This is a genomic window from Paenarthrobacter sp. YJN-5, from assembly GCF_015040095.1.
Taxonomy (GTDB): Bacteria; Actinomycetota; Actinomycetes; order Actinomycetales; family Micrococcaceae; genus Arthrobacter; species Arthrobacter ureafaciens.
In genome coordinates this window covers 1,077,802-1,307,861 of sequence record NZ_CP053544.1, presented here as the reverse complement: position 1 = coordinate 1,307,861, position 230,060 = coordinate 1,077,802, and the positions used below count along the sequence as shown (strand labels likewise).

211 protein-coding genes, 4 tRNA genes and 1 pseudogene (2 of these 216 only partly in view) are annotated in these 230,060 nt (G+C 63.3%); 75 read left to right on the top strand and 141 right to left on the bottom strand.

Going from position 1 to position 230,060, the window contains the following annotated elements; all coding sequences use genetic code 11:
- From secY to rpsJ, 21 genes are all read right to left on the bottom strand, one after another.
- On the bottom strand, positions 1-578 hold the 5' portion of the coding sequence (gene secY / locus HMI59_RS06205; protein ID WP_031216558.1) for a preprotein translocase subunit SecY. 733 nt of this gene lie to the left of the window's left edge; 578 of the gene's 1,311 nt are visible here — the first part of the coding sequence; the start codon lies at positions 576-578; its stop codon lies beyond the left edge, outside the window.
- 188 nt (positions 579-766) lie between these two features.
- Complete coding sequence (gene rplO / locus HMI59_RS06200) at positions 767-1,237, bottom strand: 50S ribosomal protein L15 (RefSeq protein ID WP_021472421.1); 471 nt, start codon at positions 1,235-1,237, stop codon at positions 767-769.
- On the bottom strand, positions 1,237-1,443 hold the full coding sequence (rpmD, locus tag HMI59_RS06195; RefSeq protein ID WP_003803757.1) for a 50S ribosomal protein L30: 207 nt from the start codon (positions 1,441-1,443) through the stop codon (positions 1,237-1,239). Before rpmD ends, rplO begins: the two co-directional genes overlap by 1 nt.
- A 2-nt stretch (positions 1,444-1,445) precedes the next feature.
- Entirely contained in the window at positions 1,446-2,117 is a 672-nt protein-coding gene (gene rpsE, locus HMI59_RS06190) for a 30S ribosomal protein S5 (RefSeq protein ID WP_170828566.1), read from the bottom strand.
- 29 nt (positions 2,118-2,146) lie between these two features.
- On the bottom strand, positions 2,147-2,530 hold the full coding sequence (rplR, locus tag HMI59_RS06185; RefSeq protein ID WP_021472419.1) for a 50S ribosomal protein L18: 384 nt from the start codon (positions 2,528-2,530) through the stop codon (positions 2,147-2,149).
- Positions 2,531-2,533: 3 nt separating this feature from the next.
- Positions 2,534-3,070 (bottom strand): 50S ribosomal protein L6, encoded by a 537-nt coding sequence (rplF, locus tag HMI59_RS06180; RefSeq protein WP_021472418.1) that lies wholly within the window; start codon positions 3,068-3,070, stop codon positions 2,534-2,536.
- Positions 3,071-3,088: 18 nt separating this feature from the next.
- Positions 3,089-3,487: a 30S ribosomal protein S8 gene (gene rpsH / locus HMI59_RS06175; RefSeq protein ID WP_062097496.1), complete on the bottom strand. Its 399-nt coding sequence runs from the start codon at positions 3,485-3,487 to the stop codon at positions 3,089-3,091.
- 78 nt (positions 3,488-3,565) lie between these two features.
- Entirely contained in the window at positions 3,566-4,141 is a 576-nt protein-coding gene (gene rplE / locus HMI59_RS06170; RefSeq protein WP_021472416.1) for a 50S ribosomal protein L5, read from the bottom strand.
- The gene (rplX, locus tag HMI59_RS06165) at positions 4,141-4,500 is read right to left on the bottom strand and encodes a 50S ribosomal protein L24 (RefSeq protein ID WP_021472415.1); all 360 of its coding nucleotides are present in this window, start codon (positions 4,498-4,500) and stop codon (positions 4,141-4,143) included. The genes rplE and rplX overlap by 1 nt, the downstream gene beginning before the upstream one ends.
- A 3-nt stretch (positions 4,501-4,503) precedes the next feature.
- A complete protein-coding gene (gene rplN, locus HMI59_RS06160; protein ID WP_003803789.1) occupies positions 4,504-4,872 on the bottom strand; it encodes a 50S ribosomal protein L14 in 369 nt (122 codons plus the stop codon).
- A 353-nt stretch (positions 4,873-5,225) separates the two neighbouring features.
- Positions 5,226-5,525 carry a 30S ribosomal protein S17 gene (rpsQ, locus tag HMI59_RS06155; RefSeq protein ID WP_021472414.1) on the bottom strand — a complete coding sequence of 100 codons (300 nt, stop codon included), beginning with the start codon at positions 5,523-5,525 and terminating at the stop codon, positions 5,226-5,228.
- Entirely contained in the window at positions 5,522-5,842 is a 321-nt protein-coding gene (gene rpmC, locus HMI59_RS06150; RefSeq protein ID WP_021472413.1) for a 50S ribosomal protein L29, read from the bottom strand. The genes rpsQ and rpmC overlap by 4 nt, the downstream gene beginning before the upstream one ends.
- A 2-nt stretch (positions 5,843-5,844) precedes the next feature.
- On the bottom strand, positions 5,845-6,261 hold the full coding sequence (rplP, locus tag HMI59_RS06145; protein WP_021472412.1) for a 50S ribosomal protein L16: 417 nt from the start codon (positions 6,259-6,261) through the stop codon (positions 5,845-5,847).
- Positions 6,262-7,083 carry a 30S ribosomal protein S3 gene (rpsC, locus tag HMI59_RS06140; RefSeq protein ID WP_021472411.1) on the bottom strand — a complete coding sequence of 274 codons (822 nt, stop codon included), beginning with the start codon at positions 7,081-7,083 and terminating at the stop codon, positions 6,262-6,264.
- Complete coding sequence (gene rplV, locus HMI59_RS06135) at positions 7,084-7,449, bottom strand: 50S ribosomal protein L22 (protein ID WP_021472410.1); 366 nt, start codon at positions 7,447-7,449, stop codon at positions 7,084-7,086.
- 38 nt (positions 7,450-7,487) lie between these two features.
- Positions 7,488-7,769, bottom strand: a complete 282-nt coding sequence (rpsS, locus tag HMI59_RS06130; RefSeq protein WP_003803803.1) for a 30S ribosomal protein S19 — start codon at positions 7,767-7,769, stop codon at positions 7,488-7,490.
- A gap of 12 nt (positions 7,770-7,781) precedes the next feature.
- The gene (rplB, locus tag HMI59_RS06125; RefSeq protein ID WP_021472409.1) at positions 7,782-8,621 is read right to left on the bottom strand and encodes a 50S ribosomal protein L2; all 840 of its coding nucleotides are present in this window, start codon (positions 8,619-8,621) and stop codon (positions 7,782-7,784) included.
- Between the two features lie 29 nt (positions 8,622-8,650).
- Positions 8,651-8,956, bottom strand: a complete 306-nt coding sequence (rplW, locus tag HMI59_RS06120; RefSeq protein WP_021472408.1) for a 50S ribosomal protein L23 — start codon at positions 8,954-8,956, stop codon at positions 8,651-8,653.
- Positions 8,953-9,570, bottom strand: a complete 618-nt coding sequence (gene rplD, locus HMI59_RS06115; RefSeq protein WP_021472407.1) for a 50S ribosomal protein L4 — start codon at positions 9,568-9,570, stop codon at positions 8,953-8,955. The genes rplW and rplD overlap by 4 nt, the downstream gene beginning before the upstream one ends.
- A gap of 4 nt (positions 9,571-9,574) precedes the next feature.
- Positions 9,575-10,225, bottom strand: coding sequence for a 50S ribosomal protein L3 (rplC, locus tag HMI59_RS06110; RefSeq protein ID WP_021472406.1), 651 nt, complete (start codon positions 10,223-10,225; stop codon positions 9,575-9,577).
- A gap of 17 nt (positions 10,226-10,242) precedes the next feature.
- On the bottom strand, positions 10,243-10,551 hold the full coding sequence (rpsJ, locus tag HMI59_RS06105) for a 30S ribosomal protein S10 (RefSeq protein ID WP_003803825.1): 309 nt from the start codon (positions 10,549-10,551) through the stop codon (positions 10,243-10,245).
- A gap of 384 nt (positions 10,552-10,935) precedes the next feature.
- Between rpsJ and HMI59_RS06100 the strand changes: the two genes are divergently transcribed.
- Positions 10,936-12,375 carry a GH1 family beta-glucosidase gene (locus HMI59_RS06100; protein ID WP_193593137.1) on the top strand — a complete coding sequence of 480 codons (1,440 nt, stop codon included), beginning with the start codon at positions 10,936-10,938 and terminating at the stop codon, positions 12,373-12,375.
- 55 nt (positions 12,376-12,430) lie between these two features.
- On the opposite strand, the gene HMI59_RS25950 is transcribed toward HMI59_RS06100, so the two are convergent.
- From HMI59_RS25950 to rpoB, 8 genes are all read right to left on the bottom strand, one after another.
- Positions 12,431-12,556: a hypothetical protein gene (locus tag HMI59_RS25950; protein WP_255527653.1), complete on the bottom strand. Its 126-nt coding sequence runs from the start codon at positions 12,554-12,556 to the stop codon at positions 12,431-12,433.
- 25 nt (positions 12,557-12,581) lie between these two features.
- Entirely contained in the window at positions 12,582-16,904 is a 4,323-nt protein-coding gene (locus HMI59_RS06095) for a hypothetical protein (protein ID WP_193593136.1), read from the bottom strand.
- 105 nt (positions 16,905-17,009) lie between these two features.
- The gene (gene tuf / locus HMI59_RS06090) at positions 17,010-18,200 is read right to left on the bottom strand and encodes an elongation factor Tu (RefSeq protein WP_021472401.1); all 1,191 of its coding nucleotides are present in this window, start codon (positions 18,198-18,200) and stop codon (positions 17,010-17,012) included.
- Between the two features lie 233 nt (positions 18,201-18,433).
- The gene (fusA, locus tag HMI59_RS06085) at positions 18,434-20,548 is read right to left on the bottom strand and encodes an elongation factor G (protein ID WP_021472400.1); all 2,115 of its coding nucleotides are present in this window, start codon (positions 20,546-20,548) and stop codon (positions 18,434-18,436) included.
- Between the two features lie 69 nt (positions 20,549-20,617).
- On the bottom strand, positions 20,618-21,088 hold the full coding sequence (gene rpsG / locus HMI59_RS06080) for a 30S ribosomal protein S7 (RefSeq protein WP_021472399.1): 471 nt from the start codon (positions 21,086-21,088) through the stop codon (positions 20,618-20,620).
- A 1-nt stretch (position 21,089) separates the two neighbouring features.
- Positions 21,090-21,464: a 30S ribosomal protein S12 gene (rpsL, locus tag HMI59_RS06075; protein ID WP_009358312.1), complete on the bottom strand. Its 375-nt coding sequence runs from the start codon at positions 21,462-21,464 to the stop codon at positions 21,090-21,092.
- A 417-nt stretch (positions 21,465-21,881) separates the two neighbouring features.
- Complete coding sequence (locus tag HMI59_RS06070) at positions 21,882-25,781, bottom strand: DNA-directed RNA polymerase subunit beta' (RefSeq protein WP_166183606.1); 3,900 nt, start codon at positions 25,779-25,781, stop codon at positions 21,882-21,884.
- Positions 25,782-25,882: 101 nt separating this feature from the next.
- Positions 25,883-29,389, bottom strand: a complete 3,507-nt coding sequence (rpoB, locus tag HMI59_RS06065) for a DNA-directed RNA polymerase subunit beta (protein WP_031216553.1) — start codon at positions 29,387-29,389, stop codon at positions 25,883-25,885.
- A gap of 414 nt (positions 29,390-29,803) precedes the next feature.
- On the opposite strand from rpoB, the gene HMI59_RS06060 reads away from it, so the two are divergent.
- Both HMI59_RS06060 and HMI59_RS06055 read left to right on the top strand, forming a co-directional pair.
- A complete protein-coding gene (locus HMI59_RS06060) occupies positions 29,804-31,000 on the top strand; it encodes an acetyl-CoA C-acetyltransferase (protein ID WP_193593135.1) in 1,197 nt (398 codons plus the stop codon).
- Between the two features lie 14 nt (positions 31,001-31,014).
- Positions 31,015-31,491: an aminoacyl-tRNA deacylase gene (locus HMI59_RS06055; RefSeq protein ID WP_193593134.1), complete on the top strand. Its 477-nt coding sequence runs from the start codon at positions 31,015-31,017 to the stop codon at positions 31,489-31,491.
- A 118-nt stretch (positions 31,492-31,609) separates the two neighbouring features.
- On the opposite strand, the gene rplL is transcribed toward HMI59_RS06055, so the two are convergent.
- From rplL to HMI59_RS06010, 9 genes are all read right to left on the bottom strand, one after another.
- On the bottom strand, positions 31,610-31,990 hold the full coding sequence (gene rplL / locus HMI59_RS06050; RefSeq protein ID WP_021472394.1) for a 50S ribosomal protein L7/L12: 381 nt from the start codon (positions 31,988-31,990) through the stop codon (positions 31,610-31,612).
- A 76-nt stretch (positions 31,991-32,066) separates the two neighbouring features.
- Positions 32,067-32,666 carry a 50S ribosomal protein L10 gene (gene rplJ / locus HMI59_RS06045; RefSeq protein WP_021472393.1) on the bottom strand — a complete coding sequence of 200 codons (600 nt, stop codon included), beginning with the start codon at positions 32,664-32,666 and terminating at the stop codon, positions 32,067-32,069.
- 297 nt (positions 32,667-32,963) lie between these two features.
- Entirely contained in the window at positions 32,964-34,133 is a 1,170-nt protein-coding gene (locus HMI59_RS06040) for a GNAT family N-acetyltransferase (protein ID WP_179013460.1), read from the bottom strand.
- A complete protein-coding gene (locus HMI59_RS06035; protein WP_227471546.1) occupies positions 34,112-35,236 on the bottom strand; it encodes a GNAT family N-acetyltransferase in 1,125 nt (374 codons plus the stop codon). Before HMI59_RS06035 ends, HMI59_RS06040 begins: the two co-directional genes overlap by 22 nt.
- Before the next feature lie 147 nt (positions 35,237-35,383).
- On the bottom strand, positions 35,384-36,091 hold the full coding sequence (rplA, locus tag HMI59_RS06030; RefSeq protein ID WP_021474783.1) for a 50S ribosomal protein L1: 708 nt from the start codon (positions 36,089-36,091) through the stop codon (positions 35,384-35,386).
- Between the two features lie 131 nt (positions 36,092-36,222).
- Positions 36,223-36,654, bottom strand: a complete 432-nt coding sequence (gene rplK, locus HMI59_RS06025) for a 50S ribosomal protein L11 (protein WP_166183617.1) — start codon at positions 36,652-36,654, stop codon at positions 36,223-36,225.
- A gap of 130 nt (positions 36,655-36,784) precedes the next feature.
- The gene (gene nusG, locus HMI59_RS06020; RefSeq protein WP_166183619.1) at positions 36,785-37,612 is read right to left on the bottom strand and encodes a transcription termination/antitermination protein NusG; all 828 of its coding nucleotides are present in this window, start codon (positions 37,610-37,612) and stop codon (positions 36,785-36,787) included.
- Positions 37,613-37,720: 108 nt separating this feature from the next.
- Entirely contained in the window at positions 37,721-38,002 is a 282-nt protein-coding gene (secE, locus tag HMI59_RS06015) for a preprotein translocase subunit SecE (protein ID WP_031217390.1), read from the bottom strand.
- Between the two features lie 81 nt (positions 38,003-38,083).
- A tRNA-Trp gene (locus HMI59_RS06010) sits at positions 38,084-38,156 on the bottom strand.
- Between the two features lie 252 nt (positions 38,157-38,408).
- On the opposite strand from HMI59_RS06010, the gene HMI59_RS06005 reads away from it, so the two are divergent.
- Positions 38,409-39,638, top strand: coding sequence for a pyridoxal phosphate-dependent aminotransferase (locus HMI59_RS06005; RefSeq protein WP_193593133.1), 1,230 nt, complete (start codon positions 38,409-38,411; stop codon positions 39,636-39,638).
- A gap of 128 nt (positions 39,639-39,766) precedes the next feature.
- Here the strand turns inward: HMI59_RS06005 and HMI59_RS06000 are convergent, their stop codons facing one another.
- Positions 39,767-40,438 carry a response regulator transcription factor gene (locus HMI59_RS06000; protein WP_193593132.1) on the bottom strand — a complete coding sequence of 224 codons (672 nt, stop codon included), beginning with the start codon at positions 40,436-40,438 and terminating at the stop codon, positions 39,767-39,769.
- The gene (locus HMI59_RS05995) at positions 40,435-41,868 is read right to left on the bottom strand and encodes an ATP-binding protein (protein WP_193593131.1); all 1,434 of its coding nucleotides are present in this window, start codon (positions 41,866-41,868) and stop codon (positions 40,435-40,437) included. The genes HMI59_RS06000 and HMI59_RS05995 overlap by 4 nt, the downstream gene beginning before the upstream one ends.
- Before the next feature lie 125 nt (positions 41,869-41,993).
- Between HMI59_RS05995 and HMI59_RS05990 the strand changes: the two genes are divergently transcribed.
- From HMI59_RS05990 to HMI59_RS05970, 5 genes are all read left to right on the top strand, one after another.
- Positions 41,994-43,511 (top strand): PspC domain-containing protein, encoded by a 1,518-nt coding sequence (locus tag HMI59_RS05990; protein WP_193593130.1) that lies wholly within the window; start codon positions 41,994-41,996, stop codon positions 43,509-43,511.
- A 1-nt stretch (position 43,512) separates the two neighbouring features.
- Positions 43,513-43,902, top strand: coding sequence for a hypothetical protein (locus HMI59_RS05985; RefSeq protein WP_193593129.1), 390 nt, complete (start codon positions 43,513-43,515; stop codon positions 43,900-43,902).
- Between the two features lie 2 nt (positions 43,903-43,904).
- Positions 43,905-44,153 (top strand): PspC domain-containing protein, encoded by a 249-nt coding sequence (locus HMI59_RS05980; RefSeq protein WP_021472388.1) that lies wholly within the window; start codon positions 43,905-43,907, stop codon positions 44,151-44,153.
- 250 nt (positions 44,154-44,403) lie between these two features.
- The gene (locus tag HMI59_RS05975) at positions 44,404-45,429 is read left to right on the top strand and encodes a 6-phosphofructokinase (RefSeq protein ID WP_021472387.1); all 1,026 of its coding nucleotides are present in this window, start codon (positions 44,404-44,406) and stop codon (positions 45,427-45,429) included.
- Positions 45,430-45,446: 17 nt separating this feature from the next.
- On the top strand, positions 45,447-46,196 hold the full coding sequence (locus HMI59_RS05970) for a GNAT family N-acetyltransferase (protein WP_193593128.1): 750 nt from the start codon (positions 45,447-45,449) through the stop codon (positions 46,194-46,196).
- A gap of 12 nt (positions 46,197-46,208) precedes the next feature.
- On the opposite strand, the gene HMI59_RS05965 is transcribed toward HMI59_RS05970, so the two are convergent.
- The 7 genes from HMI59_RS05965 to HMI59_RS05935 all read right to left on the bottom strand — a co-directional run bounded on the left by HMI59_RS05965 (position 46,209) and on the right by HMI59_RS05935 (position 52,336).
- On the bottom strand, positions 46,209-47,729 hold the full coding sequence (locus tag HMI59_RS05965) for a DHA2 family efflux MFS transporter permease subunit (RefSeq protein WP_193593127.1): 1,521 nt from the start codon (positions 47,727-47,729) through the stop codon (positions 46,209-46,211).
- Entirely contained in the window at positions 47,713-48,342 is a 630-nt protein-coding gene (locus HMI59_RS05960; protein ID WP_193593126.1) for a PadR family transcriptional regulator, read from the bottom strand. The genes HMI59_RS05965 and HMI59_RS05960 overlap by 17 nt, the downstream gene beginning before the upstream one ends.
- A gap of 147 nt (positions 48,343-48,489) precedes the next feature.
- Positions 48,490-48,912, bottom strand: coding sequence for an ankyrin repeat domain-containing protein (locus HMI59_RS05955; RefSeq protein WP_193593125.1), 423 nt, complete (start codon positions 48,910-48,912; stop codon positions 48,490-48,492).
- On the bottom strand, positions 48,909-49,994 hold the full coding sequence (locus HMI59_RS05950) for a folate-binding protein YgfZ (protein ID WP_193593124.1): 1,086 nt from the start codon (positions 49,992-49,994) through the stop codon (positions 48,909-48,911). Before HMI59_RS05950 ends, HMI59_RS05955 begins: the two co-directional genes overlap by 4 nt.
- A 63-nt stretch (positions 49,995-50,057) precedes the next feature.
- Positions 50,058-50,780 (bottom strand): flavodoxin family protein, encoded by a 723-nt coding sequence (locus HMI59_RS05945; protein ID WP_193593123.1) that lies wholly within the window; start codon positions 50,778-50,780, stop codon positions 50,058-50,060.
- 55 nt (positions 50,781-50,835) lie between these two features.
- Positions 50,836-51,435: an FABP family protein gene (locus HMI59_RS05940; RefSeq protein WP_021472380.1), complete on the bottom strand. Its 600-nt coding sequence runs from the start codon at positions 51,433-51,435 to the stop codon at positions 50,836-50,838.
- A 166-nt stretch (positions 51,436-51,601) separates the two neighbouring features.
- Positions 51,602-52,336, bottom strand: a complete 735-nt coding sequence (locus tag HMI59_RS05935) for a permease (protein WP_193593122.1) — start codon at positions 52,334-52,336, stop codon at positions 51,602-51,604.
- A 261-nt stretch (positions 52,337-52,597) separates the two neighbouring features.
- Between HMI59_RS05935 and HMI59_RS05930 the strand changes: the two genes are divergently transcribed.
- The 10 genes from HMI59_RS05930 (at position 52,598) to asd (ending at position 62,832) form a co-directional block, all read left to right on the top strand.
- A complete protein-coding gene (locus HMI59_RS05930; RefSeq protein WP_021472377.1) occupies positions 52,598-53,296 on the top strand; it encodes a response regulator transcription factor in 699 nt (232 codons plus the stop codon).
- A 227-nt stretch (positions 53,297-53,523) separates the two neighbouring features.
- A complete protein-coding gene (gene mshD / locus HMI59_RS05925; RefSeq protein WP_193593121.1) occupies positions 53,524-54,495 on the top strand; it encodes a mycothiol synthase in 972 nt (323 codons plus the stop codon).
- A 104-nt stretch (positions 54,496-54,599) separates the two neighbouring features.
- Positions 54,600-56,849, top strand: coding sequence for an RNA degradosome polyphosphate kinase (locus tag HMI59_RS05920; RefSeq protein WP_021472375.1), 2,250 nt, complete (start codon positions 54,600-54,602; stop codon positions 56,847-56,849).
- Positions 56,850-56,857: 8 nt separating this feature from the next.
- Positions 56,858-57,826 carry an NUDIX hydrolase gene (locus tag HMI59_RS05915; RefSeq protein WP_166183643.1) on the top strand — a complete coding sequence of 323 codons (969 nt, stop codon included), beginning with the start codon at positions 56,858-56,860 and terminating at the stop codon, positions 57,824-57,826.
- A gap of 71 nt (positions 57,827-57,897) precedes the next feature.
- Complete coding sequence (locus HMI59_RS05910) at positions 57,898-59,544, top strand: hypothetical protein (protein ID WP_193593120.1); 1,647 nt, start codon at positions 57,898-57,900, stop codon at positions 59,542-59,544.
- Entirely contained in the window at positions 59,541-59,933 is a 393-nt protein-coding gene (locus tag HMI59_RS05905; protein WP_193593119.1) for a GntR family transcriptional regulator, read from the top strand. Before HMI59_RS05910 ends, HMI59_RS05905 begins: the two co-directional genes overlap by 4 nt.
- The gene (locus HMI59_RS05900) at positions 59,930-60,733 is read left to right on the top strand and encodes a thymidylate synthase (RefSeq protein WP_193593118.1); all 804 of its coding nucleotides are present in this window, start codon (positions 59,930-59,932) and stop codon (positions 60,731-60,733) included. Before HMI59_RS05905 ends, HMI59_RS05900 begins: the two co-directional genes overlap by 4 nt.
- Positions 60,730-61,329, top strand: a complete 600-nt coding sequence (locus tag HMI59_RS05895; RefSeq protein WP_193593117.1) for a dihydrofolate reductase — start codon at positions 60,730-60,732, stop codon at positions 61,327-61,329. The genes HMI59_RS05900 and HMI59_RS05895 overlap by 4 nt, the downstream gene beginning before the upstream one ends.
- A 19-nt stretch (positions 61,330-61,348) precedes the next feature.
- On the top strand, positions 61,349-61,585 hold the full coding sequence (locus tag HMI59_RS05890; protein ID WP_031216541.1) for an NF038396 family protein: 237 nt from the start codon (positions 61,349-61,351) through the stop codon (positions 61,583-61,585).
- Between the two features lie 104 nt (positions 61,586-61,689).
- Positions 61,690-62,832: an aspartate-semialdehyde dehydrogenase gene (gene asd / locus HMI59_RS05885; protein WP_193593116.1), complete on the top strand. Its 1,143-nt coding sequence runs from the start codon at positions 61,690-61,692 to the stop codon at positions 62,830-62,832.
- Positions 62,833-62,922: 90 nt separating this feature from the next.
- Here the strand turns inward: asd and HMI59_RS05880 are convergent, their stop codons facing one another.
- Entirely contained in the window at positions 62,923-64,056 is a 1,134-nt protein-coding gene (locus HMI59_RS05880) for a winged helix DNA-binding domain-containing protein (RefSeq protein WP_193593115.1), read from the bottom strand.
- 82 nt (positions 64,057-64,138) lie between these two features.
- Between HMI59_RS05880 and HMI59_RS05875 the strand changes: the two genes are divergently transcribed.
- Positions 64,139-64,618: a hypothetical protein gene (locus HMI59_RS05875; protein ID WP_166183655.1), complete on the top strand. Its 480-nt coding sequence runs from the start codon at positions 64,139-64,141 to the stop codon at positions 64,616-64,618.
- A 21-nt stretch (positions 64,619-64,639) separates the two neighbouring features.
- On the opposite strand, the gene HMI59_RS05870 is transcribed toward HMI59_RS05875, so the two are convergent.
- The 5 genes from HMI59_RS05870 to HMI59_RS05850 form a co-directional block, all read right to left on the bottom strand.
- On the bottom strand, positions 64,640-65,707 hold the full coding sequence (locus HMI59_RS05870) for a UDP-N-acetylmuramate dehydrogenase (protein ID WP_193593114.1): 1,068 nt from the start codon (positions 65,705-65,707) through the stop codon (positions 64,640-64,642).
- A gap of 72 nt (positions 65,708-65,779) precedes the next feature.
- Positions 65,780-66,217: a MaoC family dehydratase gene (locus HMI59_RS05865; protein WP_166183659.1), complete on the bottom strand. Its 438-nt coding sequence runs from the start codon at positions 66,215-66,217 to the stop codon at positions 65,780-65,782.
- Between the two features lie 2 nt (positions 66,218-66,219).
- Entirely contained in the window at positions 66,220-66,681 is a 462-nt protein-coding gene (locus tag HMI59_RS05860) for a MaoC family dehydratase N-terminal domain-containing protein (protein ID WP_193593113.1), read from the bottom strand.
- Between the two features lie 60 nt (positions 66,682-66,741).
- Positions 66,742-66,966 (bottom strand): DUF3188 domain-containing protein, encoded by a 225-nt coding sequence (locus HMI59_RS05855; protein WP_193593684.1) that lies wholly within the window; start codon positions 66,964-66,966, stop codon positions 66,742-66,744.
- A gap of 106 nt (positions 66,967-67,072) precedes the next feature.
- Positions 67,073-67,936, bottom strand: a complete 864-nt coding sequence (locus HMI59_RS05850; protein WP_021472361.1) for a CoA ester lyase — start codon at positions 67,934-67,936, stop codon at positions 67,073-67,075.
- Positions 67,937-68,327: 391 nt separating this feature from the next.
- Between HMI59_RS05850 and HMI59_RS05845 the strand changes: the two genes are divergently transcribed.
- The 4 genes from HMI59_RS05845 to HMI59_RS05830 are packed head-to-tail and all read left to right on the top strand — an operon-like array spanning position 68,328 to position 72,177.
- Positions 68,328-69,398 carry an ABC transporter substrate-binding protein gene (locus HMI59_RS05845; protein ID WP_021472360.1) on the top strand — a complete coding sequence of 357 codons (1,071 nt, stop codon included), beginning with the start codon at positions 68,328-68,330 and terminating at the stop codon, positions 69,396-69,398.
- 2 nt (positions 69,399-69,400) lie between these two features.
- Positions 69,401-70,288: an ABC transporter ATP-binding protein gene (locus HMI59_RS05840; protein WP_193593112.1), complete on the top strand. Its 888-nt coding sequence runs from the start codon at positions 69,401-69,403 to the stop codon at positions 70,286-70,288.
- Positions 70,288-71,202: an ABC transporter permease gene (locus tag HMI59_RS05835; RefSeq protein ID WP_021472358.1), complete on the top strand. Its 915-nt coding sequence runs from the start codon at positions 70,288-70,290 to the stop codon at positions 71,200-71,202. The genes HMI59_RS05840 and HMI59_RS05835 overlap by 1 nt, the downstream gene beginning before the upstream one ends.
- A 51-nt stretch (positions 71,203-71,253) precedes the next feature.
- Positions 71,254-72,177: a TauD/TfdA family dioxygenase gene (locus HMI59_RS05830; RefSeq protein ID WP_193593111.1), complete on the top strand. Its 924-nt coding sequence runs from the start codon at positions 71,254-71,256 to the stop codon at positions 72,175-72,177.
- A gap of 42 nt (positions 72,178-72,219) precedes the next feature.
- On the opposite strand, the pseudogene HMI59_RS05825 reads toward HMI59_RS05830, so the two are convergent.
- The 8 genes and pseudogenes from HMI59_RS05825 to HMI59_RS05795 form a co-directional block, all read right to left on the bottom strand.
- Positions 72,220-73,362, bottom strand: a pseudogene (locus HMI59_RS05825) (IS110 family transposase); the annotation flags it as partial.
- A gap of 39 nt (positions 73,363-73,401) precedes the next feature.
- Positions 73,402-74,706, bottom strand: coding sequence for an IS256 family transposase (locus HMI59_RS05820; protein WP_166186724.1), 1,305 nt, complete (start codon positions 74,704-74,706; stop codon positions 73,402-73,404).
- Positions 74,707-74,807: 101 nt separating this feature from the next.
- A complete protein-coding gene (locus HMI59_RS25945) occupies positions 74,808-74,933 on the bottom strand; it encodes a hypothetical protein (RefSeq protein ID WP_255527652.1) in 126 nt (41 codons plus the stop codon).
- 345 nt (positions 74,934-75,278) lie between these two features.
- A complete protein-coding gene (locus HMI59_RS05815; protein ID WP_227471545.1) occupies positions 75,279-76,232 on the bottom strand; it encodes an aldo/keto reductase family oxidoreductase in 954 nt (317 codons plus the stop codon).
- A 22-nt stretch (positions 76,233-76,254) separates the two neighbouring features.
- Complete coding sequence (locus HMI59_RS05810; RefSeq protein ID WP_193593109.1) at positions 76,255-78,009, bottom strand: glycoside hydrolase family 13 protein; 1,755 nt, start codon at positions 78,007-78,009, stop codon at positions 76,255-76,257.
- Between the two features lie 82 nt (positions 78,010-78,091).
- Positions 78,092-78,934, bottom strand: coding sequence for a carbohydrate ABC transporter permease (locus HMI59_RS05805; RefSeq protein WP_021472354.1), 843 nt, complete (start codon positions 78,932-78,934; stop codon positions 78,092-78,094).
- On the bottom strand, positions 78,934-79,887 hold the full coding sequence (locus HMI59_RS05800; protein WP_193593108.1) for a carbohydrate ABC transporter permease: 954 nt from the start codon (positions 79,885-79,887) through the stop codon (positions 78,934-78,936). Before HMI59_RS05800 ends, HMI59_RS05805 begins: the two co-directional genes overlap by 1 nt.
- Positions 79,888-79,909: 22 nt before the next feature.
- The gene (locus HMI59_RS05795) at positions 79,910-81,181 is read right to left on the bottom strand and encodes an ABC transporter substrate-binding protein (RefSeq protein WP_193593107.1); all 1,272 of its coding nucleotides are present in this window, start codon (positions 81,179-81,181) and stop codon (positions 79,910-79,912) included.
- 232 nt (positions 81,182-81,413) lie between these two features.
- Between HMI59_RS05795 and HMI59_RS05790 the strand changes: the two genes are divergently transcribed.
- On the top strand, positions 81,414-82,631 hold the full coding sequence (locus tag HMI59_RS05790) for an ROK family protein (protein ID WP_193593106.1): 1,218 nt from the start codon (positions 81,414-81,416) through the stop codon (positions 82,629-82,631).
- Between the two features lie 19 nt (positions 82,632-82,650).
- On the opposite strand, the gene HMI59_RS05785 is transcribed toward HMI59_RS05790, so the two are convergent.
- The 7 genes from HMI59_RS05785 to HMI59_RS05755 form a co-directional block, all read right to left on the bottom strand.
- Positions 82,651-84,222, bottom strand: a complete 1,572-nt coding sequence (locus tag HMI59_RS05785; RefSeq protein WP_062097546.1) for a Na+/H+ antiporter — start codon at positions 84,220-84,222, stop codon at positions 82,651-82,653.
- Between the two features lie 99 nt (positions 84,223-84,321).
- Positions 84,322-84,978, bottom strand: coding sequence for an NAD(P)-binding oxidoreductase (locus tag HMI59_RS05780; RefSeq protein WP_193593105.1), 657 nt, complete (start codon positions 84,976-84,978; stop codon positions 84,322-84,324).
- An 84-nt stretch (positions 84,979-85,062) separates the two neighbouring features.
- Positions 85,063-85,139: transfer RNA gene (locus tag HMI59_RS05775), tRNA-Met, on the bottom strand.
- A gap of 60 nt (positions 85,140-85,199) precedes the next feature.
- A tRNA-Thr gene (locus tag HMI59_RS05770) sits at positions 85,200-85,271 on the bottom strand.
- Positions 85,272-85,388: 117 nt separating this feature from the next.
- Positions 85,389-85,862 carry a LysM peptidoglycan-binding domain-containing protein gene (locus HMI59_RS26030; protein ID WP_193593104.1) on the bottom strand — a complete coding sequence of 158 codons (474 nt, stop codon included), beginning with the start codon at positions 85,860-85,862 and terminating at the stop codon, positions 85,389-85,391.
- A gap of 116 nt (positions 85,863-85,978) precedes the next feature.
- Positions 85,979-88,063 carry a DEAD/DEAH box helicase gene (locus HMI59_RS05760; protein WP_193593103.1) on the bottom strand — a complete coding sequence of 695 codons (2,085 nt, stop codon included), beginning with the start codon at positions 88,061-88,063 and terminating at the stop codon, positions 85,979-85,981.
- Positions 88,064-88,469: 406 nt separating this feature from the next.
- A complete protein-coding gene (locus tag HMI59_RS05755) occupies positions 88,470-89,126 on the bottom strand; it encodes an MOSC domain-containing protein (protein ID WP_021472346.1) in 657 nt (218 codons plus the stop codon).
- Between the two features lie 640 nt (positions 89,127-89,766).
- Between HMI59_RS05755 and HMI59_RS05750 the strand changes: the two genes are divergently transcribed.
- From HMI59_RS05750 to HMI59_RS05740, 3 genes are read left to right on the top strand one after another with little or no spacing between them, the layout of a single operon-like run.
- Complete coding sequence (locus HMI59_RS05750; RefSeq protein WP_193593102.1) at positions 89,767-90,450, top strand: Tat pathway signal protein; 684 nt, start codon at positions 89,767-89,769, stop codon at positions 90,448-90,450.
- Positions 90,451-90,452: 2 nt separating this feature from the next.
- On the top strand, positions 90,453-91,661 hold the full coding sequence (locus HMI59_RS05745) for a glutathionylspermidine synthase family protein (RefSeq protein WP_193593101.1): 1,209 nt from the start codon (positions 90,453-90,455) through the stop codon (positions 91,659-91,661).
- Positions 91,658-93,181, top strand: coding sequence for an APC family permease (locus HMI59_RS05740; RefSeq protein ID WP_021472343.1), 1,524 nt, complete (start codon positions 91,658-91,660; stop codon positions 93,179-93,181). Before HMI59_RS05745 ends, HMI59_RS05740 begins: the two co-directional genes overlap by 4 nt.
- A 49-nt stretch (positions 93,182-93,230) precedes the next feature.
- Here the strand turns inward: HMI59_RS05740 and HMI59_RS05735 are convergent, their stop codons facing one another.
- Positions 93,231-93,836 carry a TetR/AcrR family transcriptional regulator gene (locus tag HMI59_RS05735; protein ID WP_193593100.1) on the bottom strand — a complete coding sequence of 202 codons (606 nt, stop codon included), beginning with the start codon at positions 93,834-93,836 and terminating at the stop codon, positions 93,231-93,233.
- A 148-nt stretch (positions 93,837-93,984) separates the two neighbouring features.
- On the opposite strand from HMI59_RS05735, the gene HMI59_RS05730 reads away from it, so the two are divergent.
- The 4 genes from HMI59_RS05730 to HMI59_RS05715 are packed head-to-tail and all read left to right on the top strand — an operon-like array spanning position 93,985 to position 100,278.
- On the top strand, positions 93,985-95,319 hold the full coding sequence (locus HMI59_RS05730; protein WP_166183689.1) for an extracellular solute-binding protein: 1,335 nt from the start codon (positions 93,985-93,987) through the stop codon (positions 95,317-95,319).
- The gene (locus HMI59_RS05725) at positions 95,316-96,263 is read left to right on the top strand and encodes a carbohydrate ABC transporter permease (RefSeq protein WP_193593099.1); all 948 of its coding nucleotides are present in this window, start codon (positions 95,316-95,318) and stop codon (positions 96,261-96,263) included. The genes HMI59_RS05730 and HMI59_RS05725 overlap by 4 nt, the downstream gene beginning before the upstream one ends.
- Entirely contained in the window at positions 96,260-97,186 is a 927-nt protein-coding gene (locus HMI59_RS05720) for a carbohydrate ABC transporter permease (protein ID WP_227471544.1), read from the top strand. Before HMI59_RS05725 ends, HMI59_RS05720 begins: the two co-directional genes overlap by 4 nt.
- Positions 97,186-100,278, top strand: a complete 3,093-nt coding sequence (locus tag HMI59_RS05715) for a glycoside hydrolase family 2 TIM barrel-domain containing protein (RefSeq protein WP_193593098.1) — start codon at positions 97,186-97,188, stop codon at positions 100,276-100,278. Before HMI59_RS05720 ends, HMI59_RS05715 begins: the two co-directional genes overlap by 1 nt.
- Before the next feature lie 57 nt (positions 100,279-100,335).
- Here the strand turns inward: HMI59_RS05715 and HMI59_RS05710 are convergent, their stop codons facing one another.
- The 6 genes from HMI59_RS05710 to HMI59_RS05685 all read right to left on the bottom strand — a co-directional run bounded on the left by HMI59_RS05710 (position 100,336) and on the right by HMI59_RS05685 (position 106,602).
- Entirely contained in the window at positions 100,336-101,673 is a 1,338-nt protein-coding gene (locus tag HMI59_RS05710) for an MFS transporter (RefSeq protein WP_193593097.1), read from the bottom strand.
- Positions 101,670-102,203, bottom strand: a complete 534-nt coding sequence (locus HMI59_RS05705; protein ID WP_193593096.1) for a helix-turn-helix domain-containing protein — start codon at positions 102,201-102,203, stop codon at positions 101,670-101,672. Before HMI59_RS05705 ends, HMI59_RS05710 begins: the two co-directional genes overlap by 4 nt.
- Before the next feature lie 38 nt (positions 102,204-102,241).
- A complete protein-coding gene (locus HMI59_RS05700; RefSeq protein ID WP_166183699.1) occupies positions 102,242-103,531 on the bottom strand; it encodes a glycosyltransferase 87 family protein in 1,290 nt (429 codons plus the stop codon).
- Between the two features lie 4 nt (positions 103,532-103,535).
- The gene (locus HMI59_RS05695; protein WP_021472334.1) at positions 103,536-104,705 is read right to left on the bottom strand and encodes a cystathionine gamma-synthase; all 1,170 of its coding nucleotides are present in this window, start codon (positions 104,703-104,705) and stop codon (positions 103,536-103,538) included.
- Positions 104,706-104,756: 51 nt separating this feature from the next.
- Positions 104,757-106,142, bottom strand: coding sequence for a cystathionine beta-synthase (locus HMI59_RS05690; RefSeq protein WP_021472333.1), 1,386 nt, complete (start codon positions 106,140-106,142; stop codon positions 104,757-104,759).
- Between the two features lie 67 nt (positions 106,143-106,209).
- Positions 106,210-106,602 carry a VOC family protein gene (locus HMI59_RS05685; RefSeq protein WP_021472332.1) on the bottom strand — a complete coding sequence of 131 codons (393 nt, stop codon included), beginning with the start codon at positions 106,600-106,602 and terminating at the stop codon, positions 106,210-106,212.
- 133 nt (positions 106,603-106,735) lie between these two features.
- Between HMI59_RS05685 and HMI59_RS05680 the strand changes: the two genes are divergently transcribed.
- Both HMI59_RS05680 and HMI59_RS05675 read left to right on the top strand, forming a co-directional pair.
- Positions 106,736-107,710 (top strand): DNA-3-methyladenine glycosylase, encoded by a 975-nt coding sequence (locus tag HMI59_RS05680; protein WP_021472331.1) that lies wholly within the window; start codon positions 106,736-106,738, stop codon positions 107,708-107,710.
- Between the two features lie 99 nt (positions 107,711-107,809).
- Positions 107,810-108,088, top strand: coding sequence for a putative quinol monooxygenase (locus tag HMI59_RS05675; protein WP_021472330.1), 279 nt, complete (start codon positions 107,810-107,812; stop codon positions 108,086-108,088).
- A gap of 83 nt (positions 108,089-108,171) precedes the next feature.
- Here the strand turns inward: HMI59_RS05675 and HMI59_RS05670 are convergent, their stop codons facing one another.
- Together HMI59_RS05670 and HMI59_RS05665 are read right to left on the bottom strand one after the other, a co-directional pair.
- Positions 108,172-108,552, bottom strand: coding sequence for a co-chaperone YbbN (locus HMI59_RS05670; protein WP_021472329.1), 381 nt, complete (start codon positions 108,550-108,552; stop codon positions 108,172-108,174).
- Between the two features lie 83 nt (positions 108,553-108,635).
- Positions 108,636-110,396, bottom strand: coding sequence for a GDSL-type esterase/lipase family protein (locus HMI59_RS05665; RefSeq protein ID WP_193593095.1), 1,761 nt, complete (start codon positions 110,394-110,396; stop codon positions 108,636-108,638).
- 245 nt (positions 110,397-110,641) lie between these two features.
- On the opposite strand from HMI59_RS05665, the gene HMI59_RS05660 reads away from it, so the two are divergent.
- From HMI59_RS05660 to HMI59_RS05650, 3 genes are read left to right on the top strand one after another with little or no spacing between them, the layout of a single operon-like run.
- A complete protein-coding gene (locus HMI59_RS05660; RefSeq protein WP_021472327.1) occupies positions 110,642-111,343 on the top strand; it encodes a TetR family transcriptional regulator in 702 nt (233 codons plus the stop codon).
- Positions 111,309-112,265: an ABC transporter ATP-binding protein gene (locus HMI59_RS05655; RefSeq protein ID WP_166183710.1), complete on the top strand. Its 957-nt coding sequence runs from the start codon at positions 111,309-111,311 to the stop codon at positions 112,263-112,265. The genes HMI59_RS05660 and HMI59_RS05655 overlap by 35 nt, the downstream gene beginning before the upstream one ends.
- On the top strand, positions 112,258-113,058 hold the full coding sequence (locus HMI59_RS05650) for an ABC transporter permease subunit (protein ID WP_193593094.1): 801 nt from the start codon (positions 112,258-112,260) through the stop codon (positions 113,056-113,058). The genes HMI59_RS05655 and HMI59_RS05650 overlap by 8 nt, the downstream gene beginning before the upstream one ends.
- A 38-nt stretch (positions 113,059-113,096) precedes the next feature.
- Here HMI59_RS05650 and HMI59_RS05645 read toward each other — a convergent pair whose 3' ends face one another.
- Positions 113,097-113,642, bottom strand: coding sequence for a thioesterase family protein (locus HMI59_RS05645; RefSeq protein WP_193593093.1), 546 nt, complete (start codon positions 113,640-113,642; stop codon positions 113,097-113,099).
- Positions 113,643-113,814: 172 nt separating this feature from the next.
- Here HMI59_RS05645 and HMI59_RS05640 point away from each other — a divergent pair, with 172 nt between their 5' ends.
- Positions 113,815-114,030, top strand: a complete 216-nt coding sequence (locus HMI59_RS05640; RefSeq protein WP_021472323.1) for a hypothetical protein — start codon at positions 113,815-113,817, stop codon at positions 114,028-114,030.
- Between the two features lie 47 nt (positions 114,031-114,077).
- Complete coding sequence (locus HMI59_RS05635) at positions 114,078-114,836, top strand: potassium channel family protein (protein WP_021472322.1); 759 nt, start codon at positions 114,078-114,080, stop codon at positions 114,834-114,836.
- A 117-nt stretch (positions 114,837-114,953) separates the two neighbouring features.
- On the opposite strand, the gene HMI59_RS05630 is transcribed toward HMI59_RS05635, so the two are convergent.
- Both HMI59_RS05630 and HMI59_RS05625 read right to left on the bottom strand, forming a co-directional pair.
- Positions 114,954-115,035 (bottom strand) — tRNA-Tyr (locus HMI59_RS05630).
- Positions 115,036-115,165: 130 nt separating this feature from the next.
- Positions 115,166-115,432, bottom strand: a complete 267-nt coding sequence (locus tag HMI59_RS05625) for a hypothetical protein (RefSeq protein ID WP_166183714.1) — start codon at positions 115,430-115,432, stop codon at positions 115,166-115,168.
- Positions 115,433-115,609: 177 nt separating this feature from the next.
- Between HMI59_RS05625 and HMI59_RS05620 the strand changes: the two genes are divergently transcribed.
- On the top strand, positions 115,610-116,101 hold the full coding sequence (locus HMI59_RS05620) for a YajQ family cyclic di-GMP-binding protein (RefSeq protein ID WP_021472320.1): 492 nt from the start codon (positions 115,610-115,612) through the stop codon (positions 116,099-116,101).
- A gap of 121 nt (positions 116,102-116,222) precedes the next feature.
- Here HMI59_RS05620 and htpX read toward each other — a convergent pair whose 3' ends face one another.
- Positions 116,223-117,092 carry a zinc metalloprotease HtpX gene (gene htpX / locus HMI59_RS05615; RefSeq protein WP_166183716.1) on the bottom strand — a complete coding sequence of 290 codons (870 nt, stop codon included), beginning with the start codon at positions 117,090-117,092 and terminating at the stop codon, positions 116,223-116,225.
- Positions 117,093-117,200: 108 nt separating this feature from the next.
- On the bottom strand, positions 117,201-118,472 hold the full coding sequence (locus tag HMI59_RS05610) for an MFS transporter (protein ID WP_193593092.1): 1,272 nt from the start codon (positions 118,470-118,472) through the stop codon (positions 117,201-117,203).
- A 109-nt stretch (positions 118,473-118,581) separates the two neighbouring features.
- On the opposite strand from HMI59_RS05610, the gene HMI59_RS05605 reads away from it, so the two are divergent.
- From HMI59_RS05605 to HMI59_RS05590, 4 genes are all read left to right on the top strand, one after another.
- The gene (locus HMI59_RS05605) at positions 118,582-119,406 is read left to right on the top strand and encodes a hypothetical protein (RefSeq protein ID WP_193593091.1); all 825 of its coding nucleotides are present in this window, start codon (positions 118,582-118,584) and stop codon (positions 119,404-119,406) included.
- A gap of 30 nt (positions 119,407-119,436) precedes the next feature.
- Positions 119,437-119,913: a Fur family transcriptional regulator gene (locus HMI59_RS05600; RefSeq protein WP_021472316.1), complete on the top strand. Its 477-nt coding sequence runs from the start codon at positions 119,437-119,439 to the stop codon at positions 119,911-119,913.
- A 7-nt stretch (positions 119,914-119,920) separates the two neighbouring features.
- Complete coding sequence (locus HMI59_RS05595) at positions 119,921-121,402, top strand: catalase (protein WP_021472315.1); 1,482 nt, start codon at positions 119,921-119,923, stop codon at positions 121,400-121,402.
- 120 nt (positions 121,403-121,522) lie between these two features.
- A complete protein-coding gene (locus HMI59_RS05590; RefSeq protein ID WP_193593090.1) occupies positions 121,523-122,158 on the top strand; it encodes a DUF2461 domain-containing protein in 636 nt (211 codons plus the stop codon).
- A gap of 131 nt (positions 122,159-122,289) precedes the next feature.
- Here HMI59_RS05590 and HMI59_RS05585 read toward each other — a convergent pair whose 3' ends face one another.
- The 5 genes from HMI59_RS05585 to HMI59_RS05565 form a co-directional block, all read right to left on the bottom strand.
- Positions 122,290-123,822, bottom strand: a complete 1,533-nt coding sequence (locus HMI59_RS05585; protein WP_021472313.1) for an APC family permease — start codon at positions 123,820-123,822, stop codon at positions 122,290-122,292.
- A gap of 162 nt (positions 123,823-123,984) precedes the next feature.
- Positions 123,985-124,401, bottom strand: coding sequence for a DUF779 domain-containing protein (locus HMI59_RS05580; protein WP_166183725.1), 417 nt, complete (start codon positions 124,399-124,401; stop codon positions 123,985-123,987).
- Between the two features lie 81 nt (positions 124,402-124,482).
- On the bottom strand, positions 124,483-126,006 hold the full coding sequence (locus HMI59_RS05575; RefSeq protein WP_021472311.1) for an aldehyde dehydrogenase family protein: 1,524 nt from the start codon (positions 126,004-126,006) through the stop codon (positions 124,483-124,485).
- A 96-nt stretch (positions 126,007-126,102) separates the two neighbouring features.
- The gene (locus HMI59_RS05570) at positions 126,103-127,470 is read right to left on the bottom strand and encodes a GAF domain-containing protein (protein ID WP_193593089.1); all 1,368 of its coding nucleotides are present in this window, start codon (positions 127,468-127,470) and stop codon (positions 126,103-126,105) included.
- A 208-nt stretch (positions 127,471-127,678) separates the two neighbouring features.
- Positions 127,679-129,166, bottom strand: coding sequence for an FAD-dependent oxidoreductase (locus HMI59_RS05565; RefSeq protein WP_370583572.1), 1,488 nt, complete (start codon positions 129,164-129,166; stop codon positions 127,679-127,681).
- A gap of 94 nt (positions 129,167-129,260) precedes the next feature.
- Between HMI59_RS05565 and rarD the strand changes: the two genes are divergently transcribed.
- The gene (rarD, locus tag HMI59_RS05560) at positions 129,261-130,352 is read left to right on the top strand and encodes an EamA family transporter RarD (protein WP_193593087.1); all 1,092 of its coding nucleotides are present in this window, start codon (positions 129,261-129,263) and stop codon (positions 130,350-130,352) included.
- A 265-nt stretch (positions 130,353-130,617) separates the two neighbouring features.
- Here rarD and gabT read toward each other — a convergent pair whose 3' ends face one another.
- Together gabT and HMI59_RS05550 are read right to left on the bottom strand one after the other, a co-directional pair.
- Positions 130,618-131,973, bottom strand: coding sequence for a 4-aminobutyrate--2-oxoglutarate transaminase (gene gabT / locus HMI59_RS05555; RefSeq protein ID WP_193593086.1), 1,356 nt, complete (start codon positions 131,971-131,973; stop codon positions 130,618-130,620).
- Between the two features lie 92 nt (positions 131,974-132,065).
- Positions 132,066-133,496 (bottom strand): gamma-aminobutyraldehyde dehydrogenase, encoded by a 1,431-nt coding sequence (locus tag HMI59_RS05550; RefSeq protein WP_193593085.1) that lies wholly within the window; start codon positions 133,494-133,496, stop codon positions 132,066-132,068.
- A 145-nt stretch (positions 133,497-133,641) separates the two neighbouring features.
- Here HMI59_RS05550 and HMI59_RS05545 point away from each other — a divergent pair, with 145 nt between their 5' ends.
- The 3 genes from HMI59_RS05545 to HMI59_RS05535 all read left to right on the top strand — a co-directional run bounded on the left by HMI59_RS05545 (position 133,642) and on the right by HMI59_RS05535 (position 137,132).
- Positions 133,642-135,084, top strand: coding sequence for a PucR family transcriptional regulator (locus tag HMI59_RS05545; RefSeq protein ID WP_193593084.1), 1,443 nt, complete (start codon positions 133,642-133,644; stop codon positions 135,082-135,084).
- 96 nt (positions 135,085-135,180) lie between these two features.
- The gene (locus tag HMI59_RS05540) at positions 135,181-136,452 is read left to right on the top strand and encodes an MFS transporter (RefSeq protein WP_021472304.1); all 1,272 of its coding nucleotides are present in this window, start codon (positions 135,181-135,183) and stop codon (positions 136,450-136,452) included.
- Positions 136,449-137,132 carry a FadR/GntR family transcriptional regulator gene (locus HMI59_RS05535; protein ID WP_193593083.1) on the top strand — a complete coding sequence of 228 codons (684 nt, stop codon included), beginning with the start codon at positions 136,449-136,451 and terminating at the stop codon, positions 137,130-137,132. The genes HMI59_RS05540 and HMI59_RS05535 overlap by 4 nt, the downstream gene beginning before the upstream one ends.
- Here the strand turns inward: HMI59_RS05535 and HMI59_RS05530 are convergent.
- The 8 genes from HMI59_RS05530 to HMI59_RS05495 form a co-directional block, all read right to left on the bottom strand.
- Complete coding sequence (locus HMI59_RS05530) at positions 137,124-138,518, bottom strand: rhodanese-like domain-containing protein (RefSeq protein WP_193593082.1); 1,395 nt, start codon at positions 138,516-138,518, stop codon at positions 137,124-137,126. The two genes, HMI59_RS05535 and HMI59_RS05530, sit on opposite strands and share 9 nt — an antisense overlap.
- A 125-nt stretch (positions 138,519-138,643) precedes the next feature.
- A complete protein-coding gene (locus HMI59_RS05525) occupies positions 138,644-140,110 on the bottom strand; it encodes an FAD-dependent oxidoreductase (protein WP_166183740.1) in 1,467 nt (488 codons plus the stop codon).
- 98 nt (positions 140,111-140,208) lie between these two features.
- A complete protein-coding gene (gene cobA, locus HMI59_RS05520) occupies positions 140,209-141,471 on the bottom strand; it encodes a uroporphyrinogen-III C-methyltransferase (protein WP_021472300.1) in 1,263 nt (420 codons plus the stop codon).
- Positions 141,472-141,559: 88 nt separating this feature from the next.
- Positions 141,560-142,471, bottom strand: a complete 912-nt coding sequence (locus HMI59_RS05515; RefSeq protein ID WP_193593081.1) for a glutaminase — start codon at positions 142,469-142,471, stop codon at positions 141,560-141,562.
- A gap of 109 nt (positions 142,472-142,580) precedes the next feature.
- Positions 142,581-143,627, bottom strand: coding sequence for an LLM class flavin-dependent oxidoreductase (locus tag HMI59_RS05510; RefSeq protein ID WP_193593080.1), 1,047 nt, complete (start codon positions 143,625-143,627; stop codon positions 142,581-142,583).
- A gap of 243 nt (positions 143,628-143,870) precedes the next feature.
- Entirely contained in the window at positions 143,871-144,107 is a 237-nt protein-coding gene (locus HMI59_RS05505; protein WP_166183744.1) for a hypothetical protein, read from the bottom strand.
- A gap of 52 nt (positions 144,108-144,159) precedes the next feature.
- Positions 144,160-144,447 carry a helix-turn-helix domain-containing protein gene (locus HMI59_RS05500; protein ID WP_166183745.1) on the bottom strand — a complete coding sequence of 96 codons (288 nt, stop codon included), beginning with the start codon at positions 144,445-144,447 and terminating at the stop codon, positions 144,160-144,162.
- Positions 144,444-144,848, bottom strand: a complete 405-nt coding sequence (locus HMI59_RS05495) for a VOC family protein (protein WP_166183747.1) — start codon at positions 144,846-144,848, stop codon at positions 144,444-144,446. Before HMI59_RS05495 ends, HMI59_RS05500 begins: the two co-directional genes overlap by 4 nt.
- 82 nt (positions 144,849-144,930) lie before the next feature.
- On the opposite strand from HMI59_RS05495, the gene HMI59_RS05490 reads away from it, so the two are divergent.
- Positions 144,931-145,488: a dihydrofolate reductase family protein gene (locus HMI59_RS05490; protein ID WP_166183749.1), complete on the top strand. Its 558-nt coding sequence runs from the start codon at positions 144,931-144,933 to the stop codon at positions 145,486-145,488.
- A gap of 299 nt (positions 145,489-145,787) precedes the next feature.
- Here the strand turns inward: HMI59_RS05490 and HMI59_RS05485 are convergent, their stop codons facing one another.
- From HMI59_RS05485 to HMI59_RS05445, 9 genes are all read right to left on the bottom strand, one after another.
- Entirely contained in the window at positions 145,788-146,726 is a 939-nt protein-coding gene (locus HMI59_RS05485; protein ID WP_021472293.1) for an ABC transporter permease subunit, read from the bottom strand.
- Positions 146,716-147,447 (bottom strand): ABC transporter ATP-binding protein, encoded by a 732-nt coding sequence (locus HMI59_RS05480; RefSeq protein ID WP_021472292.1) that lies wholly within the window; start codon positions 147,445-147,447, stop codon positions 146,716-146,718. Before HMI59_RS05480 ends, HMI59_RS05485 begins: the two co-directional genes overlap by 11 nt.
- Positions 147,448-147,532: 85 nt before the next feature.
- Positions 147,533-148,684, bottom strand: coding sequence for an ABC transporter substrate-binding protein (locus HMI59_RS05475; RefSeq protein WP_021472291.1), 1,152 nt, complete (start codon positions 148,682-148,684; stop codon positions 147,533-147,535).
- Positions 148,685-148,841: 157 nt separating this feature from the next.
- Complete coding sequence (gene mmuM, locus HMI59_RS05470) at positions 148,842-149,795, bottom strand: homocysteine S-methyltransferase (RefSeq protein ID WP_193593079.1); 954 nt, start codon at positions 149,793-149,795, stop codon at positions 148,842-148,844.
- A gap of 99 nt (positions 149,796-149,894) precedes the next feature.
- A complete protein-coding gene (locus HMI59_RS05465) occupies positions 149,895-151,316 on the bottom strand; it encodes a sulfate adenylyltransferase subunit 1 (protein WP_193593078.1) in 1,422 nt (473 codons plus the stop codon).
- The gene (gene cysD, locus HMI59_RS05460) at positions 151,317-152,270 is read right to left on the bottom strand and encodes a sulfate adenylyltransferase subunit CysD (protein ID WP_021472288.1); all 954 of its coding nucleotides are present in this window, start codon (positions 152,268-152,270) and stop codon (positions 151,317-151,319) included. It lies immediately after the preceding gene.
- Positions 152,267-152,980: a phosphoadenylyl-sulfate reductase gene (locus tag HMI59_RS05455; protein WP_062097634.1), complete on the bottom strand. Its 714-nt coding sequence runs from the start codon at positions 152,978-152,980 to the stop codon at positions 152,267-152,269. The genes cysD and HMI59_RS05455 overlap by 4 nt, the downstream gene beginning before the upstream one ends.
- The gene (locus HMI59_RS05450; protein WP_069695829.1) at positions 152,977-154,713 is read right to left on the bottom strand and encodes a nitrite/sulfite reductase; all 1,737 of its coding nucleotides are present in this window, start codon (positions 154,711-154,713) and stop codon (positions 152,977-152,979) included. Before HMI59_RS05450 ends, HMI59_RS05455 begins: the two co-directional genes overlap by 4 nt.
- A 146-nt stretch (positions 154,714-154,859) precedes the next feature.
- Positions 154,860-155,555 (bottom strand): sirohydrochlorin chelatase, encoded by a 696-nt coding sequence (locus HMI59_RS05445; RefSeq protein ID WP_193593077.1) that lies wholly within the window; start codon positions 155,553-155,555, stop codon positions 154,860-154,862.
- Positions 155,556-155,619: 64 nt separating this feature from the next.
- Here HMI59_RS05445 and HMI59_RS05440 point away from each other — a divergent pair, with 64 nt between their 5' ends.
- Together HMI59_RS05440 and HMI59_RS05435 are read left to right on the top strand one after the other, a co-directional pair.
- Positions 155,620-156,291, top strand: a complete 672-nt coding sequence (locus HMI59_RS05440) for a trimeric intracellular cation channel family protein (protein ID WP_166183854.1) — start codon at positions 155,620-155,622, stop codon at positions 156,289-156,291.
- Between the two features lie 13 nt (positions 156,292-156,304).
- Positions 156,305-156,727 carry a hypothetical protein gene (locus HMI59_RS05435; RefSeq protein WP_193593076.1) on the top strand — a complete coding sequence of 141 codons (423 nt, stop codon included), beginning with the start codon at positions 156,305-156,307 and terminating at the stop codon, positions 156,725-156,727.
- 253 nt (positions 156,728-156,980) lie between these two features.
- On the opposite strand, the gene HMI59_RS05430 is transcribed toward HMI59_RS05435, so the two are convergent.
- The 4 genes from HMI59_RS05430 to HMI59_RS05415 all read right to left on the bottom strand — a co-directional run bounded on the left by HMI59_RS05430 (position 156,981) and on the right by HMI59_RS05415 (position 161,768).
- Positions 156,981-157,847, bottom strand: coding sequence for a type IV toxin-antitoxin system AbiEi family antitoxin domain-containing protein (locus tag HMI59_RS05430; RefSeq protein ID WP_193593075.1), 867 nt, complete (start codon positions 157,845-157,847; stop codon positions 156,981-156,983).
- A gap of 674 nt (positions 157,848-158,521) precedes the next feature.
- The gene (locus tag HMI59_RS05425; RefSeq protein ID WP_021472281.1) at positions 158,522-159,625 is read right to left on the bottom strand and encodes a polyprenyl synthetase family protein; all 1,104 of its coding nucleotides are present in this window, start codon (positions 159,623-159,625) and stop codon (positions 158,522-158,524) included.
- A 9-nt stretch (positions 159,626-159,634) separates the two neighbouring features.
- Positions 159,635-160,978: a geranylgeranyl reductase family protein gene (locus HMI59_RS05420; RefSeq protein ID WP_193593074.1), complete on the bottom strand. Its 1,344-nt coding sequence runs from the start codon at positions 160,976-160,978 to the stop codon at positions 159,635-159,637.
- 19 nt (positions 160,979-160,997) lie between these two features.
- Positions 160,998-161,768, bottom strand: a complete 771-nt coding sequence (locus HMI59_RS05415) for a demethylmenaquinone methyltransferase (RefSeq protein ID WP_031216520.1) — start codon at positions 161,766-161,768, stop codon at positions 160,998-161,000.
- A gap of 91 nt (positions 161,769-161,859) precedes the next feature.
- Here HMI59_RS05415 and HMI59_RS05410 point away from each other — a divergent pair, with 91 nt between their 5' ends.
- From HMI59_RS05410 to HMI59_RS05395, 4 genes are all read left to right on the top strand, one after another.
- Positions 161,860-163,209, top strand: a complete 1,350-nt coding sequence (locus HMI59_RS05410) for an isochorismate synthase MenF (protein WP_193593073.1) — start codon at positions 161,860-161,862, stop codon at positions 163,207-163,209.
- Positions 163,210-163,368: 159 nt separating this feature from the next.
- On the top strand, positions 163,369-164,166 hold the full coding sequence (locus tag HMI59_RS05405) for an ABC transporter substrate-binding protein (RefSeq protein ID WP_021472277.1): 798 nt from the start codon (positions 163,369-163,371) through the stop codon (positions 164,164-164,166).
- Between the two features lie 112 nt (positions 164,167-164,278).
- The gene (locus tag HMI59_RS05400) at positions 164,279-165,070 is read left to right on the top strand and encodes an amino acid ABC transporter permease (protein WP_021472276.1); all 792 of its coding nucleotides are present in this window, start codon (positions 164,279-164,281) and stop codon (positions 165,068-165,070) included.
- 11 nt (positions 165,071-165,081) lie between these two features.
- The gene (locus HMI59_RS05395) at positions 165,082-165,864 is read left to right on the top strand and encodes an amino acid ABC transporter ATP-binding protein (RefSeq protein ID WP_021472275.1); all 783 of its coding nucleotides are present in this window, start codon (positions 165,082-165,084) and stop codon (positions 165,862-165,864) included.
- A gap of 76 nt (positions 165,865-165,940) precedes the next feature.
- On the opposite strand, the gene menD is transcribed toward HMI59_RS05395, so the two are convergent.
- Positions 165,941-167,647, bottom strand: coding sequence for a 2-succinyl-5-enolpyruvyl-6-hydroxy-3-cyclohexene-1-carboxylic-acid synthase (menD, locus tag HMI59_RS05390; RefSeq protein WP_193593072.1), 1,707 nt, complete (start codon positions 167,645-167,647; stop codon positions 165,941-165,943).
- Between the two features lie 212 nt (positions 167,648-167,859).
- Here menD and HMI59_RS05385 point away from each other — a divergent pair, with 212 nt between their 5' ends.
- The 6 genes from HMI59_RS05385 to HMI59_RS05360 all read left to right on the top strand — a co-directional run bounded on the left by HMI59_RS05385 (position 167,860) and on the right by HMI59_RS05360 (position 175,814).
- On the top strand, positions 167,860-168,927 hold the full coding sequence (locus HMI59_RS05385; RefSeq protein ID WP_193593071.1) for a LacI family DNA-binding transcriptional regulator: 1,068 nt from the start codon (positions 167,860-167,862) through the stop codon (positions 168,925-168,927).
- Between the two features lie 198 nt (positions 168,928-169,125).
- Positions 169,126-170,397, top strand: coding sequence for a sugar ABC transporter substrate-binding protein (locus HMI59_RS05380; protein WP_193593070.1), 1,272 nt, complete (start codon positions 169,126-169,128; stop codon positions 170,395-170,397).
- Between the two features lie 3 nt (positions 170,398-170,400).
- Positions 170,401-171,348, top strand: coding sequence for a carbohydrate ABC transporter permease (locus HMI59_RS05375; RefSeq protein WP_193593069.1), 948 nt, complete (start codon positions 170,401-170,403; stop codon positions 171,346-171,348).
- Between the two features lie 6 nt (positions 171,349-171,354).
- Complete coding sequence (locus HMI59_RS05370) at positions 171,355-172,209, top strand: carbohydrate ABC transporter permease (protein WP_193593068.1); 855 nt, start codon at positions 171,355-171,357, stop codon at positions 172,207-172,209.
- A 44-nt stretch (positions 172,210-172,253) separates the two neighbouring features.
- Positions 172,254-174,155: a glycoside hydrolase family 3 protein gene (locus HMI59_RS05365; protein ID WP_193593067.1), complete on the top strand. Its 1,902-nt coding sequence runs from the start codon at positions 172,254-172,256 to the stop codon at positions 174,153-174,155.
- A gap of 27 nt (positions 174,156-174,182) precedes the next feature.
- The gene (locus HMI59_RS05360; RefSeq protein WP_193593066.1) at positions 174,183-175,814 is read left to right on the top strand and encodes a glucoamylase family protein; all 1,632 of its coding nucleotides are present in this window, start codon (positions 174,183-174,185) and stop codon (positions 175,812-175,814) included.
- A 278-nt stretch (positions 175,815-176,092) separates the two neighbouring features.
- Here HMI59_RS05360 and HMI59_RS05355 read toward each other — a convergent pair whose 3' ends face one another.
- The 3 genes from HMI59_RS05355 to HMI59_RS05345 all read right to left on the bottom strand — a co-directional run bounded on the left by HMI59_RS05355 (position 176,093) and on the right by HMI59_RS05345 (position 179,927).
- Positions 176,093-178,177: a PhoX family phosphatase gene (locus tag HMI59_RS05355; protein WP_193593065.1), complete on the bottom strand. Its 2,085-nt coding sequence runs from the start codon at positions 178,175-178,177 to the stop codon at positions 176,093-176,095.
- Positions 178,178-178,250: 73 nt separating this feature from the next.
- A complete protein-coding gene (locus HMI59_RS05350; RefSeq protein ID WP_071416202.1) occupies positions 178,251-179,261 on the bottom strand; it encodes an o-succinylbenzoate synthase in 1,011 nt (336 codons plus the stop codon).
- A gap of 60 nt (positions 179,262-179,321) precedes the next feature.
- Complete coding sequence (locus HMI59_RS05345) at positions 179,322-179,927, bottom strand: hypothetical protein (protein WP_156783972.1); 606 nt, start codon at positions 179,925-179,927, stop codon at positions 179,322-179,324.
- A gap of 102 nt (positions 179,928-180,029) precedes the next feature.
- Between HMI59_RS05345 and HMI59_RS05340 the strand changes: the two genes are divergently transcribed.
- The gene (locus HMI59_RS05340; RefSeq protein ID WP_193593064.1) at positions 180,030-180,647 is read left to right on the top strand and encodes a DUF2510 domain-containing protein; all 618 of its coding nucleotides are present in this window, start codon (positions 180,030-180,032) and stop codon (positions 180,645-180,647) included.
- Between the two features lie 76 nt (positions 180,648-180,723).
- The gene (locus HMI59_RS05335; protein ID WP_193593063.1) at positions 180,724-181,773 is read left to right on the top strand and encodes a LacI family DNA-binding transcriptional regulator; all 1,050 of its coding nucleotides are present in this window, start codon (positions 180,724-180,726) and stop codon (positions 181,771-181,773) included.
- An 82-nt stretch (positions 181,774-181,855) separates the two neighbouring features.
- Here the strand turns inward: HMI59_RS05335 and HMI59_RS05330 are convergent, their stop codons facing one another.
- Genes HMI59_RS05330 through HMI59_RS05315 form a run of 4 tightly spaced genes read right to left on the bottom strand, consistent with a single transcriptional unit; the run spans position 181,856 to position 186,525 of the window.
- Entirely contained in the window at positions 181,856-183,253 is a 1,398-nt protein-coding gene (locus HMI59_RS05330; protein WP_193593062.1) for a glycoside hydrolase family 32 protein, read from the bottom strand.
- A 25-nt stretch (positions 183,254-183,278) separates the two neighbouring features.
- A complete protein-coding gene (locus tag HMI59_RS05325) occupies positions 183,279-184,151 on the bottom strand; it encodes a carbohydrate ABC transporter permease (protein ID WP_062097669.1) in 873 nt (290 codons plus the stop codon).
- 8 nt (positions 184,152-184,159) lie between these two features.
- Complete coding sequence (locus tag HMI59_RS05320; protein ID WP_193593061.1) at positions 184,160-185,110, bottom strand: carbohydrate ABC transporter permease; 951 nt, start codon at positions 185,108-185,110, stop codon at positions 184,160-184,162.
- On the bottom strand, positions 185,107-186,525 hold the full coding sequence (locus tag HMI59_RS05315) for a sugar ABC transporter substrate-binding protein (RefSeq protein WP_062097673.1): 1,419 nt from the start codon (positions 186,523-186,525) through the stop codon (positions 185,107-185,109). Before HMI59_RS05315 ends, HMI59_RS05320 begins: the two co-directional genes overlap by 4 nt.
- Positions 186,526-186,681: 156 nt before the next feature.
- Between HMI59_RS05315 and HMI59_RS05310 the strand changes: the two genes are divergently transcribed.
- Entirely contained in the window at positions 186,682-187,593 is a 912-nt protein-coding gene (locus tag HMI59_RS05310) for a phosphatase PAP2 family protein (protein ID WP_193593060.1), read from the top strand.
- 154 nt (positions 187,594-187,747) lie between these two features.
- Positions 187,748-189,292, top strand: coding sequence for a M28 family peptidase (locus HMI59_RS05305; RefSeq protein ID WP_193593059.1), 1,545 nt, complete (start codon positions 187,748-187,750; stop codon positions 189,290-189,292).
- A gap of 60 nt (positions 189,293-189,352) precedes the next feature.
- Here HMI59_RS05305 and HMI59_RS05300 read toward each other — a convergent pair whose 3' ends face one another.
- From HMI59_RS05300 to HMI59_RS05280, 5 genes are all read right to left on the bottom strand, one after another.
- A complete protein-coding gene (locus HMI59_RS05300) occupies positions 189,353-190,570 on the bottom strand; it encodes an MFS transporter (RefSeq protein ID WP_193593058.1) in 1,218 nt (405 codons plus the stop codon).
- Between the two features lie 398 nt (positions 190,571-190,968).
- The gene (locus tag HMI59_RS05295; RefSeq protein WP_193593057.1) at positions 190,969-192,573 is read right to left on the bottom strand and encodes a cell wall anchor protein; all 1,605 of its coding nucleotides are present in this window, start codon (positions 192,571-192,573) and stop codon (positions 190,969-190,971) included.
- A gap of 101 nt (positions 192,574-192,674) precedes the next feature.
- Entirely contained in the window at positions 192,675-193,883 is a 1,209-nt protein-coding gene (locus HMI59_RS05290) for a hypothetical protein (protein ID WP_193593056.1), read from the bottom strand.
- Between the two features lie 116 nt (positions 193,884-193,999).
- Positions 194,000-194,899: an MBL fold metallo-hydrolase gene (locus HMI59_RS05285; RefSeq protein WP_193593055.1), complete on the bottom strand. Its 900-nt coding sequence runs from the start codon at positions 194,897-194,899 to the stop codon at positions 194,000-194,002.
- A gap of 82 nt (positions 194,900-194,981) precedes the next feature.
- Positions 194,982-196,478, bottom strand: a complete 1,497-nt coding sequence (locus HMI59_RS05280) for a S8 family serine peptidase (RefSeq protein WP_370583569.1) — start codon at positions 196,476-196,478, stop codon at positions 194,982-194,984.
- Between the two features lie 150 nt (positions 196,479-196,628).
- Here HMI59_RS05280 and HMI59_RS05275 point away from each other — a divergent pair, with 150 nt between their 5' ends.
- Positions 196,629-197,879 (top strand): IS256 family transposase, encoded by a 1,251-nt coding sequence (locus HMI59_RS05275; protein ID WP_193591830.1) that lies wholly within the window; start codon positions 196,629-196,631, stop codon positions 197,877-197,879.
- A 73-nt stretch (positions 197,880-197,952) separates the two neighbouring features.
- On the opposite strand, the gene HMI59_RS05270 is transcribed toward HMI59_RS05275, so the two are convergent.
- Positions 197,953-198,702: a hypothetical protein gene (locus HMI59_RS05270; RefSeq protein ID WP_193593054.1), complete on the bottom strand. Its 750-nt coding sequence runs from the start codon at positions 198,700-198,702 to the stop codon at positions 197,953-197,955.
- A gap of 145 nt (positions 198,703-198,847) precedes the next feature.
- Complete coding sequence (locus tag HMI59_RS05265) at positions 198,848-199,828, bottom strand: hypothetical protein (protein WP_193593053.1); 981 nt, start codon at positions 199,826-199,828, stop codon at positions 198,848-198,850.
- 132 nt (positions 199,829-199,960) lie between these two features.
- Between HMI59_RS05265 and HMI59_RS05260 the strand changes: the two genes are divergently transcribed.
- On the top strand, positions 199,961-200,677 hold the full coding sequence (locus HMI59_RS05260; RefSeq protein WP_193593052.1) for a DUF6270 domain-containing protein: 717 nt from the start codon (positions 199,961-199,963) through the stop codon (positions 200,675-200,677).
- A gap of 54 nt (positions 200,678-200,731) precedes the next feature.
- Here HMI59_RS05260 and HMI59_RS05255 read toward each other — a convergent pair whose 3' ends face one another.
- The 3 genes from HMI59_RS05255 to pdhA are packed head-to-tail and all read right to left on the bottom strand — an operon-like array spanning position 200,732 to position 204,485.
- On the bottom strand, positions 200,732-202,204 hold the full coding sequence (locus HMI59_RS05255) for a dihydrolipoamide acetyltransferase family protein (protein ID WP_193593051.1): 1,473 nt from the start codon (positions 202,202-202,204) through the stop codon (positions 200,732-200,734).
- A gap of 2 nt (positions 202,205-202,206) precedes the next feature.
- Positions 202,207-203,295 (bottom strand): alpha-ketoacid dehydrogenase subunit beta, encoded by a 1,089-nt coding sequence (locus HMI59_RS05250; protein ID WP_193593050.1) that lies wholly within the window; start codon positions 203,293-203,295, stop codon positions 202,207-202,209.
- Positions 203,292-204,485, bottom strand: coding sequence for a pyruvate dehydrogenase (acetyl-transferring) E1 component subunit alpha (gene pdhA, locus HMI59_RS05245; protein WP_193593049.1), 1,194 nt, complete (start codon positions 204,483-204,485; stop codon positions 203,292-203,294). The genes HMI59_RS05250 and pdhA overlap by 4 nt, the downstream gene beginning before the upstream one ends.
- 170 nt (positions 204,486-204,655) lie before the next feature.
- On the opposite strand from pdhA, the gene HMI59_RS05240 reads away from it, so the two are divergent.
- The 5 genes from HMI59_RS05240 to HMI59_RS05220 all read left to right on the top strand — a co-directional run bounded on the left by HMI59_RS05240 (position 204,656) and on the right by HMI59_RS05220 (position 209,171).
- Positions 204,656-205,120 carry an Lrp/AsnC family transcriptional regulator gene (locus HMI59_RS05240; protein ID WP_021472251.1) on the top strand — a complete coding sequence of 155 codons (465 nt, stop codon included), beginning with the start codon at positions 204,656-204,658 and terminating at the stop codon, positions 205,118-205,120.
- 48 nt (positions 205,121-205,168) lie between these two features.
- Entirely contained in the window at positions 205,169-205,741 is a 573-nt protein-coding gene (locus tag HMI59_RS05235; protein ID WP_227471543.1) for a YdcF family protein, read from the top strand.
- 62 nt (positions 205,742-205,803) lie between these two features.
- Entirely contained in the window at positions 205,804-206,076 is a 273-nt protein-coding gene (locus HMI59_RS05230; protein ID WP_193593048.1) for a hypothetical protein, read from the top strand.
- A 117-nt stretch (positions 206,077-206,193) separates the two neighbouring features.
- The gene (wecB, locus tag HMI59_RS05225) at positions 206,194-207,336 is read left to right on the top strand and encodes a non-hydrolyzing UDP-N-acetylglucosamine 2-epimerase (RefSeq protein WP_370583568.1); all 1,143 of its coding nucleotides are present in this window, start codon (positions 206,194-206,196) and stop codon (positions 207,334-207,336) included.
- 182 nt (positions 207,337-207,518) lie between these two features.
- A complete protein-coding gene (locus HMI59_RS05220) occupies positions 207,519-209,171 on the top strand; it encodes a hypothetical protein (protein WP_193593046.1) in 1,653 nt (550 codons plus the stop codon).
- 48 nt (positions 209,172-209,219) lie between these two features.
- Here the strand turns inward: HMI59_RS05220 and HMI59_RS05215 are convergent, their stop codons facing one another.
- The 11 genes from HMI59_RS05215 to HMI59_RS05165 form a co-directional block, all read right to left on the bottom strand.
- On the bottom strand, positions 209,220-211,751 hold the full coding sequence (locus HMI59_RS05215) for a glycosyltransferase (protein WP_193593045.1): 2,532 nt from the start codon (positions 211,749-211,751) through the stop codon (positions 209,220-209,222).
- A 9-nt stretch (positions 211,752-211,760) separates the two neighbouring features.
- Positions 211,761-213,413 (bottom strand): glycosyltransferase, encoded by a 1,653-nt coding sequence (locus tag HMI59_RS05210; RefSeq protein WP_193593044.1) that lies wholly within the window; start codon positions 213,411-213,413, stop codon positions 211,761-211,763.
- A gap of 5 nt (positions 213,414-213,418) precedes the next feature.
- Positions 213,419-214,369, bottom strand: a complete 951-nt coding sequence (locus HMI59_RS05205) for a hypothetical protein (protein ID WP_193593043.1) — start codon at positions 214,367-214,369, stop codon at positions 213,419-213,421.
- Positions 214,370-214,481: 112 nt separating this feature from the next.
- Positions 214,482-215,240, bottom strand: coding sequence for a hypothetical protein (locus HMI59_RS05200; protein ID WP_193593042.1), 759 nt, complete (start codon positions 215,238-215,240; stop codon positions 214,482-214,484).
- A gap of 104 nt (positions 215,241-215,344) precedes the next feature.
- Positions 215,345-216,625 carry a UDP-N-acetyl-D-mannosamine dehydrogenase gene (wecC, locus tag HMI59_RS05195; protein ID WP_193593041.1) on the bottom strand — a complete coding sequence of 427 codons (1,281 nt, stop codon included), beginning with the start codon at positions 216,623-216,625 and terminating at the stop codon, positions 215,345-215,347.
- Positions 216,626-216,663: 38 nt separating this feature from the next.
- Positions 216,664-218,547: a glycosyltransferase gene (locus tag HMI59_RS05190; protein ID WP_193593040.1), complete on the bottom strand. Its 1,884-nt coding sequence runs from the start codon at positions 218,545-218,547 to the stop codon at positions 216,664-216,666.
- Complete coding sequence (locus tag HMI59_RS05185) at positions 218,544-219,434, bottom strand: ABC transporter ATP-binding protein (RefSeq protein WP_071416174.1); 891 nt, start codon at positions 219,432-219,434, stop codon at positions 218,544-218,546. The genes HMI59_RS05190 and HMI59_RS05185 overlap by 4 nt, the downstream gene beginning before the upstream one ends.
- Entirely contained in the window at positions 219,421-220,311 is an 891-nt protein-coding gene (locus HMI59_RS05180; RefSeq protein ID WP_071416173.1) for an ABC transporter permease, read from the bottom strand. Before HMI59_RS05180 ends, HMI59_RS05185 begins: the two co-directional genes overlap by 14 nt.
- Before the next feature lie 22 nt (positions 220,312-220,333).
- Complete coding sequence (locus HMI59_RS05175) at positions 220,334-221,767, bottom strand: glycosyltransferase family 4 protein (protein ID WP_227471542.1); 1,434 nt, start codon at positions 221,765-221,767, stop codon at positions 220,334-220,336.
- A gap of 293 nt (positions 221,768-222,060) precedes the next feature.
- Positions 222,061-223,323, bottom strand: coding sequence for a glycosyltransferase family 4 protein (locus HMI59_RS05170; RefSeq protein ID WP_193593038.1), 1,263 nt, complete (start codon positions 223,321-223,323; stop codon positions 222,061-222,063).
- A gap of 2 nt (positions 223,324-223,325) precedes the next feature.
- Complete coding sequence (locus HMI59_RS05165) at positions 223,326-223,802, bottom strand: hypothetical protein (RefSeq protein ID WP_193593037.1); 477 nt, start codon at positions 223,800-223,802, stop codon at positions 223,326-223,328.
- 347 nt (positions 223,803-224,149) lie between these two features.
- Between HMI59_RS05165 and HMI59_RS05160 the strand changes: the two genes are divergently transcribed.
- The 3 genes from HMI59_RS05160 (at position 224,150) to HMI59_RS05150 (ending at position 228,761) form a co-directional block, all read left to right on the top strand.
- Positions 224,150-225,886: a hypothetical protein gene (locus HMI59_RS05160; RefSeq protein WP_193593036.1), complete on the top strand. Its 1,737-nt coding sequence runs from the start codon at positions 224,150-224,152 to the stop codon at positions 225,884-225,886.
- An 82-nt stretch (positions 225,887-225,968) separates the two neighbouring features.
- Positions 225,969-227,024: an LCP family protein gene (locus HMI59_RS05155; protein ID WP_193593035.1), complete on the top strand. Its 1,056-nt coding sequence runs from the start codon at positions 225,969-225,971 to the stop codon at positions 227,022-227,024.
- A 1,194-nt stretch (positions 227,025-228,218) separates the two neighbouring features.
- The gene (locus HMI59_RS05150; protein WP_193593034.1) at positions 228,219-228,761 is read left to right on the top strand and encodes a DapH/DapD/GlmU-related protein; all 543 of its coding nucleotides are present in this window, start codon (positions 228,219-228,221) and stop codon (positions 228,759-228,761) included.
- Here the strand turns inward: HMI59_RS05150 and HMI59_RS05145 are convergent.
- Together HMI59_RS05145 and HMI59_RS05140 are read right to left on the bottom strand one after the other, a co-directional pair.
- Positions 228,744-229,544 carry a polysaccharide deacetylase family protein gene (locus HMI59_RS05145; protein ID WP_193593033.1) on the bottom strand — a complete coding sequence of 267 codons (801 nt, stop codon included), beginning with the start codon at positions 229,542-229,544 and terminating at the stop codon, positions 228,744-228,746. The two genes, HMI59_RS05150 and HMI59_RS05145, sit on opposite strands and share 18 nt — an antisense overlap.
- A gap of 484 nt (positions 229,545-230,028) precedes the next feature.
- A protein-coding gene (locus tag HMI59_RS05140; protein WP_193593032.1) for a hypothetical protein crosses the window boundary here: on the bottom strand, positions 230,029-230,060 show its 3' end. 1,855 nt of this gene lie beyond the right edge of the window; 32 of the gene's 1,887 nt are visible here — the last part of the coding sequence; its start codon lies beyond the right edge, outside the window — the gene reads right to left on this strand; it ends in the stop codon at positions 230,029-230,031.

Below are 230,060 nucleotides of genomic sequence, written 5' to 3'. Positions count from 1 at the left end.
AAGATGAGCAGCGACATGCCGTTGCCCACGCCCTTCTCCGTCACGAGCTCGCCCATCCACATGATGAGTCCGGTGCCTGCGGTCAACGTGATGATGATGAGGATCGTGGTGATGATGCTCTCATCAGGAATGATCGGCAGGTTGCAGCCGGGCAGCAACTGGCCGGAACGGGCCAGGGATACCAGGGTGGTGGCATTGAGCAGACCCAGCGCGATGGTGAGGTACCGGGTGTACTGCGTCAGTTTCGATTGGCCGGAGGAACCTTCCTCGTACAACTGCTGGAACCGGGGAATGACCACCCGAAGCAGCTGAACGATGATGCTCGCCGTAATGTACGGCATGATACCGAGCGCAAAGATGGAAACCTGCAGCAAGGCACCGCCGCTGAACAGGTTCACCAGCTGGTAGATGCCCTGCGAGGTGTCACCGGTGTCTAAGCATTGCTGGACATTCTGGTAGTTCACACCAGGCGAGGGGATGAAAGCTCCCAAGCGGAAGATTGTGATGATTCCCAGCGTGAACAACAACTTGCGTCGCAAATCGGGCGTCCGAAACGCCCGGCCGAATGCGCTTAGCAAGCGTCCTCCTGAGGTAAAGGTACAAGGATGTAGATGGGGTTAAGGAAACCCAACAATCGAGTCTAGCTGCTACGGACGCCGTCAGAATAATCGAGAGTCCACAACCAACAAAAAAATCCCGGTACACAGGGCCTCAGGCCCCGCGTACCGGGATTCTTTCTTACTGCGGGCAAGAGCCCCACGGGGTCTTAGAGAACCGTGGTGCTTCCGCCTGCTGCAGCGATCTTGTCAGCAGCGCTGGAAGAGAAAGCGTGGGCGGTGACGTCAACCTTGACGGTGATGTCGCCGGTGCCCAGCACCTTCACGGGCTGGTTCTTACGAACGGCACCCTTCTCAACCAGGGACTCAACGGTGACAGCGCCACCTTCCGGGAACAGCTCGTTGAGCTTCTCCAGGTTGACAACCTGGAACTCAACCCGGAACGGGTTCTTGAAGCCGCGCAGCTTCGGCAGGCGCATGTGCAGCGGCAGCTGGCCGCCGGCAAAGCCAGCCTTTACCTGGTAGCGGGCCTTCGTACCCTTGGTACCGCGACCGGCGGTCTTACCCTTGGAGCCTTCACCACGACCAACACGGGTCTTGGAAGTCTTGGCACCGGGGGCAGGACGCAGGTGGTGGACCTTCAGAGCGTTCTGCTTTTCAGCGGTCTCGTTCTCGGCCATTACTTCGCCTCCTCTACATTCACGAGGTGCGGAACCGTGTTGAGCATGCCAACGGTCACGGCGTCAGCGGTACGGACAACGGTGTGTCCGATGCGCTTGAGGCCGAGGGACCGAAGTGTGTCGCGCTGGTTCTGCTTGGCGCCAATGACGCCCTTGATCTGGGTGATTTCCAACTTGGCGTCGGAAGGAGTCAGGTTCTTAGCCATGACTAGACACCTGCCTTCTGGTTCTGGAGCGCACGCACCAGGGCAACCGGAGCAACCTCGTCCAGCGGCAGGCCACGGCGGGCAGCCACGGAAGCGGGCTCTTCGAGCTGCTTCAGGGCGTCAACGGTCGCGTGAACGATGTTGATCGCGTTGGAGGAACCGAGCGACTTGGAGAGGATGTCGTGGATACCCACGCACTCCAGTACCGCACGGACCGGACCACCGGCGATAACACCGGTACCGGCGGAAGCCGGACGCAGCAGGACAACGCCTGCAGCAGCCTCACCCTGCACGCGGTGCGGGATGGTGTTGCCAACGCGGGGAACGCGGAAGAAGGACTTCTTGGCCTCTTCAACGCCCTTGGCGATAGCAGCGGGAACTTCCTTGGCCTTGCCGTAGCCGACGCCAACCATGCCGTTACCGTCACCGACGACGACGAGAGCGGTGAAGCTGAAGCGACGACCACCCTTGACGACCTTGGCAACGCGGTTGATGGTTACAACGCGCTCTACGAACTGGCTCTTCTCAGCGTCGCGACCGCCGTCGCGGCCACCACGGCCACCACGGTCGCCGCGGCCCTGGCCACGCTCGCCGCGCTCACCACGACGTCCGCCGCGGCGGTCATCGGTAGCGGGTGCGGTCTCAGTTGCTTCAGCAGCTACAGCTTCAGTCACCTGAATGTCCTTTTCGTTGTTTTCAGCGGTCACAGTGCCAGCCCACCTTCGCGAGCACCGTCAGCGACGGCGGCGATGCGGCCGTGGTACTTGTTACCGCCACGGTCGAAGACAACAGCTTCGATGCCTGCAGCCTTTGCGCGCTCTGCAACGAGCTCGCCAACGCGCTTGGCCTTGGCAGTCTTGTCGCCTTCGAGTGCACGCAGGTCAGCTTCCAGGGTGGAAGCCGAAGCCACGGTTACGCCCTTGCTGTCATCGACAACCTGAACGAATACGTGACGTGCCGAACGGTTGACGACCAGACGAGGACGTACGGCCGTACCGGCGATGCGCTTGCGGATACGAAGCTGGCGACGGCTGCGTGCAGCAGACTTGCTCTTGTTCGAACGCTTCTTGTTAATTGCGATGGCCATGGTTTACTTACCAGCCTTTCCGACCTTGCGGCGGATGACTTCGCCGGCGTAACGGACACCCTTGCCCTTGTAGGGGTCAGGCTTGCGCAGCTTGCGAATGTTGGCAGCAACCTCGCCCACCTGCTGCTTGTTGATACCCGAAACAGAGAGCTTGGTGGGGCCCTCCACAGCGAAGGTGATGCCCTCAGGTGCCGAGACGTTTACAGGGTGGCTGTAGCCCAGAGCGAACTCCAGGTCAGAACCCTTGGCCTGAACGCGGTAACCGGTACCAACGATTTCAAGCTTCTTCTCGTAGCCCTCGGTAACGCCCTGGATCATGTTGGCGATCAGGGTGCGGGTCAGGCCGTGCAGCGAACGCGAGTTGCGCTCGTCGTTCGGGCGGGTGACCGTGAGAGTGTTCTCTTCGAGGGAAACCTCGATCGGGCTGGCAACAGTGTGGCTCAGCTCGCCCTTGGCACCCTTGACGCTGATGACGGAGCCATCGAGCTTGACCTCAACGCCGGCAGGAACGGTGATGGGGAGACGTCCAATACGTGACATTATTCTCTTCCTTTCCCGTTACCAGACGTACGCGAGGACTTCGCCGCCCACGCCCTTCTTGCCGGCCTGCTTGTCAGTCAGGAGGCCGGAAGAGGTGGACAGGATTGCGATACCCAGGCCACCCAGCACGTGAGGCAGGTTGGTGGACTTCGCGTAAACGCGGAGACCCGGCTTGGAGATGCGGCGGACACCGGCGATCGAACGCTCGCGGTTCGGTCCGAACTTCAGGCTGATGGTCAGCTTCTTGCCAACCTCTGCGTCCTCTTCCTTCCAGTCAGCGATGAAGCCTTCTGCCTTCAGGATGTCGGCAACGCGTGCCTTCAGCTTGCTGTACGGCATGGACACGGTGTCGTGGTATGCCGAGTTTGCATTGCGCAGACGCGTAAGCATGTCTGCGACAGGATCTGTCATAGTCATTGTGGGCTATAGCCCTTCCTCGTAACGGTTTCCGCTGCGCTGCCCTTGCGGGTCGGCGCGGCCGGACCTGATACGTAGTTAGTTTTCAGTCTTGAACGGGAAACCAAGCGCCTTGAGCAGCGCGCGGCCTTCGTCGTCGGTCTTGGCGGTGGTGACGACCGTGATGTCCATACCGCGAACGCGGTCAATGGAGTCCTGGTCGATTTCGTGGAACATAACCTGCTCGGTCAGACCGAAGGTGTAGTTGCCGTTGCCATCGAACTGCTTGCCGTTGAGGCCGCGGAAGTCACGGATACGCGGCAGGGCCAGCGATACCAGACGGTCCACGAATTCCCACATGCGGTCGCCACGCAGGGTTGCGTGTGCACCGATCGGCATGCCTTCGCGCAGCTTGAACTGTGCGATCGACTTGCGGGCCTTGGTTACCTGCGGCTTCTGGCCGGTGATGAGGGTGAGGTCGCGGACAGCGCCGTCGATCAGCTTGGAGTCCTTGGCGGCATCTCCAACACCCATGTTCACAACGACCTTCACCAGACGGGGAACCTGGTTGACGTTCGCGTAGTTGAACTCGTCCTGCAGGGACTTCTTGATGGTCTCTGCGTACTTCGTCTTCAGACGAGGAACGATCTTGGTTGCGACAGTGGTCTCGCTCATTAGATGTCCTTCCCGGTGGCCTTGGACACGCGGATACGAACGGTCTTGGTACGGCCGTCCTTCTCAACGGTGTCGAGACGGAAACCAACGCGGGTCGGCTTCTTGGTGGTCGGGTCTACCAGAGCGACGTTTGAAATGTGGATCGGGGCTTCAACTACCTCGATGCCACCGGTCTTGGTGCCGCGCTGCGACTGTCCGACCTTGGTGTGCTTGGTGACGCGGTTGATTCCTTCTACCAGCACGCGGTTGGTGTCAGGGAATACGCGCAGGACCTTGCCCTGCTTGCCGCGGTCGCCGCCGCGTTCCTGCTTGGCGCCGGTGATGACCTGAACGAGGTCACCCTTCTTGATCTTAGCCATGGACTAGAGCACCTCCGGGGCCAGCGAAACGATCTTCATGAACTTCTTGTCGCGAAGTTCACGACCAACCGGGCCGAAGATACGGGTGCCGCGGGGGTCACCGTCGTTCTTCAGGATCACAGCTGCGTTCTCATCAAACTTGATGTAGGAACCATCCGCACGGCGGCGTTCCTTCTTGGTACGAACGATGACAGCCTTGACGACGTCACCCTTCTTTACGTTGCCGCCAGGGATAGCGTCCTTGACGGTTGCGACGATGACGTCGCCGATGCCTGCGTAGCGACGGCCGGATCCACCGAGAACGCGAATGGTAAGGATTTCCTTAGCACCCGTGTTGTCGGCGACCTTCAGTCGCGACTCCTGCTGAATCAATTTTTACTCCTTGCGTCGCGCCGGTTCTCAGACCGAAAACATGCATACGGAATGAGCCTTGCGGAACGGTTGATCGGGGTGTCTCTGGACCTGCCTGGATTTTGCCAGAACAGGCCTAAACGCCCGTGCCACGAGCATCAGCTTCCCTTGCAGAAAACTCTGCGCGGGGCAGTATGCAGCGGCACGATTGTTTACGAGGTGGTTGATGACACGCAAATGGCGCCATACAAACTCAAAATCTTAGCACGTTCAGCGGCCATACCATAACTGGCCGGAACAGCGGAAGGGCCCGCGCTCCAAACGGAACGCGGGCCCTTCCAGTAAGCCCAACCGGACGTTGTCCGGCGTCGGATTTACTTGGCCTTCTCGAGGATCTCCACCAGGCGGAACCGCTTGGTAGCGGACAACGGGCGGGTCTCGGCGATCAGAACGAGGTCGCCGATGCCGGCGGTGTTCTGCTCGTCGTGAGCCTTGATCTTCGAGGTGCGGCGAATAACCTTGCCGTAAAGAGCGTGCTTCACGCGGTCTTCAACCTCAACAACGATGGTCTTTTCCATCTTGTCGGAGACTACGTAGCCGCGACGCGTCTTACGGTAACCGCGCTGCTGCTCAGCGCTGGCTGCTGCTTCCGTCACGTTTTCCTTCTCGCTCACTTGGCATCCTCTCCAGCTTCAACCTCGGCCGTTTCAGCCTTGGCAGCCTTCTTGGACTTCTTTTCTTCCTTGGCTTCCACAACCGGTGCGGCAACCTCGGCACGAATGCCCAGCTCGCGCTCACGGAGAACGGTGTAGATGCGTGCGATGTCCTTCTTTACCGCGCGCAGACGACCGTGGTTCTCCAGCTGGCCGGTGGCGGACTGGAAACGCAGGTTGAACAGCTCTTCCTTGGACTTGCGGAGTTCTTCAACGAGACGCTCGTTGTCGAAACCGTCCAGCTGTGCGGGTGCGAGATCCTTCGACCCTACTGCCATTTCTATTCACCACCTTCGCGACGCACAATGCGTGCCTTCAACGGCAGCTTGTGGATTGCCAGGCGCAGGGCCTCGCGAGCTACCTCTTCATTGACACCGGAGAGTTCGAACAGAACCCGGCCCGGCTTGACGTTTGCGACCCACCATTCCGGAGAACCCTTACCGGAACCCATACGGGTTTCAGCAGGCTTCTTCGTCAGCGGACGGTCCGGGTAGATGTTGATCCAGACCTTGCCGCCACGCTTGATGTGGCGGGTCATCGCGATACGAGCGGACTCGATCTGACGGTTGGTGACGTATGCCGGGCTCAGGGCCTGGATGCCGTACTCACCGAAAGTGACCTTGGTGCCGCCCGTAGCAGCGCCGGAACGACCCGGGTGGTGCTGCTTACGGTGCTTGACTCGACGTGGGATAAGCATTTAAGCCTGTCCTCCTTCTGCTGCAGGAGCAGCAGCTTCAGCGGCCGGTGCTTCAACGGCAGCAGGTGCTGCCTCGGCTGCCGGACGGTCGTTACGACGACGGCGGTCGCCACCCGGGCGGCCCGGACGGTCTCCTCCACGGCCGCGGGACGGAGCAGCAGCTGCCTGCTGAGCCAGTTCCTTGGCGGTGACGTCACCCTTGTAGATCCAAACCTTCACGCCAATGCGGCCGAAGGTGGTCTTGGCTTCGTAGAAGCCGTAGTCGATGTTCGCGCGGAGGGTGTGCAGGGGCACACGGCCTTCGCGGTAGAACTCCGAGCGGGACATTTCTGCGCCGCCCAGACGGCCCGAGCAAGCAACACGGATGCCCTTGGCACCTGCGCGCTGTGCGGACTGCATGGCCTTCTTCATTGCACGGCGGAATGCCACGCGGGAAGTCAACTGCTCAGCGATGCCCTGGGCAACAAGCTGTGCTTCGATCTCGGGGTTCTTGACCTCGAGGATGTTCAGCTGGACCTGCTTGCCGGTGAGCTTCTCGAGCTCGCCGCGGATGCGGTCTGCTTCAGCGCCGCGGCGGCCGATGACGATGCCCGGACGTGCCGTGTGGATGTCCACGCGGACGCGGTCACGGGTGCGCTCGATCTCGACCTTGGCGATGCCGGCGCGCTCCATGCCGGTGGACATGAGCTGACGGATCTTGATGTCCTCGCGGACGAAGTCCTTGTAGCGCTGTCCCGGCTTGTTGCTGTCAGCAAACCAGTGCGAAACGTGGTCGGTGGTGATGCCGAGTCGGAACCCGTGCGGGTTTACTTTCTGTCCCACTTAGCGAGCCTCCTCTTTCTCCGGGGTTGCGACGACCACGGTGATGTGGCTGGTCCGCTTCTTGATGCGGTAGGCGCGGCCCTGGGCACGCGGCTGGAACCGCTTCATGGTCGGGCCCTCATCAACGAATGCTTCGCTGATGAAGAGGTCGCTGTCGTCGAATGCAACGCCATCGCGATCCGCGAGAACGCGGGCGTTGGCCATTGCCGACTGAAGTACCTTGAATACCGGCTCCGAAGCTGCCTGGGGGGCAAACTTCAGAATTGCCAGAGCCTCATTCGCTTGCTTGCCACGAACAAGGTTGACGACGCGCCGGGCCTTCATAGGCGTTACGCGGATGTGACGCGCAATTGCCTTGGCTTCCATTGCTTTCCTTCTCTCGTCTAAGACGTAAGGTCAGGCGCCTAGCGGCGCTTGCCCTTACGGTCGTCCTTAACATGGCCGCGGAAAGTCCGCGTAGGAGCGAATTCGCCGAGCTTGTGCCCGACCATCGACTCAGTGACAAACACCGGGATGTGCTTGCGGCCGTCGTGTACGGCGATCGTGTGCCCGAGCATGTCGGGGATGATCATCGAACGACGGGACCAGGTCTTGATGACGTTCTTGGTGCCCTTTTCGTTTTCCCGTGCGACCTTCACAAAGAGGTGCTGGTCAACGAAAGGACCTTTTTTCAGGCTGCGTGGCATGTGTCCAGGCTCCTATCGCTTGTTCTTGCCAGTACGGCGGCGACGAACAATAAGCTTGTCGCTCTCTTTGTTCGGGCGGCGGGTACGGCCCTCGGGCTTGCCGTTCGGGTTGACCGGGTGGCGACCACCGGAAGTCTTACCTTCACCACCACCGTGCGGGTGGTCAACCGGGTTCATGGCTACACCACGGACGGTCGGGCGAACGCCCTTCCAGCGCATACGGCCGGCCTTGCCCCAGTTGATGTTCGACTGCTCGGCGTTGCCGACCTCGCCGACGGTTGCGCGGCAGCGCACGTCAACGTTGCGGATTTCACCGGAGGGCAGACGCAGCTGGGCGAAACGGCCTTCCTTGGCGACGAGCTGGACCGAAGCACCTGCGGAGCGGGCCATCTTGGCGCCGCCACCCGGACGCAGTTCAACTGCGTGGATCACGGTACCGACGGGGATGTTGCGCAGCGGCAGGTTGTTGCCCGGCTTGATGTCAGCGTCGGGGCCAGCCTCGACGAAGTCACCCTGGGACAGCTTGTTCGGAGCGATGATGTAACGCTTGGTGCCATCAACGTAGTGCAGGAGGGCGATGCGAGCCGTGCGGTTCGGATCGTACTCGATTTCGGCAACGCGGGCGTTGATGCCGTCCTTGTCGTGACGACGGAAGTCGATCAGACGGTACTGGCGCTTGTGTCCGCCACCCTTGTGACGGGTGGTGATCTTACCGGTGTTGTTACGGCCGCCGGTCTTGTGCAGCGGACGCAGCAACGACTTTTCCGGAGTCGACCGCGTGATTTCAGCAAAGTCGGCTACGCTCGAGCCACGACGGCCCGGGGTAGTCGGCTTGTATTTACGGATTCCCATAATTTAATTCCTCGTTAAAGTGGTCTCCGCTACGCGAGCGGACCGCCGAAGATGTCGATTGTGCCTTCTTTGAGGGTGACAATGGCACGCTTGGTGCTCTTGCGCTGTCCCCAGCCGAATTTGGTGCGCTTGCGCTTACCGGCACGGTTGATGGTGTTGATCGATTCGACCTTGACGGAAAAGATCTTCTCCACGGCCAGCTTGATCTCGGTCTTGTTCGAGCGGGGGTCCACCAGGAAGGTGTACTTGCCTTCGTCGATCAGACCGTAGCTCTTTTCCGAAACGACGGGTGCAAGCACGACGTCGCGCGGGTCCTTGATGGTGGTTACGCTCACTTGGAGGCCTCCTCGTTCTTTGCCTTGTCAGCGACGAACGCGTCGAAAGCAGCCTTGGTGAAGACCACGTCGTCGGAGATGAGCACGTCGTAGGTGTTCAGCTGGTCTGCGTACAGAACGTGAACATCTGCGAGGTTGCGCACGGACAATGCAGCAACGTCTTCGGCGCGCTCGATTACGACGAGCAGGTTCTTGCGCTCGGAGACTGCACGCAGCGACGCCAGTGCTTCCTTGGCAGACGGCTTGGTGCCGGCAACCAGGGCTTCAATAACGTGGATGCGGCCGTTGCGGGCGCGGTCAGAGAGGGCGCCACGGAGAGCAGCAGCCTTCATCTTCTTGGGGGTCCGCTGGCTGTAGTCGCGCGGGGTCGGACCGTGGACGATGCCACCGCCGGTCATGTGGGGAGCACGGATGGAACCCTGACGGGCGCGGCCGGTGCCCTTCTGCTTGAACGGCTTGCGACCTGCACCGGAAACCTCGGCGCGGGTCTTGGTCTTGTGGGTACCCTGGCGCGCAGCAGCGAGCTGTGCGACGACGACCTGGTGCAGCAGGGGCACGTTGGTCTGGACATCGAAGATCTCTGCAGGCAGGTCTACCTTGACAGTGCTAGTCATTTAACTAGGCTCCCTTCACGGCGGAACGTACGAGTACGACCTGGCCGCGGGCACCGGGGACGGCACCCTTGATAAGGAGCAGCGACTTCTCGACGTCAACAGCGTGAACGGTGAGGTTCAGGGTGGTGTGACGTACGGCGCCCATGCGGCCGGCCATTTTCAGACCCTTGAAGACGCGGCTCGGGGTGGATGCGCCACCGATGGAGCCAGGCTTACGGTGGTTCTTGTGGGCACCGTGGGAAGCGCCGACACCGGAGAAGCCGTGACGCTTCATAACACCGGCAAAGCCCTTACCCTTGGAGGTGCCGACGACGTCGATCTTCTGGCCGGCTTCGAAGATCTCAACAGAGAGCTCCTGGCCCAGCTCGTAGGATGCGGCGTCTGCGGTACGCAGTTCGACGACGTGGCGGCGAGGAGTTACGCCGGCCTTCTCAAAGTGACCAGCCAGCGGCTTGGTGACCTTGCGGGGGTCGATCTGGCCGTAGCCGATCTGTACGGCGACGTAGCCATCGGCCTCTGCGTTGCGCAGCTGGGTGATGACGTTGGAGTCAGCCTGGACAACAGTTACCGGGATGAGCTTGTTGTTCTCGTCCCAGACCTGGGTCATGCCGAGCTTCGTGCCCAGCAGGCCCTTCACGTTACGGGTTGCGGTCATAGTCTCTCAGCACCTCCCTAGAGCTTGATTTCGATGTTCACGTCTGCAGGCAGGTCGAGACGCATAAGCGAGTCAACGGCCTTCGGCGTGGGGTCGATGATGTCGATCAGACGCTTGTGAGTACGCATTTCGAAGTGCTCACGGCTGTCCTTGTACTTGTGCGGAGAGCGAATAACGCAGTAAACGTTCTTCTCCGTCGGCAGCGGCACCGGGCCGACTACCGTTGCGCCTGCGCGCGTGACCGTCTCAACGATCTTCCGCGCTGAAACATCAATGACCTCGTGGTCATATGACTTCAGCCGGATGCGGATTTTTTGTCCCGCCATGTCGCCTGACTCTCTTTCAGCTAGTGCTGCTCTAGTTAGGGCTGCTCTGTTTACTTACCTGTTGATGTGGCCGCCGAAGCGTTTGAGGTTGTACCACCACACGCCGCACAAGCTGAATCCGGAAACTCCGGGTTCCTCAACCTGCCGGCGCACCGACCCCCGCGGTCGGGCGTGTCGCGATTTTCACGCAAACTCGACCGCATTCCATGGGGTTCAGGGTTATGTTTGGGCTTCAGCTTGGACCCTGACATCCGGCATTATCCGAATCGGGACACGAAGAAGCGCTTGAACAACTCATCCAGTATGCCGGAAATATGGACCAAAGGCTAATCGAGGGCTCGCGGCCCATTGCCAGTGGCCGCAGCAGCTATGGATGATAAATGCATGACTGTCCAGGATACGGGTTCCGTAGAGGATTTGGCGGCACGCCTCCGCCCTGGTTTCACCTTGGGCGTCGCCACCGCAGCCTTCCAGATCGAAGGCAGCTTGACTGCGGATGGCCGGGGCCCTGCAGGATGGGACGCCTTCGCGGAGAAACCGGGAACAATCGTCGACGGCGGCTCTCCCGCGATCGCTTGCGACCATTACAACCGTGCGGACGAAGACATCGCCCTGATGCAGGAGCTCGGCGTCGATTCCTACCGGTTCTCCTTGTCGTGGCCGCGGATCCAGCCGGAGGGGAAGGGCGCCGTCAATCCCCGCGGCCTTGAGTTCTACGACCGGCTGATCGACAAGCTACTGGCCGCCGGGATCTCTCCCATGGTGACCGTGTACCACTGGGACACGCCGCTTCCCTTGGAACATGCCGGCGGCTGGCTGAACCGTGAGACCGCCCATCGCTTGGCCGAGTACAGCGCGATCGTTGCCGAGCGGTACGGCGACCGGGTGGATTCTTGGGTAACCGTGAATGAGCCTGTCTCAGTCACCTTGCAGGGCTATGCACTGGGCGCCCACTCCCCCGGCAACCAGCTTCTGTTCGATTGCCTCCCTGCAGCCCATCACCAGTTGCTCGGCCACGGGCTCGCGGTTCAGGCACTGCGGGCTGCCGGCGTTTCCGGCCAGATCGGCATTTCCAACATGCATTCGCCCGTTCGGCCGGCCAGCAACAAGCTTTCCGACCGGCTCATGTCCGATGCCCTCGACATGATCCTGAACCGCATCTATGCCGACGCCATCCTCTTGGGCGAATACCCGAAGCCGCCGCTGGCCCTTTCACCATTGTTCCGTTCCTTGGGCCCGGTGCAGGATGACGACTTGAAGATCATTAGCCAGCCGTTGGACTTCTACGGCCTCAACTACTACTACCCGCTCAAGGTTGCGTCCGGCTCCGGTCCTGCCGAGATCCCGACCGGAGCTGCACAAGAGATGGTGAACGTGCCGTTCCATCTTGCGGTATACGACGAATATGAGACCACCGGATTCGGATGGCCCGAGGCGCCGGATCAGTTGACCACCCTTTTGCAGGAAATGCAGCAGAGGTACGGGGAGGCACTTCCACCCGTTTACATCACGGAAGGCGGTGCAAGCTTCCCCGAGCCCGACCACGTGACCAGCCCGCTCCAGGACACCAACAGGATTACGTACCTGGCAGAGCATCTGGGCCACGCGCTAACGGCAACCGGCCCGGGCGGGGACGCGGAGGGAATCGACCTCCGCGGCTACTACGTGTGGACGTTGATGGACAACTTTGAGTGGGCCGCGGGTTATTCGCAGCGTTTCGGCTTGGTTCACGTGGACTTCGAGACTTTGGAACGAACGCCCAAAGAGTCGTTCTACTGGCTGCGGTCCTTGGAACGGGCGCGCCGCCGCGAACAACAGCTGTAGTCCAAGCGGGTTAAAACCCCTGCCCCCGAGCGTAAAACGCTTTGCCCCCGGAGGGCTATTTGTTCTTGTTGGCCCGGCTGATCCGCTTCGCCCGGTCTATTTCGTGCCGGAAGTACTTCCGGCCCCACACAACAGAGCCGGCGATGGCTGCGATAACGACCAGAAAAATCAGGAATTCCATGGTGATCCTCTCTTTGGGAGCAACACTATCCGACTCGGTCGTGCGTGTGCTCCCCGCCCTTCGGGCCAACCACGCCCGGCTCTTGGGGCCGACGGTTCAGACGCCAGACAGCCAGGACGATCAGCCCAATGGCAACAAGTGCCAGCATCGCAAAGGCATACGAACGCAGGGCCCACATCACGCTCGCTGCCACGCCCACGGCACCCCAGCCGACGAATAGCCGCTCGGACAGCAACAGCCCGGCCCCGAGGAGGACCGCGTGCGCCGCCAGAACGTAGATCTGTTGCGACGGTGTCCCAGCAAAGATGGTTGCCAAAGAACTGAGGGACAGGACACCGGAAGCCATCCCCAACCTCAACCGCCCGGCCGCGCGCTGCTTCTGGTTGTAGCGCAGGCCTGCCAAAACTGCGCCGGCCACAACGAACCACTGGGCAGCCCAGAACCAATCCGGCCTGGTGCTGTCCACAAAGATCACCGCCCGCTGGAAGGCTACAACAACCACCACGGTTCCCACCTCGGCGGCCAGATGCTTCCCTACGGGAATTTCCACCACCAGGAGGACAGCGGCTGCCGCCGTCAGGAATGCACCAGTGAAGGCGGTTTCGTCATGCACCAGCCCAAGGATGGCCGTGGCCAGAAGCCCTGCACCGGTTGTCGCTGAGAGCGAGTAGCGCCTCCACGGCTCGGCCGTGATGGCCGGCCCGCCCAGCAGCCGCCATACGTAGAGGATCAAGCCCGTCCCAACTCCCCCGACGAGCCAGGGCATGAGGTCAGGCCACGCGCCGGTAAATGCCGTAGTAGCCCCGGATTCGTTCAGCCACCCCTCGACGCCCGTTAGCGCCCCCACCAGTGTTGTGGACGCGGCCGCGGCGTAGAAGCGGGGACGATCCTCCAGATGCGAACCTGCATAGAAGACGAGGGCCACGGTCAGGACGGCCAGACCCGTAAGGATGCGGCTGGCATCGACCGAGAAAATGCCGGCCACCGATGCGAAGAACAACGCGCTGGCGAACCAGAACCACTTCAGCTGCGGGCGGGCGGGGCTTGTGCTCACGCGGCCGAGGAAGACCCTTAGCCCAGTGAGGCCAGCAGCCAGGCCCAAGAGTATGGCCGGCACGTGGAGTTCACTGAGGACGGCCTGGTGCAGCCAAGTACCCGTGGGAAAGGTCAATGCGGGACCGGCGCCTACAACCACCCCGGCCACGGCCACCACTCCGGCGTACAACGCCGCTGCATGGCGCTGGTCCCGCCACACGAGTGCTGCTGCAACGATGGCCAGGGTCAGTTCGCTCAGAACCACCCAGCGTCCACCGCCGTCGAAATCCCGGGCCCAAAGGTACCAGCACGGAAGCAGCAGCTGGACAACGAGCCCTGCCCACAAGGCTTCCTTCAGCAACGGCGAGCCGTCGAAACGCCGCCGGACGATGGGATGCAGTGCGATTTGGATAAAGACGAGACCGGCCAGTGCCACTGAAGCAGCTGCTGCGGATTCGGTGGCGTCAGCGACCACAATCGCGGCAAAGGCCGTGAACAGCACGCGGCCTGCCAGGAGATAGGCTCCGCGCAATCGTGCTTCGCGCGTCAGCCCAACCATGAAGCCTGCGTAGGCGGTAAAGAGCCCCAGCAGGACTTCAACATCGCGGACGTTGTGCCCGCGAACAACCAAAAGGTGCATGGCGGCAGGAGCCAACAGCCATGCCAAACGGTGCTTGCGCAGCATGACGGCGGCGACGAGAGCCCCCGCTGCGGTGATGATGGCTGCGGCTCCGGGCTGCCACCCGTCGTGCGGTGCAGAATGCAGCAACACGGGGAACCTCAGGGCGGCGGTGGCGATCGACATCAAGGCCAACAGCACGCCCGCATCAACCATCAGCAGGCTCAAGGACATCGCCTTGCGGCCTACCGCCAATACCGCCACCAATTGCGCGCCGAGCACCCAGACGATGACTGTTGCGGGCGTTGCCTCCTCACCGCCCACGGAAAGTGCGTAGCCCGCACTGGAGAGATCCACGTAGGCCGAAGCAGCCAGCACTGTGGCGGTTGCCCGCGCGAGCCACCAGTAGCACTGGCGATGCATGGATGCGGGAAGGCGCAATGCAGTGACAACGAAGTACATCGCAAGGGCCAGCAGCGCAAAGTTCCCGAGACCCCGGGAAACCACCGCAGCACCGACTACCGCGGAGACCATGCCAGCGGCAGGTGCCAGGAACTCCATCCCGTTCGGGCGCCATGGCTCCGACGCCCCGCTGCCCGCCCAGCTCGCCCTGCCCGCCGGAGATAGAGGGGGAAACGCGAGCATGCCGGCCACAAGACCGCCCGCCAGGACCGCGAACACTCCTGCCGCCACGACCGGATGACCGGGCGCTTTGTCCAGGACGGTAAGGACCACCAGGGCGGTGATGCCCACACCGCCAAACGCCAAGGCGCTGATTTGCGGGGCCAGTAGACCAACCCCCCAGCGCTCGAACGCAGCGCCAAGTACTTGCTGGGCCGCGCACACCACAACCAATGCAAGAGTTGTTAGGGCGGCAGCGTCCGGACGTTCCGGGTAAAGCGCGGTGATGAGGAAGGGAACTGCGAGGCTAAGGGCAATCCGCCCGGAAAGCACAAGCGTCTTGCGGTACACACCCCGGGCTCGCAGCGCCAGGCCTAACCAAAACAGGCCCGAGGAAGCGAACATCGCGAAGAGTGGCCACGCGCCCAGCATGGGGGCCAGGGCCGAGGCGGCGGCAACGACGGCTGCCGGGGCAAAAGCCACTCCCCCGCGTAGCTTCCACCCCAGGGGCATTGAGGTTGCCAAGACGACGTAGAAGGCCGTGTACGCGGGTAGTTCCGAGGTACTGAACGCGAGCACGATCGCGAGGACAAGGGCCACCACGAGCTGCAGGCCCAGGCATGAGACAGCGTCCGTCCACCACGTCTTGGGAGATATCCGCTGCCCGCCGAAAGCCAGAATGAGAGCCTGAATCCCGAGGCATAGGACCGCTGCCAGCAAAGCCTGGCTGACCTCTCCCGTGACATCCCACACCACGGCGATGATGGCGAGGGAGAACGCTGCCCTGGCGGCGTAGAAGTACAACGTTCGGAACTTCAGGTCAGAAACCCACAGCATGACAGCGAAATAGGCGCCGCACATCGCCATCACAAGGGAGTACTCCCCCTTGGCCATGAGGTTGGGAGTCAACGTGGCGGCTACACCCACCGCAGGAACCACAAACGGATGCAGCGCCATCAGTGGACGTATGTAGAGCGGCGGAATCCACCGCGGGCGCAAGATGGCTGCCAGGGTCAACAAAACGGCGACGCCAATCAGGGCCGTGAAGTACCACACGAGGGCCCCACCCAGCACCGAAACACCTGACCACGCCGTGGAAACCACAAAGCTGAGCGAGAGGGCTGCCAGGACCTTGTTATCCAAGCGGATCGCCGCATAGACGTAGGCAATCGTGCCGAGGACAGACGTCACCAGCCACGCGAGGGGCCCGTTGTGCAAAGCGAAGCTGTACATGGCCAGGCCGGTAACAGGGACCAGTGCCAAGCCTGTTCCGGTGAAGGCCATTGCCGCGGGGCGGAGACGCGGAACGCGTGGGTGAAGCACCAGTCCTGCGGCATAGAAGAGCACCGTGATAAGCCAAATGGCAACAAAACGAAGGGACTCAGGCAGGCTCGTACCCACAAAAAGTGCCCCGGCCGCCACCAAGAGGAGGCTCGCCACATAGAGGGTGATGTTGATGTTTTGCCGGTCGCGCTTCTCTGTGCGCTGAGCAGCCTCTTGGGGAGTCTCACCCTGCCAAGACGGCGCGGCTTGCGGTGGCGGCTGCATCTGCCCGGAACCTCCGGGAGCTTTGGGTATGGGGGCTGGGAGCACTACGCGTTGCGGCAAGGCACCCTGGGGCGGAGCGAACCCTGCAGCCGGACGCCGCGGCTCGTAGAGCGAGTAACCCTGCACCGGGGATCCGTGAACCGGGCGCGGTGCCGCAGGACGCTCAGGGGCAGGACGCACGGGGGCCGGACGCACAGGTGCAGCTTGCGTCACCACCGATGGCGCAGCAGTCGTTGCCGGCTGGACAGTCTGCGGGAGGGCCGGCTCGCCCTGCTTCGTATGCGAAGTCTTGGCTACGGCGTCTTGCCACCCAGCCAGATGCCCCGCGAGGTATGCCGCACGGTAAGCATCGACGTCGTCCTTCACCCCGCTGCTCCGTGAGCCTGCAACACGGCGGCCCCGGGCCACACCGAGGGCGTAGGCCCCGGCGCTAAGGCCGGCAAGGAACAGCAAGACGACGACGGTCAGGAACCCCAGCACGGCAACTCCAAAGGTGAGTCCGGGCAGACCACCCGGTTTATCCATTCGATAGAGAAATCATAACAAAGAAGAACCCCACCGCCGAAGCGATGGGGTTCTTCTGTGGGTAACCTCCGTCAGCCGGAGACTCGCCCGATCAACAAGCAGAAACTACTTGATGATCTTGGTAACACGTCCCGAACCAACGGTGCGGCCGCCTTCACGGATAGCGAAGCCGAGGCCCTCTTCCATAGCGATCGGCTGGATGAGCTCAACGGTCATCTCAGTGTTGTCGCCGGGCATAACCATTTCCGTGCCCTCAGGCAGGGTGATAACGCCGGTAACGTCCGTCGTACGGAAGTAGAACTGCGGGCGGTAGTTCGAGTAGAACGGGTTGTGACGTCCGCCTTCGTCCTTGGAAAGGATGTAGACGTTTGCCTCGAAGTCGGTGTGCGGGGTGATGGAACCCGGCTTGACGACAACCTGGCCACGCTCGACATCGTCGCGCTTGAGGCCACGGAGCAGCAGGCCACAGTTCTCGCCGGCCCATGCTTCGTCGAGCTGCTTGTGGAACATCTCGATACCGGTAACCGTGGTCTTCTGGATCGGGCGGATGCCAACGATCTCGACCTCGGAGTTGATGGCGAGGGTGCCACGCTCGGCGCGGCCCGTAACAACGGTGCCACGGCCGGTGATGGTGAAGACGTCCTCGATCGGCATCAGGAACGGCTTGTCGCGGTCACGTACGGGGTCCGGAACGGACTCGTCGACAGCTGCCATCAGGTCCTGGACGGACTTGACCCAAACCGGGTCGCCTTCCAGAGCCTTCAGACCGGAAACGCGAACGACAGGAGCGTCGTCACCGTCGAAGCCCTGCGAGCTCAGGAGCTCACGAACTTCCATTTCAACGAGGTCGAGGAGTTCCTCGTCCTCGACCATGTCGGACTTGTTCAGTGCGACCAGCAGGTAGGGAACACCAACCTGGCGGGCGAGCAGAACGTGCTCACGGGTCTGAGCCATCGGACCATCGGTTGCAGCAACCACGAGGATTGCGCCGTCCATCTGGGCAGCACCGGTGATCATGTTCTTGATGTAGTCAGCGTGACCCGGGGCGTCAACGTGTGCGTAGTGACGCTTCTCGGTCTGGTACTCCACGTGGGAGATGTTGATGGTAATACCGCGCTGGCGCTCTTCCGGAGCAGAGTCGATGGACGCGAAGTCGCGCTGCTCGTTGAGATCCGGGTACTGGTCGTACAGCACCTTGGAAATGGCGGCAGTCAGCGTCGTCTTACCGTGGTCAACGTGACCAATGGTGCCGATGTTGACGTGCGGCTTAGTCCGCTCGAACTTTGCCTTTGCCACAGGTTCCTCCTAGAACGATTTCAAGTGACGTGCTCCTCGGCCGCGCTTTTCGCGGCAGAAACTCTAGCAAGTCTACTTGGGGGCTTGGTTTTGGTGAAATTTCAGATTCAGGAACCAATACTAGTTCCTGGAGTCTGTTCGCGCAGGGGGCCGGGCCACGACCTTCGCCGTGGCCCCGCCACTCGCGCTGAGATGCCTTCCCGGGTACCGGAATTGCATCCGCTACCGGGTGATTACTCGCCGCGGGTCTTCTGGATGATCTCGTCGGCTACTGCCTTCGGGACCTCCGCGTAGCTGTCGAACGTCATCGAGTACACAGCACGGCCCTGGGTCTTGGACCGCAGGTCGCCGATGTAGCCGAACATTTCGGACAGCGGAACGTTCGCACGAACAACCTTCACGCCTGCAGCATCTTCCATGGACTGGATCATGCCACGGCGGGAGTTGAGGTCGCCGATCACGTCACCCATGTATTCCTCAGGGGTACGGACCTCGACGGCCATCAGGGGTTCGAGCAAGACAGGGTTGGCCTTGCGGGCACCCTCCTTGAACACCTGGGAGCCGGCGATCTTGAACGCCATTTCAGAGGAGTCGACATCGTGGTAAGCACCGTCGAGCAGGATCGCCTTGACGCCCACCATCGGGTAGCCGGCCAGGATACCGAACTGCATGGCGTCCTGGATACCAGCGTCAACGGAGGGGATGTATTCACGCGGAATACGGCCACCGGTGACCTTGTTTTCGAACTCGTAGAAGGTGCCGTCCGTGGTTTCCAGGGGCTCGAAGGAGACCTGGACCTTTGCGAACTGACCCGAACCACCAGTCTGCTTCTTGTGGGTGAAGTCAACCTTCTCCACAGCGCGCTTGATGGTTTCGCGGTAAGCAACCTGCGGCTTGCCGACGTTGGCCTCAACCTTGAATTCGCGGCGCATACGGTCAACGAGGATGTCGAGGTGGAGTTCACCCATACCCGCGATAACAGTCTGGCCGGTTTCTTCGTTGAGGGAGACCTGGAAGGTCGGGTCCTCAGCGGAGAGCTTCTGGATAGCCGTGGAGAGCTTCTCCTGGTCACCCTTGGTGTTCGGCTCGATCGCAACAGAGATCACGGGCTCCGGGAAGCTCATGGACTCGAGGACGATCTGGTTTGCGGGATCGCAGAGGGTGTCACCGGTGGTGGTGTCCTTCAGGCCGATCGCAGCGTAGATGTGGCCGGCGGTAGCGCCCTCAACAGGCATTTCCTTGTTGGCGTGCATCTGGAAGAGCTTGCCGATACGTTCCTTCTTGCCCTTGGTGGAGTTGACCACCTGCGCACCGGAATCAACGTGACCGGAGTACACGCGGATGAAGGTGAGCTGGCCGAAGAACGGGTGGGCAGCAATCTTGAACGCAAGAGCGGAGAACGGCTCGTCAGCGGAAGGCTTACGGGTCAGTTCCTTCTCTTCGTCGCGGGGATCGTGACCGATCATCGCAGGAACGTCGAGCGGGTTCGGCAGGAAGTCCACGACGGCGTCGAGCATCGGCTGGACACCGCGGTTCTTGAAGGCAGAACCACAGAAGACCGGGTAGAGCTCGGAGTTGATGGTCATCTTGCGGATGCCGGCCTTGAGCTCTTCGAGGGTGAGTTCTTCACCTTCGAGGTACTTCTCCATGAGTTCCTCGGAAGCCTCGGCAACAGTCTCAACGAGCTGTGCGCGGTATTCCTCGGCCTTTTCCTTGAGGTCCGCAGGAATTTCCTGGACCTCGTAGGAAGCACCCATGGTCACGTCGCCCTTGGCGTCGCCCGGCCAAACCAGTGCGCGCATTTCAAGGAGGTCGACGACGCCAACGAAGTCGTTCTCGGAGCCGATCGGCAGCTGCATGACCAGCGGCTTGGCACCGAGGCGGGAGATGATGGTGTCTACGGTGAAGTAGAAGTCAGCGCCCAGCTTGTCCATCTTGTTGACGAAGCAGATACGCGGAACGTTGTACTTGTCAGCCTGGCGCCAAACAGTCTCGGACTGCGGCTCCACGCCTTCCTTGCCGTCGAACACTGCAACTGCACCGTCGAGGACGCGCAGGGAGCGCTCAACCTCAACCGTGAAGTCCACGTGGCCCGGGGTGTCGATGATGTTGATCTGGTTCTTGTTCCAGAAACAGGTCACGGCCGCGGACGTGATGGTGATGCCGCGTTCCTTTTCCTGTTCCATCCAGTCGGTCGTCGAAGCGCCGTCGTGCGTTTCGCCGATCTTGTGGTTCACACCCGTGTAGAACAGGATGCGCTCGGTAGTGGTGGTCTTGCCGGCATCGATGTGGGCCATGATGCCGATATTGCGGACCTTGTTAAGGTCGGTAAGCACGTCCTGTGCCACGGGGTCTCCCTTTCGGATGGACTGCACGTCCGCCGCCGGCTCGGTGGAGCCGGCGGCGTCCGGGAAGTTTTACCAGCGGTAGTGTGCGAAGGCCTTGTTGGACTCGGCCATCTTGTGGGTGTCTTCGCGACGCTTGACAGCGGCACCGAGACCGTTCGAGGCATCCAGGATTTCGTTCTGGAGGCGCTCGGTCATCGTCTTTTCGCGGCGGGCCTTGGAGTAGCCCACGAGCCAACGCAGTGCGAGGGCGGTGGAGCGACCCGGCTTGACCTCAACCGGAACCTGGTAGGTGGCGCCACCAACACGGCGGGAACGCACTTCCAGGGAAGGCTTGACGTTGTCCATGGCCTTCTTCAGGGCTGCGACGGGGTCGCCGCCCGTCTTGGCGCGGGCACCTTCGAGTGCACCGTAAACGATGCGCTCTGCGGTGGACTTCTTGCCGTCAATCAGGACCTTGTTGATCAGCTGGGTGACCAACGGGGAGCCGTAGACGGGATCTGAAACGAGCGGCCGCTTCGGGGCCGGACCCTTGCGAGGCATATTACTTCTTCTCCATCTTTGCGCCGTAGCGGCTGCGGGCCTGCTTGCGGTTCTTGACACCCTGGGTGTCGAGGGCTCCGCGGACGATCTTGTAGCGGACACCCGGGAGGTCCTTCACACGACCACCACGGACGAGCACGATGGAGTGCTCCTGCAGGTTGTGGCCAACGCCGGGGATGTAGGCGGTAACTTCCACGCCACCGTTGAGGCGCACACGTGCGACCTTACGAAGGGCCGAGTTCGGCTTCTTCGGAGTGGTGGTGTAGACGCGGGTGCAAACACCGCGGCGCATCGGGCTGCCCTTCAGCGCGGGAGCCTTGGTCTTGGAGACCTTCGGCGTGCGGCCCTTGCGGACCAGCTGGTTAATCGTAGGCACTTTCGTGTTCTCCGTTGTTTGATCTCTGCCCCCACGCACAGGCGCCAGCCGGTGCACATGTGGGAACTTTGGCGTTGCTCATGCGGCCGGCCGGAACTTCCGGTAGGCGTGCAAAAGTGCGGCATTCGTTGCGCAAGTTGCCCGCAACCCGGAAACAGACTCCACACCCAACACCATGAGAACAAAACCAAAATGATGCTGCGGCGGCCTTCATCCACTGCCACACAGAACAATTACATAAAGTCTAGCACGGCTTGATCTCATGCCTTAATCGGGTGTATGGAGGGCGACGGCGGAAGCCGGGTGCCGCCGTCGCCCTCCACTCCCCCGGGTTGCGGCGGAGTGGCCGTTAACGCGCCGAACCCCGCACTCCGAAGAATGCGGGGCCCGGCGTTCAGTCAATGACTAACGCTGCAATCAGCGGAAGTCGTTGCCGAGGTCGTAGTCATCCAGCGGGATGGCGTGGAACTCGGGGGCACCGTCCCCACCCAGGGCGTCATAGGAGAAGTCGGTGAAAGCGCTGGGGCCCGTGAACAGGCTTGCCTTTGCTTCTTCCGTCGGCTCCACAGTGACCTGCGTGTAGCGCGGCAGACCCGTACCAGCCGGGATGAGCTTACCGATGATGACGTTTTCCTTGAGGCCGAGCAGCGGATCGCTCTTGCCTTCCATGGCCGCCTGCGTCAGGACGCGGGTGGTCTCCTGGAAGGAAGCCGCGGACAGCCAGGACTCGGTGGCCAAGGAAGCCTTGGTGATACCCATGAGTTCCGGACGGCCGGAAGCCGGTGCCTTGCCCTCGGATACGACGCGGCGGTTCTCTTCCTCGAAGCGCGTGCGCTCTGCCAGTTCACCCGGCAGGAGGTCGGAGTCGCCGGACTCGATGACCGTAACGCGGCGCAGCATCTGGCGGACGATAACCTCGACGTGCTTGTCGTGGATACCAATACCCTGGCTGCGGTACACGCCCTGCACTTCGTCCACAAGGAACTTCTGTGCTGCACGCGGACCCATGATGCGCAGAACCTGCTTCGGGTCCACCGGACCGTTGATCAGCTTCTGGCCGACGCTCACGTGGTCGCCGTCTTCGATGAGGAGGCGGGACCGGCGCAGTACCGGGTAGGCGATTTCTTCGGAACCGTCGTCCGGAGTGATCACCAGGCGCATCTGGCGCTCGGACTCTTCGATGGTGATGCGGCCGGCTGCTTCCGCAATCGGTGCCACACCCTTCGGAGTACGGGCTTCGAACAGTTCCTGGATACGGGGCAGACCCTGGGTGATGTCGTCGCCACCACCTGCGGACACAGCACCACCGGTGTGGAACGTACGCATGGTCAGCTGGGTACCGGGCTCACCGATCGACTGTGCGGCGATGATGCCGACGGCCTCTCCGATGTCCACGGTCTTGCCGGTTGCCAGCGAACGGCCGTAGCACAGGGCACAAGTGCCGACCTTGGACTCACAGGTGAGAACGGAACGGACCTTGACTTCGGTGATGCCGGCTGCAAGCAGCTGGCCGATCACGACGTCGCCGCAGTCGGTGCCGGCCGGTGCCAGGACGTTGCCCTGGGCATCGACGACGTCGACAGCCAGCGTACGTGCGTAGGCGCTGTTCTCGACGTTCTCGTCCAGGACCAACTCGCCGTTGGAGTCCGGAACTGCGATCGGCGTGACCAGGCCGCGCTCGGTACCACAGTCCTCTTCGCGGACGATGACGTCCTGCGAGACGTCCACGAGACGACGGGTCAGGTAACCCGAGTTGGCGGTACGGAGAGCGGTATCGGCCAGACCCTTACGGGCACCGTGCGTGGCGATGAAGTATTCCAGCACCGACAGGCCCTCACGGTAGGAGGACTTGATCGGACGCGGGATGATTTCACCCTTCGGGTTGGCCACAAGACCACGGATACCCGCGATCTGGCGGACCTGCATCCAGTTACCACGTGCACCGGAGGACACCATGCGGTTGATGGTGTTCATCGGGGACAGGCTGTCACGCATCGCCTGGGCGATCTCGTTGGTTGCCTTGTTCCAGATCTCGATCAGTTCCTGGCGACGCTCGTCGTCGTCGATCAGGCCCTTGTCGTACTGGCCCTGGATCTTGGCAGCCATGTTCTCGTAACCGGCAAGGATGCCCGGCTTGGTGTCCGGAACCTCGATGTCGGAGATGGCCACGGTGACGCCCGAGCGGGTAGCCCAGTAGAAGCCGGCGTCCTTCAGGTTGTCCAGCGTTGCCGCAGTGACAACCTTCGGGTAGCGCTCTGCGAGGTCGTTGACGATCCGGGACAGTTCGCCCTTGTCCGCAACAGCCTCAACCCAGGGGTAGTCCTCAGGCAGGGTCTGGTTGAAGATGACCTGGCCGAGGGAGGTTTCAACGAGAGCCGGCTGACCGGGCTCCCAACCTTCCGGAGCTTCCCAACCTGCGTAGGGAACGAAGTTCTCCAGACGGATCTTCACCTGGGAGTTCAGGTGCAGCTCGCGGGCATCGTAGGCCATGATGGCTTCCGACACCGAGGAGAACACGCGGCCCTCGCCGGCGGAGCCGACGCGCTTGGTGGTCAGGTGGTACAGGCCGATGATCATATCCTGCGAAGGCAGGGTGACCGGGCGGCCATCGGACGGCTTCAGGATGTTGTTCGAGGACAGCATCAGGATGCGGGCTTCGGCCTGGGCTTCCGGGCTCAGCGGCAGGTGGACTGCCATCTGGTCGCCGTCGAAGTCAGCGTTGAAGGCGCCACAAACCAGCGGGTGAAGCTGGATTGCCTTACCTTCAACAAGCTGCGGTTCGAAGGCCTGGATACCAAGGCGGTGCAGGGTAGGTGCACGGTTGAGCAGCACCGGGTGTTCGGTGATGATCTCTTCCAGCACGTCCCAGACCTGCGGACGGTAACGCTCGACCATGCGCTTTGCCGACTTGATGTTCTGTGCGTGGTTAAGGTCAACCAGGCGCTTCATCACGAACGGCTTGAAGAGCTCCAGGGCCATCTGCTTCGGCAGGCCGCACTGGTGCAGCTTCAGCTGCGGGCCGACGACGATGACCGAACGGCCGGAGTAGTCAACACGCTTACCGAGCAAGTTCTGGCGGAAACGGCCCTGCTTGCCCTTGAGCATGTCGCTCAGGGACTTCAGCGGACGGTTGCCCGGGCCAGTGACAGGACGGCCACGACGGCCGTTGTCGAAGAGGCTGTCAACGGCTTCCTGAAGCATGCGCTTCTCGTTGTTGACGATGATCTCCGGAGCACCGAGGTCAAGCAGGCGCTTGAGGCGGTTGTTGCGGTTGATCACACGGCGGTAGAGGTCGTTGAGGTCGGAGGTCGCGAAGCGGCCACCGTCCAGCTGGACCATCGGGCGCAGTTCCGGCGGGATCACCGGGACGGCGTCGAGAACCATGCCAAGCGGGCTGTTGTTCGTGGTGAGGAACGCGTTGACAACCTTGAGGCGCTTCAGGGCGCGGGTCTTGCGCTGGCCCTTGCCGTTCTGGATGACATCGCGCAAGGACTCAGCCTCAGCCTGCATGTCGAAGGTCTCAAGACGCTTCTTGATGGCTTCGGCACCCATGGAGCCCTCGAAGTACATGCCGTAACGGTCACGCAGTTCGCGGTACAGGCCCTCGTCACCTTCGAGGTCGGCGACCTTGAGGTTCTTGAAGCGGTCCCAGACCTGTTCAAGGCGCTCGATGTCGGCGTCGGCGCGCTTGCGGACGTTCGCCATCTGGCGGTCCGCGGAGTCGCGGGCCTTCTTCTTGTCCGCACCCTTGGCACCCTCGCCCTCAAGACGGGCAAGCTCGTCTTCAAGGTCGCGGGCGATCTGGGCGATGTCGCTGTCGCGGTTGTCGATCAGCTGCTTCTTCTCGAGGTCGTGCTCGACCTGGAGATTCGGCAGTTCAGCGTGGCGGTTTTCCTCGTCAACGCTGGTGATCATGTAGGCAGCGAAGTAGATGACCTTCTCGAGGTCCTTCGGAGCCAGGTCCAGAAGGTAGCCAAGGCGCGACGGAACGCCCTTGAAGTACCAGATGTGGGTAACGGGAGCGGCGAGCTCAATGTGGCCCATGCGCTCACGGCGCACCTTGGCGCGGGTGACTTCAACACCACAACGCTCACAGATGATGCCCTTGAAGCGGACGCGCTTGTACTTGCCGCAGTAGCATTCCCAGTCACGGGAAGGTCCGAAGATCTTCTCGCAGAAAAGACCGTCCTTCTCAGGCTTGAGAGTGCGGTAGTTGATGGTTTCCGGCTTCTTGACCTCACCGTAAGACCAGCCACGGATGTCTTCCGCGGTGGCGAGGCCGATCTGCATGAGGCCGAAGGAGGATTCGCTGGACATATGGTCCCTGTTCTCTCTTGTTCTCTAAATTCTGAAGTCTTGGTTACGGAAAGAGGGAGCTGCCCGGCGGGCGGTGCTGGCACCACCCGCCGGAGCGGCTGCTAGACCTCTTCTACGGAACTGGGCTCTGCGCGAGACAGATCGATGCCCAGTTCTTCCGCAGCCGTGAAGACTGCGTCATCAGAGTCACGCATTTCGATCGTGGTTCCGTCGGTGGAAAGAACTTCCACGTTCAGGCACAACGACTGCATTTCCTTGATCAAGACCTTGAAGGACTCAGGAACGCCAGGCTCGGGGATGTTCTCGCCCTTGACGATGGCTTCGTAGACCTTCACGCGGCCGTGGATGTCATCCGACTTGATCGTGAGGAGTTCCTGAAGGGTGTAAGCGGCGCCGTAAGCTTCGAGCGCCCACACTTCCATTTCACCGAAGCGCTGGCCACCGAACTGTGCCTTACCACCCAGCGGCTGCTGCGTGATCATGGAGTACGGGCCGGTGGAACGCGCGTGGATCTTGTCGTCCACCAGGTGGTGGAGCTTCAGGATGTACATGTAACCGACGGAGATCGGGTCCGGGAACGGCTCGCCGGAGCGGCCGTCGAACAGACGGGTCTTGCCGGAGGAGTCGATCAGGCGGTCGCCGTCACGGGTCACGTTGGTGGAGTCAAGCAGGCCCGTGATTTCCTCTTCGCGGGCGCCGTCGAACACCGGGGTGGCAACGGTGGTCTGGCCGGTTTCACGAGGCAGGTTCGGGAGGTTCTTGACCCACTCCGGCTCGCCTTCGATCTTCCAACCGGTCTTGGCAACCCAACCGAGGTGGGTTTCCAGGACCTGGCCGACGTTCATACGACCCGGAACACCAAGCGGGTTCAGGACGATGTCCACCGGGGTACCGTCTGCAAGGAAGGGCATGTCCTCGACCGGGAGGATCTTGGAGATAACACCCTTGTTGCCGTGGCGGCCGGCGAGCTTGTCGCCGTCGGTGATCTTACGCTTGGCTGCAACGTAGACGCGGACCAGCTGGTTCACGCCCGGGGGCAGTTCGTCGTCGTTGTCGCGGTCGAAGACGCGCACGCCGATGACCGTACCGGACTCGCCGTGGGGCACCTTCAGCGAGGTGTCGCGGACTTCGCGGGACTTCTCACCGAAGATCGCGCGGAGGAGGCGCTCTTCCGGAGTCAGTTCGGTTTCACCCTTAGGGGTGACCTTTCCGACCAGGATGTCCCCTGCTTCAACCTCGGCACCGATGTGGATGATGCCGCGCTCGTCCAGGCCCGCCAGGACTTCCTCGGACACGTTGGGGATGTCACGGGTGATTTCCTCGGCACCAAGCTTGGTGTCGCGGGCATCGATCTCGTGCTCCTCGATGTGGATGGAGGACAGAACGTCTTCAGCGACGATGCGCTGGGACAGGATGATGGCGTCCTCGAAGTTGTGGCCTTCCCATGACATGAATGCCACGAGCAGGTTCTTGCCGAGGGCAAGTTCACCCTGGTCCGTTGCCGGGCCGTCGGCGATGATGCCGCCAACTTCCAGGCGCTGGCCTTCGTTGACCAGGACGCGGTGGTTGTAGCAGTTGCCCTGGTTGGAGCGGGCGAACTTGTTGATGCGGTAGTTGGTTTCCGTACCGTCGTCATTGAGCATGACAACCAGCTCGGCGGAAACTTCGGTGACCACACCGGCCTTCTTGGCGATGACAACGTCTCCGGCGTCAACAGCTGCGGCGCGCTCCATGCCGGTGCCCACGAACGGAGCCTCGGAACGGACCAGCGGCACAGCCTGGCGCTGCATGTTGGCACCCATGAGTGCGCGGTTGGCGTCGTCGTGCTCGAGGAACGGGATCAGGGCCGTTGCCACGGACACCATCTGGCGCGGGGAAACGTCCATGTACTGGACATCCTCGGCCGGAACCAGCACGGGCTCGCCTCCACCACCACGGGCACGGACAAGAACGGTCTCTTCTGAGAAGCGCTTGTCGGCATCCAGCGGAGCGTTGGCCTGTGCGATCAGGACCTCGGCCTCGTCATCTGCGGTGAGGTATTCGACGTCGTCGGACACAACACCGTTGGTGACCTTGCGGTACGGGGTTTCGATGAAGCCGAACGGGTTGATGCGGCCGTAGGAAGCCAACGAACCGATCAGGCCGATGTTCGGGCCTTCAGGAGTTTCGATGGGGCACATACGTCCGTAGTGGGACGGGTGAACGTCACGGACTTCCATGCCTGCGCGGTCACGGGACAGACCACCCGGGCCAAGGGCCGACAGGCGGCGCTTGTGGGTCAAACCCGACAGCGGGTTGTTCTGGTCCATGAACTGCGACAGCTGGGAGGTTCCGAAGAACTCCTTGATGGCTGCAACAACCGGGCGGATGTTGATCAGGGTCTGCGGCGTGATGGCTTCGACATCCTGCGTGGTCATGCGTTCGCGGACGACGCGCTCCATGCGGGACAGGCCGGTGCGGACCTGGTTTTCGATCAGTTCGCCAACGGCGCGGATGCGGCGGTTGCCGAAGTGGTCGATGTCGTCGATCTCGACGCGGAGCTCGTGGTCTTCGCCGTCGCGCTTGCCCATGATGGTCTTCTCGCCGGCGTGCAGCGCAACGAGGAACTTGATCATGGCGACGATGTCTTCAACGTGCAGGACCGAAGCTTCCTTGTCACCAAGGGAGCGGTCGATGCCCAGCTTGCGGTTGATCTTGTAACGGCCAACCTTGGCCAGATCGTAGCGCTTGGGGTTGAAGTACAGGTTGTCCAGCAGGGACTGGGCAGCTTCGACTGTGGGCGGCTCGCCCGGACGCAGCTTGCGGTAGATGTCCAGCAGGGCGTCTTCGCGGGTCTCGGTGGCGTCCTTCTCCAGCGTTGCACGCATGGAGTCGTACTGGCCGAACTCTTCGAGGATCTGGCCTTCGGTCCAGCCAAGGGCCTTCAGCAGGACGGTAACGGACTGCTTGCGCTTACGGTCGAGGCGAACACCGACCTGGTCGCGCTTGTCGATTTCGAGCTCGAACCAAGCACCACGGGACGGGATGATCTTCGCGGTGAAGATGTCCTTGTCACTGGTCTTGTCTGCAGCGCGCTCGAAGTAGGCGCCGGGCGAACGGACCAACTGGGAAACAACAACACGCTCGGTGCCGTTGACGACGAACGTTCCCTTTTCGGTCATGAGCGGGAAGTCGCCCATGAACACGGTCTGCTGCTTGATTTCGCCCGTGTTGTTGTTCATGAACTCGGCCTTGACGTACAAGGGAGCCGAGTAGGTGGCGTCACGGTCTTTGCATTCGGCCATGGTGTACTTCGGATCAGCGAACTCCGGCTCGGAGAAGCTCAGGGACATGGTGCCCTGGAAGTCCTCGATCGGGGAGATCTCTTCGAAGATGTCGGCAAGTCCAGAGGTGGTGGCGACGCTGAGATCGCCCTCCTCGACAGCCTTCGCTACCCGCGCCTGCCAGCGTTCGTTTCCGACCAGCCAGTCAAAGCTGTCTGTCTGCAGGGCGAGAAGATTCGGAACATCCAGCGGTTCGTGAATCTTTGCGAATGAGAGGCGGCGGGTGGCACCATCGGTGCTTGCCGTGTTAGCGGTTTCGTTATTAGAGGTGCTCGAGGCGACCAAGAGGGATCCTTCCACAGACCTTCAGGCGTTTTCAGATCTCCCCCGTTTGCATCCCGCGGAGTTCTCCGCGGCATACTTAATCCGGTTCCGCTATATGACCCGGACCCAGCCCCGCAAAAGGTAGATGCACGCCTTGGACGGCATGCCGATTGACGCAGCTGAGATGTAAAGCCCACCGCTATATGAAGGCTGAAGGTTAACAGGGAAGACGCAAATATCTACGATACGGCAAAGTAGCCTTTCTGTCTACCCCAGATCGTCCGGGATTGCAAGCACCGTTGCTGCAGGCACCAAAGCGAAGGCGCTCCACGGCCCCGGGCAGGTCTTCCGGAAGAGTGCCTTTCCAAGCCGGGTTCCGGAGCGCCCGCCGCGCGATAGCCTAGGACGTAATACAACCGGACCGGAAGAGAGACCATGACAAACTCCGACGACAATGACGTTGTCATCCTTGCAGGTTCCCGGACCCCGCAGGGCCGCCTCAACGGGCAGCTGGCGGGCTTCACCGCCGTCGAGCTTGGTGCCCATGCGATCACCGGCGCCCTGGCGGCGAGCGGTGTCAAGGCCGAGCAGGTGGACGCCGTCATCATGGGACAGGTATTGCAGGCAGGCGCCGGCCAGAACCCCGCCAGGCAGAGCGCCATAGCCGCAGGCGTTGGCTGGAATATCCCGGCCGTGACCATCAACAAGGTCTGCCTGTCCGGGCTCACGGCGGTCATCGACGCTGCCCGGATGATCCGCGCCGGAGATGCCACGGTAGTTGTGGCCGGCGGACAGGAGTCCATGACGCGTGCTCCGCACCTCCTCCCCGGTTCACGCCAGGGATGGACCTACGGAGCAGTCCAGGCCTTGGACGTCGCCGCGCACGACGGCCTGACAGATGCTTTCGACGGGCAGTCGATGGGACTCTCCACGGAATCGAAGAACGTAACGCTCGGCATTGACCGGCGTGCCCAGGACGAGGTGGCCGCGGCTTCCCACCAACGCGCCGCCGCCGCAGCGGAGGCGGGAATCTTCGACGTCGAAATTGCGCCACTCAGCGTCAAGCAGCGCAAGGGAGATCCCGTGGTGCTGACCTCGGATGAGGGGATCCGGCCCAACACCACGCTGGAAACGCTCGCCCCGCTCAAGGCCGCCTTCGCGACGGACGGAACCATTACTGCCGGCAACTCCTCTCCCCTGTCCGACGGCGCCTCCGCGCTGGTGTTGACCAGTCGCCGCTTCGCCAAGGACAACGGCCTCGAATACCTTGCCGTCGTGGGCAAGCCGGGGCAGGTGGCCGGACCGGACAATTCCCTGCACTCGCAGCCTTCCAACGCCATTGCACAGGCTTTGAAGAAGGCCGGCTGGGTTGCCGAAGACCTGGATTTCATAGAGATCAATGAGGCCTTCGGGTCCGTTGCCGTCCAGTCCCTCAAGGACCTCCAATACCCCTTGGAAAAGTGCAACATCCACGGTGGAGCGATTGCCCTGGGCCACCCGATCGGCGCCTCCGGAGCCCGTCTGGCCCTGCACGCAGCGCATGAGCTCCGACGGAGGGGAACGGGCAAGGCCGCCGTATCGTTGTGCGGCGGCGGAGGCCAAGGCGAAGCCCTCCTCCTGTACCGCGACTAAGGGAGGTCCGGACCATGGCCCACGCCAACGGCGCCCAACGGTTCCTGGATGATGCCGCCGCCCGCGGACTGGACGTGGACGTCGTCGAACGTCCGGCAGCCCGCAGCCTGGAAGAAGCGGCGAGCATCCTCGGAATCAATCCCGCTGACATCGTGAAGTCCCTCGTGGTCAAGCACAGGGACGGCACGTTCCTTTTCGCGCTCATTCCCGGCGACCGGCAGATCTCGTGGCCGAAGCTGCGTGCTCTGGTGGGGGTCAACAAGCTCTCACTGCCGGCAGCGGACGTTGCGCTGGAAGCCACCGGCTACGAACGCGGGACCATCACTCCCCTGGGCAGCACGAACGCCTGGCCTGTCTATGCTGACGCCTCGATCGCGGGCCGCCGGATCTCGATGGGGGCCGGTGCGCACGGGCGCAGCGCCTTCGTGGATGCCGACGCGCTGACGGCGGCGCTGAACGCCGTCGTGGCAGACATCAGCGAACCCAACTAAGTCGCATTTGTGCGCGTTCTGAGCCCTCAAAACGCGCACTAATGCGACCTGGTTGGGTGCTTTAACAGCAGGAAGCCCCGCCCGGCGAACCGGACGGGGCTTCCCAAAGCAGAACGAGTTACTTGAGGGTAACCGTTGCGCCAGCTTCTTCGAGCTGAGCCTTTGCCTTCTCTGCGGCTTCCTTGGTGGCGCCTTCGAGAACAGCCTTCGGTGCACCGTCAACCAGGTCCTTGGCTTCCTTGAGGCCGAGGGAGGTGATGGCGCGAACTTCCTTGATCACTGCGATCTTCTTGTCGCCGGCTGCTTCGAGGATGACGTCGAATTCGGTCTTCTCTTCAGCAGCTTCAGCACCGGCGCCGCCGCCGGCGGGGCCTGCAACTGCAACAGCAGCAGCAGTAACTTCGAAGGTCTCTTCGAAGAGCTTGACGAACTCGGAGAGCTCGATGATGGTCAGTTCCTTGAAAGCTTCAATGAGCTCTTCGTTGCTGAGCTTCGCCATGGTGGCGTCCTTCCATTAGGTGGTGCTGGTCCGGACCTTGCCGTTCCGTGCACCGGAGTTTGATTGGGGGGAGAACTTAGTTCTCTTCGGTTGCAGCTTCGGCAGCAGCCGGTGCTTCTTCAGCAGCCGGAGCTTCTTCGGTTGCAGCCTCTTCAGCCGGTGCTTCTTCAGCGGCCGGTGCAGGAGCGCCGCCCTCTTCTTCAAGCTTGAGGCGCAGGGCATCGATGATGCGTGCAGCAGCGGATGCAGGAGCCTTGAGGACACCGGCAACACGTGCAAGCTGGAACTCGCGGGACTCGAGGGCAGCCAGTGCGGCGACACCCTCAGCGTCCAGTGCCTTGCCTTCGAACAGGCCGGTCTTGATGACCAGCTGCTTGTTGGCCTTGGCAAAGTCCGTCAGGCTCTTTGCAGCAGCAACGGCGTCGCCCTTGATGAAGGCGATCGCAGTGGGGCCGGCGAGCTGGCCGTCGAATGCATCGACACCAGCTTCCTTGGCTGCAATGGCGCTCAGGGTGTTCTTGACGACCGAGAACTTGGTGTCCTGGCCGAGAGCAACACGGAGTTCCTTGAGCTGCGCAACAGAGAGCCCACGGTATTCGGTCAGGACAGCCGCAGTCGATTCCTTGAAATCGTTGGTGATCTCTGCAACTGCGGAGACCTTGCTAGGCGTTGTCATAACCCTCCTTCCGGGGAATAAAGCCGGTCTTCCGGGTCCCCGCTCACGAGAGCTAAAACTAAAAAACGCCCCGCGCAGATGCACGGGGCTTGGCTCAACACAGCTTTACTGTGGAGACTCAACTCGTTCACCTGCGTTGGCCGCCCTATGTCAGGGTCCTTCGTCAAGAAATTCACCTTGTTCTCACGGGCGTAGCTACAGAGCTGAGCTTTGCTCGAAAGGGTGGATTCCCATCAACCGACGGTCTTTGGTAATTCAAGGTTACGGGAGACGGCATGCGAACTCCAAATCGGCCCCCTAGTCCGATGTGGTCGCCCCGGCCGAGCGGCGCGGCAGTTCCTTTTGCCACAGTCCGGTGACTCCCGCCGTCGTGAATCCCAACTGCTTGTTGACCGTCAGGAGGTAGCGGTTCTCCGGCGCGTTCCACGTGTAGATCACCCTGGCGTCCGGGAACTGCTCACTCAGGCGTTCCATGTTGGCCACCTTGATCAGGAGCCCCAGCTTGTTCCCCCGGTGCTCCTGCAGGACCAAGGTGTCATCCTGGAAGACGACGTCCTGGCGGTGCGCCAGAACGCTGATGGTGGTCAGGCCTACCAGCTTCCCGGTAGCAACATGCTCGACGGCGGTAACAACCGTCCGCCTTCCCTGCGCCATGGCTGCGTCTTCCGTTTCCCGCAATACCGCAGCGTCGAAGACCATGCCGGTGTCCGCCCCGGCCGGCTCGTCGTCCTCGTCCTCGCCGTGGACCACTTCGCCGGCAGCGTTCTCCAGCTCCGCCACGCCCTCGAGCAACCGCTCAGGGCAGCGGTCAGTCCAGTGGTGCAACGCGTAGCGGCCGGCGTTGGCTTCCTCGGCTTCGGCCTGGAGATCCGCCACCAGCTTGGAATCCAGCGGAAGGACACATGAGCTGAACTGCTCGATGTGCTGCAGCGTATAGCCCGCCCGCTGTGCGAAGTCCACCTCACGGCTGCTGACAGGAACGAAGCCAGGCCCGGTGCCGGGAATGAGCTGGTCTTCCGGAATCTCGGTCAGGGACGTTGCCGGGTGGTTGGTGTCCACCAAAACCATGGTGCGGCCCTCTGCCCGGGCGAGCTGTTCGGCGGCTTCAAGGAGGTGGCGGCCCACGCCCCTGCGCTGGTATTCGGGCAGGACATCCAAGGTGAATTCGGCCAGGTCGATGTTGTCAGCCAACGGCAAGGCGATGTCTATGGTTCCTACGATTTTGCCATCCACTTTGGCGACCAGGATGATCTGGCGTTCGTAGGGATCGGAGAACTCCAGCATTTTCTCCAGCGGCGTGTAGGCGAGGTCGTCACTCCCCCAGGTCTGCATCCGCACCCGCCGGGCAACCTCGACCGCGTCGAGGAAGTCCTTGGCGTCCGGGCTGTCCAGGTTGTCGGGAACCCATGCCTGCTCAACCTCGACGGTCTTCGCCTCTTCTAAAGTCATACCAACCGTTTCTGCCATTCGCCTTCAAAACCGGAAGGTTTGAATCCCAAGGCGATATTAATGGCCAGCATATGCTGGTTTTCACTGGCATTCCATGTCATGACGGACGTACCTGCAGGCCAGGCCAGCACTGCTTTGCGCAGGTTGGCAACTTTCACCAGCATTCCCAAACGGTGTCCCCGATGGGCCGGGTCCACCAGGGTGTCCTCCTGGAAAATCACCGCCGGCATGGCCTCCCGATGAACCAACGCGGTATAGGCAGCCAGTTCCCCTGAGTCGTTGTGCCGGGCCACGGAAACCAATGCGTCCAAACCGCCCATACGCCAGGTAGCTTCTTCCTGCCGCACCCTTGCCGCATCCCATGCTTCGCCTTCCCACCCCAGACCGGCGATGGGAACTTCCGTGCTCATAAGGCTCTTGAGCCGCGCATAGGCTTCAACAAACTCAGCCGGGCAACGATCCGACCACGTGATGACACTGTAAGCCGTGGAACGGGACCGGGCGTCCGCTTCCAGGGCGTCGATGTGCGTCCCGTCAAAGGGCAGCGCCAGGCTGCTGTTGGTCTCCACCTGTTCCAGCGAGTAGCCGCAGTGAACGGCGAAGCGGGTTGAGGCACTGTCCCGGGGCACACCGCCGCTGCCCGATGCGGCTTCCAATAGAGGCACTCCCGCCAGCACGGGCGCGATTGGCTCACCGCAGTAACCGTCGAAGGAGCTCCGGCCACGGTCTTTGGCCACGCCCTCCAATACCCCCAGGATCACCGACCCGAAACCGCGGCGACAAAAAGGTGCGTCCACCAGGACGTGTACGCCCGCCGTCGTCGTATTTTCGCTCAAGGGAAGCGTCAACGTGCCGCAGCCGACAATCCGCTCCTCGAGACGTGCCACGTAGACGTGACGTTCTTCGTATTCGTTTCCCCGCCAGAAGGCTATGTCCTCCTCAAGGGTGGCGGCCCGGTCCGCAGTGCCCCACAGGGCCAGTTCGTGGCGTACGCCAAGTTCATGGAAGGCCCTGAAGTCCGGAGTGATGCGCGCCCCGGGACCGTCCGGGGCGTTGATCCGCTCCACGGTTGGTCCCGCGTTGCTTAATTCGCCGCTGTTCATAAGGTTCGACGACGTCACGCCCCACAGCCTAGGGCCCGCGGTCAGGCGGAACAAGACCCCGCCCGGGACGCCGAAGTCGGGCCCTCCGTTGCACCGGGCAGGAATGCGGAAAGGACCGCCCGGCAATGCCGGACGGTCCTTTCAGAGCCGATGCTCGTCGAATGCTTACGCCTCGATGAGAACCTTGGTGACGTTCGGGTCAACGGAGATACCCGGGCCGAACGTGGTGGCAACGGTGGCCTTCTGGATGTAGCGGCCCTTGGAAGCGGACGGCTTCAGGCGAAGAACCTCTTCCAGTGCGGCTGCGTAGTTCTCGGCCAGCTTGGTGGCGTCGAAGGAAACCTTGCCGATGATGAAGTGCAGGTTCGAGTGCTTGTCGACGCGGAAGTCGATCTTGCCACCCTTGATGTCGTTGACAGCCTTGGTGACATCCGGGGTAACCGTGCCGGTCTTCGGGTTCGGCATGAGGTTACGCGGGCCGAGGACCTTACCGAGACGGCCAACCTTGCCCATGAGGTCAGGGGTGGCAACGGCTGCGTCGAAGTCGGTCCAGCCGCCGGCGATCTTTTCGATCAGGTCATCGGAGCCAACGAAGTCGGCGCCGGCTGCGATTGCTGCCTCAGCCTTGTCACCGGTTGCGAAAACCAGGACACGGGCGGTCTTGCCGGTGCCGTGGGGGAGGTTGACCGTGCCGCGGACCATCTGGTCAGCCTTGCGGGGGTCAACGCCGAGGCGGAAAGCAACCTCAACCGTTGCGTCGAACTTCGACGGGTTGGTTTCCTTTGCCAGGGTGATTGCCTCGAACGGGGCGTAGGCCTTGCCTGCCTCGATCTTGGCTACGGCTGCCTCATATGCTTTGCTGCGCTTTGCCATGCTGCTTGTTTCTCCTTGTGCAGTTGTGGTCTTCGGACCGCGCTGGGCCCTGCCACAGTCGTGGATCCGGCAAAGGATCCTGCGACATTTCTATGTTCGGTTGCCGGTTTCCCGGCGGGTGAAGGCTGTAATTAGCCCTCGACGGTGATGCCCATGGAGCGGGCAGTGCCGGCGATGATCTTGGCAGCAGCCGCGATGTCGTTGGCGTTGAGGTCTTCCATCTTGGTGGAAGCAATTTCCTCGACCTGTGCCTGGGTCAGCTTGGCAACCTTGACGGTGTGCGGGGTAGCCGAACCCTTGGCGACGCCTGCAGCCTTCTTGATGAGCTCTGCAGCCGGCGGGGTCTTGGTGATGAAGGTGAAGGAGCGGTCCTCGTAGACCGTGATTTCCACCGGAATGACGTTTCCGCGCTGGGATTCCGTAGCAGCGTTGTACGCCTTGCAGAATTCCATGATGTTGACACCGTGCTGGCCAAGCGCAGGACCGATCGGCGGAGCCGGGTTAGCGGCACCTGCCTGGATCTGCAGCTTGATGAGGCCGGTGACCTTCTTCTTGGGAGCCAATGTAGGGTCCTTCTCTCAATAGCTTCCTGGGGCACAGGAGCGCGTCCCAGGTTGGTGGCCGCCATGGCAAGGCGACCGGCCGCTACCCAAGCCGCTAAGCAGGCGGCCGGGAGCGAAATCTGTGTATCAGCTAGATCTTGGTGACCTGGTTGAATGCGAGCGTAACCGGGGTTTCGCGCTCGAAGATGGAGACCAGCACCACGAGGGTCTGGGATTCGGGCTTGATCTCGGAGATCGTTGCCGGAAGGGTTTCGAACGGGCCCTCCTTGACGATGACGGACTCGCCGACCTCGAAGTCCACAGCCACCGGAGCCTGCTGCTGCTTGTTGACCGGCTTGCCCTTCTCAGCCTGTTCTTCTTCGAAGACCGGGGCGAGCATGGAGAAGACCTCGTCAAGGCGGAGCGGAACCGGGTTGTGGGCGTTGCCCACAAAGCCCGTGACACCGGGGGTGTGGCGGACGGCGCCCCAGGAAGCGTCGGTCAGGTCCATGCGGACCAGCACGTATCCGGGAATGCGTACGCGGTTGATGACCTTGCGCTGCGCGTTCTTGATCTCGACGACTTCTTCCATCGGAACCTGGATCTCGAAGATGTAATCTTCCATGTCCAGGGTCTGGATGCGGGTCTCGAGGTTGGCCTTCACGCGGTTCTCGTAGCCTGCGTAGGAGTGGATGACGTACCAGTCACCTTCCTGGCGGCGCAGCTTGGCCTTGAATTCCTCGGCCGGATCAGCCGGGGCGGCGGCAGCGGCAGATTCCAAGGAGACGCCCTCTTCCGAACCGTCTTCTTCGTCTACCTCGGAAGTGGACTCGTCGTCCACGTCAGCGTCTTCGGATTCGTCGACGTCGGCAGTTTCGGGCGCAGCGGAATCAACCTCGGACTCGTCTGCGGTTACGGCCGCATTCTCTGCGGTCCCGTCCAGCTCAGTCTCGTTTACCTCGAGCTCCTGCTCAGACACTTGGTCTCCTGCTTCCTCATTGCCTAACATGCCTATTTAAATGGCTCAATTCCGCAAACCCCGCAAAATCCCTGAAACCAGGGTTTACGCAGTTTGCGGACAGATCGCTTAGCGGTCCGTGGCGCCTGATCCTCCGAAGACCCAGCTGACTCCGGTACCAAAAGCAAGGTCCAGGAGGGTCACGATGAGCATCATGATGGCGACGAACACCAGCACCACGAGCGTGTAGTTGATCAGTTCTTTGCGGGTTGGAGCAACGACCTTCTTCAGCTCGCCGATAACCTGGCGGACGAAGAGTGCAATTCGGGCAAAAAAGCCGGAATCGGCTTTCTTGGCGGGGCGGCCCTTTGAGCTGCTTGCAGCTGTTTCGGTCACCTGATCCTCACTCACCTTGCAAAGTCGTTAGACCCGGCCCTGATCAGAGCCATGGTTGCTGCGCGTGCTCCGGCGTTTCCGCCGGAACAGCCTGCGCAGGGCAGACAGGACTCGAACCTGCAACCTGCGGTTTTGGAGACCGCTGCGCTACCAATTGCGCCACTACCCTATGGATTGAATCCATGTTTCAGGCCGCACTTCAGCCTGTAGTGCTTTTCAACACCGGTGAACCAGTCTACGCAAGAAATCCGCGATAGTCGAACCGGCTCGATTCGGGGCTCCAAGGCCGTCCGGGCTTGTGACCAGCAACATCAGTCACAAACTCCAGCAGTCCCCCGGGAGCTCCGCAGAACAGCATAAGGTAGTTTACGTCGAATCCCATCATCCAGCCCACGTGCTGCCTGCGAAGAATGGTACTTAGATGTCTGCCGGAACACCTGCCGCCCGCATTTCACAACGAATCTCCGCCATTGCCGAGTCCGCCACCCTTGCCGTTGATGCCAAGGCCAAGGCGTTGAAGGCCGCGGGCCGCCCCGTCATCGGTTTCGGAGCCGGAGAACCCGATTTTCCCACCCCGGACTACATCGTGAAGGCCGCCATTGAAGCTGCCGGCCAGCCGAAGTACCACCGGTACTCCCCCGCTTCCGGACTGCCCGAGCTCAAGAAAGCCATCGCGGACAAGACGCTGCGCGATTCCGGCTACAAAGTCGACCCGTCCCAGGTCCTGGTGACCAACGGCGGCAAGCAGGCTGTCTACAACACGTTTGCCACGCTGGTTGATCCGGGCGACGAGGTCATCATCCCCTCCCCGTTCTGGACCACCTACCCGGAGGCCATCAGGCTCGCCGGCGGCGTCCCGGTAGAGGTCTTCGCAGGGCCGGAGCAGGGCTACTTGGTGACCATTGAGCAGCTTGAGGCCGCCGTCACGGACAAGACCAAGATCCTCCTGTTCGTCTCCCCCTCCAACCCCACGGGCGCCGTCTACAGCCCGGAGCAGGTAGCAGAGATCGGCAAGTGGGCCGCATCCAAGGGCCTCTGGGTTGTCACGGACGAGATCTACGAACACCTCACCTACGACGGCGTGGAATTCACCTCCATCGCCACTGCGGCTCCTGAACTGGGCGACCGCGTGGTCATTCTGAACGGTGTTGCCAAGACCTACGCCATGACCGGTTGGCGCGTGGGCTGGATGATCGGCCCCGCCGACGTCATCAAGGCCGCCACCAACCTGCAGTCCCACGCCACGTCCAACGTCAGCAACATCATGCAGGTGGCCGCAGCCGCGGCACTTACCGGCCCGTTGACCGCCGTCGACGAGATGAAGGTTGCCTTCGACCGCCGCCGCAAGGCGATTGTGGCCGGCCTGAACGCGATTGAGGGCGTTGAATGCCCGACGCCGACCGGCGCGTTCTACGTCTACGCAGACGTCCGCGGGCTGCTGGGTAAGGAATTCGACACGGCCAACGACCCCGTGCGTCCCTCGACGTCCGCGGAACTGGCCGCGCTGATCCTCGACGAGGTTGAGGTCGCAGTGGTTCCCGGTGAGGCCTTCGGCCCCTCGGGTTACGTCCGGTTGTCCTACGCGCTCGGTGACGACGACCTCGCCGAAGGCGTCCGCCGGCTCCAGGAGTTCCTCGGCAAGGCCAAGTAACCCTACCTACCCCTGAACTGAAACGCTCTTCCACCACTGATGGTGGAAGAGCGTTTCAGTTTAAGGCGTGGGATGTGGGAGAGGGTTGGGGAAACACGGGTGGGATGTGAGAGAGCGTCCGGGAGGGGTTAGAGGAGGCGGCGTTCGGCAGCCCACTTGGTGAGCTCGTGGCGGTTTGACAGCTGGAGCTTGCGGAGGACTGCGGAGACGTGGGTTTCCACCGTCTTGATGGAGATGAAGAGCTCCTTGGCCACCTCTTTATAGCTGTATCCCCGGGCGATGAGCCGCATGACTTCGAGCTCGCGGGCGGAGAGCTTGTCCAGTTCGTCGTCGGCAATGTCGGCCGGCGCAGTTCCAAAGGCATCAAGGACAAACCCGGCCAGCCGCGGCGAGAAGACGGCGTCGCCATCGGCAACCCTGATGACGGCGTCGGAGATCTCGGCGCCGGAGATGGTTTTGGTAACGTACCCGCGGGCGCCCGCGCGGATCACGGCCACCACGTCCTCGGCGGCGTCGGAAACGCTCAGGGCCAGGAAGCTCGTCGTGTTGAGGAGCGCAGCCGAACCCGCAATGACCTCCCTGCCTCCGCCGCCCAAGCCCCCTGGCAGGTGGACGTCCAGCAGCACCACTTCGGGGCGGGTTTCGGCAATCACGGCGATGGCTTGTTCAACCGTGCCGGCCTCCCCCACAACGTCCATGCGCTCGTCCAGGTCAGCTTTGAGACCTGAGCGGAAAATGGTGTGGTCGTCCACGATCACCACGCGCACGCTCCGCGCGCCGGACTGGGCAGGGCTGTTCATTGCCGGACTTCTCCGTTCCTTGGTTCGTTGTTCTCCGCCTCCATGGCGGGCAGCGCCAACCGGACTTCCGTTCCGTTGCCGCTGCTGATGATGGCCGCTGTGCCGCCGTGCCTCTTCATGCGCCCGATGATGGACTCCTTGACGCCCATGCGGTCCTCGGGCACGGCGTCGGGATCGAATCCCGGCCCCCGGTCCTTAATGAAGACCTCGGTGTTTCCGGCAGTGCATTCAAGGTAGACAGACACTGTGCTTCCGCCGTGGCGGGACGCGTTCAACATGGCCTCACGGGCAGCTTGGACCAGTGCCTCGTGCCGCTCGGTCATCTCCGTATCGCCTACGGTCACCACTTCCACGGGATTGCCCAGAGCGTCTTCCACCTCCGCCGCAACGGCCTTGACCCGCTCTGCGAGCAGCCCGGCTTCCTTGGTGGAATCGCTGAACAGCCAACTACGCAGTTCACGTTCCTGTGCCCGGGCCAACCGGACAACGTCCTGCTCCGAACCCGCCCGGCGCTGGATGAGCGCCAAGGTTTGCAGGACGGAATCGTGGAGGTGCGCGGCGATTTCGGCACGTTCGGTTTCGCGGACACGCCCGGCGCGTTCGGCTTCGAGGTCCTTCCAGAACTTCAAACCCCACGGCAGCAGGACCAACACGACTCCCCCAAGGACCGCCACGGAGGCAAGCAGGGCCAGCCACGTCTGCTCCCACGACCCCGAGCCGGACACCATCACCAGGACCCCTGCCACCACCAGCGCAAGCCCCGCCGCGAGGCGAACCCATCCGCCTGCCTGATCGGCTTTCGTCTTGTCCACCAGTCCGGCCCGGCGGGTCTCATCCAGCTGCATCCACGCGATGGAAGCACCGCCGAGGATTGCTGCGGCCGGGATCAGGGTTCCCAGCGGCACGTCCACGCCCAGTTGTTGGGCAATCAGGATGGCGGCCACCAGCAGCAGCCCGACTCCAAGAAGGATTTCCTTGCCGTACTGGATCTTCCGGAACGTGAACCACGGCGCCACGGGACTTGCACCGACGCTTCCCCACTCCCCGGACGGCGGAGTTGCTCGATCGGCACCGGAGGGGGCATCACCGGAAATTCCGGCTGCGCTGCCGGGGGTGCCTGTCCCGCGCCCGGTGAGGGTCCCGGCGTCGTAATTTTTTGCGGGGCCGGCGGGCGGACGGCTCACCGCGGGAGCGATGGGCGACGCCGGCCGCTTGGCGTTGCGCCGGGCGTTCTCATCCGCCGTGGGAACCATGATCCACAGCCACGCATAGAAGGCCATGCCCGCACCGCCGGCGAAGCTGGCGAGGACCATGGCCAGCCGGACATACTTCACCGGCCAGCCCAAGTGTCCGGCGAGTCCGCTGCAGACTCCCGCGATCATGCGGTCGCTGCTGCGGACCAGCGCGGGGCGTTCCAAAGCGGTATCCATGTATCAATCCAAACACGGATCGGGGCTCCCAGGGCCCGTAACGGCGGCGCTTCGGGGGTCCCTCAGGGATCATTCAGGGTATCCCCCAATAGAGGACGTAACGGGCCAGGCGGCAGGATCGAAGTATGAACGCGAACAGCATGAATCCCGAGGATTCCGGAACCCCTGCCGATGCCGGGCGTCCGGGCAACAACGCCCCCGGCGGTGCCGCCGGATCCGGCCCGGCCGAGGAGCCTTCCGCACGCCCGTACCCCACGGGCAACGCCGGTCCCGGCAGCTGGACTTCCCAGCAGAACTTCTATGACTGGATCCGCAACCAAGGCATCCGCCGCGGCCCGGACCGCTGGATCGGCGGCGTCGCAAGCGGAGTGGCGCACCGGTTCGGCATCGATCCCTTGATTGTCCGGGGCATCTTCATTGTCCTGGCGCTCTTCGCCGGAGTGGGCGTCCTGCTCTACGGCCTTGCGTGGGCGCTGCTGCCGGAACCTGACGGCCGTATCCACGTGCAGGAAGCGGCTGCCGGCCGATGGTCCGGCGGCATGACCGGCGCACTGGCAACCTCGATCATCGGCCTGCCGAGCCTGGGACGCGGCTTTTGGGGCTGGGGTTGGGACGGACTTCCGGGTCTTTTCTGGACGCTGTTCTGGGTGGGCGGCATCGCGTACCTCATCTACTACCTGGTCCAGCGCAACAACAGCCAGAAAGGCGAATCTCCCATGAACCGGCAAAACTTCGGCGCACCCGCGGCCCCGGCGACCGGCACCGCAACCCCGGCGTCGACGGGTGGACCCGCAGGCAGCACCTACGGTGCTACTTCTTCCCAGGCGCCCGCCGGAGCCAACACGGGTGTACCGGTGTACGGACCGGGCAGCTCATCGACGCCGGTGGGCCCCTACAGCCCGTCGGGCCCCCGTCCTCCCCGCGGCTCCGGCCCCTACGGGCAGCCACCCTATGGTCAGCCGCCCTATGGCTCCGGGCCGGTACAGCCGCCCAAGCCCCCTCGGCAGAAGGCCAAGGGACCAGGTGCCGCAATCGTGGCAGTCAGTGCCGGAACGGCCCTCCTGGCCGGCGGAACCTTGAAGGCCCTGGACGTCGCCAACGTCATCAACCTGGGTAACGCAGCAGACTCCGTGGTGTGGGCCGTGGGTGCGGCCATCCTCGGCCTGGGCATTCTGGTGGCCGGCTTGCGCGGACGAACTTCAGGTTTTCTGGGATTCCTGGCCGTCGTGGCCTTGGTGGTCGGCGGTATTTTCAACGTCATCCCGCGCAATGGAGACCGCATTGGCTTCCAAGAGGTCAATTGGGCTCCGGTCAGCATTGAGCAGGCCCGGCAGGGGCTGAACATCACTGCCGCGAACGGCACCGTGGACCTGAGCGACATGAACCTGACGCCGCCGCTCACCACGGAAGTCACTGTCCCGGTGGATGCAACCGCCAGCAACATCACCGTCATCATTCCGGACAACGTTCCGGTGGAAGTCCGGGCGGATATGACGTTCGGGAACCTCAACGAGCGCGGCGCCGACCGCGGCGGGCGGTTCGAGGACGACCGCTCGACGTACAACACGGACAAACCCGGAGCGAACCTCGTGGTGGAGATCGATGGCACGTTCAGCAACGTGACCATCAAGGAAGGAAACTGACATGAGCACCAACCAACCAGGTGACGCCCGCCCCGCCGGGCCGCTCCCCGAAGAGGCTCTCCCCCGGGAAACACGTCCCACCGAGCCGATCGCGCGGCCCCGGTTGGAGGAGATTCCGCTGACGCCGCATTTGGAGCCCACCTACCGGATCGAACAGAACGACGACGAACCCAAGCAGGCGCGCATCGGCACCGTCGTGTGGGGGTTGATTGTGATCGCCCTGGCCGCCCTGCTCCTGGTTTCCACCATGGGCTGGATCATCCTGGACGGAACCTACGTGCTGATCGGCCTCATGATCGGGGCCGGCGCCGCGCTGGTAGTCGGCGGCCTCGTGGCTGCCGGACGGGGGTCGAAGCAAGTGACAAAGCAGCACCAACAAGGAAGGCTGTAACCATGGACAAGTTCTTCAGCATCGTCAGGGGCTTCGGCCTGAAGCGCGGCCCGCAGCGTTGGTTGGCCGGCGTCTGTGGAGGCATCGCAGCGAAGCTCAATGTGGACGTAGCGTACGTCCGGGTGGGATTCCTGTTGTTCTGCCTCTTGCCCGGACCGGCCATCATTTTCTACATCCTCGCGTGGCTGATCCTTCCGGACCAACAGAACCGGATCGCGCTGGAATCCTTCATCAGCCAGCGTTCCCGGTAGCGCCCCGATCGAGTCAGACCCGTGGACCGGATGGCCAACGACCGTGACACGTGCCGCCCTGGTCCGTCAAATACCAAGAATCGTCCCGCTGATGGCGGGGCGATTCTTCGTATTTTCGAGGATGTTTCCAATACCGCACGCCGCCTCTGGAATGTAACCGTTTGTGTCCCACCCCACATCCACGACTACAATCGTGGGGAGCTCAGCGTGGCGCTCGGCAAGTATTCCTCCAAGCCATGAGTGAGCAAACATGAAAATTGGCATTCTTACCAGCGGCGGCGACTGCCCCGGCCTCAACGCAGTAATCCGTGGAGCGGTCCTCAAAGGCATCGCGATCCACGGCCAGGAGTTCGTGGGCTTCCGGGACGGCTGGCGTGGCGTGGTGGAAGGTGACGTCATTGACATCCCCCGCACCATGGTCCGCGGTATCGCCAAGCAGGGCGGCACCATCCTGGGCACTTCCCGCACCAACCCCTTCGAGAACGGCGGCGGTCCGGAGGTCATCAAGGCCCACATGGAACGGCTGGGCATCGATGCCATCATCGCGATCGGCGGCGAGGGCACCCTGGCAGCAGCCAAACGCCTCACTGACGCCGGTTTGAAGATCGTCGGCGTCCCGAAGACCGTGGATAACGATCTCGACGCGACGGACTACACCTTTGGTTTCGACACTGCCGTGGAAATCGCCACGGAGGCGATCGACCGCCTGCGCACCACGGGTGAATCCCACCACCGCTGCATGATTGCGGAAGTGATGGGCCGCCACGTTGGCTGGATTGCCCTCCACTCCGGCATGGCGTCCGGCGCCCACGCCATCCTTATCCCCGAACAGAAGGTGAGCATCGAACAGATCGCCGAGTGGGTCCAACTGGCCCATGACCGCGGTCGCGCACCTTTGGTGGTGGTGGCGGAAGGGTTCGTGCCCGATCACATGGAATCCCCGCACTCCGAACGCGGCCTGGATACCTTTGGCCGTCCCCGGCTGGGAGGCATCGCGGACCAGCTTGCACCCGAGCTCGAGGCGCGCACGGGCATCGAGACCCGTGCGACCATCCTCGGCCACATCCAGCGCGGCGGCGTTCCCACCGCTTATGACCGCGTCCTCGCCACCCGCCTGGGCATGGCAGCGATCGACTCCGTGGTGGACGGCCGCTGGGGAACCATGGTTGCGCTCAAAGGCACGGACATCTCCCATGTTGGTTTTGAGGAAGCCCTCGGCAAGCTCAAGACCGTGCCGCAGCACCGCTACGACGAAGCGTCAGTGTTGTTTGGTTAGTCGGCTAGGCTGAACCCATGACCCTTGAGCCCACGTCCGCTGCCATTATCCAGCTGGCGTGGGCTCGCCATTTGGGGCTTGGTGACCACTCCTTTGCGGACGCCTCAGCCCGCGTCGCAGCAGCCGCCGCGGATCCAGGCGATCCCGCGTACAGGATTTCCAAGGCGGACGAATCGGCACGATCCGTGGTCTTCCTGCGCTTGTTCGGCGTATCGGCCCTGGTAGGGCCGCAATGGGCGCTCGACGCGGCGGCGGATATTCCCGACGTCGACCTCGCCCAGCACGTCACCCTGCTGACCCTGACGCGGTCCCACGGAGGACACGGCTTGGGTTCCTCCGCCCTCTTTTTTGCCGACGACCTTCCCCTGAAACAACCGGGCGAGGACGTGACGGTTTCCCGCGGCAATCCGGAAGCGATCGGACTGGAACAGCTGTGTCCTCCCGATGACGTCAACGAGGTAGGGCTCCAGACCTTGGAACACCGGTTCACCATCATGCACCCGGATGCGGAAAGCCCGGTGCCTTTGGCGTGCGGAGCCTATTCCGAATGGGAAGGGCTTCTTGCCAATATGGGCGTTCTGGTTGCCCCTGAATGGCGGCGCCGGGGCCTCGGTACGCTTGCTGCCTCGATTGCCGCGCACGAGGCCCTCGCCGCGGGCCTGACGCTCCAGTGGAAGGCGGATGTCAGCAACAGCGGCGCGCTTGCCATGGCGCGCAGCATCGGCTTTACCACCGGCGGGCTCCACGCGGGCGTCCTCCTCGCGTAGGGCTCTGCCCGTTTACTTGCTGGACTGCTCCGCAGCCTGCCCCTCAGGGACCGGTGCTCCCCCGCCCCAGCCGTCCACTGATTTCGGCTTTGCATAGAAGGCAGCCAACACTGCTCCCACCAGGACGGCGATTGCCGGCAACAGCGTCGACTGGCTCATCGCCGTCGAGAATCCTGCATGCAGGGACTCCGGAAGTGCCCCGGACATGGATGCCTCATTGACCGGGGCCCCCGCCCCGCTGGACGGCAGCTCGGCAGCAAGGCGCGCCTGGATCAGCGCCGCGACGGCGGCCGACCCCAGGACCGCACCGATCTGGCGGGTGGTATTGAAGACGCCGGAACCCGCTCCCGCCTGGCGCGGCGGAAGGTTACGGGTGGTGGCATTGGAGATTGGCCCCCACATGAAGGCGTTCGCTACACCCTGCAAGGCGCTTGGAAGCAGGAAGACCCAGATCGGAGTGTCCGGTGTCAGCAAGGCAGCAGTCCAGAAAAGTGCGGCGGACAGGCAGACCAAGCCGAACACGGCGAACCAGCGGGGATTGGCACGGTCGATCAGCTTTCCCACGAACGGCGCGAGCCCACCCGAAATGACAGCCATCGGGATCATCAGGAGGGCCGACTGCGTTGGCGTCAGCCCACGGACCACCTGGTAGTAGAAGATGGTGGGCAGGGGAAACGCGGTAACCGTGAAGCCGACGGCCATGATGGTGCTGTTTCCAAGGGAGAAGTTCCGGTCGCGGAACAGGCCCAGGGGCAGCAACGGTTCACCGCCGCGACGTTCAAGTATTTGTTGCCAGACGACGAACAGCGCCAGCACCACCACACCGGCAATGATCAGGCCCCAGACACTGACGACGCCGTTTATGGTGCCCCAATCGTAGGTTTGGCCTTCCTGGATGCCAAAGACGAGCAGGAACATGCCTGCCGCGGACAACACCACGCCCGGGATATCGAACTTGTGGCTGTGGGTGGTCAGCGTCGGGACGAAGCGGGTGACAAGGATGAAGGCAACGACGCCGATGGGCACGTTGACAAAGAAGATCCACTCCCAGCCGAGGCCGTCCACCAGGACGCCGCCGAGGATCGGTCCCACCAACACGGCCATGCCCGCGGTGGCTCCCCACAGTCCCATGGCCGCGCCGCGGCGGTCAGGCGGGAAGATCCGGGTGATGACGGCCATGGTCTGCGGCGTCATCATGGCAGCGCCCAGTCCTTGGACGGCGCGGGCCGCGATGAGCATGCCGATGTCCTGCGAAAATCCGCACCACAGCGATGCCAGGGTGAAGACAACCAGGCCTATCAGGTACAGGTTCTTTGGACCGAAGCGGTCACCCATCCTGCCGGTAATCAGCAACGGCACTGCATACGCCAGGAGGTAGGCGCTGGTTACCCAGATGACCGCATTGATGTCAGTATTGAGGCCCTCCATGATCCGGGGGTTGGCGACCGACACGATGGTGGTGTCGATCAGGATCATGAAGAACCCCACCACGAGTGACCACAGGGCCGGCCACGGCTTAGCTACGTTTTCCAAGGGATTCCTTTGGCTTGTTGGAAAGTTCGGACGGGGTTGCTTGGGGGTCGTCCCAAGGCAGTTCACCACTACGCAACTCCCGTAGGAGCCCGTGGATCCACGAGATCTCCGTTCGAAGCATTTGTTGTTGATACATGACATCGATCCAGTACTTGCGATCGAGGCCTTTGGCTGTGACAACCCGCTCAGCATGCAGGAGGAAATCCAGGTCGGCCTGGAGCGCGTCTACCCGCTGGCCAAGAAGTTCGATGACGGCCTCGGCGGGGAGGTGGTGCGCCTCGGCAATGGCGTGCGGAAAGACCGGGTATTCGTTCACGGGTTTTGCCAGCATCTCCCGTAGGCGCACGTCGAGCGCCTCGTGCCCGGCCGTCGAGATCCTGTAGGTAGTCCGCTCAGGGCGGTTCCCCTCGCGGTCCGTCCCGACGGCCTCCACCAAACCGGACTCTTCCAAGCGCCGGACAGCGTGATACAGGGTGCCGGGGCGCACCTTCACCAGCCGGTCCTCATGGCGGGCCATCAGCACCTGGTACATCTCATAGGGGTGCATGGGCCCCTCGGCGAGCAACGCCAGGGACGCGACGCCCAGCGCTGTCAGTTTCCCGGGCTGGACCATCGTGACGCCCTCCTTTGAATACTCCAGTGCAAATATGCCTGTGCCAATACTCCTGGCTAATACTCCAGGGCAATTATTCCACGTGGAGTATTACGCTGCCAAAAAACCCTGTTGCTTCGGGCAACAGGGTTATCGGTCGGTCAGGTCCTAGCCCAGAAGCTCCAGAATCTCCGTCCGGGCAAACATCTTGGCCGCGTCCCGGGCACTCGGTGTTCCGGAGTCCGGGTCCGCTCCAGCGTCAAGGAGGGCCCGGGCAACGCCGGTATAGCCCTTGAAGACAGCTCCGGCGAGCGGGGTCTGGCCACGGTCGTTGGCCGAGTTGACGTCTGCGCCGTGGTGCACCAGGAGTTGAACCGTTTCCTCGTGCCCGTGATACGCCGCAAGCATCAGCAAGGAGTCTCCGGCGGCGTTAGTCAGGGTTGCAGGAGCACCGGCGTCGAGATAGCCGCGCAGCAACGCGGAATTTCCTTCCCGGGCTGCGTCAAAAAGCGTGTGTGCCAGTGCCACTGCTTCATCGTCGGCTTCGCTGGAGGGCTGGGCTGCGGCGTCGTGGCCGGTGGGCTGGGTCATCTGTGGGGTCCCTTCAGGAATCCGGTCTGGCGCCCGACTACCTGTCCGGCGTCGGGGGCGACGATCACTTCCTGGGCCGCGACGTACGGCTCTTCGCCATCCATCACCGTCAACGGTTCGCTTGCCGAAACCGAGCGCTTGATCACTGCCAGCGCTACGGGGCCCATTTCTAAGTGCTGCGCCACCGATGTCAGCGTACCCACCTTGCGGTCACCGGCAAATACAACACTGCCCACGGCAGGAAGGGTGTGCTGCGAACCGTCCAACTGCAGGAAGACGAGGCGCCGCGGCGGGTGGCCAAGGTTGTGGACCCGCGCAATGGTTTCCTGGCCCTTGTAGCAGCCCTTGTTCAAGTGGACCGAAGTACGGATCAGGTCCAGTTCGTGGGGAATCGTCTTGTCATCCGTCTCCGCCCCGAGGCGTGGACGCCACGCCGCGATGCGCAGCGCATTTGCAGCCATGGCACCGGCCAAAGGCAGGCCCTCCACGGCGTACTCGAGTTCGGCGGCCGGGACAAGATATTCGAACCACGGACGTTCCAGGCCGGGATGCGACTCCTCCGGGACCAGGCTGTACGAGTAGCCGCCCGGGCCCACGTGCGGCCAGGGGTCCTCCCATACCAACCGCCCGGACAGCCGCTCCACCGGCTTGGTGGAGCCGATCACCGCCCACTGCTCCGAAACATCGGCGATTTCCACCCGAAGCATGAACTTCATCTTGTTCAGCCACTCCGCCAACGGGGCGGCCTCGGCCGTTTCGACGATCAGCCAGGTGGTGCCGCCGTCGTCGATAACCCGCGCATCGAATTCGATGCGTCCTTGGACGCTCAGCAGGAGGAGTTCACTGGCAACCTGCGGCTGCAAATTGGTCACGTGTTGCGAAGACAGGGTGTTGAGCCAGCTCAGCCGGTCGGGTCCGGTCACGGTCACCACACCGCGGTGGGAAAGATCGACGACGGCGGTACCGTTTGCCAGGGCGCGCTGCTCGCGCAACGGCTCGCCATAATGGGCCGCGACGCCGGCATCCAGTCCGGTATCCTCGACGGCTCCAGGGCGCGACAGCAGAGGGCTCTTGTATGTCATATGAAGTAGAAGTCCTTCAGGTTCGGGGGTATTCCCCACGGACGTTGGCACAGGGCATGCCGGTCATCGATATTCGGGGTTCTCAAAGTCGAAGCGGGTTCCGGCCTTCCACTCTTCCGGAAGATTGCCATAGGCAGGAATACCTCCGGCGTCCCTCAACAGTTTGGCCATGTGGAGCAGGTTCCACGTCATGAAGGTGGTGTTCCTGTTGGTGAAATCACTCTCCGGCCCGCCGGACCCTTCATCCAGATAGCTGGGCCCCGGCCCCACCGGTCCGATCCAGCCCGCGTCAGCTTGCGGCGGGATGGTGAAGCCGATGTGTTGGAGGCTGTACAGGATGTTCATGGAGCAATGCTTGATGCCGTCCTCGTTGCCGGTAATGAGGCAGCCGCCCACCTTGGGGTAGAACGCCCACTGTCCCTTGCCGTTGAGCTGGCCCGAGTGTGCGTAGAGCCGCTCGATCAGCTTCTTGGTCTGGGATGAGTTGTCGCCAAGCCAGATGGGGCCCGCCACCACGACGATATCTGCCCCGGCGACCGCCGGATAGATCTCCGGCCATTCGTCGCGCTGCCAACCGTGTTCGCGCATGTCCGGGTAGACACCGCTGGCGATGTCGTGGTCCACGGTGCGGATGAGCTGCGTGGCAACGCCCTGCTTCTCCATGATGTCCCGGCTGATCCGGATCAGGCCGTCGGTATTGCTGACCTGCGGTGAGGGCTTCAAGGTTCCGTTGAAGAACACGGCTTTGAGGCCCTCATAGCCACCGGGCTTGAGGCTGCTGTTCACTAACTGCTCCTTTTGCTTGTGCTGATGGAACGTTCAGTGAAGGCTCGCGCCGGGGTCAGGACACCTTATGGAGGAATGCCGAGGCGTGGGCTTCAAGGGCTTTTCCGTTGGCAGCTACATCCCAGCGCCAGAGGAGGTTGCCGTCAACGAGGCCGAAGATGCGGGTTGCCGCCGTGTATTCCTTGGAGTGGCCGCCGCGCATCACCATGTCGGTGGTGAGCTGGATCTGCGGCCCTTTGATTTGGCCGTAGTACAACTCGGTAATTCCACCGGGGTGCGAAATGGAGACGGCGAGATCGAACCCGCCGTCCTTGTTGCGGCGTTCTTCAACATCGTCAGCGGTCTTGAGCACGGGCACGATGTCCGCGGGAATCAGCCCGGGACCGCCGTCGCCCTCCTGGAGCTTGCGTTCCAGAGCCCAGAAGCCGGTCTCCACGGTCAGCGGGCGCAACTTTGCGCCGGCGTCATCGCTGATCCAGCTCTCAGCCCGGTACTGCAGGTAGGGCAGCCCGTTGTGGGTGAAGGATACGTGCTGGACGAAATGCTCCGAGTCCTCATCCCCGGTGCCAAGGCGGCCGCGTCCTTCCCACTCGCCAATGAGCCAGGAAAGGGGGACAAGTTCAGGGGTCAGGTCGGTCGGGATCTCAATAGGCACAACGACTACCTCAGTTGGACTGCAGGGAGGGACAGGCTACTTCTGGCCCTTGAAAAGACGGTAAACGACGAAACCAGCGAACCAGGCCATGGCGATGCTGGCAATGCCGAGGAGGACAAGGAAGAAGATTTCAAATGCGAGAACAGACATGATGCCATCCTAACCGTTAGTAGATGAGTAGTTTGTCTATGAAGTACGCCAGGGTTCCGATCGCCCACACGGGCGCAACGCCCATGCCCAGCGCCGCCGGCAGAGTCAGGCGTCCGCGCCGCAACGTGACCATTCGCCGGAAGCAGACCAGCACCGAGCCCGTCGCCACGCCCACCAAAGCAGCAGGAAGAACCGCGATATCCGAGAAAACCAGGCCGGCCAGGGGCGCCATGAGTCCGGCCATGACGACGCCCAGGGGTGCGACGATGCGGTCCGGCCACCTGATGATCCCCACCAACAACGCCACGGCGGCGGAGAGCCCGGCCACGAGGACCATTTCCTTGACGCCGTTGAACCTTGCTCCGGCGATCCACCCCGCACCAAGGCAGTTGAGCAACACACCCGCGCTGCAGCCCAGGGTGGACTCAAGGCGTTGGGCCTGCCCTGTCCCCCTGACGAGCTGGATGATGAAAACCGCCATGACGCCCAAGGCGATGAAAGCCGGTGTGCCGTCAAGGAAACCCGGGGCGGGAAGGTAGGCCGCGGTGACGGCCGAGCCTGCACCGGCCAGGCCGATGACCGCCGCCAGCGTTTTCTTGGCGGGCACGGCCAGGAAATGCGGCCAGCCGAACCCCACAACGGCCGACGCGGCGACGCCGACGCCCACCATGGCTTCCCGGGATACGAAGGTGCTGGCCACGATGGCTGCGAGCGCCACGAGTCCGAATACCCCGATGCTCCAAGACTTCACTGTGTGCCCGACCTCAATTCGATGCGTCTTACGACCTCTCGACAATCCTGCCTTATGGCGGCCCTATATGTCGTAATTCCCGCTTCCGGCCGTCACGAATCCCTGACTGGAAAGGCGCCGGTGGGTATACTCAGACTTCAACGGCGCACTGATTTGCCCTGACCCCGTTACAACGGCCAGGGGCGGTCTTGCCGCCGTGACCGGCCGGTGAAACTCCGGTTTCGACGCCCGATGATGCGCGCACAGCCCATTGGAGGAACTATGTCGCACATCCTGCTCCTGACGAACAGCACCGGATCTTCGGTGGACATCCTGCCTGCCTTGGAGTTGCTGAACCACCGCGTGCACATCCTCCCGGCAGAACCTACAGCCTTGTTGGAGACGGACCCCACGGACATCGTGTTCCTCGACGCCCGCAAGGACCTTGTGGGCGCACGTTCCCTGACCCAGTTGCTGAAGGCAACCGGACTGAGCGCTCCCCTGATGCTGATCCTCACGGAGGGCGGCATGGCTGCCGTGTCCTCGGCATGGTCGGTGGATGACATCGTCCTGGATTCTGCCGGCCCGGCCGAGGTGGAGGCCCGTATCCGCTTGGCCATGGCGCGCGCTGTACCGGGCGAAGAGGAAACCCAAACGGAGATCCGCGCAGCCGGCGTCGTCATTGATGAAGCGAGTTACACGGCCCGCGTAGGCGGCCAGCCACTGAACCTGACCTTCAAGGAATTCGAACTCCTCAAGTACCTGGCGCAGCACCCGGGACGCGTTTTTACCCGCCAGCAGCTGCTGACCGAGGTCTGGGGTTACGACTACTACGGCGGAACGCGGACCGTGGACGTCCACATCCGTCGTCTCCGGGCGAAATTGGGAGTGGACCACGAGAACCTCATCAGCACGGTCCGCAACGTGGGCTACCGGTTGACCCTGGTGCGGCTTCCGGATGACGAGCTGTCGGAAGCGTAGGGCTCCAAGGAAACATAAATGCATAGCAAAGAGGGCCGGGAATCAACTGATTCCCGGCCCTCTCTGTGTGCTGTTGTGGAGGACATACGGGTCGAACGTATCGAAGCCACCCCACTGGTGGATCCCCCTCGTATCCGGCTTTCAAAGCCGAACGAGTTACCTAAGCTACCCCCGATTGGCGGACACTTCAAATCGCACGGTCCCGCCTTGGCGTATAGCCTTGCATCATGAGTCACGCTCACCCTGAGAACTGGCCTGTACTGTTCGTTGACGGCGCTTTGGATGCCGAGCTGTTCAAGGATTTCAGCACCTTGGGTGCTGCTGCTGCCGAGTCGGATGGAAATCCGCCGCTCTCCGAACAGACGCTGGTGACACTGCGCGGCTCCGACGGCGGTGAACACCGGGTGCTGTCCCTGGCGCTCTACGCCCCCGACGAGGACTCGGACCCTGCCACCGCCGAAGACCTGGCCGGGATCGCCGTCGTCATTGAATCGCAGGACGGTACCGGAGTGCTGGAACTGGCCGTCCACCCTAGTTACCGCAACCGCGGCGTCGCGGGACGGCTCTTGGCTGCCCTGCAGGAGAAGCGTGGATTCGACGGGCTGACGGCATGGTCCCATGGCAACCATGAGGCCGCTGCCGAACTTGCCTCCCGGTTTGGCTACGGTCCCGTCCGCGAACTGCGGAAGATGCGCTTGATGTCATCTTCGTCTTCGCTGCCCGACGCCGCCCTGCCGCCCGGCGTCACGCTGCGCGCCTTTGTGCCGGGCCAGGACGAGCAAGCCTGGCTGGCCGCCAACCGGGCCGCCTTCGCCCACCACCCGGAGCAGGGCTCCATGACCCTGGCCGACCTGAAGGCCAGGGAGGAAGAGACCTGGTTCGATCCCGAAGGCTTCCTCCTGGCGGTCGACGCCGACGGCACGTTGCTGGGTTACCACTGGACCAAGGTGCACCCGAAGCAGGGTCCCCATCCGGCCATCGGCGAAGTGTACGTGGTGGGGGTGACGCCGGACGCGCAGGGTTCGGGCTTGGGCAAGGCCCTCACCGTAGCCGGCATCCGGCACCTGCAGGAGAAGGGCCTCCACGCTGTCATGCTGTACGTCGACGCTGACAATGAGGCCGCTGTGGCCCTCTACCGGAAACTTGGCTTCGTCCGGTGGGACACCGACGTCATGTACGGGCCTTTGCCCGGTAATTAGCCTGTGCGGTCCGGACACGGGACCGGGCATGGACATCTTGGATTCGGGTCGCCCAATTGCTTGTAATGTGGGAGGAAACCCAGTCCTGAGCTTAGGAGAAACCCATGCAGCCGGACCCCGTCGGTACCGCCGGACCTACCTCCAAGGGCGCAACGCTGCCCGCGCGCTTCGGCTCATCCGAGGTGCCCGCGTCCCGGGCCACGCAGGACCGGATAGACATCCCCGAGTTTGCGCCCAACCTGGAACCGGAGGGCGATATTTCGCCGGACCGTTTCCTGGACCGCGAGCTCAGCTGGCTGGCCTTCAACTCCCGCGTTCTGGAGTTGGCGGAGGATCCCGATCTCTACCTCCTGGAGCGCGTCAACTTCCTCTCCATTTTTGCTTCCAACCTTGACGAGTTCTTCATGGTCCGGGTGGCCGGCCTCAAGCGCCGCATTGCCACCGGCCTGGCCGTCCCTTCCCCTGCCGGGTTGAGCCCGATTGAGGTACTGGAACAGATCGGCGAGGAAGCCCACAAACTGCAGGAACGGCATGCCCGGGTATTTGCCGAGCAGATCCGTCCGGCTTTGGCCTTCGAGCACATCCACGTCATGCACTGGAACGAACTCGACGAGGAGGCGCGCCACCGCCTCAGCGCCCTGTTCCAGGAGAAGGTCTTCCCCATCCTCACGCCGCTCGCAGTGGACCCCGCGCACCCGTTCCCCTACATCTCCGGCCTGTCCCTGAACCTGGCGGTGATCGTCAGCAACCCGATCAGCGACAAAGAGCTGTTCGCCCGCGTGAAGGTTCCGGACCAGCTGCCGCGGCTGATCTCGGTGGATGGTCCCCGCGCCGGTGCCATTCCGGGCAGGGTGGCCCGGTTCATCGCCCTCGAAGAACTGATCGCCGTCCACCTGGACACGCTCTTCCCGGGTATGGAAGTTTTGGAGCACCACACCTTCCGCGTCACCCGCAACGAGGACGTCGAGGTGGAAGAGGACGACGCCGAGAACCTCCTGCAGGCGTTGGAGAAGGAACTCCTGCGCCGTCGGTTCGGTCCGCCCGTCCGGTTGGAAGTCACCACCGATATCAACCCGAACGTCAGGGCCTTGCTGGTCCGCGAGCTTGGCGTGGACGAGTCCGAGGTCTACTCGGTACCCGCTCCGCTGGACCTTCGCGGGCTTTCCGTCATCGCTGGCATTGACCGCCCGGATCTGCACTACCCCAAGCACGTGCCGCACACCTCGCGGTACCTCAACGAATCGGAGACGTCCAAGGCGGCCAACGTCTTTGCTGCCATGAGGCGGCGGGACATCCTGCTCCACCACCCGTACGACTCCTTCTCCACCTCGGTCCAGGCCTTCCTCGAGCAAGCCGCCGCGGACCCGAAGGTCCAGGCAATCAAGCAGACGCTGTACCGCACCTCCGGCGATTCCCCGATCGTGGATGCCTTGATCGACGCCGCCGAAGCGGGCAAGCAGGTCCTGGCCCTGGTGGAGATCAAGGCCCGCTTCGACGAACAGGCCAACATCTCCTGGGCCCGCAAGCTGGAGCAGGCCGGCGTCCACGTGGTGTACGGCATCGTGGGCCTGAAGACCCACTGCAAGCTGTCACTGGTGGTGCGGCAGGAAGTGGACGGCCTCCGCAGGTACTGCCACATCGGTACCGGCAACTACCATCCCAGGACGGCGCGCTACTACGAGGACCTCGGCCTGCTGACCTCAAACGAACAAGTGGGCGAGGACCTCTCCAAGCTGTTCAACCAGCTCTCCGGATACGCCCCCAAGTCCACGTTCAAGCGGCTGCTCGTTGCGCCGCGCTCGGTGCGTTCAGGACTGATTGACCGGATCGAAACAGAAATCCGCAATGCGCGCAACGGTGTGGCCGCACGTGTCCAGATCAAGGTCAACTCGATGGTGGACGAAGCCATCATCGATGCCCTGTACCGCGCATCCCAGGCCGGAGTGAAGGTGGACGTCGTGGTGCGCGGCATCTGCTCCCTGCGGCCGGGTGTGCCTGGCCTCAGCGAAAACATCACGGTGCGCTCCATCCTGGGACGGTTCCTTGAGCACTCCCGGGTGTTCGCCTTCGCCAACGGTGGAGAACCCGTGGTGTACATCGGCTCTGCCGACATGATGCACCGCAACCTGGACCGCCGGGTTGAAGCACTGGTCCAGTTGGCCAGCCGGGAGGACGTGAACACGGTCCTTGACCTGATGCGCCGCTACATGGACGACTCCACCGCAAGCTGGCACTTGGACAATGAAGGTCATTGGACCCGGCATCACCTTGATGAGAAGGGCGAGCCCCTCCTGGATATGCAGTCCTGGCTCTTGGCCTCCCGCTCCCGCCAGCGGGCAGCAGCACGGCGGTAAGGAACAACTTGAACAGCGACACACCTGTGGCCGACCAGACCGACCACCCGGGGGAACCCGTGGCCGTCGTCGCGGCTGGCGCCATCCCGTGGCGCATCAAGAAAGGCGCCTTGGAGGTGCTGCTCATCCACCGGCCGCGGTACGACGATTGGTCTTGGCCCAAGGGCAAGATCGACGACGGCGAGACGGTTCCCGAGTGCGCGGTCCGGGAGGTCCGGGAAGAGATCGGGCTCGAGGCAACGCTTGGAATCCCCTTGCCGCCCATTCATTACCACGTCAACGCTGGCCTCAAAGTGGTGCACTACTGGGCCATGCGGGTCAACGGTGAGCAGCTCCGGCCCGACGGCAAAGAGGTGGACAGCGTCATGTGGTGCGCGCCGGACAGGGCCGCCAAATACCTGAGCAACCCCTCGGACGTGGCGCCCTTGGAGTATCTGGAGAAGGCCCATACCAGGGGCGAACTGGACACATGGCCGTTGGTCCTGATCCGGCATGCCAAAGCCAAACCGAGGTCTTCCTGGACCAAGGCCGAAGGCGACCGCCCCTTGGCAGCCACCGGCAAACGGCAAGCAGTGGCTGTGCAACGGCTCCTGCAGGGGTGGAAACCGCAGCGCGTCGTGACCAGCCCATGGGTGCGATGCGTGGCAACGATTGCCCCGTATGCCAAAGCGAGCAAAGCCAAGGTGAAGCTCGTGGAGGCGCTGACGGAGCACAACCACGAACGCTCGCCCAAGAAGACGGCTGCCGCCGTGGAGGCCCTGTTCGACAAGCAAGTGCCCGTGGCCCTGTGCACGCACCGTCCCGCCTTGCCGACCGTACTCAAGCAATTGGGCCGGCACATGGGCGATGATCTGCGCAGCAGGCTCCCCGGCGCGGACCCGTACCTCTCGCCCGGGGAGGTCATCGTCTGCCATGTGGCCCGTGGCAGCGAGCGCAAGGTGGTCTCCGTGGAGCAATTCAAGCCGTTCGACGACTAGGCCGGGTTGACCCCACCAACTTTGTATCAAATACTTGACACAAAGTTAGAAGACTTTGGGGGGTCTCATCTGTGTTGTCCTTTAATCTGCCGCCGCTGGTCTTGCTGGGCCCGTTGATAGGTGCGGTCCTCGTATACCTCTTTCTCCGTGTTCAGGTGTGGTCCGCACCTGAAGCGAAGTCCGTGGAGTCGCACGGCCTCTGGGTGGGCATTATCGGCTGGATGGCCAGCTCGTTGCAGGCCGCCATGAACACGGGGATACTCAAGGCAAACCCGTCCGTACCGGGCGCGCCGGTTACGCCTGAGCAGATCTTCCCCGCACTCGCGTGGCCGGTGGTTGCCGCCCTGGCCGTGCACGCGCTCGGTCAGTGGAGCTACCCCGCGCCCAAGGCACCACGTAGGTACGCCGAACTTCGGGTCCGCAGGATCCGTGACCTCCTTCCCCGCAGGCTGGCGCTGTGGACGGCAGTAATTTTTGGCTACGCCGCTGTGGCCATTGCCTGGATCGCCACGCTGCCCGCATACAACCCCGCGCTTCCCACTCCGGCTCCCCCGCAAGGCCCGGAGCACAACGGCTATGCGGGGCAGGGCCAGGATGGCAGGATCCCGGGATGGGAGCTCTCCGCGTGGCTGGGTGGCTCCTTGCTGGTTCTGGCGATCGGCACCTGGCTGTGCCTGATGCTGATCGCGCATCGACGCCAGCTGGAAACCCTCGACACCAACGACAACCGGGTTCTCCGGTCCATTGCCGCGAACAGGCTGCTCCGCACCGTGGCTACTATTGCTGCCGGACTTGCCGCCATAGCCGGGAACTTTGCGTCCCTCCCCCAACCCGGCACCACGTGGCAGTCGTCGTGGTTCAACCTGCTGGGTCTCGCCAACGTCATTGTTCTCCTGGTCATGTGGTGGTGGAAGGTCCCCGTCCTCTCCTCGCTACAAGCGGATCGAAAGACCACCAGTGCAGCCTCGCTCCGCTCCGACCCGGGAACACCCGGCGCAGCCCGGATCAGCGTTTCCCTGGGACCCGTGGTGGGAATTGCCGGTATCTTGCCGCTGATAAGCATGGTCATCTGGGCCGGTTATATTCCGGCAACGGGCGGACGGCCGCTGATCTTGCCGGTTCTCGTGGCCGTCATGGCTACCTCTGTGTTGCTGGTCATCATCGGCGGTGAACTCCTGACCGCCCGAAACTATGGCAACTCGCAAGCGCCCGGGAATTGGCCGCAACGGGTTCTTTCCCGCGGCTTGCTCGCCTTCGCAGTGGCGGCCGCAGCCCTATGGACTGTCGCCGTCATCCTGACAGGCATCGGGCAGGCTTTGGTGAACGGTGCAGCGACGTGGCCCCTGGATCTATTGATCACGGTTGGGGTCAGCGCAGTGGGCGCAGCTGCCATCCTCACCGCCCGGTTTCGCCGCGGAATCGCCGGGGACGTCTCCAGGGACGGGTTGGACTCCGCGCTGCGGGCCATCGCGATGTACCGCATCATCCGCACACTGGCGGCCTACTTCCTTGCGGAAGCCGGAGCTGTGCTACTGACCAACCCGGAAGCATGGGGCACCCTGATTCCCTGGTCCGACAACATCGCCCCCGGCCCCAGTATGTTGATCGGCGCACTCCTGGCTGCCACTGCCGTGGTTACCGCGGTTACGCCCGTCCGGAGCCTGTTGGGCAGGATCCCCAGGAACAACGACGACAAACAAAGCCAGCCCACGCTGTGACGGCCGCCATCAGGCTGGACTTGGACGATCCGGTCCCTCCCTATGAACAGATCCGCAGGCAACTCGGCTCCTTGATAACCGTCGGAGCCCTTGAACCCGGCAGCCGGCTGCCAACAGTCCGCAGCCTGGCCGCGGACCTCGGTATCGCCGTCGGAACGGTCGCGCGCGCCTACAAGGAACTGGAGCAATCCGGCCTGATTGAATCACGACGGCGGAACGGAACCATCGTCGTCGGACCCCCTCGGGCCACGCCCGGCCAGCCGGGTGGAGAACCGGCGGTGATGGCCGCCGTCGACGGCTTGATCCACGTGGGCAGGGAGGCTGGCGTGAGCGATTCAACGCTCGTCGACCTGCTGCGGGGACGGCTTGCCAGTAAGCTTGATCCGTGAGCATTCCCACCCCTTATGAAGACCTTCTGCGCGATGTCATGGCCAATGGCACGCACAAATCGGACCGCACCGGGACGGGGACGCGGAGCGTGTTCGGCCGCCAGTTGCGCTTCGACCTGGCCACGAGCTTCCCGCTGATCACCACCAAGAGGGTGCACTTCAAATCCGTGGCAGTGGAGCTCCTGTGGTTCCTGCGCGGAGACTCCAACGTGAAGTGGATGCAGGACCAGGGGGTCACCATCTGGGATGAGTGGGCAGACGCCGACGGTGAGCTCGGACCGGTGTACGGCGTCCAGTGGCGCAGTTGGCCTACACCCGACGGCGGGCACATTGACCAGATTTCCGAGGTCATGAAGAGCCTGCAAAGCAACCCGGATTCCCGCAGGCACATCGTGTCGGCGTGGAACGTTTCCGAGCTCAAGGACATGGCCCTGCCTCCGTGCCATGCGTTCTTCCAGTTCTACGTTGCTGACGGCAAGTTGTCCTGCCAGCTGTACCAGCGTTCGGCGGACACCTTCCTGGGAGTGCCCTTCAACATTGCTTCGTACGCGCTGCTCACCCGAATGGTGGCCCAACAGCTAGATCTTGAACCCGGCGAGTTCATCTGGACCGGCGGCGACGTCCACGTTTATGACAACCACGTGGACCAGGTGGCCGAGCAGCTCAGCCGGGAGCCGTACGACTACCCGCAGCTGAAGATCCTGCGCAAGCCCGACTCCATCTTCGACTACACCCTTGAGGACTTCGAGGTTGTCGACTACCGCCACCACCCCACTATCAAGGCACCGATCGCCGTATGAGCACTCCCTCCGAAGAGACCAACGCGCAACTTCCCGGCCTCATTTTCACCCGGGAAACTGCAGCTTCCATGACCGGCATCGGCATGATCTGGGCACAGACCAAAGCGGGTGTCATCGGCAAGGACGGCAGTATGCCGTGGCACTTGCCCGAGGACCTCAAGCACTTCAGCCAACTGACAACGGGGCACCCCGTGATCATGGGCCGGAAGACCTGGGAATCCTTCCCGGACAAGTACCGGCCTCTGCCCGGGCGCACCAACATCGTGGTGACCCGCAACCAGGAGTGGGCCTCGACGCCCGGGGCGGAGGGCGCCGTCGTGGTTTCCTCCCTGGACGCAGCCCTGCTTGAGTCCCAGTTTGCGCCGGGCGGCCAGAAGGTCTGGATCATCGGCGGCGGGGAAATTTTCGATCAATCGATGGGCATCGCCAACCTTGCGGTCATCACCATCATTGACGCCGAATTCGAAGGCGACACCTTCGCCCCCGAACTTGGCGAGGACTGGACGTTCGACTCCGTGGCCCCTCACGAGGATTGGTACACGGCGAAAAACGGCACCAAATACCGGTTCACGTCGTGGCGCCGGACCGAAAGCTAGGAACCGGATCATGCAGGCAATACTCAAGAAACCTGAAACACTTTTTGTCCTGGGGTACATGCTGTTGCCGCTCCTTGCGCTGCTGTCAGCGATCGTTGGGCTGACCATGATCCTGGGCGGCAACAAGATCGCCGGAATCATCGTCCTGGTGGTGGTGACCCAGGTCTTCGCCTTCGGTGCGTTCTTCGCCCTTCGCGCACGGAAAGCTGCCCTCGCGGAGGGTAACGGCCTGCAGGATTACGACGCCGGACGCTAGTACCGCCGCCGGCCCGCCCGGCCCGTCCCTGGGTCCGCCGTCGTACGTTGTGCGGGTGACGTAACCAACAGCGTCAGGCGGCGTCGAAAGTTTAGACTGGTTCAATGACTACAGCAGCTAATCCGTCCGTAGGACTGGTCGGTTGGCGTGGCATGGTCGGCTCCGTCCTGATGCACCGCATGCAGGAAGAGAACGACTTCGCCAACATCAACCCGGTATTTTTCTCCACCTCGAACGCAGGAGGTGCCGCCCCGTCGTTCGCCGATGGGGCCGGCAAGCTCGAGGATGCGTTCGATATTGAGACGCTTGCCAAGCTGCCGATTATTGTCACCGCGCAGGGTGGCGACTACACCAAGCAGGTCCACGGCGAACTCCGCAGCCGTGGCTGGGACGGTCTCTGGATCGACGCCGCCTCCACCCTCCGCATGAACGACGATTCGATCATCGTGCTGGATCCGATCAACCGCGACGTCATCGATGCCGGGCTCTCCGGCGGCGTGAAGGACTTCATCGGCGGCAACTGCACGGTTTCCTGCATGCTGATGGGCCTCGGCGGGCTGTTCAAGAACAACCTCGTGGAGTGGGGTACGTCCATGACGTACCAGGCCGCTTCCGGTGGCGGCGCCCGCCACATGCGCGAGCTCCTGAACCAGTTCGGCACGCTCAACAACGAGGTCAGCAGCGAACTCGAGGACCCCGCCTCCGCCATCCTTGAGATCGACCGCAAGGTCCTGGCTACCCAGCGCACCGGCGTTGACGCCACCCAGTTCGGTGTCCCGCTGGCCGGTTCCCTGATTCCGTGGATCGATGCCGACCTCGGCAACGGCCAGTCCAAGGAAGAATGGAAGGCCGGCGTTGAGACCAACAAGATCCTCGGTACCGGCAAGGGCACCGCAGGCAAGGAGCACATCGCCATGGACGGGCTGTGTGTCCGCATTGGTGCGATGCGTTCGCACTCGCAGGCCCTGACCCTCAAGCTCCGCGAGGACCTGTCTGTCACGGAGATCGAGAACCTCCTGGCCAAGGACAACGAGTGGGCCAAGGTTGTGCCCAACACCAAGGAAGCCTCCATGGCCGAGCTGACCCCCGTGGCAGCGTCCGGCACGCTGGACATCCCGGTTGGCCGTATCCGCAAGCTCGAAATGGGCCCGGAATACATCAGCGCCTTCACCGTGGGCGACCAGCTCCTGTGGGGTGCGGCCGAGCCACTGCGCCGCATGCTGAACATTGTGACGGGCAAGCTCTAGGCTTTCCCGTTCCGGAACCCGTTTTTCCCCTGCTTCACGGCGAGGGAAGGGCGGGTTTTCCGTTTAAAGGGAACCGGTGCTTTCCCGGTGTCATCTCTCCATGAACTTCAGGTAGGCACAGGCCTGCGCCAGGAAGGACCGTGCCGCAGACGGTCCAAGTGTTCCCGTGAAGGGCTCCGGCACCACTCCGGCTGACTTCCCTGTTCCCGTCCTGGCCCACGTCCCCACCACGCCACCCCCGGCAACGATGATCCGTTTGAAGACCCCGTTCTTGCCCGGCACTACAAGTTCGGCATACTCAGGAGCGAGCACCAGGATCCGGTCCTGGTAACCGAGCAGGAATTCGTCAAACCCGGGGAGAGCCAGCACCGAGCGGGCGCCGGGAACGCCGTCGTCGAGCATTGCAGCCGTCTCCGCCGACATCCAGTAGCTTGTATCCCCGAACGGCAGCTCCACCAACTGATCCTGGACGGCGCTCAGCGCCGCCCGGGCCTCACTGAGCGGCACCTGGGTCCACCACGCGAAGTCGCGGACAGTGGCCGGGCCATGGCTGTGGATGTAGCGGAGGAACCATTCGGCGATGCCGGGCTCGCGATCCACGGCACGTGAGTCCCTGATCCACTGATCGAAAGGGACAAACAACTGCTGCACCCCCGCATTGCCTTTGCTTCCGGCCATAGGCCCTTGGACCAAGGACGCCTCCTGGCACAAGCAAGCTATGAGGTGGATGCCCCGTTGGGCTTTGGTGACCTGGCCCGCTTCCTCGAACGCCGCGAATAGCTGCTCCCGGCTGGCGCCCACTGCCTCCGTGTCCCGCGACAGGGTGGCAATGGTCTCCAAAGCCACGTCGCGGGCATGACTGATGTCATCCGGTGTGATGTTCAGTTCACGGTGCCTGGTCCGCAGTGACTGCATGATCCTCCGGCTGGTGATTCCCAGCATCCACCTCAGGTCCTCCGGCGCCACCAAATGCAACGTACCGCGCATCGGCCAGGACCGGACCACGGTCCCGGCGTCCAGCGCCGCCCGGACCTCGGAGGCTCCCGATCCCGCCACCCTCTGGCCAACCGCCCACAGCGCATGACCCAGGTCCTGGGCCTGCATGGCAGTCATCCACCGGACGGCTTCGGGAACGGAAGCATGCTTCCCGCCCAACAGACCTTGGCTGGCGAGCCGCAGACGGCCGATCACGGCAGGTGTGGGGCTCCGCTTCCCGATAGGCATGCTCCATCCTAAAGCCGCCGACCACAGCGAACATTGCCCTGCCTCCCAGCCGCCTTCCAGACGCGTTGCCTAGGATTGCTGCATGCTCTTTGGTGATCTGGCTCCGCTGGTGCGGCCGCTCAGCCGCCGGTTGGCTGCCGCCGGCTGGTGCTGCAGCGGCGTCGGTTTGGTGGCCGGGCTGATCGTTGCCGTAGGCACGGGAGTAAGGCTTTCACCCTCAATGCAAAGCATCCAGCTCGCCGGAATCGTGGCAACAGCCCTGGCCGCGCTGCTGCTCGGCGTCGCAGCCCTCATCCAGCCCGTCTCACCGCGGGACGGCGACGCGCCCGAGCCGTGGTTCTATCCGGCCGCAGCGGCACAGGTGCGCAGTTTCCTGCTGGGATCCATAGTGATGATGCTCGGATTGGTGGGCTTTGCCACCGCGGGCCTTTTCCTGCCCAGCGGACCGTCGCCGCAGAGCATCGCGTTCAGCCAGATCTTCCTGCTGGGTTCTGTCAGCTGCGGGCTCACGTTCCTGCTGCTGAACAAAGTGCTGCCCATCGCGGAGCGCCGGACGCGCTGACGCGCTGACCAGGGCCGGAACCTACAGCGAAACGCCGATCAGCAGCGGTTCGGGATGCAGTTCGATCCCAAAGCGATCCACGACGCCGGAGCGCACCTCGCGCGCAATGGCCGCCATGTCCGCGGCCGAGGCGGAGCCACGGTTGGTGATGGCCAAGGTGTGCTTGGTGGACAGCGATGCCCTGCCCCCGGAAACGCTGGACTCCTCCAGCCCGTAGCCCTTGCCGAATCCTGCGTGGTCAATCAACCAGGCGGCGGACAGTTTCACCAATCCGTCGGATCCTGCCGGATACCTGGGGGCGTCCGCAGGCAACGCCTCGGCCTGTTCCATGGACACGATCGGATTAGTGAAGAACGAACCCGTTGAGTAGGTATCGCGATCGTCGGCGTCCAGCACCATGCCCTTGGACGCACGCAGTCTGAGCACCTCCCGCCGGACGTCGTTGGAGTACGCCCGTTTGCCCACCTCGACCCCGAGCACACGGGCAAGTTCGGCGTAGCGGATGGGGGCGCTCATCCTGCCCAGCGGCAGTTGGAATTCAACCGTGAGGACCACGAACCGCGGCGAACCCTCCACAGTGGTCTGCTTCAGGATGGAGTCACGGTAGCCGAACGTGAGCTCGGAATTGGTGAACGTGCGGACTGCATTCTGTTCCCGGTCCCAGGTCCGTACGGCAGCGATGGTCTGCGAAACATCAGCACCGTAGGCTCCTACGTTTTGGACCGGGGTGGCTCCCGTTGCGCCTGGAATCCCGGAGAGCGCTTCCAAGCCGGACCAGGCGTGCTTCACGGCGTGTTCAACCAAGGCATCCCAGTTGTGTCCTGCCTGGACCACCACGGAGACTCCCCCGCAGCTGTCCTCGGCGTTGACTGTGAAGCCCTCGGAAGAGATTTTGAGGACTGTACCGGGGTAGCCGTCGTCGGAGATCAATAGATTGGATCCGCCGCCGATGATGAGGAGCTTCTCCCCCGCGGCGTCAGCCGAGCGGACGGCGTCGATGATTTCCGCCTCGGTACGTGCCTCCACAAAGGTGCCGGCGGGGCCGCCCACGGCAGCTGTGGTCAATTCGGAAAGCAGCGTCTGGGTCACCCATCAAGCCTATCGGGGTTTGGGCCGGGGCTCCGCCGCAAGCACGCGGCAGAGACCCCGTCCCTGCAACACCTAGGAGAGCTTGACCACTGCCTGCGACTTCATGAGGACCTTCTGGCCGGCGGCCACCACGGTGAGGTCAATGCGGGCGGTACCCGCCTCGGCGTCGAGCGCACCCACCACGCCGGTCACCTCGATGACGGCTCCGGGCTCATCCGTTCCCGTGGTGTCGGTCACCAGCACCGGCTTGGTGAAGCGGGTCTGGTAGTCAACGACGGCGGCCGGATCGCCTGCCCAGTCGCTGACCAACTGTACCGCTGCACCCATGGTGAACATGCCGTGGGCGATGACGCCGGGAAGTTCCACTGACGTGGCGAATGCCTCGTTCCAATGGATGGGGTTGAAGTCTCCGGAAGCACCTGCGTATTTGACCAGGTCCTGGCGGGTGACTTCGATGGTGCGGTTGCCAATTTCCTGGCCGACTGCCAGGTCTGCGAAAACGGGGCTCATGGTTACTGTCCCTCTCCCCGGACCAGGATGGACGAGGTGGTGGTTGCGACCTTTTCACGGTTGTCACCGTCGGCCAGGGCAAAGATTTCCGAACGCGTGGTGATCATGGCGCCGCCTCCCATGGCCCGAACGCCGTCGACGTGCAGCTCGGCCACCAGGCGGTCGCCGGCAACGATGGGGCGGTGGTGGGTGAAGCGCTGGTCTGCGTGGACAACACGGGAGAAGTCGATCCCGGCTTCGGGATCCTCGACAAGCTGCGCGTCGGCACGCTGGGCGACGATGATGGCGAAAGTGGGAGGCGCTACGAGGTCGCGATGGCCCAGGGCCCGCGCCGTTTCGACGTCGTAGTGAGCCTGGTTGGTGGCCTTCACGGCCTTGGCGAACTCACGGATTTTTTCACGGCCGACGTCGTAAACCTCTGCGGCAGGGTAACTGCGGCCCTGCAGGTCCGGATTGATACTCATGGTCCAACCCTATCGGGCGGGCGCGCGGAGACGGGTGTGGGCACCACCCTGTGGACGATGCTATTTCTTGTAGCTCTTGCGGATCTGCTGGCCGCGGATCACGAGTCCCGTGACGTGGAGGATCAGTCCCAGGCCGATGACGGCCAGGGATGCCATGGCAAGTCCCTGGTTGCCCGAGGTATTTCCGGCGATGGACAGGATGACACCTGCCGCGATGAGTCCCATGGCGCTGAAAACCAGCACTTTGTACCCGGTGGAGGCGTTGGCCCAGAATTCGTTCAGCACCATCCAAGTCTACCGGGCGCGTTGCAGGGCTTCGCCGAGGGGTTGGTTCTCACGAGGAAAGCTCGCCGTTAGTGCCGGGATCCAACCCCTCGGCGGAGAAATACGCCTAGAGGGAGGGCTGGACCCCGAAAGCGACAGCGAGCTTCATGATCTTTTCGGCACGGCCCAGGCGCGGAAGGTCGGAGCCGTCGCGGATGACACGGCCGTTTGCCTCAAAGTCGTTCATGAAGTCCGTGGCCCATGCGACGTCCGACGGCGTGGGGCTGATGACCTCGTTGATGACCGTGGTCTGGTCGATGGCCAGGCAGAGCTTGCCGGTCATGCCCATGGTGACCGTGATGCCGGTTTGCTCGCGCAGGATGGGGTGGTTGGTGCCCACAGTGGGACCGTCGATGGGACCCGGAAGATTGCCGACGCGGCTGGCCACCACGAGCTTGGCCCTCGGGTAGGCCATGGCTTCCGGGGTTGCTGCCATGCCGGTATCGCGGCGGAAGTCACCGGAGCCGAAAGCCAGGCGGAAAGCACCCTGCGCGCGGGCGATGTGGTTGGCTTCCTCGATGCCGAGGGCGGACTCAACCAGCGGAATGACCGGGGTCTTGCCGTCCATCCGGTGGAAAGACTCGGTCACCTGGTCGGCGGATTCCGTCTTGGCCAGCATGACACCGAGCAAGCCAGGGGTGCCGCGCAGCCCGGCGAGGTCATCGGCCCAGAAAGGGCTGGTGGCGTCATTGATGCGGACCCATGCCTGACCGCCGGCGGTCAACCAGTTGACGACGTTCTCGCGGGCGGTGTCCTTCTGCGAGGGGTCAACGGCATCCTCAATGTCGAGGATGATGGCATCTGCCCGTGAGCCTGCGGATTCGTCGAAAAGTTCCGTCTTCATGGCATTCACGAGGAGCCAGGAACGGGCGATATCGGCAGGGATGTTACGGGTGGGCCGAACTGATTCGGCGGCGATGCTAGAGGTCATGTATCTACCGTATCCGTCCTGCGGCCCGGGCGACGAAGAAATCACTCCGCTTGTGAGGATCAATACGAACTAAACCCGTTATGACTGTGGGGTCCCACAGTATGGGGGTTCGACGGCGGTCCGCGCCAGTCTCGCCCGGCCCGCCGGTAGTTCTTTGTCACCGGACGGAACACTCCCGTCAAAGGGATCAACACAGCGAAGTATGTGTCCATTCGTTGCCACCCAAGGCCCGGTATTTCGCCTCGTTGCCCGCTGTTTCCCCGGGTTTACCGGGGTTACCGCCGCACTTTCCAGCCACCACTTCCATGGGCTTACATCGTTCCCAAGCCGGTGAAGCTTCCGGTTTTCCCGGCACCAAAGAACACCAAAACAACCCTGGAAAGTAGCCCCCATGAAACTGCAACTGCCCCTGCTGAGCGTCGCGGCCGCCGTCGTACTAGCCTTGACCGTCTCCGGCTGCGGCGGTTCAGCCGAAGCCGGCCCGGCCGACCCGTCCGCCCAAGTCAAGGAACTCCGCTACCAAGGCTCGGCGAACAACGTGACCTTCCCGGAACTGGCAGCGGACTTGGGCTACCTGGGTGACATCAAGCTCAACTGGGTGGGCAACACCACCAGTGGTCCGCAGGACATCCAGTCCGCCGCCACCAACCAGACGGACTTCGGCGGCGCGTTCTCCGGCGCGGTGGTCAAACTCATCGAAGCGGGCTCCCCCGTCAAGGCCGTCACCAACTACTACGGCTCCGACCAGAAAACCTTCAGCGGGTACTACGTCAAAGCCGACAGCGACATCAAGGGTCCCAAGGACCTGATCGGGAAGAAGGTGGCCGTCAATACCCTCGGAGCCCACCACGAGGCCGTGATCAATACCTGGCTGACGAAGAACGGACTCAGCCAGGACGAGATCAAGCAGGTCCAACTGGTGCCTTTGGCCCCGAATGACACGGAGGAAGCGATCCGCCGCGGGCAGGTGGACGTTGGAACCCTCGGCGGCGTCCTGCAGGACCGAGCCGTCGAAGCAGGCGGCCTCCGCTCCCTGTTCAGCGATGTGGAACTGTTCGGCACGTTCGCCGGCGGCCAGATCGTCTTCCGCACCGACTTCATCCAGAAGAATCCGGACACCACACGCACCTTCACCACAGGAGTTGCCAAGGCCATCAAATGGGCAGCTGAAACGCCACGTGAGGAGGTCATAGCCCGGTTCGCCAAGATCATCGAGGGCCGGGGCCGCAACGAGAGTACGGCCAACCTGAAGTTCTGGAAGAGCCCCGGTGTTCCCGACGCCGGCGTGATCACGGATTCGGACTTCACCAGGTGGGAAGCCTGGCTGAATTCTTCGGGAATCGTGAAGGGTGATCTCACGCCGTCCAAGTACTACACCAACGACTACAACGGGCTCGCCGGCGGTTCCGCGGACACTGCGACTACAGGCACTTCCAATTCAAGCCCTGCGAAGAAGGGATAGCCATGACAGCCAAAATCAGCTTGCGCAACGTCAGCAAGGAATTCACCGTCAGGGCAAGCAAGGGTGGCCCGGCCACACGGCTCACGGCCATCGACTCGCTCAACCTCGACGTCCGCGACGGCGAGTTCCTCACGTTGGTGGGACCCAGCGGTTCGGGCAAGACCACTTTGCTGGACCTGCTTGCGGGCCTCTCCACCCCGACCTCCGGCGAGGTCCTGGTGGACGGCCAACCCGTGACGGGACCCGGCAAGGACCGCGCAGTGGTGTTCCAGCAATACGCCCTCTTTCCATGGCGGACAGCATCGGCGAACGTTTCCATCGGATTGGAAGGCCCCGGGCCGAACGGCAGGAAGCTGAACCGGCGCGAACGGGCGGCCAAGGCCAAGGAATACCTGGCCCTGGTGGGCTTGGCCGGCTTCGAAGACCGTTTTCCGCACGAGCTCTCCGGCGGGATGAAGCAACGCGTGGCGATCGCGCGGAGCCTTGCCTACGAACCGGACGTGCTGCTGATGGACGAACCGTTCGCCGCGTTGGACGCCCAGACCCGTGAACAGCTGCAGGACGAACTCCTGCGGATCTGGAAGGCAACAGGCAAGACCATCGTGTTCATTACCCATGGAATCGACGAGGCCGTGTACCTGGGCCAACGCGTCGCCGTGCTTAGTGCCCGTCCGGGACGGCTGAAGGAAATCGTGGAGATCACTATCCCGGACCGCGACGGGGACCAGGACATCAGGTCCAACCCTGCGTTCGTTGAGCACCGGCACCAGGTCTGGACACTGCTCCATGACGAGGTCCGGCGAGCGCAGGACGCCGGACACCGCAAGATCCTGCCCGACGGCAGCGCACCGGACGAACCCGCCACTGCTACTGAAAGGAGTGCGGCCTGATGACCACCACCCTCACTCAAGAACAACAAACGGCAACGTCCGCACCCGGGCCGGCTGCCGCCGTCGGGCCTTCCGCTGCGGCCCATCCTGCAGCAGCCCGTACGACGCCGGAACCATCGGCCGGGCGGCGTCTCGCCAACGCTGCCGGTTCGGTCGTGTGGAAGTCCACCGCCGTCCTTGCCTTCCTGGCGCTCTGGGAGCTGGGCCCGACGTACCTGGCCAGCCCGTCCACCAAGGTCTTCCTTCCCCCGCTGCACGAGGTCCTGGCTGCCTGGGCCAGGTTGTTCGAGGCCGGAACCATCCAAGGGCACACCACTGCGAGCCTCACGAGGTCCGTTGCAGGTTTCGGTGCTGCGTTGGTGGCAGGTGTTGCGCTGGGGCTGTTGATCGCCTGGTACGGGCGGCTGAACTCGGTGCTCAACCCCTTGCTGGAGCTGTTCCGCAACACCGCGGCCTTGGCGTTGCTCCCGGTGTTCACTCTCCTGCTGGGCATCGGCGAAGAGTCGAAGATCAGCATCGTGGCCTACGCCGCGTTCTTCCCCGTCCTGCTCAACACGATCGCCGGCGTGAAAACCGTGGATCCACTCCTTATCCGGGCCGCGCGTTCCTTGGGGTTGGGCAGCTTCCGCTTGTTCCAGAAAGTCATCCTGCCCTCCGCGGTTCCCACCATCTTCACGGGCATCCGCATGGCAGGCACGGCCTCCATCCTGGTCCTGATCGCCGCCGAGATGGTGGGCGCCAAGGCAGGCCTCGGGTACCTGATCGTCAACGCCCAAAGCAGCTTCCTCATCCCTGACATGTATGCCGGGATCCTCACGGTGTCCCTGCTGGGGCTTGCCGTGAACTTCCTGCTGGTCGCCTTGGAGCGGCACTTCTCCCGCTGGCGCACCGGCGTGGGTTCAGCCGCTTCCTGATTTTTCCATCGTGGCACCCGCCACACACCACATCGAAAGTAAGGAAAACAAATGACCGTCATTACTGAAACCAAACTTGAGTTCCGGAAGCTTGGAGCCCGAATAGGGGCCGAGATCCGGGGCCTGGACATCTCCGGAGATTTGAGCGCGGACACCGTGGCGCAGATCCGTGCTGCCCTCAACGAACACAAGGCGCTCGTCTTCCGTGAGGCGAACATCCTGACGGACGAAGCCCAGGTGAAGTTCGCTTCCCACTTCGGTCCGCTCACCAAGGCACACCCCACCGTGGCGTCCGTGGAGGGTGAAGAGAACGTCCTTCCGGTGGACAGCGAGAACGGCTCGGCGAACAACTGGCACACCGACGTCACGTTCGTGGTGAACCCGCCCCAGGCCTCCACCCTTCGCAGCATCGACCTGCCGGCCTATGGCGGCGAGACCCTGATCGCGTCCTCCGCCGGAGCCTACCGCGACCTCCCGGACGAACTTCGGAACTTCGCGGACACCCTCTGGGCCATCCACACCAACGACTACGACTACTCCGTTCCAAAGAACCTGGAGCACACCAACGCCGAGGCACGCCGCAAGGAATTCACGCGGCTGAAGTTCGAGACTGCCCACCCGGTGGTTCGGGTCCACCCCTTGACCGGCGAGCGCGGATTGTTCATTGGGGGCTTCGCGCAGCGCCTGCGGATCGTGGGTCTGTCCAACACCGAATCGAAGGACATCATCCGGCTCCTGCAGGCCTACGTCACCCGTCCGGAGAACGTTGTTCGGGTGAATTGGGAGCCCAACCAAGTGGTGTTGTTCGACAACCGGATCACCCAGCACTACGCACCGGACAACTACGACGGGCAGCCCCGCAAACTGAACCGCGTGACCATTGCCGGCGACATCCCGGTGGGCACGGACGGCAAGCAGAGCCAGCCGATCCAAGGCGACTCGAGCACGTACTCCGTGGTGGCCGGGGTGTCCTAGGGGCTGCTGTTTTAACCCAACTAATACGAAAGTAGTGGTGGGTTAGGCGGCGGTGACCGGGGTGATGGTGACGTCGTAGCCGAGGTTGTTGAGTTGTTTTATGGCGCGGTTCTTGGCTTTGGTCGGGTTGATGCGGGTGTAGTGGTCGGCGCCGGGGTCGTTGTAGATTTCTCCGGTGCTGAGCATGTGCCAGGCTGCGGTGAGGATCGAATGTTCGACGGCGACGAGGGCTTTGTTGCGTCCGGCGCGGGTTGTGATGCGCCGGTATTTCGCGGCGAGGTAGGTGTTTTTGGATCGTGTGGCGGACATGGCCGCGGTGCCGAGCGCTGCTTTGAGGTATTTGTTCCCGGGCATGATGTGGCTGGATTTGATGTGTCCGGCGGATTCGTTGGCGCTGGGACAGACCCCTGCCCAGGACGCGAGCCGGCCCGGGGTTTGGAAGACTGCCATGTCCGCCCCGGTTTCGGCGATGATCACTTCGGCGACGCGGTGGGAGACTCCGGGGATGGTGGCCAGGGCTTCCCTGGCGTCACGAAAGGGTTCCATCGCCTCCTCGATCCGTGTCGTGAGGGTATCGATGGTTCGGGTGTGGGCGTCGATCTGGTCCAGGTGCAGCCTGGCCATGAAGGCATGGTGTGGTTTGAACCGGCCGGTCAGGGCGTCGACGAGGGCCGGGATTTTCGAACGCAGCATTCCGCGGGCCATTCCGGCCAGGACTTCGGGGTTCCGTTCACCGTTGATGAGGGCTTCGAGCATGTCCCGGGAGGAGACTCCGGTCAGGTCCGAAACGACGGAGGAAAGTTTGATTCCGGAGCTTTCAAGGAACTTCTCCAACCTGAGGATCTCCCGGGCCCGGTCGCGGGTCGCGATGGCGCGCGCCCGGGTCAGGTCCCGTAGCTCGCGGATGGGTTCGGGCGGCACGAACGAGGCCCGCAGGAGCCCGTGCGCGGCCAGTTGGGCCAGCCAGGCGGCGTCGGAGACATCGGTTTTGCGTCCAGGGATGTTCCGGGCAGCTTTGGCGTTGACGAGCATCACGGGCAGGGTTTCTTCGAGCAGGTAGTAGAACGGTTTCCAGTAGTCGCTGGTCGCTTCCATCACCACCACGGTGACATGTTCGCGTTCGAGGAACTCCCGCAGTTCCAAGATCTGATGCGTGGTCGCGCCCCAGGTCGTGACCTTTGAGGTGTGAGCTTGTCAATACTTTTGTGTATGAGGGGTCTGGGTTCAGCCCAAGTAGGGTTCGATGCGTTCGGGGTATGTGATGGCGAGGATGCCTAGTGCTTCGTTCCAGCCTTGGCTTTGGGCACCTTCGATGAGTGTGTGGACGGTTTTGCTTTTGTTCTCGCGGGCTTGTCCGTGGATCTTCGCGCGTTCGCTGGCTCGTTTGTCTTCGATGTTGCAGATGGCCAGCCAGAGCAGTTTGACCGCGGCGGTGTCGTTCGGGAAATGGCCGCGGTTTTTGATGATTTTCCGGAGCTGGTAGTTCAGCGATTCAATGGCGTTGGTGGTGTAGATCACCCGGCGCAGCGGCGGCGCGAAAGCGAGGAAGGGAACGAACTTTTCCCAGCTGTTGCGCCAGGTATTGACCGTCGCACGGTACTTTTTGCCCAGCTCGGAAGACGCGAACGCCTCCAGTTCCGTTTGCGCGGCTTCAGCTGAGGAGGCCGTGTAGATCGGCCGGAGTGCGGCTGCGACCCGTTTCCTGTCGTTGTAGCCAATGAACCGCATCGACGCCCTGATCAGATGGACTACACAGGTCTGGACCGTGGCCAGGGGCCACGTCGCGGCGATGGCTTCGGGAAAGCCCGTCAGGCCGTCACAGCAGACAATGAGTACGTCCCGGACTCCTCGGTTGGCAAGTTCCGCGCAGACCCCGGCCCAGAACTTGGCCCCTTCGGTGGCCTCGACCCAGATACCCAGTACGTGCTTGATGCCGTCCATATCGACGCCCACGGCAATGTGCGCAGCTTTGTTCCGTACTTGCGCCCCGTCGCGGACTTTGACCACGATCGCATCCAAATAGAGAATCGGGTACATCGGATCCAGCGGCCGGCGTTGCCAGATCATCACCTCATCCAGAACGTCATCGGTGATCTTGGAGATCGTTTCGTGCGAAAGCTCGGTTCCAATCGTTGATTCCAGATGATGCTGGATGTCTCTGACCGTCATGCCACCGGCATAAAGACTGATAATCATTTCGTCCAAGCCACCCGTGCGTCGGGCACCCTTGGGCACGAGCCGCGGAACGAACGAACCATTCCGGTCCCGCGGGATGGCCAAGTCAACATCGCCGGCCTGACTGGCCAGCGTTTTCGGGTAGAACCCATTGCGTGAGTTGGGCAGCAAACGTGCCGCGGGATCTCCCTTTTCATAGCCGAGATGACCGGAAAGTTCGGACTTCAGTCCACGCTCCAGAACGGCCTTGATCATCTGGTTCAGGAAACCGTTCTTGCCATCAATCTGCAGTTCAGCCGAATCGATTTGTTCCATTAGCTCATCAAACGCACCGGACTCGCGCAGCTGCTCCATCCCCCCGGCAGCAGCGACCTTCGCGGCAAGCTCCGCGCTGAGCTCTTCACTAGAACCAGTCATGGTCACAGTTTTCTCCAATCAACCAGGGACCGGAACTCCTACACAAACCATCTGACACCCCCTGAGGTGTAGGTCCCGGCCCTGGCGCCTGGGATCCGCACGCAGACCTTCGCGTCGCGTTTGGAGATATCCATCCCCGCGGCCCGTTCATTAACGATGTCCATCTTCTTCCCTCCAACACTGTTTGACGGTGATGACAGTGTCTGTCTCGGGGAGGACTGGGAATATTCAGGAATCTAATACTCGTGCTCAAGGGCAACAATCCACGGTTCCCGTGGAGGTCCTCCACACCACGCTGGGTCACGGACTCGCGGCACCAAGTTGGGTCGGCGTTCACCGAGACGGACAGCCCAATGATCTACCCGGAAGGCCAGAGTCCGCCAGAGCCCTGGCGAGCCACCCCGTACACTTTCCCGGCCCCACGGCGCGCCAGCGGCGCTCACACGCTGGGTCGCAGTTAAGCGCGTTTAGAACCCTCAAAACGTGCTTAACTGCGACCCAGTTGGGTTTTAGGGGATGTTCGAGCCGCGGGCCGTGATCCACAGGCCGTACCACTCGGCGCGGGTCATGCTGCCGGCTACGGCAACAGCATCCGCACAGGCACCGATCCGCGAAAGGTTGGTGGTCCCCACCACGGGCGAAATCCGTGCCGGATGCTTCATGAGCCACGCAAGCAGCACTGATTCCGGAGTGGTGTTCTTCTCCCCCGCCAGGCGGACCAGCATCTCCGACGTCGCAGCCTCTGCCGGTGAGTCGGCACCCGCTCCCGTATACCGGCCCTGCGCCAGCGAACCATAGGCCTGGAGTTCTATGCCCCTGTCCATGCACAGCTCAAGCGTCCCGTGCGGAAAACTGTTCTCCCTCCCTTCGGGATGGTTCACCAGCACCGTGCTTTCCAGCCAGTCCCGGCGCAGCAGGCTCATCTCCAGCTGGTTCGCCACGATGGGCGTCTGCAGCCGGTCCTGCAGGTATGCGATCTGGGCGCCGGACATGTTGGATACACCCACGTGCCGCACCTTGCCTTCGGCCATTAACTGCCCGACCGCGTCCGCCACGTCGCGCGCGTCCATGAGGGGATCCGGACGGTGCAGGAGCAGCACGTCCACGTAGTCCGTTTGGAGCCGTTGCAGGCTCCCGTTGACCCGTTCCAGGATGGCTTCGCGGCTGAGGTCGTAGTGGCCGTCCCGGCCTCCTTCAGCCAGCCTGATACCGCACTTGGTCTGCAACCGGATCTTCTCCCGCAGACCGTGGGAACGGACGAGGACTTCCCCAAAAACAGCTTCGGACTTACCCCGGCGGTAGATATCAGCGTGGTCAAACAAGCCGATGCCGATTCCCCGCGCCGATTCAATCACGGCGGCGGCCTGGTCGATTTCCGCAGCACCGTAGTGGTTGTTATCCCAGGACCCGCCGAGTCCCATGCAGCCATAGATGAGGCGTCCCCGCCCGTTCACGTTATCCATGTAGTTGTGTCAGCGCAGCAGACTAGGCGTCGCGGACTACCCACGCGGTGGTGTCGGCCGGCAGCTTGCCGTCCTCCAACGGGCCGCTGCTGACGACGACGGTCCCGGCCGGAAGCTCGAAGGCTTCAGTGCCGAAGTTGGTCACCGTCTCCCAACCGCCGGGGCGGCTGAAGTGCAGCACCTCCGGGTTACCGGTCTCCACCCACTCGAGCTCTTCATCGGTCTGCAGCTGGCGGCGGAGGCCCAAGGCCTTGCGGTAAAGCTCGAGCGTGGAGCCTTCGACGCCTTCCTGGATGGATACCGCGTAATCCTTGAACCACTCCGGCTGGGGCAGGTGCGCCTTGCCCGCGCCGAAGCCGAAGGACGGGCCTTCAGGGGTCCACGGCAACGGCACACGGCAACCATCCCGGCCGATTTCAACGCCCTTGTTGCGGAAGAATGACGGGTCCTGACGTTCGGAGTCCGGAATTTCCGCCACTTCACGCAAGCCCAGTTCCTCGCCCTGGTACAGGTAGGCAGAGCCCGGCAGCGCCAGCAGCAGGAGCGATGCGGCACGGGCACGGCGCAGGCCGAGTTCAACGTCCAGTTCTTCCTGCGGCGCACCGGCCAGCAGCCAGCCCTTGCCGTCCTGGCCCTTGGGCTTGCTGCCGGTCACGTCCTGGGCCGCGTTGGTTCCCTGGGCCACGGAACCGCCCTTAGGGAGGCCATAGCGGGTGGCGTGGCGGACGACGTCGTGGTTGGAGAACACCCAGGTGGAGGATGCGCCGGACTCCTTGGCGTGGACCAGGTTGTCCGTAATGATCTGCTTGAAAGATGCGGCGTCAAAGTCCGACTGCAGCAGGTCAAAGTTGAAGGCCTGGCCCAGGCCCTCGGGGCTGGCATAGCGGGCACGGCGTGACTCGTGGACCCATGCCTCGGCAACGGCGGTGCGGGGCGGGTTGTATTCGTTGAAGAGTTTGCGCCACTCGGCGTAGACCTCGTGGACTTCGTCGCGGTCCCAGAAGGGGTGGGAGCCGTCAATGAAGCCGTCCGTGCCGTGGGCCCGTGCGAGGAGGTCATCCTTCATGGGCATGGGCTCGGACAGGTCCTTGGCCATGCCGTGGGCGACGTCGATGCGGAAGCCGTCCACGCCGCGGTCGGACCAGAAGCGCAGGGTCTTCAGGAAGTCCTCGCGGATTTCCGGGTTCTCCCAGTTAAAGTCCGGCTGTTCCTTGGCGAAGATGTGCATGTACCACTGGCCGGGAGTGCCGTCCGGTTCGGTGATGCGCTCCCAGATGGGGCCGCCAAACACGGAGTCCCAGTCGGACGGCGGCAGCTCGCCGTTCTCGCCCTTGCCGTCGCGGAAGATGTAGCGGTCGCGGGCAGCAGAACCCTTTGGCGAAGCAAGGGCTTCCTTGAACCATTCGTGGCGGTCCGAGGAGTGGTTGGGAACGATGTCCACCACAATCTTGATGCCGGCTTCATGCAGCGCAGCCGCCATCTCGTCAAAGTCCGCCAGCGTGCCCAGCTTGGGGTCGACGTCGCGGTAGTCGTCGACGTCGTAGCCGCCGTCGGCGAGTGCCGACGGGTAGAACGGGCTCAGCCACACGGCATCAACGCCGAGTTCCTTCAGGTACGGAACCTTGGCCGTGATGCCCTTGAGGTCACCCAGCCCGTCACCGTTCGCGTCGTAGAAACTCCGCGGGTAGATCTGATAGACCGCCGCCTGGCGCCACCACTTGGGATCGGCCATGCGTTCGGAGAGGGACAAATTTGCCTTGGTGGCGGAGGTGCTCACGAAACTCCTTTGATTTAGATTCTAAATTTAGTTCCTTGACCAGTATCTGACGGCTGGCTCAGGAGGTCAACAGCCCGGCAGGTCAGCCTTTCACGGCACCCTGGGTGACGCCTGCCATGACCCAACGCTGGGTGAACAAGTACGCGACGATTGCCGGCGCCATGGCCATCAGGTATGAGGCGAAGGAGACGTGGTAGTTGTTGCTGAACTGCGTTTGGAAGAGGTTCTGCCTTACCGGCAGGGTCTGCAGGGCGGGGTCGGAAATGATCAGCGACGGCATCATGAAGTCGTTCCAGGCGTACAGGAAGGCGAAGATTCCCACCGTGGCGCTCATGGGGGCAAGCAGCGGGAAGATCAGCTTCCAGAACGTCTGCCACGTGGTGGCTCCGTCAATCCTGGCGCTTTCTTCCAGTTCCATGGGAATGGAACGCAGGAACGCCGTAAAGAGCAGCACGCTGAAGCTCAGCTGGAACATGGTTGCCAGCAGGATGACGCCGAACGGATTGTCCAGGCCCAGGCGGCCGGTCAACTGGATCTGCGGCAATGCCACCACGGGGAAGGGAATGAACATTGCTGCCAGCAGGTAGTAGAACGAGTACCGGAACAACCGGCGATCCCAGTTACGGACAATCGCGTAGGAAGCGAAGGCAGCGAGGACGATGGTAGCCACAACCGTCCCGGCGGTGACAAGGAGGGACATTGCCGCCCCGACAGGGAAGTTGGTCAGGTTCCATGCCTGGACGAATCCCTCCATGCTGAAGGGCGCGGGCAGGGAGAAAGCATTGCCATCCACCGCTTGCCCTTGCGTCTTAAGGGCCATGGAAATGGTGACGTAGAGCGGAAGCAGGACCGTGACCGAGCAGAGGACAAGAACGGTGGTCGCCGACCAATTAACGCGTTCCGGCCTGGTAGCTTGCTTGTTCATCAGAGGGCACTCCGTCCGCGGGTCAGCGAAAGCTGTACAAGAGAAATAACGACAGCCACCAGGAAGAAGATCGTGGCATTGGCCATCTGGTAGGCGTAGTCGCCGCCGTTGAAGCCGGTGATGACTGTCATGGCGATGCTCCGGGTTGACGTGCCCGGCCCGCCGTTGGTCAGGCCCACGATGATGTCGTAGGCATTAAGGAAGCCCTTGAATCCAAGGATCACGTTGATCACCACATATCCGGCGACGAGGGGCAGGGTGATCCTCCAGAGCTGTTGCACTTTGCCTGCGCCATCCAGTTCCGCAGCCTCATAGACGTCCCCCGGCACTGCCACGAGCCCGGCGATGTAAATAAGCAGTGATCCCGGGACGGCCTGCCACGCCGTGACCACTACCACCGCAATCCAGGCGAGGTCCGGGTTGGCCAGGAGGCTGTTCTCAAGCCACGGAATTCCGGCCGCAGTACCCAGCGAGGGAAGGGAGTTGGAGAAGAGGAAATTGAACACGTACGCGATGATGATGCCCGACACCACCATCGGGATGACAAAGATGGTCCGCAGCGCCGACTTCATGCGGATCCGCGAAGTAAGCCCGACGGCCAACAGGAACGCAATCACATTCACGGCGATCACCGTGACGATTGAGAACCCGAAAGTAAACAGGTAGCTCTGCAGGATGGCGGGGTCGCTGAAGATCGCGATGTAGTTGGTCAGGCCCACGAACTCCCAGTCCCCGATCCCGATCGAATTAGTGAAACTAAAAAAGATTCCAACGATTCCGGGAACGGTAATGGCGAGCGTGAAGAGAACGAGGCTCGGCAAGAGGAACAGATAGAAAATCGGCTCTACCCGGCGGCCGCGGCGCGGGGCTGGACGGTTCCCCGTTGACCGGTTCCGGTCCGGGCGGCCCTGCTCCGGCGTTTTTGATGGCACGGTTGTGCTGGTGACGGACATAGTGTAGCTCCCTGTGTCTGCGCTACTGGCGGAAGGCCAGGCGTGCCCAATCGGCGTCGAGTGTGCTGAGGGTGGATGCAGGGTCTGCGCCAAACACGAGCGCCTGCGTGTAGTTCATGATCGGAATCGTCTTGGGCACCAGCACCGACGGGCCCTGGTAGACCTGCGCGTTCTGGTAGTAGGGCACCATGCCCTCAATGCGGGGGTCAGGGGTACCGGAAGCATCCTCCGTGGGCGTGAAACCCAACTGGGATGCGTTGTAGGCCTCGATCACCTCCGGCCGGTACAAGTACTCAAGGAATTCACGCGCAGCTTCCTTATGCTTGGAGGCCTCGGGGATCCATGCCGCAAGGTCCACGTTGACGCGGACGCGCAGGTCCTTGGGGTCTTCCGTCATGGGCAGCGGGAACGTACCCAGCTTCAGGTCCGGAGCGGTCTTGGCCACCTCGCTGAACGCCCAGGGGCCTTGGAGGTACATTGCGGCTTTGCCCTGCGAGAAGGCCAGGTTGCCATCGCCGTATGCCCTGCTGGCCGCATCCTTATTGACGTACTTGCCGGCCAAGGTGAGCATCTTCTCCACCGGGCGTTCGAAGTCCTTCCGGAACGAAGCTTCCGAACCGGGCCCTACCTCAGTACCGGCTTCAGCCAGCTTCTCAAAGAAATCGAGGGTGTCCAGCTGGCCGCCCACCGAATAGTCGAACCAGCCCTGGGCAATCGTCCAGTCGTCCTTCCACGTGGCGTAGAACGGAGTCACGCCGGCGGCTTTGAGCTTGTCGCAGACGGCGATCAGCTCCGTCCAGGTCTTGGGGACCTCGAGGTTGTGGGCGGCGAAGATCTCCTTGTTGTAGATCACGGACGAAGCCATGACCGAATACGGCAAGGCACTGGTCCTGCCCGGGTACACCCCGTACTGGTCCATCAACGGCTGGAGGTCTCCCCGGATGCGGGAGGCCGCGCCGGTACCGGACAAATCACTGAGGGCTCCGCGCTGGACGAAGCGCGCGGATTCCATGTTGTAGTTTGCCAGGGCGATGTCCGGCGGGTTTCCGCGGACGAAGCTGGCGGAGACGACGTCGACGCCGGAAGTATCCAGCACCACCTCGGTGTCGTCCTGCGAAGCGTTGTAGTCTTCCACGAGTTTGGTCATGAAACCTATGGCTTCACGCTTGCTGAACGTGAACCGGACGGTTTCCTTTTCCTGGGAACCGGCGCAGCCCGAGAGCAACCCGGCCAGCAAAGCCAGCCCCAAGCCCATGGCCGCGAAGCGTTTTGAGCGTGTCACTTTCACAGACACGTAGTCCTTTCGTCGAACGGCCCCCACTGCTGAAGTCCGTCTGGGCAATGGCGCGCAGCACTGCCCGGGAAATTTAGATAGGAGATAAATTTATGACCCTGCGTAAGTATTCTGTGAGCACCGCCACATCGTCAAGCCCGGGACCGTAACAGGGCGAAGTCTAAATTTATGTACTAAATTTAGAGCGGCCGATCCTTCTGCCTCAGGGACGGCCGGGATAGCGGGGAGCAACATGCTTGGTGAAACGGCACCATCAACACAGCTGGTACGCAGGGTCAACGCCGGTGCCATGCTCAAAGCCATGCGCGGTGCCGGCATCGTCACCGGCACGGAACTCATGGCCAGGACTGGCCTTTCACGGGCAACAGTTATCTCGATATGTGACGAGCTTGTCCGCCTTGGCTGGCTGCAGGAGCTGGAGAACCAACGCGGGGCCGGGGACTACGTCAAGGGACGGCCCGCCCGGCGGTTTGTCTTCGATGACGGCGCCGCGAGCGTGCTGGGAATCGACATCGGCGCCAACAAGATCACCACGATCGTCGCCGACATGGCCGGAACCCCGCTGTCCCAGGTGACCATGCCGTTCCGCACCTACAACGTCTCCGCGGCAGAGCGGGCAGACGTCCTGGACAAGATCGCTGCCGACGCGCTGGAAAAGGCCGGTGTCCCGGCAGAATCGGTCCTGGCAGTCTCCGTCGGCGTAGCGGCCCCCGTGAACAGGGACGGCGAAGTGCTCACCGTCCAGGAGTTCTGGCAGTCCTTCGATGTCCGCAGGATCGTCTCGGAACGGCACGGCTGGCACGTTCTGCTGGAAAACGATGCCAACCTCGCAGCCCTCGCCGAGAGGTGGCAGGGCACAGCGCAGGGCGTGGACCACCTTGTAGTCATGCTCGCCGGAGATCGCCTGGGTTCCGGCATCCTGGAATCGGGCCGCCTCCTGCACGGCCAATCGGGCGGCTTTGGCGAATTGGGATTCCTCAACAACGTCGATGGCGTCGGCAGCACCTACGGCATAGCGCATTCAGCGGTATCGGCAGGCCGTCAAGCGATCGAACGCCAACAGGACACCATCATGCTGGAACTCTGCGCCGGAGAAGCTGAAGATTTAACCGCCGAGATGGTCTTCGAGGCCGCAGCACAAGGCGACCAGGCCGCCGTCGACGCCCTGGACAGCGTTGCGCTCCGCATGGCCAAGGTCATCGGAGCCATCAGCACGCTGGCCAACCCGGAATTGGTGGTGCTGGCCGGAGGAGTAGCAGCCTCCGCAGAAGTACTGCTGCCTACCATCACGAAGGAACTCCCGGAGTTCACCTTCACTCCCCCGCGACTGGCCACCTCCACGCTCGGGGAAGGCATCGTGTCACTGGGAGCCATCCGCCACGCCTTGGACTACGTCGAAGAGCACGCCCTGGATCTTTCCCCCGCATCATTGCCGAAGAGAGCGTCCTGACTCCTTCTGCAACTGGCGCCTACTCCGGCATGGACATGGTGCGCAGGTCAAGCTGCCGCAACACGCGGTCTGCAATCTCGGGATCCGTCCCGGGCTCGTTGCGGGCGTCCACCACTTCCTGCCTCGCGGCATCCAGCGCAATGGTCTGCACCGCAATTGCAAGTTCACGGCCCCGCTCGCGCTTCTCCGCCGTCGACTCGTTCTTCAGCGTGCCGTCCAGCAGTTCCGCGTGCAGCCGGCGCATCTTGTCCTTCACGAGTGCCACCTTCTCCGGCGGCAGCTCCTTCATGAGGTCATGATCCTTCAGGGCCGCTACTGCCGCCGACTGGGCACGTTTGGCCAACAGGCGTGCAGCATCTTTCTCATGTGAGCCGTCCTCCGTGGCATTGAGCACCCGCATCAGCCACGGGAGGGTGAGTCCGGGCAAGACCAGGGTGGCCAACAGGACCGCGCAGACAATCACCAGGATCTCGTGGCGGGCCGGGAAGTCGCTGCCGTCGGGCAGGGTCAGGGGAAGTGCCAGGGCAAGGGCCAAGGTGGCAAGGCCGCGCATGCCGCACCACGTCAGGATCAGGACTTCCTTGGCAGTGGTGGGCTGCAGGACGTTGCGGCGACGGTTCGCGGTCATGGCGAGCAGTCCGAGCCAGAGGTACCGCACCACGAACACGAGCACGCAAATCACCACCGCCATTCCGATCATGCCGAAGATGGCTGTTCCCTCATCGCGGATCACGTGCCGGATTTCCAGGCCCACCAGGCCGAAGGCGAGGCCGGTGGCCAGCAGCTCCACCACGTCCCAGAAAGCACGGCGGGTAATGCGTTCGGCAGCGTCCTGCGGCCTGGAGTGGCGCTGCAGTTCCAGGGCAGTCACGACGACGGCCACCACACCGGAGGCGTGCAGCTCCTCGGCGAGGATGTAGGCAGCGAACGGGACCACCAGCGTGACCGCGCTGCGGGCGACCATCGACGTGACGAGCTTGGTGATGAACTTGGTCAGCCAGCCCATGGCGATGCCGATCACCACAGCCAGAGCCGCGCCGACCACGAACTGGATGATGACGTTGGGCCCCACCTCGCTGCCGGCCAACGTGGCGGCAACCGCTGCCTGGAAAATGACGATGGCTGCGGCGTCGTTGAAGAGGCCTTCGCTCTGGAGCACGGTGATCAGGCGTCGCGGCATGTGCACGCGCCCTGCCACCGATTCCACGGCTACTGGGTCAGGCGGTGCGACCATGGCGCCGAGGGCGATCGCGGCCGGAATCCCGATGCCGGGGATCATGAGCCAGGCCGCCCCCGCCACCACGGCGGTGGAGACCACCACCAATGCCACGGCCATCAGCAGCAGGGTCCGCCACCGGACGCGGAATACAGCCCAGGAGCTCTTCTGGGCCGTGGCGAACAGCAACGGCGGCAGGAAGATGGGAAGGATCAGTTCCGGCGAAATCTCGAACTCGGGGAAGCCCGGGATGAAAGTCAGGGCAACGGCCAGCAGCAACATCAGCACGGGATACGGAAGCCTCAACCGATCACCAAGGCCTACCGCGATCACCGTTGCAAGCAACAACCCGACAATGAGTGCCAACTGATCCATAGTCCCGCTTTCCCCAGGTGTTCGTAGAGGCTTCTGCTCCTGCTTCTGTACGGCACGTACAGCGAGAAAGCCCTTAACAACATATCCCGGGGAGCGGCTTCACTCCGCCGTCAGGGCGTCCACTACGTCCACGGTCCCGTCCCTGAAGGGAATGGTCCTGCCAATGGTTTCCGGCAACTCCAGGACAGCAGCAGCTACCAGCGCAACGTTCGCCCGGGAGGTCTGCGTGCCGTCGCCCGGGTTCGCCGGATTCACCTCGATCAGCCCTGTTGGAGCCTCTTCAGTCAGCGCTCCGGGCCCCAGCACCGTCCAGTCCAGCCCGGTGTTCCTGAGGTACTCGTCAGCTGCGGCCTTGGCCTCCGCGTAGGCGAAGAACGAATTGTCCTCGGGAACGCCATGATCCTTGCCCGCACCGAAGTAGGACACCATCACGTAGCGCTTGACGCCGGCTTCAATGGCAGCATCCATGGAGCGGATGGCAGCATCCCGATCCACGGCGTACGTGCGCGAAGGGTTTCCCCCACCGGCCCCGGCGGACCAGACAACGGCGTCATGGCCCCCGAGCGCCTTGGCGAGTTCCGCCGTCGTCGAGTTTTCAACGTCCAACACCTCCGCGGAAGCTCCCGTGGCAGTGACATCAGCCACATGCTCGGGATTCCGGATGAAGGACGTGACATCGTGACCTTCCCCACTAAGAATTCGGGACAGGTGCAGGGCCACTTTTCCGTGGCCGCCAATGATCGCAATTCGGCTCATGGACCCATTCTGTCCCACAACGGGGCAGGGGCGTGCGGGAGGGAAACAAAAGGCCCCGCAGACGAATCTGCGGGGCCTTGCTTTTGGTAGCGGTGGGGAGGCTCGATCTCCCGACCTCACGATTATGAGTCGTGCGCTCTAACCAACTGAGCTACACCGCCACGGATGAGAAAAGCCTGCGTCAAGCCGGTCAAACCGCCTTGACGCAGGCCCTCATCCAGAGCCCCCCACCGGAATCGATCCGGTGACCTCGTTCTTACCAAGAACGCGCTCTACCACTGAGCTAGGGGGGCAACGAGTAAATACTCTACCGGAGGTTTTCCGAAGCTCCAAATCGGCGCAAAGACAGGGAAAAACGGCGTCGACACAATTTGCGGACGCGCGATTTTCCTGCTCTCAATTCACCTTTTTCAGGGCAAGCGAAGGACCTGACCGGGGTAGATTGCGTCCGGGTTGGGCACCGTATCACTGTTGGTCGCGATCAGTGCTCCGAGGTCCACGCCGAACTGCGCTGCGATCCCCCGCATGGTGTCCCCGGGCTCCACCACAACCTCGGTGACCTGCGGTGCCACCGGCCCTTGTTGTCCCGCCTCCGCTGCGGCCGTAGCAGCCGCTTCCCGGGCCTCCGGGCGGACTTCCGGATCCTCCGGTTCCACGCCCGCCTGATGCGCTTGCTCCGCCGCAGCCCGGTTCGCTGCCTCCTGCTGCTCTGTGGCCTGGGCTGCCGCGGCTTCGGCTGCCTCGCGGTCCGAGGCGGAAACCTCGACGGCGGCACTATCCTCTGCCGCTTGGCGCCCGGCCGATGCCTCCCCGCCGTGATCATTCCCGCCGTGATCTTTCCCGCCAAGGCCGAGGTTCTTTTTCACGTCATCCAGGAATCCCATGGCTCGATCGTAAGCGCGGGGCCTGCCGGCTGTGAACCCGTGTGGGGGCGTTGGAGGACCTCATTAAACGACCAAGGGCCGGCTCGAAAGCCGACCCTTGGATCATTCAGTAGTGCTTACCACTTGCCCTTGCGGTTGAAGTCGCGGTGGCCGCCTTCGCCGCCGCCGCGGGGCTTGCGGGCGCCGTCACCATGGCCGCCGAAACGGGAGCCGCCGGACTGGCCGCGGTCACGGTCGCCGTAGCTACCGGACGTACGCTCGCTGTAGGAGCGGCCGCCGCGGTCAGCGGAGGAACGCTCGCCGTCGTGCCGGCGGAACTCCTTCTTGAAGCCGCCGTTGCCCTTGAAGTTGCCGCCACGGCCGCCACGGTCTCCGTCACGGTTCGGCTTACGTCCCGTGTCCAGCTCGAGGTGGATCAGTTCGCCGCCGATGCGGGTGCGGGACAGGGCGCGCAGCTGCTCCGGGCTGAGGTCTGCAGGCAGTTCAACCAGGGAGTGGTCCGAGCGGATGTCGATGCCACCGATCTGCGAGGACGAGATACCGCCCTCGTTGGCAATGGCGCCCACGATGGAACCGGGCATCACGCGCTGACGGCGTCCAACCGCGATCCGGTAGGTCGCGTTACCCTCGGTGAGGGTGCGGGACGGGCCGCGGGAGTTGAAGCCGTCCTTGGAACGCTCGCGCTTCTGGAATTCCGGTGCAGCGGGAAGGTCCTTGACCAGGAGCGGCTGGCCGCCCTGTGCCATGACTGCGAGCGCTGCAGCGATCTCTGCGGCCGGGACCTTGTGCTCTTCTTCGTAGGAGGCAATCAGGTCGCGGAACAGCGAGACGTCCTCGGACTCGAGGGTCTCCGTGATGCGCTCTGCGAACTTGCCCAAGCGGAGCGAGTTGACCGTCTCGGCCGTGGGCAGGTGCATCTGCTCGACAGGCTGGCGGGTCGCCTTCTCGATGGCACGCAGCAGGTACTTCTCGCGCGGCGTCATGAAGAGGATGGCGTCACCGCTGCGTCCTGCGCGACCGGTACGGCCGATGCGGTGGACGTAGGACTCGGTGTCGTGCGGGATGTCGTAGTTCACCACGTGGCTGATGCGCTCCACGTCGAGGCCACGGGCGGCGACGTCGGTAGCCACCAGGATGTCGATGCGGCCCTCACGCAAGGCGTCAACGGTGCGTTCACGCTGCTGCTGGGGAATGTCGCCGTTGATGGCGGCGGCCTGGAAACCGCGGGCCTTCAGTTTGTCGGCGAGGTCCTCGGTAGCCATCTTGGTCCGCACGAAGGCGATAACGCCGTCGAACTCTTCAACCTCGAGGATGCGGGTCATCGCGTCCAGCTTGTGCGGGCCCATGACCTGCAGGTAGCGCTGGCGGATGTTGGAACCCGTGGAGGTCTTGGACTTGACCGAGATTTCCGCCGGGTTGTTCAGGTACTGCTTGGACATGCGTCGGATCTGGCCGGGCATGGTCGCGGAGAACAGGGCCACCTGGCGGGTGTCCGGGGTCTCCTGGAAGATCTGCTCCACGTCATCGGCAAAGCCCATGCGCAGCATCTCGTCGGCCTCGTCCAGCACCAGGTACTGGAGTTCGGAAAGGTCCAGGGAACCCTTGGAGATGTGGTCGATCACGCGGCCCGGCGTGCCTACGACAACCTGGGCACCGCGGCGAAGGCCTGCGAGCTGGGGACCGTAGGCCGAACCACCGTAGACGGGCAGCACGGTGAAGTCGTCCATGTGCTTGGCGTAGGAGGTGAAGGCTTCAGCCACCTGGAGGGCGAGTTCACGCGTCGGGGCCAGGACCAGGGCCTGGGTCTTGCGTGAGGGGCCGTTGAGGTCGTGCAGCTCAGCCAGGCGGGAAAGTGCGGGAACAGCGAACGCTGCGGTCTTGCCGGTACCGGTCTGGGCCAGTCCGACGACGTCGCGGCCTTCGAGCAGCAGCGGAATGGTGGCAGCCTGGATCGGCGACGGCTTCTCGTAGCCGACGTCCTGAAGGGCTGCGAGCACGCGACCGTCAAGGCCGAGGTCGGTGAAACGAACGCCCTCTTCCTCGTCTTCTGCTGCGGGAGCGGACTCTGCGGCGGGAGCGGAAGCGGGGGTCTCGACGGCGGCCGGCTGCGTTTCGGCGGTTTCGGCAGCGTCAGCGGTGGTCACTGCTGCTTCGGCAGATTCAGTGGCGGCGTCGAGGTTCTCGTTGAGAGTGTCTGGCATTAGGGGGAAATTCCTCATCCATAGGGGCAGTCGGCGCGGCCCGGTTGGGCTTGGCCGCAGTACACGCGAAAGCCAAGCAAGGGTGCCCTGCTCTCGCAGAAGTCCGGCGCTGTCGCAATCCCATGGCAGGACTTCGCGCTGCATCTCTTGGCTGCTATCCCAGCAGTCTGTACAGCGTTTTCTTTAGCCGGCGCTCCCTATGAAAATGCCCGCACACAGTTTGCGGGCCCCAACACTTACCAGTCCTGCCTCAAGAATTGGGCAGGAAAAAGGGAATTCCGGAGTGGGGGATATATCCAGTGTAGGGTATTCGGCAGCCACTCCGCGACCCGTGAAGGGCCTGCGGGCGTGAGAGCTTGCGCACACTCCCCTCCGGCCTTGCCCGGAACGGGCGGTCCAAGGGTCCCTAGAGCCCGTTGCGCCGCAGGACTTTCGCGAACTCCTTGTGGTAATCGTCCTGCAACCGGATCTCCCCGTCAGCCTCGGCGTCGAGCAGGGCCTGGACCATCTCCGGGGTGGGCTCGCTGAACCACTGGCCCACGGTTATTCCGTGCCGGGGCACAAACGTGCGGTGGATGTAGTCGCCCGCTGACACGGTCCCGGTCTTGATGACCCTCAGGTAGGTCCCCACCCGGCCGGCCTCGGTGAACCGCTTCACCCACCCGGGTTCCTTCAGCACGCGTTGGAAGGTGGCGCAAGGGACCCGGGGCGAGGTCACTTCCACTTCCAGGTCCAGGCCGATCTTCCACCGTTCCCCGATGACGGCTCCCGTGGTTTCGATGCCTGCCACGCGCAGGTTTTCGCCGAAAGTCCCCGGGGCAATGTCCCGTCCAAGCTCCCCCGACCAGTAGTCGGCGTCGTCCTGGGAGTACGCGTAGAGGGCCTGGTCTTCTCCCCCATGGTGCTTCCGGCTGGCCTGTACGTCCCCGTGGACACCCAGCTTGTGCACCTTGACCGGCCCGTCCACAGGACGTTTGTCGATCGCCGTCACCCCAACGCCGCCTTCGAGGTCCGGCAACAACTGGTGCACGCGGCAAACAGCAAGAACGGAAGCAGTTTTCATGGGGAACAGTCTACGGAAGTCACGCTTTTGGACACCCTGTGCAGCGCCGTCGGGACCGGGGACGCTTTTTCAATGCGTTGTGTTGGGCCCTGCCGACGTACCGCCACGACCCACTTTGCGCGGCGAAACCCGGAGACACGCCGTTCCAAGGGGCTTCGGGCAGCCCTTTTCCTCCCAAAGTTGGTGGTAGAGGTACAGCTCCGGGATTGTGCCAAGGCGGTGCTTAGCCAACGACGACGGCGCGGGGTGAATAACGACGGCGGCCGGCTGACTGGTCGGCCGACTGGTCCCCGACGTACCGCCACGACCCACTTTGCGCCGCGAAACCCGGAGACACGCCGTCCCAAGGGCTCCCGGCAGCCCTTTCCCCCCAAAGTGGGTCGTGAAGGTACAGCTCCGGGATTGGGCCAAGGCGGTGCTTAGTAAATGGGGCGCGTAGTACATCGCGGTGCGCAGAGATTAACGACGGCGGCCGGCTTGGTTTGGGGCGTTAAGCCACCACGGCGGGTGAAGGGACGGGTAGTTCTACCCACAACCGGCTGTCAGGAATGCCAGTGGCGGACGCAGGGACTAGGCTTGCTTTCAGCATTCCGCTCCGGTCCTCGCCGGACACTCCAACGGTCTATCCAGGGGGATACACATGGACCCGCAAGACAGCCCTGACGGCACCGGTGCCAACGCCGGCGACGGGCGCGGTAACGGCGATCCCGGTACCGGCAGGAATCAGCCAAAACCGCCGCCGTGGCAAGTACCCAAGCCGGAACTGCATCCCGGCCTGGCGCAGCCCCCGCAGGGCACAAACGGCCAAGGACACCCCCGGCAGGGCAAACCCGGTCAGGGCAAGGGCCAGAACCAGGACGCCCCGGGTGGTTTCCTGCCCGTCGTCAACCCGTTCGAGAAGGAACGCGAGCGCGAAGCACACCGGGAAGCGGCGAGGAAGAAGCGCTCCCAGCGCCGCACCGTCGTCGTAGGTTTGGGCGTTACCGCGCTCCTGGCCGGCACCATCACGGCAATCGTGGCCAGCAACGAGGCTGAAGCCGATTACGCACAGGTTTGCTTCAACGAGGAAACCGGCGAGCGCGTCAACGACGATCAGTGCAACAACAGCAGCTCGGCAGGACGCAGCTCGGGCGTCTATGCCTGGTACTTCTACTCCCGGGGCGCTTCCGTGCCGGCTGTGGGGCAGAACCGGAGTTCGTACCCGAGCTACACCAAGACAGCCCCGCAGGGAGCCAAAACCTCCAAGGGTTACAGCACCAAGGGCGGCACGGTCAGCCGCGGCGGCTTCGGCAGCAGCTCCAAAAGCGGAAGCTCGGGGGGCTAGGCGTGCGGCGGTTGCCCTCAACACCCCGGCCCGGTTGGAAGAACAAGATCGAAGAACAGGGCCTGGTCTTTTCCACCACCACCATGCCCGATGGCCGGAAAATCGAATACTGGAACGAATCGGCCTACTACGAATTCACCATGGACGAGGTGGAAACCCTCGAGAAGACGGCCGAGGACATGCACGCCATGTGCCTGGAGGCCGCGAAGTACCTGGCCACGGGCGCGATGGGAGACATCGGAATCGGGATGCAGGCCTTGGAGCTTGCGGCCGAATCACTCCAGGCCGGAGACATGGACATCTACGGCCGCTTCGATTTCATCTATGACGGCCAGGGCGGCCCGGCCAAGATGCTGGAGTACAACGCAGACACCCCTACCGGTCTGATCGAAGCATCAGTGGCGCAGTGGTTCTGGCTGCAGGACGCCTTCCCGGAAAAGGACCAGTGGAACGGCATCCATGAGGCACTCATCCGGCAGTGGCAGAAGCTGCAGTTCCGCACGGGAATGAGCACCCTGCACGTGGCCCATTCAGAGGCAGAGGAGTCCGGTGAGGACTGGATGACTGCGGCCTACATGCGGGACGTGGCGAGCCAGGGCGGGTGGACCACCATCGGCATCAATATGTCGGACATCGGCTGGGACCCGAACCTCAACCGCTTCGTGGACCTGGACAACTTCATGATCAGCACCATCTTCAAGTTGTATCCGTGGGAACTGATGATGAAGGAACCCTTCGGGCATCGCCTGCTGACCCGCGCCCACAACCCGCGGTGGATTGAGCCGGCCTGGAAAATGCTGCTCTCCAACAAGGCCCTTCTGGCCGCCCTGTGGCATCTCTACCCCGGACACGAGAACCTCCTTCCGGCCTACCTGGGCGATCCCGGTCCACTCAAGGAGTGGGTGGCAAAGCCCCTGCACGGCCGCGAAGGCGACAACATCAAGATCCACGCGCCCGGCATCGACATTGCGCAGGACGGCGGCTACGGACGCGAGGGCTGGTGCTACCAGCAGTACCACCAACTCCCCGACTTTGACGGAAACCATCCAGTGCTGGGTCTCTGGGTAGTGGATGGCGAGTCCGTGGGCTGCGGTATCCGTGAATCGGACGGACCCATCACCGACTACTTCTGCCGTTTTGTCCCCAACACCATCGACGCACCCGCACCCCAGGGCGCCCCTCCGACTTCCCCTTATGGAGCCGTACTATGAGCACAGAAACCTCGACGCCGGGTGGCAGCACGGGCGGCAACGGCACCGCCGTCGTCCCGTCCAAAGGCCTGCGGGCAGGAATCCTGGACCTGGGCGACTCCGTCATGCTGGGCCTGGCCTCCACGGCGCCCGTCTATTCGCTGGCCGCGACCCTGGGCCTGATCGTCGCCGTCAACGGTAACTACACCCCGCTGATCCTGGTCCTGGGATTCATCCCTGTCCTGTTTATCGCCTATGCCTTCCGCGAGCTGAACAGTGCGTTGCCCGACTGCGGCACCACCTTCATCTGGGCGCGAAAGGCATTCGGTCCGTGGGCCGGATGGCTGGGCGGCTGGGGCGTTGCCTTGGCCGGCGTCGTTGTCCTGGCCAACCTTGCCCAAGTGGCGGGGTCCTACCTTTGGATGTTGGTGGGCGATGGTTCCCTGGCCGGCAACAAGTGGTTGGTCACCGCCACGGGGGTTCTTTTCATCGCGTTCATGACGTTCGTGAACCACCGCGGCATCCGCCTTGGCGAGCACGTGCAAAGGACCCTGACCTACATCCAGTACATTTCGCTGGGCATTTTCGCGGTGGCGATCATCGTCCGGGTGGCCGGCGGAGCGCCGGAAGGCCAGGCATTCACGTTCGAGTGGTTCAACCCGGTGGGCGCGTTCAATGATCCCGGTGCCGTGGTCCACGGCGTCCTGCTGGCCCTGTTCATCTACTGGGGCTGGGATACATGCCTGGCTTTGAATGAGGAAACGGAGAATCCGACCAAGACTCCCGGGCGCGGTGCAGTGATCTCGGCCCTGGTCCTGATGGCCATCTACGTCTCCGTGGCGCTGCTGGTGATGATGTACGCGACCATCGGCACGGACGGGATCGGGCTGGGCAACGAGGCCAACCAGGATGACGTCTTCCTGGCCATGAAGGACGTTGTGCTGGGTCCGTGGGGTTGGCTGATCGTGCTGGCAGTCCTTGCGTCGGTTCTCTCTTCAACGCAGACCACCATCCTTCCCACGGCCCGCGGAACGCTGTCCATGGGTGTCCACGGCGCCCTCCCCGCCCGGTTCGGCAAAGTGCACGAACGCTTCCAGACCCCCGGCTTCTCCACCTTGGTCATGGGAATCGCGGCCGCGGCCTACTACGTGGCCATGAGTTTCCTGAGCGAAGACCTGCTGGCCGACTCCATCAGTGCCATCAGCCTCTTCATCGCTTTCTACTACGCCCTGACCGGGTTCGCGTGCGTGTGGTTCTTCCGTGCCACCTTGCGGGACTCGGCCCGCAACCTCTGGTTCCGCGGGATCTTCCCGTTCCTTGGCGGCGTGACGCTGACGGTTGCGTTCTTCGTCTCCGCCGTCCAGATGTGGGATCCGGCCTACGGGGACACGCAGATCTTCGGCATTGGCGGCGCGTTTGTGAGCGGGGTGCTGCTGTTGGCCCTCGGAGTGGTCCTGGCTGTGGTGTGCCGCTTCGCTCCCTCCACACGCGCCTACTTCACCAAGGAGCACGCCGATATGGGGATTGTCCGCGGGGAGTAAACCCGCGCACCCTCTGTTTCCTGAGTCCGGCGGGCGCTTCAGGCGCTCCTTAGGGCAGCGTCACCAGGTCGAAGAAGCCACGGAGGCTCCGGGCCACGTCAACCTCGTCCGGAGCCAGCAACCACTGCGTTTGCAGGCCGTCCCAGAGACCTACCAGTGACGTGGCTGCCTGCCGCGGATCGACGCCGGGCCGCAGCTTCCCTTCGGACTGGAGTTCCGTAAACCGCCTCGCATAGCTTTGCCGAAGCCGGGCAAAACGGTCAGCGAAGTATTCCCGGCCCGGGTGGCCTTCTGTCAGCGACTCCGCGCACAGCACCGTATAGAGCTCGATGACGCCCGGAATGTCCTCGTTGTACTTGGCGGTCCTGAAGACCACTTCGGCGAGGCCTTCGGCCATGTCCGCCGGGTTGGCTGTCTCCGTAATCTCGTCGCGGCGGGCCAACACGGCCATGAGCAGGTCGCTCTTCGATGGGAAATAGTGCAGCAGACTCGTCTGGCTCATCCCGGCTTGGTCCGCGACGTCCTGCAGTGAGCCTCCCCGGTAACCGCGGGAGGCAAAAACCGCGTGAGCAGCATCCAGAATTGCGCGCCGCCGCGCTTCCGATTTGGCATAGGGACCGCGTCGTCCCGCACGGTTGCCTTCCTGGGTGGTCATGGCTAGCCAGTGTACAGCGGCAAAGTCATACCTTTTGAATTTCGAGTAGATACTCGAAATTTGTGTTAGCGTGGTCACACTCGGCCGTCGGATGAGCTTCCTTGAACGCTCAACGGCCTCAGGAACCGACACAAAGAGGTGAAGGCACATGACCCTTCTCACGCGAAGACAACTGCTGGGCACCGGCCTCGGGGCTGCCGCCATGGGGCTGATGGCAGGCTGCGCTACCCCCGGCACCCAGTCCGTCAACTCAGCGGCCACCATCCCGCCCGCGAACGGACCGGTGAAGCTCACCTACTGGGCCTGGCTCAAGGACTTTCAGAAGGTCGCAGACATTTGGAATGCGCAGAACCCCGGGATACAGGTGGAGGTGGTCTGGATTCCCGGCGGAAACTCGGGTGGATACCAGAAGCTGTACTCAGCGCTTGCCGCAGGCGGCGGCCCCGACCTGGCGCAGGTGGAACTGCGGTCCATTCCTGAGTTCCTCCTGGTGAACGGACTCGTGGATCTGTCCCGCTATGGCGCGCAGGACCGCGCGCATCTTTACGACAAGACCCTCTGGAACCAGGTGAGCTATGCCGGCGGCGTCTACGGCATTCCCCAGGACTCCGGCCCCATGGCCTTGTTCTACCAGCCTGCCGTGCTGGAAGCCGCCGGCGGGGCCCTGCCAAGAAGCTGGGACGACTGGGCAAGGATCGGCAAGGAGCTCCGGGCCAAGGATGTCTACATTGACTGCTTCCCGATCAGCGACGCCTCACCGTTCGCTTCCTATGCAGCTCAGGCCGGGGCCGTCTGGCTGCGGCCGGAAACAGACGGCTGGGTCATCAACATGACCGATGAGGCCACCCTCAACACTGCCCGCTTTTTCGACAGGGCCATCGACGACGACATCGTCAACACGGCCTACGGCGCCTTTTCACCGGCATGGTTTGCCGCGGCAGCCAAAGGAAACATTGCCTCCACCGTCACCGGAAGCTGGGGAGACGCCCTCATTGAGGGGGTCAGCGGAGCCTCCGGAAAATGGCGGGTGGCCCCCATGCCCACGTGGGGCGGCGACGGATACGGTTCCAGCTACCTCGGGGGTTCCACGGCGGCAGTCCTGGCCAACAGCAAGCACCCCAAGGAGGCCCTTGAATTCGCGGTATGGCTCACCACGTCCAAAGAAGGAATCGACGCCGAGATCAAGAACAGCGGCATCGGGTGGTCACCGAACCCGGAGTTCATCGGAACTGATCGACAAAAGCCTTCGGCCTTCTTCGGCGGCCAGCGGTACAACGAGGAAGTCTTCGTACCGGCCACCCGGCAGCAGAACACCGAATGGTCCTGGTGGCCGGTCACCCAGCAGTCCTTCAACATCCTCAGCGACGGATTCCGCAAGAAGGCGTTCGGAACCAGCCTGGTGGATTCAGTAGTTGCCGCCGAACAGCAGATCATCACGGTCTTCAAGAACAAGGGCCTCACCATCCGGAAGGAAGCGGCATGACGACCACCCGTACTGCCCCCACAGCCGAACGCAGAGGGACCGACAGGTCACGGAACGGCCGGAACGGCGCGGCGGCCAGGGCACCTTGGCTCCTGCTGGCTCCCTTCCTGGCTCTCTTTGCCCTGACTTTCGTACTGCCCATCCTGGCGGCCATCGGCTCAAGCTTTACCAAGGTCACCCGCAGCGGCCTCTTCGGCGAAGCCGGTGTCACCAGCGGGTTCGCAGGGTTCTCGAACTATGCCCTGGCATTGGGCGATGGCGCTTTCATAGCCTCAATTGGCCGCATGCTGCTCTTCGGCATCGTCCAGGTGCCGGTGATGATCGTCCTCTGCACCTTCCTGGCTTTGCTGCTCGAATCCGCCTCAGCCCGCTGGCCCGGTTTCTTCCGCGCGGCCTACTTCCTGCCCTATGGCGTTCCCGGCGTCATTGCCACCATCCTCTGGTCCTTCCTCTACGTCCCGGGACTCAGCCCCCTGTTCGATGCTGCAAAGCTCGTTGGCATAACCCCGGATTTCCTCGGCGCCAACAGCGTCCTGTGGTCCATCGCAAACATCGTCACCTGGAGCTACACCGGGTACAACATGCTGATCATCGTGGCCCAGTTGAAGGCGATTCCCGGTGAGCTCTACGAGGCGGCAAAAGTGGACGGTGCCTCCAGTTGGCGGGTCGCGCGGAGCATCCAGCTTCCCCTGATCCGCCCCGCACTGGTCCTGACCACCGTTTTCTCCATCATCGGTACCCTCCAGCTGTTCGCCGAGGCCCAGGTCCTGAAAACAGTTGCGCCGGCAATTGACAGCCAATACACACCCAACTTGAGCGCCTACACCACCGCGTTCGCCTACAACGACTACAACGTCGCCGCAGCGCAGTCAGTCATCATCGCCGTCGCGGCGTTTACCTTGTCCTTCGCCTTCCTCGCATTCACGAACAGGAAGTCCTCATGACCACAGCAACCACCAGCAAAACACCGTCGGCACCGCCACGGCAGGCGGCCAAGCGGCCGGCCACCGGCACGGACCGCACGGCAGGCCGCCGTCGTTCATCCACCATCATCGTCACGGCGATCCTGGTAGTGGCCGCCCTGTACTTCCTGATCCCCGTGTACTGGGTGTTCGTAGCGTCCACCAAGTCCACCGCAGACCTCTTCTCCACCAATGGATTCTGGTTCGCCCCTACCTTCGCGCTGACCGAGAACCTCTCCAAGGTCCTCAGCTATGACGGCGGAATCTTTGGCCGGTGGTTCCTGAACTCGGCCATCTACGCCGGAGTGGGCGCGCTCCTGGCCACCTACTTCGCCGCGGCGGGCGGCTACGCCCTGGCCAAGTACCAATTCCGCGGGCGGAACCTGGTGTTCGGCACCATCCTTGGCGGAGTCCTGGTCCCCGGAACGGCGACTGCCCTGCCGCTGTTCCTGCTCTTCAGTCAAATGGGCCTGGCCAACACGTACTGGAGTGTCCTGCTGCCCTCCCTGGTCTCACCCTTTGGCCTTTTCCTGTGCCGGATCTACGCCGAAGCCACCGTGGACACGGCACTGATCGAGGCGGCCAGGATCGATGGGGCAGGTGAGCTGCGGATCTTCCATACGATCGGCCTCAAAGTACTGACTCCGGCTTTGGTCACTGTCTTACTGTTCCAGCTGGTAGGCATCTGGAACAACTACTTCCTGCCACTGGTCATGCTGTCCGATTCCGAGCTGTATCCCATCACGCTCGGCCTGAACAACTGGCTCAGCCAGGTGGACCGCCTGCCCGAATTCTACGAACTGACCACCGGCGGGGTGCTGCTGTCCATCATCCCGCTCAGCATCGCAATGGTTGTCCTGCAGCGCTTCTGGCGCGGCGGGCTGACAGAAGGAGCCGTCAAGTAATGACCCATTCCCCAGTAGCCGGCTACGTCACGGATACCGGCCCCGGATCCGGTCGACGATTGCCGGCCCGCTCGTGGCTGCATACGGACGCACCAACACTGTCACTGAACGGGCAGTGGCGTTTCCGCCTTCTGCCCGGGGCTCCGGGTACCCCGGGCGGCAGGGGTGTCCTTCCGCAGGGCGAGGACCAGGAAGGCGTAGCAGCCGAAGAGCTGGACGATTCAACGTGGGACAAGATCGCGGTTCCCGCGCACTGGGTCCTGGAAGGCGACGGCCGGTACGGACGGCCCATCTACACCAACGTGCAGTTCCCCTTCCCCATCGATCCGCCGTTCGTTCCTGATGCGAATCCCACAGGCGACTACCGGAGGTCCTTTGAGATCCCCGGGGACTGGAACGATGCCGAACGCATGGTCCTTCGCTTCGATGGCGTCGAGTCCCGCTACAAAGTGTGGATCAACGGGACGGAGATCGGTGTAGGCACCGGAAGCCGGCTTGCGCAGGAATTCGACGTCACCGATGCCGTGCGCGCGGGGACCAACCTGATCGCCGTCCGGGTCCACCAGTGGTCGGCAGCAAGCTACGTGGAGGACCAGGACCAATGGTGGATGCCGGGCATTTTCCGGGATGTCACACTGCAGGCGAGGCCCCACGGCGGCATCGACGACGTCTGGCTCCGCACCGGTTACCGGGCGGACAGCGGGGGAACAATCGACCCCGAAATCGTCGCTGCCAGTGAGGCTTTCCCGATCCGCCTGAGCGTGCCTGAGCTGGACGTCGATGTCCTGTGGGAGTCCCCGGCCGACGTCGCCCCGGTGGTGATCGCCGCCGTCGAACCCTGGTCGGCGGAGGTGCCGCGGCTCTATTCGGCCACCGTCAGCAGCGGGGCGGAGACGGTTTCCCTCCGTTTGGGTTTCCGTACGGTGGAGATCCGCGGCGACCGTTTCCTGGTCAACGGCCGCCGGGTGGTGTTCCACGGGGTGAACCGCCACGAGACCCACCCGGACAGGGGCCGGGTGTTCGATGAGGCGTTCGCCCGCGAGGACCTGGCCATGATGAAGCGGTTCAACGTCAACGCCATCCGTACCAGCCACTACCCGCCCCATCCGCGCCTCCTGGATCTTGCGGATGAGTTGGGTTTTTGGGTGGTCCTGGAGTGCGATCTTGAAACGCACGGCTTTGAAGCTCAGGGCTGGGCAGGTAATCCCAGTGACGATCCCGCGTGGCGCGAAGCCCTTGTGGACAGGATGGAGCGCACGGTTGAGCGGGACAAGAACCACGCCTCGATCATCATGTGGTCCTTGGGGAACGAGTCCGGCACCGGCTCCAACCTCGCAGCCATGTCCGCGTGGACCCATGCCCGGGACACCAGCCGGCCGGTCCACTATGAGGGTGACTACACCGGCGCTTACACGGACGTCTACTCGCGGATGTACTCATCCGTTCCGGAGACCGAATCCATTGGCCGGGACGACGCCGGGTCCCTGTTGCTGGGATGTTCCGCCGCCGAGTCCGCCCGCCAGCGCACCAAGCCTTTCATCCTGTGCGAATACGTCCACGCCATGGGCAACGGCCCCGGCGCGATCGACCAGTACGAGGACCTGGTGGACCGGTATCCGCGTTTGCACGGCGGCTTCGTCTGGGAGTGGCGGGATCATGGAATCCGCACCCGGGCGTCCGACGGAACGGAGTTTTTCGCCTACGGCGGCGATTTCGGCGAGGTGGTCCACGACGGCAACTTCGTGATGGACGGAATGGTCCTGTCCGATTCCACACCCAGCCCGGGGCTCTTCGAGTACAAGCAGATTGTGGCTCCCCTCCGTTTGGGCTTCTCCACGGAAGAGTACGACGGCGGCCCTGGCCGGGTCCTGACGCTCACCAATGTGCGGCACTCGGCTGACGCGTCCGACGTCGTCATCCGGTGGCGGTGTGAGACGGACGGCAAGCTGACCTCCTCGGGCGAGTTCGACGTTGTTTCCGCCACGGGCACCCCGCTGGCACCGGGTGAATCAGCACGCTTTGATCTTCCGGAACCTACCGCCGGAGGAGACGGAGAACAGTGGTTCACGGCCGAGGTGGTACTGCGCAAGGACACCGAATGGGCCGAGGCCGGGCACGTCATCTCGGCTGCCCAGGTGGAACTCGGCGGCACGTTCAAACGTCCGTCCACGCCGCGGCCACTCCCGGCTGCTTCCCTCTCCGCGGCCGCCGCGGCCGGCAGCTTCTCCGTGGGTCCTGCCCGCTTTGACCATGGCAGCCTGGTTGAACTGGCCGGGCTGGCGGTCTCGGGACCCCGCCTCGAGCTGTGGCGCGCCCCGACGGACAACGACGCCGGAGCGGGCCGCGGAAGTTACGACCTCGCAGACCCATGGTCCAACAACGGCAACGGCGTCCCGGCCCCTTCGATGGAGGCCATGTGGCGTGCGGAAGGCCTGGACCGACTGGTAGGCAGGTTTGAGTCTGCAGCATCGGGCAAGGACTGCGTGCGGGTCCGGACCAAGTACGCCGCGGCCAACAGTGCCCATTGGGTTTCCGTTGCCGAAGAGTGGCAACTGGCGGACGACGGTCTCTGGCTGCGCCTCGATATCGAGCCAAGTTCAGGGTGGGATCTGGTGTGGCCCAGGGTGGGAGTCCGGTTCGATCTGCCCGGAACCGTTGACGGTGCCGCCTGGTTCGGGGCAGGACCACGGGAGTCCTACCCTGACAGCCTCCATTCGGCTTTGGTGGGAAGTTACCGTGCGGGCATCGAGGAGTTGTCAGTCGCCTACGCCAAGCCGCAGGAAACAGGCCACCGCTCTGCGGTCCGGCGCCTGGAGCTGCAGCAGTCCGGCTCCCCGTGGCTGGAGCTGGAAGCAGTAGCCGATTCACGCGGCCGCCTGCCGGGCTTCACCTTGTCCCGGCACACGGCCCAGCAGGTCTCGGCAGCCGCCCACCCCCACGAGCTGCCGGCCGGCGATGAAAGCTACCTCTATCTGGACGCCGCCCAGCACGGGCTCGGCTCGCGGGCCTGCGGACCTGATGTATGGCCCGATTTCATGCTGCGGCCGGAGGCGAGGACCTTGGTCTTCCGCATCTCGGAGGTGTCCCGCTAGGCATTGCGGGGGCCGCCCTGCGTTCTTTGGAGAACGCAGGGCGGCCCCGCAGCCCGGTCAAACAGCCGCGGGTTCCTTCCGCGCAGCATCCTTCCGGATCGTCGCGCTGATCACCGCTGCCACCGTGCACATCGCGGCAGCTCCCAGCCAGGCGTAGTTGTAGTGCCCGGTGGCGTCCCGGATGTAGCCGGCCAGCAGTGCCGCCACTGCTGCGCCCAGTTGGTGCGCGGCGAACACCCAACCGAACACCACGGAACCGTCTGCCCCGAACACCTGCCGGCAGATGGCCGCCGTCGGGGGCACGGTGGCCACCCAGTCAAGGCCGTAGACCACCACGAAGATGATCATGCTCGGCTCCACCGTTGAGCCCAGCAGGAGCGGCAGCACCAGCAGCCCGATCCCCCGGAACTGGTAGTAGACGGCCAACAGGACCCGCGGGTTGAAACGGTCTGTCAGCCACCCCGAAGCGATGGTTCCCACGATGTCGAAGATTCCGACGACGGCCAACAGGCCGGCCGCTGTGGTTTCGGGCATCCCGTGGTCGTGCGCCGACGGAATGAAGTGCGTTCCAATCAAACCGTTGGTGGTTGCTCCGCAGATAGCGAAGCCGGCTGCCAACGCCCAGAACGTGCGGACTTTGCTGGCCCGCTTGAGGACCTGGAGCGCACGGACGGCAGCATTCGGCGAGTCCACCGGAACCGCAGCGCTCGCCACGGGGGCGGGGACCGGCGTCGTACTTTCTGCGGACTCTTGCTCAGCCCCGTAAGGCAACACCCCGACGTCGGCGGGTGAGTTCCGCAGCCACCGCAGTACCAGCGGCACCACCGCCAGCGCACCTGCGGCAATCAGCAGCGAGGCCCCGCGCCACCCGGGGTCCTGCGCCAGCAAGGCAATGAAAGGAAGGAAGACCAACTGTCCGGCGGCACTGCCCGCAGTCAGGATGCCGATCACCAGGCCCCGGCTCCTGGCAAACCACGTATTGGCGATGGTGGCGGCAAAGACGAGCGCCATGGATCCCGTGCCCAGGCCGATCAGCAGGCCCCAGGTGAGGAGGATCTGCCAGGACTGGTTCACGAAGACCGTCAGCGCCGAGCCCAATCCAATGAGGCACAGCGCGATCGCCGTGACCTTGCGGATTCCGAAGCGTTCCATGAGCGCGGCTGCGAAGGGCGCGGTCAGGCCGAAGAGCACCAGGTTGATGCTCACGGCCAGCGACAGCACGGTGGTGGACCAGCCGAACTCCTGCTGCAGCGGCACCATCAGCACCCCGGGCGCAGCCCGGAAGCCCGCCGCTCCCACCAAGGCAAGGAACGCAACCGCGGCGACGATCCACGCGGGGTGCAGGCGGCGGCGTCTGCCGGTGGGAACGGTCTTGGTGGTGTCGGGAGCGGTCATGCTTGGATCTCTTTCACGTCTTCAGGGGCCGCTTTCGCGTTGTCGGGGGCGACGGCCAGGGACACCGGGCCGTCGCTGCGCTTAAGGCTGTGCCAGCTGGTGTTGGCCGCTGTGAGGCGGGCGCCGCAATGGGTGCACGTGTCGGCTGAGGAGGTCGGTTCGCCGCAGGCGGTGTGGATGACGCGCATGTGCGAGACCTCGTCCGGGGCATCCATATGCTTCTCGGCCCAGATGATGATCGCGTTCAGGACCGGGAGGGTGTCCTCGCCTTTGGGCGTGAGGACGTACTCCTGCCTGGTCCGGTTGCCGTCCTTGTAGGGGCGCTGGGCAAGGATGCCGGCCTCCACGAACGAGGCCAGCCGCTTGCTGAGGACGTTGTCCGCGACTTCCAGGCGTTTCTTGATGGCGTCGTACCGGCCGTTTCCGAAGAAGACCTCGCGCAGGACGAGGCTTCCCCAAGGATCGCCGAGCACATCGAGGCCGCGGGCAAGGCTACAGGACCGGGCAGACCAGTCAGAACGCAATGGCATGAGCAGAAATGTAGCTGACTTTTCTAAAGAAAGCTAGGCTATTGCTTTCCGACGGCGGGAGCAGCCGCGTTCCTCAGTCCAGCCCGGGCAGGATGGTAGGCGAAAGCCCAGTAGACCAGCATCGCGATCCCGCAGACCACGCCGAGGCTGGAGACCATCAGCTGCCATTGCGTTTGCGGATCCTTGCCCCATTCGGCAGCGCCGGCCCAGACCGCAAGGTTCTTGGGGGTCATGTAGAAGGCGATCGTGGAGAAGACCACAATGACCCAGCCGGCGATCCTCATGCGACCACTCCTTGACGGGACCCTGTGCATGGCGAAGGCCATGCTCGGCAGCGCCACGGCAACCCAAACCCAGTGGTGCGACCAGGAAACAGGGCTGATCAGGAGCATGAGGATGGCGGTGGTGGAGACGGCAATGAAGTTCTCCTCCACGTCCACTGCCCACTTGATGATCAAGGCGGCGAGGACGGTCAGTGCCAAGGAGAGCGCCAGCCACACAAGGCTGGTCATGGACGAGTCCGGCATGCCGAAGTGAAGGAGGAGCCCTTTCAAGGAGAGGTTGTCCACATATCCCGGTCCCCCGATCCGTCCGGTGTCAGGCAGGATCTTGGTCCAAAAGGCCACTGACGCCTGCGGCAGGATGGCCCACGCGAAGGCAATCGAGCCGAAGAACCCGGCCGCCATCCAGGCCAGCGCCTTGAAATCCCTCCGCACCAGGAAGTAGAGCCCGAACGCCAGGGGCGTGAGCTTCACGCCCGCAGCCATGCCGATCAACAAGCCGGCCGGCCACCGGATCAAACCTGCCCTTGCTTTCCCGTGCAAGGCGAAGTCGGTAAGGATGACTCCCATCAGGACGATGTTGATCTGTCCGAAGACGAAAGTGTCCCGCCATGGACCCAGCAACAGGATGGCTCCCGTTCCCAGCAACGCAGTGGTCCGGAACCGGTAGTCCGCGAACGCCACCCGCCATGAAGTGAGGCCGAAGAAGTAGTGCCGGGCCAGCCATGCTGCCACAATAGCCGCCCCCAGCAACGCCGCCAGGATGAAGACGAGGCTGCCACCGAAGAAGCCCAAAGCGGCCAAACCCGTGAATAACAGCGCGGCGAACGGCGGATAGGTGAACGGCAGGCCGTCGCGGACTGCGTAGAGATCGCCGCCCTCTAGGACCTTGCCACCGCCGTAGTAATAGACCTCGAAGTCATTCAGGAACGGCTCGTAATCGGTGTAGAGGAACCATATGGCGACGGCCAGCGTGAAAGCGGCTGCGCTGGTGAGGATCCATCCGCGCCGCGTTGAGGAGACCACGGGTTTTGTTGTTGCGGACACGACCCTAGCCGTTGCTGATCTTGGCGAAGGCTTGTTCAAGGTCCGCAATCAGGTCCTCGGCATCCTCGATGCCGCAGGACAGACGCAGGAGGTTCACCGGTACTGCCAGTTCCGTGCCCTTCACTGAGGCGTGGGTCATTTCAGACGGGTAGTTCATGAGGGATTCGATGCCGCCCAGGGATTCGGCCAGCGTGAAGACGGACGTTGATTCAGCCACCTTGCGCGCAGCTGCCTCACCGCCCTTGAACTGCACGGACACCATGCCGCCGAACTTCTTCATCTGCTTGGCTGCGAGGTCATGGCCCGGGTGGTCCGGGAGCCCCGGGTACAGCACAGCCTCAACCTCGGGACGCTGCAGCAACCACTCGGCCACAGCCTGCCCGTTCTCGCTGTGGCGGTCCATGCGGACACCAAGGGTCTTGAGCCCGCGCGTCGTCAGGAAAGCATCCATCGGCCCGGAGACAGCACCCACAGCAAACTGGATGAAGCCGATCTTCTCCGCGAGGTCAGCATCCTTCACCACGATTGCACCGCCGACGACGTCGGAGTGGCCACCGATGTACTTGGTGGTGGAATGGACCACGACGTCGGCCCCCAGGGCCAGCGGCGTCTGCAAGTAGGGAGACGCGAAGGTGTTGTCCACTACCAGGAGGGCCCCGGCGTCGTGGGCTACCTCGGCGAGCGCCGCGATGTCGGTGATCTTCATCATCGGGTTGGACGGCGTTTCCACCCACACGATGCGCGTCTTGTTCGCGGCCACGGCGCGGGCTACGGCGTCGAGGTCCGACATGTCCACGGGGGTGTTGCCGATCCCCCAGTCGCCGAGCACCCGGTTGATGAGCCGGTACGTCCCGCCGTAGGCATCATTGCCCAGCACGATGTGGTCACCCGGACGGGCGATGGCGCGGATCAGCGAATCTTCGGCAGCGAGTCCCGAGCCGAAGGAGAAAGCGGCAGTTCCGCCTTCGAGGGCGGCCAGCTGCTCCTGCAGCGCGTCGCGGGTGGGGTTGCCGCCGCGGCCGTACTCGTAACCGGAGCGCAGGCCGCCGATGCCGTCCTGGGCGTAGGTGGTGCTGAAGTGCAGCGGCGGCACCACGGCGCCGGTGCGAGGCTCGAATTCCTGCCCGGCGTGGACGGCACGGGTATTGAAACCTGCAGTGTTGTTGGCAGACATGGAAGCTCCTTTGTCAGTGCTGGGGATCGGCGTCAGTGCTGGGGATCGGCGCTAGTTGCTCAGGTAGGCCAGGAGGTCGTGGCGGGTGAGGATTCCCACCGGAGCCCCGACGAACGTCACCATCACGGTGTCGACGTCGGACAGCAGCTCGCGCGCGGCGGAAATGGTTTCGAGGGATCCGATGACGGGCAGCCGATCGCCCATGTGTTCGGAGATCTTGTCCGTGAGTTTGGCCTCGCCGCGGAACAGCTTGCTGGTGAGGCTGCGTTCATCCACGGCACCCAGCACTTCGCCCATCACTACGGGTGGTTCCTGTGACAGGACCGGGATATGGGAGACACCGAACTCGTTCATGATGTTGATGACGTCGCGGACGGTCTCGTTCGGGTGGATGTGGACCAGGTCCGGCATCTCCCCCGTCTTTGACTTGAGGACTTCGCCCACCGAGGCTTCTTCGCCGCCGGACAGGAAGCCGTAGGAGCGCATCCACTGGTCATTGAAGATCTTGGCCAGGTAGCCGCGCCCGGAGTCGGGAAGGATGACCACTACGACGGCGGATTCGTCCAGGTCCTTGGCTGCCTGCAGTGCCGCCACCACGGCCATGCCGGAGGAACCGCCCACGAGGAGGCCCTCCTCACGGGCGAGGCGCCGGGTCATGGCGAACGAGTCGGCGTCGGAGACGGCAATGACCTCGTCCGGTACGGAACGGTCGTAGTTGTCCGGCCACATGTCCTCGCCAACGCCTTCGACGAAGTAGGGGCGGCCCGTTCCGCCTGAGTAGACCGAGCCTTCCGGGTCTGCGCCGATGATCTTGACCGGGCCGCCGTCGGACTGCGGGCGGTCCGCCGAAACCTTCTTGAGGTACCGCCCGGTACCGGTGATGGTGCCGCCCGTTCCTGCACCGATCACCACGTGGGTCACGCGGCCGTCGGTGTCCCGCCAGATTTCCGGGCCGGTGGATTCGAAGTGGCTGCCGGGGGCGGCCGGGTTGGAGAACTGGTCGGGCTTGAAAGCGCCCGGGATCTCCCGCACCAGGCGGTCGGACACGCCGTAGTAGCTCTGCGGGCTGTCAGGGGCGACGGCGGTTGGCGTCACCACTACCTCGGCGCCATAGGCCTGGAGGACGGCACGCTTGTCCTCGCCCACCTTGTCCGGGACGACGAAGACGCATTTGTAGCCCTTCTGCTGAGCCACTAGCGCAAGGCCCACACCGGTGTTCCCGGACGTCGGTTCCACGATGGTGCCGCCCGGCTTCAACCGGCCGTCCTTCTCGGCATCCTCAATCATCTTCACGGCGATGCGGTCCTTGATGGAGCCGCCCGGGTTGATGTATTCAAGCTTCACCAGGACGGTGGCTTTGATGCCTTCCACCACGTGGTTGAGCTTGATGAGGGGCGTATTGCCGATGAGGTCCAACACGGACTGGGCGTACTTCATAGGTACAAAGTTACCGTCTGCCCGCTGCACCGCCGGACCGGGCAACGCGCCCACGGAGCCTCCGCGCTCAGCTTCCGGCCGACGCGTCCGTCTGCCAGACCCCCAGGATGTTGCCCTCGGTGTCTTTGAAGTACGCATAGTACCCCATTCCGGGCACGGCGTCTTTGCCCTGGACCACGGAACCGCCGGACTGTTCCACGTGGGCCAGCGCGGCGTCGATGTCATCAACGTCGATGGTAAGAATGGGGCTCTTCAGGGTGTCGGTGCGGGAAAACAGCGCTCCGTTGATGACGCCGGACTCCTTGGGTGCCCCGGTCTGTTCGTCTGATTCAGCAGTGAGGGCGATGGTGTAGTCCATCCCCTGCATGGGGCTCAGGTTCCAGCCGAAAGCACTCGCATAGAACGAGTTCGCCCGTTCCCTGTCCTCCGTGGGAATCTCAAAATGCACAACTCCGCCCATGGTCCGTGCTCCTTGTCTTTTGAGGATTTGGGGCGCGGCCCACCCGCGCCACATCACGGAGTCTAGCCTCGGCGGACAACGGCCGTAAGGCCCCGTGGAGCGAAATGTCAGCGGGTCGTGGGACCATGAAAACATGACCATTGCAGAAGCCCCGCCGCTCGTCGCGGCCGCGGCGGACGCATCGCTGAGGTGGCATCCGGGTGCCGCTTACCGCCTCGACCAGACCCTGTTTCCGCTCCAGCGCGGCAACGGAGACCCATCTTTCGCCGTCCACCCCAGCGGCTTCTGGCTTGCCTTCACCACGGCGTCCGGGCCGGTGACTTTGCGGCTCTCGGCCGGGGGTTTGGGCGCGGATTCATTCGTCGATGCGCAGGCCTGGGGCCCGGGCGCTGAAGCAGCGATCGCCGGCGTCCCCCGGTTGTTGGGTGCCGGGGACGACTGGTCCGCCTTCGACGAACCCTCCTTCCAGTCCACCCTTCCGCGGCTGGTGACTGAATCACGACGCCGGAACCTGGCTGTGCGCCTGCCGTCCACCGGGCGGATGGTTGACTCGCTGGTGCCCACCATCCTTGAACAAAAGGTCACCACCTTGGAGGCCCGGCGCGGCTACAGGTATTTGATGTACCGCTACGGAACCAAAGCCCCCGGTCGCGTGGCCCCGCAAGGCCTGCTTGTTCCACCCACTGCGCGGCAATGGTTGGCCGTGCCTTCGTGGGAATGGCACAAAGCGGGAGTCGGCCCGCAGCGCTCGGCAACCGTGATGCGGGCGCTGCAGTCCGCCGTCGCACTTGAACGCCTGGCCGGGCTGGACGCGACGGAAGCCGGAGCCAAACTGCAGACGATTCCCGGCGTCGGGATCTGGACGGCGGCCGAAGTGGTGCAACGTACCCATGGCTGCCCGGATTCCATCTCCGTAGGGGACTACCACTTGGCGGCCTACGTCGGATATGCGCTGACCGGCCGCAAGACCGATGACGCCGGAATGCTCCAACTCCTGGAGCCGTGGCAGGGTCACAGGCAACGGCTGGTCCGCATGCTGTACCTGAGCGGCTTCCGCAAGCCCACGTTCGGCCCGCGGATGACTGTCCAAGACCACCGTGCCCACTGATCCGTCGCTTCGACTGGTACAAAGCCTGATCCAAGCCCCCGCCGCAACAGAGCCGTAAACAGCGCAAGGTGAGCGCGTCCTCCCGGTAGGGTGGGACGCATGAGTGAACCCATCGACCTGAAAGCCACGTTCATCCCCAACGAAGGCGAATTTTTCCGCGTGAAGCTCGCCCTTGAGATTGCGATTGACGAGGTGGTCAACGAGCCCGGCTGCATCCGTTACGAACTGACCGAAGCAACTGAAGAAAAGCTCGTGCTGACTGAGCGCTGGGAGTCCGAGGAACTGCTGGACAAGCACTCCAAGGGAACTGCCGTGCAGGATTTGAACGAGTCACTGAGCGCGCTGTTGGCCGAGCCGATCCAGCTCGAACGCCTCTGACCCCACTTTCGCTGAAATGCGTCGAGGTCGCCGGAAATTTCCGGCGACCTCGATGCATTTCCCGCTGTTCGTGAACGTGGGGCCTAGTTTTCCTCGGCCTGGGCGGCGCGCTGCTTGGCAACGTGGGCGTGGACTTCTTCCATGTCCAGGCCCTTCACGGCCTCAATGACCTGCTCCAGCTGCGGACCGTTGAGGGCGCCCGGCTGCGAGAACACCAGGACCTTCTCACGGAAAGCCATCAGGGTGGGAATGGACGTGATTCCGGCTTCGGCGGCGAGCTGCTGCTCAGCTTCGGTATCCACCTTTGCGAAGAAGACGTCGGAGTGCTTGTCCGACGACGCCTTGTAGACGGGCGCGAACTGGCGGCACGGGCCACACCATTCGGCCCAGAAATCCACCAGGACAATGTCATTGCCCTCAATGGTCGATGCGAACTGTTCTCCAGTGATGTCAACTGTAGCCATGCTTCCACGGTACGCGACCCCGCACGCGATGTCCCGTGGAGCCGGCCCCTGTTCGCTTCCCGCGTCACGGGGAATAAACGGGCCTACTTGCCCAGGACGAGCTTCAAGGCAGATGCGTATAGCGGTGCCACCTTGTTGTGGCCCGTCTGGTTCAGGTGCACGCCATCAAGGTAATTGGCGTCAGCGCCTGCGATGGTCGCCGTGCCCGCCATCGAGATGCGCGGCCAACCCCGCAATGCGGCTTCGCGGGTCAGGAGGCCATCCACCCATCGGCGCTGGAAGTGGCTGCCGTCGTAACGCGACAGCACCCCGTTGACCAGGATGGTGCTCCGCGGGTACTTACGCCGGAGTTCGTCCCACAGACGGTTCGCCTGGGAGAGGATGGCGGCGTCGGAGGCGAAAATCCTGGCGTCGTTACCGCCCAGCGTCACTACCACCAGGCCGGGATCGCCTTGCGGCAACAGGATCCGGTCCCCGATCAAAGCATCCGTCCCGGAGCCGCCCACCAACGGGCTGCTGGAAACGTAACCCATTCCCCCGATGCTGCGGACCACCTGCCGGGTATACCCCCTGGCGCGCGCACCCTGTTCACCCCAGGAATCCAGGTCCAGTTGGGAGTCCCCCAGGAACACCACCGTGGACGCGTCCACGGCTTCAGCCGAATACAGCTCCCCCGTGGCGTCATTCCAGATGGTTTCCAGGTTCTGGAATGCAACGTGGGCACCACGCGCGTCCGTCCATGTGTCCTTCAACGGCCAGCCGAAATCACCCGGGTTTACCGACCACACCTTGTAGGTTGGGTGGCCGACGATCCGGGCTCCGGTGGCCGGACCCCACACGAGCCAGCCGTTGACGAACTGCTGGACCAGGCCACCGGCGCGGGGAAGCTTGTCAGTCAAGGGCAGTCCGAGGGTCCCCGCGGCTCCGCCCAGGGAAACGTAGCGGTTATGGATGTCCCCATGGGTGGTGGAATGGGCGCCCGTGGCCGCAGACCAGTACACGGTTCCGCCTTGGAACTGTTGGTACACAAACGTGGACTGCCGGTATTCCTCACTGACGGGGTATCCCAGTGCCCCGTTCTGGCCTCCGGTGGCAGACCAGTAGTTCCTGATGGCACCGGTGAGGACCTTGGCGCCTGTGCCGGGCGACCACACGATGGTCCCGCGCTGGTACTGCTGCGCGGCGCCCCCGTTGCGGAGTCCGAGGGATTCATCGGAGGTGGGGTAGCCAAGTTCTCCGCGCTCCAGGCCGGACTGCCGCCAGCGCTCACGGATGGCACCCATGGAAGGATGCGCTCCAGTGCCCGGCGACCACACGATGAAGCCGCGCTCGAACGCTTGGTACACGCCGCCGTCGGGCAGTCCCGTACGTTCTCCCGTGACGGGGTAGCCCAAGTATCCGTTTTCCGAGCCCGTCCTGAGCCAGGCCATGTGGATGGCGCCCGTGGTGTGCTGGGCACCGAGGCTCGGGGAGGATGTGATGGCGCCGCGTTCGAACAGTTGCTTGGAACCACCGTTGCGCAACCCGCTGGCGGTGTCCGTGGTGGGGTATCCGTGGTAACCGTCCGGGCCTGCGCTCTCCCACCACGCAGTCCTGACGGGTCCGTTGACCACCACGCGCGCACCCGTCCGGGGCGACCAGGCGATGTCTCCCCCGGCGAACCGCTGGATGCATCCGGACGCCGTGCACTCCTCGGCGGAGGTGGGGCGAAGGAGGACGCTGCGTGCCCAGGAACTGGTGTTGTAAAGGTGGCCGATCGCTCCGCCGACCGTAGGTGTGGCAAGGGGAGCCCGGGCGGGCGCCGCCTGCGCCGCGGATGAGGCACCGAACAGGCAGGCCAGCACGAAACACACCATTGCCGCGACGGAGGATTTAGCTCCAAATCCGCCCGGCTGAGACCCTGAAAAACGCATACCGCTACCCCATGAAAAACCCTTGCGGGATGTTTTGTCCCTGCTTCCCTGAACGGAAACAGTCAGGCAAGTATCTTCGACGGCGGATTCGACGCGCCACACGACGCGGCCGATGCTGCCACATCGTTATTTTCCGCATCTTGTTTGCCACTAAACAGCTGTTTAACATGTGGAACATGCGTTCAGTCGCGGATGACTTGACCACCCGGGCGCGTATCCGGGACGCAGCGATCGTCCTCTTCGGGCGGGACGGATTTTCCCGCGCCACCATCCGCTCGGTGGCCGCCCAGGCAGGAGTCAGCCCGGGCCTGGTCATCCACCACTTCGGCAGCAAAGCCGCCCTCCGGGAAGCCTGCGACCAGCACGTGCTGCGCCAAACGGCAGGGCAGGGAAAGGAAAAAGCGGACCCTGAAGCCACCCGGCTCCTCATCCAGGACTATTTGGACCATCCGGACCACTACGCCAGCGAAATCACCTATATCCGCCGGACGCTGAGCGACGAGTCCGAGGCCGGCGATGCCTTTTTCGACGCCGTCGTCAGCCAAACCGAGGACATCCTCCGTTCCGGAATCCAAGCCGGCACCATTCGCGACGTCGACGATCTCCGGGCTGTCGCCGTCGTCATCGCCTCCAACAGCCTGTCCCTCCTGATGCTGGGCCGCCACGCGTCCCGGGCCCTGGGCGCCCCCGTGACCGGGCCGCACGGAATCGGGCCGGAAATGCTCAGGAAACTCACGCTTCCCGCGCTGGACATCTACACCCACGGCCTGTACGCCGATACCCGTTTCCTCGATGCCGCCCGCGAAGTCCTGCAAACCCGCAAACCTGAAGGGAGCATGCCCCGTGAACCACGCAATAGTCGTCCAGGGGTTGCGTAAGAAGTTCGGCCACCACGAAGTCCTCCACGGCCTGGACTTCACGATCGACGCCGGCATGGTGTTCGGAGTCATCGGCCCCAACGGTGCCGGGAAAACCACCACCATGCGCTGCCTGCTGGACATCATCCGCCCCAGCGCAGGTACCATCTCCGTGCTCGGCGAAGACCCGCGCTACGGCGGCCCTGCACTGCGCCGAAGGATCGGCTACCTGCCCGGAGAGCTGCACCTGGAAAACCGGACAACCGGACGCCGGGTGGTGGAACACTTCTCAGCGATCAGTGGCCCCGTGGATTCCCGGCACGTGGACGCACTCGCCGACCGGCTCAACCTGGACCTCGACCGGCAGACCCGCAAACTGTCCAAAGGCAACAAGCAGAAACTGGGCTTGCTCCAGGCGTTCATGCACCGGCCCGAGCTGCTCATCCTGGACGAGCCCACCAGCGGCCTGGACCCGCTGGTCCAGCAGGAGGTCCACGCAATGGTCCGGGAGGCCGTAGCCGAGGGAGGCACCGTCTTCCTCAGCTCCCATGTGCTCAGCGAGGTCCAGCAGGCAGCGGACTCGGTGGCGATACTCCGGGACGGCGGTATCGTCACCACCTCCACGGTGGAAGCGTTGCGGGATGCCGCCCTCCGGAAGCTAAGGTTCCGGGTGGCCGGAGCTGAAGCGCACGACGTCGGCGCGCTGCTGGCCAGGGTGCCGGGCGTTGCCAATGTGGCAATCCGCGACGTGCCCGGGGATTCGGCCGGAGCCTTGGAAGCCACCGCCACCCTGTCCGGCAATGTCCAGCCGCTGGTGCGGGAACTGGCCCGGATCAACCTGACGGACCTGGTCCTTGATGAGCCGGACCTGGAGGAAGCCGTGTTGACTCTATACACCGAAGCTTCGCCCGCGCCGGCCCGGAAGGAAGTGCGCCATGTCTAAGCCGCTGCCGCTTTTCACCAAGGCCTTGACGGACTCCTGGCGCTCCACCCTCGCGTGGGCCCTGGGACTCGCCGGCGCGATCATGCTGTATCTGCCGCTCTACCCGTCGATCGGGGGCAGCGAGCAGATGCAGCAGATGATCGACGCGCTCCCCGAAGGCATGACCAAGGCCCTCAATTACGACCAGATCGCCTCCGGCCCCGGATACACCCAGGCCACCTTGTTCGGATTGATCGGGTTCCTGCTCATGTCCATGGCGTCCGTAAGTTGGGGTGCGGGGGCCGTGGGCGGCGACGAAGAATCCGGCCTGCTGGAACTGACGCTTGCGCACAGCGTGACCCGCGCCCAAGTGGTGCTCGAACGCGCTGCCGCCCTGGTGGTCCGCGTTGCCGCTCTGTCCTTGCTGGTTTTCGCCCTGGTGCTGGTTCTGAACGAACCCGCCAAACTGGATATCGACGTCGGGCATCTCACCGGGGCCGTGGTGCTGTTCGCCGGACTTGCCCTGCTGACCGGCGCCACCGCCCTCTGCGTGGGGGCGATGACCGGGCGGAAGGTCTACGGGATTGCGGCGGGTGCGGCCGTTGCCGTCCTCGGGTATGTCTTAAACGCCGTGGGCCGGCAAAGTTCAAACCTTGAATGGCTGCTGAACTTCTCGCCCTACCACTGGGCCTACAGCAACTCGCCGGTGGCCAACGGGGCCGACTGGGGAGTTGCCGCATGGCTGCTGGCCATCTCCGCAGGATTGGTCGCCGTGGGCGCGGCGGCCCTGCAGCGCCGGGATGTGGGGGTCTAGCACCTGCACGAGAGAACGTCGGCACCTGGACGCGGGTTCTAGTGCCAGACGTGTGGAGCGGGCCGACGGGCACCCGGAAGCGCGTTGTTTTCCCGCCATTCGTGGATCCAGTCGGGCAGTTCAACGCCTGCGGGCGGCTCCCCGAACTCCGCGATGATTTCTTCCTGGCTGACCGGCTTGCCTTTGGCCACGAAACGGGTGGCAATGTGGGCGCGGGCGTAGATTTCGCCGTCTGCCACCATGCGCTGCTCAAGGTAGATGGCCCGTGAGTCCAAACCGATGATGCGGGTTTCGATGGTGTAGCGCTGCCAGAGCTGCAGGGATTTCCGGAAGGAGATGGTCTCCCCTGACACCACCGGGCTCCATCCCTTCCGGCGCATCTTGCGCCACGTTCCGCTGCGGACCATGAGGTCGAACCTGCCGAGGTCCATCAACGAGAAGTACATGCCGTTGTTGACGTGCAAGGCGATATCGATGTCGGTGGGCAGGACACGCATGGGCAGCGAGGACGTACCCCAAGCAGGGAGCGGGGACCGTTTGGCGGACGTGAAGAGCAGCATGATGGTGCGGAGAAGCAGGTGCATGGGTCCATGTTACCCATGAGTAACTTGCCGCGTGGGGGTCGACCGCATGATGGACGCCCGCCCGCCGCCGGCTTTATGTCCATCGATTGCACATACGTTTACCGCCGGTTTACCGAAAGCATGCAGAATAACGACAAACCCTGTGACCATTCAGCAATTCGAGGAGACCCTATTGAACGACCAAACCAGAACCGCCGGCGAACTTTGGCCGCATCTGGACGCGCACCAGGAGGTTGCCCTCCGCGATGCCAGGGGAAACCGCATTGAAGGAACCATTGACGGCATGACCGATGATCGCAGCACTTTGTGGATCCAGCTCAAGGGCGGGCTGGGGCGGCAACTGATTCACCACCTGGACGGCTACTGGCTGGAGACCACCGCAGCCTGATGGAGTTCATTCCGGGCGGAACTGCCCATGCTGGCTAGTATTCCCGTATGACACAAGCGCGATACCGGGACCTCGTCGAGTGGCCCCTCATGGCCACGGCACTGCTCTTCCTCACCGCCTACGCCTGGCAGGTCATCGGTCGCGTCAATGGCGCTGCGGCCCTCCCCTTCGAGGTAATCCTGTGGATCACCTGGGGCATCTTCGCGCTTGACTACGTCGTGAACCTCTGGCTGGCCGAAGACCGAGTGCGATGGTTCCTGTGGAACCTCCACGAACTCCTGATCGTGGTGCTCCCCTTCTTCAGGCCCCTCCGGCTGCTGCGGCTGGTAACCCTCCTGTCCGTCCTGCAGCGCACCGTTGGTGAAACCCTCCGCGGCCGAGTGGCCACCTATGTTGCCGGCGCGGCGGCCATGCTCATCCTCGTCGGGGCGCTCGCCGTGCTGGACGTAGAGCAGAACGCCCCTGACGCCAAGATCCTGACCTTCGGCGACGCCGCGTGGTGGGCTGTCACCACCATCACCACCGTTGGCTACGGAGACCTCTACCCGGTGACTCCCATCGGCAGGATCGTCGCCGCAGCCCTCATGATGAGTGGCATCGCCGTCCTCGGTATCGTGACGGCGTCCATCGCTTCGTGGCTCGTTCAGCGTATCGAGGAGAACGCCGAGGACGTCGCAGCCGCCGCCGGAGAGCGAGCAGCCGCTGCCGAGGAACCTGTCCGCGCTGAGGTGGCGGACCTGGTGACCGAAATCGCTGCCCTGCGGCTTGAGATCGCGGAACTCCGGAAAATCTCGGAGAGCCGCTGAGCTTGGTGGCCCGCGTAGTCGGGGTTAGCGGCCCCGTAGTCGCCACTTAGGCCCCGACGGAACCCTGGGGCAACAAAAAATCCCCGGAACCAGTGGTTCCGGGGATTTCCCGTTGGGTGGCAGATGAGGGATTCGAACCCCCGTAGGCAGTGCCAGCTGATTTACAGTCAGCCCCCTTTGGCCGCTCGGGTAATCTGCCGAACTTCGAAAGAAGATCACTTCCGGAAGACCGTTTCTTTTCGATCCGGTAACCGAAGGCAGAGACAACCTTACAGAACTTCCGGCCAAGAATCTAATCGGGAACCGGCAGGCCGGATTCCCTTGGTTTATCAGGCTTCCCCGAGGATCCGTCCGGCGAGTTTGGCCTCGAACCGGGCCGCCTGTTCGGCCGTGATCTGGTTGAGTTCCACCGCCTTCTGCAAGTCCGCGCGGACACCGTCCATACGGGCCGACGCATCCGGTACGGGGCTCAGGACGATCGAGGCTGCAACGGCCGCCGCTGCAACGGCACTGGCTGCTGCAACTGCCGCAGTTCCGATGGAACCGGCCGCAGCCGAAGCGGACTTGCTGACGTAGTGGACGGCCTTGCTGTTCATGCTTACCTCCGGGTGGCTCTACCAACAGGTACAACTCTTGGGCAGCTTGCTCGGTTCCCACCGGGCATGTGCTGTGAGCGAACTGTGAAAGGGTTTCCCGGCTCCAACATCCCGCATACGTACTAGGCTTATTGGCAGGCAAACCGCCCTTACCGGGCCCCCAACCTAAGGAGAGTCATGGCAGGCGAATCAACATTCGACGTCGTCAGCAAGGTGGACAAGCAGGAGGTCGCCAACGCGCTCAACCAGTCCCAGAAGGAAATCGCGCAGCGGTACGACTTCAAGGGCGTCGGCGCGGAGATCGATTTCAGCGGCGAGAAGATCCTCATGAAGGCCAACTCCGAAGACCGCGTCATGGCCGTCCTGGACGTCTTCCAGTCCAAGCTCATCAAGCGCGGCATCTCGCTCAAGTCCCTTGAGCAGGGCGAGCCTTACCCGTCGGGCAAGGAATTCCGCCTTGAGTGCACCATCAAGGAAGGCATCGCGCAGGACATCGCCAAGAAGATCAACAAGATCATCCGCGACGAAGCGCCCAAGTCCGTCAAGTCCCAGATCCAGGGCGACGAACTCCGCGTGACCTCCAAGTCCCGTGATGACCTGCAGGCGACGATGGCGATCCTCAAGAACTTCGAGGAAGCCGACCTGCAGTTCGTGAACTTCCGCAGCTAGTACTTCTGCAGCTCACGCATTAAACAGGAAAAGCCGGGGCGAAGAACCCCGGCTTTCCCTGTTTAAGGCTGCGCAGTGGCTTTAAGGCTGCCCAGCATCTACGGCCAACCCGGAAGGCAACTTAGCCCAGCGGCCGCCCGGCCATCCGCTCCAGCCGTGAAATCCGCTCAGCCATGGGCGGATGCGTGGAGAACATCCGCCGCATTCCTCCGCCCCGGAAGGGGTTGGCGATCATGAGGTGCGAGGCGTTCACCAGGCGCTGGTCCTGGGGCAGCGGCAATTGCGTCACTCCGGATTCGATCTTGCGCAGCGCCGAAGCGAGCGCCAGGGGGTCTCCGGTCAGCTCGGCACCGTCCTCGTCGGCGTCGTATTCCCGGGTCCGCGAAATGGCCATCTGGATCAGGGATGCTGCGAAGGGCGCCAGCAACGCCATGGCGATCGTCGCGATCGGATTCGCGTTGCGGCGGTCTCCACCGCCAAAGAACAGCAGCATCTGGCCCACGGACGTGATCACGCCGGCCACGGCGGCGGCCACCGAGGATGTGAGGATGTCCCGGTTGTAGACGTGCATGAGCTCATGGCCCAGGACGCCCCTCAGCTCCCGGGCATCCAGCATGCGGAGGATGCCCTCGGTGCAGCACACCGCGGCATTCTTGGGATTGCGGCCCGTCGCGAAGGCGTTGGGTGTCATGGTCGGCGAAACATAGATCCGTGGCATGGGCTGGTTGGCCCGCACGGAGAGTTCCCGCACGATCTGGTACAGCTGCGGCGCCTGGGCTTCGGTGACGGGGTAGGCGGCCATGGACCTGATGGCGATCTTGTCGCTGTTCCAATAGCCGTAGGCCGTGGTGGCCACGCCGACCAGTGCCATGATCCAGATAGGTGCCGAACTGCGGGTGCCAGCGCCGATGAGGGCGCCCAAAGCCAACAGCACAGCCCACAGGACACCAAAGAGTGCTGCGGTTTTGAGTCCATTGTTGTGTTTGTGCACGGTTGTTCTTTCGCTTTCGTCGCCCGTTTGTTGATGTTCTGTAGTGATAAACGCCGACGCCGGTTGGCATGTTCCGTACGGCCCGCACCAACCGCCGGGCTGCTCGGGCTACGGTAGCGGGTGCTTGGCGTCGTACGCCACAAAGCCTGGTTGCAGCCGGGCAGCACCCCACGCAAGGACCATGCACAGGACGCCGCCAATGAGCAGCACTCCCCCTTCACTGAGGAACTGGGTGACTCCGCCGGCCAGCATGTCGCCTACGCGAGGACCGCCGGCAACCACCACAATGAAGACGCCCTGCAGCCTTCCGCGAAGGTGGTCCGGTGTGGCTGCTTGGAGGATGGTGGTCCGGAAGACGGCGCTGACGGAGTCCGAGATCCCTGCGAGCGCACAGCATGCCGCAGCGGGGATCAGCCACAGCGTCACTCCATCGCGCCCGGAATCCCCGGCCAACAGGACCACACCGCCGAACGCTGCAATGGAAGCACCCCACCCCGCCACGGACGCCACCACCGCAACCCCCTGCCGCCGGACCCTTCCCAGCGGCCCTGAGAACAGCCCTGCCAGGAACGCACCGACTGCCGTAGCTGCAAGCAGGACGCCTACGGTGGTTTCGCCGCCGCCGATCATGACCGCTCCGATGGCGGGCATCAAAGCCCGCGGTTGGGCACAGATCATGGCGATGAGGTCGATGATGAATGTCATCCGGACGTTGGGCCGGGTACCCAGGAACCGGAAGCCTTCCAACACCGAGCGGAGCCCGGGGCGCAGGGCTTCCTTGGACGGCGGCAGGGGCGGAAGTTTGAAGAGTCCCCACAAAGCGAAGGTGAAACTGACAACGTCAATGGTGTACGTCCAGCCGAAGCCGATGGTTGCCACCAGGACACCTGCCAACAGCGGGCCCGCGGTCATGGACAACCCGAAGGTCAGCATGTTCAAGGCGTTTGCGGCCGGGAGCAGGTCCTTCCGGACCAGGAGGGGAATGATGGCGCTGCGGGCCGGGCCGTTGATCCCCTGCGCACCGCTTTGCACGGCCACCAGGGCGTAGAGCAGCCAGATGTTGCCGACTTCCAGCCACGCCTGCAACGCCAGGCCGGCAGTGGTTGCCCACAAGACCAGGGATGCCGCGAGGGCCACTTTGCGGCGATCGTAGGCGTCGGACACCGATCCTCCGTATAGCCCGGCAATGACCAGCGGCACCAGGGCGAAGATCCCCAGCAACCCTACGTAGAAGCTTTCCTGGGTGAGGCGGTAGACCTCCAGGCTGACGGCCACCAGCGTGAGTTGGGTGCCGATGGCAGCCACCGATGCTCCCAGCCACAGCCGCCGGAAAGCCGGGCTCTCTTTCAGGGGAGTGATGTCTGCCAGGAGTTTTGCCACGGTGTAACCCTAACCAGTCACGCAGTCAGTGCCGGAACACGGCATCTCGCATGGCATCTCCCCTGGGGACGAGGCGCTTGGTAGGCTCACCCGGGGGAAGGAGTCCACCATGGTGCTATCACGGCAGTTGCTGTTCCGCTCCGGTATTTGGGAACTGGCCCGGCCACGGCACCCGTTGACTGCCGGACATATCCTGATCCGATTGTCCGACCCCTCCACGGAATTCAACGAGGCCTCGGCGGCCGACTGGCTCCACTGCCATCACCTCGCCCGTGCTGCACTGCAGGACGTCCTGGGCGCCGGGAGGTGTGCCGTGATGTTTGCCCACCGTTGGCATCCGCTCGGTTCCGCGGTGGGAGAACCGGTCGCGGAGTCCTCGACGCCGACGTTCCATCTGTTTGCGCGCTGGGAAGGAGAAACCACGACGCCGGGACGCCAGCTGTCGCTGCCCTCCCACCGACGCGTGGCCGAACCGGAGCACGCGTTGGAAGCCGTGGATATGGAATTGCGGCAATCCATCAGGTTCTTTGCGTCGGGCCCCTTGTCTGATGCCCATGAAACGCCTGGCGCCCACCCTGCCCCGCGCCCAAGCGGCCCGCATTCGCGGGAGCCGGGTTCCGGCGTCGTACGCGATCCCGAGGAGGGCCCGCGGCTGGTGTCCTTGGACGCAGCCCAACCCCACTGCGTGATCGAACCGCCCGGCAGCGCCCGGGAGATCGCCGAACTGCAACCCGCCGACATGGTGGCCATCGCCGCAACTTTGGGCGCCTTGCCGCTGCCCGGCGGAGTGAGCGGCTTCAGTTGCGTTGCGGTGGAAGCCGCCAGCGATGATGGCTCGCTCCGGATTCATGCGGTGGGGCGTTCGGGCGCCGAAACGGAGAGCCCCCTCCCGGCTTTGTTCACGTTCCCGGAAGTTAACTTCGCCTTATTGTGAACTTCTCAAAATAAATGCTTCAATGGATGCATGATCGATCACACAGCCGACCAGGACGCATGGGCAGCCGCCCTGCGTTCACATGGACGGCGAGTGACCAAACAGCGGCTGGCAGTATTGGCCGCGGTCCAGCATCATCCGCACTCCCCGGCAGAGGGTATTCTCGCTGCCGCCCGTGAGGAGCTACCGGAACTGACGGCGCAGTCGGTTTATGTGGTGCTCAGCGATCTCACGGACTTGCAGATGCTGCGGCGTTTCGAACCCCCGCACTCCCCGGCGCTGTACGAAACCAGGGTGGGCGACAATCACCATCACGCCGTCTGTATCAGCTGCGGCAAGGTGGAGGACGTGGATTGCGCCGTGGGACACGCACCGTGCCTCACTCCGCATTGGGACGAACACACCAAGCCGATGACCATCCAGATCGCAGATGTCCTGTACCAGGGGATCTGCCAGGACTGCCAAGCCAAACAACAGCTTCCCGTACTACCAGTAACCAAGAAATAGGAGAACGATGACTGCCATTTCCACAACACAGTCTGGTGCCCCCGTTACCTCTGACGCGCACTCCAAGTCCGTCGGCGCAGACGGTGCCATCATCCTGACCGACCACTACCTGGTGGAAAAGCTCGCACAGTTCAACCGCGAGCGCGTCCCGGAGCGTGTTGTCCACGCCAAGGGCGGCGGCGCATTCGGTACGTTCAAGACCACGTCGGACGTTTCCAAGTACACCAAGGCAGCCTTCCTCCAGCCGGGCGCCGAGACGGACATGCTGATCCGTTTCTCCTCCGTTGCCGGCGAAAACGGTTCTCCTGACACCTGGCGCGATCCCCGCGGCTTCGCCGTGAAGTTCTACACCTCCGAGGGCAACTACGACCTCGTCGGCAACAACACCCCGGTGTTCTTCATCCGCGACGGCATCAAGTTCCCGGACTTCATCCACTCCCAGAAGCGCCTTCCGGGCAGCCACCTGCGTGACGCTGACATGCAGTGGGACTTCTGGACCCTCTCCCCCGAGTCTGCCCACCAGGTCACCTGGCTCATGGGTGACCGCGGCCTTCCGGCTTCCTGGCGTGAAATGCAGGGCTACGGCTCGCACACCTACCAGTGGATCAACGCCGCAGGCGAGCGCTTCTGGGTGAAGTACCACTTCAAGTCCAACCAGGGCGTCAACTCCATCACGGGCGAGCAGGCCGAGGCACTGGCCGGTTCGGATGCAGACTTCTACATCCGCGACCTCTACGAGAACATCGAAGCCGGCAACTTCCCGTCCTGGGAACTGCACGTCCAGGTCATGCCTTACGAGGACGCCAAGACCTACCGCTTCAACCCGTTCGACCTCACCAAGGTGTGGCCGCACGCTGACTACCCGCTGATCCACGTGGGCACCATGGAGCTGAACAAGAACCCGGAGAACTACTTCGCGCAGATCGAGCAGGCCACCTTCGCGCCGTCGAACTTCGTTCCGGGCATTGCTGCTTCCCCGGACAAGATGCTGCAGGCCCGCATCTTCTCCTACGCTGACGCACACCGCTACCGCGTTGGCACCAACCACGCACAGATCCCGGTAAACCAGCCCAAGAGCCCGGTTCACAACTACAGCCAGGACGGCCAGGGACGTTACCTCTTCAACGCCCCGACCACCCCGGTGTACGCACCGAACACCGTGGGCGGCCCGGCTGCCGTTGAGCCGGCTTCCCCCGCAGGTGGCTGGGAGAACGACGGCGAGCTCACCCTCTCCGCCCACTCCCTGCACGCTGAGGACGACGACTTCGGCCAGGCAGGCACCCTGTACCGCGAGGTGTACGACGAGGCTGCCAAGGCACGCTTCCTGGACACCATCACCGGTGCAGTCGGCGGCGTGAAGAGCGCCGACATCAAGGAACGCGCCATCCAGTACTGGACCAACGTTGACGCCGACCTCGGCGCCAAGCTGCGCGCCAACCTCGGCGCAGGCCAGGGCGCATCCGACGCAGAAGCAGCCAACAAGCTCTAAGCGTTTCCGGTTTTACCCGGATCACCCCGTCGCGGTTCGTCCGCGGCGGGGTGATTTTCTTTTCCACATAGCACCGTCCGGTGGTGGCTGCCCGTGCAGCGCCGTCCATAGGATCCTTATATGAGCACATTCCAAGGGATCCCCACGGCCGCTTTCCGCTTCTACGAAGAACTTGAAGAGAACAACAACCGTGAGTGGTGGCTGGAGCACAAAAGCGCGTACGACGCCGGCGTGCGGGCGCCGCTGACAGCCCTCCTTGCGGAGTTGGAACCGGAGTTCGGGCCGGCGAAGGTCTTCCGGCCCAACCGCGACGTCCGTTTTTCGCAGGACAAGTCGCCCTACAAGACAGCTCAGGGCGGGTTTGCAGCCCGCCATGAACGCGTTGGCTATTACGTCCAGGTCAGCGCAGACGGCTTTCGCGTCAGCGGCGGGTTCTTTGCGCACAGTCCGGCGCAATTGGCCCGTTACCGTGCAGCGGTGCACGCGCCGGCCAGCGGCAGTGAACTGGAGCGGATCGTCGACGCCCTTGCCGCTGCGGGGTTCTCCATCGAGGGCGAAACACTCAAGACGGTTCCCCGGGGTTTCGATAAGGACCACCCGCGGGCGGAACTGCTGAAACACAAATCGTTGTCTGCAGCCCTGGATCTTGGCCAGCCGGCGTGGCTGTCCACACCGGGAGCAGTGCAGGAGATCACTGCTCGGTGGCGGGACCTGCAGCCGCTGGTGGAATGGGTGGGCGAGCACGCGGCGCCGTAACGGTGCGGCAGTTTGCCATCGTTGTCCGGAAACAGGCATGCGCCCGGAACCATACAGATTCCGGGCGCATGTGTCAGCGCCATCGACGACGCGCTGAGCCGCGTTGGGGGCATTTGCCTCCCCACCGAGGGCTAAACCTTGGTGAAGGTGTCCTCATCGCCGGGCTTGTTATCGATCGAGGCTTTGGCTGCGGCGAACTTCTCATTGAGGCGGGAGTGGCGCTGCCCGTAAGAGAAGTAGATGATGATGCCCACCACGAGCCAAATCGCGAAGAAGAGCCAGGTTTCCACGGCCAGGTTGGTCATCAGGTAGAGGCAGAGGATTGCCGAGACCCACGGCAGGACCTTGCCGAACGGCACCCGGAACGAGGGCTTCAGGTCCGGACGCTTCTTGCGAAGCACAAGGATGCCAAGGCTCACCATGACGAACGCGGAGAGCGTTCCAATGTTGATCATCTCTTCGAGGAGGTCAACCTTGGTCACGCCGGCCACCACGGCCACCGCAGCACCGCAGATGATCTGCAGGCGGGCAGGGGTAGCGTGCTTGTCGCTGGTCTTCGACAGAGCCCGCGGCAGCAGGCCGTCGCGGCTCATGGCCAGCACAACACGGGCCAGGCCCATGAGCAGGACCATGATCACCGTGGTGAGGCCGATCAGCGAGCCGAAGGCGATCACCTTGGCGGCGTCCGTGTTGCCCACAGCTTCGAAGGCGGTGGTCAACGTCGGGTTCTTCACTTCCGCCAGCTGGGTGTAGGACACCATGCCGGTCAGTGCCAGGGACACCAGGATGTAAAGCAGCGTCACCAGCGCCAAGCCACCGAAGATACCGCGGGGCAGGGTCTTCTGCGGGTTCTTGACTTCTTCGGCGGAGGTAGCCACCACATCGAAGCCAATGAAGGCGAAGAACACCAGGGCTGCGCCGGCGAACACGCCCAGCGTGCCATATTGGGCCGGTGCAGCGCCGGTCAGGAAGCCGAAGAAGGACTGCTTCATGACGTCGGCCACGCCGGAACCGCCGGTCGGTTCGGAGGCCGGGACGAACGGGGTGTAGTTGGAGAACTTCACGTAGGTGAAGCCCACAACGATCACGAACAGGACCACGCCGATCTTGATGAGCGTGAAGATGTTGCCGACGCGTGCGGACAGCTTTGTCCCCAGCACCAGCAGCACGGTGAAGATCGCGACGATCAGGAAGGCGCCCCAGTAAAGTTCCACCCCACCCAGTGGGATGGAGGGCGGGAGTTCCACGCCCATGAGCCCGAACACGGTGCTGAGGTAGATGCCCCAGTACTTGGCGATGACTGCCGCCGCCGTGAACAGTTCAAGGATGAGGTTCCAGCCGATAATCCAGGCAAGGACCTCGCCCATGGTGGCGTAGGTGAAGACGTAGGCGGAGCCGGCCACCGGGATTGCCGTGGCGAATTCCGCGTAGCACATGATGGCGAGGGCGCAGGTGATGGCTGCGACCACAAAGGAGATGGTGACGGCGGGGCCGGCGAAGTTCGCTGCGGCCTTCGCACCGACGGAGAAGATGCCGGCGCCAACAGCGACAGCAACACCCATGATCATCAGGTCCCAGGTGCTGAGGCTGCGCTTAAGCTTGCGACCGGGTTCGTCAGCGTCGGCAATCGACTGCTCGACCGGCTTGGTCCTGAAAATGTTCATAAAGATGCCACATTCTGGATGGGGGTGGTATAGGACCTATCAAGGATAGGGTCCGGCCAGTGGACGGCCATATTTGTCCCAAATAATGAGACGCCACCTATACCACTGGGGCAGATGTTGCTGCAGTTACCCGGAACGTGGCCTCCACCACACCATGCCTCATTAGCTGTCAGACACCCGCACATCCCAGTCCATGATCGTGGACCGGATCAGGAACCTCTTCCCCTCCGGCGCTTCCACCGAGAAGCCGCTCCCCCGGCCGGTCACGACGTCCACCGTGAGGTGGGTGTGTGACCAATAGTTGAACTGCTCCTTGGACATCCAGAACTCAAGGGGCTGTTCATCGTCTCCCGGCCAGATGCGGAACCTGCCCAGGAGAATGTCCGAGTCACCGGTCAGGAAATCACCGACCGGGTAGCACATCGGTGCCGACCCGTCGCAGCAACCACCGGACTGGTGGAACATGAGGGGTCCGTGCTGCTCCCACAGTTTCCGCAAAAGCGCTACGGACTCTTCCGTGAGCGACACCCGCGAGAAGTCCTCTCCCGGAATCGTGCTCGATGCTTCCACGCTGGCCATTGAACCTCCTGGTGATGCCACGTAGGCGCGGCAGGTGCCCCGAAGGAAACGTCCTTGAGGGCACCTGCCGCGCTTGGTTTTTTAGAAGAAGCCGAGCTTGTTCTCGTTGTAGCTGACCAGCAGGTTCTTGGTTTGCTGGTAGTGGTCGAGCATCATGGCATGGTTCTCACGGCCGATGCCGGATGACTTGTACCCGCCGAAGGCCGCGCCGGCCGGGTAGGCATGGTAGTTGTTCACCCACACACGTCCGGCCTGGATTTCCCGCCCGGCCCGGTAGGCGACGTTGCCGTTGCGCGACCATACCCCGGCACCGAGGCCGTAGAGGGTGTCGTTGGCAATGCCGATCGCATCGTTGTAGTCGCTGAACTTGGTCACGGACACCACGGGACCGAAGATCTCCTCCTGGAAGATCCGCATCCGGTTGTGGCCTTCGAAGATGGTGGGCTGCACGTAGTAACCGCCGGCCAGGTCCCCGGAGAGCTCGGCCCGGGCACCGCCGGTGAGGACCTTGGCGCCTTCCTGCTTTCCAATGTCGATGTAGGAGAGGATCTTCTCCAACTGGTCGTTGGAAGCCTGCGCGCCGACCTGCGTGTCGGTGTCCAGCGGGTTGCCCTGGATGATCTTGTTGGTGCGGGCGATGACGTCGGCCAGGAATGTGTCGTAGATGCCTTCCTGGACCAGGGCGCGGGAGGGGCAGGTGCACACTTCGCCCTGGTTGAAAGCGAAGAGCGTGAAGCCCTCCTGGGCCTTGTCATAGAAAGCATCGTTCTGGGCGGCGACGTCGTCGAAGAAAATGTTCGGGCTCTTGCCGCCAAGTTCCAGCGTGACGGGGATGAGGTTGTTGGAGGCGTACTGGCTGATCAACCGGCCCGTAGTGGTCTCGCCGGTAAACGCGATCTTCCGGATCCTGGAGCTGGACGCGAGCGGCTTGCCCGCCTCCACGCCGAAGCCGTTGACCACATTCACCACGCCCGCGGGCAGCAGGTCACCGATGAGTTCGATCAGGACCAGGATGGAACTCGGCGTCTGCTCTGCGGGCTTGAGCACCACGGCGTTGCCCGCAGCCAGCGCGGGAGCGAGCTTCCACACGGCCATGAGGATGGGGAAGTTCCAGGGGATGATCTGTCCCACGACACCCAGCGGCTCCTTGAAGTGGTAGGCGGTGGTGTCGTCATCGAGCTGGGACAGGTGGCCTTCCTGCGCGCGGATGGCGGAGGCGAAGTAGCGGAAGTGGTCGGCCGCCAAGGGAATGTCCGCATTCAGGGTTTCGCGGATGGGCTTGCCGTTGTCCCAGGTTTCGGCGACGGCCAGAAGCTCGACGTTCTCGTCAATGCGGTCCGCGATCTTGTTCAGGATGGCTGCGCGCTCGGCAGCTGAGGTCTTGCCCCAGGACGGTGCCGCCTTATGTGCGGCATCCAATGCCAGCTCGATGTCCTCGGCCGTACCCCGCGCAACCTCGCAGAAAGCCTTGCCGGTCACCGGAGTGATGTTCTCGAAGTAGCCACCCTTGACCGGGGCAACCCATTCCCCGCCAATCCAGTTCTCGTACCGGTCCTTGAAAGTAACCTTCGAACCCTCGGCACCTGGCTGTGCATAAACAGTCATTGCTAGCTCCTTTGCTGCGAATCACGGTGGCTGTTGCCATTGGTCCGAGCCTAGGAGCGGGAAGGTTGCAGCAACGTTGCAACTATGTGGTCCAGGTCACGCGCCCAGTTCATCCTCAAGCCGTTCAAGGTCCGCCACGATCGCAGCCCGCTTGGGCGAGCGCGGCGGCAGGAGCCTCAGGATCGCAAGGCGGAGGTCGGCGTCGTACTTTGCCTCCGGCAACGCGGCGTACTTAAGGAGCGAATCCACACTGCCGTCGGTAAGCAGCGCCTCGCGCAGCAAGTGCGAAACGCGCTCACGCAACTGCGCGACGCCGGGAGCCTCCGAACGCGGAAGAACGGCACCTTTGTAAATTTCCAGGGCGATGCGGTGTGCGCCGCGTTGCAGGCAGCTCAGGACCTGGTCCGAATCAGGCAGCAGCTCAACGGGAAGCCGGTACGGACGGGATTCGGGAACAGCTTCAGGGCTCAGTTCCTGCACCACCTTGCGCAACCGGACCATCTCCGCGCGCAGCGTCACGGCCGATCCCTGGCCCGGGTAGAGGCGTGCGCACAACTCGTCGGCGCTCAGCCCTTCCGGGTGGTTTCCGAGGATCGCCAGGATTTCGCTGTGCCGCGCCGACAGCGTGACGCTCCTGCCACCGAGACTCAATAACGCCTGGTCCCTGCCCAGCAGTTGCAGGCTGTTGCGGTACAGCGTGTTCCTGTCCTTGACCCCTCCGCCAGTGACCGCGGCACCCGGGGGTGAGCTCCGGCGTCGTGGTTTTTCGAAGGCCGCAGCGGCGAGTTGGAGACGTTCGATCCGCAACTGCGCCTGGGCTGCGGCAACAGTGGCCTCCACCAGCGAGAGCGTATGGGGAGCAACAGCCGCCTCGGTGCCGGTGATGTCGACGACCCCCAGCAGGGCACCGGAATCGGGATCGTGGAACGGGACAGCGGTGCAGCTCCACGGATGCACGGAACGCTTGAAGTGCTCGGCCCCGGAAATCTGGATGCTGCGGTCAAGGGCCAGTGCGGTCCCCGGGGCGCTGGTCCCCACCGAAGCCTCGGACCAGTCCGAACCGGCAACGAACATCATGCCCTCCGCGCGCCGCTGCATCACGGGGTCGCCGTCCACCCACAGGAGGCGGCCGACCTCGTCTCCCACCGCGACCAGCAAACCGCTCTCGTGGCTTGGCTGGATGAGGAGCTTGCGGATCACCGGCATGATGGTGGCGAGCGGGTGCTGGCGCCGGTAATCCTCCAACTCGTCACTGTCCATGGCAAGCGGAGCCTCGGCCGCATCCGGGTTCGCTTTCAACTGCGCAGAACGCTGCCACGACTCACGGACCAGCCGGCGAAGCCCCGGGACATGGTCGGCGCCGAGCGCCACCCCGTCCAAGTGCTCGTGACCGCTCAAGGCACGGCGCTGCAGCAGTTGGGCGGCATCCGAGCCCGGAAGCGGCGGCTGGATCGGGTTCCTCATTGAACTCCTGGCGGCAGGACAGACAGCACAAACAGCGGACGGTACGCGCCAGTCTAGTGTGGCGTCCCTGCTTTGGGTACCGCCGGGAAGCCCGGGCGGGGCATGAGCTCCGGCATGGGAGACCCGGCTTTGCCGCGGCAGGAACAGCTCAGCCGCGGGAGACCCGGCTTTGCCGCGGCAGGAACAGCTCAGCCGCGGGAAGTACAGCTCAGCCGCGGGAGATCCGAATCATTTCCTCGCGCGGAACAACCTTGATGCGCTCACGTACAATTCCGTCGCCCGCACCTTCCCCGTCCTTGGCACCGTCCGCGGTCCAGGCGGCGCCAAGGGAGGCCTCATGGGCGTCGAGCCGGTTCCAGCCGTCCCATGTGGTGTACTCGATGCCGCGTTCTTCGAGGAGATCGATGATTGCCTGCGGATCGGGGTTCTCCGCCGGCGGGAGGTTGAGCCGGTCCTCCAGGAGGCAGCCGATGGTCTCCAGGGCGTCGCCCTTGGTGTGCCCGATCAGGCCTACCGGCCCGCGCTTGATCCAGCCCGTGGCGTAGATTCCCGGGACGGGCTTGCCGTCGGCATCAAGGACGCGGCCGCCGTCGTTCGGAATGACGCCGCGGCGGGCGTCGTACGGCAGCTCATCCAGCGGCGAACCGTGATAGCCGATGGCCCGGTACACCGCCTGGACAGGGTACTCGAGGAACTCCCCGGTGCCCTTGGCATTGCCGGTGCCGTCCAGCTCCATGCGTTCGAACTTGATGGCGGCTACCTTGCCGGGGGTCTCCGGGGAGTCGAGGATCTCCACCGGGCTGTGCAGGAAGTGCAAGTGGAGGCGGCGGGAGGAGGGCTCCTCGGATTCCGCGTGCTCCTCCACCAACCAGTTGGTCAGCGTGTTGACCATGGTCTTGATCTGGTTGTTGGTCCGGATGGCCTGGTCGGAAGCTTCATCGAACTCGAAGTCCTCGGGATACAGGACGATGTCCACATCCTTGCAATGGGAGAGCTCACGCAACTCCAACGGGGTGAACTTCACTTGCGCAGGACCACGACGGCCGAACACGTGGACGTCCGTCACCGGCGACGCCTTGAGGCCCTGGTACACGTTGTCCGGAATCTCCGTCACCAGCAGTTCCTCGGGATGTTTGGCGAGCATCCGCGCTACGTCCAAGGCCACGTTGCCGTTGCCGATCACGGCAATTTCCTTGGCTTCGAGGGGCCATTCGCGGGGGACGTCGGGGTGGCCGTCGTACCAGGACACAAAGTCCGCTCCCCCGAAGGAACCCTCAAGCTCGATGCCCGGGATGTTCAGGTCAGCGTCCTTGATGGCTCCCGTGGAGAAAATCACCGCGTCGTAGAAAGCCCGGAAGTCGTGGAGGGTCAGGTCCTTGCCGTACGTCACGTTGCCCAGGAAGCGGATGTCGCCGCGGTCCAACACCTTGTGCAGTGCGTTCACGATCCCCTTGATGCGCGGGTGGTCCGGTGCAACGCCGTACCGGATCAATCCATAGGGAGCGGGGTAGGCCTCAAAAAGATCAATGCTGACCTCAACGTGGCCGTCCTTGACCTCGTTGGACTTGGTCAGGATGTCCGCGGCGTAAACACCGGCAGGGCCTGCGCCGACGATCGCAACGCGCAGCGGACGATTGGGGATGGTTGCGGCTGAGTCAGACACCGTTTGCCCTTCCGAAGCAGTAAGCCACGCCATTGTTGGGACGCAGGTTTCCAATTCTAGATACCGACCTTACCCGCGCCCGCCCATATGGCAGGAGTCACAGGATTTCCTCAATTCGCTGTCTATATTGCGGAATATTGCAGACGGCAGGGATGTTGGGCACATTGTGTCCACACCCGAGCAGATCTCCGCAGCCTCCACCGCTTCAACCCAGCCCACGACGACGGCACCCGGGAGCGGCGGTGCCGGCACCGGCGGTAGCGGCGGTAGCAGCGGCGGTGTCGTAGCTAAGCCGGTTCGGAGCGAAACCACCACGGGCGTGTTGTTCGGCATCGGCGCGTACGGCTTGTGGGGGCTGCTCCCCCTCTACTTCTTTGTGCTGCAGCCCGCGGGAGCCATCGAGATCGTGGCCAACCGGATCGTATGGTCCCTGGTTTTCTGCGCGCTTCTGATCACCATCACCCGGGCCTGGCGGGTCTTCGGCTCGGCGATGAAGGACCGCACCATCATGGGGCCCCTGGCCCTGGCAGCCGCCCTCATTGCCATCAACTGGCTCACCTACACGTTCGGCGTCACTACCGGCCACGCCGTGGAGACGTCGCTCGGATACTTCATCAACCCGCTGGTTTCCGTACTGCTGGGCGTCTTCGTGTTGAAGGAAAAGCTGCGTCCGCTCCAGTGGGCCGCTGTGGGCATCGGCTTCGTTGCTGTGGGTGTGCTGACTTTCTCCTATGGCCAACTGCCGTGGATTGCACTCCTGCTGGCTTTCAGCTTCGGCCTGTACGGCTTCGTGAAAAAGAGGGTAGGACCACGCGTGGACGCCCTGACCAGCCTTTCGGTCGAAACAGTGGTACTGGCACCGTTCGCGGCCATCACCATGGTGGTCCTCGGGGCCACGGGGATGGCAACGCTCACCACCGAAGGACCCGCACACTTCTGGCTCATTCTCGCCTCGGGCATCATCACTGCCGTACCGCTGCTGTTCTTCGGTGCCTCCGCACGCCGCCTGCCCATGACCACCATCGGCCTGCTGCAGTACTTTGCCCCGGTTCTGCAGTTCATCGTGGCACTGACGGTGTTCAACGAAGCCATGACCACGGCCCGGTGGATCGGCTTCTGCGTGGTCTGGCTGGCCCTGATCCTGCTGACCATCGACATGCTCCGGACCGCCCGGAAGAACTCGGCGCTGCGGAAGAAGGCCCGGCTCGCGGAGGTGTAGCGGAGGTTAGCTGCGCCGGGTTGCGCCGTGTTCGCTGCAAACGTGCTGCGTCGCCGGAGCCTTCCCTACGAACAAGCAGCGTTGCGGCGAACGCGGCGGACAGGTGCCCGGGTTCGCTGCAAACCTGCTGCGTCGCCGGAGCCTTCCCTACGAACAAGCAGCGTTGCGGCGAACACGGCGAACACGGCGAACGCGGCAAGAACGCAAAAAGCAGGGCCGGGGTGCATCACAGCTCCCCGGCCCTGCTTTCTTGTACGGACAGACCCTATGCGTTGGCCTTGACGGCGTTCGCGAGTACTTCCAGGCCGTCCAGCAGCAGTTCGTCGCTGATCACCAGCGGCGGGAGCAGGCGGATGACGTTGCCATAGGTACCGCAGGTCAGGATGATGACGCCTTCCTTGAGGCAAGCAGCGGCAACGGCCTTGGTGAGCTCAGCGTTCGGTTCCTTGGAGCCGGGCTGAACAAGCTCGATGGCCAGCATTGCGCCGCGGCCACGGATGTCGCCCACCACGGACGTTTCGGAGGCCAGTTCGCGGAGCTTGCCCAGGGCGAGTTCCTCGATGTGGCGGGCACGTCCGTTGAGATCGTGCTCCTCCATGGTGGTGATTGCTGCCAGTGCTGCTGCACACGCAACCGGGTTGCCACCGTAGGTACCGCCGAGGCCGCCCGGGTGGACGGCGTCGAGCAGGTCGGCGCGGCCGGTGATCGCGGACAGCGGCATGCCGCCGGCGATCCCCTTGGCCATGGTGATGATGTCCGGAACAACGCCTTCGTGGTCTACTGCGAACCATTCACCGGTGCGGCAGAAACCGGACTGGACCTCATCGGCGATGAAGACGATGCCCTTTTCCTTGGCCCATGCGGACAGCGCCGGCAGGAAGCCTTCGGCCGGGACGATGAAGCCGCCCTCACCCTGGATGGGTTCGATGATGATCGCGGCAACCTGGTCGCCGCCAATCTGCTTCTCGATCGCGGTGATGGCGCGCTTGGCAGCCTCAGCACCCGTGATCTCCGGGTTCTCTTCACGGAACGGGTAGCTCATGGGCATGCGGTAGACCTCGGGCGCGAACGGTCCGAAGTTGGTCTTGTACGGCATTGCCTTGGCGGTCAGTGCCATGGTCAGGTTGGTGCGGCCGTGGTAGGCGTGGTCGAAAGCAACGACGGCGTCGCGGCCGGTAGCCAGGCGGGCAACCTTGATGGCGTTTTCCACGGCTTCCGCGCCGGAGTTGAAGAGCACGGTGCGCTTGGCGTGGTCGCCCGGGGTGAGGCGGTTCAGTTGCTCGGCGACTGCGACGTAGCCTTCGTAGGGCGTCACCATGAAGCAGGTGTGCGTGAAGTGCGCGGCGGCTTCCTGGACTGCGGCGACGACGGCAGGATCGGAAGCGCCGACGCTGGTGACGGCGATGCCCGAGCCGAGGTCGACGAAAGAGTTGCCGTCGACGTCGCGGATGATGCCGCCGTCGGCGTCTTCTACGTAGACGGGAACGCCGGAAGCCACGCCGGCAGCAACGACGGCGAAGCGGCGCTCAGCCAGTGCCTGCGACTTGGGGCCGGGGAACGTGCCGTTGATGTTGCGCTTCTGCTCGATGCGGTACGAGAGTTCGTTCGCAGTTGCGGTCATGGGAATGTCCTTCTTTGTTGATTGCGGCGCGCGCCGGCAGGGTTGCAGGCCGGCGCGGAGCGAGGTTGGAGAGTGGGGGCCAGGCGGCTGACTTATGCGTCCAGTGCGCTCATGACGTGCTTGATGCGGGTGTAGTCCTCCACGCCGTACATGGAGAGGTCCTTGCCGTAGCCGGACTGCTTGAAGCCACCGTGCGGCATCTCTGCGGTCAGGAGGATGTGGGTGTTGATCCACACGGCACCGAAGTCGAGGTCGCGGCTCATGCGCATGGCCGTGCCGTGGTCGGTGGTCCAGACGCTGGAAGCCAGGGCGTATTCGACGTCGTTGGCCAGTTCGAGGGCTTCGGCTTCGGAGCTGAACTTCTGGACGGTGATGACGGGTCCGAAGGTTTCCTTCTGCACGATGTCATCACTCTGCTTGGCGCCGGAGATGATGGTGGGCTCGAAGAAGAAGCCCTTCTCGCCTGCGCGGTGTCCACCGGTTTCGATCCTGCAGTGCGCCGGGAGGTTCTCCACCACAGAGGTCACGGCGTTGAAGTGGTTGACGTTGTTGAGCGGGCCGAAGTAGTTGTCTTCGTCGTTCTGCGAGCCGGTCTGCAGGGTCTTGGTGTGCTCCACCAGTGCGGCAACCATGTCGTCGTGGATCTCGTCTTCGATGAGCACGCGGGTGATGGCCGTGCAGTCCTGGCCGGCGTTGAAGAAGGCGAATTCCGCGATGGCCGCGGCGCTCTTCTTGATGTCGGCGTCTTTGAAGACGATGGCCGGGGCCTTGCCGCCCAGTTCCAGGTGCGCCCGCTTGAGGCCCTTCGCGGCGCCACTGGCCACGGCAATGCCTGCGCGGACGGAACCGGTGATGGACACCAGTCCGGGAACCTTGTGCTCCACCATCATGGCGCCGGTCTCACCGGTGCCGAGGACCACGTTGAGGACGCCGGCCGGGAAGATCTCCCCTGCCAGGCGTGCCAGGACCAGGGTGGATTCCGGGGTGGTATCGGAGGGCTTCAGGACTACCGTGTTGCCTGCGGCCAGGGCCGGGCCGATCTTCCAGATAGCCATGAGGAAGGGATAGTTCCACGGAGCAACCTGGGCTACGACGCCGATGGGCTCGCGGCGGACATAGGAAGTGTGGCCCTCGAAGTATTCACCGGCGGACTTGCCTTCCAGGAGTCGTGCTGCACCGGCGAAGAAGCGCAGCTGGTCGGCGCCGGCAGCAACTTCCTCGGACGCGATGAGGGAACGGACCTGTCCGGTGTTGCGGTGCTGGGCTTCGACGAGTTCGTCGCTGTTGGCCTCGATGGCGTCGGCCAGCTTGAGCAGCATGAGCTGGCGCTGTCCCGGGGTGACGTGCTTCCAGGTCTTGAAAGCCTCGCTGGCTGCGGACATGGCAGTGTCAACATCGGCCTGCACCGAAACGGGAGACTTGGCCACGACGTCCCCGGTGGCGGGGTTGACGATGTCCAGGAGACCCGTACCTGACGGCGTGACGAACTCGCCGTTGATGAAGTTCTGCAAGGTTTGAACCACGGTGTGCAACCCTCTTTCGGTGTGTTGGCATGGGTTTTTAGCTGATCAGAGCCTATTCCAGAGGGGTGCACCAAGGAATAGCCAACTGCACACAGACGGCACAGGCGCTTAGTGCGCTTGACCAGCACCGGGTTATCCTTTCAGCATGGCCATCACCCTCGCTTCACTCGTTGCTGTCCCCTCCTTGAAACTCCGCAAAACAGGGCTGGCGGAAACTACGTGGAACCAGGACATCAGCTGGGTGGCCGTGACGGAGCTTGAGGATCCGCAGCGTTTCCTCAGCGGCGGGGAACTGGTCCTCACTACGGGCCTCCGGCTCAAGAGTGCGGCCGACCAGCGCCGCTTTGTGCGCCAGGTCCAGCGTGCGGGCGCCGTCGGCATCGGTTTCGGTACGGGGCTCACCCACGAATCCGTTCCGGAGCCCCTCATCGCAGAGGCCAACCGTTGGGGGCTGCCCTTGGTGGAGGTCCCCTACGAGATCCCGTTCATCGCAATCGGCAAGCTGGTTGCCGAGTCCCATTCGGCGGACCACTACTCGAACCTCGAACGGCTGCTTGCCGGGCACCAGATCCTTGCCCGCGCGCTGCTCACCGGCGGCGGCCTCGCCGAACTGTTGAAGCAACTGGGCAGCATGTTGCGCACGGATGTGGTTCTCACCCAGTTCAGCGCCCAGCTCTACAACAGCGTCCCCGGGAAGCCGGCGCCGACGGCCGAAGGGTGGGCGTCGTACCCGATCCCCACCGGCCGCCGGGATGCCTGCACGCTGTGGTTGCGTCAGCCCTTCATCGATTCCGGGATCGTCAGCTACGCCCAGAACCTCATCAGCGTTGAACTGAACAACATGGTCAAGCAACGCCAGGCCCAGCGTGCCATGGCCGGGCAGGTGCTGGACGACGTCATCCACGGAACCCTGGACACCATTGAGGCAGCACGGCGCCTGGCCGGGGTGGGAATCAACAGCACGCGGAAGAACGTGGTGCTGGTTGCTGAATCCACGGCCCACTACAAACAACTGGTCTCCATTTCCCTGCCCCAGTCCCTGGAAGGTGGCGTCAGCGCCGTCGTCGGCAAGGACCTGGTGACCGTGATCAGCGACGATGGCAGCTCGGCCACCGCACTCGCGAGGAGCCTCAGCGACCACTTGCAGGAGGCCGGGATCCACGCCGTGATCGGCATCGGCGGAGCCTATACGAAGCCGAACGGCCTGCGCTGGAGCTACTTCGAAGCGCGCGACGCCGTGGCGCACGGCTTGCCGGTCAATGAGCCGGAGCGCCTGAGCCTCACCTCGCTCCTGCTGGCGAGCGAGGATGTTCCCTTGGCTGACATGGCAAGTGAGTCGCTCACTCCCCTGCGGAAGTTCGACGCCGCCCACGGCTCTGAACTCGTGGCCACGCTCGAGAGCTACCTGAACCACAACGGCTCAGTTGCGGCCGTTGCCGAGGCGCTGACCCTGCACCGCAATACCGTGCGCTACCGGCTTGCCCAGATTACCGAGCTCACAGGGTACGACCCCTCGCAGACCCAGGACCGCGTTCAACTGTGGCTGGCCCTCGCGGTGCAGCGGTTGGGTGCCCGCAACCCCCGGTAGGAAGAACGACGGCGGTTCCGCAGCTTCGCTTTTCGTCGCAGGAGAGTTTCACCACAGAACTCTTTACGTTAGACGTCAAACGTCTAACCTTTAAATATGGCGACGACACCGATTACGACAACGACAGGAAACATCCCTACGATCTCCCCCGCCGCTGCCGCTTCCAAGCAAGGCAGCGCGCCGAAGTCCAGGGTCGTCGTCGTACTCGGGATCATCGCCGTCGTGCTCATCGGGCTCAACCTTCGGGCCGGCATCACCAGCGCAGCCGCACTCTTCCATGACCTGCAGCAGGTCCTCGGATACGGCGCCCTGGTGGCCTCCATCCTTCCGTCCATTCCGCTGCTCTGCTTTGCCGTGGCGGGTCTCGGAACATCGTGGCTCACCCGGCGCGTTGGCGTGGAAAAGGCCATCTTCATTGCGCTGGCACTCCTCGCCGCCGGCCTCCTGGTCCGTGCCGTGCCGTTCACGGGCGCGCTCCTTGGGGGCACAGTGCTCGCGATGTCCGGCCTGGCCGTCTGCAACGTGGCCATGCCGTCCCTGATCCGCGAACACTACTCGGACCGGACTTCCATGATGACGGGCCTCTATACGTTCACCATGTCCGGCGGTGCCACCTTTGCCGCCGTCATCAGCGTTCCCCTGGCCCAGCAGCTCGGGTCGCCGTCCATGGGCCTTGCCGCGTGGGGCCTCCTCGGCGTGGCTGCCCTGCTCGGATTCCTGCCCGTGGTCCTGCACAACCACCGCAACTCCACCAAGACCGATCAGCCGCGCGTGCCCATGCTTCCCCTGCTCCGCACCCGGCTGGGCATCCTCATCACCGCCATCTTCACGTTCCAAGCCTTCCTGGCATACGCCGTCATGAGCTGGTTTGCGTACATGTTGACGTCCCAGGGCCTCAGCGCTTCGGAGAGCGGCGTGCAGTTCGGCGTCATGCAGCTGGTTTCCGTGGCGTCGGGCATGATCCTGCTTGCCTTCGGTTCCCGGCCCGGAATGCTGCGGCCTGCCTTGTATACGGCCAGCAGCTCCACCCTGTTGGCCATCGCCGCCATGGTGTGGCTGCCGACGTCGTTGGCTGTGATTCCCGCGGTCCTGTTCGGATTCGGGTTGGGCATCTTCCCGCTGGTTTTGGTGATTATCAGCCGGAGCGGCCGCTCGACGGCGGAAACCACCGCGCTCTCCACCATCGCCCAGTCTTTGGGATACTTGATAGCGGCAATCGGACCGTTCGGGATGGGGCTCCTCCACAGTGTGACCGGCGGTTGGGTATTGCCGATGAGCCTGCTGTCCCTGGTGGCGCTGGGTCTCATGGTCACCAGCCACATGTTGACGAGCAAGCGAACCACCAAGACCCAAGCGAGGACGGCATGACCCTCACCCCGTCGCACCGACCGGTCCTCGCCGACGAGGTTACTGCCAAGCTGCGGGACATGATCAAGTCCGGCGAATGGCCCTTGCAGGAGCGGATCCCGGCCGAACCTGAGCTCATGGCCACCCTTGGTGTCTCCCGCGGAACACTGCGCGAAGCCATCAAGGCGCTGGCCCACACCGGCATGTTGGAAGTCCGTCGCGGCGACGGCACCTACGTGCGGGCCAACAGTGAGATCCTCGGTGCTGCCCAGCGGATCTACCGGGAGCACACGCAGGAACACATCGTGGAAGTCCGGCTCGGCCTGGACACCCAAGCGGCCCGGCTGGCCACCAAGCACGCCACTGCCGGGGACATTGCCGAGATGCGCCGGCTGCTGTCCGTCCGGCATGATTCCTGGAATTCCGGAGAATACGCCGCGTGGGCCCGTGCCGACTGGGAATTCCACGAGTGCGTGGCCAAGGCTTCCGGCAACCCGTTGCTTCATCAGTTGTACGCGTCGTTCGGGGGCGTGTTCCACAACGATCTCCTCCGTCAGCAGCGCAACGACGGTTTCAACGGTCTGCCCACCGAAGGCCACGACCAACTGGTTGAGGCCATCGAAGCCCGGGATCCGGAGGCCGCTGTAGCTACCGTCTACCGGAACCTGGACTTCTGCGCTGACAAGAGCCCGTCAGACTGAATCCTGCCGGCTGAGCGGGACTCCTGCCGCCGCAGCATCACGATACTTGGCATCAACCAGCACCACGTCGCGGCCCGCCCGGTCCAACAAGCTCGCGGCAACGCTTGCCCGGTACCCCGTGGCACAATGCACCCAGATCCTGGCCTGCGGCAATCCGTCCATGCGCCGCAGCAGCTCATACACCGGGACGTTGATGGCACCATCCACGTGCGACGCCTTGAATTCGTCCGGCCTGCGCACATCCAGGACCACGTCCCCCGGCTGCCTCTCCCTCAACAACACGGTCCAGTCGCCGTGCGGATAGGAGGAGTGCGGGACGCCCGGGGCAAGTCTGCTGAGCCCGTTGCCGGCGTCCCCGTCAGGCCCGACGGCGGCATCCGGACTGTCGATGCCGATCCTCGCCAGATCGCGGATCGCCTTTTCGACCTCGGTGCGTGATCCCAGCAGCGTCAAGGGCTGTTCCCACGGGATTACCCAGCCGAGGTAGCTGGTGAAGTTGGAGCCGTTCCCGTATTCGAACCCCACACTGCCGTTCAAGTGGTCGTCCGCGAAGGCTATCCGGCGCCGGAGATCCACCACCCACTCCCCCGAGCCGAGCCGTCGGCCGAGTTCTTCCGGGTCCACCGAGTCCGGAACACTCAACTCCGCAGGACCCGGACCCGCAGCATTGAGCGGGCTCATGTGGGCGTAGTAGGCAGGGTAGGCGGTGATGTTCTCCAGGAGCTCGGCCACAAAATGTTCCTCGCTCGGGTCCGTCAGGGCGTGGTTGGACGCAGACTGCTCCGCGAGGGTGGAAGCAGTCGCACGGCTCGCCGGTCCAATGGAGCAGAACGATCCAAAGCCATGGGTCGGATACAGCGCAGCCTCCGGAGCAGCTGATGACACCAGTTTCCGCACCGACGAGTACTGAGCGTGGGCCAAGGTCGCGGTGTCCTCGGGAGAGACGAGGTCCGTCCGCCCCACCGAGCCATAAAGTAAGCTGCCGCCGGAAAACACGGCCTCCATGCCGCCGTCGTGCGTGTCGTCCCGCACCACGTACGCCAGGTGCGTGTGCGTGTGCCCCGGCGTCGCAACCACGCGCACGGTGAGCCTGCCCACCTGCAGCACGTGCCCGTCGGAGACCGGAGAACGGTTGAAGGAAACGTTGTCTGCGGCGTTGACCAGGTACTCGGCCCCGAGCTTCCCGGCGAGGACCAGGCCTCCGGTGACGTAGTCATTGTGGAGGTGGGTTTCGGCCACATGCGTGATACGGACACCCGCCGTGCGCGCGGCTTCCTCCACGCGGTCGGTGTCGCGCTGGGGGTCGATCACCAACGCAACTGAGCCGTCGTGGACGAGGTAGGTGCGGTCACCCAACTGGGGCGTTTCGATGACGACGACGTCCATGTTTCAGGGTACCGCCACGGTGCGTCAGGAGAGCTTCAAGAGGGCTTTAAAGCCAACAGCGGGGCCACCCAACCAGAGTGGCCCCGCTGAATCAGCGAGCTTCAGAACTGCGCTAAACCTGTGCTTCAGACCTGCGCGGAAACACCGTCGCGGGAAATGTCCACCATGTCCTCGCGCGGCACAACCTTGATGCGCTCACGAGTAACCTCCACGCCGTGCGAACCGCCGGCTTCGGTGGCTGCAGCGCCAAGGGCGAGCTCGTGGGCATCCAGCGCCAGCCAGCCTTCCCAGCTGGTGAACTTCACGTCGCGGGCCTCCAGGAGTTCCACCACTGCGTCGGCTTCGGGAACTTCGGCGAACGGCAGGTTTTCGCGGTCCTCGAGCAGGTAGGTGACCGTTTCCAGGGCGTCACCCTTGGTGTGGCCGATGAGGCCCACAGGACCACGCTTGATCCAACCCGTGGCGTAGAGGCCCGGAACGTGCTGTCCGTCGGCATCCAGTACGCGGCCGCCGTCGTTGGTGATGACGCCCTTCTTGTGGTCGAACTCGACGTCCGGCAGGGCGGAACCGAAGTAGCCGATGGCGCGGTACACGGCCTGGACCGGGTAGTCGATGAACTCGCCGGTGCCGCGGGCGTTGCCCGTGCCGTCCAGCTCGGTGCGCTCGAACTTGATGCCGGCAACCTTGCCCGGAGTCTCCGGGGAATCGACAATCTCCACCGGGCTGTGCAGGAAGTGCAGGTGGAGGCGGCGGGAAGCCGTGAGCTCGGAGAGGTCCTCGGGCTGCTCGGCGATCCAGTTGGTGAGCGTTCCAACCATGGTCTTGGTCTGGTTGTTCGTCTGGATCTGGCGGTCGGACTCTTCGTCGAACTCGAAGTCTTCGGCGTAGAGGATGATGTCCACGTCCTTGGAGTGCGACAGTTCACGCAGTTCCAGCGGGGTGAACTTCACCTGTGCCGGGCCGCGGCGGCCGAAAACGTGGACATCCGTGACCGGGGAGTTCTTCAGGCCGGCATAGACGTTGTCCGGGATTTCGGTGACCAGGAGGTCATCGGCGTGCTTGGAAAGGACACGGGCCACGTCCAGGGCCACGTTGCCGTTTCCGAGGACGGCAATTTCCTTGGCGTCCAGCGGCCACTCGCGGGGAACGTCCGGGTGACCGTCGTACCAGGAAACGAAGTCGGCGCCGCCGAAGGAACCCTCCAGCTCGATGCCCGGGATGTTCAGGTCCGCGTCCTTGATGGCGCCCGTGGCGAAGATGACGGCGTCGTAGTGCTTGCGCAGGTCCTCGATGGAGAGGTCAGTGCCGTAGTCAACGTTGCCGAAGAAGCGGATGTCGCCGCGGTCCAGCACCTTGTGGAGGGCATTGACGATGCCCTTGATGCGGGGGTGGTCCGGTGCAACGCCGTAACGGATGAGGCCGTACGGGGCGGGGTAACGGTCAAAGAGGTCGATGCTGACGTTGAGTTCGCCGCTCTTGACGGCCTCGCTCTTGGTCAGGATGTCAGCTGCGTACACGCCGGCCGGGCCGGAGCCGATGACGGCGACGCGAAGCGGACGGTCCGCAGAACCTACGGGGGTGCTAATTGACACGGCTGTGTTCCTTCTTCTCTGTCCACCCAACTGAGTCGCAATTGTGCGCGTTTTGAGGGCTCAAAACGTGCTTAAGTGCTACCTAGTTGGGCCGGGGGCTAGTTGGTGCGGACGCGGGGACGGTTGGGGGTAATGGTGCTGTAGTCAGCGGTCTTGAAATGTTCCGGGGCGAAGGGGCTGACGCGGACAACATCGCCGATGACAATGACCGCTGGATTAGCCACGCCAACGGCTTCCGCTTGGTCGGCGATGGTACCCAGCGTGCCGATCGTGACGCGCTGTTCCGGCAAATAGCCCTTTTCTACGATACCTACTGGAGTGTCCAAAGGCAGACCCGAGGCAGCCAGCGCCGCCGCAGAATCGCGCAATTGCGCCACTCCCATGAGCAACACCACAGTATGGTCCGGGCGTGCGGGGACTTCGGACAACTCTTCATGGCCGGTCACGACGCTGAAACCCTTGGCCAGTCCGCGGTGCGTGACCGGAATGCCGGCGGCAGCAGGAACGGAGATCGCGGAGGTTACGCCGGACACCACTTCAACCCCGACGCCGTTCTGCCGGCAGAACTCTGCTTCCTCACCGCCGCGCCCCAGGACATAGGGGTCACCGCCTTTGAGGCGGACCACCCGGTTGCCCTTCAAGGCCTCCTCGACGAGGATGCGGTTGATCTCCAACTGCGGAACCGGATGGTGGCCGGGCGTCTTTCCGACCTCAATAATGCGGACGTCGGGGGCAAGCTCCTTCAGCAGCTCGCGCGGTCCAAGACGATCAGCAACCACGACGTCGGCCTGGCCCAGGAGGCGCCGACCGCGGACTGTGATGAGTCCCGAGTCGCCAGGTCCGCCGCCAATCAGGGCTACGGAACCCTTATCTTCGGGCTTACGGTGGCGGCGCAGGGGAAGGTCACCCGTTTCCAAGGCGGTGGCAACGGCGTCGCGCAGGGCCATTGCACGGCGCGGGTCTCCCCCGGCGTTGATGGCGATCTTGACGTCGTCCACCTCGGCAACGGCCGGGGTCCATGCAGCGGAAGCTTCGTGGTCGGAAGCGTTGACGCACCAAATGCGCTGCGCCTCGGCGTCGGCGGCCACCCGGGTGTCCACAGCGGCAGTCCCCGTTGCAGTCTGAACGAACCAGACGCCGTCGAGGTCTTCAGTGCGGTACTCGCGGGGCTCCCAAGCGAGCAGCCCGGAATCCACCAGGGCGCGGAGTTTTTCGGAGGCAACGGGAGCGACCACCGTAACTTTCGCGCCGGCGTCGAGCAGTCCCTTGGCGCGGCGTGCCGCGACGGGCCCGCCGCCCACAACCAGCACCGGGCGGCCGAGAAGGCGCAGCGCGGTGGGGTAGATGTCCTGTATTGCCATGAAAAAACTGTAGGGCGGCGCCGTAACACGCTTCAAAGGCCCGGACACACCCGGTAACGCTGGGTAATGCGGCGTCACAAACAGCGTCCTAGAACACCGACCAGCCGGTACGGGTAGTGAATTCATCCAGCGCAGCCACACCCGCCACTGAGTTCCCGGACCTCCCCAGGCCCGGGCTCCACACAGTGATTGCACATTTATTGGGAACCACGGCCACGATGCCGCCGCCGACGCCGCTCTTGCCCGGCAGGCCGACGCGGTAAGCGAACTCACCCGCCGCGTCATAGGTACCGCACGTCAGCATGACCGCATTGACCCGCTTGGTCTGGGCCGGTGAAAGCACCAGCGTTCCGTCGGCGCCAAGTCCATTGGACGCCAGGAAGCGGGCAGCAAGAGCCAGATCCTGGCAGCTCATGGAAAGCGCACACTGCTGGGCGTACGACTCAAGGACGTCATCCACGGGGTTCTCAAGGTTGCCGCAACTTGCCAGGAAGTGGGCCAAGGAAGCGTTCCTGTGTCCCCTGCCGAGCTCTGACGCCGCCACGCGGTGGTCCGTATCTACCGAGGCATTCCCGGATTCCCGCCGCATCAGCTCCCGCACTGCTCCTGCAGCGTTCCCGGTCAGGCTCAGCAACCTGTCCGTGACGACGATGGCTCCGGCGTTGATGAACGGGTTGCGGGGTATGCCGTTCTCGCTCTCGAGCTGAACAAGTGAATTGAAGGGGTTGCCGGACGGCTCACGGAAAACGCGCTTCCAAATGCCATCGCCGTCGTTGGATAGCACCAAGGCCAGGGCAAAGACCTTGGAGATGCTTTGGATGGAGAACTCCACATGGGCATCCCCGGCTGAGAAGACTTCGCCTTCCCTGGTGACCAGTGAGATCCCGAACTGGTTCGGTTCCACTGCGCCGAGCTGAGGGATGTAATCGGCGACTTGGCCCTGGCCGACGTGTGGTTGAACCGCGCCGACGATATCTTCGAGGAGATTCTGAATGTCCATCTTTACCTTTGCTGCCTTCGTCAACCCCCTCCTCATTGAAGGGGCATACGGATGCGCCTAAGGTGTTCCTGCAGCGGCGCACAGCCAGCAACTCTACCGGCCTTCAGGGCTAAGCCCCCATGACCGCAGGCGTCCAGCCGACAGCAGGCGCAATGTGCTTGGCGACATTGCTCAGGAGCTTGGCGTTGTATTCCACTCCCAGCTGGTTTGGAACCGTGAGCAGCAGGGTGTCGGCGGACTGCACCGCAGCGTCCTGGGCGAGCTCTTCCGCCAGTTGCTCCGGTTCGCCGATGTAGCTCTTGCCAAAGCGGGACAACGCACCGTCCAGAACGCCCACCTGATCTTCGCGGTCCGCCTGAGCACGGAGCCCGAAGTAGTGGTTGTCCTCGGCGTCAACGATGGGGATCACGCTGCGGCTCACAGAGACCCGCGGTTCGAAGTCATGGCCGGCGGAAGCCCAAGCCTCGCGGAACATCCGGATCTGTTCGGCCTGGAGTTGGTCGAAGGGAACACCCGTATCTTCGGTCAGCAGTGTTGAGCTCATCAGGTTCATGCCCTGTTCCGCCGCCCAGACCGCCGTCTTGCGCGTGCCGGCGCCCCACCATATCCGCTGCGGAAGACCGGGCGACTGTGGCTGGATGGGCAACAGCCCGGTGGCTCCCCCGGCGTAGTGCGGATCCGCCTGGGCTACCCCTTGTCCTGCGATGGCCTTGCGGAACAATGCCGTGTGCCGCCGCGCCATGTCACCGCTGTCTTCGCCGTCGGCCGGGACATAGCCAAAATTGGCGGCACCGTTGAGGGCGGGCTCGGGTGAACCGCGGCTCACTCCGAGCTGCAGGCGGCCGTCGCTGATGAGGTCCGCGGCGGCAGCCTCCTCGGCCATATAAAGAGGGTTCTCGTAGCGCATATCAATCACCCCGGTACCGATCTCGATCCGGCTGGTGCGTGCCGCAATGGCACTCAGGAGCGGGAAGGGCGAGGCCTGCTGCCGGGCGAAGTGGTGCACCCGGAAGAAAGCTCCGTCGATGCCTGCCTCCTCGGCGGCGACCGCGAGTTCAATTCCCTGCTTCAGCGCCTCGCCGGCTGTGGGAACGCGGGAACCCGGTACGCGGGCCCAGTGGCCGAAGGAGAGGAACCCGATCCGTTTCTTGTGCATGTCGAGCACAACGCCGGGCTGCGCCTGGTCATTCCACCCAGCCCGCGCCCCGTCCCTCCCCCGCCCCTATATCAGATAACACTCCCTTTTTCGCATCCCTCTCTCACATAACGCCCCCTTTTGCGCATCCCTTTATCAGGTAACGCCCCCTTTTTCCCATCCCTCTATCACCAGGTGATTGAGGAAAGCCGGGAAGGGGTTGGTATGTGATAGAGCGTGTGGCCCTTGTCGAGAGCGGCATTACTAAGCGACCGGCGGAGGATCCTCCCCGTTGGCGATGGCTTCGATCCAGTCCACCGCGCCGTCGGTCAGGTGGGGTCCGTCTGTTGAGTCGCCGGCCCACCACCCGGGTTCCGTGGCGCCTCCTGTTGCGGACATGATCTCGCTGGTCACCAGCGGGGTCAGGGGTTCCCCGTTGTGCGCGATCAGCCAGTTTCGGGTTGCGGGGCTGACCCGGGGCCACCACTCATGGAGTTTCACTCAATCAGTGTCCTGCCCGGGACGTACCCGGTAAAGAGCCGGGTTGTCACCGTTAGGCCTTGTGCTCCTCGCTGCCCCAGCGTCCCAGTGCGACGATTGCCTCGCGCAAGGCAAGTCCGCGATCGGTCAGCGCGTAGGCCCGGGTGTTGTGCCGGAGCGGCAGGCGCATTAATACTCCGGCCGCTTCGAGCTCGCGCAGGCGGGTAGCGAGAATGTTCGTCGGTATTCCAAGATCGCGCTGCAGGTCCCCGTAACGTTGCGGCCCGTCGAGCAGCCGCTCCACGATGAGCAGGGCCCACCGTGCTCCAACAAGTTCCAGCGCCCCGGCCAGATCGCTCACTCAGTCGTATCGGCGTCGGGCTTCATCCAAAACGGCGAGTAGTGGTAGCCGTCAGGGTCATCAAACTGGCGCTGGTACATGAACGGGTAGTCGTCGGTGTCGCCGATCCGCCCGCCGGCGGCACGGGCGCGCTCGACCAACTCGTCGACTGCTTCACGGCTGCCAAGGTCGAACGAGACCGTGACCTTCGAAGGCGTCCCGGGTCCGCCGATCAGTTCCTCGGAGCCGCCGACGTTGGCATACATTTCGCGGCTGCCGAGCATGACGTATTGCTCCGGCGCAATCGCGAAGCATGACACGTTGTGGTCCGACATCTCGGGGTTAAGGGTCCAGCCAAGGGCGGTGTAGAAGGCAGTTGCGCGCTCGACGTCTTCGACGGGGCAGGTGATGAAGAGGCTCATGCGGCCCATACTTGCAAAATGCAAGTAAGGCGTCAAGAGTGGAAAGGCCAGTGCCTGGGGGCCGCGGGGCTAGAATCAGCCAATGGGGCTCCTAACCTTCAGCATGAATGTCACTCTGGACGGTTGCATCGACCACCGGGAGGGCATCGCGGATGACGAAACTCATGCCTACTTCACCCGGCTTCTCGAGGAGAACGGCGCCATGCTCTGGGGCCGAACCACCTACGAATTGATGGAGGCCTACTGGCCTGCGGTCGCGCGGGGCGAAGTGGAAGCTCCCCCGGCCATCCGGGATTGGGCCGTCACGCTGGAAGGCAAGCCGAAGTACGTCGTCTCGGCAACACGCACCGACTTCCCATGGACCAACAGTCACCAACTGACCGGCGAACTACAAGGCGCCGTGCAGGAACTTAAGGATCGGACTCCCGACGGCGTGCTGGTCGGCAGCGGCAAACTCGCCACCGAGCTGGACCGGCTGGACCTGATAGATGAGTACAGATTCCTGCTCCAACCTATGATCACCGGCCACGGTCCAACCCTCTTCCAGGATGGATTGCCCGGCACCCGCCGCCTCGAATTGGTCTCGGCGGAGCCGCTCAGCAACGGAGTTGTCGCCCTGCACTACCGCCGGGCTGCTTAGGTTTACGCACGACGGCGGCGGAAGGGTCGGCGGGCAGGGGAAGGGCCGGCGCCGCAACCTTTTCCTCCGGTCGCACCCGTAACCTCGGGGGCGACCGGCGCGAACTGGTGCGCTCCCCGCGAAGAAGGGGTGCGTCGAGCTGGAACGGGAGCATCCGGCGCACACGGACGCGGCAGAACGCAACGGGCGGGACGTGATAGAGGAACACCCCAAAACCCGCGGGACGTGACAGAGGAACACCCCACAACCCGCGGGACGTGATAGAGGGACGCCCCACACGCCGCGGAGGCGCGGTATAGCTACCTGGAGCTGCCCGCCAGGAGCCCCCGGCGCTGCAGGAGGCGCTTCTCGATGGGCCCGAAGACCAGGAGCTCGATCAGGATTCCCACGAACAGGATCAGCAGGATCGCGGACATCACCACGGTCATGTCGGACAACACCCGGCCTTGGTCCAGCAAAGAGCCAAGCCCGAAGCCGATGGTGCCCCCAACAGCGATGATCTCAGCGGCCATGAGGGAACGCCACGAGAACGCCCACCCCTGCTTCAAACCACCGATGTAGCCCGGGAGTGCCGCCGGAAGGACGATCTGCAATGCCATCTGCAGGCGGTTGGCACCCAGCACGGTTCCGACGCTGCGGTACTGCGGCGGGATCTGGTCCACACCGGAGATCAGCCCGTTGATGATGGACGGGATTGCGCCCATGAACACCACGAAGTACACCGTTGCGTCAGTGAGGCCGAACCAGATGATGGCTGCCGGAACCCACGCCACGGACGGCAGCACCTGCAGGCCGGAAATGAGGGGGCCGAAAGCGCGGCGCAAAGGAGCTACCTGCGCAAGGATCAGCCCCACCGGAGTCGCAATGACAACCGAGATGAGGAACCCGACAACACCGCGCTGCAATGACGTCCATACCGATTCCTGGAGCTTGCCGTCCCCCCACAGCGTGAGGAACTGGTTGAAGACGTCCACGGGACCGGGAACCAGGTCCCGCCGCTTGAACTCCAGCGAAACGTAGAACTGCCAGGCGAGGATGAGGAACACGAGGGCAGCGACGGGAAGGAGGACGCGCTTCCAGTCGATTCCTGCCTTGCGGGAGGTGTCCGACTGGAGGTTGTCCAGGCCGGCTTCGAGGTCCCGGAGTTCCGAGGGGTTCCCTTTGAGGGACGGGGACGTGATGTGGTTGGAATCAGTCACGGGGAGGGTCCGCTCTTCAGTGGTCTGGTTACTTGGCATGGCGGCGGATCTCCTCGCGAAGTCGTCGGGTAATGACGCCGGTCAGCTCCCCTGCCCGGCCGGCGTCGGTGCGGTGTTCTTCAGTGACGGCCCATTCAGCAACAACCCGGCCCGGCCGCGAGGACAGGAGAAGGACGCGCTGCCCCAGGCGTACGGCTTCACGGACGTTGTGCGTGACGAAGATGATGGTGCGTCCGGTTTCCTTCCAGATGCGCTCCAGCTCGTCGTGGAGCAGGTCGCGGGTAATCGCATCGAGGGCGGCGAATGGCTCATCCATCAGCAATACCTGCCGGTCCTGGGCCAACGATCGCGCAAGCGCCACCCGCTGCCGCATGCCACCGGACAGCTCGTGCGGTCGCTTGTCCCCGGCACCACCCAGGTGCACCAGCTCAAGGAGTTCGGTGGCGCGGGCGCGCCGGCTGGCCTTGCTGGATGACTTGTCCGCCAACTGCAGCGCGAGTTCGATGTTGCCGCGGGCGGTCAGCCACGGGAACAGCGCCGAGTCCTGGAACATGAAGGCCGCGCCGTCGCTGGGGACCTCCAAAGCGCCCGACGTCGGGTGCTCCAGTCCCGCGATGATGTTCAGCAGGGTGGACTTACCGCAGCCGGACGCGCCGAGGAGGGCGACGAACTCGCCTTGGGCGATGGTGGCGTTGACGTCGTCCAGGACGGGAGCCCCGTCACCGAAGCGTTTGCCCAGGTTCTCCAGTACGACTGGCATGGTCCCGTCCTTCGTTGTTGCTGTGGTGGATGTAGCTGAAGCCGGCCCGCTCCCTGCGTGCGGGAGCGAACCGGCCTGATGGTGCTTAGTCTTGTCCGAGTCCGGCGGCGGAGGTCTTCTTGCCCTCCACCTCGTTCAGGGCGCGGAGATCGAAGATGCCGTTGATGTCGGCTTCCTTGGTGGTGCCGGCCTTGACCCCGTCATCGAGGAGCTTCTTGTAGGTACCGGCCAGGGGGTCGGTGGTGAACTTGATGTTCTGCAGGGCCCGGGTGATCACGTTCGCCGGAAGCGGCTTGCCCGCGGTGTCCTTGAGGACTGCGTTGATGGTGGACGCCTTCTCTTCGGCTGAGGCGGTGTTCAACCAGTTCACGGATTCGACGTGGCCTTTCAACAAAGCCTTGACCGTTTCCGGGTGCTCAGCCGCGAACTTCTTGTTCACGATCAGGATGGTGGTGGTGAAGTCGCCCTTCTCCCACAGGTCCTTCTCGTCAACCAGGACCTTCGCCCCGGCTTCGAGCACCAGACGGGAGGCCCACGGCTCAGGCAACCACGCGCCGTCGAGCTTTCCATCCTGGAAGAGCTTCAGGGACTGGGCGTTCTCGGTGGGGTTGATGTTGACGTCGCCGCTGCCGTCAGTGTTGGTCTTGAAGCCCTGGTCCAGCAACCAGGCGCGTAATGCGACGTCCTGGGTCCCGCCAAGCTGCGGGGACGCAAGGACCTTGCCCTTGAGGTCGGCGGCGGAGTTGATCTCCGGTTTGACCACCAGCTGCGCGCCACCGGCTGCGGCTCCCGCGATGATGCTGACGGATTCGCCGTTGCTCTTGACGAACGAGTTGATGGCGGGGTTCGGTCCGATGTAGGTGGCATCGATCGCGCCGGCGTTGAGTGCCTCGATCGCGGCGGGTCCGGCGTTGAAGACCTGGGTGCTGAGCTTGGTCTCGCCGAGTTCCTTGGCGATGATGCCCTTGCTGGTACCTACCAGTGCCGGGGCGTGGGTGACGTTGCTGAAGTAGCCGAGCTTGAGTTCCGCGGCGGGCGTGGCGGAGGGAACGGGTGCGGCCTGGTTGTTGTTCGAAACAACGGATGCCACGGCAGCGCCTGCGCCGATCAGCAGGACGAGGCCGGCAGCCAATCCGATTTCCAGCACACGGCGGCGCTTGGCTTTGGGCTGCTTCTGTCCCGCAACAATGCGTTTGGTGCCGGAGGTCGGTTTCTGTGACTCAGGGGTGTTAGCCATTGGGTGGGGTCCTTGGAAGTTTTTGGGGATGCGGTTCGGGGCGAAGATCGGGCCCCTAACATCGCCCGTCGAAGGCAAGGAAGGACCGTTCCGAAGTGGTCATGAGTTCACAGTAGGGACAGTGATATTTCCGCTTCAATCCCGTAGAAATCAAGGTTCATGAAGGTTCACGTGACGTCATATTGGCGGCAAGGCGTGCGATGTCGCGCGGGGTTGTGCGGCAGCACCCACCTATGAGACGCGCCCCCTGTTCCAGCCAATCAGATGCGTTCCCGGCCAAGGTCAACGCCTGCGCATCGCTTGCAGCCGGCCCCCACGTTTTGGTCACGGCGTCGTAGACCTCGCCCGAATTCGGGTACGCCACCAGCGGGGAACCCGTTGCTTCGCGAAGGGTTCCCAGTGCGGACGTCACCTGGTCCAGCGGTACGCAGTTAAGTCCGACGGCGGCAACGCGCGGTTCCGCGCGGAGCAGCGCAGCCACCTCCGCAAGGGGCGTTCCGTCACTGATGCGGGCGCTGTCCCGGAGCGTGAACGTAAACCAGGCTTCGACGTCGAACTCCACCACCAAGTCCAGCAGCGCCTCAGCCTCGGCGAACGACGGCAGCGTCTCGCACGCCAGGAAATCCACCCCGGCTTCAACCAGGGCAGCGATCCGTGCCCGGTGAAAATCCCGGAATTCCGCGGCGGAGAGCGCGTAATCGCCGCGGTACTCCGAACCATCGGCCAGGTAGGCACCGTAGGGTCCCACCGAGCCGGCGACCAACAAAGGTCGGGAACCGGGGTTGGCTGCGAGGTACTCCTGCCGGGCTTCATCGGCCAGTCGGACGCTCCGCGCTACGAGTTCGGTTGACTCCTCCACCGACAGGCCCCGCTGGGCGAACCCCTGCGGCGTTGCCTGGTAGCTGGCCGTGATCGCTACGGAGGCACCGGCGTCGAAGTAATCGCGGTGGACCTGCTTGATCAGGTGGGGCTGTTCGAACAGGACCTTGGCGGACCAGAGAGCGTCCTCCAGGTCGCAGCCGTGGGCCTCCAATTCGGTGGCCAGGGCACCGTCCAGGATCAGGTTCCCACCGGCGGCCAACAGCGTGCTGAGGGTGGTGTTTTCCGGCATGCGTACTCCCGCAATAGAAAACCGCAGCTTGTCCGGGGACTCCCGCCGTACGGCGTGGGGTTCCGCGAACAAGCTGCGGTTTTGTGACTGTGTGTGTCCCTAGATGACGTAACGTTCGTCTTCGTGGTCGCCCGGGTGGTCCTTGACCAGGCCGGCGGCAAGGGTGTTGCCGTCGATGGGGTCGATCACCAGGAACGCGCCCGTGCGCCGGTGGTGGAGGTAGTTCTCCAAGGGCAGCGCAGCGGCGAGACGCAGCTGGGCGTGGCCGATGTCGTTGAGTTCCAGGCTCGACGCCGGTTCCACCTTGAACGTGGCGAGGTCCAGCTTCCCGGACACCGTACGGACCAAGGCCTGCACCGTGCGGGTGCCGTGCTTGACGAGGACCTTCTGGCCTTCGCGCAGCGGCTTGGGCGAGAGCCAGCACAGGGACGAATAAAGATCTGCGGAGGCTTCGCGGACCGTGCCTGCCGCGGCAATGGTGTCGCCGCGGGCGACGTCCAGTTCGTCGGCCAGGCGAAGGGCAACGGACTGCGGGGCAGCTGCTTCCTCCAAGGAACGGCCGGCAAAGTCGATCCCCACAACCGTGGTGGTCCGCGGTTCGTGGCCGGGAGTCAGGACGGTGACTTCGTCGCCCACCTTGACCGAACCTTCGGTGATCTGGCCGGCGTAGGCGCGGTAGTCCCGGTATGCCTCGACGTCCAGCCCGGCAGTTACGGCGTCCGGTGCCAGCGCACCCTGCGGACGAATGACCAGCTGGACGGGAAAGCGGAAGCTCTCCAGTTCGGCTTCGAGTTCATCGGCGGCCGGTAGGGTCTCAAGGACTTCCAGCAACGCAGGCCCGCTGTACCAGGGCGTGCGCTCCGAGCGGTCCACGACGTTGTCGCCGTCGAGCGCCGACACGGGCACCACGAGCAGGTCGGAGACGCCATCGGAACCAAGGCCGAGTTCCTGGGCTACCTTGCGGACGTCGGCCTCGATGTCGCGGAACACCTGCTCGCTGAAGTCCACCAGGTCGATCTTGTTGACGGCCACGATCACGTGCGCCACGCGCAGCAACTGCAGCACGGACAGGTGCCGGCGGGTCTGCTCCAGGACACCCTTGCGGGCGTCGATGAGTACGACGACGGCATCCGCAGTGGACGCGCCCGTCACCGTGTTCTTGGTGTACTGAACGTGGCCGGGGCAGTCCGCGAGGATGAAGCTGCGGCGGTCGGTGGCGAAGTAGCGGTAGGCAACGTCGATGGTGATGCCCTGCTCACGCTCGGCACGCAGGCCGTCCGTCAGGAGCGCCAGGTCGATGCCGCCCTTGTCCCCGCCGAAGCCGCGGTCCGCGGAGGTGCGGGCAACGGCGTCGAGCTGGTCGGCAAGGATCGCCTTGGAATCGTGAAGGAGGCGGCCCACCAAAGTGGACTTGCCGTCGTCGACCGATCCGGCAGTGGCGAAACGGAAGAGCGTTGACGGCAGCGGAGCGGACTCCAGGCCGTCTGTGGCGGCGATGAGGGATGCGGTTTCGGTGCTCATTTAGAAGTAGCCGTCCTTCTTGCGGTCTTCCATGGCTGCCTCGGAGATGCGGTCATCTGCGCGGGTGGCGCCACGTTCGGTCAGGGTGGAGGCAGCGACTTCAACAACGACGTCGGCCACGGTGAACGCGTCGGACTCGACGGCACCTGTGCAGGACATGTCGCCCACCGTGCGGTAACGGACCGTCTTGGTGATGACTTCCTCGTGCGGGAGCGGCTGGGAAACTTCACCGACTGCACGCCACATGCCGTCGCGGGCAAAGACCTCGCGCTCGTGGGCGTAGTACAGGCCGGGGAGCTCGATGTTCTCGCGCTCGATGTAGCGCCAGATGTCCAATTCGGTCCAGTTGCTGATGGGGAACGCGCGCACGTGCTGGCCCACGGTGTGGCGTCCGTTGTAAAGGTTCCACAGCTCGGGACGCTGGTTGCGCGGATCCCACTGGCCGAACTCGTCACGCAGGCTCAGGATGCGTTCCTTGGCCCGGGCCTTGTCTTCGTCACGGCGTCCGCCACCGAAGACGGCGTCGAACTTGTTCTTCTGGATAGCGTCCAGCAGCGGAACGGTCTGCAGCGGGTTGCGGGTTCCATCAGCACGCTCGGCCAATTCGCCGCGGTCAATGAACTCCTGCACGGAACCCACAACAAGCTTCAGGCCCAGGCGCTCCACGGTACGGTCGCGGAAGTCGAGGACCTCCGGGAAGTTGTGGCCCGTATCCACGTGCAGCACGGGGAAAGGAACCTTGCCGGGCCAGAACGCCTTGGTGGCCAGGTGCAGCATCACCACGGAGTCCTTGCCGCCGGAGAACAGCAGGGCAGGCTTCTCGAACTCGGCCACGACCTCGCGGATAATGTGGATCGCCTCGGACTCAAGGGTGTCCAGTGAGCTCAGGCGCTCGGCCGAAGGGGCGGGGGCGGCATCTGCTGCGTAGGCGTCCGTTGTTGTTTGAGTGCTCATGTGTGTAGTCCGCATTCTGTCTTGTCGGATCCTGCCCAGCGGCCTGCGCGGGGGTCTTCGCCCGGGGCCACTTTGCGGGTGCAGGGCTGGCAGCCGATGGACGGGTAGCCCTGGCTCAGGAGGGGGTTGACGGGAAGGATGTTGTCCTCGGAGTACTCCACCAACTGATCGAAGCTCCAGTCGACCATCGGGTTCACCTTGACCAGGCCGAAGCCTTCGTCCCAGGTGACCACCGGGGTGTTGGTGCGGGTGGGTCCTTCGTCGCGGCGGACACCGGTGAACCACACTTCGTAGCCTGCCAACGAACGGCGGAGGGGCTGGACCTTGCGGAGCGAGCAGCACTGGCCGGGATCGCGGGCGAAGAGGTCCTTGCCAAGCAAAGTGTCCTGCTCTTCCACGGTGTGTTCCGGGAGCACGTCCACCACGTTGACGCGGAGGTTGGCGGCAACCTCCGCCCGGGTCTGGTAGGTCTCCTTGAAGTGGTAGCCGGTCTCCAGGAACAAGACGTCGACGCCGGGCAGCTGGTCTGCGACCAAAGCCGGAAGTACGGCGTCGGCCATGGAGCAGGCAACCGTGATGGCCGGCAGCTCGAAGTTCCGCGCAACCCAGGCGATGACGTCGGCAGATGAAGGGTTCCAACCGAGCTCTGCGGCGCCGGCTTCGGCCAGTGCCTTGAGCTCTTCGTTGGAGCGCTTGAGGGCCAAGGTCATTGCAGGTCTCCTTCGTCGGCGGAGTGGGCCCACTCGGCGAAGGTCTGGCCCTCGGCGCCGACGGCGACGAACTTACGGACCACACGCTCCACGTAGTCGGGCAGGTCATCGACCGTGACCTTGAGGCCGCGGACGGTACGGCCCAGGCCGGCTTCCTCGCGCTCGTTGTTGGCCAGCCCGCCACCGAGGTGGACCTGGAAACCCGGGGTGGGGTCGCCGTCGGGCGTTGGCAGCATCATGCCCTTGAGGCCGATGTCAGCGGTCTGGATGCGGGCGCACGAGTTCGGGCAGCCGTTGATGTGGAGGGACAGTGCCTGCGGCAGCTGCTTGGTCTCCACGAGGTCGGCCAGGCGGCGTTCCAGCTCGGCGATGGCGGTAGCGGCGGTGACCTTGGTTTCCACGATGGCCAGCTTGCAGAACTCGATGCCCGTGCAGGCGATGGTGCCTCGGCGGAACACGGAGGGACGCGCGGAGAGGCCCAGGGTGTCCAGTTCAGCGATCAGCGGCTCCACCTGCTCCTTGGTGACGTCCAGGATCACCAGCTTCTGGTGCGGGGTGGTCCGCAGTCGGTACGTGCCGTGCTGCTCCAGGGTGTCAGCCAGCTTGACCAACGATTCACCGGACATGCGGCCAACCGTGGGGGTGACGCCGATGAAGAACTTTCCGTCCTTCTGTTCGTGCACGCCGATGTGGTCGCCGGGTGCGCTCGGCTTGGGCGCAGCCGGGCCGTCCGGGAGCTTGAAGCCCAGGTATTCGTCTTCGAGGATCTGGCGGAACTTGGCAGGGCCCCAGTCATTCAGGAGGAACTTGAGGCGGGCCTTGGTGCGCATGCGGCGGTAGCCGTAGTCACGGAAGATGCTGGTGACGCCCAGCCACACTTCGGCTGCAACATCGGCGGAAACGAACACTCCCAAGCGCTCAGCCAGGCGCGGGTTGGTGGACAGGCCGCCGCCAACCCAAAGGTCGTAACCGGCGCCCAGCTCGGGGTGGACGACGCCAACCAGGGCGAAGTCGTTGATCTCGTGGACCACGTCCTGGGACGGGTGGCCCGTGATGGCCGTCTTGTATTTGCGGGGCAGGTTGGCCAGTTCCGGGTCGCCGATGAAGCGCTCGGAGAGTTCGTGGATCAGCGGTGTGGGGTCGATGATCTCGTCTTTGGCGATTCCGGCCACCGGGGAACCCAGGATGACGCGCGGAACGTCGCCGCAAGCCTCAGTCGTGGAAAGGCCAACGGACTCCAGGCGGCGCCAGATCTCCGGGACGTCCTCCACGCGGATCCAGTGAAGCTGGATGTTCTGGCGGTCAGTGAGATCGGCCGAGCCGCGGGCAAAGTCCACGGAGATCTGGCCGATGATGCGCAGTTGCTCGGTGGTCAGGGCACCGCCGTCGATGCGGACGCGCAACATGAAGTACTTGTCTTCGAGCTCGTGCGGTTCCAGCGTTGCCGTCTTGCCGCCGTCGATCCCGGGCTTGCGCTGCGTGTAGAGGCCCCACCAACGGAAGCGGCCGTGGAGGTCCGTGCCGTCGATCGAGTCGAAGCCTTCTTTGGCGTAGACAGACTCAATGCGCTCACGGACGTTCAGCCCATTGTCTTCCTGCTTCCAGGTTTCGTTGGCGTTGAGGGGCGTTGTGCCGTCAACCTTCCACTGGCCGTGGGGCTTTGCGGCAGGGCGGGAGCGTGCCGGGCGCTTGGCGGTGTCCGTGGGCGCACCGACTACAGCTGTATCTGTCATATTTCGAGGTTAGGGGTGGCCCGATTTCGCCAGCAAAGGTCGGGAAATGTTGAGTCACCTAAGGAAACACTTCGTCATGAACACCGCTGCGGCCTTGTCCAAGAGGGGTTCCTGTGCAGGTTCGCGCTGCCCGCCGCGGGAGGACCTTAGCGGGCTGCCAGCACCGCGTCGTACCGTTCCAGCGCAATCTCGGCCATGACCGGCGACGGCAGCAAAGGAGCAGTCACAACATCGGCACCGGCCTTGAACAACTGGTCGTGGAAATACCCGGTTGCCAGCAAGTAGGACGCGATGAAGACCCGGCCACCGTCCTGCGCGAGTTCGGCACGCAAGGAGGCGACGCCGTCGGGCACGTTCGGTTCTGCGCTGGCGCCATAGGCCACCCGGACTTTGTTCGGCAGCAGTTCAGCCAGCAGGCGCGCCTGCTCTTCCGAGTCCACCGACCCGTCCGGAAGTGACGATCCAGCGGCAGCCAGCAGGACGCCGTCGTTGTCCTGCAGGCCTGCGGCGCGCAGGTGCGTGGCCAACAGTTCGGCGAGCCGGGGGTCCGGACCCAGCGGCCTGGCGGCTACTACTTCGGGACGGCTCTTGATCGCCTTGGGGACGTCCACCTTGATATGGAAACCGGTGGACAGCAGAAGAGGCACGACGACGGCGGCCGTCCCCTCGGGCAGGCCCTCCACCACTCCGGACAGCTCCGGCTCCTGGACGTCGACGTACGCCTCAAGGACCTGCAGCCCCGGACGCAGGTCTTCGATGTCAGCCATGACTTTGCGGATGGCTGCCTGCCCTTCTGCGTTGCGGGTTCCATGGGCACAGGCGATCAAGACGGGGCTGTTCATGGGAGCTAGCGTAACGTTGAGCCAGCACCTGTTGAGAAGCCCGCTCAAGAAAGAACCCGTTCAGTTGATTTCCATTGACATTGTTCTTCTCTGGCTCGACCTCGTGGGCGTGTTCTTCTTCGCCGTCTCCGGGTCACTGCTGGCGGCGCGGAAACAGTTCGACGTGCTCGGTTCGGTGTTGCTCGCCTCCATTGCGGCCCTGGGCGGCGGCGTGATCCGCGACGTCATTCTCAACACCGCTCCCCCTGTCGCTTTCACCAACCCCGCCTACCTGGCCCCGCCCCTGCTGGCGGCCGGTCTGGTCTATTTCCTTTTCTCCTCGGTCCAACGCTTCACGTCGCTGCTGATACTGTTCGACGCCGCAGGGCTGGGTTTGTTTTGCATCACCGGGACGTTGAAGGCCATCACTGCGGGCATGAACCCGGTGACCTGCATCCTCCTGGGCGTGACCACGGCCGTCGGCGGCGGGCTTCTGCGCGACATCACCGCCAACGAGATCCCCACCCTGTTCGACAACCGCGATATCTACGCCTTGCCGGCGTTCGTCGGGGCTGGTTTGACCACCCTGGCCTGGCACCTCGGCGTCTTCAGCGGACTGATCGCCGGAGTGATTGCCGCCGTCGTTTTTGCCTTCCGGGTGACGGCCTGGCGACGCGGCTGGTACGTACCCTTGGCGGTCCGCGGATGGCACCGCGCGGGGGCCGGATCCGGCGGAAATTCCGTGGTCCGGGATTAGCTAGGATGGGAGCATGACTGACATGTTCCTCGAGAAGTTCCGCGCGCTGGTCCCAAAGTATCTCGAGGATGAATGGCAGGAAGAAGACGGCCTGACGCATGAGGAACTGGACGACGCCCTGTCCGAGCACTCCTTCACCATCCCCCTGGTTCTCCGCGAGTTCTACCTTGCTTTGGGTGGCTGCGAGGACCTCATGGAGGCCTACCACTACTTCTGGGACCCCGAGGAGCTGGAAGTAGATGACGAGGGCTTCCTCATGTTCCTTGAGGACGAGGACGAACAGTTCACTTGGGGCTTCCGCGTGGCCGACCTCGGCGTCCCGGACCCCATCGTCTACCGCCGCAACAACGCCCGCGGCCAGTGGAAGAGCGAAGAAGGTACCTTCTCCGAGTTCGTCTTCGACATGTTCGATTGGGCCTTCAACGACGAAGACTAGGGCTTCCCAGCTTCCTTTCTTCCCGGCCCCCGGCCCCCGGCCCCCGCGCAGCCTCTGTGGTTGGCGGGGGCCGTTTTTTGGGTTTGCTTTGCTTGGGGTTGCCGTGGGCGGCGTGCCGCCACGACCCACTTTGAGCCGCGATGCCCGGCGACACGCCGTCCCAAGCCGGTTTCGGGGAGCTCGCCGTTCCAAAGTTGGTGGTGGCGGCGCGCAGTCGGGGCCTTATTGCGGGGCCCCGGGCGTCTGGTTTTAATCACGACGGCGGCGGCCCGGCAATGTAGCGGAACGGTCCGAAGCGACCTGCCTCCCTGTTCGCCAGCACTTCGAGGACTTCGTCCACCATCCGCTGCGGGTGATAGACCACGTCCGCGTAGTAATAGTGCAGGCTCAGTCGTCCGCCCCGGATGGAGGCGTTGTCCCGGTAATGGTCCTTTTTGACTTGTTTCGCCTCGAAGTGTGTCTCTCCGTCCAATTCGACGATCAGGCAATCCTCGATCAAGCAGTCAACTTCGCCCACGCCGGGGACATCCACATGCATCTGAACCTTGAGGCCGGCCCTTGTGAAGTGTGTGTGGGCCAGCACTTCCAGAAGCGAGTCCGCCCTTGGCAGGACCAGATCAACTATGGCCCTCAGCCGTCCGTTCCTATTGCCAGGCAGTTTGCTCCGAAGAAAGTCCGGTCCCAACAGTGCTTGGCTGACAGCACCTTGCACCATGACCAAGGCTTCGAGCTCCGGCCGGCACCTCAGTGCATGGAGCAGTACATCGGCAACTCCTGCCACCGGCAGATATGGATGATCCGGATGGATGCACTGGCCGTGGTGAACTATGTGGCGGCGGGCCAACCCCGTGCCGCAGCTGAGATGCAGGTCCGCCACATCATGAAGGGTCCAGAGCCCGTAGAAGCGGGCCCCCGAAACGCACGTCAGCTTCCCGTTGGCACGGAACGCAGCCACAACGTCCGGATCGGCGCCCTTGGACACGTACACACCGCGGTGCAGTCTGGCGACCCGGCCGGATCCGACCGCCTTGGCCAAGGCTCGACGGCTAAAACCAGCGGTGTAAAGGGTTTTGGTGGTCGCAACCCCATGTCGGCTGCGGAGAAAATCGACGATGTCCATATGGCCATGGTCAGGTCCGCCGAAGGAGCCTAGCGGGCACAAAGTGGGCTATGTGGATAACCCTCCCGGCCCGCCACGGCTTGCATTCCAGGCCGGCCGCATCCACTTTGCCCGGGCCGCCACGACCCACATCGCGGGGAATTGGCCCAGCCCCCCCCGGAAAGACGGCGTGTCTCCTGGTTCGGGCGGCAAAGCAGGTGGCGGCGGCCCGCCGTCGGGGCACTGACTTTGGGGTCTGTAAATCGCTGCACACCGTGGAAAAAATCATTGACCATCTAAGTTGCAAATATGACAGGGTTGTCATAAGCTATTCACGGATCCACTAAATGCCTCCGGTGGGTCTGATGCGAACGGAGATTGTGGTCCCGGTTCGGTGCAGCGTATGACTCGTAACGTTGCAGCGAGCCGGGGCCATTCCGTTTAAGCCTGTTCCTCGCAAATGGATGCGTGCCGCCGCCACCCACATTGAACCCGCAAATGCAGGACACGCCGCATAAACGGGGCCTAGCGTTCCTGTTCAAGGCCAAAGTTGGTCGTGGCGGCTCGCCCAGCACAAAACCGGCCAACGAACACCCAACCAGCAACCCGACCAGCAACCCAACGGCACCCCGGCAACCAAAAAGGCAGGCACCCTCCCCCATAAGGGTCAGGTGCCTGCCGGGGACACAAAGAACCTAGCTGCTGCGGTCCACCACGGCGTGTGCAAAGTTGGTCAGGGACGCCTTCACAACACCCTCCGGCAGCGGCGCCAGGGCGGCGATGGCCTGGTCGGACCAGTCGCGGGCGATCTTCCAGGACTCCGCAGTGACAGGGTGTTCGCGCAGGCCGGCAACAGCGTCGGCCAAGGCGGCGTCGGAAGACAGGTCACCGTCCACCAGCTCCAGCAGGGCGGCAGCGGAGGCATCGCCGGCTGCAGCATCACGACGCAGCAGCAGGACGGGCAGCGTAGGCACGCCTTCACGGAGGTCGGTGCCCGGGGACTTGCCGGACTTGACCTTCACGCCGGTGACATCGATGACGTCGTCGGCCAACTGGAAGGCAACGCCAACCTTCTCGCCGTATTCCACCAGCACATCTTCAAACGCAGCGTCAGCGCCGGCGAAGATCGCGCCCAGCTGCCCCGAGGCGGCAACCAGCGAGCCGGTCTTGTCCGCAATGACGGAGAGGTAGTGCTCAACGGCGTCCTCGTCCTCGCGGGGACCAACGGTTTCGTGGAGCTGGCCGAGGCACAGTCGTTCGAAGGTACGGGCCTGGATACCAAGCGCACGCGAACCCAGTTCGGAAACCAGGATCGATGCACGGGCGAAGATGAGGTCGCCGGTGAGGATGGCCACGGAGTTGCCCCATACTTCGTGGGCCGTGGGGGCGCCGCGCCGGAAGGGTGCGGAGTCCATGACGTCGTCGTGGTACAGCGTGGCCAGGTGGGTCAGTTCAACTACGACGGCGGCCTGGACCACCTCGGGGCGGGAAGCATCGCCGAGGTGGGCACACAGCAGGGTCAACAGGGGACGGATGCGCTTGCCGCCTGCTTCCACCAGGTGCCGCGACGTCGCGTCAGCCAAGGGATCGGAATTGGAGATGGCCTCGCGAAGCTTCTTCTCAACCCGGGCAAGGTTGGTGGTGATGGCGGGCCCCAGCTCGGGATCACCTGCGATGGCGGCAAATCCTGCGGGCAGCTGGAGTCCGGTGGCGATCGCGGTGGTGTTGGGAGCAGGCTCTTGGGGGTCCGGCAGGCCGTGCCCGGCGTGGGTCCAGCTGTGTTCGGCAGAGTTCGTCACGGATTAACCCTAACTAGTTGGTGCGGAAACCGCGGTGTCAGACCCTGCCGCCGTCAAAGACCGGCCGGAGGATGTATTGGATGTCGGCGGAACGAGCATTTCGAGCACCCGGATCACACGGTCCTCGAAACCCTTCGCCGACGAATCAGTCAGGTTTGCCAGCAGGCGAACCACAAAGCGCATCAGCACCGGGATGGGCATGCCCGTGCGCAGGGCCAGCTTCATCACGGCAGGCTTGCCGATCAGGAAGGCAAACGCCCTTCCGAGCGTGAAGTGCGAACCCCACTGGTCCCGGACGTAGTCCGCGTACCGCGACAGGTGCGCGTCGGCGTCGTCCGTGGTCCACCCGGCGGAAGCGGAACGCGCGGCGGCGTCGACAAGAAACTCCGCAGCGAACCGCGCCGACTCCATGGCGTAGGAAATGCCCTCACCGTTGAAGGGCGACACCATGCCTCCCGCATCCCCCAGAAGGAGCATGCCGGGCGAGTAGTGGGGTGTGCGGTTAAAGCCCATGGGCAGCGCGGCACCGCGGATCTCCCCCACTTGGTTCTCCGGGGTGAAGCCCCACTCGGCAGGCATTGCGGCGGTCCATTCGCGCAGGACCTGCTTGTAGTCGAGCTTGCCGAATTCCTTGGACGAATTCAGGATCCCGAGGCCCACGTTGGACGTCCCGTCGCCGACGCCGAAGACCCAGCCGTACCCGGGCAGCGGCTTTCCTGACTTGCCGGGCAGCTCCAGCCACCCTTCCATCCAGTCGTCGTCATGGCGCGGCGAGGTGAAGTAGGTGCGCACGGCAACGCCCAAGGGCCGGTCGTCGCGCTTGTGCATTCCAAGGGACACTGCGGTCCGCGTCGAGTTGCCGTCCGCGGCCAGTACGACGTCGGCAAGGAAGTCGCGCGTCTCGCCCGTCTTCCGTCCGGACTCGTCCAGGATGGCGGCGCGCGCGCCGATGACCCGGCCGTCGTCGTCCTGCAGTGCGCTTGTGACGCTGTGGCGTTCAAGCACGACGGCGCCCGCGGACTCAGCGTGCCGGGCGAGGGATTCGTCGAAGCCCAGCCGGGTACGGATCAGGCCGTAGGTGGGGAAATCGGAGACCTCGGGCCAGGGCAGCTCGATGGTGCGGCCGCCGGCAATGAGTCGAAGGCCCTTGTTCCGCCGCCAACCGGCGTCCTCGGAATGCGGGAGTCCCAGCTTCTGGATCTCACGGACAGCGCGCGGCGTGAGTCCGTCGCCGCACACCTTTTCCCGGGGGAAGGCCGTTTTTTCGAGCACCGTGACGTCGATGCCTGCCTGGGCGAGGTAATACGCGGCGGTGGACCCGGCGGGACCCGCGCCAACTATGAGTACTTTCACGTTGTCCTAAATCAGCAACTTAGCCGGACTGTGCGCCTGTACGGCGGGGCTTGATCTGGCGGCGCAGCTTCGCGACCGGCACGCTTTCCCGGTGCTCCGCCGGCTTCTGCGCGCGGTGCACGGCCACGATGCCGCCACTGAGGTTGCGGTAGGTGATGTCCGTCCAGCCGGCGTCGGCGAGCCACTGCGCCAGGTGGTCCTGGTCGGGCCAGGCGCGGATGGACTCGGCCAGGTAGACGTAGGCGTCCGGGTTGGAGGAGACCTTGGTGGCGATTGCCGGCAGGGCGCGCATGAGGTATTCGGTGTACATGGTGCGCCACAGCGGAATGACCGGCTGGGAGAACTCGGCGATGACCAGGCGGCCGCCGGGCTTGGTGACCCTGAGCATCTCTTCCAAGGCCTTGCGCGGCTCTACGACGTTGCGCAGGCCAAAGGAAATGGTGGAGGCGTCAAAGCTGTTGTCCGCGAACGGGAGGTTGGTGGCATCCCCGGCGATGAAGTCGATGTCCGGGCGGCGGCGCTTGCCTACTTTGAGCATCCCCAGGGAGAAGTCGCAGGCGACGACGTCCACGCCGGCGTCTGCGTAGGGCTCACTTGAGGTGCCCGTTCCAGCCGCGAGATCCAGGACGCGCTGGCCTGCCTTGACGTCCATGGCATCCACCACGATCCGGCGCCACCGACGGGTCTGCCCCATGGAGAGGACATCATTGACGACGTCGTATTTTGGGGCGACATCATCAAACATCGTCGCAACTTCGTCCGGACGCTTTTCCAAGGATGCTCGGTTCACCCTGCAATTGTCTCAGACATTCCGCGGAGTTTGCTGCGCTGTAGAAGACGGCGCGGGTTCAGCTTGCGGCCGGGAGTACTGTAGTTCCATCATGACCAGCACTCTGCGTACTTTGACAGTCCCCCTCGATGTTGATTCATCCTCAGGGGGGCTGCCGTCGTTTTTGGTGCGCGATGACGTGCTTTGCTGGTCACGCCGCGAAGCCGGGCTGGTGGGCTATGGCGAGCTGACCCGGTTCAACGCCACCGGCCCTGACCGTTTCCTCGAGGCCGATATGTGGTGGCGGCATTTGATTCTTGAGGCCGATATCACAGACCAGGTGGAGCTTCCTGGTACGGGTCCGGTCGCCTTCGGCTCGTTCGCTTTCTCCAAGACGTCTCCGCACGTTTCGCGCCTCATCCTCCCCGAACTTGTGGTCGGCATGCGTGACGGCCGGGCCTGGGCCACGCAGCTGACGTTCGACGACGCGCCCCTCACCGAGGCGGGCGTGCTGGCGGCCTGGGAACGGTGGCTGTCCGACGCGAACGGTGACGAGCCCGCGGCGGGAGGGTCCGACGTCGGGCCCTCGCCTGAGGTTGCTGCGCTCAACGGTTCGCGGGGCTCGCTTGGCCGCGGTTCCTTGAGCGAGGCCGCGTGGATGGAGGCCGTGACCAACGGGGTGGAGGAAATCCGCGCCGGCAAGCTGGAGAAGCTGGTGTTGGCGCGCGACGTCGTTGCGAACTTGCCGGAAGGCGTCAGCGCAGCTGAGGTGCTTCGCCAGCTCGCGGCCAGGTACCGGGAATGCTGGACGTACGGCGTTGACGGTTTGGTGGGGGCGACGCCGGAGATGTTGATCCAGGTGGAGGGCCGCACCGCCCAGGCCCGCGTACTCGCCGGAACCCTGGACCGTCGGGATGCCGAGGGCGTTGAGGGCTCCCCCATGGAGTACGCCGAGCGCGTCCTGGCCGGCTCTGAGAAGCAGCGGCACGAGCACGAGATTGCCATCGATTCCCTGACCCGGCAGCTGGCACCCTTTTCCGAGGCCATGAACTCCCACAGCGAGCCGTTCATCCTGGAGCTGCCCAACGTGTGGCACCTGGCCTCGGACGTGAAGGCGGAGCTGGCCGATATCGAGGGGCACGTGCCCACCTGCCTGGCCCTCATCAATGCGCTGCACCCCACCGCCGCAGTGTGCGGAACGCCCACCCAGGTTGCCGGAGCTTTGATCCGCAAACTCGAGCACCTGGACCGCGGCCCGTACGCCGGACCGGTCGGCTGGCTCGACGCCGCCGGGAACGGCGAATGGGGCATCGCCCTGCGCGGGGCAGTGATTGAAGACGCTAATACTGTTCGCCTGTTCGCAGGGTGCGGGATCGTGGAGGGTTCCCAGCCCGAGGCCGAGCTTGCTGAGACGTGGGCGAAGTTCCGGCCCATGCTGGAAGCTCTGGGTATCCGGCGGTAAATCCGGTATCCCGGACAGAGGGTCTGTAAGGATACTTGTATCTTGGCTAAACTGGTTATCTAATAGTGAAACTTCGTTTCCTGTGATGCACATCTCATGTTCGGCGCTACACTAAAACCGACTCAGTTCAGCATCCACTGCAACAAAAGGTAAAAAAACATGCAGATCTCCCGTTCGGTTCTGTCCGGCACCAAGGTGGCAGCCGTACTCGCAGCAGGCGCCCTTGCCCTGACCGCTTGTGGTGGCTCGTCCACTCCGGCCGCTTCCTCGGGTTCGGGCCCCCAGCTCATCAACGCCGGCAAGCTCACGGTGTGCTCGGATATTCCCTACGAGCCGTTCGAATTCCAGAAGGACGGCAAGAACGTCGGCTTCGACATGGACATCGCCGCAGAGCTCGCCAAGGACCTCAACGCAGAACTCAACGTGGTGGACAGCTCCTTCGAAGCAATCGAAACCGGAACCGCACTGGCCGGCTGCGACGTCTCCATCTCCTCGGTTTCCATCACCGATGTCCGCAAGAACGTCATGGACTTCTCCGAGCCCTACATGGATGACGACCTGACCCTCGTGGCTTCCTCGTCCTCCGGAATCACCAACCTGGACGGTGCAAAGGGCAAGAAGGTAGGCGTCCAGCAGGCAACCACCGGCGCCCAGTACGCCAAGGACAAGGGACTCGACGCCCAGCAGTTCGAAGACTCCGGCCTCCTGGTCCAGGCCCTCAAGGCAGGCACCATCGACGCAGCCGTCGGCAACCAGTCCGTGCTTGGCTACGCCATCAAGGACGAATCCAACCTGAAGCGCGTTGAAGACTACGCCACCGGCGAGAAGCTCGGCATTGCCTACAAGAAGGGCAACACCGCCATGGGCGACGCCGTGAACAAGACCCTGAAGCGCATCACGGACGACGGCACGCTCGAAAAGTTCAAGACCACCTGGTTCGGCGAGGCCGCCAAGTAGTTCCGAGCCCCGGCTCCTAAAGATCCACGTAAGCGGGGCCCCGTAACGATGATGTTCATCAAAGGACAACTCGTACGGGGCCCCAACTGCGCAACATGAATGTGAGAACACCATGGCAATGACTGCACGTCAACGCGCCAAAGTCAGCCTGTACGTCCAGGCCGGAATCTTCGTAGTGGTCCTGGCCGCCGTGATCCTTGCCGTGGACTGGAAGACGGTGGGAAACAGCGTCTTCAACTTCGCCAAGATCGGCCCGATGTTCCCGGGCATCTTCCTGATCGGCCTCAAGAACACCCTCATCTACACGGCCCTCGGCTTCATAGTCGGCCTCTCCGGCGGCCTTCTGCTGGCCCTGATGAAGCTCTCCTCCTTCCCGCTGTACCGCTGGATCGCCACGGGCTACATCGAGTTCTTCCGCGGCGTTCCCGCGCTGCTGGTCTTCATCGCCTTCGGTTACGGTGTTCCGCTGGCCTTCGGGATCCAGTGGGACGTCAACGTGATCGTCATGGTCTCCCTGGGCATGGTGGCCGCGGCCTACATCGCTGAAACACTCCGCGCAGGCCTGCAGGCCGTGCCCAAGGGCCAGATGGAGGCCGCCCGTTCGCTGGGTATGCCGCACTGGCGCGCGATGGTCACGATCGTCATCCCCCAGGCGTTCAAGATCGTCCTCCCGCCGTTGACCAACGAGATCATCCTGCTCACCAAGGACTCGTCGCTGATCTACGTACTGGGCCTGACTGCATCGCAGTACGAACTCACCAAGTTCGGCCGTGACGGTATCTCCAGCCTCGGCGCCGGCCTGACGCCGCTGCTTGTGGCAGGTGCCTTCTACCTGATCATCACCATCCCCTTGAGCCTCCTGGCACGGAAGTTCGAAAGCCGCTCCGCGCGGACCAAGCGATAGGCAGGACCGTCATGACTAACTCCGCTACAGTCCACGCTGCGGGCGTGACCATCAAGGACCTCCGCAAGTCCTACGGCAGCAACGAGGTCCTCAAGGGCATCTCGCTGTCCGTCGAACCGGGCCAGGTGGTGTGCCTGATCGGGCCTTCCGGTTCCGGCAAGTCCACCCTGCTGCGCTGCGTCAACCTCCTTGAGCAGCCCAACGCGGGCGTCATCAACGTGGGCAAGTTCGAGGCGACCGATCCCGACGTCGACCTCAACCGGATGCGCCAAAGCGTGGGAATGGTGTTCCAGCACTTCAACCTCTTCCCGCACTTGAGCGTCCTGGACAACTGCACCGTGTCCCAGATCAAGGTCCTCAAGCGTTCCAAGGCAGAAGCAGGCGAGGTTGCCCGGCGGAACCTGGAACGCGTGGGCCTGGGACATCTCGCCGAGCGCTACCCGGACCAGCTCTCCGGCGGGCAGCAGCAGCGCGTGGCCATCGCCCGCGCCCTGTCCATGGACCCGCAGCTGATGCTCTTCGACGAGCCCACCTCCGCGCTGGACCCGGAAACCGTTGGCGACGTCCTGGCCGTCATGCGCAAGCTGGCCCAGGAAGGCATGACCATGCTGGTGGTCACGCACGAGATGGGTTTCGCCCGCGAAGTCGCCGATCGCGTCGTGTTCATGGACGGTGGCGTCGTGGTGGAGGAAGGCCCGGCCGAGAAGGTCATCAGCGCCCCCACCCAGCCGCGAACCAAGGAATTCCTGCGCCGCGTCCTGGATCCTACGCACATCGGCGTCGAAGAGGACTAACCCCCCCGTTCCTCTCTCACATCCCGACAGGTTCCGGGCGTTCCTCTGTCACATCCCGACGGGTTTCGGGCGTTCCTCAGGCAGCGAGCACCTTACCGACCGCAGCCGAGACAGCGTCCTTGATCCGGGCATGAAGTCCGCGCAGTCCCACCCGGTCTGCGCGGACTTCCACAATGCTGCGTCCCTTGAGCGGCGCCTTCAGCGCTTCGGCAAGTTCCGCCGTCGTACTCACCGCTTGATGCCCGACGCCGTAAGCCGCCGCGAGTGCCGAAAGGTCCACTGCGTGCGGGGTGCCGAAGAGGCGTTCGACGGCGGTGCCGTAGGCGCCTGAGTCCTCGACTGCCCCGTGTTCGAGCAGCCCGAAGATGGCCCCGCCGGCGTCGTTGAGGACCACGATGCGAAGGTCCGGAGTCGGTTCGCCCTTGCCCAGAAGCAGGCCGCCGACGTCGTGGAGGAAGGTGACGTCGCCCAGAAGGACGGTGGTTTCGCGTCCGCTGCCGAGGGCAATTCCGGTGGCTGTTGCCAAGGTTCCGTCGATGCCGGCGAGTCCGCGGTTGGCGTAGACCGTTGCGATGGGGTCGGGGTGCGGTTGGCCGGCAAGGTCCACGTCGCGGATGCCGTTGGAGGATCCGAGCACGAGTTTTCCGCGGGCGTGCTTCCACACAGTTGCACCGATCGACGGCCCGGTGGCGGCCGCTTCTTCGGCCAGCACACCGTCAAGGGCGTGCTGGGCTGCGGCGCCGGCCAGCAGCCAGGAATCGAGCCATTCCGAGGAGCCCCGGCCTGCGAATTCCGCCAACCCGGGCAGCGTTTCCACCGGCGCTTCCCTTCGGCGCCCCTCCTGGTACCAGGCGACGGGAACAGGCTGGTAAATCACCGATTCCACGCTTTCACGCGACAAGAGTGCGCCCACCGGCCGGGACAGCGTGGGCCGGCCGAACAGCACGACGCGCTCAATGGGCGCCGGCGATTCCGGACCGAAGTGCTCAAGCAGCAGCCGGTACGGGCCCACGGAGTTCGGCCCGAACCGCGCATTCGAGGATGGCTCCGCCAGCAACGGCAACCCGTGGGCCCGGGCGAAAGCTTCGGCGACGGGACCGGCGTCGTGCCCTGCAAGCACCACCGTGCGCCACTCCGGAAGCCCGGCGGATGCTTCGGGAAGATCAAGCGCCTGCGGACCGGCGTCGTAATGGAACAGTCCGTGACCCGCCGCGGTCGGGAGGGCGTCGCCCGCCTCCGGCACCAGGGGGTCGCGGAAGGCGAGGTTCACCTGGACCGGACCGGGCGGGGTGTCTTCCAGCGCGCCCGTGGCCGCGTACAGGGCCGTGGCCACCGCGCGCTGCGGGTTGTCACCCGCAGCGACGTCGACGGCGAACCGTACGTGATCGCCGAAGAGGTCCAGTTGGGTGGTGGTCTGGTTGGCCCCGGTTCCGTGCAATTCCGCCGGCCGGTCTGCCGATATGACAATCAGCGGCACGGCCGCATGGTTCGCTTCCATCACCGCCGGAAGGAGGTTTCCGACGGCGGTCCCCGACGTCGTCAGTACGGCGGCGGGGGCTTCGGTCGATAAGGCGAGGCCCAACCCCGTGAACCCGGCATCGCGCTCGTCGATCCTGACGTGCAGGTGGACCCTCCCTGCGGCTTCGGCTTCGGCGAGGGCATAGGCCATCGGTGCCGAGCGCGAACCTGGCGCCACCACCACGTGCCGCACACCGCCGTCGAGCAGTGCCGTTACAGCGATCCGGGCGGCGCCAAGGGAGGTCAGGGAGATCTGCGAAGTCACCGTTCCAGTCTATGGGCGTGGGTCTTTGGCGCGGTTCTCCTGGCGCGGTGCGGGAGGAAACCGTTAAACCCGGCGGGATGTGGAAGAGCAACCGGCCCTCTCTCACATAACACCCTCCATCTGCCATTCCTTTACGACAGTCGTGCCCGAGGTGACGCCGCTCGATGACGTTGCGTGGCTATGCGCATAGACTCGGTGGACAAGGAGAGAAAATGGCAAAGGGCCCCACTGTTTATGATGTTGCCGAACGTGCAGGTGTCTCCATAGCGACAGTTTCCTTCACCTTCAGGCAGCCGGAGAAAGTCAAGGCATCCACCCGGGAACTGGTTCTGGCCGCCGCGGAAGCATTGGGCTACGTGCCCAGCGCCAGTGCCAGGGGTTTGGCGCGGGGCCGCACGGGCGCCCTTGGCCTGTTCGCTTACGACTACCTCCTGGACCCGGCCAAAGGCTCCGGATCTCCTGCGCCGGAGGGCCCCGACAATGAGGACCTTAGGCTATTTCCGCTGTATGTTGACGAGGTTCAGCGCGGCGTCGAGTTGGAGTGCTGGCGCCGTGGTCAGGCACTCTTAGTGGGCGGCGGCAACCCGGAGAACAACGAGGCCGTGCTGTCAGACATCGCCGGCCGCGTGGACGGACTTGCAGTGTTTCCGCGCTCGGTCCCCAGCTCCACTCTTGCCCGGATTGCCCGCCGAATTCCCGTGGTGGAAGTCTCGGAGAGCGCGTTGAACCCCGAACTGGACCACGTCACCGTGGACAACGCATCCGGAATCCGGGCCGTGACGGAGCACCTTGTTACGGTCCACGGAATGAAGCGGTTGATCTTCCTCGGCGGCGTGCCGTCCTCCGATAACGACGAACGCATGCAGGCGTTCCTGGCCACGCTGGCTGATGCCGGCATCGCGCCGGCGGGCAAACCCGCCTATCCATGCGGGGGCGAGGACGCCGTCGCCAGGGCCATCCGCGACACTTGCACTGGTGATCAAATACCCGAGGCCATCGTGTGCGCCACGGACCAGGATGCCCTGGTGGTCTTGGACACCCTCGCGTCCATCGGTGTGAGCGTACCTGGTGAAGTCGCCGTCACCGGCTTTGACGGCATCGCTGCAGGACGCGTGGCCAGGCCTTCGTTGACCACTGTGCGCCAACCCATGGAACTCATGGGACGCACCATGGTGCGGCTGCTGATGGAACGTTTGGATGATCCGGAAAAGCGTCCGACGGCGGTGAGCCTCCCGGTGCGCCTGGTGGTCCGCGAGAGCTGCGGCTGCCAAGGCGGTTAGTTCTTCCCGCTCCCCCGCTAAGGGGAAAAACTTATCCACTTACCGTTCCGAAGTGTTGCCAAACTCACAGTCAATGCGCTTAGATTAGGTCTTGTCCGAAATCAAAGCGCATAGATTCTTATGCGCAGGCCTCGTGCTGTCCTGACCATTCGCGCCTCCGATTGTCTGCAGACCTTGGCCACCACGAAAGGAACGACGATGATCCATCCGAAAGCCGCGAAGGCAGCTGCTGTTGGTCTGGCTGCTGCCCTCCTCTTGACGGCTTGCGGCCGGGACGGCAACGGCGCAGCAAAAGAATCCTCAACCCCCGTAGCTTCAGGTCCGGCCACCGGAACCATTACCCTGTGGGCGCAGGGCAGCGAGGGGGAAGCGTTGCCCGAGCTTCTCAAGGAATTCGAGGCAGAGAACCCCGGCGTAACAGTCAACGTCACAGCCATTCCATGGAACGCCGCGCTCAGCAAGTACCAGACAGCGATCGCCGGAGGAACCGTGCCGGACGTCGCGCAAATGGGTACTACGTGGATGGGCGACTTCAGTCCCGCGTTCGAGCCCACGCCGTCGGAGATAGATTCCAGTACGTTCTTCCCCGGCTCGGCGAAGTCCACCGAAGTCGAAGGCACCAGCTACGGCGTGCCCTGGTACGTGGAAACCCGGGTGGTCTACTACCGGACCGACCTCGCCGAGAAGGCCGGGATCGACAAAGCCCCGGAGACTTGGGACGACTTCAAGAACCTCGCCAAAGCTCTTCAAGAAAAAGCCGGGGCACAATACGGCGTTCAGATGCCTCCAGGCGGTGCGGACTCGTACCAGGCAACATTGCCGTTCCAGTGGTCAAATGGCGCCAAGCTCCTCAACGACGACGGGACCAAGTGGACCCTCGACACCCCGGAAGCTGCTGAGGCCTTGAAGTTCTACTCCGGCTTCTTCAGCGAAGGAATAGCATCCAAGACCGTAGCCACTGGCGCAACAGCCGAAACGCAATTCGTGGACGGCTCAGCTCCCATGATGATCAGCGGCCCGTGGCATGTGGGGCTTCTCAACAAAGCCGGTGGTGAGGGCTTCGCGGAGAAGTACAAAGTGGTGCCGATGCCTAAGGCGAAGACTGCCACCTCCTTCGTGGGCGGATCCAACCTTGTGGTTTTCAAAAAGTCCAAGAACCGGGATGCAGCCTGGAAGCTTGTCCAGTGGCTGTCCAAGCCCGAGGTTCAACTCAAGTGGTACAAGGCCACCGGAGATCTTCCCTCCCAGGAGAGCGCTTGGAAGGATCCGTCGCTTGCCGAAGACAGCAAGCTTGCCGTCTTCGGAGAACAGTTGAAGACCACCAATAACCCGCCTTCCGTTGAGACGTGGACCCAAGTAGCCGCAGCCGCAGACAGCGAGCTCGAACAGGTCGTGAAGGGCGGCAAAACTCCCGAAGAGGCCCTGAAGTCCTTGCAGCAGACGGCCGAATCACTCGGTACAGGGAAATAATTGGTGACCACCACCTCAAGCGTCAGGCCTGCCAGCACCTCCGGGGCTGGCAGGCCTCCCCTGCGGCGAAACAACGCACGCCGACGTCGGAACGCCATCGTGGCTTGGCTCTTCGCTTTACCGTTTGTTCTCGTTTTCGCCGTCTTCATGTTGGGTCCGTTGGTGTCATCGTTCCTGATGTCCTTCACGGATTTCAGGGCCCGCGACATTGACCAACCCTTGGCAGTGGGCTTCGTCGGTTTTGACCAGTACGCAGAACTGTTCGAAAACAAGCAATTTCTGCACTCGCTCGCGAACACGGCCTACTTCGTTGTAGTCGGCATTCCCCTGACTACGGCGCTCGCGCTGGCTCTGGCTGTCGCACTGAACAACGGCATCACACGATTCCGCACCGCGTTCCGCGTTGGGTTCTACACTCCCGTCGTCACGAGCATCGTGGCCGTGGCCGTAGTTTGGCGCTTCATCCTGCAGCCTGACGGCCTGCTGAACGTCATCCTCGGCGCATTCGGCATCACCGGTCCGGATTGGCTCAACAGCACCACATGGTCAATGCCCGCCCTCATTCTGCTGGCTGTTTGGCGAAACCTTGGAACGTTGATGATCATCTTCCTGGCCGGCCTGCAGAACGTTTCCGAAGAAGTCCTCGAAGCGGCCGCGATGGACGGTGCCAACGCCTGGCAGCGCTTCATGCGGATCACCCTGCCGATGCTGCGACCAACGCTTCTCCTTGGCACAGTGCTCCTGTCAGTAGGATTCCTGCAGTTCTTTGAGGAGCCGTTTGTCATGACCAAGGGCGGCCCACTGGATTCGACCTTGTCGATCAGCTACTTCACGTACAACCAATTCGGGTTCGGGAAGTACGGTCTTGCGTCCGCGGCCAGCTACGTGCTGTTCGTCGCCATCGCTTTGTTGAGCCTCCTCCAGTTCAAAGCCCTGCGATCGAAGGACTGAACCATCATGACTAATCCTCAATTGGCCCTGAGGCGCAAGCGCCGCATTCCGTCTGCACGTATCTGGACGTACGCGGTCCTTGTTATTGGGGTCGTTGCCACGCTCCTGCCCTTCGCCTGGATGTTCCTCGGCGCTTTCAAGTCCCAGGGCGAACTCACGCGCCGACCCATCACGTGGTGGCCCGAACAGGCCACGTTTGAGAATTTCGCGGTGTGGATCAACCAACTGCACATCGAAACGTTCTTCCTCAACAGCCTTGTGGTCGCGGTATTCACTGTGCTCGGCAACCTGCTGTTTTGCTCGATGGTGGGCTACGCCTTGGCGAAGATGGATTTTCCAGGCAAGCGTTTCTTATTCGTGCTGGTCATGATCATGCTCATGGTCCCTGGCGTTGTGACGTTCGTACCCCTGTTCGTCCTGGTCAGCAAGCTAGGTCTGGTCAGCACCTATCCGGGGCTGATTCTGCCGTTCCTGGCGTCCCCGATGGGAGTTTTCCTGATGCGCCAGTTCATTGCGGGAATCCCGGATTCCCTGATCGAAGCAGCCCGGATTGACGGAGCCGGAGAACTACGGACATTCCTGCGAATTGTTCTTCCGCTGTGCGGCCCTCCCCTGGCAACGCTGGGCATTCTCACCTTCCTTGGTTCTTGGAATAACTTCCTTTGGCCGCTGGTAGTTGCCCAGAGTGAGGAGATGTACACCCTCCCCGTTGCTTTGTCCTTGTACTCAACCGGGCAGAATGCCACGAACTATGGCCTGCTCCTCGCCGGATCGGTGCTGGTCATCACGCCCATCCTTATTTTGTTTGTCTGTCTGCAGCGGTATTTCGTCCAAGGTGTCGCTACCGCAGGTATCAAATAAACCCTGGCGCATTCCAGACTTACGCATTTTATTGAGAAAGAACCATGCCTTCACAACCGCAAACACGCACGCGCCTTGCACTGTCCTTCGCTGATGACGGAACCGAATACCGGGACCTCAATGGCAACGGGATCATGGATCCCTACGAGGATCATCGTCTCAGCCCCCTGGAACGAACCGAGGACTTGCTATCCCGGCTGAGCCTGGAAGAAAAGGCCGGCGTCATGTTCCACACGGTTATTGAGACCGGGCCTGGGGGTTCCCTGCTTGAGACTCCGGGCAACATCAGCAAGTCGCCCACAAGCACCGTGGTTCTTGGGAAGTTGATGAACCACTTCAATATTCATGGGCTGGGCACGGCACGGGAAGCCGCGCGCTGGAGCAACTCCTTGCAGGAACTTGCCGAGCGAACACCACACGGCATTCCGATCACTATCTCCACCGACCCGCGCCACGCCTTCATCGAAAATTCCGGGGCGTCGTTCACTGCAGCACATTTCTCCCAATGGCCGGAACCCATCGGCCTCTCGGCGATCGGCAGCCTGGAGCAGATCCGCAGGTTTGCCGATATCGCCAGGCAGGAATACACGGCCGTAGGCATTCGGGCCGCGTTGCATCCTACGGTGGATCTGGCCACCGAGCCCCGATGGTGCCGGCAGGCCGGAACCTTCGGACAGGATTCCGAGCTGAGTTCACAGTACGTGGTGGAGTATCTGCAGGGGTTCCAAGGCGATACCTTGGGCCCGGGCAGCGTGGCCTGCACTACCAAACACTTCCCCGGGGGCGGGCCCCAGCGGGACGGCGAGGATGCGCACTTCCCCTACGGGCGCGAACAGGTCTACCCGGGTGGACGGTTCCAGGAGCATCTGGCTCCCTTCCGCCGCGCGATAGCCCACAAGACCAGCGCCATCATGCCGTACTACGGCATGCCGGTGGGGCTGGAACTCGACGGCGAACCGGTGGAGGAAGTGGGGTTTGGCTACAACAAGCAAATGATCACCGGCCTCCTCAGGGGCAAGCTTGGTTACGACGGTGTTGTCCTCAGCGACTGGGAACTGGTCAATGACAACCTGGTGGATGACCAGGTGCTCCCGGCCCGTGCCTGGGGTGTTGAGGATCTCAGCGCGTCCCAAAGAATGCTGAAGATTCTCAATTCGGGCGTGGATCAGTTCGGCGGCGAGGAATGTACCGATCTCCTCATCAACCTGGTGAGGGACGGGCTGGTCGCCGAGGAACGCATCGATGAATCTGTTCGGCGGCTGTTGCTGGTGAAGTTCCAGCTGGGACTCTTCGATAACCCGTTCGTGGATGAAGATGAGGCCGAGCGAATTGTCGGAAATGCGGAATTCCGGCGCGAAGGCCGGATCGCCCAGAGCCGTTCCGTGACAGTGCTCAAAAACGGCCCGTCCAATAGTAGGGCCCGTCTCCCTTTGACTGGCTCACCCTCGCTGTATGTGGAGGGCCTGGACCCGGCCAACGTCACAGGGTTCGGGTCAGTCACCACGAACCCTGACGAAGCCGACGTCGCGGTGGTCCGGCTGATCGCTCCTTGGGAACACCGGGATGACCTCTTCCTGGAGAAGCATTTTCATGCGGGCAGCCTCGACTTTCCGCCGGGCCTTATCGCCCGCCTTCGTTCCTTGGCGGCCCGGGTTCCCCTGATCATCGACGTGTGTTTGGACCGGCCTGCCATCCTGACGCCGCTCACGGAATTCGCGTCAGCCATCGTCGGGACTTTCGGGGTCTCAGATCCGGCACTCCTCGACGCCCTGTTCGGACGTATCCAGCCCCAGGGCCGCTTGCCGTTCGAGCTACCCCGATCCATGGACGCCGTCCGAGCGTCCCGGGCGGACGTCCCTGGCGACACCGCCAATCCCCTGTACCCGTTTGGGCATGGCCTGGACCTGCCTCAGCGAACAAGCCCCGGAAAACAGACCGAAAGCTAAATCCATTACACAGTCAGGATTTTTCTCATGAACCATTTGTCGTCAGGTACGTCCGGAAACACAAGTGCTACGCGTCGCCACGTCCTCGCCGGGGCGGCGGCAGTCGCCGTCGCGGGTTTGGTCTCGGCCACCACGCAAGCCGGCATAGCTGTGGCAGGTACCCGTCCGACGTCGGACGATCCGTTTTCATCCCGCGGCCGTTTCAAGGGTGGAATCGACCGCAAGGTCATCAACCAGTGGGCTCAAGACACGTGGAATTCGTTGGTGGCGATGACTCATCCGGAGACCGGCCTGCCCGCCGACTACATCGGGGAATCAATCAAGGACCCCCAGCGGAGCGGCTTCACATCGCCCACCAACATCGGGGGCTACATGTGGAGCACAATCGTGGCCCGGGAATTGCAGATCATCAGTGCCAAGGAGTGCCGGGACCGCCTGACCCAAACGCTCACCACGTTGTCCGGCCTCAAACACCATGAGCCCAGTGGCATGCTTTACAACTGGTACGACGAAAGTACCGGGGAAGTCATAACGTCGTGGCCGGAAAACGGCCAACCGGTGACGCCGTTCCTCTCGAGCGTGGACAATGGCTGGTTCGCTGCCTCGCTGATGGTGGTTCGCAATGCAGAGCCGAAGGTTGCTGCGCTGGCCAACAGCATCCTGCGTCGGATGGACTTCGGGATCTTCTACAACAAGGACGCACGCCCCGGCGCCGGTGCAGGCCTGCTGCGTGGCGGGTTCTATGATCAAAAGCCCGACGTCGGCACGGTCCAGGGAAACTATTTGGGGAAGGGACCCGATGTCTTCTACACGCTGAACCACTACGACGTCACCAACTCCGAACCCAGGATTGCGACGTACATCGGGATTGCCCTCGGACAGCTTCCCCCGGCCCACTACTTCGCCACCATGCGGGTCTTCCCGGACACTTGCGACTGGTCCTGGCAGGAACAGAAGCCCGTAGGTGAGCATCGTACTTATCACGGAATTGACGTGTTCGAGGGTGCTTACACCTACCGTGGGATGCGCTTGGTGCCGAGCTGGGGCGGCGATATGTTCGAGTCGCTGATGCCTGACTTGTTTGTTCCCGAAGCAGACTGGGCACCGAAAGCATGGGGAATCAACCATCCGCTGACCGTCCGTGCACAGCGGGAATTCGGTTTGGACGACGCCAAATACGGGTACTGGGGATTCTCCCCCGCGAGCCATCCAAACGGCGGATATTCCGAATGGGGTGTGGACGCAATCGGCATGAGCAGCGATGGATACCCTTCCGACGTGGAGAGAACAAGCGTCGACAACGGCTTCGAAGGCTGCCGGCCCGCCACGAACCCAAACCCGTCCTGGGGCGATGGAGTGGTCACGCCGCACGCCGCTTTCCTCGCCATGGAGTACGAGCCCGTTGAGGCGTACCAGAACCTTCAGAAAATACAGCGTGACCTTGGCGCGTACGGCCCCGGTGGGTTCTTCGACGCCGTGGCGGTCAAGTCCGGGACTATCGCCCGGCGTTACCTTTCGCTCGATCAGGCAATGGTGCTGGGTGCCATCGGGAACGTCTTTGGCAACAACGTGATTCGCCGTAATTTCGTACGCGGAGAAGTGGAGAAAGTCATTAAGCCACTCATTGAGGTCGAGGAGTTCGGCGCGGGCGTGCTCTAGGAGGTCCCAAAAACGAAGGCCCGCCCACTTCCGCACACGCGGGAGCGGGCGGGCATTCGTCGTTAAAGGGGGTGATGTGAAAGAGCAACCGGCAAAACCCCGCGGGAAGTGACAGAGGAAACTGTCAAACCCGACGGGAAGTGGAAGAGCAACCGGCAAAACCCGGCGGGACGTGATAGAGGAACCGGCAAAACCCGGCGGGAAGTGATAGAGCAACGGAATTGCCGAACGCTCTGTCACATAACAACGCCGAATCCGGAACGCTCTATCACCCGAGGCTACTTGCGGGACACTTGGACGATCGAGGGTCGCGGGGCGCGGGCCGCGCCGGGTGCCGGGGTGGATCCGGCACCGACGTAGTCCGGGAACAGCGAGTTAGGGGCCGCGAATGTGCCGTCTTCGCCGGGGTGTTGGACGGCTACGAACACTGTCCGCTCGTCGTCGTGGATGATCGGGCCACAGGTCTCGGCGTCGCGAGGGACAGAGAGGAACTGCTCCACCTTTCCACGCTCCGGTCCGTCGAGGGTGACTTTGAACAGGCCGTCGTTGTAGCCAATCGACGATGGGGCACCGTCGGTGGAAATCCAGAGGTTGCCCACGGAGTCGAAGGCCACGTTGTCCGGGCAGGAGATCGGCGACACCTTGTCTGCCGGGAAGCCCGAGAAGTACGTGGACCCGTTCGCTGCGGGATCGCCGGCAACCAACAGGAGGGTCCAATTGAATGCCGTGCCGGTCTGGCCCGGAGCCTCGGTGATCTCGACGATGTGACCGTCGCGGTTCAGTGTGCGGGGATTGACCTCCGTGGCACCTTCCTTGCCGGTCTTTCCGCGGTCCGAGTTGTTGGTGCAGGCAACGTAGACCTTGCCGGTCAACGGGTTCGGTTCCACGTCTTCGCAACGGTCCATCTTGGTGGGGCCTACCTTGTCCGCCGCGAGACGGGTGTACACAAGTACTTCGGCCACGGACATGCCCGGCACAGCTGACTGCCCGTTCACGACCAACGGAAGCCATTCACCGGAACCGTCAAAGGCACCATCGGCGGGAAGTTTGCCGGTGCCGTCGATCTCCGAGGCCGGGGAATCACCGGTGAACCGTGCAACGTACAGGTCACCTTCGGACAACAGGTTCATGTTGTTTTTGCGTGCCTCGGCTGAGTCGCCGGGCTTGTAGAAACCCTTGGACACGAACTTGTAGAGGTAGTCGAAGCGCTCGTCGTCGCCCATGTAGGCCACCACGCGGCCGTCGGGGGCGACGATCACGTTGGCGCCTTCGTGTTTGAAACGGCCCATGGCGGAGTGCTTCTTGGGGGTGGACGACGGATCGAAAGGATCAACTTCCACTATCCAGCCGAAGCGGTTGGACTCGTTGGCGTAGCCGGGGTTCCGGGTATCGAAACGGGGTTCGTCGAGTTCCCACTGACGCGTGGTGGGCTTCGCGGCGAGGCCGTAGCGCTTATCCTCTGCCGAGGATCCCGGCGCTGCGAAGTAACCGTTGAAGTTCTCTTCACCAGACAGGATGGTGCCCCACGGGGTGGTGCCTCCGGAGCAGTTGCCCAGGGTTCCCTTGATCCACCGGCCTGCGGGGTCATCGATGGTGGTGACCAGGTTGGTGCCAGCCGCGGGACCAGTCAGTTCATAGATAGTGTCCGTCAGGAAACGACGGTTGAGGGGTGCGCCCTGGACGTAGTTCCACGGCTTGTTCTTGTTCTTCCGCTCGAGTTCCACAACAGCCAGGCCGTGGGCGGCACGGCCGATAGCACGCGCTTCTGCCGCGTCAAAGCCGACGGGCAGCATGATGTTCTCATTGGTGTACTCGTGGTTGGTGAACAGGACTGCCCGGCGGTCCTTGGAGCCCGGGATCGGGAGGATATCCGTGTAGTCGTTGTTGTAGCCGAACTGGCGGGCCTGGGCGGCGGCGGTCTGGTTGTTGAGATCGAAGGCCGGTGAATCAGCGAACAGCGGATCGCCCCAGCGGATGATCGGCCTCCACTCGAAACCTTCCGGCACGGTAAATGCATCAACCGCGGCGTCCACGGGCTTGATGGGTGCAAACGTGAGTTTGGACTTGCCGAATCCCTTCTTTGCGGCGTCGGAAAGTCCGCTGCCGGAGTCAGCCACGGCGGCGTCGGTCCCCGTTCCGCCAAGTACGACGGCGAGCGCCCCGGCGGCGCCCAGGCCAAGGGCGGCGCGGCGGGACATGGCGGTTGAGGCGATGTCACGGAAGTAACCGTTGGAGCTGGTGTTGCAGACATCGCCAGCACAAGCGTTGTCGCACTTGAGGGCACAGGTGACCGCGCTCCGCTTTCCCTTCGTGTGGCCGAACATGGGCAACAGCGGGAACGTGCGACGGGTTGTTTCAGACATGGGGACCTTCCAGACTTGTACGAGGTTCCCGCTGAGCCTTTCAGCGGAACCCAACGCTGGAAGGACATTCCGGTTAAGGCTTGGTGAACAGATTGCCGGGGGCCGCCTCCAGGACTGCATGGACCCGGCCCAAGCGGTCCAACCACCAATCCCGGCGTTCCCCGGTAGCTGCGTACTGCTCCAGCAGCCCGGGATCGGCGACGGCCTCGCGGAGGCGGATGGCGCCGTCGTCGGCTACCAAGGGGTCCAACGTGATGTCCGAAGCGAACAAGGAAACCGTGCCGAGGCCGCAGGCGTAGGGCAGCGATGGCAGTGCGGCTGCGAGCGCGAGCCCGGCGCGAATTCCCACCGAGGTATCCAAGGCTGAGCTGACGACGGCGGGCAGTCCGGCCTGGGCGACGATGTCCAGGGCGCGTGCGACTCCCCCAAGCGGCGCCACTTTTACCACTATGAGGTCGGCAGCGCCGGCCTTTGCTACACGGAGGGGGTCCTCTTCCTTGCGGACGCTTTCGTCGGCAGCGATGGGCACGGGGATTCCCGTTGCTGCAAGACGGCGACGTACCTCTGCCAAGCCTTCAATGGTGGGGACAGGTTGTTCGGCGTACTCGAGCCCTACAGCCGAGAGCCTGCCCAACGCGTCAACGGCCTGGTCAACATCCCAACCACCGTTCGCGTCCACCCGGATGGAGGCATCGGGCAGTGCTTCACGAACTGCGGTGACCCTGGCGATGTCCTCCTCCACGTCCTGTCCGCGTTCTGCCACCTTGACCTTCACCGCGTCCACGCGTCCGAACCGGGCCAGCACGTCCGGTACCCGGTCAGCGGAAACGGCCGGGACGGTGGCGTTCACCGGAATGGTGTCCCGCAGGGCCGGCGGAAATCCTTGCCAACCGGCTTCCAGGGCGGCAGCGAGCCACCGGGAGGATTCGTCGTCCCCATATTCGGGAAAGGGACAGAATTCGCCCCACCCAAGAGGGCCCTTCAGAAGGAGCGTCTCCCGCTGCATAATGCCGCGGAACTTGACCCGCATGGGCAGCGAAACAACGCGGGCAGATTCCTGTAATTCTTCAAGCGAAGGGAGCATAGTGCCACTGTACCGGCGGGTTTTTGGCGTTGAGGCGGCCAAACCTGGCTATGTGGAGAACTACTCCACCCAGAATTTCCGGACGTCGCCCACCGCCGCAACCAGGCGCTCGTGCGGAAGGTTGAATGAGCTTTCGGGCATCCGGAGCCCATCCCACTTCACCACCACTTTTGTTCCGGCCTCGAGGGGAAGCGGCCAGAGCCAGTATCTGGCCGTGCCGTGGACCTGCTCGTCGTTGCCGCCGGCTCCCCCGCCGCCCAGCACCGACAAGACCGGACCTTCCACCTCGTCCCCCTCGGCCAGCGCGGGACCCGGCCTTGAAGCGAGGGCCTTGCGTCCGTCCCCGTATCCGACTCCCACCATCAGCCCGGATGCCGCGGCTACCGGCGATCCCGGCGGGATGAACGCCTGGTCCATGGTGTCCCGCCATTCACTCCCTGTCTTGCCGCCGCGTCGGGCCGTCCATACGAATTCCAGAACGCAACCTGTTGAGTAGACGTCCGCGGATTTCAGGGCCACCACCATGCGGTCGTCGCCATAGATGAACCCGCCGATGTGCACCACGCCGGGCAGTTCGTCAGACGGCGGTCCTGCCCAGCCCGGGCGTGCCGGAGCGGGCTGATGAGGCCGTTCCGACGGCTCGGAGGCCGGCTCGAAGAAGGTCATGATCCATGCATACACCGACTTGCCGCCAATGTGGAGAACTGCTTGTGAAGCGAGAGGACGCAACCGCGATATCCTCGATTCGACACTCAAAAAGGGGGACTCATGACTCAGGGTTTCAACAGCTCAGCAACTCCTCCGGGTTGGTACCCGGATCCTTCGCAGCCCCAGCAGATGCGCTGGTGGGACGGGGTTCAGTGGACCCAGAATGTGGCTCCGGGATCAGCGCAGTATATGCCTGTCCAGCGCCCGCTGATCAGCAACGAGACCCCGGTTTACAACCCCTTCATCTGGGCCATTGTCTTGTTGCCGCTTGTGGCAATCTTCCTGCTGCTGACGTGGCAGCCCGAGTTCCGGTATTTGAACACCCGGCAAGGGACCACTTTTGACCCCACGTCCATGTACACGCCGGGTTTCTTCCTGATGCAGATCTCAAGCTTCCTGGTGTGGGGCGTGAGTGTCTTCCTGGCCTATCTGGATTACCAGCGCCTCTCCCGCTCCGGGGTGGTGCGGCCTTTCCACTGGGCGTGGTGCTTCCTGAGCGGAACCGTCTATGTCATTGGCCGGTCCGTCATTGTCCGCAAGGTGGCTCAGGGCCGCGGTTTGGCGCCAATCTGGGTCCTCATCGGAACGATAGTGGTCTCCTTCATCGTGGCCGCCATCTGGTTCTCCAACTTCATGACGCAGCTCTACTCGCAGATTGGCTACTCGATCAACGCATAAACACGGGACGGGCGACGTCCACAGCCTCACACGCGTTAGGTAGACTGCTAATCGAGGCAAGAACGGAAGGACCCCGATGAACCGCAAGGCAACCGCACTGGACGTCGCCAAAAGGGCGGGGGTGTCCAGGAGCGCGGTTTCCCTTGTGCTCAACGGCAGGGGCGACGGAAACGTTGCCAAGGAAAGCCAGGAACGCATCCGTTTGGCGGCGCAGGAGCTGAACTACTCCCCCAACGCGATCGCCCTGAGCCTGCGGAACCAGCGTTCGCGGGTGATCGGGATCCTGTCCGATGAAGTGGTGGTCAGCCCCTTCGACGGCAACATCATCGGCGGCGCGGACGACGTCGCCCGCAGCCGCGGTTTTGTCACGGTGGTCATGGACACCGAACGCGATACAGCCCGGGACGCGGGAGCGATCGAAACGCTCCTCGACCGGCAGGTTGACGGCTTGATGTACGTGACCGTGGGCCTGAAACCGCTTGAGGTTCCGCCGGGCATGGAGCGCGTGCCGTCCGTCCTTGCCAATTGCTACGACGCCCATCCCCGCCCCCGTCTCCATCACGTCATCCCGGATGAAGTCACCGGCGGACGCGAGGCCACGGAGCATCTGATTCAGTTCGGCCACCGCGACATCGCTTTCCTCGCCGGTTCCGAGGATTCCCCCGCCTCGCCCCTCCGCATCGAGGGCTACCGGGAGGCCTTCGCCTCCGCGCAGCTCCCGGTCACCGAAACGCGGATAGCGCACGCCGGGTGGGATATTGACGACGGTTACAAGGGGGCGATGCGATTGCTCGACGGCGTGGTCCCGGCTGAGCGGCCCACCGCCATCATGTGCGCGAACGACAGGCTTGCCGTTGGGGTGGTCCTCGCCGCCGCGCGCCTTGGCCTCAGCATCCCGGGAGACCTCTCCGTGATGGGTTACGACGACGAACACCGCATCGCCAACACCATGGTCCCCGCCCTCACCACCATGGCCCTCCCCTTGCGCGAGATTGGCCGCGAGGCGATGACCAGGTTATTGGACGCGATCGAGGACGGTAAAACCACGACGGCGGAGCCCACCGTTGAGACGATGGTCCCCTGCCGCTTGGTCTTGCGTGAGTCCACCGGACCGGCAACGCGCTAGGCGGACCCACAGCGAGGCCCGCAAGGCCGGACACAGCGAGGCCCGCAACGGAAACCGCCGCGGGCCCCTCAACTGACATGGCCTAGCTAGGCAGGGCCAGTTCCCACACATCGGCGGTGGCACCGGAGGGAAGCTCCAGTGTCCATGACTCCCCGGCCAACGGGTACGCCCGGAGTGTGGTTGCCACCGATCCGGAGCGGTACACCTCCACCAGCGAGGCGTCGATGAAGATCCGCAACTCCTCCCCTGCGGCAACCGCTCCGGAGTACACAAGCTGCTCATCCGCACCGGACCCGAGCCGCAAGGAAACCTCCCCTGCGCCGCGCACCAATACCTCCGCGAAAGCCGGAACATCCACCAAGCCCGAAGGGTCAGAAGCCACGGCAGCACCCCGGTACGCCGAAACCTCCGGCACGGGAGCAACAACCAGTGCTCCATCAGCCACAGACAGAAGGCGCGGGTGCGTCAGCACGCCCGACCATCCGGCGTCGTCGATTTCCTCCTGGGTGCGGCCCCGGCGGCCGTCGCGTCCGGGACCTTCGTTGGCCCAGCCCCACATCAAGGCAGAAGCAGAGGCAGCAGCCGAAGACGCATCCGGGGAGCTGTATGCGAGCTGCACGATCTGCGGCGCATAGAAGTCGCGTCCCAGATCGGACTTGCCACCCGTAGCGGCAGTAAACACGGGCAGCCCGGTTTCCGGATCCGGCGAGAGGGAGCCGATCAGGTGCCCCACGCCGTTGGCGTGCTCGTGGTCGTCGCCGGAGAGCCAGAGGGAGAACATCATGACCCACGTTGAACCGCCGCCGGCAACGGGCACCTCCACCAGTTGCGGGCACTCCCAGATCTCTGCCGGTGCGTGCATCGCGGCCACGGGGTCGGATGAGGTCAACCAGATGCCTTTGTACTCCCAGTTCTCCATGTCTTCCACGGAGTAGAGCAGCAATGCCGCCCGCCCGTCGGCCAGGCCTGCGCCTTGGATGGCGTAGCGGGCGCCGTTGAAGCGGAAGATGAAAGGATCCCGCACGGCCGTCACCATGGGGTCCGTGGGCATGGAGGCAGCAACGTGGCCGTCCTGGTTCCAGGAAACAAGGTCGGAAGAGCCGCGGGCGATCACTACCTGCGAGTGGCCGCCGTGATCCTGCACGCCCGAATACGCAGCCGTGGGAACCCCGTCATCCAGCGTGACTACACCGGTCCAGCATCCTGCCGAGTCCGGCCCGCCGGTTTGGGGAACCAGCGCAACGGGGTGTTCTTCCCACTGCACCAGGTCCGCGGAGCTGACGTGTCCCCACTGGATCAGCCGGTGGCGGGCGGAGTCCGGGTTGTACTGGAAGAAGACGTGGTACTTGCCGTCGATGTAGCTGACGCCGTTGGGATCGTTGATCCAGCCTTGTGCCGGACGGGGGTGGAAGCGCGGGAACGCCGGGTCGGGGTGCGTAGCCGCACGGGCGAGGGAGGAAACAAGAGCAAGGTCCGTCATTGGAATGCCTTTCACAAGGTGGAGGTTATTTGCCCGTGCCTGCGGTGAGCCCGTCCTGCAGCGCACGCTGCCCGAACATGAACACCACCAGCGCGGGAATCATGGAGAGGACAACGCCGGCCAGCACCACGGAGATGCTTCCCGTGCCGAGGTTGCCTTGGAGCGAGACCAGGCCGAGCGGGAGCGTGAAGTTTTGCTCGGAGATGGTCATGATGAGCGGCCGGAAGAACTCGTTCCAGTGGAAGTTGAAGGCCAGGATGCCCACGATCGCCAGGCCCGGCATGGCCAGCGGCGCGTACACGGAACGGAACGTCCGCCAGGGCGAGGCGCCGTCGATCGCTGCCGCTTCAGCGAGGTCAGCCGGGAGTCCCATGAAGTATTGCCGCATCAGGAACGTGCCGAACGCCGTCGGGATGGCCGGAAGGATCAGTGCGAGCAGCGTGTCCGACAGGCCTACGCCGCGGATCAGCATGAACACGGGAACGATCGTCACCTGCGCCGGCACCATCATGGTGGCCAGCACAATCGAGAACAGCGCTCCACGTCCCCGGAAGCGAAGGTGCGCGAAGGCGTACCCTGCCAGGGCTGCCGTGATCATTTGCCCGATGGCGATCAGTCCGGTCACCAGCGCACTGTTCAGCACCAGCCCCAGGATGTTCAGCTGCTTGAAAACCTGGCTGTAGGAGGTGAAGTCCGGGTTGAGCGGCAGGAAGGCGGGCGGCAGTTTGAAGGATTCCGACGGCGGCCGCAGCGAGGTGGACAGCGTCCAGAGCACGGGGCCCAGGACAAAAACGGACGCGATCAGGAGGGCGACGATCCGCCAGGCTACGGACCAGTCGCGCTTCTTCCGCAGGACAGGCCGGGCCGTGCTTTCAACACGTTCAGAAATGGTGGTCATGGCTGGCCTTACTGGTAGAAGACGAATCGTTTGCTGAGCCGGAACTGCAGGGCCGTGACGGCCATGATGATCAGGGTGAGGATCACGCCGATCGCCGAGGCCTGGCCGAATTCAAGCCGCTGGAAGGCGGACTCGAAGATCACCATGACGGCTGTCCGGGTGGAGTCGCCGGGTCCGCCCCGGGTGAGCACGTAGGGCTGGTCGAAGACTTGGAGGGCGTTGATGATCGCCATCACGGAAGCCACCAGCGTGGTGGGGCTCAGGAGCGGCAAGGTGACGTACCAGTGCTTGCGCCAACCGGTGGCGCCGTCCAGGGACGCGGCCTCGTAGGTTTCCACCGGAATCGAGGCGAGGCCGCCGATGAACAGCAGGAAAGAGAACCCGAAGTTCTGCCACACGTAGACAAGAATCACGACGGCGGCAGACCCGCCTGGCGTCGTCAGCCACGGAACCGCGGGGATGCCGATGAGCGAAAGCAGCCAGTTCACGACGCCGAACTGCTCGTTGAACAGGTAGCGCATGAAGATGGAGACCGATGCCGCGGACAGGATCAGCGGGAAGAAGAACGCCGAGCGGAAGAAGACCCGGAGCCAGGCCGGGAGCTTTTCCTGGACCATGATCGCCAGGCCCAGCGCCAACCCCAGCTGGAGGGCCACGGCCACCACGACGAACACGATGGTGTTGAGGAAGGACACCCGGACCGTGGGGTCCTGGACAACCTCGGCGAAGTTATCGAAACCCACGAACGTCGGGGCCGAGATGATGTCCCAGCGGAAGAACGCGAGCGCTATGGAGGCCACGATCGGCAGGAGGGTGAACAGGCCCATGCCAACGATGGTCGGGGCAAGGAAGGCCCACGGGAGCCACCGTTGCTGGGCCCGGCTCCGTTTGGAAGCTGGACGGCTTCCGGGAGCCGAGGCCCGGGCATTGCCCGTAGTGGTACGGGTGACAGTGCTCATGGCTGCCTCCTCAAGGCCAGTTCAAGATCGCGTTGCATGGATTCGAGTGCTTGTTTGAGTTGCCGCTCGTCCCCGCTGACTGCCAGGGATACGTTTTTCATGAGGGCGGTCTCGACGGCGGCCTGCTGGGGAGGTGCCGGGATGGGCCCCGTGGTGGGGAACTTGTCCAGGGTGTCGTAGAAGACGTTCCAGTGGCGGGGGCCGGTGCCGGCGTAGAGCTGCTGGTTGGCCATGGACCGGCGGGCCGGGGTGGTGTTGGGCGTCGGGAAAATGATCTGCATGGCTTCGAGGCTGGCGCTGAACTTCACCCACTCCCAGGCGGCGTCCTTGTCCTTGGCGGTCTTCATGATCGCGTAGCCGGCCGTGCCGAACTGGTGCCGCTGGGTCCGCCATTTGGGGAAGAACTGGACGTCGAATCCGTCCTCGGTCATCCCCGCCTCGTGGAGGCCTTGTACCCAATAGCCGCCCGCCGGCGTCGTACCTATGCGGTTGGAGGCGAAGAGTCCGATCAGTGAGCTGCCGCCGCCTTCTTCGGGGCGGACGCCGAGGCCGTCCTTGACCAGTCCGCGGAGGTAGTCGAAGGATTCGAAGACGCGGGGGTCATCGGCGTTGGGTTCGAGCCATTGGTAGCCGCCGGAACGGAGGCTGCGGGAGGGATCGTTGCCGTAGAAGCCGTCCCACAGCCATTCCCCGCCGCCGGACTTTGTTTCCTTGAGGAAGCTGGTGTCGTTGGCGTAGAGCCACGGGACCACTCCGCCGAAGAGCCGGTTGGTCCAGTAGTACGGCGTGAAGTCGGACGGCTTGGCCTTCTTCATCGCCGCGAGGGTGGCGCGGAAGTCCGTGTGGGTCCAGTCCTCGGCGGGGCGTTCCAGCCCGGCCGCGCGAAGGGACGCAGTGTTGTAGTACATGTTGGCTGCGTTCCAGTCGATGGGAAGCTGGAACAGGCTGCCCTTGTACATAAACGCTTCCACCAAGCTCGGGTGGACATCCTCGAAGTATTCCTTCATGTCCGCAGCGTCGCGACGAAGGTAGTCGTCCAAGGGGTGGGCGAGCTTCTCAGCGAAAAGCTGGGCGCCTTCGGTTGCCACGTACACAACGTCCGGCGGGGTGCCTGCGGCCACCATGGTGAGGATCTTGGTGAAGAAGTCCTTCCAGTCCACGGCTTGGATGGCCTGGACTTTGACTTTGATCTCGGGGTGGACCTTGGCGAAAGCGTCAATGACTTTCTGGCGGGCTGCGGCGTCCGCTGCGGTGCCCATGATGGCGATGCTGAGGCTGTTGTCTCCCCGGCCGGGGATGTCTGTTCCCGTGAGTCGCGGCCACGACGCCGCCGTCACTCCGACAATCCCGGCACCGAGGGCTGTGAGGGCTGTCCTGCGTGTGAATTGACGCAAAGCCCCATTGGTTCCCGGCATTCTGAATTTCCCTTCCTAACACGTGTTAGGAACTGTAGACCTGCCACCTAACACGTGTCAAGCGTCACAGGAAAGTTGCCTGAATCTCACCATCGCCTCCGCGGCGTGCGTGCGGCTCACATGAGGCATCCAGCGAATTATGGCAATGTAGGAACAATGAGTTCCCAGCAGTTCCGGGTAGGCGGAAGGTCGAGCAAACGGCCACTCAAGGAGCGTGCAGCAGGCGCGGGCACGGGCTTCTTGTTCTGCCTGCTGACCGTCGCGTGCATGGTCGGCCTGTTTGCCACGTATTACTTCTTTGTCCGCACCACCATGGGGCAGTTCATCGACGAGTCAGCCCTGGTCGAGGCCAAGGAACTGAGCGGTTCGGCGGGCAAGGCTTCCACGGGATTCCTGGACGCGCTGCCGGTCACTTCTCTGGTCATTGCCGCCGTCGTGGTTTTGTTCGTGACAGTCGCCCGGCGACGCTGGACAGCCGCGGGCATCGCCGTCGCGGCCTGCATAGCGGCCAACGTCGCAACCCAGGTGCTGAAGTTCCTGATCCCGGACCGCCCTGACCGTGGCGTCCAGACGCTGGAGCTGAACTCGCTCCCCTCAGGGCACACTACTTTGGCCGCGTCGGCGGCCGCCGCCGTATTCCTCATGGTTTCGCCGCGCTGGCGGCCCCTGGCCGGTTTCCTTGGCAGCACGTTCGCCGTGGCCACCGGCGTCTCGACGCTCATCAACCAGTGGCACCGCCCCGCCGACGTGGTTGCGGCCTTCCTCGTGGTGGGCGCAGTCATGCTCCCCGCCGGGTGGCTCATCCTCCGCAGCGGAAACCAATGGAACCTGTGGCGTGGTTACGGAGAGCACTGGGCGTCCTCCCGGCTGTGGGTGATGCTGACTGTTTTCGCCGTGCTGGCCGCAGGCGCAGTTGCCGCATACTCACTGCTGCAAGTGATGCCCGGGCTGAGTACGGACAGCACCGTGGACTATTTCTGGGCCGGTACCGCGTTTATTGTGCTCGCCGGCTACCTCTCCGCACTGGGCAGCATCTGGCTGTTCGGCATGGCGGCGCGGAAGCGCTAGGTACGACGGCGGGTGGTTGGGTGTCGCTACAGATTCCGCCCCTTGCCTATCCGGCCGAATATAACAAGGCTTCACCGTATTACTTCCGAGTAGTAGATTCTGCGCTACCGCGCCCGGCCACCAGATACCGGGTCCGATCAGGGAGATGCATGAAATGCACACAACGCACCATCTGCTAACCAGGAAAAAGTTCAGGGTCCTCGCTGCCGGAGCGGCAACGTCGGCCCTTCTTTCTGTCGCGCTCACGCCGCCGGCACTGGCTGCCACTGCCACGGACACACAAGCGTTACGCGATGCTGTCTCGGCAGGCGCAATTGTCGATCACCTTGAGCAGCTACAGGCCATCGCGGAAGCCAACGACGGCAACCGCACCGCAGGTTCCTCCGGCCACGAGGCTTCTGCCGAGTACATCGAGTCCCAACTGAGGGCGGCCGGCTATTCCCCGCAACGGCAATACTTTGATTACGTGAAATTCAACCTGACCGGCGAGGCCTTCGAACGCCTGACACCTACGCCCCGCACGTACACGGCAGACGAGTTCGCGGCCATGTCCTACTCGGGTTTCGGAGATGTCAGCGGCACCGTAACGGCAGTAGATATCAACTTGTCCGGTGACCGTGCTTCCACCAGCGGTTGCGAGGCTGCTGACTTCGCAGGCTTTACAGCGGGGAATATCGCCCTCATCCAGCGCGGCACCTGTCCCTTCAATACCAAGGCCGTGAACGCCCAAGCTGCCGGAGCTTCGGCGGTCATCATCTTTAATCAGGGCGACGCCGACGACCGGCTGGACAGGGTTGACGGGACCTTGGGTGCTCCGACTGCGGATAATCCGGAGGTAACCATCCCGACGGTGGGCACGAGCTTTGCCGTTGGTGAGGAACTGGCCGGGCTACCGGGAGCCACCGCACGGGTGATGGTTTCCGGCGACACTCAGCCGATAGAAACCTTCAACGTCCTGGCCGACACCACGGGCCGGACTGACAGAACCGTCCTGGTGGGCGCACACCTGGACTCTGTTGCCGAGGGCCCCGGCATCAATGACAACGGCTCCGGCTCGGCAACCATCCTGGAGACTGCCCTGCAGTTCTCGAAGCTGGGAATCACCCCCGAAAACAGGGTCAGGTTTGCTTGGTGGAGCGGTGAGGAGGACGGCCTGATCGGTTCCGACTACTACGTGGCGCAGCTCAGCAAGGCAGACCTGAAGAACCATGCCTTGAACTTGAACTTCGACATGGTTGCCTCGCCGAACCCCGTCCGCTTTGTTTACGACGGTGACGGCAAGCAGCTCGGTACGGCCGGTCCCAACGGTTCCGCGCAGATCGAAAAGACCTTCCTGGACTACTTCGCCTCGCAAGGGTTGGCTACCGAACCTACGGAGTTTGACGGACGTTCGGACTACTTCGGGTTCATCGAGAACGGCATTCCTGCCGGTGGCCTGTTTACCGGTGCCGAGGAGATAAAGACTGCCGAGCAAGCTGCCGTCTATGGTGGCACGGCCGGTGTTGCCTATGACCCCTGTTATCACCAGGCCTGCGATGACATCGACAACATCAACACAGCTGTTCTGGAGCAAATGGCGGACGCCGTTGCCCACGCTACGTTGACGTTCGCCATGACGCAGTCCGCGGTCAACGGTACGGCCAACGGCAAGGGCGGAAAGCTGAGCATGGAGTTCAAGGGCGGCAAGGCAGTCCGCTAGCCTTCCTACCCGGTCCTGAGCGGCTGCAGGTCTACCGAGAGGTGGATCTGCGGCCGCTCTCTAATAGTTCCTGCGGTGTTTCAACCGGGGTATGGCTATGGCGAAAACGATCGCCGCGGCAAAGCCCAACAAACCGGTCGCCCACACCCCGGCTGCGAGGGATACGGCGGCCGTCAGCCCCGAGAGCAGCACCGGCCCGCCGGTTGCCCCCGCGTCGGCGATGAAGCGCCAGATCCCCAGGAAATGGCTCCGCCCGTTGTCCGGTGAGAAGTCGGCTCCCAAGGTCATGATCAGCCCGGAGCTGATGCCGTTGCCGAAGCCGATCAAGAGTGCCACCAGGAGCAGCGGAACAAACGCACCCGTGAACGGGATCAGGACCAGTGCAGCGCCCATGATCACGGTGGACGGCACGGCCACCCATTGCCGGCCCTTGCGATCCATGAGCTTTCCCGCCGGGTAGAACACCAGCATGTCGATCGCGCCGGACAACCCGAAGATCAGCGAGGCGTGAGTCGCATCCATCCCCAAGTGGTCAGCCCACAGCGGGATAACCACCTGCCGTGATGCCCGCAGTGCGCTGAGCAGCAGTATGCCGAAGCCCACGGACAGGAACACCCCGGCATGGGACGCGGCAACCTGCCGGAGCGTCGACGCCGGCGGTACCGGGCCGCCGTCGGACGTTCCGGGAGCCACGAGGTCCGGGATGGTCAGCGATAACGCTGCGGCCGCCATCATCCCGGCAAAGCCCACCCAGTAGGCTCCGCTGATTCCGGCGAACTGCATGACGGCAGCACCGATGAACGGACCGATGAAGATACCGATCCTGGTGACCCCGCCCAGCGTCGAGAGTGCCCGGGCACGGTACATGACCGGCACGGCCTCGGTGAGGTACTTCTGCCGGGCAAGGTTGAAGACGCTGGAACACATGCCCACCAACGTCATCGCCGCCGCCAGTAACCAGATACCGTGCTCAAACTGGGGTGCAAAAGCAGCTGCTCCCAGCGCCATGGCTCCTGCCACACCTGCTCCGACAATGGCCCAGCGTTCACCGAACTTGATGGTGATAATCGAGGCCGGAATGTTGAAGAGCCACGATCCCAGACCGATCAGCGTGACGATCAGCGCCGAGACTGCGACGGATGCACCAAGATCCCGCGCCGACAGCGCGATCACCGGCAGCACCGCGCCTTCACCGATACAGAACAGCAACGCCGGCCCGAAGGCCGGGAGGGCAACGCTGCGAAGGCTGAAGTTTTGGTCTGCTCGGGTGCTTGTCATCCCCTTCATCCTAGGACCGCCCCTCAACGGTTTGGCTTCCGCCATGGACAAAGTGGTTGGAGCATACTTAAAGACATTGACCGGCAATGCACCTTGGTGAGGAGGATAAACGCGACATGTCAGTAACACGCGGGCGCTCTGGTAGCGCGAAGAGCAAAACCCATGCGGCCAACCAAGCCTTCACCTTGGGCAGCTCGGTCAAAGTCCCGTTCGGAAAGCGCACTTTCTATGCGAAAGTCATTGAGTGTCACAAGGACCGGGTAACGGTAGAGATCAGTATCGAAGGGGCAAGTGACCCTCTAATAACCTCCTACAGGTCGGATGAAGTCACGACCTAGCAGCGCGGTTGTTGCGGTCCCGGAGACCGGGACCGCAACAACTATCCCTCTAGCCGCGTGTTAGCGACGGAGCGCTACGGTCTTCATGCGGCCCGCCACAGTGAGCACCAGGCCGAGCAAAGCCAGTCCAACGGCCCAGAGGATGAAGCTCTGGTTCAGCCCCGTGGCTGCCAGTCCGGCGGAACTTACGACGGCGGCAGTTGACCCTGCGCCCATCGCACCCTTGGTGCTGGCAGAGGCTACGGTCACGGTGCCCACCATAGTGTTGTTGAAACCGGCTGTAGCGCCTGAGATACCGGTGTCGGACCCGGGGGTGGTGATCACAGTGTCGACTCCACCGGTACTGCCTCCTCCGGTTGAGGGGCCTTCAGTGCCGGGAACACCGGTGCTGGGACCGCCGGTGGTCGGCGGAGTATCAACAGGCGGGTTCACAACAGGCGGTTCGACGACCGGGGGATTCACAACCGGCGGCGTTACCGTGCCAGCGGATTCCCCACCAATGCCTACCGAAGTCGATCCAAGGGTCACCGGGGCGGTGATCGGAACGATGACCTGCGTTCCCGAGAGGAGCCCGTTGTCCCCGGACGTTGTCCCGTTCGTGCCCGGTGCTGCAGGTGCGGAACCTGCCGACGTACCGCCGGAAGTAACCGCCGAATCACCCAGAACACCAGCCGAAACCGAACCAACAGTCACCGGCGCCGTGATCGGCGCAACCACCTGGGTTCCGGAAGCAACACCATCAGAACCACTCGTCGTCGCACCCGACGCCGCAGGAGCCGAACCCGCAGGAGCTGCCGACGTACCGCCGGTAGTAGCGGCCGAGTCACCCAGCACACCGGCCGAAACCGAACCAACAGTCACCGGAGCCGTGATCGGAGCCACCACCTGGGTTCCGGAAGCAACACCATCAGAACCACTCGTCGTCGCACCCGGCGCCGCAGGAGCCGAACCGGCCGGAGCCGCCGACGTGCCGCCGGTAGTAGCGGAAGAGTCACCGCCCACACCCACGGCAGTGGCCCCGACATTAACAGGGACCGATATCGGAGCCACTACCTGAGCGCCGGACGCGATGCTGCCATCCCCCGACGTCGTTGCCTGCGCTGGCGCTTGGGCCGGCGCAGCCGTTGTTGCAGCGGGTGTTGTAGACGCCGATGAGTCCCCCAACAGACCCGCCGATGTTGAACCGACAGTCACGGGGACCGTCACCGGAGCAACTATCTGCGTGCCGGAGGCAATGCCATCCGACCCGCTGGTGCTCGCTGCCGGCCCTGTTGGAGCCGGAGCGGCAGTTGTAGCTGGGCCCGTCGCAGTGGAGCCCCCCAGCAGACCCACTGAAGACGGGCCCAGGTTTATGGGCGCCGTAACCGGAGCGACAATCTGTGTCCCCGAGGCCACTGACGACGAACCGTCGGTGGTGGGGCTTGTCGATGCGCCTTGTGCCGGAGCGGCAGCCGGAGCAGTCGACGTCGCGGACGAGTCTCCCAAAAGGCCCAAAGCGGTTGATCCCACATTGATGGGGGCCGTTACCGGAGCCACCACTTGTGTTCCGGAAAGGACTCCGTCCTGGCCGCTCGTATCGGCGGCATTTGCAGCTGTAGCACCGACGGCGATCAGGCCCCCGGCAAAGCATGTGCCAATGAGGCACCTGCGGAATGTTGCATTCATTGTGATCTTCTCCTGAAGGTCTTTGTTCCCAGAGACCGCCCGATTGCCGGATGGTCCGATGTCCCGTCTGCCGTGCTCGCAGCAGCGGCGCGGTTGAGGAACTAGTCAGGAGATGAGCCGGGATCAAAAGACACCGGCTTGGGATGCTGCTGGTCGCCTGCGGATGCGAGGCCGGAGATAAGGCTCGCAGGGATGATGAGGCCACCCGCGAGGACCGCTGCAGCCTGGTTCGGAGGGCCGTTGGAGGAAGTTCCCGAGCCGGCTGTGGCACCGGAAACAGGGGTACTCTCGGGGCCGGTCGGAAGGTCACCAGGGACACCATCGCCGACGGCGGCAGGTACGGATGCGCTCGTCCCGCCGGACATGGCTGACTGGTTCCAAGAGGAGGTCAGCGGGAACCGCTGAAGACCCGGAACAGCTGAGCCTCCGGCAAGGAACGAGGTGTCGCTTGGCCCGGCATCGCCCGTCTCCGGGGCTACCGGACTTGCCGTTTCAGCGCCGGAAGGAAGCACGACGGCGGGTGGTGCCGATGCGATTCGCTCAGGACCCGCCGGGGTCAATGGAAGCGTGGAACCGCCTGTCCCGGGGAGAGGAGGAAGCGCTGGGCCTTGTCCCGTCACTGGAGGAATGACTCCGTCAGCGGGCGGAATCACGCCCTCAACCGGCGGAACCACGGTGTCCACGACGTCCACGATCGGCTGCACAACGGGCGAAGCTACGTCCGTAACCGGTGCCAAGCCTATGGGTTCCACGACGTCGTTGACCGTCGGTACCAGTTCTCCGACGGCGTCATCCACCGTTCCCGTCACGGGCGTAACTGTTGAATCCACTACTGTGCCGAGGGTGCCCGGCGAAACAACTTCGTTGACCACCGGCAGGGTGCTCACGACGTTGTCCGTTGAGGCAACCACCTGCTCAACCACGGGTGTCACAGCGGGAACGGGCACAGCGACCCGGGTGGGTACCGCGGGCTTGATGGCCGCCGGCAAAGGAAGGTCGGGTACCGGAACGCTGACTGTTGGAGCCGCCGACTTCGGCGACACAACGCCGCTGACGGCTGCTCCGCTGCTCTTTACCGCACCTGTTGTCGCGGACAGCGTTTTGTCCAGCTGCGCGGAGACACTGCCTCCGGCAGACGACACGGTGGAGGTCACTGAGGATTTCAGTTCGCCCAGGAGTGAGCCGGAGTTGCCTGTATCGGCACTGGCTGCGCTGGTGGATAGTGCCACCCAAGCGGCAGCGCCGGCTCCTGCGATCATGACGGAGCGGAGAATCCGAGCAGCACGCGGGAACGCGTGTATGGCCTTCATCTCGACACCCCCCAGGTAGTCGCAAACCGATGGTCGACTTCATCCTAGGACCGGCTCAGCCTGCTAGTCCATGGTTTTTGGGGGTTTAAGGCGAAGTTTTTGTAAGTAACCTTTGCTTACGACGGGTAGAAGCCCGTTTTCTCCGACCCGAAATCTGCAGCCGCAAGTGAGCCACCGGCTGCGCGCCCCTCCGCTTGGGTTTCCTGAAGCCGCTTGATGAACCAGCGTGATTGTTCCGGCCCATAGGGCAGCACGGGGATTGCCTTGGTGGCGTCGGCGGGCATATCCCGGATGGATTGCGTCGCCTGCCGGACAGCGGTGCTCATGGTGTTGGCCATGGTCTTGACGAACTCGTCGCTCGCGGGCTTTCCGTGGCCGGGGACCAAATGCTCATAACGGTGGCGCAGCGCTGAAATGTGCCGCAGCACATCCGCCCATTCCTCGGGGTAGGAATCCTCGAAGGACGGGTGTGCTCCCTGCTCCACCAAGTCACCGACGAACAGGGTCGAGTTGGTGCCCACCAAGAGATCGCCATCGGTGTGCGCCCGGCCGAGGTAGAACAGGGTGGCGGTGATTCCGCCCAGGTCCACCAGAACAGGCTGGTCGCGGACAATCGCGTTGGGGACAACGATCTCGACGGCGTCGCCCTCCCCCGCAGCCATCTCCGGCTCGTTGGTGACGACGAAACGCCGCTGAAGGTCGCCGTCCTTTTCGATGGTTGCCGCACAGTTGGCGTGCGCCCAGAACTCTGTGACGCCGTCGTCCGCGAAAACTGCGTTACCAAAGAAGTGGTCATAGTGTGCGTGGGTGTTCACCACAACCAGCGGAAGCTGGGTCTTTTCACGAACTGCTGCGAGGATCTCGCGCCCTTGGCGTGGCCCGCAACCCGTGTCGATCACCATGGCGAGCTCGGAGCCCACCACTAGTCCGGTATTGAGTAAGGACCCCTCGGTTTCCAAGACGTAGTGGTCCGGTCCGAGTTCTAGCCAAGCTGACAATGAGTTCTCCGTATCCATGCAAATCCGGCGATGTTCAGGCCTCTACTCTACCCGCGCGAAGCTGGGAGATCGCGGAACAGACACCCCCGGACCTTGCGGTCTACAGGATGGCGTTCATGATGTTCCAGCCCGAGCCGACCTGGTATGAGCGGAAGAATCCGTTCGAACCGTAGCCCTCGTAAAGGAACAAGTTGCCGGAAGCATTCCGTGCTAGCACGTCCATCTGGCCGTCACCATTGAAGTCTCCCGGCCCTTCAATGGCAGTCATGACATCCCAACCCCAACCGATCTGCTTGGCTGCGAGCCAGCCACCGGCCCCGTTACCCGGGTACAGCAGAAGCCCTCCGGAAGAATTGCGTGCCAGGACGTCGGCGTTGCCGTCACCGTTGAAGTCGCCCGGGCCATCGATGGCAGTCATGACATTCCACCCCCAGCCGATCTGCTTGGCGGCAAGCCAGCCACCGCTACCATTGCCCGGGTACAGCCAGAGGACGCCGTTACCGTCACGGGCGATGACATCAGCTTTACCATCTCCGTTGAAATCACCGGGAGCTTCAATGGCGGACATGACGTTCCAGCCCGAACCGATCTGCCTGGCAGCAAGCCAACCACCGGAACCGTTCCCCGGGTACAGCCACAACGCACCCTTGGAATCACGGGCGATGACATCAGCTTTGCCGTCTCCGTTGAAGTCGCCCGGAGCCTCGATGGCCGTCATGACATTCCAGCCCGATCCAATCTGCCTGGCAGCAAGCCAGCCACCGGAACCATTGCCCGGGTAGAGCCACAATGCACCGGCGGTGTCGCGGGCCAACACGTCGGGCTTACCGTCGCCGTTGAAGTCGGTGATCTTGGTGGCCGGCGAAGGAGCCACCGGAGGGTTGCCATCGTAGGCAATCAGGGCTGCCGCGGCATCCACCAGCCCGGCTCCACATCCTCCGGTGCAACCGCCGGGAAGGGGCCGGGCACTGTCTTTGAGTTGCTGCTCCAAAGTAGCCGGAGCCAGGGAGCCTCCTTGCGCGGAGATCAGGAGAGCGGCCACACCGGACACGTGAGGGGCTGCCATGGAGGTTCCCTGTACGAACGCGTAGGCGGGCTCCGCCTTCCCGGTGGTGCCCGTGTTGTAGGTGGACAGAATCCCGCTCAAGGGGTCCGTTCTCATGTCGCCACCGGGCGCCGTAACGTCTACGTTGCTTCCGTAGTTGGAGTAGTACGTCCGGGCACCGGCCCTGTCGCTGGCTGCGACTGCGATGACGTTTTGGCAGTTTGCAGGACTGAAATCGGCGGCAGACTTGTTGGAGTTTCCAACCGCCGCCACCACGGCCGCTCCTGAGTTGTGGGCGAAGTTAATTGCGTTTTGGTAGGTGGCGGAACAGGCGCTGGCGCCTGCAACGCTGAGGTTGATGACTTTCGCCGGGTTGGGGTTGACCGGCACGCCCGTCACCACGCCACCGGCAGCCCAGACGATGGAATCGGCAATATCGGATGTGTAGCCGCCGCAGAAGGACATCGCCCTGACGGGAAGGATCTTCGCTCCGGGAGCCACACCAGTGACGCCGCGGCTGTTATTTCCCGCCGCTGCAATGGTTCCCGCCACGTGAGTGCCGTGCCAGGAAGATTTTTCAGCCGGGCTGTCTAGTAGTGCCCCGTAGAGTGGTGTAACGATCCCGGCCAGTAAACGTCAGCGTGGCCACCGGGATCTTCCTTCGAGGAAACTCTCACATCCCACTCGAAAGGCGTCACACCGATGACCACTCCCTCTATTGTCGACCCTGCCACCGTCCTCACCAACGCGCTGGGCGACGCATCACCGGATCTGATGCGCACCCTGCTGCAAACCATGATCAACACCCTCCTCTCAGCCGAAGCAGATGCGATCTGCGGCGCCGAGTACGGGAAGCCCTCTGCTGACCGAGTGAATTCCCGCAACGGATACCGCACCCGTGAACTCGATACGCGTGTCGGAACCATAGACGTCGCGATCCCGAAGCTCCGCTCCGGCACGTACTTCCCCGAGTGGCTCCTCGAACGTCGCAAACGCTCAGAAGCGGCGATGATCACCGTCGTCGCTGACGCCTACCTCGCTGGCGTCTCAACGAGGCGGATGGACAAACTCGTGAAGACCCTTGGCATCCATTCCCTGTCGAAGTCGCAGGTCTCCCGAATGGCCGCCGATATGGACGAGCATGTGCGTGAGTTTCGCACGAGGCCGTTAGGTGAGGCCGGCCCGTTCACGTTCGTCGCGTGCGACGCACTCACGATGAAAGTGCGTGAGGGCGGGCGGGTGATCAACACCATGGTGCTCGTCGCGACCGGGGTGAACGCTGACGGGCATCGGGAAGTCCTGGGCATGCAAGTGGCGACCGCGGAGACCACGATGGCGTGGAACGGGTTCTTCGCAGACCTTGTCGCGCGCGGCCTCACCGGGGTGAAACTCATCACCTCTGACGCGCACGCTGGCCTCGTTGAAGCGATGCGCGCGAACTTCCCTGGGACGTCGTGGCAACGGTGTCGCACGCACTACGCTGCGAACCTGATGTCAGTGACCCCGAAGAGCATGTGGCCGGCGGTGAAAGCGATGCTGCATTCCGTGTACGACCAACCCGACCAGAAAAGTGTTGAGGCCCAATTCGACCGGCTCCTGGACTACGTCGAGGACAAACTCCCCGAAGTGCACGACCACCTCGATGCTGCCCGGGCTGACATTCTCGCGTTCACCACGTTCCCGAAAGATGTGTGGCAGCAGATCTGGTCGAATAACCCGAACGAGCGCCTGAACCGTGAGATCCGCCGCAGGACCGATGTGGTGGGGATCTTCCCGAACCGGGCCGCGATCACCCGCCTCGTCGGGGCCGTTCTTGCGGAGCAGTCTGACGAATGGGCCGAGGGTCGTCGTTACCTCGGTCTTGACGTTCTCGCGAGGTGCCGCCTCACGCTCGTGGGTACCGACACTATCGGCCAGCACCATGAGCTCCCCGAGCTCGGGGCCGCAGCATGAGCGCCCCCACTCCTGGGCTGTACTCCGACACCGTGAGTGAGCTCGTCGCGAGCATCTGCAATCACAACGAAAACTAGCCCCCACATCCTTGAAGGATCACGAAACGGTTACACCACTCCACGGGACTTGACCGGCTGTCTACCGCGCATTCATCTGCCGGAGCCCAGTCACCCATGTCAGTGGGATCGGGATCCCGGCCGTTCCCGTCGCGCGCGTCGGCTGCGTTGGCGATCATGTCGTACCCCGGGAGTACGTTGGCATCCAGATCGGGGTGCTGCGTGATGCCGGTATCCACTACGGCGACTACAACGCCCTCGCCGCGGGTGTAGTCCCAGGCACCTGTAGCGCGGATCCCGCCCGGGCTTTCCCACAGGTTCCACTGTTCGTTGAAGTACGTGTCATTCGGTGCAGCAGCGATCTGCATGACCGCGTCGGGCTCGGCATAGGCGACGTCCGGATCAAGCCGCAGGGATTGCACGAACTTCTCGGCTTCGACTGCCGAAAGCGGCTCATCAAGCTTGACGACGTGCCCGCCGGTGGCCGTGTCCCGGAGGCCCTTTGCGGCGACACCTAGTTTTGATGCCGCATTGCCCGCTGCTTCTTCCACTGCGGCTTTGACCGCTTGAACGGTGTTGTCTTTGATACCAACAATGAATTGGTCGGTCTTCACCTCGGCGGCAGGCTGAAGCGCCTGCGGTGCGGCCGGAAGAATGTCTCCGTCATCGGCCATCGCCGGCTGGACAGCAAACCCGCCCGCCAAAAGGAGCGTGGCCGTGGCCATCCCCATAAATCTCAGTGATTGCTTGGCGGGGCTCGTAACCATGATTCGGCATCCTCGGGACAGCGCGACCAACCATGGCGGCGGATCGCGGGCAGACTGGAGACCACCAGCTGACCCCCACCGAATTGTAAGCAGAAAATCCGCCATCTCCAGTCGATGGAGATTTATGACGGTTTGCCCTTCAGGCTTAGGCCCGGGTGAATCCCATCTCAGCCAACCCGGAAGTCCAGTCCCCGCTCGCAGCGACCGTCAGCGCTTGGACGTGAATCGGTTTTGGCGGCGCAACGTGCCCTTCGCCCCATTCACCAAGCAAAAGGTAAATCTCATTGTCCGGGTGTGCGGCTGCGAGCAACGGCTCCATGTGATTCTTGACGTGCGGCAGGTCGGTGATGTTTTGCATGTAGGCAACAACGTTGCCCCGCGGCTCCCGGTACAACTCAAGAAGGTCAGTTGTTACGTCGGCGGGAAGCTGGCTCATGGGGTCGGGGCCTTCAATCCCGTAGCACACCTCGGCGAAGCGCTTAACGGCCGGTTGCTCATATTTGGCGACGTTGGTTTGCGGGTTGGAAACAATAGCCAAGGACCCCGGGAACTGTGCGGAGAAGAAGAGGGAAGCAAAGCCGCCACCCGATGCACCAAAGAAAACCAGCTTTTGCTCGCCCCAAGTACCCACGATGTGCTTGATGATGCTAAGCAGCTTCTGCTGGGTATTCATCCGCGAGTTGCCAACGAACCATCCAAGGTTCAACCGATCCGTCAGCACGAGGCTCGGGTCCGAGATGAAGATCCTGTTGACGGGCACGTCGGTGGAAACACCCATGCCCCCAAAGGCCGGAAGGGTCCACGACGGATCCACGGCGCCTTGGAAAAAGACGACCGTTGTGTCGGAGCCACGGTTTTGGCTGATGACATCAATCGGTAGGCCGTTTTCGATGATCACCTGGTACCCGGGCGGAATCTGGGAGGTCTTCAGGAAAGCGTCAACGCCGCGGTATTTGGTGACCATGTGCTTTGAGGGGTCAACAACGCGCGGTCGGGTGGGGCAAGGGTGATCCTCGGCTCCGGAGGTCCCGTCCAGGAGGAATGCATCCCCGCAAAGTTCGCAAAAACCGAAGCCCATATCGAACGCGTATGCACGGGTTTCTTCGATGTTGTCCACTCTTGCCATCAGGACAACATACCGGAAGCCCGCGCACGGGAGCGAACTGCGGACCGGCTGTCCGAGGCACCACAGATCTGAAATCAGTCAGGCTCCTTGCTAGGCTTGGGTGATTTCTTTTCGGACAGCACAGGGGTTTCCATGCCAGGAATGTTCATCTACGGGAGCTGCGTTTCCCGGGACACCAAGCCGTATCTCGGCGACGATTGGACCATCTCCGACTACGTCGCACGGCAAGGCATGATCAGCGCAGCGTCACCGCGGGCAGTCCTGCGAGGCGAGAGTGCCCTGAAGTCCAAGTTCCAAAATCAGTGTGTCCGAAACGACATTCGTTCCACGCTGTTTTCTGCCATTGAAGCCGCAACTCCGAAGACGGACGTCTTCGTGCTGGACCTGGTGGACGAGCGTCTGGGGGTTTACGACCTCGGAAACGGCACCTACGTCACACAGACGTGGGAGCTTGAGGAAAGCAAACTCCTCCAGCAGCAGCAGACCAAGCCGCGCCTCATCCCCTTCGCCTCGGATGAGCATTACCAACTGTGGACCAAAGCGGCTGATGTGGTCCTCGAACGGATCAAAGCCACGGGCCGTCCGCTGATCGTGTTGTCACCGGAATGGTCGGAGACAGCAGACAACGGCCAGGAAAAGCTCCAATACCGCGGCTACTTCTCCTCCACATGGAACAAGCTGTACGCCCCCTACTTCGATCACCTGCGCAGCCGGGGATGCAACGTCCTCTCGGTGGGCCAGGACACGGTGAAGGCGGCAGCAGGGCACCAGTGGGGCTTGGCTCCCTACCACTACGTCGACGCCGTTTATCACCGCATGCGGGATGCCATCACGGCCGCAGTCAAGTAGTTAAACGGGAAATGGGGCCGCACTGCGGCCCCATTTCTTTTGCGTATCGGCGGGTTACATATCCGCGAGCGCGCCGCCCGGGTTCTCGATGCAGTCCGCCACGTACCGGAGGAAACCGGCGGCCGTCTCTCCATCGCAGACCCGATGGTCGAACGCGAGAGTCAGCTCAGTGACCTTCCGGACAGAAAGCTCACCGCTTACCACCCAGGGCTTGTCGATGATCCGGCCCACGCCGAGCATCGCCACCTCGGGGTAGTTGATGATGGCCGCGGATCCGTCAACGCCGAACACTCCGTAGTTGTTCAGGGTGAAGGTGCCCGAGCCGAGTTCGGTGGGCGTCGCCTTCCCTTCACGCGCGACGGCGGTGAGTCGCCTGATCTCTGCGTCCAGTTCGCGGGCGCTGAGCTGATGCGCGTTGCGGACGGACGGTACAACCAATCCACGATCGGTCTGTGCCGCGAAGCCGAGGTTGATGCCGTCGAACCCCACGATCTCCTGCGAGCCGTCAGCTCCGGTTTCAAACCGCGTATTGAGGGCCGGGTACTTTTTTAACCCAGCCGTGACAAAACGGGCAATGAAAGCCAGCAGCCCGGGGGTATCGTGCGGCGAGCGCTTCTTCAGCTCGGCCCGCATGTCCAGCAGGGCCGTGGCATCCACGTCCACCCATACCGTGGCCTCGGGGATCTCAGTGCGGCTCTTGGTCATGTTGGCAGCGACAGCCTTCCGGACGCCGCGAACCGGAGTCCTGGCAGAGACGGCCAGGCCAGTGCGGCCATCAAGATCGCCTGATGCAGCAGCCGGCGCAGCAGCCTCGGCGGGAGCCTGAGCAGGAGCCGAAGGTGCGGCCGGTGCCTCCGGAGCGGAGATCGCAGCCTCAACATCACGGCGCATGATCAGCCCGCTGGCACCTGAACCATTGATGGCATCCAGGGAGACCCCGTGATCACGCGCCATCTTCCTGACCAACGGCGAGATCACGGCGCTGAGCTTTCCGGGAATGCGCGTCCCCGCAACCGCCGGTTCCATAGGAGCCTCAGGAGCGGCAACAGGGGCGGCGACAGGAGCAGAATCGACGACGGCGACGCTCCCCTTCCGCGGCCGGGTGCGGCCTGCCGTAGCGCCCCCGGGTGTCCCGTACCCGATGAGGACGTTGCCGGAACCGGCCTTCTCCTCAGTCCGGTACGTCTCGGCAGCGGCGGATGCCTCAGCGTCGGTGACAACACCGGTGGAGACGGCGTCGTCCGTCGCAGCGGGCGCTTTGGGCTCAGCCGGAGTGGCACCCACGGGGGCGATCGAGATCAGCGGCTTGCCGACGTCGAGCGTTTCGCCTGCCTGGCCGTGCAGTTCGGCCACCGTGCCCGCGTAGGGCGAGGGCACCTCCACCATGGATTTGGCGGTTTCGACTTCGGCGATCGGCTGGTCCACCTTGATCTGGTCGCCGACGGCAACCAGCCAGTTCACGAGCTCCGCCTCGGTAAGGCCTTCGCCGAGGTCCGGCAGGCGGAACACTTGCATTTCTGAGCTCATGGTCAGTCCTCCCACTGAAGGTCGTCTACGGCGTCGAGGATTCGGTCGACGCTGGGCAGGTAGTAGTGCTCCAACTTGGGAGACGGGAACGGCACGTCGAATCCGGTGACACGGCGGATGGGCGCGGCCAGGTAGTGGAACGCACGTTCCTGGACGCGGGCCACGATCTCAGAGGATACGGAGGCGAAGCCGTGCGCTTCGGCGATCACGACGGCGCGTCCCGTCTTGCGCACGGACGCGCAGACGGTCTCGTCGTCGAAAGGCACGATGGTGCGGATGTCGATGACCTCCAGGGACCGGCCCTCTTCGGCGGCGGCCGCAGCAGCGGCGAGCGCGGTGGGGACCGAGGGGCCGTAGGCGATCAGCGTCGCATCAGTGCCGGGACGCGCCACGGCGGCGCTGCCCTCGGTGGAGGTTCCGGCGTCGTGCTCTGCCCTGAGAGCGTCCAGGTCCACGAGGTCCTTGGACCAGTAGAGTTTCTTGGGCTCCATGAACATCACGGGATCATCTGAGTCGATGGCTTCGCGCAGCATCCGGTAACCGTCGGCCACGGTGGCAGGGGTGTAGACCTTCAGCCCGGCCGTGTGGGCGTAGTAGGACTCGGAGGAATCGCAGTGGTGCTCCACTCCCCCGATGCCGCCGGCGTAGGGCACCCGGATGACCATGGGCATCTTGAGCTTGCCCTTGGTGCGGTTGTGCATCTTGGCCACGTGGCTGACGATCTGTTCGAAGGCCGGGTAGGCGAAGGCGTCGAACTGCATCTCGATGACGGGCCGCATGCCGTTGATGGCCATGCCCACTGCCATGCCGACGATGCCGGACTCGGCCAGCGGAGTATCGAAGCAGCGTTCTTCGCCGAATTCGGCCATGAGGCCGTCCGTGATGCGGAAGACGCCGCCGAGCCTTCCGACGTCCTCACCGAAGACGAGGACGGAGGAGTCGGCGCGCATGGCGTCGGCCATGGCGGTATTGAGCGCCTTTGCCATGGTGATGGACTGCGGGCCGGCGGCTTCGGCAGTAGCAGCGGCGGAAGCTGCCGCGTTGGCGGTGGCGGCGCTGACGTTGGCGGTGGCAGAGGTGGTCACGGTCATTTTGCACCCTCCTCGCGGGCGAGTTCGTCAGCGAGCAGCTCGGACTGTTCCTTGAGCTGCGGCGTTGGCTTGGAGAAGACGTACTTGAAGAGGTCCATCGGCTGGACGGGGACGTCCTCGCCCAGTCCTTCCCGGAGCTGGGTTGCCACGGCTTCGGCGTGATCGGCGATGCGGCTGTTGGCGTCGTCATCCAACAGGCCCTTGTCCGTCAGGTAGGCCTTCATGCGGGTCAGCGGGTCCTTGGCCTGCCACTCGGCAACTTCGCTTTCCGGACGGTAGCGGGTGGCGTCGTCGGCGTTGGTGTGTGCCTGCATACGGTAGGTGTGCGCTTCGATGAGCAGCGGCCCCGAACCTTCGCGGGCCAGCTTTACGGCGCGGTCCATGACGGCCAGCAGCGCAACGAGGTCGTTGCCGTCCACGCGCTCACCGGCCATGCCGTAACCGACCGCCTTGTGCGCCAACGACGGCGCCACGGACTGGTGGCTCAACGGAACGGAGATGGCGTACTTGTTGTTCTGAACGAAGAAGATGACGGGCAGGTGGAAGACTGCCGCGAAGTTGAGGGCCTCGTGGAAGTCGCCCTCGCTGGTGGCACCGTCGCCGCACATGGCCATGACGACCGTGTTCTCGCCGCGCAGCTTCGCAGCGTGCGCAACACCCACGGCGTGCAGCAGCTGGGTGGTCAGCGGCGTGCACTGGATGCCGACGTTGTGTTCCTTGGGGTCGTATCCACCGTGCCAGTCGCCGCGGAAGATGGTCATGACTTCCACGGGGTCAACGCCGCGGGTCATGACGGCGACGGCGTCACGATAGGTGGGGAACAGCCAGTCACCTTCGCTGAGGCACATGGCAGCTGCCACCTGGCAGGCTTCCTGGCCGTGGCTTGAGGGGTAGACGGCCATGCGGCCCTGCCGGACCAGGGCGGAGTTCTGGTCGTTGACTCGACGCCCGACGACGAGGCGCTCGTAAGCTGCCAGCAGTTCAGCATCGTCGGGGGTGGGGTACTCGTGGCCGGGCTCGGTGCCCTGTTCCTCTTTGGAGCGGAGGGTTCCGTTCGGGTTCACCATCTGGATCTGGTGACGGGCGGGAAGCATGTAATCCTCGACGCTGATGCCGAATTTCCTCCGCACGTCAGCAGCCTGGTCTTCCACCGCCGTTTCCGGCACAGGGCGGTCTGCATGGATCGTCATTGGTCCGTCCTTCTCTGGGCACTATGTGCTTCCAGTATGTTCCTCGGGGATGTTTCGTATCCAGCTTTGGACAGAATCATGGAAGAGCTTGTCAAGACGGGCTATTCTGAAAGACAAATTGTAAATGTGAGCTGGGTAACGAGCCGCTGTTGTAGACGAATTGGAGTGCCATGAGCGAGGCCGAGGCGGAGCAGACCGCCGTCCCCCTGGACAGCGTGGACCGGGACATCATCCGGGAGCTGACCACGGACGGCCGTATGTCCATCACCCAAGTAGCCGAAAACGTCCACATCAGCCGGGCCCACGCGTATTCCCGCCTTGCCCGGCTCACCGGCGAAGGGGTGATCACCAAGTTCACGGCCCTGGTGGATCCGATCAAGGCCGGCTTGAGGTCCTCCGCCTACGTCACGCTGAAGGTGCAGCAGCACTCCTGGCGTGAGCTCAAGGAGCAGTTGCGCGCAATTCCGGAGGTGTACCACATCGCCTTGGTGGGTGGTGACTTTGATGTGATCCTCCTGGTCCGGGCGACGGACAACATTCACCTGCGCCGTGTGATCTTCGACCAACTTCAGTCCATGGATGGCGTGCTGGATACGCAAACTTTCCTTGTTTTTGAGGACGTGGATACGCGGTAGGTTTCGTTCATGGCGGGCGTCCTGCCCGCGGAACCATAAACTGTCCCCGTGCCCACAAAAACAGCCGCGCTGCCCCGTGTCCTAACGCGGGTTCTTGTGGCGGCTGCTGCGGCTTTTGTTCTCTGGCTGCTTTTGGCGATCCAGTTCTTCGCCAACCCTCCCCAGGTGTCCCCCCATCGCACCGACGCAGTTGTGGTGCTGGGTGGCCTGAGCCGTGAGCGCTTGCCCGTTGCCCAGGACCTTCAGGAGGCCTTGGACATACCCGTGCTGGTGGTGTCCACCACCGGGCTGTCCGGCAACCTTGAGGGCGATGCTTTGTGCCGCGAGAGCCAAGGAGCTCCGGACCTTCTATGCTTCCGCCCGGAGCCGTTGAACACGCGGGGTGAGGCGGACGCCGTCGCCGGTCTCGCTGCGAAGTACGGCTGGAAGTCCATCACGGTGGTCACCTCCGATTACCACGTGATGCGCGCCGGCACTCTGATGCACCAATGTGTGGCCGCGGATGTGCAGATGGTCAGCTCCGAACCGGACATGACAGCCGGGGCTTGGTTGGACCGTTTTGTGGTGGAAACAGGCGGGCTGTTGGACGTCTGGATGCAGCCGGAGTGCCGTTCTCACTAAGGTAGTGGGAAGGACAATCGAAAAAACCGCCCACGACGGCGCTCTAACGGAAGGTGCAAAAGGTGAGCCAAACGCCCCCTCGGCCACTTCCGGCGGGTCGCCATTTCAAGCGCCGGCGGTTCAATTTCCAGGCCCCATCCCCTGCCCCGCGTACCGCTAAGCCGCTGCGTCCGGAGCGGTCGCGCCCGGCCCGTGCTGCAGTCCAGAATTCGACAGCTGCAGAAACTCCCACGCCGGACCAACAGCAATTCAAGCGGCGGGTTGCGCTGGTGATCGTGACACTGGTTGTTCTGGCAGTCCCCGTTTTGCTGGCCGCCCTGATCCTGGCCGGCTAACCCCCGACCAGCCCCGGACGCCCGCGTGTCAGTTAACGTCAGCCTCCTTCTCGGGTAGGATTGGGAAGTCTTTGTCTGATTCAAATCGCTCTCTTTGGGGGAAACTTGCCCAGCATCATGCCAATTTTCGGTACCCGACCGGAAGCCATCAAGATGGCTCCCATCGTCCACGCCCTGCACGAATCCGATGAATTCGAGTGCATCGTGACGGTCACCGGTCAGCACCGGGAAATGCTGGACCAGGTGAATCAGCTGTTCGGCATCACCCCGGACCACGATCTGGACATCCTCCAGCCCGGGCAGTCCCTCTCGGACATCATGACCCGCACCATCACCGGCCTTGACCGCCTCTTCGCCGAGAAGAAGCCGGATGCGGTCATCGTCCAAGGCGACACCACTACCTCCACAGCCGGCGCCATCGCCGCTTTCTACCACGGCATTCCGGTTGTCCACGTAGAGGCCGGCCTGCGAAGCGGAAACCTCCTCTCCCCGTTCCCTGAAGAGGCCAACCGCAAGATCACCAGCCAGATCACAACGCTGCACCTGGCTCCCACCACCACCAGCCGCGCCAACCTGCTTGCCGAAGGCGTGAAGGCAGAAGACATCGTGGTGACGGGCAACTCCGTCATCGACGCACTCTTCACCACCGTTGACAAGCAGATCCCGTTTACGGACCCGCAGCTTGAAGAGCTCGCAGCCAGTGGCCGGAAGATCCTCCTTGTCACCACACACCGCCGCGAGAACCAGGGCGATGCCATGCGTGGCGTGGGCCGCGCTTTGGCCCGGATCGCAGACGCCGAGCCGGACCTGGTCATTGTTCTTCCCGCGCACAAGAACCCTGTTGTACGCGAAGCTGTCCTTCCTGCCCTCGACGGCAAGCCCAATGTAGTGGTCACTGAGCCGCTGGCTTACGGCGAGTTCACCCGCATGCTGTCCTTGGCGCACATCGTCCTGACCGACTCCGGTGGAGTCCAGGAAGAAGCCCCCAGCCTGGGCAAGCCCGTCCTGGTGATGCGTGAGAACACTGAGCGTCCCGAAGCGGTGGAAGCTGGAACCGTGACGCTCATCGGAACGGATGAAGAGCGCATCGTTACCGAAGTCCTCCGCCTGATGAATGACGCCGAGCACTTCTCGACTATGGCCAACGCTGTCAACCCGTACGGTGACGGCCTGGCCTCCGCGCGTACAGTGGCTGCCATCGCTGAACTTCTTGGAGTCGGCGAGCGGATCGAAGAATTCGGCGTTGCCGTTTCCGTCTAGCCTGACACTGCCTATTTTGAAGTTGACGGTCCCTGAAGAGGGGCCGTCAACTTTTTAACTGCCCATTTCAGGCGCGGCAACGGACGTGAATCTTTCCGTCAAGCTGTTGCATTTCGATACCGCTCACAGCCATTCTTTTGACATAGGTCCAAGGTCTCACCCTACGAGCCCGAGGATCCGCTGTGCGCAAGATCAGGTTTAAGCCTCCTATCCCCCGAATCCAGCATGCACGCCACCTTACCGCCGTCATTGTGGCGGCCTTCGTCCTTTTAACGGGGACCCTTCATGGCGCCGTAGCGAACGCCGCGCCCGCACCCGTCTACCCCATCAGTGGCTTCTTTATCTACGGCAGCACCAGCGATGCAACCAACAACCAGAAGCTGAGCGACATCAAGGCTCTGGGCGGAGACACCGTCATCACTTTCGGTAGCCGTCTCAAGCCGGCCACGCTGGCGGACATACCGGCTGACTGCAAGATCAACGGGACCAACTGCGCCCAAGCTGCGGCGTCCGGGGTCAAGGTCAACCGTTACTTCACGTATGCCGATTCGGCACTCTGGGGTACGCCGTCCTTGGTGTGCCCACGCGACAAAGCCATTACCGTGAACGGCCAGCCGTTCACCATCTTTGTCCTCCCGAACCAGGGAACCAGTTGCAACTCCTCCAACGGGGCCTACGACGTGGTGGTGGTCAGCGGCTCAACGGCGGCAGGCACCGCCGGAGTCAACGTCTCGCTGGCCAAGACAGCCACTAACCTCGGCATGAAGTACTACGCCGGCATGCCGCTTCCCGTGGCCAGGACCGACTACGCGTACCTTCCTGACGTTTCCTACCTGCCTGCCTTTACCCGATTCACAGACCGCTTCCTGCAGTATCAGAAGGCTGTCATTGACGTTTCCGGACTGGGCGGGTTCTACCTCTCATACGAGATGCCGGTCACGGACGGCACCACCTTCGATCCCATCCTGAACCTCTACAAGATCCAGAATCAGGCCGTTGCCAAGCTGCATCCAGGCCGCGGGACAGTGGTCAGCCCATACTTGGACGGTCGACGCACCTCGAACCTGACCGTGGACAGGGTCCGCAACGGGGCAGAGCGGATCGGCAAGACCTCTGGAAACACAAAGATGGCCATCGCCATCCAGGACGGCATGGGAACAGGCAAGAGCGGCGCTTTCTTCGGTAATGAGGCCAGCTACCCGGTGGACTCCTTCAACGCTTCCATCGTGGGCAGCGGCTCGTGGGGCAGCAAGTACCTCGCACCCGTCCGTGAATACTTCCTCGCCGCAGCTGAAGGTGTGGACGGCACGGGAGCAGAGCTGTGGGCAAACCTCGAGGGAATGGCACCGGCCACCAGCCAAAATCCCTGCGCCAACAACACCCGGGGGCAGACCACAAAGTCCCGCGTTGACCGGCAGCTCCAGCAACTTGGGAACTACCCCCAAAAGATCATCTCCTTCATGTGGGACGGTTACTACACCTGCACCGGCACGTGGTCTCCCTTGGCTGATCGGTTCAAGGCAGGCAACATGACCCCGGTCATCACTGATTCCATCTTCTACGGAAACGGGGACGTGCTGGTCACGGGCCAGAACCTGAGCGGCGGATCGGTCACCGTCAAGTGGACCGACACCTGGGGCCGTACTTACACCAAGACCGTCACTGCGACGAGCTACAACCCGGACTACGGCAGCCAGCGGGGCATGAATCCCCGGCTGGAATCGGTCACCGCAAAGCTGGGCAGCACCTCGCTTGGTATTGGTAAGTACTACATGATTGACGTCGTCAATGGCTCCGGAGTCAAGAACGACGCCTTCTACTCCGATCGGGGGTAGAAGGCGCCGTAGTTGTTCCTGACAGGCCTGAGGCCCGGGTACTTCCTGCTACGCACCCCAAGGTGACGTGGAAACGGCCGACACCGAGTGAACTGCTTCGGTGGCGCCAACCCACTCCACGTTGCTGACAGTTGCTGAAGGGAAGAATCCGGGCCCTGGCTTGACCGACTTGTCCGCTGTCCGGATGCCAAATGAAACAGTCGGGTGTTTGATGGTCTTCGGAATACGGATCCGCAGGTGGCGGCTGGTGGGCGACATCCGAAGGTTTTCCACGTATGCCGGAGCCCCCTCCACGCTGACCACCAACTGGTAGAGGCCCGCTGTATCCTCGGTGACCCGGTGGTCAACCGTGACTACCAGGTCCGTGCCCTTGCCCTTGATGCGTTCATGCGCCAGGGAAAGCGACTTCTGTTCGTACCCGAGGTGCCATTCCGGAACGAGTCCGGCATCCTGCTGGCCGTCTACCACGGTGCCCGCGATGGCCTTGCCGCCCGATGGCTCGGCAAAGATTTGTTCCATCATCGATGCGAGCCTGCGCTCCGCGTTGAGGGGTCCTGTAACCACTTCCTCCGCTGCAGCCAGGATCCGTGCGGTGCTCGCTGGAGATGACGCCAGCCTGGAAAGCTTCAAGGCCAGCTCGCCCTTCTCACGGACGGATACGGAGGCGGTCCCCGGTTCACAGATGTTCATGGGCCCCACGCCGCGCGGGACAACCACCAGCGAACCGGCCGCCAGGGCAAACGGCAGGACCTCCGAAGGCAGGGGTCCGGGAACGCTGGCATCGAACGGCGCAACCACAACAGTCGACTTCAACGCGGCGGCCAGCATGTCCAAGTCCTTGTACTCTTCCGGTGATTCCTCAATGAAGAGTTCCGTTGAGGGCCAGTCTGCGAGGTCACGGAATGCCGCGGCCTGCTTGGAAAAGTGCAGTCTCCGCTTGCCCGCCACCACGGCTTGCTGGCCACGTACCGGGACGTTCTCAATCGCCTTGAGGAAGCCGCGGTCCACCAAATGCGGCAGGTGTTCAACGGAATCAAAATGGTCGCTCTTCAGGCCGTCAGCTACCTGCGGGTTCAGGACGCCAAGGTAGTCCACCCGTCCGGCGAGGCGTTCGAGTTTTTTTCCGCCCTTTGCCGACTCAACGCCGATCACCGCCAAACGGACACCGGCTTCCAGTAACTGCTCGCGGCCGGCTTGGGTGACACCGCAATCCAAGTTGGAGACGACCAGCAGGTCGGGCCGTTCCTTAACGGCCTCCAGGAATTTCACGGCGTTGATGACGAACTTGTATTCGTTGTTCGGATCGGGAACCAGGACGCTCTTGTATTGGCTCAGGTCCAACACGTTGACCCTGTGCCCCAGCGCCTGCAGTGTCCGGACGGTCACGGAGGACGTGGACGTCACCCTGCCGAACCCTACGCCGAGGACCCCAATGCAACGTGGCTCCACGGTCTGTGAAACTTCGATCACCTCGCGGCGATTATCGGATTCCACGACGGCGGCCTCCCGGGCTTCTTCGCGGCCGGCCTCCACTGCATCGAATTGCGTGAACCAGAGGCTTCGTTCCCGTGAGTCCAGCGTCTTCCAGGAGTCGTCCGACAACACGGATTCCAACGCCATCACGCGGGCCGCAGCAGAGTAGTTCCGCAGGAACCGCTCGTGCGTTGCTTTGCTCAGGTCCTGCAGCGAGGGTGAGGCCAGCACGCTTTGGATCGCTGAATCGAGTTGGGCGATGGAGTCTACGCACACAATTTCCGGGAAGGATGCGAGGTCATCGGAGTCGGGTACTACGGAGATGATGGGGAGACCCATGGCGGCGTACTGGATGACGCGGCTTGGATATTGGAAGAATCCCAGCTTGTCCAGGCCGTCGAACCAGGTTTCCAGTCCTTGGTGGTCCCGGAAGTATTGCGGGATGTTGACTGCGAGCCCTGCCCGGGCGCCGGCGTCAACCACTTCGGCGTCGCTGTCCAGGAATCCACCGGCGATGTTGAAGTAGTCCCGTCCGACGTTCCCGTGGATACGGATGCTGGAGGACAGCGAACCCAGATCGAAATACCGGGTCCGTCGGACTTCGTCATGGACGTTGCCGAGGAACATGGCGTCGGACTCCCGTGGCTGGGAACCATAGACATACGGGAATGCCGTCTGGTCGGTCCAGAAGGGGAAGTTGATGCCGGTAGGCCGGCCGAACATTGATTCATAGAAGTCCAGGACCCTGGCAGTGCCGCAGTGGAGCACGATGTCGTAGCTATCCACCACGGGCCCGTAGGACAGGTCCCACAGGACGGGGTCGTCCGAGAGCCAGGCGACCATGCGGGCGCCTGTCCGCTTGGCCCGCTCCAGCAACGGAGAAGGAAGGCTGGCCGGCCGGAAAACGAAAATGACGTCGGGCTGGAAGTCCACCACCGTATCCAACGCGTTGCTCAAGGTGTGAAGCTGGCTGCGGCCGGTTGCGAACTTGTAGCCGTGACCCACCTTGCCGGTGTTCAGGACCTGATGGCCGGCGGCCACCAAGGCACGCTCCAGGGAACTTGCAACGTGGGTTTCCACGATGCCGTCAAACAGTGCAATCTTCATGGTCAATCCCTAAATCGTCCAGGAAAGGTCTGAACTGGTAGAAGCCGTGCGGACGTTGAACCGATCCGTGATGGACATTGGTTCCGGACCTTCGAAGACCGAACCGGGCGCCAGCATCTCGTTGGAGAGCACCGGCTGCCAAGCCGCATCCGCTGGGGCGATCCATGCCCCGGACAGCACGTGGAAACCTTCAACGTCCTCTTGCCAGGCGTTGCCGACGTAGGCCGACTCGGGTTTCCGGGCTTCCCCGGTCACTGCCTTGCCGGTGACGCGGGCATCAGAGCCGTGCAAGGTGTAGAGCCGCAGGTCGTTGGCGTAGTCCGGCGCGTAGTCGTACGCCTCCGAGAAAGCAACGATGTACCGGGTGTCTACCTGGTAATTGGCAATGTCCTGCGGCGTGCGGAGGATGACCGGCGCGTGGTTGATCCCCTTGCGCTGAAGAAGTTCGCGAATTTCCGCATCGTCAGGGCCAACGCGGGAAATAACCACAAGCTGTTCGAAGTCCGCCGTTTGCGCGTCGACCTGGCTCAGCAACCGTTCCAGCGAGGACAAAGAGGAGATGACCAAGGCGGCAGTGAGATCGTGCCGCGGCTCATGCCATTCCAAGCTGGCCATGGAGTAAATCTGCTTCATGCGCTGGGCATATGTGTGCTGCTGCAGCGTGCGGCGCCAGGCCTTGTGGGTGGCCCGCTCGCGGAAGACATGGTCTTTCACGAGGCGGCCAAGAACCTCGGCGGCCTCCTGCTGGGTCTGCACTGTGAAAACTTCATCCGCTGCGTAGGAACCGGAGATCGCCTCGGACTCGACGCTGACCACGGCTGTCTTGCTGCTGCTCAGTTCGAAGATGCGCCGGGCACACATGCTCTTGGACTGCGGAACAGAGTTCACGTTCAGGAAGACCTTGTGATGGCCGTACGCACGCACCATGGCCGCGTACGGCAGGGAACCAACCACGAAGTTCGAGTAAGGCTCAGGGAATGCATAGTTGGGATCCCCGCCCAGCGCCCGTGAGTAGATGGACAAGCCGAGTTCGGCAGACGGCGGGAACAACAGGTTCATCTGCTCGCGGCGTTCCGGGAATTTGTGCGCGAAGTATTGCCCGGCGAAGGCAACGTTCCCCACGCTTGCCTGGGCATCCCGGAGCGGACGGTGAATACGCGGTTGGGCCGCAAAGGGAAGCGCTGCCACGTTTTGGTGTCCGGCGGCCTCAATGTAGTCATTGATCAGCGATTCCTCCGACGTCAAAATAACGTCAAATTCGCGGGCTGCCGGCAGGAACTCTTGGAAGTGGGGCGGATCTTCCTTATTCCAGAAGACAGTGGGGATTCCCAGTTCGCGGCAGGCCTGGATCAGGGAAAAGAAGCCCTCTTTGGGGCCGTTGGGGCTGGTGATCTGGAATGACCAGTCGCCGTCATTACCGTTCCATGCCGACTCGATGAGCATGATCTCGGGACGCAGGCGTTCCAAAGCTTCCCGGTGGTCACGCACGGAGATAGGCCACAGACGGGCTTCCGGCGCAAAGCACTGGGTGGAAAAATCGTCCAGGATAATGCCGACGGACGGAAGCCCACGCTTGGCTTCGGGCAGCGAATAGGAAATGTCCGTGCCAAAGGAGTTTGTTACCAGATTGGTCAGGCCAGCTTGTACGTCATTGCTGATCATCGTTTTCACATTCCAATCAATTCGGCGTGACTCAGGGACGCGGAAATCTTCTTCACGTAGAACCGCGGGTGGGCTGCGAGGAACTCCTCCACGGCGGGCCGGACGTCAATGGCGGAAGAGTCCACGATCACCACAGGAGTGTTGGGACGAAGCCATGTGAAGTAGCGCTCGGGAATGTTGTCCTGCACTGACGCTTTGTTGGCGATACCGCCAAAGTCGATCACCACCATGTCCACGGCATGCGCTGTGATCCCGGCCAGGGATGCGGCAGGCGTCGGAGCGACGGGGAGCTGCTGGCAGGTGGCCTTGTCTGCGGAAAGAGCCAATCCTTCCATGCTCTTGAATGCCGCCAGCTCGTCGGTGGAATCCACCAGCCCGGCAGCGAAGGACGGCTTCGCCTGCAGCCTGCTCAGGCAGTTGGCAACCCAAGCAGTAGAGACTGCGGAGCCAATGTGTACCGCCGTCGAGGGCAAGTGGCTCTTGATCGCTTCAAAGATGCCGTTTGCGGCAGCTACGGAGAGGTTGCGTCCGTTTGAACTCCGTGACATCCCCACCCAATCGCGGATTTGCTCCAGCTGTACATCCGGGGCGGCCGCTGCCGGCTTCGGCTGGCTCACCGCCGAGACCAGCTTGTTCAGTTCGGCGTGGTCCAAACGTGCACGGTTGTCCGGGGCAGGCTGGTTCCGTGCGGCGGATGCAGCGGCCCGGGCCTGCTCTTCGGACTTCCGGACGCCCTGCCGCAGGACAGTCAGCGAGCGGCGGATGGTGTGGGTTCCTTCGAACAGCACCGGAATGGCCAAGGCAACGCCCAGCACCACCAGGAAGATGCCGAGGCTGCCAAGTCCTGCGAGGTGCAGCACTCCACCGATGACGAGTAGGAAGAAGATTCCCAGGCCAAGAAGTCCCCGGGGACTTCTGAGGAATCTCACGAAGGATGAGTCAAGAATTCTAGACATTTTGCAATGCTCCAGGATGTTAGATGCACATCAGCCGTTCGGGGACGCCTGATGTAGTTGTGCAGCAGGCGGTCTGGGATGCCTGCTGGCAAAGCTGTAAAAACGTACCCCGTCAGTTACGGGCGAAGCCGAGCCCTTCGAGTCCCTTGGCCCACTCGTCGCCCGCTGCCACCTGCAGGATGCCGTCCACGAGCTCCCGGGGAGGAGCGGCATGACCGGCACCCCAGTGGGTTCCAGCGATCTCGAAGACCTTATTTCCCGGGTGAAGATTCTTCACAAAGGGGTCACGGTGATGTTCAGTGTGAAAGGCATCCATGGCGTTCCGGACATAAGCGACAGTGTTCTGCAGGGGCCTGCTGTAAAGGTCGCTCAAGTCGGTGGTAATGCTGTACGGCAGTCGGTTCACGGGGTCTTCACCGGTGACGCCGAAGCAGGCTTCGGCGTACTGCGCCACGACGTCAGCTTGCTGATGCCCTGCAATGTTCGTGTGCGGGCTAAGGGCAACAGCCATCGACCCGGGGAAGTGCGCGGAGAGGTAGAGCGCCGCGAACCCTCCCCCGGCCGGGCCGAAGAAGACAAGCCTCTCGCTGCCGAAGGATGCAACCACCTTGGCAACGATGTCCTGCAGGATCGCCTGCAGCCGTTGCTCGGCATTGCCCGCGTACCAACCAAGGTTCATGTCCGGGTCCAGGATAAGGCTGGGATCGGAGATGAAGATGCGGTTGACCGGGACGTCGCGGGAAATTCCGAGGCCTGTAATGACCGGCAGGCCCTGGTCCGCGCGAACGGCTCCATGCAAGAAGACAACCGTGGTTTTGTGGCCACGGTCCTGCACCAGCAGATCGATGGGCAGGTTTCCATGCTCGATCACGTGGAAACCTGGGCCGACCTTGGTTTGCGCCAGAAACCTCCCTATTGATGCGTAGGAGGTTATGGCGTGGACCTTGGGATTGATACTTCTTGCGCGAGGCATTGTTAGACAGCGCCCACCGGAGAGGATGCTTCAAGCTTCAACGCACCACGCGTATCAATAACCACCTTGCCGGCCAGGAGTTCAGGCGCAACTTCCTTGACGTCGTCGTGGTCCACCAGGACCACCACCACGTCTGAACGCTGGATGGATTCCTCGATGGATACGAGCTCTACGTTGCTGCGTCCGGCGAGCTGCTTCGGCAGTTCTTCAACGTGCGGTTCCGCTACGTTGATGCGGCGGTCCGTGAGTGCCTCGGAGAGGTGGGCGGCGATCTCGATGGCGGGTGATTCGCGGAGATCGTCGATGTTGGCCTTGAAGGCGAGACCCAGGACGGATACCTCGGCCGTGGCGGGCAGGTTCTCCAGGGCGGCAACTACCTTCTGGAACACCCACTCGGGCTTGGAGTCGTTGACTTCGCGGGCGGTCCGGATCAGGCGGGATTCCTCCGGGGCGGCGGCAACAATGAACCAGGGATCGACGGCGATGCAGTGGCCGCCGACGCCGGGGCCGGGCTGGAGGATGTTGACGCGGGGGTGGTGGTTGGCCAGGCGGATGAGCTCCCAGACATCGATGCCGAGCTTGTCGCTGATAACGGACAGTTCGTTGGCGAACGCGATGTTGACGTCGCGGTAGGAGTTTTCCACCAGCTTTGCCATTTCAGCCGTGACGGCGTCCGTGGTGAGGATTTCGCCCTGGCAGAAGACGGCGTAGAGGTGCTTGGCCTTATCAGCGGCTTCGGCGGTCATGCCTCCGATGATGCGGTCGTTGGTGACCAGTTCGATCATCACGCGGCCGGGCAAGACGCGCTCGGGGCAGTGGGCCACCAGGACTGCGGGCTTGGAGCCGGAGCCGTCAAGGCTGAGGTCGGGGCGCAGGTCCAGGATGAAGCGGGCCATGTGCTCGGTGGCGCCGGGAGGTGAAGTGGATTCCAGGATCAGGAGTTCGCCACCCTCCAGCTGCGGAGCAATGCCCCGGGCTGCGGCTTCGATGTAGCTCAGGTCGGCGGAGCGATCTGCCTTGAACGGGGTGGGCACAGCCACAATGTAGGCGTCGGCCTTCGGCGTGGAGGTGCTGGCGCTCAGGTGGCCCTGGCTGACGGCACCAGAGACGTGCACGGCCAGGTCCGGCTCGACGAAGGGGACCTGCCCGGCGTTAACGGCATCAACCGTGTTTTGGTTAACATCGACACCCACAACTTCGATGCCATTGGTGGCAAGGATGGCGGCGGTGGGCAGGCCAATGTAGCCCAGGCCGATGACGGCAACGCGTTCGATGGTGTTCAATGTTGTTCCCCTTTTGTCTTGGTATTCAGCGAGTCCGGCTAGAGAGTGACGTGTTCTGCGGGGTTCCCCCAGAACTTGACTTCCCCGGTGGCGAGAAGTTCGTCGTCGGAGGCGTTCCAGGTGTGCCCTGCCCCGCCCCGAAGTTGGTAGTAGTTGTATCGATCGGCGGAGTAGATCTTCCCGCCGCCTTCCGTCACGGCAGTGAGGAAGGCGGTATCTTCGCCTCGGTTCTTCTCTTCGAAAGGGTGCTTTTCGAAGACGGCGCGCTTGGCCATGATGGTGGGTCCCATGACCATGTGGCTGAAGCGGTGCTCCATGTGCCCAAAGCGGTAGACAGCCGCGTTGCGGCTGGCGATGTACATGAAGTGCGCCAGTTTGCCTACGACGTCGGCACCTGAGTACCGCAGTGCGTTCAGTTGGTCCCGCAGATAGTCGGGGCCGTAGTAATCGTCGTCGTCCATTTTGGTCAGGACGGAACCACTTGCGGAGGCAACGCAAAGGTTCAGGCAGGCGCCGAGGCTGAGCGACTGCGGTGCTTCGAGCAGTGTCAGCTTGCTGACGCCGTACCTTTCCTGCAGCCCTGCGATTTCCGTGGCATCGGGCGTGAACCCGTGCGTCAGGAGCACCAGTTCAACGTCCACTCCACGCTGGGACGCGATCGTGGCGAAGACGTGGTCCAGCTGCCGGGGCCTGATGGTGGAGACCAGCGCGCTGACGGATTCGGGCTGGACCGGGCGCGCTTTGGCCGGCAAAGCGGCCGCCAGGACCTGCTCGGCGCGGTGGGCGTAGGTGTGCTCAGCCCAGATCCTGCGCTGGGCCAGGTGCACGGAGCGGTCGTTGAGCTCGGGACTGCGCAGGAGTGCCCTGATCACGTCGGAGGCCTGCTTGGTGTTGGCCACGCTGTGGACTTCGTTCTCCGGGAAGAACCGCGGCAGCGCGGGGCTGGGGGTCGTCACTACGGGGGTTCCCGCTGCCGTGATTTCAAAGATCCTTCGCGCGCACATGCTGGGTGAGTCAACAACGGAGTTCACGTTGAGGAACACTTTGTAGGCCTTGTAGGCGGTCAGCATCTGGTCGTAGCTGAGCGACCCCACCACGTGGGCGTCGTAAGGATCAGGGAACTGGTAGTCCGGATCTCCGCCCAGCTGGCGGGAGAAGATCTCCAAGCCGTTCTTGAACTTGGCCGAGCCGGCAATGGCCCCGTCCAGGAGCAACTGCATCTGTTCGCGGCGTTCCGGGTACTTGTGGGCAAAGTACATGCCGGCGAAGGCCACATCCCTGGCGTGGCGTCCGTTGGCCGGGCGGACGGGGTTGTGGATGGCCGGTTGCGCCGCGAAGGGCAGCACGGCAACGCGATCGTGGCCCAGTGCTTCGTAGTACGCCGGGAGTTTGTTCTCGTCCGAGGTAAAGACGAAGTCGAACTCGCGGGCGGCCGGAAGGAAGTCCTCAAAGTGAGGAGGGTCTTCTTTGTTCCAGAAGACCGTGGGGACGCCGTTCTCCTTGCACCACCGGAGCAGGTTGAGGAACTCGGGCTTGGGTCCATTGGGCCCGGTGAGCTGGTACTGCCAGGAGCCGCTGTTGCCCTTCCAGGCAGATTCGATGAAGACGAAGTCGATCGCCTGCTCCTGCAACTGCTGCAGCCAGGAGTCCTTCTCGAGGAAGACCACGTTCCATTCGTAGGCAAACGCCTTGGCGGAGAAGTCGTCCAGGATGACGCCGACCGTCAGGTCCTCACGCCGGGGAGCCGTGGCGGGGTACTCGTATTCCGGAAACGACAGCCCGTTGCGGAGCTGCTGGCCCTGCGCGCTGCGGACGGGACCCGATGACACCCGATGGCGCCGGTACCAGTCGCGCAGCTGCGGGACACCACCCTGCCGGAGGTGCCAGAGTGCCTTCCGGGCATCCGCCAGGAGCGGCCTCATGCTTTGGTCCTGCGCATCTTGCTGCGGCCCAGGATTTCGGTCATCTGGAGGTTGGCCCGGGCTTCGTCGCGGATACGTGCGGCGGAGATGTTGTTCCCCTTGGCCAGGTGCCCGGTGAAGTCCTGGTATGCCTTGACCGTCTCGGCCGGCTCGCCGTCCATGATCAGGTGGCCCTTGTCCAGCCACAGCACGCGGCTGCACATCTTGGTGATGGTGTCCAGTGAGTGGCTCACCAGGAACACGCAACCGGCCTGCTCGCGGAGCTGGTCCATGCGCTTCTTGCTGCGGTCACCGAACTGGGCGTCGCCGGTGTTCAGGGCCTCGTCCACCAGGAGGATCTCGGGGTCGATGCTGGCGGCAATGGCAAAGCGGAGCCTGGAGGCCATGCCTGAGGAATAGGACTTCATGGGCAGGTAGATGGAGTCTTCAAGGCCGCACAGTTCAACAATGCTGTCGAACTTCTCATCCACTTCGCGGCGGCTCATTCCCATGGCAAGGCAGCCGAGCACCACGTTCTGGTGTCCGGAGAGATCCGGCATCAGGGCGGCGTTGACGCCCAGCATGATGGGGGTACTGGAAGCGAAAATAGCACCCGACGTCGGACGCATCTGACCGCTGATGAGTTTCATCAGCGTGCTCTTGCCGGAGCCGTTGCGGCCGATGATGCCCACTGACTCGCCGCGTTCCACCACGAGGGACAATTCGTAGAGCGCGCGGACGGTCACCGTATTGGGGCGGTGCCTCAAGCGGCGCAGGAAGCTCGTATCCCGGCGTTCCTGTGCGACGGCGTCGGAGTCCGTGGTGACTACCCGGTACTCCATGGCCGCGCCGTCAACAACCACGCACGGGTGGCCTTCAACATCCAGAACCTGCTCAGTTGCGGCCATAGGATTCCTCCCCCTGCCAGAAGAAGACCATGCCAACTACCAACGCACCCAGCGCCCATACCGCGAGCGTGGCCCATGACTGCCACGTGGGCGGTTGGGCGTAGAGGATGCAGTTGCGCAGGATGTCGATGACATTGAAGAGGGGATTCATCTTCAGGACTGCCAGAAGGTCCGGGTGCGTCACGAACTTCTCGTACGAATAGAAGATCGCGGAGCCGTACATCCAGGCGCGCATGAAGAACGGCAGCAGGTGGGTGGCGTCATGGACGCGGGAGATGATGCGGGCAAGGATCAACCCGACTCCCAGGTTGAAGAGCGATTGCAGCAACAGCGCCGGGATGATCAGCAACCACAGCCACGTGATCTTCTCCACGGGAGGGATCAGGGTGATGATCAACAGCATGGCGAGGATCAGCGGGACGTTGGACATCATCTCGCGGATGTTCATGCCGATCGGCAGCGTGGCCCGTGGGAAGTTGAAGGCCTGCACCACTGACTTGTTGCTGTGGATGGACCGAGCCCCGCTGGTGATGGCGCCGGAGGTTCCCTGGAAGATGAAGATGCCGATCACCAGGTAGCCGACGTAGTTTTCGATTCCGCCGCTGGTTTGGAGCAGGAGTCCGAAGATTACGTAGTAGGTGAGGCCGTTGAAGACGGGGTTCAGCAGCAGCCAGGCACTGCCCAGGCGGTCCCGGCGGGTGCCGCTCTGCACCCGGGCGCGGGCGTCGTAGAAGATGAATTCGCGGAAGTCCCACAGCTGAACCAGGTAATCCAGAAAGCCTGGACGCGCACCAACGCGCGTCAGGCGTCGCATGTCCACAGCCAGTGGCTGTACCGCCGCTGGCTCTGGCAACAATGCTGCTTTCTTTGCCGACATCAGCTGTCCCTCCCTACGTTTGTTAGACGCCCAAATTCTCGTACGCCCGGATGTATGCCCGGGCATTTGCCTGCCATGTCCTCGTAGCCAAGACTTCTTGCCGGCCTGCAGCTCCAAGCCGCCGCCGCAAGTCCGCGTCGATCAGCAAGCCGTGCAACACCTCAGCCAGCCCTTCCGGGTCCTCGGCTTTTGTCACTTTGCCGTTGACGCCGTCGTGCACTATCTCCCGCAGCGCGTCCAGATCGCTGGCTACTACCGGCCGACCGGAGGCCAAAGCCTCAACAGGCTTGAGCGGGGTGACCGCACGGGTGACCGCGAGGTCCTTGCGCGGCACCACAAAAACGTCCAGGGACAAGTGGTACAGCCGCGCCTGCGCGGGAGGCACACGCCCGGCGAAGATGGTGCGGTCCATGAGACCCAGCCGCCGGACCTGGTCCTGGAGCGCGGGCGCAGCAGTGCCGTCCCCAACCAAAACCAGCTTCAACTTTCGCAGCCTTGGAGCAAGCAGCGCAAATGCGCTGACCAGATCATCAAGGCCTTCGTAGTCAACAAGGCTGCTTACTGTTCCTATGTACAGGGAGTCGGGATCCAGGCCCAGAGCCCTGCGTGCGTCGGCGTGGTCTAGCGGTTCCTCCAGGTAGTCTCCACCCACTGCATTTGGGCAGATCAGCACCTTGTTTTCATCGATTCCGGACGCCACAATGTTGCGTTTCATGGACTCACCGAGCGTCACCACAAGGTTGGCGCTGCGCATCACGTCCGCTTCACGCTCGGTGAAAAGCGAGTACCGTTCGCTGCTCCGGGCGGCCTCTCCACGTGTCGAAGCCCACGTGTCTGCCAGCTGGCCGCGGACTTCATAAGCCCACGGAATGTTCAGGGCACCGGCGACTTCGCGGGCAACCAGTCCGTTGACGAAGTGCGTAGTGGTGTGGAGGACAGCCGGACGGAACCGGCGCGCGATGCGCAGCACGCCTTCAGCCTGTTGCTGGAGCCTGCCGTCCATGGAAGTTGCCATGCGGGCCGGCAAGAGGCGCTCATAGCGGACCCCGTCAACTACGTCCCGCTCGCGCGCGGTAAGCGAGCCGATCTGCACCGGGTAGCCGAGCCGGGTGACGGCCAGGGCCTCCCAGCCCTCGGCCTGCTGCGCGGTCAGGATCGAGTGGCTGCGCCGGGCATAGCCGCTGCCTGTGTGCGGCACGGAGTTGGTGAGGAGATGGAGGACTTTCCGGGGCTGCGGCGTCGTCGGCGTAGCCGGCAGCGATGGTTTCCACCCTTGGAAGACGCGTACTTCGGATTCGAGCCGCTGCCGCTGCTTCGCCATGGAACCCCGCTCATCCGCGAGGACGACGACGGCGCCGCTCATGTCGCCGTCGTACCACTTGCGCCGGGCGAGGGTCGCCGGAGTACGGGTGGCCCCGGCGGCCAGCGGCAGGAAGACATCAGCCCATTCGGGCATCTCAGCAGCGATAGCAACCTCTGCAGCATTGCGAGCACTTTGCCCACTAATGCTTTTCTCAATTGCCCTAGAGAATCGTGCAGCGAGCCCGGGGGTGTCACCTCCGGCATGGCTGGCAAGAAGAAACAGCGGTTGGTACGAGCGGGGGTCCAACGATGCCAGTTTGCGAGCTAGAGGCCGAACAAGCTTCGGCGGCAACTTTCTAAGTACCTGCAGGACCAATACTGATGGCGCCTCATTCAGGTGCTCGGAAATAGTTACGACCGTGAGGACCAGGTTCTTCAGAAGCTGCTTCATACTGCCGCCTGTTCTTCCGGACGCACCAGCGCGGAGATGGCGTCCATGTACCGGATGGCGAGCTGGGCGTAGTCGGCGTTGGCCTTGACCCATTCGCGGCCGCTGGTTCCGGAGGCTAGCCGGGCGCGGTCCTTGGACAGTTCGCGCCACAGTTCGGCCACGGCCTCGGCGTTGGCCGGGACCACGTCCCCTCCCCCGGCTTCTTGGACGATCCGCTTGGCTTCGCCCTTGACGATCGCGGTGACGTGCCTGCCGATGGCAAGGACCTCGTACGTTTTGGACGGGACCGTGGTTTCGAAGGACTTCCAGTCGTCGCGGAGCGAAACGATGCACGTGTCGGCCTCGCGGTACTTGTCCACCACTGCCTGCCCTTGGAGGGACGGGAAGAACGTAACGGGCGCGTCCAGCTCGCGGGCGAGTTTCACCAGTTGGGGTCTGCTGGTGCCGTGACCCACCAGAGTCAGGTGGAAGCCGTCGCCCAACAACGCCGCGGCCCGGATGAGGATATCCAGCCGCTGGCTCTTGCCGTGGTTGCCCAGGTACAGGGCATGGAAGACGTCCCGTTCGGCGGGCGGTGCTTCCAGGAAGGGCATGGCGTTGAGGTCGAGTCCGTTGCTGACCGTCACCACGTTCTTGATGCCGCGGTTGCGCAGCGTCTCGGCAAAACCCTCGGTGACCGTAACCACCAGATCAGCACGCTGCTGCACGAACTCTACGGCCCGCTCCGCCACGCTCTTGACGCTGCCCTGCACCAGCCTTGCGTCGCGAGCCAAGTCCGGCCAGGCGTCGCGCATTTCCACGATCAGCGGCACGCTGCGCAACCGGGAGAGGACGTACCCGGTGGCGAGGGTTGGAAGGCTGGGAGCCGTGGCCAGGATCGCGTCGGGTTTCTTCCCGCCGAGCCCCACGGGAACAGACATCACAGCGGAGAAGAGCTGATCCGCAAAACGGGCCAACGGCGAAGTGCCCAAGTGTCGCAGATAGGGCACGCGGCGGATGGTTTCCTTGAACGGACCGGGCTGGTGCGAGAAAGCGAACCCGGCTTCGCGGCGCGGCAGGTTCCGGCGGCCGTTGGGGTAATGGGCTACGGGCGCGACGACGTCAACAGCCCAGCCGGCCTTCGTGAATTCGCGGGTGAGCGAAGACCACCGGCGTTGCGGCGGGCTGTGTTCGGGCCAGTAGGAATGCGTGAGCAGCATGAGGCGCAGGGGCGATGCCGAATTGTGGTCAGCCGCATCCCGTTTACGGGAAGTCTTCATGGCTACTTGCCGTTGAGGCGGGGCCTACGGATGCCCTTTGAACGCAATGCGCGGAAGTAGGCCAGGCCGAGCAGCAGGAGGACCAGGACGGTCAGACCCTGAACGATCGGGTTGTTCTCAGCCACCGGCGCGAGGGCTGCCTTGAGCGGGCCGGTGATGTCCGCGCTGGCTACCGCCGGAGCTGCGGACTTGGTGGGCGTAGGAGACGGGGTCACAACAGCGGGTGCGCTGGCCGTTTCCGTAGGTGCCTCGGGTTCCACTACATACTCTTGGGCCGGCACTTCGGTTGGCAGCACCTGGAGGCTGGGTGGCGGAGTGACAACCGGCGCGGTGGTGGCCGGAGCAACGGGCTCGACGGCGGGTGGCGCCACGGGTGGTGGCGCCGGCGGTGCCGGAGGCTGCACGGGAGCGGGGTCCACGGGCGTGGGATCCAGCGGCGCCGGTTCGGTTGTAGGGAAGTCGATGGGCGGAATCACCACTACAGGAGGCGGATCTTCAGACTCGGACGGCTCGGGAGCAGGGCTTTCCGACGATGGTTGGGGGCTTGGGAAGATATCAGTAGCAACAGCCGGTTGGGTTCCCAGGAACCCAAATACGGCCAGCATCAAAACCACAAGTGCGGTTTGAACACGTTTGATACCGGTGCCCAACTTTCCCCCCGTTGCTTACTAAACGACCCTGCCAGCGCCTGCTTCAATCTGGCAACGCGGGTGTACCGGCCGCCATAGCTACCAACAGCAGGAGGGCAGCCCGGTTTAGTCTAGCGTATGGATAACTGTCAACCGTTTCCGTAGGATCGTTTGCTGTTGCCGACCCGAGGAATACATTGACGCTCATCAGAGGAAGCCGCCCCCGGATCAAAGCAATCCTGGTGGCCGTCGTCCTTGCCGTGGCAGTCTCCGGCGTCGCCCTGGCCTGGCCGCACGGGTCAGAGGTCCTTTCCAACCAAGCAGAGCAACCCGACCCTGCACCGGAAGCCACTCAGCCGAGCCCAACGCCCTCCCCCACCGTCAAGGCTCCGCAACTGCCGCCCTATCCCATCGGTGGGTACTTCGTCTCGGCCAGCTCCAGCCTTTCGCGGAATTCGCAGAAGCTCATGGAGATGAAGGCTGCAGGTGCTGATACGGCCATCACGTTCGGCTCGTCCCTGCGACCCGTGACGTTGCCTTCGATTCCCAGGGACTGCCTCATCAACGGCGAAAATTGCGCCAAGGCCGTCTCGGACAAGATCAACGTCAGCCGGTACTTCCTATATCCGGACCACAGCGCGTGGAGCAAGAAAGCTGTTGTTTGTCCCCGGGACCGGCAAGTGGTCAGCAAGGGCAAGAAGTTCACCGTGTTGGTCATTCCCACTCAAGGCAGCGGCTGCAATTCCTCGAACGGACAGTACGACGTTGTAGTGGCCGGAGGAGGATCGTCTGGTAGTCCTGATGCCACCGGCTCTTTTGCGGCGGCTGCCACCAAGCTGGGCATGAAGCTCTATGCGGGACTGCCTGCTCCCGTGAAACGAAGCGACCTTCCGTATCTTCCCGATTTGTCCTACACAGGGACTCTCAAGGCTTTCACGGAACGCTTCCTTCAGTACCACGCGTCAGAGAACAACGTTGCGGGGCTCGCAGGCTTCTACCACCACACTGAGATGCCGGTAACCGGCAGCCGTGCGTTCGATTCGGTCCTTGACGTGTACCGCATGCAGAACCAGGCCATCCACAAGATCCTTCCCACCCGGGCCGCCATTGTGAGTCCTTACCTGGATGCACGGGTCAATGCAGTGAGCATCAGCCTCGATCAGGCCCGCGAAGGCGCGAAGCGGATTGCCCAAACCGCCGGCGGACTCACTCTGAACATCGCCATTCAGGACGGCATGGGAACCGGGAAGGGCGGGGCCTTCCTTGAGAACGAGGCGGACTCCTCCGTGGACCGTTACGCCGCCAGCATCGTGGGCAAGGGCACGTGGGGTGCCAAGTACGTGGCTCCAGTGCGCGACTACTTCCGGGCGGCAGCGCAGGGCATCTCCGGAACGGGCGCAGTTTTGTGGGCCAACCTTGAAGGAATGGCACCCGCAACCGCTTCAAATCCGTGCGGGGACAACCTCCGTGGCCAGAGCACCAAGGAACGGATACAGCGGCAGCTCCAGCAGCTGTCCCAGGCCACCAAGGTTGTCTCTTTCATGTGGGACTCGTATTACACGTGTGCAGGGAAGGGAACGCCGCTCAAGACCCAGATGGAGTCAGGGCTCGGCACCCCCATCATCACGGAAGCCACCTTCGAACCATCCACTGGGCTGGTGCGGATTTACGGCTTCAATGTGGTTGGTGGCACCACGGAAGTGAAGTGGTCAACGGCTTCCGGCAAACAACTGACCAAGAAGTTGGCGGCAAGCGGTGAGAATACTGCGTACGGGGCAAACAATGGCATGCATCCCAAGCTGGAAATGATGGTGGTCAAGGTGGGGCAAACAACGCTCGCCAAGGACGCGCCCTACTCGCTAACGGTGACCAATAAATGGAAGACCTCAAGCCGTAGCTTCTCGTCCAAGAGCTTGTACAGCGCTGCCGGCTGACTGCCTCCAACGGCTGGCCTCAGAGGGTCCTAAAGGTGGATTTGGTAGAATCATCGCTGCTGATGTCAACCCCTAGGAATAAATGACGCACTCTACTGATGCCCAGACTGCTGAGCACCACGCCCGTCCGCGACGCGAAAAGAGCCAGAAGAAGACGGCACGTAACGTGCTTCTGGGCTTCGCAGCAGCAGTGTTGGTCATTGCTTTGGCTTGCGGCGCTTACGTCTTCAAGTTGGCACAGACGTTCAACACTGGAACCACCAAGATCGAGAACGCCTTCCCGGACGAGGCTACCCGCCCCATCAAGAACGTCACCGGCGCCATGAACATCTTGGTGATGGGCAAGGACAAGAACGCGGACAAGTCCGTTGACACCGACGATTCCGGCCCGACGGACCAGCGCACTGACACCCTGATTTGGGTGCACGTTCCGGCCGACCGGAAGAACGTTTACGCAATCTCCATCATGCGCGATACCTGGGTGAACATCCCCGGGCACGGCGAAGCGAAGATCAACGCGGCCATGGCCCAGGGCGGCGTTGCCCTCACAGTCCAGACCGTGGAGTCGCTCTTCCAACAGCGCGTTGACCACGTTGCCATGGTGGACTTCGAGGGCTTCAAGGGACTCACCGATGCCCTTGGCGGCGTGGAAGTCAACATCAAGACCGGGTTCACACCGAGCGTCCTCAAGGGCAAGGTCACCTTCCAGCCGGGCAAGAACCTGCTCGACGGCGAGAAGGCGCTGGCGTTTGTGCGTGAGCGCCGCTCGTTCCCCGACTCGGACTACACCCGCGTCAAGAACCAGCAGCTCTTCCTCAAGGCCCTGCTGAGCAAGACCATCTCGAAGGAGACCCTCACCAACCCGGTGAGGATCAACAACATGGTTGACGCCATGTCGCCGTACGTCAGCGTGGACAAAGACTTCGACGCCGGAACCATCGGTGGCCTCGCGTTCCAGTTCAAGGACCTTCGCGAGAAGGACACCATCATGTTCACCCTGCCGAATCTGGGCGTCGGTACCTCTGCCGACGGGCAGTCGATCGTGGTAGCCGACCAAGCGGCCATCTCCGGAATCGCCAACGCCATCGGCCAGGACAAGCTCGGCGCCTACGTGACGGAAAACGGACTGGCTCAGTAGTAGCCGGGCATGCCCGCCTGATTTTGCCCTTCAGCGTGTTGGTGTTCAAGCCAGCGAAAAGCATCGAACGCAAATTGTTACCGTGATGGGAAGCCCGTCCCGGATCAGTCCAGCCGCCGACTTGGGTGCTTGGATCCAAGGTGCGCTTATTCCCAGTGGAAGGCAACTGCGCCGGCAGGGTTGGAATGCAGCTGGCGTTTTCAGGCCTCATGCAGCGAGCAATCCAGAATGCCACCTGCTCGGCAAGCACGAGCAGCGACAAGTGACAGCCCAAGACGTACGGAATCAGCGCCCGCATCGCCTCGGACCCTGCCGAGGCCCAGTTAAGTAGTTCGCTGAATGCCCAGCGTTTGGCGTTGTGCTCCAGGCGGACGCCACCCCTTGCGAACTTCCAGTCTCCAACAGAAGTGACGGGTCGAGATTCACGCTGGCAAGCAGTGCCAGCCCTTCATTCCACCGAACCAGCTGCGGAAGCGTTTGTTCCAAGCTTTCCTGAGAACGCTCTGCCGGCGTTTTCCTCGTTCATGTGGGGCAGGAACGTCTCTGGTGACAGGAGTGTGCCGTCCTGCGACGCAGTCGTGCCAACACGTCTACTAATACAAATCGCCACGCTGCAGTCCTACAACAGGCTGGAAGTATATTTGCAGTCTGGCCTTGAACAGCTTGTCCGTTGGTTGGATATATCCAACGCGGCCTGGTTCCGCGGACCGGTGAGGACATGACTTCACGCTGAATTTCTACATGATTTTCATAACGGCCCCCTCGTCACAAATTGGGGAAAGGCATATGAGATTCCAAAAGACAGCCTCCTGCTTACGGATCAACCACTAATGCCTTGTACCGATATCGAACCCTGACCTGTTCGTGCCACTGGGCTGGCGTACGGTGAGTCAAGGGCGTCGAATACCGCTTTCTGACAGGGTGTTCGATCCGGGGTCAAGTGAGGCAGGAAGCTCCTCCAGTGGCACCGTCGGAGCCGCTCGGGAGGCGGTTTCATCGGTGGCGTGGATCATGGGTCGTTGACCTAGCGGTCATGTGCGGACGTCGCTTACGGCGCAAGCGGCCTTGTTCGGCAAGCTCGTACGTTGCGCTCTCCAAGGTGCACGTGGTCGGGTGACCGAAGCCCACCCGGTGGGTGGGGTCTCTATGAAGCAAGGGCACCCAACCGGTCTTTAGTACCGCTAGACTCGGGGCATGGGGAATACGCTTGCACAAAAGGTCCGTCTTGCTGCCTATTGGATGGTTGCCAAAAACCTGCCCGCTTCTACGTCGCCGGGCGGTGCCCTGTGGCGGAAGGCGAGGGCTGCTGTTGCCGGGCCACTGTTTGCAGAGGTCGGAAATGGCATCAACGTTGAACACGGTGCGTCGTTCGGCAAGGGCGATCGTATCCGCATAGGTGACCGTTCCGGGATTGGTATCAACTCCCGTCTTGATGGGCCGGTGACAATTGGCCGAGATGTGATGATGGGGCCGGAGGTCATGATCTATGCACTGGGGCATAACTTCACTGACACGGACACGCCCATGATTGAACAGGGCATGTCCGTGCCGCGAGAGGTTGTCATCGAGGATGACGTGTGGATCGGTGCCCGCGCCATCATCCTTCCCGGCGTGACCATTGGGACGGGCTCGGTTGTGGCCGCGTCTGCGGTTGTTACCAAGTCGGTCCCCCCGTTTTCTGTCGTTGCCGGTAATCCTGCCCGCTTGGTTAAGTCCCGCCTAGCCGAGGTCGCCTAGGTACTTGGGTTCGAACCAGACATGATCAAAACGAATCTCAGCGCCTCCAACAACAGCTTGCAGACCGAGGTCAACGTTTGCCGTTTTCGTGCTTTGCCCTGCCGTGAAATCAAGACTGAACTTTTTCCACCCGGCACCTAAGTCCGTACCTAGAACGGGAGTGACTTTCACGTCTAGTCCTGCAATCACCGCTTGCCCATAGTCAAGCGACTGAATACGAGCAAAAGCCTTATCAGCAATCACGTTCCCGGCGTTCCCTGCCGAGACGAGCTTGCACTGGCCGCTGAGCGTGTACTGCCTTCCTGGCACATATGCCGTGTTGTCCGTGGTCGAGAGCTTGAGAGCTTTGGTGCCTTGGTAGTTCGCGGCGGGGGTGTCCTCCACAACGTCCACGACACCATTAGTTGCGGTGAACTTACGCCAACCTGTTGGATGCCCCCTGAGTCTTCGACGCCACGTTGTCCGGTTGATCAGCAGCGGCAGGGCGTCACTGTACCGCGCGTACAGCACCGGGTTGGTTCCCACTGCGGTGTCCAGCCAGCGGTCATAACGCAGATATATATGTTGATCACAAGCGAGGTTCCTACCGCCCGAACCAGTGCCGAGCGGATACGCCCAAGTGGTGACAGCCCCCGCGCCCAGTAGGTTCTCAAGGTAGGACTTGGGATAGCCGTATCCCTCGGCCCGCTGAACATTGGTCAACGCTGTCATGTTGGCGTGAGTTTTGGAGTGCGCCGCAATCTCGTGGCCAGCGGCGTGCATGGCCAGAATGTCAGCATCCACAAGTTTGCTTGTTGGCTGTTCACCAGATCCGGGGTGATGCAGAACGTGCCTTTCTGCCCCCGTTCATCTATCCACCCTGCAACGGTTTTCATGGCGATATATGCGTCGTCCATGGTCAGGACCACGGCACCGCGCCCAGTGTCGGTGAGGCGCTTGGTGGCGGCATCAGCGACAGCCCCGACAAACGCGGCTTTCATTGGGTCGGCAGTTGGGCCATAAGTGGCATTAGGCGCCGTTTGTGTAACGGTTCGGCGGCATTAACAGCGGTGCGGCGGGTGCGCCTAACAGCCCATTCGCTTGGTCTAGCCACGACAGCACTGAACATGACGTTTTCTGACGTCCTGAGGCTGTTAACGTCAGCGCCATCGAGCACTTTTGCCTACTCCACGCACACTTTCTCGAACGACTCATCATCAGGATGTTGGGGTGATCGCGCATCGCTTCCAAAGCAGGACTTCGCAGACTTACGGGTACTTTGTGGTTTCTACGCCGGCTGTTCGGTTCTGAGCTCGGCGT

Excerpts from the sequence above, each read along its gene's own strand:
- rplO (WP_021472421.1), bottom strand. The coding sequence starts at position 1,237 with ATGGCCGAGAACGAGACCGCTGAAAAGCAGAACGCTCTGAAGGTCCAC.
- rpmD (WP_003803757.1), bottom strand. The coding sequence starts at position 1,443 with ATGGCTAAGAACCTGACTCCTTCCGACGCCAAGTTGGAAATCACCCAG.
- rplR (WP_021472419.1), bottom strand. The coding sequence starts at position 2,530 with ATGGCCATCGCAATTAACAAGAAGCGTTCGAACAAGAGCAAGTCTGCT.
- rplF (WP_021472418.1), bottom strand. The coding sequence starts at position 3,070 with ATGTCACGTATTGGACGTCTCCCCATCACCGTTCCTGCCGGCGTTGAG.
- rpsH (WP_062097496.1), bottom strand. The coding sequence starts at position 3,487 with ATGACTATGACAGATCCTGTCGCAGACATGCTTACGCGTCTGCGCAAT.
- rplE (WP_021472416.1), bottom strand. The coding sequence starts at position 4,141 with ATGAGCGAGACCACTGTCGCAACCAAGATCGTTCCTCGTCTGAAGACG.
- rplX (WP_021472415.1), bottom strand. The coding sequence starts at position 4,500 with ATGGCTAAGATCAAGAAGGGTGACCTCGTTCAGGTCATCACCGGCGCC.
- rpmC (WP_021472413.1), bottom strand. The coding sequence starts at position 5,842 with ATGGCAGTAGGGTCGAAGGATCTCGCACCCGCACAGCTGGACGGTTTC.
- rplP (WP_021472412.1), bottom strand. The coding sequence starts at position 6,261 with ATGCTTATCCCACGTCGAGTCAAGCACCGTAAGCAGCACCACCCGGGT.
- rplV (WP_021472410.1), bottom strand. The coding sequence starts at position 7,449 with ATGGAAGCCAAGGCAATTGCGCGTCACATCCGCGTAACGCCTATGAAG.
- rpsS (WP_003803803.1), bottom strand. The coding sequence starts at position 7,769 with ATGCCACGCAGCCTGAAAAAAGGTCCTTTCGTTGACCAGCACCTCTTT.
- rplB (WP_021472409.1), bottom strand. The coding sequence starts at position 8,621 with ATGGGAATCCGTAAATACAAGCCGACTACCCCGGGCCGTCGTGGCTCG.
- rplD (WP_021472407.1), bottom strand. The coding sequence starts at position 9,570 with ATGACTAGCACTGTCAAGGTAGACCTGCCTGCAGAGATCTTCGATGTC.
- rplC (WP_021472406.1), bottom strand. The coding sequence starts at position 10,225 with ATGACCGCAACCCGTAACGTGAAGGGCCTGCTGGGCACGAAGCTCGGC.
- rpsJ (WP_003803825.1), bottom strand. The coding sequence starts at position 10,551 with ATGGCGGGACAAAAAATCCGCATCCGGCTGAAGTCATATGACCACGAG.
- HMI59_RS06100 (WP_193593137.1), top strand. The coding sequence starts at position 10,936 with ATGACTGTCCAGGATACGGGTTCCGTAGAGGATTTGGCGGCACGCCTC.
- HMI59_RS25950 (WP_255527653.1), bottom strand. The coding sequence starts at position 12,556 with ATGGAATTCCTGATTTTTCTGGTCGTTATCGCAGCCATCGCCGGCTCT.
- HMI59_RS06095 (WP_193593136.1), bottom strand. The coding sequence starts at position 16,904 with ATGGATAAACCGGGTGGTCTGCCCGGACTCACCTTTGGAGTTGCCGTG.
- rpsG (WP_021472399.1), bottom strand. The coding sequence starts at position 21,088 with ATGCCTCGCAAGGGTCCGGCCCCGAAGCGGCCGCTCGTTTCAGATCCC.
- HMI59_RS06070 (WP_166183606.1), bottom strand. The coding sequence starts at position 25,781 with ATGTCCAGCGAATCCTCCTTCGGCCTCATGCAGATCGGCCTCGCCACC.
- HMI59_RS06060 (WP_193593135.1), top strand. The coding sequence starts at position 29,804 with ATGACAAACTCCGACGACAATGACGTTGTCATCCTTGCAGGTTCCCGG.
- HMI59_RS06055 (WP_193593134.1), top strand. The coding sequence starts at position 31,015 with ATGGCCCACGCCAACGGCGCCCAACGGTTCCTGGATGATGCCGCCGCC.
- rplL (WP_021472394.1), bottom strand. The coding sequence starts at position 31,990 with ATGGCGAAGCTCAGCAACGAAGAGCTCATTGAAGCTTTCAAGGAACTG.
- rplJ (WP_021472393.1), bottom strand. The coding sequence starts at position 32,666 with ATGACAACGCCTAGCAAGGTCTCCGCAGTTGCAGAGATCACCAACGAT.
- HMI59_RS06040 (WP_179013460.1), bottom strand. The coding sequence starts at position 34,133 with ATGGCAGAAACGGTTGGTATGACTTTAGAAGAGGCGAAGACCGTCGAG.
- rplA (WP_021474783.1), bottom strand. The coding sequence starts at position 36,091 with ATGGCAAAGCGCAGCAAAGCATATGAGGCAGCCGTAGCCAAGATCGAG.
- HMI59_RS06005 (WP_193593133.1), top strand. The coding sequence starts at position 38,409 with ATGTCTGCCGGAACACCTGCCGCCCGCATTTCACAACGAATCTCCGCC.
- HMI59_RS06000 (WP_193593132.1), bottom strand. The coding sequence starts at position 40,438 with ATGAACAGCCCTGCCCAGTCCGGCGCGCGGAGCGTGCGCGTGGTGATC.
- HMI59_RS05995 (WP_193593131.1), bottom strand. The coding sequence starts at position 41,868 with ATGGATACCGCTTTGGAACGCCCCGCGCTGGTCCGCAGCAGCGACCGC.
- HMI59_RS05990 (WP_193593130.1), top strand. The coding sequence starts at position 41,994 with ATGAACGCGAACAGCATGAATCCCGAGGATTCCGGAACCCCTGCCGAT.
- HMI59_RS05985 (WP_193593129.1), top strand. The coding sequence starts at position 43,513 with ATGAGCACCAACCAACCAGGTGACGCCCGCCCCGCCGGGCCGCTCCCC.
- HMI59_RS05980 (WP_021472388.1), top strand. The coding sequence starts at position 43,905 with ATGGACAAGTTCTTCAGCATCGTCAGGGGCTTCGGCCTGAAGCGCGGC.
- HMI59_RS05975 (WP_021472387.1), top strand. The coding sequence starts at position 44,404 with ATGAAAATTGGCATTCTTACCAGCGGCGGCGACTGCCCCGGCCTCAAC.
- HMI59_RS05970 (WP_193593128.1), top strand. The coding sequence starts at position 45,447 with ATGACCCTTGAGCCCACGTCCGCTGCCATTATCCAGCTGGCGTGGGCT.
- HMI59_RS05960 (WP_193593126.1), bottom strand. The coding sequence starts at position 48,342 with ATGGTCCAGCCCGGGAAACTGACAGCGCTGGGCGTCGCGTCCCTGGCG.
- HMI59_RS05955 (WP_193593125.1), bottom strand. The coding sequence starts at position 48,912 with ATGACCCAGCCCACCGGCCACGACGCCGCAGCCCAGCCCTCCAGCGAA.
- HMI59_RS05950 (WP_193593124.1), bottom strand. The coding sequence starts at position 49,994 with ATGACATACAAGAGCCCTCTGCTGTCGCGCCCTGGAGCCGTCGAGGAT.
- HMI59_RS05930 (WP_021472377.1), top strand. The coding sequence starts at position 52,598 with ATGTCGCACATCCTGCTCCTGACGAACAGCACCGGATCTTCGGTGGAC.
- mshD (WP_193593121.1), top strand. The coding sequence starts at position 53,524 with ATGAGTCACGCTCACCCTGAGAACTGGCCTGTACTGTTCGTTGACGGC.
- HMI59_RS05920 (WP_021472375.1), top strand. The coding sequence starts at position 54,600 with ATGCAGCCGGACCCCGTCGGTACCGCCGGACCTACCTCCAAGGGCGCA.
- HMI59_RS05895 (WP_193593117.1), top strand. The coding sequence starts at position 60,730 with ATGAGCACTCCCTCCGAAGAGACCAACGCGCAACTTCCCGGCCTCATT.
- asd (WP_193593116.1), top strand. The coding sequence starts at position 61,690 with ATGACTACAGCAGCTAATCCGTCCGTAGGACTGGTCGGTTGGCGTGGC.
- HMI59_RS05880 (WP_193593115.1), bottom strand. The coding sequence starts at position 64,056 with ATGCCTATCGGGAAGCGGAGCCCCACACCTGCCGTGATCGGCCGTCTG.
- HMI59_RS05875 (WP_166183655.1), top strand. The coding sequence starts at position 64,139 with ATGCTCTTTGGTGATCTGGCTCCGCTGGTGCGGCCGCTCAGCCGCCGG.
- HMI59_RS05865 (WP_166183659.1), bottom strand. The coding sequence starts at position 66,217 with ATGAGCCCCGTTTTCGCAGACCTGGCAGTCGGCCAGGAAATTGGCAAC.
- HMI59_RS05860 (WP_193593113.1), bottom strand. The coding sequence starts at position 66,681 with ATGAGTATCAATCCGGACCTGCAGGGCCGCAGTTACCCTGCCGCAGAG.
- HMI59_RS05850 (WP_021472361.1), bottom strand. The coding sequence starts at position 67,936 with ATGACCTCTAGCATCGCCGCCGAATCAGTTCGGCCCACCCGTAACATC.
- HMI59_RS05845 (WP_021472360.1), top strand. The coding sequence starts at position 68,328 with ATGAAACTGCAACTGCCCCTGCTGAGCGTCGCGGCCGCCGTCGTACTA.
- HMI59_RS05840 (WP_193593112.1), top strand. The coding sequence starts at position 69,401 with ATGACAGCCAAAATCAGCTTGCGCAACGTCAGCAAGGAATTCACCGTC.
- HMI59_RS05835 (WP_021472358.1), top strand. The coding sequence starts at position 70,288 with ATGACCACCACCCTCACTCAAGAACAACAAACGGCAACGTCCGCACCC.
- HMI59_RS05830 (WP_193593111.1), top strand. The coding sequence starts at position 71,254 with ATGACCGTCATTACTGAAACCAAACTTGAGTTCCGGAAGCTTGGAGCC.
- HMI59_RS05820 (WP_166186724.1), bottom strand. The coding sequence starts at position 74,706 with ATGGAGCAGCTGCGCGAGTCCGGTGCGTTTGATGAGCTAATGGAACAA.
- HMI59_RS25945 (WP_255527652.1), bottom strand. The coding sequence starts at position 74,933 with ATGGACATCGTTAATGAACGGGCCGCGGGGATGGATATCTCCAAACGC.
- HMI59_RS05815 (WP_227471545.1), bottom strand. The coding sequence starts at position 76,232 with ATGGATAACGTGAACGGGCGGGGACGCCTCATCTATGGCTGCATGGGA.
- HMI59_RS05805 (WP_021472354.1), bottom strand. The coding sequence starts at position 78,934 with ATGAACAAGCAAGCTACCAGGCCGGAACGCGTTAATTGGTCGGCGACC.
- HMI59_RS05800 (WP_193593108.1), bottom strand. The coding sequence starts at position 79,887 with ATGTCCGTCACCAGCACAACCGTGCCATCAAAAACGCCGGAGCAGGGC.
- HMI59_RS05790 (WP_193593106.1), top strand. The coding sequence starts at position 81,414 with ATGCTTGGTGAAACGGCACCATCAACACAGCTGGTACGCAGGGTCAAC.
- HMI59_RS05785 (WP_062097546.1), bottom strand. The coding sequence starts at position 84,222 with ATGGATCAGTTGGCACTCATTGTCGGGTTGTTGCTTGCAACGGTGATC.
- HMI59_RS05780 (WP_193593105.1), bottom strand. The coding sequence starts at position 84,978 with ATGAGCCGAATTGCGATCATTGGCGGCCACGGAAAAGTGGCCCTGCAC.
- HMI59_RS26030 (WP_193593104.1), bottom strand. The coding sequence starts at position 85,862 with ATGGGATTCCTGGATGACGTGAAAAAGAACCTCGGCCTTGGCGGGAAA.
- HMI59_RS05760 (WP_193593103.1), bottom strand. The coding sequence starts at position 88,063 with ATGCCAGACACTCTCAACGAGAACCTCGACGCCGCCACTGAATCTGCC.
- HMI59_RS05755 (WP_021472346.1), bottom strand. The coding sequence starts at position 89,126 with ATGAAAACTGCTTCCGTTCTTGCTGTTTGCCGCGTGCACCAGTTGTTG.
- HMI59_RS05750 (WP_193593102.1), top strand. The coding sequence starts at position 89,767 with ATGGACCCGCAAGACAGCCCTGACGGCACCGGTGCCAACGCCGGCGAC.
- HMI59_RS05740 (WP_021472343.1), top strand. The coding sequence starts at position 91,658 with ATGAGCACAGAAACCTCGACGCCGGGTGGCAGCACGGGCGGCAACGGC.
- HMI59_RS05735 (WP_193593100.1), bottom strand. The coding sequence starts at position 93,836 with ATGACCACCCAGGAAGGCAACCGTGCGGGACGACGCGGTCCCTATGCC.
- HMI59_RS05730 (WP_166183689.1), top strand. The coding sequence starts at position 93,985 with ATGACCCTTCTCACGCGAAGACAACTGCTGGGCACCGGCCTCGGGGCT.
- HMI59_RS05725 (WP_193593099.1), top strand. The coding sequence starts at position 95,316 with ATGACGACCACCCGTACTGCCCCCACAGCCGAACGCAGAGGGACCGAC.
- HMI59_RS05720 (WP_227471544.1), top strand. The coding sequence starts at position 96,260 with ATGACCACAGCAACCACCAGCAAAACACCGTCGGCACCGCCACGGCAG.
- HMI59_RS05715 (WP_193593098.1), top strand. The coding sequence starts at position 97,186 with ATGACCCATTCCCCAGTAGCCGGCTACGTCACGGATACCGGCCCCGGA.
- HMI59_RS05710 (WP_193593097.1), bottom strand. The coding sequence starts at position 101,673 with ATGACCGCTCCCGACACCACCAAGACCGTTCCCACCGGCAGACGCCGC.
- HMI59_RS05705 (WP_193593096.1), bottom strand. The coding sequence starts at position 102,203 with ATGCCATTGCGTTCTGACTGGTCTGCCCGGTCCTGTAGCCTTGCCCGC.
- HMI59_RS05695 (WP_021472334.1), bottom strand. The coding sequence starts at position 104,705 with ATGTCTGCCAACAACACTGCAGGTTTCAATACCCGTGCCGTCCACGCC.
- HMI59_RS05690 (WP_021472333.1), bottom strand. The coding sequence starts at position 106,142 with ATGAAGTACGCCCAGTCCGTGTTGGACCTCATCGGCAATACGCCCCTC.
- HMI59_RS05685 (WP_021472332.1), bottom strand. The coding sequence starts at position 106,602 with ATGGGCGGAGTTGTGCATTTTGAGATTCCCACGGAGGACAGGGAACGG.
- HMI59_RS05680 (WP_021472331.1), top strand. The coding sequence starts at position 106,736 with ATGACCATTGCAGAAGCCCCGCCGCTCGTCGCGGCCGCGGCGGACGCA.
- HMI59_RS05675 (WP_021472330.1), top strand. The coding sequence starts at position 107,810 with ATGAGTGAACCCATCGACCTGAAAGCCACGTTCATCCCCAACGAAGGC.
- HMI59_RS05670 (WP_021472329.1), bottom strand. The coding sequence starts at position 108,552 with ATGGCTACAGTTGACATCACTGGAGAACAGTTCGCATCGACCATTGAG.
- HMI59_RS05660 (WP_021472327.1), top strand. The coding sequence starts at position 110,642 with ATGCGTTCAGTCGCGGATGACTTGACCACCCGGGCGCGTATCCGGGAC.
- HMI59_RS05650 (WP_193593094.1), top strand. The coding sequence starts at position 112,258 with ATGTCTAAGCCGCTGCCGCTTTTCACCAAGGCCTTGACGGACTCCTGG.
- HMI59_RS05645 (WP_193593093.1), bottom strand. The coding sequence starts at position 113,642 with ATGCACCTGCTTCTCCGCACCATCATGCTGCTCTTCACGTCCGCCAAA.
- HMI59_RS05635 (WP_021472322.1), top strand. The coding sequence starts at position 114,078 with ATGACACAAGCGCGATACCGGGACCTCGTCGAGTGGCCCCTCATGGCC.
- HMI59_RS05625 (WP_166183714.1), bottom strand. The coding sequence starts at position 115,432 with ATGAACAGCAAGGCCGTCCACTACGTCAGCAAGTCCGCTTCGGCTGCG.
- HMI59_RS05620 (WP_021472320.1), top strand. The coding sequence starts at position 115,610 with ATGGCAGGCGAATCAACATTCGACGTCGTCAGCAAGGTGGACAAGCAG.
- HMI59_RS05605 (WP_193593091.1), top strand. The coding sequence starts at position 118,582 with ATGGTGCTATCACGGCAGTTGCTGTTCCGCTCCGGTATTTGGGAACTG.
- HMI59_RS05600 (WP_021472316.1), top strand. The coding sequence starts at position 119,437 with ATGATCGATCACACAGCCGACCAGGACGCATGGGCAGCCGCCCTGCGT.
- HMI59_RS05595 (WP_021472315.1), top strand. The coding sequence starts at position 119,921 with ATGACTGCCATTTCCACAACACAGTCTGGTGCCCCCGTTACCTCTGAC.
- HMI59_RS05590 (WP_193593090.1), top strand. The coding sequence starts at position 121,523 with ATGAGCACATTCCAAGGGATCCCCACGGCCGCTTTCCGCTTCTACGAA.
- HMI59_RS05585 (WP_021472313.1), bottom strand. The coding sequence starts at position 123,822 with ATGAACATTTTCAGGACCAAGCCGGTCGAGCAGTCGATTGCCGACGCT.
- HMI59_RS05580 (WP_166183725.1), bottom strand. The coding sequence starts at position 124,401 with ATGGCCAGCGTGGAAGCATCGAGCACGATTCCGGGAGAGGACTTCTCG.
- HMI59_RS05575 (WP_021472311.1), bottom strand. The coding sequence starts at position 126,006 with ATGACTGTTTATGCACAGCCAGGTGCCGAGGGTTCGAAGGTTACTTTC.
- HMI59_RS05570 (WP_193593089.1), bottom strand. The coding sequence starts at position 127,470 with ATGAGGAACCCGATCCAGCCGCCGCTTCCGGGCTCGGATGCCGCCCAA.
- HMI59_RS05565 (WP_370583572.1), bottom strand. The coding sequence starts at position 129,166 with ATGGCGTGGCTTACTGCTTCGGAAGGGCAAACGGTGTCTGACTCAGCC.
- gabT (WP_193593086.1), bottom strand. The coding sequence starts at position 131,973 with ATGACCGCAACTGCGAACGAACTCTCGTACCGCATCGAGCAGAAGCGC.
- HMI59_RS05545 (WP_193593084.1), top strand. The coding sequence starts at position 133,642 with ATGGCCATCACCCTCGCTTCACTCGTTGCTGTCCCCTCCTTGAAACTC.
- HMI59_RS05540 (WP_021472304.1), top strand. The coding sequence starts at position 135,181 with ATGGCGACGACACCGATTACGACAACGACAGGAAACATCCCTACGATC.
- HMI59_RS05535 (WP_193593083.1), top strand. The coding sequence starts at position 136,449 with ATGACCCTCACCCCGTCGCACCGACCGGTCCTCGCCGACGAGGTTACT.
- HMI59_RS05530 (WP_193593082.1), bottom strand. The coding sequence starts at position 138,518 with ATGGACGTCGTCGTCATCGAAACGCCCCAGTTGGGTGACCGCACCTAC.
- cobA (WP_021472300.1), bottom strand. The coding sequence starts at position 141,471 with ATGGCAATACAGGACATCTACCCCACCGCGCTGCGCCTTCTCGGCCGC.
- HMI59_RS05515 (WP_193593081.1), bottom strand. The coding sequence starts at position 142,471 with ATGGACATTCAGAATCTCCTCGAAGATATCGTCGGCGCGGTTCAACCA.
- HMI59_RS05510 (WP_193593080.1), bottom strand. The coding sequence starts at position 143,627 with ATGCACAAGAAACGGATCGGGTTCCTCTCCTTCGGCCACTGGGCCCGC.
- HMI59_RS05495 (WP_166183747.1), bottom strand. The coding sequence starts at position 144,848 with ATGAGCCTCTTCATCACCTGCCCCGTCGAAGACGTCGAGCGCGCAACT.
- HMI59_RS05490 (WP_166183749.1), top strand. The coding sequence starts at position 144,931 with ATGGGGCTCCTAACCTTCAGCATGAATGTCACTCTGGACGGTTGCATC.
- HMI59_RS05485 (WP_021472293.1), bottom strand. The coding sequence starts at position 146,726 with ATGCCAAGTAACCAGACCACTGAAGAGCGGACCCTCCCCGTGACTGAT.
- HMI59_RS05480 (WP_021472292.1), bottom strand. The coding sequence starts at position 147,447 with ATGCCAGTCGTACTGGAGAACCTGGGCAAACGCTTCGGTGACGGGGCT.
- HMI59_RS05475 (WP_021472291.1), bottom strand. The coding sequence starts at position 148,684 with ATGGCTAACACCCCTGAGTCACAGAAACCGACCTCCGGCACCAAACGC.
- mmuM (WP_193593079.1), bottom strand. The coding sequence starts at position 149,795 with ATGCCGGAAAACACCACCCTCAGCACGCTGTTGGCCGCCGGTGGGAAC.
- HMI59_RS05465 (WP_193593078.1), bottom strand. The coding sequence starts at position 151,316 with ATGAGCACCGAAACCGCATCCCTCATCGCCGCCACAGACGGCCTGGAG.
- cysD (WP_021472288.1), bottom strand. The coding sequence starts at position 152,270 with ATGAGCACTCAAACAACAACGGACGCCTACGCAGCAGATGCCGCCCCC.
- HMI59_RS05455 (WP_062097634.1), bottom strand. The coding sequence starts at position 152,980 with ATGACCTTGGCCCTCAAGCGCTCCAACGAAGAGCTCAAGGCACTGGCC.
- HMI59_RS05450 (WP_069695829.1), bottom strand. The coding sequence starts at position 154,713 with ATGACAGATACAGCTGTAGTCGGTGCGCCCACGGACACCGCCAAGCGC.
- HMI59_RS05445 (WP_193593077.1), bottom strand. The coding sequence starts at position 155,555 with ATGAACAGCCCCGTCTTGATCGCCTGTGCCCATGGAACCCGCAACGCA.
- HMI59_RS05435 (WP_193593076.1), top strand. The coding sequence starts at position 156,305 with ATGACTGACATGTTCCTCGAGAAGTTCCGCGCGCTGGTCCCAAAGTAT.
- HMI59_RS05430 (WP_193593075.1), bottom strand. The coding sequence starts at position 157,847 with ATGGACATCGTCGATTTTCTCCGCAGCCGACATGGGGTTGCGACCACC.
- HMI59_RS05410 (WP_193593073.1), top strand. The coding sequence starts at position 161,860 with ATGACCAGCACTCTGCGTACTTTGACAGTCCCCCTCGATGTTGATTCA.
- HMI59_RS05405 (WP_021472277.1), top strand. The coding sequence starts at position 163,369 with ATGCAGATCTCCCGTTCGGTTCTGTCCGGCACCAAGGTGGCAGCCGTA.
- HMI59_RS05400 (WP_021472276.1), top strand. The coding sequence starts at position 164,279 with ATGGCAATGACTGCACGTCAACGCGCCAAAGTCAGCCTGTACGTCCAG.
- HMI59_RS05395 (WP_021472275.1), top strand. The coding sequence starts at position 165,082 with ATGACTAACTCCGCTACAGTCCACGCTGCGGGCGTGACCATCAAGGAC.
- HMI59_RS05385 (WP_193593071.1), top strand. The coding sequence starts at position 167,860 with ATGGCAAAGGGCCCCACTGTTTATGATGTTGCCGAACGTGCAGGTGTC.
- HMI59_RS05380 (WP_193593070.1), top strand. The coding sequence starts at position 169,126 with ATGATCCATCCGAAAGCCGCGAAGGCAGCTGCTGTTGGTCTGGCTGCT.
- HMI59_RS05370 (WP_193593068.1), top strand. The coding sequence starts at position 171,355 with ATGACTAATCCTCAATTGGCCCTGAGGCGCAAGCGCCGCATTCCGTCT.
- HMI59_RS05365 (WP_193593067.1), top strand. The coding sequence starts at position 172,254 with ATGCCTTCACAACCGCAAACACGCACGCGCCTTGCACTGTCCTTCGCT.
- HMI59_RS05360 (WP_193593066.1), top strand. The coding sequence starts at position 174,183 with ATGAACCATTTGTCGTCAGGTACGTCCGGAAACACAAGTGCTACGCGT.
- HMI59_RS05355 (WP_193593065.1), bottom strand. The coding sequence starts at position 178,177 with ATGTCTGAAACAACCCGTCGCACGTTCCCGCTGTTGCCCATGTTCGGC.
- HMI59_RS05350 (WP_071416202.1), bottom strand. The coding sequence starts at position 179,261 with ATGCTCCCTTCGCTTGAAGAATTACAGGAATCTGCCCGCGTTGTTTCG.
- HMI59_RS05345 (WP_156783972.1), bottom strand. The coding sequence starts at position 179,927 with ATGACCTTCTTCGAGCCGGCCTCCGAGCCGTCGGAACGGCCTCATCAG.
- HMI59_RS05340 (WP_193593064.1), top strand. The coding sequence starts at position 180,030 with ATGACTCAGGGTTTCAACAGCTCAGCAACTCCTCCGGGTTGGTACCCG.
- HMI59_RS05335 (WP_193593063.1), top strand. The coding sequence starts at position 180,724 with ATGAACCGCAAGGCAACCGCACTGGACGTCGCCAAAAGGGCGGGGGTG.
- HMI59_RS05330 (WP_193593062.1), bottom strand. The coding sequence starts at position 183,253 with ATGACGGACCTTGCTCTTGTTTCCTCCCTCGCCCGTGCGGCTACGCAC.
- HMI59_RS05325 (WP_062097669.1), bottom strand. The coding sequence starts at position 184,151 with ATGACCACCATTTCTGAACGTGTTGAAAGCACGGCCCGGCCTGTCCTG.
- HMI59_RS05320 (WP_193593061.1), bottom strand. The coding sequence starts at position 185,110 with ATGAGCACTGTCACCCGTACCACTACGGGCAATGCCCGGGCCTCGGCT.
- HMI59_RS05315 (WP_062097673.1), bottom strand. The coding sequence starts at position 186,525 with ATGCCGGGAACCAATGGGGCTTTGCGTCAATTCACACGCAGGACAGCC.
- HMI59_RS05310 (WP_193593060.1), top strand. The coding sequence starts at position 186,682 with ATGAGTTCCCAGCAGTTCCGGGTAGGCGGAAGGTCGAGCAAACGGCCA.
- HMI59_RS05305 (WP_193593059.1), top strand. The coding sequence starts at position 187,748 with ATGCACACAACGCACCATCTGCTAACCAGGAAAAAGTTCAGGGTCCTC.
- HMI59_RS05300 (WP_193593058.1), bottom strand. The coding sequence starts at position 190,570 with ATGACAAGCACCCGAGCAGACCAAAACTTCAGCCTTCGCAGCGTTGCC.
- HMI59_RS05295 (WP_193593057.1), bottom strand. The coding sequence starts at position 192,573 with ATGAATGCAACATTCCGCAGGTGCCTCATTGGCACATGCTTTGCCGGG.
- HMI59_RS05290 (WP_193593056.1), bottom strand. The coding sequence starts at position 193,883 with ATGAAGGCCATACACGCGTTCCCGCGTGCTGCTCGGATTCTCCGCTCC.
- HMI59_RS05285 (WP_193593055.1), bottom strand. The coding sequence starts at position 194,899 with ATGGATACGGAGAACTCATTGTCAGCTTGGCTAGAACTCGGACCGGAC.
- HMI59_RS05275 (WP_193591830.1), top strand. The coding sequence starts at position 196,629 with ATGACCACTCCCTCTATTGTCGACCCTGCCACCGTCCTCACCAACGCG.
- HMI59_RS05270 (WP_193593054.1), bottom strand. The coding sequence starts at position 198,702 with ATGGTTACGAGCCCCGCCAAGCAATCACTGAGATTTATGGGGATGGCC.
- HMI59_RS05265 (WP_193593053.1), bottom strand. The coding sequence starts at position 199,828 with ATGGCAAGAGTGGACAACATCGAAGAAACCCGTGCATACGCGTTCGAT.
- HMI59_RS05260 (WP_193593052.1), top strand. The coding sequence starts at position 199,961 with ATGCCAGGAATGTTCATCTACGGGAGCTGCGTTTCCCGGGACACCAAG.
- HMI59_RS05255 (WP_193593051.1), bottom strand. The coding sequence starts at position 202,204 with ATGAGCTCAGAAATGCAAGTGTTCCGCCTGCCGGACCTCGGCGAAGGC.
- HMI59_RS05250 (WP_193593050.1), bottom strand. The coding sequence starts at position 203,295 with ATGACCGTGACCACCTCTGCCACCGCCAACGTCAGCGCCGCCACCGCC.
- pdhA (WP_193593049.1), bottom strand. The coding sequence starts at position 204,485 with ATGACGATCCATGCAGACCGCCCTGTGCCGGAAACGGCGGTGGAAGAC.
- HMI59_RS05240 (WP_021472251.1), top strand. The coding sequence starts at position 204,656 with ATGAGCGAGGCCGAGGCGGAGCAGACCGCCGTCCCCCTGGACAGCGTG.
- wecB (WP_370583568.1), top strand. The coding sequence starts at position 206,194 with ATGCCAATTTTCGGTACCCGACCGGAAGCCATCAAGATGGCTCCCATC.
- HMI59_RS05215 (WP_193593045.1), bottom strand. The coding sequence starts at position 211,751 with ATGAAGATTGCACTGTTTGACGGCATCGTGGAAACCCACGTTGCAAGT.
- HMI59_RS05210 (WP_193593044.1), bottom strand. The coding sequence starts at position 213,413 with ATGATCAGCAATGACGTACAAGCTGGCCTGACCAATCTGGTAACAAAC.
- HMI59_RS05205 (WP_193593043.1), bottom strand. The coding sequence starts at position 214,369 with ATGTCTAGAATTCTTGACTCATCCTTCGTGAGATTCCTCAGAAGTCCC.
- HMI59_RS05190 (WP_193593040.1), bottom strand. The coding sequence starts at position 218,547 with ATGAGGCCGCTCCTGGCGGATGCCCGGAAGGCACTCTGGCACCTCCGG.
- HMI59_RS05185 (WP_071416174.1), bottom strand. The coding sequence starts at position 219,434 with ATGGCCGCAACTGAGCAGGTTCTGGATGTTGAAGGCCACCCGTGCGTG.
- HMI59_RS05180 (WP_071416173.1), bottom strand. The coding sequence starts at position 220,311 with ATGTCGGCAAAGAAAGCAGCATTGTTGCCAGAGCCAGCGGCGGTACAG.
- HMI59_RS05175 (WP_227471542.1), bottom strand. The coding sequence starts at position 221,767 with ATGCCCGAATGGGCTGATGTCTTCCTGCCGCTGGCCGCCGGGGCCACC.
- HMI59_RS05170 (WP_193593038.1), bottom strand. The coding sequence starts at position 223,323 with ATGAAGACTTCCCGTAAACGGGATGCGGCTGACCACAATTCGGCATCG.
- HMI59_RS05155 (WP_193593035.1), top strand. The coding sequence starts at position 225,969 with ATGACGCACTCTACTGATGCCCAGACTGCTGAGCACCACGCCCGTCCG.
- HMI59_RS05150 (WP_193593034.1), top strand. The coding sequence starts at position 228,219 with ATGGGGAATACGCTTGCACAAAAGGTCCGTCTTGCTGCCTATTGGATG.